Below are 211,513 nucleotides of genomic sequence, written 5' to 3'. Positions count from 1 at the left end.
CCCCGGGGTGCGGGAATTCAGCCCGTCCGGCGTTTGAGGACGCTCCCGCAGGGAGCTCCCGCCGCAGGCGGCAACGGACCCGCAGCCGGGGGTCTGGGGCGGAGCCCCAGTTCGGGAAGGGGCGGGGCTGGGGAAAAGAAAAGGCGCGCGCAGCCCCATGCGCAGACAGAGGACGGCCGGGGCCGCCACCCCCCACAGGAGAGGCCCCGACCGCCATCCGGCACGAACCCTGGTGGGGCCCGCACTACCTACAGCGCCGCAGCCCCGAAATCCGTCACACTGTCATACCGGCAAGGCGGAGGCCGTTTCTGGACGAGGCCGGGCCCCTGCCCGTAACGTGCGGGTCCGCGCCCGCCCGAGGCGGCGCGCGTCTCTCCCGTTCGGTCCCGGTGGCCGGGGAACCGGGGGGTATCCGTAAGTTCGGCCACGTCCCCAGGGGGTCTGAGAAATGTATCCGTGCGGTCGATGCCGCGCTGCCGCCGTCGGCCCGGACGGCCGCTGCGCCGCCTGCGGCGCGTACCAGCAGCAGCCGGCCCCGCCGATGGGCATGCCGCCCGCGCCGCCGTACCCGTATGCCGCCGCGATGCCCGTCGGCGCCGCCGACCTGCGGCGTGGCCTGCGGATCGCGCTGAGCGTGCTGCTGTCGGTGAGCGTGGTGGCGCTGCTGTGCCTCTTCTGGGCGCGCACGGAGCAGCGCTCGGCGATCCAGGCGGTCATCGACGACGGTGTCGGCGGCAGCGCGGTGAACGACGCCGAGGACGCGGACGGCTACGTCGCGGCGGCGCAGCTCTTCTACTTCCTGATGCTCGCGGTGACGTCCGCGCTGTGGGCCGTGTGGTTCCGGCGCGCGCGGCTGAACGCGGAGCTCTTCGCGCCCGGTACGCACCGCATGGGCACGGGCTGGGCGGCGGGCGCGTGGTTCACCCCCGTGGTCAACCTCTGGTTCCCCAAGCAGATCGTCAACGACATCTACCGGGCCAGCGCCCCGGCGGGCCCGCAGAGCGCGCCCAAGGGACTGCTCAACACCTGGTGGTCCCTGTGGATCGGCTCGTTCGCCCTCAACGCGGTCTCGTTCGTCATGGCCGCCGCGGCCGGCGCCCGGCTTCGGTCCCGGGGCTATGACGGTTCCAGCTGGCACGACGACGTCGACGCCCTGAAGTCCGCCGCCAACCTCGCCGGGTTCTCGGCGCTGCTGACGGCGGCCGCGGGTGTCCTCGCGATCTTCGTCGTACGGCAGTTGGCGCGGCTCCAGGAGCAGCGCGCCCTGATGGGTCCCGCGCCGATGGGACCGCCGATGGGAGCGATGGGGCCGATGGGTCCCATGGGCGTTCCGGTGCCGGGCCAGATGGGCGGTCCGGCGGCCGGCCCCATGGCGGGCCCCGTGGCGGGCGGTTGGGGCAATCCCCCGCATCCGCCGCATCCATCGCAGAATCCTTACGGCAACGGCCCGGCCGGCTACTGAGCCGAGGATTCTCCCAGTGGGGCAGGATGAGGGTGTGCAGGGGGACGACACTGAGCTGACCGCCGCGGTGCGCGCGGCGCAGAGCGGGGACGAGACGGCGTTCCGTACCGTCTACCGGGCTGTGCATCCCCGCCTGCTCGGCTATCTGCGCACCCTCGTCGGGGACGTGGAGGCCGAGGACGTCGCGTCCGAGGCGTGGCTCCAGATCGCCCGCGACCTGGAGCGGTTCACCGGGGACGCGGACCGTTTCCGCGGCTGGGCGGCCCGGATCGCCCGCAACCGCGCCCTCGACCACATACGGATGCGCGGCCGGCGCCCGGCCATCGGCGGCGACGAGAGCGAGCTCGCGGGCCGGGCGGCCGACGCGGACACCGCCGGGGAGGCCCTGGAGTCCCTCGGCACGGACCACACCTTCGCGCTCATAGCCCAGCTCCCGCAGGACCAGGCGGAGGCCGTCGTGCTGCGGGTGGTCGTCGGCCTCGACGCGAAGAGCGCCGCCGGGGTCCTCGGCAAGCGGCCGGGCGCGGTCCGCACCGCGGCCCACCGGGGCCTGCGGCGGCTGGCCGAACTGGTGACGGCCCCCGAGGCGGTCCCCGGGCAGCGGCAGGCACAACCGTCACACACCGGAGCGAACGCTTCCACCGGTGTGACGCAATTGCGTACGCGGACGCAGAAGGACATGTGATGGCGGACGACCACCGGTACGAGTGGCTGGATGACGACGCCGCGGAGCGTCTGCTCACGCCTGCGCAGTCGCCTTCGGCGGACCCCGAGGCGGAGGCGGAGCGCCGGCTGGCAGCGCTCCTGCGCTCCCTGACCCCGGCACCCCAGGCCCTGCCGGGCGAGGAGGCGGCCCTGGCGGCGTTCCGCGCGGCCCGCGCGGAACGGACGCGCGACGCGCACGCTTTCGCGTTCGCGGAGGAGACCGCTTCGGGCACGGCGCCCGGTGGCCACGTCGCGGGCGCCGCGACGGCCGCGCCGTTGTCGGCGGACACCTCCGGTGCGGGCCGTGCGGCCGCGCACGGACTCATACCCGGGGCCATGCCGTCGGTGACGGACGCCGCCGGTCCGGCCCGGATATCTGACGATGCATCAGTGATCGCCGGGCCTGCGGACGCCCCGGCCACCCGCTCTCTCGCCGTCGGGACCGCACCCGCGTCCGCCCCCACTACGCGCGTCACTCACCCCGACCCCGTCGTCCGGATCGGCGTTGTCGAGAGGGCTCGGGGGCTGTTCGGGCGGCACTGGCGGCCCGTGAAGGTCGCGGTGGCGATGGCCGTCGCCGGGTGCGCGATCGGCGGGGTCGCGGTCGCGGCCGGTACGGGCGTGTTGTCGGCACCCTTCGGGCGTACGACGAGCGAGCCCGAGGCCGGCGCCAGCGTTTCCGCTCTCGACGACACCGGCATGGCGACCCCGCTGCCTCCTTCCGGCACGCCCGGTGCCTCGCCCTCGCCGGGCAAGGAGGGCAAGTCCCGCCCGAGCGGCAGCCCGTACACCCCCGCGCCGAAGGGCGGCGGCGGTGCCACCACCGGGCACGGCGGCAAGGAGGACGGACCCGGGGACGGCCCCTCGGCGACCCCCCGCCGCGACGGCGGTGACCACGGCGACGACGGGGACACGGCCGAGCACGGCCCCGCCTGGGCCGCCCGGCTGTGCCGCGACTTCCTCGCCGCGCAGCAGCGCCCCGGCCAGAGTGTCGACGAGCACGACCTCCGCGACCTGGAGCACGTCGTGGGCGCGGCGGGCGCGGACGCCCTGCGCGCGTACTGCGAGCGCCACGCGTCGGACGACGGCGGCAAGAGCGCCCCGGGCAAGGGCGGCGACGACGGCAAGGCCAAGGGCGGTGACGACGGCGACGGCGGCCACCGCGGCCGGTCCACCGGGCTGTTGCCGTCCGTCCTCGGCAGCCCCGGCCTCCAGCTCCCGAAGGTGCTTCCGGTCCCGCTCACCCCCTTGGTGTGACGTTTTCCGTGCCGTCGGCGCTGTAGGAAGTGTGCCGACTGGTCATCGGCCGCGCACGAGCCGGAGTTCCCCCCATACCGTCGGCTCGGCGCACCGGCGCGGGCGGGGCTCTTCCCCCGGCTCTGCCCGCGCCCCCCTCAGCCGTCACCTCTCGGCCGTCGCGCCGGTGCTTCCCTTCGCCACCCGGCGGAGCATCCTGTACGTACCGAATACGTACCGAAGGACGACACCGCACGGCGTGACGAGCAGCAGCGGGAGGCGGCACCCATGGCGCGCGAGCCGGACAGCAGCACGCGGTCGACCGAGTCCGGGCTGACCGTCGAACCCGTCTACGGACCCGAGGCGCTCGCCGGCTGGGATCCCGCCGAGCGGCTCGGCGCCCCCGGCGCGTACCCCTTCACCCGCGGCGTCTACCCGACGATGTACACCGGCCGCCCCTGGACCATGCGGCAGTACGCGGGCTTCGGCACCGCCGCCGAGTCCAACGCGCGCTACCGGCAGCTCATCGCGCACGGCACCATGGGCCTCTCCGTCGCCTTCGACCTGCCCACCCAGATGGGCCACGACTCGGACACCCCGCTCGCGAGCGGCGAGGTCGGCAAGGTCGGCGTCGCGATCGACTCCGTCGAGGACATGCGGGTGCTCTTCGACGGCATCCCGCTCGGCGAGGTCTCCACGTCGATGACCATCAACGCGCCCGCCGCGCCGCTCCTGCTGCTGTACGAGCTGGTCGCCGAGGAGCAGGGCGTGCCGGCCGACCGCCTCACGGGCACCGTGCAGAACGACATCCTCAAGGAGTACATCGCCCGCGGCACGTACATCTTCCCGCCGCAGCCGTCGCTGCGGCTCGTCGCGGACATGTTCCGGTACTGCGGTGAGGCGATGCCGCGGTGGAACACGATCTCGATCTCCGGCTACCACATGGCCGAGGCGGGTGCCTCGCCCGTGCAGGAGATCGCGTTCACCCTGGCCGACGGCATCGAGTACGTGCGCACCGCCGTCGCCGCGGGCATGGACGTCGACGCCTTCGCGCCCCGGCTGTCCTTCTTCTTCGTCGCGCGGACCACGTTCCTGGAGGAGGTCGCGAAGTTCCGCGCGGCGCGGCGGATCTGGGCGCGGGTGATGCGCGAGGAGTTCGGCGCGCGCGACCCCAAGTCGCTGATGCTGCGCTTCCACACGCAGACCGCGGGCGTGCAGCTGACCGCGCAGCAGCCGGAGCTCAATCTCGTACGGGTCGCCGTGCAGGGCCTGGCTGCGGTGCTCGGCGGCACCCAGTCGCTGCACACCAACGCCTTCGACGAGGCCATCGCCCTGCCCACCGACAAGTCCGCCCGGCTGGCCCTGCGCACCCAGCAGGTGCTGGCCCACGAGACGGACGTGACGGCCACGGTCGACCCCTTCGCCGGGTCGTACGCGGTGGAGTCGCTGACCGACGCCGTCGAGGAGGCGGTGCTCGGCCTCATGGCCCGGGTGGCGGACCGCGGCGGGGCGGTCGCCGCCATCGAGGACGGCTTCCAGAAGGCCGAGATCGAACGCAACGCCTACCGCATCGCCCAGGAGACCGACAGCGGCGAGCGCGTCGTCGTCGGCGTCAACCGCTACCGGCTGGACGAGGAGGAGCCGTACGAACCGCTCCGCGTCGACCCCGCGATCGAGGAGCAGCAGGTGGAGCGCCTGCGGCGGCTGCGCGCCTCCCGCGACGCGGCGGCGGTTCGGGCCGCGCTGGCCCGCCTGAAGAAGGCGGCCGGGGGAACGGACAACGTCCTGCCCCCCATGAAGACCGCACTCAGGGAGCGCGCCACGGTGGGGGAGGTGTGCGGCGCGCTGCGCGAGGTGTGGGGCACCTATGCGCCGAGGGAGTCGTTCTGACCGGACCGGGAACCCGCGCCCGCCGCGTGAGGGAAAATGGCGGGATGTCCTCCCCGCGCCGCACGTGCCCCGTCTGCTCCCGAGAGATCGCCGTGGTCGGCGGCCGCTTCGCCCGCCACGACCCCCCGGGCCGCCGCGCGTCCTACGACCTCATCTCCTGCCCCGGCTCCCGCCGCTCGGCCCCCCTCCTCTCGACGGAACCCCGCCTCTTCGACCCGGAGGAACCGGACATGAAGGGGCAGGGGCAGCTGTTCTGAGACCTTCGCATAGCCTCGACCGGATATCGGACGGTCGATGTGGGGGCAGTGTGCTGGAGCTTGTGCCGGACGACGATCCGCTGGGTGGCATGCGCCCGCTGCTGGATGACGACGAGGCATGCCTGGGCTATGAGCCGCAGGAGGGTTTCGTGGACCGCTGCTGGGTGCTTCATACGGCGTACCGGGGGACGGCCCGGGTCCGGTGGAACGATGCGCTTGCGGGCGCGGGCAAGCGGTTGGAGGACTGGCAGTTCACCCCGTCCTACAGGGTCTTCCGGGGGCTGGGTCTCGGCGAGGACTTCGTGGGCCCCGACCGGGGAGAGATCGACCGGGAGTGTCTGGCCCGCCTGGTCGAGATCCTGGCCCGGCACAGCACGGACGGCATGGACACGGAGTGCTACTGGGCCCAGGCACAGATCGAGGACATGGGCTGCCCGGTGACTGCCTGGCGCGGCAGCCTCGGCGAGGCGCCGGCCCACCGCGACGTGTGCGGGGAGCCCACCTGGATCGTCTCGAAGCAGTTCCCCGCGCATTGGTGGCCCCTGGACCGCTCCTGGTTCGTCCTCACCAACTGGGACCTGAGCGGGAGCGAGGTCTTCGGCAGTCCGGAGCTGATCGCCGACCTCCTCGCTGACGACGGGCTGGACGCCGTACGGCACCCGAGCATCGAGGAGGTGCAGGGCAACTACGCGGAGTGGCGCGCCCCCACGGTCTGATCGCGTTCACCTGTCCACGTGGACGAGCCACAGCACGATGGCTATGGGCATGAGTACCGCCATCAACGTCTTGGTGTACACGAACGCGAAGGCGCAGCCCGTGATGCCGAAGACGATGCGCTGCACCCGCTTGTACCGCACCTTCGCGCCGCCCCACGCGCCCGCCACGAAGGCGAGCGGGAGCGCGTAGCCGAGGGCCCAGACGAGCGGGAAGCCGGAGCCCGCGAAGTCCGCGTACGCGAGCAGCAGGGCGAGGGGCGTGCAGATCGCGGGGGCCAGCCACCACAGCTCGTCCGGCGCGGGCGCGGGCGCGGGCCGGGGCGGGTAGGGGAGCGGGGACGGCGTCGGGTTCATGACCCCAGTCCACCGCCGCGGGTCGTCGTACCGGCAGCGCGCGCGTACTCATTCGTACGTGCGCTCGTACTCAGCGCAGTTCGGAGCGGCTGTGGCCCTTGTACGATCGAGGTGTCGCGATGGGCACCGAGTGACCAGGAGACAGCGTGGCCGATGCCGTGGACCCTCAGACCTACGCACGGATGAGGGAGATCGCCGAGGAGCTCTGGCCGATCGCGGAACGCATGCAGGGTGCCTGGGCGGTCGAGATCGGGGCGGCGGGTGTCGTCGTCATGATGAGCCCGGTCAAGCGCCACGAGGCCATCGCCACCCGCATCGTGCGGCAGATCAATGCCCAGCTCGTGACCACGCACCCCGGCCAGGACGTCGTCGCCCAGTCCGGTGCCGAGGTGGAGCACCCGGTGGTCGGGCGGATGCGCCGTCCGGATGCCGTGGTCGTCCCGCTCGCTGTTCTGGACGAGCCGGGGGCGACGGTCGATCCCGCCGATCTTCTCGCCGTGGTCGAGGTGGTGTCGGAGTCCAATCCGGACAACGACTACGTCGAGAAGGCCGCCGACTACCCGGCCATGGGCATCCCGTTGTACCTGCTGGTCGATCCTCGCAAGGGCCTCGTCTATACCTACGCCGACCCCGCCCCCGGCTCCAACGGGCCGCACTACACGACGGTGTTGCCCTACGTCTTCGGCGACCGGGTGCCTTTCGGCCCGTGGAACATCGACACGACCGACTTCAAGCGCTACGCCGACGCCTGAGCGGACGGACGGGCTTCCCGGGCCGCGCTAGTACTCCCCCGTGTCCCCACAGGGGAGTTTTTCCCACCGACTTTGTGATCTTGAGCGCCACATAATTGCTGCGCGGCCCCGTTCGGGGCGTGTTGTGGGGGAAAGGCGCGGGTGGATGTTTCGGATCTCGATCCCGGAGGGGCTTCGGGGGCTCAGGCGGTGTCTGCTGCTGTGGTGGCTCGCCGTCGTGGCGACGGTGTTGTCCCTGCTGGTCGCCCTCACCGTGCTGCTGCTCGGCTCCGGGCTCGGGCTGTTGATGCTGCCGCGCACCGTGGGGTACGTACGGAAGCTGGCCGACCGGCAGCGCGAGCTGGTCGGTGACTGGACCGGCGAGCCCGTGCCCGTGCCGTACGACCCGCTGCCCGACCCCCTGCCGAAGGGTCTGCCGGGCGTCGCCGCCCGCTGTCAGTGGATTGTCCGGGACCGTCAGACCTGGCGGGACTGGGCGTGGATAGCCGTCGAGCCGATCGTCGGCGCCGCGATCGCCTCCGGGCCGCTCCTGCTGGTGCTGGGCGGGATCTGGGGGCTCGCGATGCCGTTCTACGGCGTGGAACTGTCGCAGCACTGGGACGGCCTGTGGTTCGAGTTCATCCCGGTCCGTGGACAGTTCACCGCCGCCCTGGCCGGCGCGCTCGGCGCGGTCAACCTCGGGCTGGCCCTGTGGGGCGCGCCCCACTCCGCCCGCATCCACGCCGCGTACACCCGTTCCCTCCTCGCGCCCGGCCCGGTCGCGCGGATGGCCCACCGCATCGAGCACCTCTCCGCGACCCGCTCCGACGCCGTCGACACGCAGATGGCCGAGATCTGCCGCATCGAGCGCGACCTGCACGACGGCGCCCAGGCCCGGCTCGTGGCCATGGGCATGACCCTCGACGCCGCGGGGCACCTCCTGGAGAGCAACCCCGAGGCCGTACGGCAGCTCCTGCTCGAAGCGCGCGAGTCCTCCTCGAAGGCCCTGGAGGAACTCCGCGACCTCGTCCGCGGCATCCACCCGCCGGTCCTCGCCGACCGCGGCCTCCCCGACGCGATCCGCGCGCTCGCCCTCGTCAGCCCCCTGCGCACCGAGGTGAACATCGACCTCCCCGGCCGCGCCGAACCGCCCGTCGAGTCGGCCCTCTACTTCGCCGTGTCCGAGGCCATCGCCAACGCCGCCAAGCACGCCCACGCGGACCGGCTCTGGATCGACGTCCGTTACGATCAAGGAAAGTTGCGCGTCACTGTCACCGACGACGGACAAGGTGGCGCGCGCATCGGCCTCGGCACCGGCCTGCGCGGCATCGAGCGCCGGCTCGCCACCTTCGACGGGGCCCTCTCCGTGCGCAGCCCCCACAGCGGCCCGACCATGGTGACGATGGAGCTCCCGTGCGTATTGTCCTCGCCGAAGACCACTTCCTGCTCAGGGACGGTCTGATACGGCTGCTCGGGGCGTTCGGCCACGAGGTCGTCGGGGCCGTCGACAACGGCCCCGACCTGCTGACCTCCCTCACCGGACTGCGCCCGGACCTCGCACTCGTCGACGTCCGCCTGCCGCCGACCTTCGCCGACGAGGGCCTGCGCGCGGCCGTCATGGCCCGCAGGGAGATCCCGGGCCTGCCGGTGCTGCTGCTGTCACAGTACGTGGAGCCGCTGTACGCCCATGAACTGCTCGCCGACGGGGGCGGTTCGGTGGGCTACCTCCTCAAGGACCGCGTCTCCAACGGTGCCGAGTTCATGAGCACGATCCAGTGCGTGGCACAGGGCGGCACGGTCATGGACCCGGAAGTCGTCACCAAGCTGATGCACCGCAAGGACCGCGACCAGGGCGTCGGCGCCCTCACCGCGCGCGAACGCGAGGTCCTGGAGTGCCTGGCACAGGGCCGCTCCAACGCAGGCATCGCGGAAGCGCTCTTCATCACCGAGAAGGCGGTCGCCAAGCACATCGGTAACATCTTCCCGAAGCTGGGCCTGCACCCGGACGAGGGCGACAACCGGCGGGTGTTGGCGGTTCTGGCGTATCTGGAGCGGTGAGAGTGCGCCTCTCCGGTGAGGGTGAACTCCGGGTATTCATAGGGGAGTTCCCGAAGGCGCGGTACGTGCCGCGGCGTGCACGATGACCACATGAGAATCCCTGATCGGGCCGCCGCACGCCGCCGTCTCGCCGCGCTCGGCGGCGCCGTGGCCCTCGCCGTCACGGCCGCCGCCCCCGCTTCGGCCACCGCCGACGATCACGACCGCCGACGCGGCCAGTTGGTCTCCGCGGAGCTCGTGGCCAGGCTCTCGCAGTCCACCGCCGCCCGGCAGGTGCGCGACCGCGGCTACGTAGGTGACGCCGCGGTGCCGCGCTACGGGGTGGACCACTACCGGGTGCTCTACCGCACGATCGACCCGCAGGGCCGCCCCACCACCGCGAGCGGCCTGGTCAGCCTGCCCGGGAACGACCGGCGGGAGCTGCGCGTGGTGGTCTACGAGCACGGCACGTTCGCCGCGCGGGGCGACGCGCCGTCCGGCGACCCGCGCGTGCCGACGGCCCCGTCGGTGCAGGCCGACTCGGTGCTCTTCGCGGGTGCCGGCTATGCCACCGTAGCCCCCGACTACCTGGGCCTGGGCAGCGGTCCGGGTCCGCACCCCTACGACGACCTGGCCTCCGAGACCACCGCCTCGGTCGACCTGTTGCGCGCCGCCCGCACGGTGGCCCACGACCAAGGGCGCCGCCTCGAACGGGGCGTCCAGGTGACCGGCTTCTCCCAGGGCGGCCCCGCCGCGATGGCCCTGGGCCGGGCCCTGCAGCGCGGCGCCGCCCCGCACTTCGGCCTGGCGTCGCTCGCCCCGGTCAGCGGCCCCTACGACGCCCAGCACGCCGAGGCACCGGCGGGCCTGGAGCGCGGCACGCTGCGGGGCAAGGACACCAACTACCTCTTCGCCTATTGGCTCACCGCCATGAACCGCAAATACCACCTGTACGACGCCCCGTCCGAGGTGTTCCGGGCGCCGTACGCGAGCTTCGTCGAATCCCTCTACGACGGCACGCACGGCGACGCCGAGATCTTCACCGCCCTCCCCGACACCCCGCGCCAACTCCTCACCCCGAAGGTCATCGACTGGGCCCTGCATCCCACGGGCAACCTGCTGCGCGCCTACAAAGAGAACGACACCAGCTGCACCGACTGGCGCCCCCGCGTCCCCGTCCACCTCTTCGCGGCCCGAGGCGACAGGGACGTGGCCTACGAGAACTCCCTGCTCTGCGAACGGGCACTGACCGCGGCGGGTGCTCGGGTGACGCTCACCGACGTCGGCGACGTGGAGCACTCGCCCTCGCGCCGGGCGGCACTTCCTGAGGTGCTTGCGTGGTTCGGGGAGCGTCTCCCTGCGGACGGCGACTTCTCTTCCTAATCGGGTGAGTGGCGGTCGAAATAGTGACTCGCCGTCAGGACCAGCTCTCGCACGCTGTTGCCGTACACGGCGGACTGCTGCAGGAGAGCGAAAGCCTTGAAGTAGAGTTCGATCTCCCGCGGTTGGGTGACAGAGAACTCCGCCGAGTAGGTCTCCACGAGGACGAGCCTGTCGTCGAACATCGAGAATGAGTTTCCGGGCCAGATCTTCATGGGAGCGGACCTCGGGATGATGCCCAGGCTCAGCCGTGGGAGCCTCATCACCGCCAAGAGGCGGTCGAGCTGCCCCTTCATCACCTCCGGGCCACCGAAGTTGGAGTAGAGAGCCTGCTCACCGAGCAGCACGTTGAAGATGCGGTTGCCCTTGTACAGGTACTGCTGTCGCTCAAGCCGCTTGGCCACGGCCGCTTCAGCGTCATTGGGGATCTCGTAGTAATCAACGACCTGGTCGAAGGTCTCCACGGCGTAGTCCGCCGTCTGGAGCGTTCCCCATACGACCGTGGGATGCCAGATGCGGAACACCTTGGTCTTTGCGTAGACCGACAGGGCCTTGCTCTGCCGTTTCTCCGCCCCAGTCTGAAGCTGCCGGCGCCACTCGAGCCAAAGCTCGTCGATATGGCGAGCAGTCGCGATCAAATCCTGTATGTGCTCCTGCGTGTTGGTCCTGTCGCACCAGATGCGGAGATCTTCTTCGCTGGCTTTCTGTTTGCCGTTCTCGATCCGAGAGACCTTGGACTCCGCCCAGCCTGTGGCCACGGCGAATGCCCGGCCGCTCGCGAACCCCGCATCCTTGCGGAACGCTCGCAGCCGGACTCCCAGCGCCTCTCGCGCTTCCTGTGCCTGGTTGCTCACTGATGGATCAGGACTTGTACTCGGAGTGTGGGACGGCGACGGCCCAGAGCAGATCGCGCAGGCGGACGCACTCGGCCACGGTGTCGGGATCCTCGATGATCTCGGACCCCAGCACTCGGCCCTCGGGGGCGAAATGGCCAACTGCAAGGAGATGATCGTCGTACAGCCACCAGTCGTTGCCGTTCACCGGGAAGGTGACGCCTTCGGGCAGCCGGTGCCGTGGAAGCCACCGGATGTCCTCGCCGGCCTCGATGTTGAGGTGGGTCAGCGAGTGTTCCCATCCGACGTATCGGGAGTGGGGCTCCGTTACAACGCGGACACGTCGTACGGTCTTCCCTTCCTGCGCGACTCGCTTCATGAGCGCCATCCAGGGGCCGAGCCACGCGTAGTCGTCGGGCTCGCCCCGCTGCCACCTGGCGTACGGCGTATCTTCGATGGGCGACCCATAGTCGTCCCTCAGCTCCAGGTGGAAGGCGTCGCGTTCGAAGCTGTTGAACAGCTCGTCACGCTGGGCGCTGGTGATCAGGTCCACTGCTCTCCTCCAGCAAGGCCGTGATCGAGGACTTGGGGACCTCGACGCAATCCTCGTAGTCGGGCAAGCGCATCTGGCTCAGGGCTTCGGCGTCTCGCATCTCCGGCCCCTGCACGATGCACGTGCCCAGTTCGGTGACTAGCACGATCGGGGTGCTGAACCTTTTGATCTCGCCGGACTCCAGACCGTCCTTCGTCAGGTGCTCGAACAGTTCGGTGGGCACCTCCACGACGGTCTGTCCGTCCGGCACGTCGAGCCGCATGAGCACATCGTTGGCGAAGACCTTCCAGCCTTGGACCACGTAGCTGTCACGGTCGCTGGCGTACAGGGTGGGGCTGTCCCCGGGAGTGGAGTTCTTACCAAGGAACCGTAGCTTCATGGCTGCTCTCCCGTCCGCAGTCTTGCGTGGGTTTGCGCGACACACCGATCGTCGGTTCGGTATTCATCCCCGTCAACCCGGTTGCTGCAAACTCGCGCAATCTCCTTGGGACTTGACCTCAACCGGTCCTACGTTCGTCTGCGAATCGCAGTGACGCTGCGATGACCACGAGGAGCCCCGATGCAGGCATCCCAGGATTGAGAGGACTGCCCCCATGAAGGACCTTTACAGCCTTCCGGCTGATGGCGCTCGGTTCGAGAACTTCTGTGGCGGCAATCTCGGCGGCGAGCACGAGTCGTGCGTCGAGGTCGGTGCGATCCCCGGCGCCGAGGCCGCGTTCGCCATCCGCGACAACAAGCCCGAGGGTGCCGGCCTCGAACTGCGGTTCTCCGAGGCGGAACTGAACGACTTCGCGCTCGGCTGGGCCAGGAAGCAGGGGCTGGTGTTCTGACCTGGCGCTTCCCCGCTCCGCACAAGTCGGGCCGCCCTGTCTTCGTGGGCGGTCCGGCACCTCCTGAAAGGGCACAAATGAGCTGGTCAGGGCACTGGCACGGGTACGGGCCATGGGTCGGCCCCCCGGCCGTGTACGCACACGAGGGAAACCGCCGACCTGCACATCCCAACGGCCCGCCCGCGCCGACGTCCCCCGACGACAAGGCCACGCAACGGATCCTTGAGCGCTACCGCGAAGCCGCCGCGGAGTTCCAGACCGGCAACGTGCCACCCCTGATGACTGGCCACTGGTTGCTCAAGCAGAGCTGGACCGCGGCCGACCGCACGTGGGCGGACATCGACATCGCGTTGGCGTGGCTGACGAAGCACTACCAGGAGAATCCCCCGCTCGAGCGCGAGGACGGCAAGACGGCCTATTGCGGCCTGGACATCAAGCTGGAGTACGCCTTTGACGTGCTGCCTCGCGGCGTCGACGTGAGCTGGGTGCACTACGGCAAGTCTCAGAACCTGCTCTCCCTCTCCGTCGTGTGCTGCCCCAACCGTTTCCATCCGGGGATCTCTTGTCCGCTCCCACCGTCGTGACCCCTACGCAGAAGGACCCCCCGTCATGTCACTGCGTCTCTTGTTGCCCGAGGACGGCGTAACAGAACTCCTGCTCGCATGGCCAGACGAGCCTCGCGTCTACGTGCGCGGAAGGACGGCGCTCGACGAGACGGTCACCTCGGATTTCATCCGGGACTACCTCTTCACCGGCTGCGCGCCCGCGCAGGAGATCGCCGTGGTCAAGGCCCCCAACCCGTCCGTCAATCGAGACGCGTTCATGACCAATGGTCGAACCGATCCATCCAAGCTGTGGGAGTTGCACCAGCGGGGTCACACCATCCGGCTGGGCAATCTCCAGAGGGTCATCCCGTACATGGCGCACGTCTCCCGCCACATCCAGGAAGAGACTGGCTGCTCGAACTACGTGCACGCCTTCCTGACCCCTCCCGGTAATCAGGGGCTACGCCATCACTGGGATCAGCAGATGGCCGTGATCGCGCAGACCGCCGGAACCAAACGGTGGCAACTGTGGCAACCCCCTGTGGGCGCCCCCATGCGCGAGTTCAACGAGAGCTGGCGTGTGTGGCGAGAGGACTACATTCCGACCTGGGAGGCTCAAGGCCCGGACCTGGTGGTCGATCTCAAGGCCGGAGAGTCCCTTCTGCTGCCGAGGGGCTGGGTCCACAACCCTCTCGTGGCCGCGTCGGACGAGACCAGCGTCCACCTGACCTTCGCGATCCGGGAACGTACGCCGTTGTGGCTGGCCGAGAAGTTGATCGGCAAGGCCATCGGAGAAGACCGGTTCCGTCGCATCATCCTTCCTGGTGAGCTGGGGGAAGGCGGGTTGGTCCGGCAGCTCTCGGAGACTCGGGCCGCTCTGGTGCAATACCTCGAAGGGCTGGACCTGGCGCGCCTCGCGCTGGATGTGCGCCAGGCCGCTGTGACGGAGCTGGAGTACACGACCTGAACCGGGACGGCGGGCCACAGGTCCATGCGGACGGGTTCCCGGGCCCCGCTCGTGCTCAGTGCAGTTTGGAGCGGCTGCCCTGCGGTCGGGTGGCCGCGCGGGCGCGGTGGCGTGCGCGTACCGGGGCGGCCATGGGCTCCTTGGTCATCCATGCCTTCGCCCGGGCCCAGGCGGCCTTGGCGTAGAGGCCCTGGAGCTGTCGGGGCAGTTGCGCGACGGCCTGTCGGCAGGGGGCTTCGCCGCAGTGGAGAGGGGAGGCGGTCAGGCCCAGGTGCGGGTAGGCCATGGTCTTGGGCGGCATGTAGACGCACCCGCAGACCACGCAGGTGAACACAGGACGCATCGGCTCGGTCTGCTCGGATGGCACGAGAACCTCTTCCCTGTACGGCTACGGCTAGCCCGACGTGCTGCCCGTGCCGCCGCAGAGAGTGCAGGACGAATAGCTGGTGTGCGTGACGGGATTCTGGCGCCCGTCGGCATCGGTCTCTACGGTGTACTCGGTCTTCGTGGTGATGCCTTCGCCGTCGCAGGCCGTGCACGTCTGTTCCTGCTGCCCGGGCATCCGCGGCTCCCCTCGACGTTCCGAGGATAGCGAGCGGCCGCCCACCACCGCAGCTCGCTGCATCTGCCCGAAGCCGGGCGTGCACCCGGACGAGGGCTTCACACGTCGGAGTGGTTTGCTGTTACGAGCTCTAAGGGCCTACCAGGGCATCGAGGTCAGTGAGACGACCGAGCCCGGCTTGCAATACAGGTAAATTCATCGTCCTTCTCCCTGGTCCCAGCGGAACAGGCGGGCCGCGAGCCCGCCGAAGATCGCCGCTCCGGCCAGGAGGACCAGCCAGTCGACGGCGAGGCTGTGCACGGAGGCGGCCTCATTGAGGTCATGGTTGAGCGCGTCCACCAGATAGGTCGTCGGCAGCGCCTTGGAGACGTCCCCTACTACAGAGGGCAACAGGTCCATGGGCAGGAACAACCCGCTCGTGAAGAGCACCACCGGCATCAGCAATCCCAGCAGGCCGTTGACCACCTCTGCGTTTCGCATACGAGCCGCAATCAGGTAGCCGAAGCCGAACAGCATGACCGCACCAAGCAGTCCCGATATCACCAAACGCAAGGTGCCTGCGAGCGGCAAGAATCCCATACCTACCGCAACCGAACCCAATACCACCAACTGGACGACCACCAGCGCCAGCCTCACCGGCGCCTGGGCGAGCACGAAGGTAATCCGATTCAGTGGAGTGGTGCCGAGCAACCGCAGTGTCCCGCGCGCTCTCAATGCGATCAGTGGAGTCGCCGTGCCGAAGAAGGCTATGGACATCAATGCCATGAGCAGCCCAGTGGGCAACGCTGCCTTGAGGGGATCGAAAGGTGCCCCGCCGTCCGGCGTACGGAAATCCATGTGCGATTCGCTTATTCCGCTGTCGGAGAGGGCGGACCGTAGCCCCTTCAGCGCACCAAACTTCCCGGGGTCGACGACAATCATGGCCGACTGACCCGACACACGCACGATCGCATCATATCCGGCAAGGTCGCCCGCCTCGGGCAGTTCCGCCTTCTTCCATGCTTCTACACGGAAACCGTCGACATGTTGGAGATTTTCAATGACTGCCCGCTGTTCCGGTGCAGGTGCCACAGCCATCCGATACGTACCGCCGGCCGCGAACGTTCCCAGTCCGAGGAACATCGCAAGAAACAGAAGCGGGAAGGCCAGAGTGAAGAAGGCGGTCTTGCCGTCCCGGAAGAGCTCCCGAGCGTTGGTCTTGACCATCTGGCGCAGAGCCGGGCTGATCGCACTCATCAGTTCGCCTCTTTCTGCCGTCGGACCGACTCTTGGCGAGGCGACTCGTCCGCGGCGAGGCTGCGGAATACCGCATCAAGCCCGCCCCGGCTGATATCGAGGTCTGTGGCGGCCAACTGTTCATCGGCCGCGATATGCCGCAGAGTCTGATCGCCGGCCGAGGTCTGCACTTGGACGCTGAGCCGACCCTCGGAATTTGATGCGATGTCCAGCGAGATGACCCCGGGGAAGGAGCCGATCTTACTGGTGTCCACGTCCGCGGATGTCGTGAAGGTCACAGTGCTGGTAGCGGCCAGTGCCGACACCAGTCGGGCGGGTGTGTCACAAGCGGCAACACGCCCACCGACAAGAACAGCCACTCGGTCACACAGTTCCGCGGCCTCGTTCATGTCGTGCGTGGTGAGCAGGACCGTGCCGCCGACCTCTCTCTGCCTCCGGATGACACCCCATAGGTGCTCCTTGGCCTGTGGATCCAGTCCGGCAGCCGGTTCGTCCAGCACAAGAACGCGGGGGCGGCCGACGACCGTGACCGCCAGAAGCAGCCGTCGCGACTGTCCGCCCGACAAAGCTTTGACACGCTGGTACGCCTCATCTGCCAGGCCGACACGGTCCAGCACTTCATCAACTTCGTCGTGTTCCTGGTAGAAGGAGGCCCACAGCTCGACTGTCTCTCGTACCGTCAACTGAGGGAAGAGCGTGGCCTCCTGTGGCTGCACTGCCACCATCCGACGCAGTTCGGAAACCCGGGAGGCCGGGTCGTACCCCAAGACCTCGATGGACCCCGAGGTCGGCTTGCGCAGACCAGTCAGGCACTCCAGAAGCGTGGTCTTACCGGCTCCATTTGGCCCAAGCAGTCCGAACACTTCCCCCTGCTGGATTCTGAAGCTCACTCTGTCCAGCACCTGACGAGGGCCGTACTGCTTCGAGAGTTCATGGAGGACTGCGACAGCGCCGTCGTGAATTTCGCGTCCCATATCCTCTCCAATCTCCGGTGCTGGATGATCCACGCTTGATCCCGCCATGCGGTCGTTCTTCACTGAATGGGCCCAGGAGTTGAGGGATGATGTTGTATTGCCGAAAGGGATGGCCTGACTGGTCGCCATGAATGTGAGCAGCATATTCATGCCCAGCCGTGGCGAACCGCCGCCCATGTGAGGCTCTTTATGGGTTACTGCGTCAAATGCCGGAGTCTCACACTGCGGCAGCGAGCACACCCATGCCACCAGGGGCTCGACACATGACTTTTCCATCCCGCAATGAGCCTCGGGCACATCCGTCGGCGTGCGAGCCAGTCGGCCTGCTCGAATCGGCACCACCATCTCAGGCGGCAGGCCATCTGGGCATCATGAACGCTGGATTCGCCACTTCACGCTCAAGCGAGAACTGCGAAAGACCGGACCTGCAATGCAATACGCATTGTGGTGCTGACCCACTGCCCACTCCCCCAGGTTTGTCTTCGGCAAACTTCCCCAAGTTCGCCCGGCATTGCAAGGCTCTCGCTCTGGCCGCCGGTGAACATGTTTCACACGGCACCCACGGTGATGCAAGCGGTCTCTGCGTCATGTGGCCGAAATGATCAGTCCCATCTCCGGAGCATGGTTCGGCAACGTCTCGTGCAGCCGAGAACCGGACCGGATGATGCCGGAACGGCACCTATGGCAGGTGAGCAGCCACATCACCGCGCACAGGACGACACATGTGGCACCTCAAGGGCGTCTGGTCAACAGTCGGGCATTTTGCATCAAACGCCAAATGCCCGACTGGGTCATGCGTTGGTAAATTGGCTCATTCCCCATGGCAGCCATCTGCTTCCGGCCCACCGGATCGGCCAGACGGGGCCCGCATAGACTTCGAGCCGGCGAGAAAGCGCAGGCCACAGCACTTCCACGGCTTCGGAGAGCTCCAAGAACGGCCAGAACAGGCCCGGCTGACCGTGGCGTGAATGCCTGCCGACTGGTCTCAGCGTGGCGGTCGCTCTGACCTCTCGCCCGCTCAGCTGGCCACCGTCTGTGTGCTGCAGTTCCTGCTTGATCTGTCGGACCGGCAGGCCGCCGAGGCGGTCCGCTGCCGGATCGCCTTCAAATGCGCACTGCCCATGGAACTGGATGACCCCGGCCTCCACCACAGCGCGCTGGCCAACCTCCGCGACTGCCACACCCAAGGCGACGGCGCTGAGCGAGATCCCCATGGGCTCGCCCCTCTCGGCCGTGCTCGACGGGCGACTCGATGCCGCCGTGGTCGAACTCCCTGTCAGGGAGGCCGCCCTGACCGTAGGGTTCCGTTCCCCTCCGCAGGACCGGCTGCTCGCTGTTGCGACCTCCCACCCACTGGCCGTCGGCGACCACCACAGCGACGTGCGCTATCTCGTGATCGATGGCCTCGACGAGCCCTCACAAATGGCTCTGGTCTGGCGCACCGACCGTGCCACCCCGCAGCTGGCGATGCTTGCCCGACTCATCAGCGAGGAGTTCTCCCGGGACGGCAATCCCTGTACAACACAACCGCGTTGACCACCGAGAAGACCACCGCCAGCAAGCCGATCCAGAACCAGAGCGAGGTCATGTCCAGGCCGCGCAGGGCGGCGGTGCTCGCTATGGTGATGGTCAGTGCGAACGCCACGGCTGCGTATGCCTTTCGGCGACGGGCTCGCTGGGCGCGGTGTGGGCCGGCCAGTTGGGTTGCGTACTGTCGCGGGTCGCCGAATAGTGCCTCCGCTGGTTTGTCGGCCTTGGTCACCGTTTCGTGGATCTCGGACAGTGCCTGGTCCGCCAGTCCCTTCGGCGGGTCGTACGTCGTGACCAGGTGGAGTTTGAAGGCGGCGGCCCACTTCTCGTCCTCCTTGCGTGTCCACTCCACTGTTTCCTCCTACGCCGGGTGGATCAAGGGAACCGCATCGGCCGGACGCACGGCAAACGCCGCACTCCGAGCCGCTCGCGCGGTGTGGAGCACGGCGTCGACGGCCGGCCCGTCAGCAGGAGTAGTACTGCGTGACCTGGGCCGTGGCCGCGTACACGCTGGGCTCGAACGTGCCCTGGGCGTTCATGTCGTACCACTTGCTCGGCCACATTGTCGGGCTGTCGTAGGTCGTGGTCCTGTAGAGCTCCTGGCCGCTGGAGTTCTTCAGCCCGAAGCGGGCGTGCCAGATGTCGCCGCTCAGGGTGAAAGTCGTCTGCGTCTTTGCGGTGAAGGTGAGTTTGCCGTCGGAGTAGAGCCTCAGCTCTCCGCCGGTCTGGTGGCAGTCGCCCGCGCTCAGGTCGCCCCAGGTCCACCATTTGTAGTCCGTGGCGATGCCCTGCTTCACCGTGCCCGAGGCGGTGGGGCCCGTGTCGGCGGGAACTGCCGCCGCCGGGGCGGCGAATGCCGTGACGAGGACGGCCGCTGCCAGCAGAGTCCTGATGGCCCGCCGGGGGGATTTCATGGGGGTTCTCCGTTCGGGAGTAGAGCAGCCCCTTCAATTGCCGTGCGCGTTTATCCGGAGCCGAATCCCACGGAGTGGGTCGGCGCGGGCGGCGGGTTCGTCTCGTCCCAGCTGGCTCCGACTCCCACGATCGCCAGAAGCTGGCGGCACGAGCTGTCGGCGTAGACGAAAGCCGTGGCGTCCGTGTCGTTTTCGGCGTGGGCCGCGCCGCCGGGGATGGGGAGGCATACGTCGTTCGGCGGGCTGTCGAACTCGTCCGGAGTTCCCGTGTCGGCCCTGATGTACGAGAACGTTCCGCCGGCGGCCTGGGCGTTGACGGTCGAGGCGGTGAGCAGCAGCAACGCACCGCCGAAGGCGGCGATCGCCGCCCTGCGCAGAGACATGAGTGCTCCCTCAGGGTGCCGTGAAGACTACGGAGTGGGGGACTGTCGCTCCTCCGAAAGCGCCGGTTTCGCCGTGGTGAAGGGATGCCTGTGGCGTGGAGCAGCTGTCGTCCCGGAACACGGTGGCGATGGCGTCCGTCTCGTTGTCCACGAGAAGCGCGCCGCCGTCCAGTGGCAGGCAGTCGTCGTTATCGGGGTCGGTGATCGGCTCTTTGAATCCGGTGTCCGCTCGCGTGTAGAAGAGGGTGCCGGACGCGGCTTGGGCGTTGGCGGTCAGTCCCGTCACCAGCGCGGCGGCCGCGCCAATGGTGAGGCCGACCCTGCCGATTCGTCGGAGTACGCGCATGAGGACGCTCTCCCTTCCCTCTTGGCGGGGGATGGAATGGGAGCGTCCCAACTTTTTGGGGAGTTTAGGAAGAGTGTTGACGTGCGGCCACTCGAATGGGTGAGTGAAGTTCACCGTTCGTAAGGGTGCGAATAAATAGGCGGTACGCAAGTGAAGTGAAGTGCAGTGCGGGGCCGTTGAGGTTCTTCGAGTCGCGTATGGATATGAGGTCGGGGGAGAGGGATATCTCCACGCAGCTCTCGTTGCCGATGCTGTAGCTGCTCTTCTTGAACGTGCTCACAATGTCTCCTTGGCGATTCCGGCGATGAAGTCACGGGACTCGTCCGGCTCCAGCGCCTGTGCTCGCAATCGGTCGAACGCGGCTGCGTATCGCGCTACGTGGAGATCCTCCTCCAGGTAGAGGGAGTCGGTGAGCGACTCCACCGCGACAACTGGTTCACCCACTTCGAAGTGGAAGACCGTGTAGGAGCCGTCAACTCCAGGATGCGCGCCCGCCTTGAACGGGAGAACCCTCAGCTCGACGTTCGACTGTTTCGACACGGTGACCAGGTGGTGGAGCTCCTCCCGGAGGACGCCTGGACCACCCACCTCACGCCGTAGGCATGCCTCGTCGAGAACGTAGCGCAATGAGATCGGTGCTCTGTCGTCGTCCGTACCCGGCGTGAGCGTCAAGAGATCCTGCCGCTTCATGCGCAGTTCCGCAAAGGCCCGCATCGTGCGCGCCGCATTCCACACGTTTGCGCCCTCGATGATCGCTTGGGCGTACTCCGCCGTCTGCAGGAGACCTGGGATGGCCGTCGCCACGTAGGAGTCTGTGCGGGTGGCGACCTCTTCCAGCTCGATGAAGTCGGCGAATGCGGGCCGGATCACGTCTTTGTACTGAGCGAACAGGGTCTTCTGACGGCTACTGATCGCGAGCTTCGCGATCTCCCTGGTCTCCGCAATGTGCGCCGCGTCCGTGACCTGATACACGGAGAAGAACCGCTCCAGGTCGGGGCGCTGCCTGCCACTCTCGATCTTGCTCAGGGCCGGCGGCCCGAACAGGCCCAGCAGTTCGGATGCCTCCGCGAGGTTGTACCCCGCCCTCAGTCGCATCGTCTTGAGCATCGCTCCGAGCCTCCGGCGCAGCACGGTAGGTGCGGCAGCAGCCATGCGATCACCTCCTTCTGCCCCGACTCTATCCAGCGCAACTGCCTTGGCATATGCCGAAGTTAGCTCGTTCGAAGGCAAAGTAGCGAGAAAATTGCTTAGCGGGGTGCTCGACCCGTAATGATGTGCCTGCTGCGGCGAGCAGCGAGGTGCGAACCCGGGAGGCCCACGGCAATGACGTACAGAAACGGCGCGTTCGTAGTCGATACGCGCGAGGGATGGATCGGGCAAGTGATCGACAGCGTGGGCAGCCGCGTACACGTACGAGCCCCCGGCGGCGGCGCCGAATGGGAAGTGCCGTTCTCCGTGCTGCGGTTGGCGACGCGCGAGGAGCGGGACGAGGCCGGGCTCTGGCCGAGAGGTACGCGGTCGCGGAGGGGGTGCCCGGAATGCCCGGTGCTGGAGCTCGCGTGGCGGAACGCCGCCGCCGGGGGCAACAAGTTGAAGGAGGCGACCGCGCTCGTGGCGCTGCGGCGGCACGGGCGGGTGGTGCACATGCTGCCGGGAGGCAAGGCGTGAGTGCGGCGGTGGCGACGTGCGCGCACCGCGCGGGGTGGGTGCGGGGCAAGGGCGAGGCGCGGTGCGGGAGTTGTGGAGTGGTGCGGTTCACGGAGTACGGGGCGCTGCGTCCGCCGGGGCTGGCCGAGGCGGTGAAGCCGTCCCACGGCGGGAGCGCGGACCGTGCGGCCGCGCTGTGGGTGATGAGGCGGACGCGGCGCCGTACGGAGTGGTGGGGCCGGACCGTCAACTCACGGTAATGCTCACCCATTTGGGTGGATGAAGTGTTGATCAGGAGTAATTAGGGGGCGATGTCGGGAAGTTACCCGGTGTTGGAGCTGATCACGTTAGGAGGGGAATGCCGTGGAGCAGCGGGAAGAGGTCTACGAGCCACCCGAGTTGATGGAGGTCGGTGACTTCGCCGAGCTGACGCTGGGTACGAGCACCGGCACATTCTTCGAAGGCGGCTACGCCCCGTGGTACGTCCGACCGAGCTGACGGGACGTTGACCAGCGAGGCGTGGTTCGCGGTCCTTCCCGATGGCGAATCCGGGGGCACCGCGGCGCGGGGGCTGCGCCGCGGTACCACTGAGGTGATCGACCACCACTCCGGCCGCCCATGGCTGGTGGGGAGCTGGCCGGCCGGGCAGGTGGTGGTCGCCGCGGTGGGTGGTGCGCGGCTGGCGGTGATCGGGCGGTGTCCCGTGACCGCCGATGCGCTGGCATCGAGGCTGAGACGGGTGCGGGATGTCGCCGACGTCGAGGGGGCGCTCGCGGGGCTGGAGGGCAGCTTCCACGCGGTCGCGTCGGTGGGGGGCCGGGTGCGGGTGCGCGGCAGTGCGTCGGCCGTGCGACGCGTCTTCCGGGCGCGGGTGGACGGGGTGACGGTGGCGGCGAGCCGTGCCGATGTGCTGGCGCGGGCCGTCGGTGCGGGGGTGGACGAGCGCCGGGTGGCTCTCCACCTGCTGGCCTCCCCGCCGCCGTATCCGCTGGATGCGGGTCCTGGCCTGTGGCGGGGCGTCGAGGCGTTGCCGGCGGGGAGCTTCCTGCTGCTCGAAGCGGACGGGCGCGCGGAGGTGCACCGATGGTGGAACCCTCCTGAACCCCAACTGACGCTGGCGGAGGGGGCTGTAGAGGTGGGCCGGGCGCTCACCGCCGCCGTGGACTCCTGCACCGCCGACGCCAAGACCGTGAGCTCGGACCTCTCCGGCGGGATGGATTCCACCAGCCTGTGCTTCCTCGCCGCCCGTGGCCAGGCCCGCCTGGTCACCTTCCGCTGGGAGAGCGTCGACGCGGCGAACGACGACGCGGCCTGGGCCGGGCTGGCGGCTGCCCGACTGCCCGGCAGTGCGGAGCACGTGGTTCCCGAACGGTCGCGTGCACCCCTGTGGTTCAGTGGGCTGGCCGACCTGGAGGCGGCGGCCGACGAACCGGGCAGCTGGGTGCGCGACGGTGCCCGGCTCGCCACGCTCGTAGGGCTGATGACCGAGCACGGCTCGCAGCTGCACCTGTCGGGCGGCGGTGGTGACGAGCTCTTCTGCGCTCTCTCCCCGTATGTGCACGACAGCCTCCGCAGTCACCCGCTGCCCACGCTCGGCCTGGTGCGCAGACAGCGACTGCTTCAGCGGTGGTCGCTGTGGCCCCTGCTCCGGGGGCTGGCGGACCGCAGTACGTTCAGTCAGTGGCTGGCCGCCTGGGCCGACGGCCTCACCGGGACGCGTCGGCCGTCCCCGGCACGTACGTCCACCGCCTGGGGAGCGGATCTGCGGATGCCGCCCTGGGCTTCTCCGGACGCGGTCCGGTCCGTGCAGAGTCTGCTGCGTGCGGCGGCCGCCGATCTTCCGGAGCCGCTCGCGGCCCAGCGCGGCCAGCATGCCGCCCTGTCCTGTGTGCAGATGTGCGGCCGTGGCTTCCGGCAGGTCGACCAGGTGACGTCCGCCCAGGGGCTGCCGTACGCCGCTCCGTATCTCGACGACCGGGTGATCGAGGCGGCCCTCTCCGTACGCGTCGCGGAGCGCAGTGCGCGCGAGCGCTACAAACCGGTGCTCGCCACGGCGATGAGCGGGATCGTCCCGGACACCGTGCTGGCGCGCTCCACCAAGGGGGAGTACAGCGCCGACTTCCACCTCGGCCTGCGGCGGAACAAGGCAGTGCTCGCGGAGATCGTCGCCGAGTCCCGCCTCGCCCGCGCGGGCCTCCTGGACGCGGCGGCCCTCCGCGCGAGCCTGCGGCGCCCGGAGCTGTCGCCCGACCTGATGCGCTCGCTCGACAACACTTTGGCCTGCGAGGTGTGGCTGCGTTCGGTGCTAGGCGCGGGCGGCGGGCCGGGTCCGGCGGTGGTGGGGTGAGCATTCCCCAAGTCCCGTACTCCTGTGACTTCTTCGCCCGGGCCTGGCGCCCCGGCGCGTTCGTGGCCGCGGCCACCGCCCGGGTGCTCGTCCTCCTGCCGCCCCGACGGATCCGCCGGATCCTGTCGCTCCTTCGCCGGGGCGCCGCCCCCGCCACCGTGGAGCGTTCCACTGCGCACCGACGGACGCAATGGCCTGCTGCCAGTGCTGGTGCTGTGACCAGGAAGGTCCGACGACCTCTTATGTAGCTGCCTTGATCTGGGCTTTGACCATATGCAGAATGTCGGGTTCGGGCAGCCCTGCCTTTCGTGCCAGGTGTACGAATTGCTGGCATGCCTCAACGAGCGGGGCCCGGTTGAACGTGGTCGCGCTGACGACTGCACCTCTGCCGGGCCGCAGCTCGATGAGCTGTTCTTCCCGAAGTATCTGGTAGCCGCGCAGCACCGTATGCATGTTGACGTCGAGGGTGCGGGCCAGAGCGCGGGCGGCTGGGAGCCGTTCCCCCCTGCGTAGGGTTCCCTCGGCCAGAGCCCGTCGCACCGAACCTGCGATTTGTTCCGCGAGGCTGACCGGGGAAGAGTGATCAATGGTGACCAGCATGTCAGCGGCCTTCGCGGTCCGGGGCAAGAAGATGGTGGATGAGGTCTGCGGCGGTGTCCGCGTCGTCGATGGTGATGACGAACCGGCTCCCGTCGGCGAGGGTGAGCCAGAGCGCGTCGCCTTCGTGGAGCGAGATCGCACTGAGGCCGGGGTTCCAGCGATAGCCCCATCCGCCGATCTCAGCGGGCCGGGTCCAGCGTGCCGAGGCCTGTTGAATCCGGTTCAGCGGAAACCGGCGCCGCAGGAGCGGAAGGAGGGTCGATCCCGCAGTGACTCCCTCGCGGGAGACCGTGACCCTGATCGAGCCTGCGATCAGGAAGGCGGCCGAGAAAAGCAGCAGGACGAAAGCGAGGACCCGGTGCTTGCCGTCGACCGCCGCGATGACGAGCAAGCCAATTGCCGAGACGATGCCGGTGGCGAGCATCCATCCGCTGGTGAGAGAGCGGTACCAGACGACGGTCTGGCCGTTGGCGACCCCGCCCGCACGCCGTTTCATGCGTGCCTCCGCCGCGCGACGTACCACGCCCCGGCGCCGATTGCCACGCTCACAGCCAGGGCTACGACCAGTTGATAGATGGGGAGTTGGACTTTCGGGCCATTGCTGTCGGCGTTGGCTTCCATGGCCGCGATGAGCAGGTAGGCCGTACCGGCTGCCAGCGCACTGGAGAAGACCGTGATCGCCCGTGCGCTTGTCCTGGTCGGCTTGACGGAGAACACGACGGCGAGGGCGCCGACAGCTTCGATACCGAAGACCAACATGTACTGGCCAAGTGCTGTGGCGGGCGAGCTGAACCCGTCGGCGGTTCCGGACAGCGTGAAGTGGGTGGCCACTTTTCCGGGGAGCGACCCTCTGAGCAGCAGGAACGCGATGGATGTCGCGATCGCTCCCAGTGCGAGCGGGATGACGGCTAAGGCTCCGCGTCGAGTGATGCTCGCGGCTTCCTGGACGTTCCTCATCATGTGCGTTTCGCCCCTTCTGTGGCGCAAACTCCCAAAGAGATTGTTCGCATCTATCTAGAATATCTAGACCCATCGCGTTGGTTCTACCCCGCCTGGTGCGCAGCATGCGCAAGAGCACAGGTGTGACCAGAAGTGACTTCTGGGGTCCTCGTGGCGATCGAAATCGATACAAGTTTCGATCGAGTGCTTGTATGTTGCAGCTGTCCGTAGCTGTCGGTTGCGGTGAGTGACCGACATGGAAGATCAGGCACGAAGGAGTCACACATGCACAGACGCGTAAGCGTCGCCATCGCCGCTGTGGCCGTACTCGGGTTAAGCGGCGCCGCTGTTCAGGGGGCCATGGCCTCGCCCGTAACCTCCCACCCACGTGCCGCTGTGGCCGCGGCTACGAGCGCCGAGGCCAACCGTGATGGTCGCGCCCTCTTTGAAGGCCTCGCCTTCGCGCAAGGTTCAGTGGCCGAAACCCTGGGCGCATCCGGTAAGTTCGTGAATGTCGCAGCCCTCCGTAAGGCGAACAGCACTCCGGAGCAGCGGCAGGCCGCCTCGGCGCTTCTTGACAAGATCCAGAAGAACCGGCCCCAGTTCTTCGGTACCTTCTCCGCGAAGCTGCGCTCCGGAGACCCGCGCAAGGTTCAGAGTGGTATCGCCGACGCCGGTGAGGTTCTGCAGTCCTTGTCGTCCAAGTCGTCGGCCAGGTCTGCCGACACTGGTGCCGGTGTCGCTCAGTGCGCCACCATAGTTCTCGCGCTCAACGTTCTGGTAGCCGTGAACCTGGGTGGCGCCATCAACGTCTCGGTTGCCGTGAACGCCCAGGCCGCCGTGAATGCGGCGAACACGGTCAACTTCTGGTCCTCGCCCTCGAACGGTGGGCAGTCGCTCGACAGGGACCAGCAGATCGCCGGACTGACAAAGGTCCTGGCCGCCTAAGCCGGCTTCCCCGGCGGCGGGCTGCTTCCAGGCGCCTGGAAGCAGCCCGCCGCTGTTCCTTTTCCGGATCCTCCTGCGAGCTGGCCTTCGCGGACTGCCGACCGACGTAGGGATGACGCGTCCATGCGTATCAAGAGAATTCAGTTGCACTCTGCCAGACCCGGACAGTCGATCGCGGTACCACGCCCGTGGATCACGGCGATCGCCGCAGCCTGGGTGATTGTGGGCGTTTATGTGGCCCAGAGCTTCCTCCCGCATAACGTTATTTCGCTGCCTGCGCAGGGCAAGGTGCGCAAAACGGCGACCGTTGTAACCCCTCAAGGGTGGGCCTTCTTCACTAAATCCGCCAAGGCCCCTCAGTACGTCCCGTATCGCCTGATCGAGGGGCGGTGGGAAGACATTTCCTTGACTCCGCACTCCCGGGCGTCCAACTATTTCGGATTTGACCGCGCCTCCCGGTCCCAGGGAATCGAAGTTGCCTTGATGCTGCATCAGGACGGCATAAATTGGACAACATGCGATAGTGGGGAAACTTTAGATTCCTGCCTCGAACTCGGCGCTCGCAAAGCGACCTCGGCGGCCAATCCCTCACCTACGCCACGACTCTGCGGCAGGGCTGCTGTGGTGGAAATGCTCCCTGTCCCCTGGGCGTGGCGGGACCTCTCGCCCGAACGGCACACGCCTGAGCGCGTCGCTGTCTGGGATGTGAGCTGCCCGTGAGAAACGCGCAGCGCATCTTGCTGCCATGGACCAACGTCTATGGGCTCGCTCGAACTCTCGTGGCACTGGGTACGGCCGGAACGTTGGCAGCGTCCAGCGCTCAAACCCTCTTCCGGCCAGTGGCGACGATCGGTGACTACCCGCCGTGCCGATCCACCACCTCGGCAAGCCTGTTCTGTCTTGCACCGGACAACTACTCCCACTTGACCTGGCTCAAATGGGTATGCGTCGTTGCTCTCCTTGTCATCGCATCCGGCTGGTACCCCCGGTTCACGGCCGTGCCGCACGCCTACATCAACTACAGCGTTTTCTCTGGAATATCCATTGTCGACGGCGGTGACCAGATCGCGCTGATCCTTTCCGTGCTGTTCATGTTGCCGGCGGTCGGGGACAGGCGCCGATGGCACTGGCAGCAGCCGAATGGTCGGCCAAGCGATACGCAAGCCACGCGCATTCTCGCACTTATGGGCATCAGTGGACTGGTGGTCCTGCGCCTGCAAATGGTGGTCGTCTACGCGCAGGCCGTCATCGCGAAACTGCCGCACAGGGAGTGGCAGGACGGTACCGCTATGTGGTACTGGGGGAGTCACCTCGACTTCGGTCCGGCCCCGTGGATCGACGCCCTCATCGCACCTGTCATCGCGACTCCTGTCGGCGTAGCAGCAATGACCTGGATTCCTTTGGTGATTGAGTGTCTTCTGATGCTCTGCCTGCTTCTTCCGCAAAGGATTCGGTGGTGGGCCATGGGTGCAGGAATCGCTTTCCACCTGTGCATCGCTCTGGTGATGGGGCTGTGGAGCTTCGCCTTGGCCATGTCGGGAGGAATAGTCGTGCTGTGCATGCCGCTGGGCGCAACAATCCGGGCCCGCATCGCAGTCAAGACATCTCTGGAAGAGCCCCGCCCCTCGCTGTCCCGCGATGAACCCACTCTGCCGACGGCTCTCCCGCAGCCGTAACGCACGGCACTGCCTTTTAACGCGCGGCGGCGACCGGGGGTGCCTCGGTCACCGCATGTGGTTGAAGGGCTTCCCGGGGGAGTTTCCGCGCGGTGCGTAGCCAGCGGGTGCGGGCCCCGAGGACGCCGAGGCCCAGAGCCACCAAGTGGCCGGCGTCGGCCAGTTCGTGGTTGATGATCCAGGCGACGGTGAGTGCCGCGGTGAGGGCCGGGAGCCCGTACCGGCGGGCCCTTCGGCCGCCGAGGGCGAGCAGGCAGGCGGCGGTGGCCACCAGGCCGTAGCTGATCCCGACGTCCCGGGCCCTGGCCAGGACGCCCGGCAGGTGCGCGAGGTGCATCAGCCACATGGCGCCCTCGGTCAGCAGCGTCGCCACGAGGTGGCCCAGCAGGAACACCCCGAACCCGCGCAGCGACCCCCACCGCCACTCCGCCAGCCCGAGCACCGCGGCCACGGCCGCGATCCCGAGCAGCACGGGCACACCGTCGACCACCAGCCCGCTGGTGAACAGCGTCCACCACTTCCCGACCTCGAGGTGGTGGACGTTGCTGCTGTTGTGCCGCACGAACCGCGCCTGCTCGCGCAGTGACTGGCTGGACATCCACGCGGCGGTGGTGACCAGCAGCGCGACGTACGCCGTCGTCGCGGGCAGCCGCCGGACGGCGCGCACCATGTTGTTCCCGACCATCCGGGAACTGTAGGCGAGGCGCGTGTCATGCCGCGGTAAGGGCCGTCGGCGGAGCCGCTAGTACAGGACCTCGCCCATCGGGGAGCCGTCGCCGACGATGTAGGCGCGGATCGACGCGAGGTACGCGTCCCGGCCGACCCGGCCGTCGCCGTCGGCATCCAGCGCGTCGAAAGCGGCGGCGGCGTTCCCCGGCGGGTTGTTCAGCGCGGTGCGCAGCGTGGTGAATTCGGCCTTGTCCAGGGCGCCGTCGCCGTCCGCGTCGACGAGGTCGAAGAGCGCGCCGAGCGCGAATCGGCAGATGTTGTCGAATTTTTCGGCGCCGACCCAAGCGTTGTACTGGTCGAAGGTCAGCTTCCCGTCGCCGTCCGCGTCCATCTCGCCCCAGGCCTTGAGGCCTGTCGTGCGGGCGGCGACGACGAGCGGGTCGTTCTCCGTGCGCCCCGTGGCCAGGACGGTCCGGTCGATGCGGGAGAGGTAGTCGTGCCGCGTGACGACCCGGTCCCCGTCGGCGTCCATCATGGCGAACACGCGCACTCTCGCGACGGTGGCGGCTGTGGCAGTCGTACGGCTCACTGGGGTCTCTCCTTCTGGTCGGTTCGTGATCCAGCTCGACGAGGGGTCGTCCGGCGCTTCCTACCCGGCACGCTCCGGTTGCCAAGCGGGCCGCCGGGAGGACGGGCGTGCGCGACAGTGCGCCGAGGCGGACATGCGCCGGTGGTGCACTTCGGGACGCCGGATCAGCCGATATGGCCCTTGGGTAGTCAAGTGCCCGTAAATACGGACGACTTGCTGGAGGTTCATGTGTTGAGAGTGCGTGCTGCGACGGTGGCGCTGGGGTCCCTGGCCCTGGTGGTCTCGTCGCTGGTGTGGGCGCCGGCCGGTCAGGCCGGGACGGGCGGGTTCGAGGCCGTCACCTGCGTGGGCAATGCCCACGGACGCTACGACCCGCCGCTCACCCTCCGGCCCCAGGAGACCCGCATCCACGCGGACGTGCGCTACATCTGCACCACCGCCCCCGGCCACACCGTCCCGGCGACAGGTTCCTTCGACGCTGTCGCGCCCACGGCGTCCTGCCTCTCGCTGTCCGATGCCGGCGGCACCGAAACCATCCGCTACGAAGACGGCGGCCGGTCGGTGATCGTCATCGACGGTGCCACCGCCCGCGTCGTGGGCTTGGCGGACGCCCAGCAGTCGGGCCGGGTCGCCGAGGGGCGCGGCGAAGGCCACTTCGTACGCCGGACCGTGACCTCGTCATCCCGGCAATCTCCCACGGACTGCCTCGCCTCCGGCCTCCAGGGCACGCAGAGCGCGGTTCAGCTGGAGATCCTGCCGTAGCACCGGCCCGGCCGCCCGGTGATCCGCCGCCTCCGATTGGCCCATGATCTTCGAGGGGAAATGGACCTGCCAGGTGGGCCGTTCCGCGCCATAGCCTCATGGTCATGACACACAAAGTCGACTTCTACTTCGATCCCATCTGCCCCTTCGCCTGGATCACCTCCCGCTGGATCCTGGAGGTGGAGCGCCACCGCGAACTCGATCTGCGGTTCCGCGTCATGAGCCTGTCCGTCCTCAACGAGGGCCGCGCCGATCTTCCCGAGCGGTACCAGCGGCTGTTCGGCGTGGGCTGGGGGCCGGTGCGGGTGTGCATCGCCGCGGCGCGGGAGCACGGGGAGCATGTGCTGCGCGAGCTGTACACCGCCCTCGGTACGCGCATCCACGACGCCGACCGCGAGGTGTCCGACGCGCTCATCCGGGAGGCGCTGGCCGAGGCCGGCCTTCCGGAGGCGCTGGCCGACGCGGCGCACACCGCGGAGTACGACGAGGAACTGCGCAAGAGCCACCACGAGGGCATGGACCCGGTCGGCGAGGAGGTCGGCACGCCCACCTTGCACGTCGACGGAGTCGCGTTCTTCGGCCCGGTCCTGAGCGCGATCCCGCGCGGCGAGGAAGCCGCGCGAATCTTCGACGGTGTGCAGCTGCTGGCCGGCTACCCGAATTTCTTCGAGCTCAAGCGGACTCGCACGGGCGGCCTGGACTTCAGCTGACCGTCTCCCGAATATCGGTTTGAGTACTCCGTGCCTGTGGAGCTAGGTTTGCGCGGTTAGTTCAATTGGTGGGGAAAGAGATTTATGCGCAAGTTCACGTGGGGCGCGGCGTCCGCCGTGCTCACGGTCGGGGTGCTCACCGGCTGCTCGTCCGCCGCCGACAAGGAGACCTCGGCCTCTGCCCCGGCTTCCCCTTCGGCCTCCGTTTCGGCTCCGGCCTCGGCTCCCGCCGTGAAGGGCGCCGGTAAGTCTGACGCGTGGAAGAAGGCCGACACCAGGATCGGGGACGCCGGAACGGCCTGTGAGCTTCCGATCTCCTTCGAGGCGGTCAAGGCGTGGAAGCCCACGGGGCTTTCGCGCGAAGACGGGGAACTGCTGGGCAAGTTCTCGGGTCACACGACGTTCAGGGGCGCCTGCGAGCTCGACGCGAAGCCGGCGGGCAACATCGGCTTCATCCGCGTGTGGACCGCGGACAACATGACCGACAAGTCGCCGCGCCAGGTCCTGGAGGCGTTCATGTCCGAGGAGAAGAGGGCCTCCGACCAGAAGTTCAGCGACGTCAAGGCGGGCGAGCTGCCTGCGGCCGAGGTGGTCTACAAGGTGAAGACCGTCCTCGCGGACGAGCCGAAGGAAGAGCGGGCGCTCGCGGTGACGACGCCCAAGGGTGTGACGGTCGTGCATCTGGGTGGGTTCGACACGCAGGAGCATCAGGAGATGCTTCCGGCGTATGAGCAGGCGAAGAAGACGGTGCGCCTGGCGTCTTGAGGGGGGCCAGCCCCGCCCCTTTCTTCCCTGAAGCTGTCAGCAAGGCTGTTCTCGCGGGAGTCCGGGGATGAGTTGTGCCCAGCGTTGGGTGGCGTACAGCCGGCAGACGCGTGGCGCGATGTCGTCCACGACGACGGGCCAGAGGCGGGCGGTGTTGTTGGCGAGAGTGGTGGCGAGGGTGTGGCCGTCCGGGGAGAACTGGACGGCCATGAGCGGGATGGTGGGGCCGGTGAGGACGGAGACCTCCTTGCGGGTGGGGATGTCCCACAGCCGGGCGCTGTGATCGTTGCCGACGGTGGCCAGAGTGCGGCCGTCAGGGCTGAAGGCGGCGGCGTTGACGGTGTTGGTATGACCCTTGAAAGTTGCGGTGGGCCGTCCGCCCGGCAGGTCCCACAGCCGGGTGGTGCGGTCCTTTCCGGTGGTGGCGAGAGTGCGGCCGTCCGGGCTGAAGACAGCCGAGGTGACCCGTCCGTCGTGGCCGCGGGGAGAGGGCGTGGTGCGGCAGCCATGGCGCGCGTCCTGCAGGGATACGCCACCTGTGGTGCCGGCAAGGGCCAGCGTGCTCCCGTCCGGGCTCAGCGCCACCGCGCTGGGCGTGCCCTCGGCGAGGGTGCATGTCCCGGTGCGGCGCCGGGTGGCGATGTCCCAGATCCGGGTACTGCCGTCGGCGGATGTCGCCGCCAGGGTGCGCCCGTCCCCGGACAGGGCGAGGAACTTCGCCGAGCCGCGGTCCTGTCGCAGCGTGGCGGTCTGCCGTCCCGTCGTGAGATCGCGGACCGTGATGGCGGTGCCGTCGACGGTACTGGCGAGCGTACGGCCGTCGGGCGTGCTCGCCCTGGCCGCCGACGCGGGCAGCGGGGCCAAGACGGCGGACGGCGGGGGAGAGGCGGACCACCGGATCGTCGCGGTCGAGGTGTCGAAGAGCGCGCTCGTCCCGTCCGGTGGGCGTGCCGATGCCGGTGCGATGCCCGACAGCCCGTCGAAAGTGACGAGCCGGCGGTGGGAGGCCACGTCCCACAGGCGGGCGGTGTCGTCCTCGGACGCGGTGGCCAGGGTCCGGCCGTCCGGCGAGAAAGCCACGCCGTAGAACGTGTAGTTCCCCTGGAAGGCGGCGAGTTCACGGCCGTCGGAGGTGGCCCACAGCCGGGCCGTACGGTCGTCGGACGCGGTGGCCAGCGTCTCGCCGTCGGGGCTGAAGGCCACGGCCTCGATCCTGCCCCGGTGGCCCTTGAAGGTGACCGTGTTCTTGTGGGAGCGCAGGTCCCAGAGCCGGGTCGTGCCGTCGTAGCCGGTCGTGGCCAAGGTGCGCCCGTCCGGACTGAAGGCCACGGAGGTGGCTTCTTCGGTGTTGCCGGGCAGGTCGGCGATGTTCCGGCGGGCCGCCACATCCCACACGCCCGCTGTGTGGTCGCTGCCGGCTGTCGCGAGCATCCGTCCGTCCGCACTGAACGCGATCCCGTTGACCGCGTCCCCGTGCCGGACGGAGAAGCCGACCCGGAGGGTTCGCAGGTCCCACAGCCGGGCGTAATGGTCGTTGGACGCCGTGGCCAGCGTTGTGCCGTCCGGGCCGAAGGCCACCGAATTGACCGCCGAGCGGTGGCCGAGCAGCGTGTCACGCAGCTTGTACGAGGTCAGGTCCCAGAGCTTGACGCTGCCGTCGCCACTGCCGCTGGCCAGCGTCCTGCCGTCCGGACTGATCGCGACCGAGAACACGGCGTCGGTGTGGCCGCTCATCGTGGCGCGGAGCCGGCCCGTGGCCGCGTCCCAGACCTTGACGGTGTGGTCGTAGGCGGCGGTGGCCAGCGTGCGGCCGTCCGGTGTGAACGCCACCGCGTGCACGGCACCGGTGTGCCCGGTCAGCTGGTTGGCGTAATAGCCGCCGTAGGCGCTGAGCAGACTGGAGCGGGCCTCCTCGGTGGGGGTCTCCCGGAGCGCCTGCCGGGCCAGCACCATGGCCTTCTCGGGTCGCTGCACGGTCAGCATCATCGCCTGGGCGGCCAGTTGACGGGAGACGGCGGTACGCCGTTGGGCGTCGGCCGCCGATCTCTGCCACACCGTGACACCCGTGGCGACCAGGGCGAGTACGAGGAGGGTGCTGAGGGCCGCGATCAGTCGGCGGGAGCGGCGCACCTGTCTCTTGTCGGCGGCGATCCCGGCGTCGAGGAATGCGGCCTCGAGTGCGTTGAGTTCGCCGTAGTGGCTCCGTGACCAGGCCTGCGCGGTGGCGAGTTGGACACCGCGGTACAGCGCGCCCGGGTCGCGGCCGAGTTCGTCCCAGGTGTGGGCCGCGGTGGTGAGGCGCCGGTGGGTGCGCAGCGCCTCGCGGTCCTCCTCGATCCACTGGGCGAGGCGTGGCCAGGCGGTGATCAGCGCCTCGTGCGCGAGGTCGACGGTCTGCTCGTCGAGGGTGATCAGCCTGGCCCGGGCGAGGCGTTCCAGGACCGTGCCCACACCGCCGGTGTCCTCTAGCTCGGCGGCCCGGACCGGGCGGCGGGTGTCGGTGGTGCCCTCGCCGGGGGTGATGAGCCTCAGCAGGATGCGGCGGGCGGTTCTCTGCTGGCCGGCCTCGAGACGGGTGTAGCTGGTTTCGGCGGTCTGGGCGATGGCGCCGGTCAAGCCTCCGGCCCGTTCGTAGGCATCCAGGGTGAGGGTGCGGCCGCGGCGGTGGCGCCAGGTCTCCAGCAGGGCGTGGGAGAGCAGCGGCAGTGCGCCCGTCTGCGCGGCGACCTCCTCCACGAGCCGGGCGGTCAGGGCCCGTTCCACGATCAGTCCGTGGGCGGCGGCGGGTCGGGTGATGGCCTGGCGCAGCTCGACCGCGGCCATCGGCCTGACCGGCAGGCTCGCCTCAGCGACGGCGGAGGCGAGTTCGGGGTGCTGGAGGCAGCGGGCGTAGAAGTCGGCCCGGATGCCGAGCACGACCCGTAATCGGTTGGCCGACGAGGCGGCCGCTAGCAGGGCGGTGATGAATCCGGCGCGCTCCGCGGGGTCGGTGCACAGGGTGAAGACTTCCTCGAACTGGTCCACCACCAGCCAGGTGTCTCCCTCGCCCTCGGCAGCGGTGAACAGCTCGCGGTGGCTGCGCAGGGGGTGTTCGCCGGGGGTGAGGATGCGGATCGCCGCCGCCCGCGGTGTGACCGGACTGTCAGGGCCGGGATGTCGGAGACGGGGGATGAGGCCGGCCCTCAGCAGGGAGGACTTGCCGCTGCCCGAAGGGCCGAAGACGGTCACCACCCGGTGTGCGCCCACCAGCGTCACCAGTTCGTCGACGAGGCGCTCCCGGCCGAAGAACAGCCCACGGTCGCCCGGCTCGTACCGGGTCAGCCCCCGGTACGGCGACGGAGCGCCCCCGTCGTGATCGGCCGGCACCGCCAGGCCCTCGGCCGCCTCCTTCCACCGCTGCTCCCACTCCGCCGGGTCCGCCCCGCACGCTTGCGCATACGCGCGCAGTACGGGCAGTGACGGCAGCCGTTCACCGTCGGCCGCACGCGACAGGGTCGCCGCCGAGTACGCGACGCCGCGTGCCATCGCCGCGTACGTCGGCCCGCCGGCCTTCTGCCGCAGGACGCGCAGTTCGTGGGCGAGCTGCTGCGTCGGTCCCGCGCCGGGATCCAGCGGCTTCTCCTTGCGCCCCACCACGGCCCCCTTCGGGTGTCCCGCCCAGATGACTGATCCGTTCAAGGACCCAACCCCGGAAGCCGTGGTGCTCACAAGACGCTTTCACGCCCCACCCGGCGCGGACGGTCGATTGATTCACCCCCGGAACCGGGCTGCGCATCAATCGCCGGGCGGCAAAGACTTGGCGGCGGCCGGGGCGAACCGCCCCCTCGCCTCTCCGGTTCCCGGAGGCGTGGTCCGCGTCCAAGGCTTCCCCGGAGCGGCTGTTCCGGGTGGAACGGGCTTGATCCTTGCCGGCTACGGGGGTGCCGGACGGGCTGCGAGCCGGATGAAGGGCGCGCATCCCCTTCGACACCTTGAGGGGGAGAGGACTCTCCCGTCGGCCATCACACAGAGGAGGATGACGAGTTGAAGAACGTGACACGCCGCCCGGCGCTCGCGACGATCGGGGCACTCGCCCTGGTGGGCGCGCTGGGAATGACGCAGCCAGCGTGGGCTGCGCAGCCAGCAGCGAGCGCCGAGCACCCGACCGTTTCCATACAGGCCCCGGCCACGCTCTACCGAACCCAGGGCCTGACAGCCAAGCCCAACTCCGGCATGAGGACTTCAGAGGTGGTGCGCTCAACACCGATCTATCTGTCCGAGGGCCGCTACGACTGGGAGTTCCGCGTCGGCGTCGAGCACGGGTCCATGGGGACGAAGGCGCTCCGCAAAGATCTCCACCTGGTCGACGGCACCTATGACTGGCGTTGCTACCTCACGCCTGGCGACGGCACGTACACGGGCAAGTGCGTCCTTCAGCGCGATGTAGGTGGCCCGGCCGTGCTCCAGTCCAAGAGCTTCCACATCCCCGCTGACGGGCGCTGGACCTGGGGCGGGCTCCTCAACCGCACCGGCAGCTGACCTCGTCGTGCCGCGCCCGTGGCTGCCTTGCCGCAGCCGCGGGGGCGGCACGTCCCGACCCCGTTCCAGGAGCAGGGAATGATCACATCGAACCTGGCCCGCTGCGCCGCCGCAACGCTGCTCGCCCTGGGCCTGGCGGCGCTGCCCGGCGTCTCAGCGCAAGCCGCCCCCGGGGACAACCCCGGGCCGCTCAAGGCGCTCGACTCCCCGGCCGACCGGGCCAAGTTGGGGCTTGTCGAGCACCGGGTGAGCGACACCACGATCAGCACGCTGGACTCGTTGCTCCCGCATGCCGGTGTGGGCGACGTGCTCAAGAGCGCGAATCATCCGATGCGGAACCGGGCGGACTGCGCGGGGACGGAGGCGGCGGCGCTGCCGCGCAGCCCGCTCGCGTCGGCGGCGTACTGCTGGGACACCGGGGATGCCACCACGCAGGACTGGCTGCCGCAGTCGGTCACGACGTCCGGTGACGCGGATGACGACGGCAGCCGGGGCACGAACAAGGTGATCCTGTCGGGCTGGACGCACAACGACGTGAAGGGGCCCGCCGAGGACGACGGGCTGGCGCGGGTGGCGTTCATCGACGCCCACGACCCGGCAGCGTTCAAGTACCGGTGGGTACTGCTGACCGTCCCCACCGAAGGCGGCCGCGATTTCGCCAAGCTCGGATCCCACCTGGGAGGCATGACCTGGTACGGCGACAAGCTGATCGTGACGGCCTCGAACGGCGACGCGCACAACAACGCGCTGTTCGTGTTCTCGATGAAGCACATCCTCCGGGCCACGGCCAACGGCCACGAGATCGGGAAGGTGAGCGGGGGAGGCTACTCCGCGCACGGCTACCAGTACCTGATGCCCGCGATCGGGTCGTACGGCCTGAGTGCGAAGTGCGATGCGAAGACCGACCAGGGCACCCCGTGCTTCGGGTCGATCTCACTGGACCGGTCGACCTCGCCGGACAGCATCGTCGCCAACGAGTGGTTCTCGTCGGGCGGAGGCCAGCCGGCCCGGCTGTTCCGGTACAGCCTGTCCGCGCCGGGCGGCGCCATGCCACTGGCCGTCGACGGAGGTGGGCATGCCGCCTCGACGGAGGCATACGAGACCCGGGCGGTCGGCCTCCAGGGTGCCCTGTCCCACAACGGGGTGTGGTACGCGGCCGACGCCCGCGGCGGCGCCGGACAGCACGGGATCATGTGGCGGCTGACGGCCGACGGCGCGAGTTCGGCGCGGGATTGCGGGACGGACCTGCCGCAGGCGTGCTGGGCGGAGCACTCCGAGGGCATGTCGCTGTGGTGGAACACCGGCCAGTTGTGGTCGCTCACCGAGTGGGCGGCGAACGCCCGGGCGAAGTGGGAGCCACCGGCCATACCCGAGCGGGTCCTGTTCTCGGTGCCGCTGACGGATCTGGGGTGAGGACGACGTACGCACCCCCGCACTCAGCCGCGCGGCTCCGCTGAGCAGAACGCGTCCGCCCCCGGCCGCTCGCCCCGGACCAGGAACTTCGTCACCGCCCGATCCCCGCACGCGTTGCCATTGTCCAGGTACACGCCGTGCCCGCCCGCGTCCACCGTCACCAGGCGGGCCCGCTCGCCGAACGCGGCGCGCATCTTGAGGGCGCCGCGGTACGGCGTCGCGGGGTCGCGCAGGTTCTGGATCATGAGGACGTTGGATGGGCCGTTCGGGGTGATGCGGGTCGGCTTGTCGGCCGAGGGGGTCTTCCAGAAGGCGCAGGGGAGGATGCCCGCCGGCATGCCCGCCGTGAGGGGGTGGCGGGCGCGGTCGGTGGCGACGGCGCGGGCGTACGAGGGGATCGAGCGCGGCCAGGTGTCGACGTCGTTGCACACGACACCGACGAAGATGGCCGCGTCGGCCTGTGACAGGGGCCGGGGCGCCGGGTCGGCGACGGTCAGCGGGCCGGTCCCCGTGCGGGCGGCGCGGATCAGGTCGGCGAGGTGGGGGAAGTCCGCGTCGGAGTAGAGGCTGTTCTGCAGGACCTGCCGCAGCAGGTTGCCGGTCAGCTCGTGCCCGGTGTCGGCGAACCTGCGCGGCTTGCGGTCGAGTTCGGCCGCCAGCGCGAGGAACATCGGCCGCACGTCCGACGCCTTCGCGGCCAGCCGCCGCTCGCCGCGCGCGGGGTCGGCCGCCCACTTCGCGAAGTCGGGGAAGCGGTCGTCGGCGGCGCCGGACATGTTCGCGAGCCAGCCGCGCTCCACCCGCTCCGGGTCGGGGTCGCCGCTGCTGTCGAGCACCCAACGGTCGGTGTGCTGCGGGAACTTCTGCGCGTACACGGCACCCACGTACGTACCGTACGAAACCCCCAGGGCCGACAGCTTCTCCTCGCCCAGCGCCTGTCGGAAGCGGTCGAGGTCGCGGACCTCGTTGGCGGTGGAGAGGCTGCGAAGGAGCGCGCCGCCGTTGCGGGCGCAGGCGTCGGCGACCCGGCGCGCGCGGGCGACGTTGGCGCTGATGTCGCCGTCGGGGCCGGGCCAGGGGCGGAGGTTGACCATCTGCCGGTCGTCCTCGGAGAGGCCGCAGTCGGCCTTGGCGCTGCCGCCGGTGCCGCGCGGGTCGAGGCCGACGATGTCGTACGCGCCGCCGGTCTCCTTGCGCAGCTTCGCACCTCTGTTGGCCACCTCCTCCCGCCCGGAGCCGCCCGGCCCGCCGGGTATCAGCAGCAGGGTGCCGCGCCGGGCCTCCGGGTGGTCGCTGCGCAGGCGGGACACGGCGACGTCGACACTCGGCCCGCCGGGACGGCTGTAGTCCAGCGGCACGGGCAGGGTGGCGCACTCGCGCCCGTCCTTCTCCGCGCAGGGCTGCCAGGCGAGGCGCGGGGCCTTCGTGGCGGAAGCGGCGGGAGCAGTGGGCGTGACGGCGTGGGCGGGCGCGGTCAGGCCGGCGGCGCAGGCGGCGGCGGAGAGGGTGGTCACGAGGGCTTTACGCGTCAACGGTCGCATGAGGTAAGGGTGGTTCGTACGGGGCCCGTCTGCCCATACGGCCAGCCGTTCCCTCAAGGGTGGGGATAACCCCCGTGTGGCCCCCCGGGCGTGCTTCTGGTCACGCTCGGCTCCGCGCGCCTGTTCGGACAACTCGCCCGCAATTACCGTGGGTTCGAACGGGGGAAGGGGATCGCGTGATGGGATCGACAGGACTCGCCGACCAGGCAAGGGCTCTCGCGGCGGGGGAGACGACCTCGCGGACGCTCGTGGAAGAAGCACTGCGCCGCATCGAGGAGACGCAGCCCGTACTGAACGCCTTCCGGCGGGTACGGGCCGAGGCCGCGCTCGCCGAGGCCGACGCCGCGGACCGGCGGCTCGCGGCGGGGCACCGGGCGCCCCTGCTCGGCGTGCCGCTGGCGGTGAAGGACGACATGGACGTGGCCGGGGAGCCGACCGCGTTCGGCTGCCCGGGCGACTTCCCGCCACAGCTCGCGGACAGCGAGGCCGTCCGCAGGCTGCGCGCGGCGGGCGCGGTGATCGTGGGCAAGACGAACACCCCGGAACTGGGGCAGTTCCCCGTCACGGAGGGCCCCGCCTTCGGCGCCACCCGCAACCCGTGGAGCCTCGGGCACACACCCGGCGGGTCCTCGGGCGGGGCCGCGGCGGCGGTGGCCGCAGGCCTGGTGCCGGCCGCGCTCGGCTCGGACGGCGCCGGTTCGCTCCGTATCCCCGCGGCCTGGTCGCACCTCGTCGGCATCAAACCGCAGCGAGGGCGCGTCTCGACCTGGCCGGAGCCGGAGTCCTTCCACGGCATCACCTGCAACGGCCCGCTGGCCCGTACGGTCGCGGACGCGGCGCTGCTGCTGCATGTGGTGAGCGGTTCGCACCGCGGTGACCTGCACCGGCCGCCCGCCGTCGACCTGCTCGCGGCGGCGGGCCGGGAACCGCGGCGGCTGCGGATCGCGCTGTCCTTCCGGCCCGCGTACGCCGTGGCCCGCCAGCGGCTGGACCCCGCCGTACGGTCCGCGACCCTGCGGATCGCCGAGCGGCTGGCGGCCCTGGGCCACGAAGTGGTCGAGGAGGAGCCGCGCTACGGGCCGATCGGCCTCACCTTCGTACCGCGCTCGATGGCCGGGATCCGCGACTGGGCGGAGCGTGCCCCCGACCGGACGCTCCTCGACCCCCGAACGAACGCGAACGCGCGGAACGGCCGGCTCCTCGGCGGCCCCGTCCTGCGGGCCGCGCGGGCGGCGGAGCCCCTGCTGCGCCGCCGGGTCGGAGAGATCTTCGGGCGCTTCGACGTGCTCCTGACGCCGACAACGGCCGTACCGCCCCTGCCGATCGGCGCACTGGACGGCCTCTCCAGCCGGCGCACGGACGAGACGATGATCGGCGCGTGCCCGTACGCGTGGCCGTGGAACGTCCTGGGATGGCCGGGGATCAGCGTGCCGGCGGGCCTCACGGACGAGGGCCTGCCGGTGGGCGTGCAGCTGCTCGGGCCGGATTCGAGCGAGCCCCTGCTGATCTCGCTGGCGGCGCAACTGGAGGCGGATCAGCGCTGGTTCGAGCGGTGGCCCGCGGAGGCCGTGCCGGGGATCCGCGAGGCCGGACGGCTGGACGAACAACCGGCGTCCTGAAACCAGGGACGCGAGCATGGCGTGGCGCGGGCCGGCGGGCGTCAGACGACCCGCCGGACCGGCCCGGCGCCGGGATCGCCCGACGTGGCGAACGCGACGGCACCGGCGAGGAAGCGCCCGACGGCGTCGTCGGTCATCCACGCCATGTGCGGAGTGACCAGGGCCCCCGGGTGGCTGCGCAGGAGGTCTTCCGCGGGCAGCGGCTCGATGTCGAAGACGTCGAGCGCCACCCCGCCCAGGAGACCGGCGGCGAGGCGCCGGCGCAGCTCGGCCATGTCGATCAGCGATGCGCGGGCGGTGTTGACCAGCAGGGCCCGGGGGCCGAGCAGGGCGAGACGGCGCGCGTCGACGATCTCCCGGTTCCGCGGGGTGGCCCGCAGGTGCAGGCTCACCGCGTCCGCGCTGCTCAGCAGGGTGTCGAGGGGCATGAAGGCGACCCCGGCCGCGCGGGCGGTGTCCTCGTCCAGGGATGGTGACCAGGCCGCGACCCGCATCCCGATGCCCTGTGCCAGGCGGGCCACCCGGGAGCCGATGCGCCCCCATCCGACGACCCCCAGCAGGCGCCCGGACAGCTGGCGCCCGGCGGACGGGCGCCAGTCCGGCGCGGAGCCGACGGCCGTCGGCACTCGGTGGGCCAGCTGCAGCAGCAGCGTCAGCGTGAACTCGGCCACGGAGTCCGCGGCCAGGCCCGGCATCTCGTAGACCGCGATACCGGCGGACCTGGCCGCCTCGGTGTCGACGGCCTTGCCGACCGGGCCCGCCACCACGACCTCCCGGGGCCGTTCCGCCAGCAGGACGCCGGTGTCCAGCGGCCGGCCGTGGAAGAAGTGCAGCACGGTACGGGCGCCACGGATGCGCTCGGCGAGCTGCGACGGTGTGGCGTACGGATCGGTGAAGACCTCGATCGCGTCGCTGCCGGGGCAGCCGCGGACGAGCTCGGCCAGCTGCGGATACCCCTGGCACTCGGGCATGACGACGCGTCCCACGTGTGTTTCCTCCCCCTCCCCGCACGAGTCGGTGTCGTGCGGCGGATCAGCGTGTGGCGAGGCGGACGCGGCAGGTCCACCACCACGTCGACCGGTCGGTCATCCGGCGCCGGGCTACCTCCCGCAGCTGCGTGAGGCCGAGCGCGTCCTCGTCGACACCCTGCTCGCGGAGGGCGGGTATCCCGCCCTGGCTCGCCGCGAAGTCGACGAAGCGGTCGGCGCCGCCGGTCTCCTTCATGTGCAGGCACACCTCGTTGACGTGCCGGAACAGGCCGCTGTCGCGCAGCCGCCCGAGGTGTCCGCTCTTGGCGAGGAAGGTGGGGCGCAGGCCGCGCTCGGCCTCCAGCGCGGTGTGGGTCGCCTCGAACTCCCGGTAGGCGGCGTCGACCTCCGGGTCGACGGCGGGCGGCCAGTCGAAGTCGAAGGCGGCCAGGACCGCACCGGGCCGCATGATGCGGGCGATCTCCGGGAAGGCGCGGGCGGGGTCGAACCAGTGCAGGGCATGGCTCACGGTCACGATGTCCGCGCAGGCGTCCGGCAGCCCGGTCTCCTCGCCGGTGCCGTCGACCACCTTGATGCCGCGCCGGGCGGCGATGGCCCGCATCTCGGCCGAGGGCTCCACCCCGGTCACCTCGGGCCAGATCGTGGACGACAGGCCGGTGCCGCAGCCGATGTCGACCACTGCCGGGTTCTGCGTCCCGGACCACTGGCGCAGCAGGTCCGCAAGCTCCTCGGGGGGCTTGGGGCGGACGCGGTCATAAAATTCCGCGAACTTGCTGAAACGATCGGCAGATTCAGGAATTGAATTCATCATGAAACTGACGCTAACACGGGTGGTGGGTGACGCCGACGTGATGAGTGGCATAGTCAAAAGTCCGTCAACTGATGGTTGAGCGCGGCGAGTTGGCCAAAAAGTTGGGAAAAGGGAATTCAGGCCGGCGATTTCGAGGATTTCGATATCCTGGCCGGTCATGCCGACAGGCGCAGCATCGCCTCGTGGTCGGCCGTGCCCGGCGGGGCCTGATAGACGACGAAGCGCTGGCCGTCGCTGCGGGCCACGTCGAAGGCCTCGTACGTCAGGGTCATCCCTCCCACCGTCGGGTGGCGGTACACCTTGTGCCCGTTGGTGCGCGTCCGGACGTCGTAGCGCTGCCACAGGGCGGCGAATTCGGCGCTCCGCTCGGTGAGTTCTTCGACGATTTCGCGGATGTCCGATGCGCCCGGGTAGGCGACGACCGCGCCGCGCAGGTGGGCGACGACGCCGTGGGCCACGTCGTCCCAATTGGCGTACAGCTCGCGGGCAGTGGGGTGGACGAAGGCGTAGCGCGCGGTGTTGCGTTCCGGCTCGGGCCAGTCCTCGATGCCGGGGAAGAGGCGCAGCGCGGGCCCGTTGGCGGCCAGCAGGTCGCTGGACCGGCTCAGTACGCAGGCCGGATAGGGGTGGGCGATGTCGGGCATGCGGCGGACGTCGTCCCGGAGCGTGCGGGACACCGCGCCGGGTGGCGCGGTCGCCGGGCGCCGCCCCAGCGCCGCGAGGTGGCGGCGCTCGTCGTCGGTCAGCTCCAGCACCCGCGCGATCGCCTCCAGGACCGCGGGGCTGGGGCGTTGCTGCTTGCCCTGCTCCAGGCGCCGGTAGTACTCGATGCTGACACCGGCCAGGATCGCGACCTCCTCGCGCCGCAGCCCGGTGGTGCGCCGGCGCCCCGCCGACGGGGGCAGACCCGCCTGCTGCGGTGTGACGCGGCTGCGCCGGCTCCGCAGGAAGTCGCCCAGCCCGGTTGTGTTCCCCTCCGGCGCATGACCCATAAATGCATTATGCATTGACCGGTCGGGGTGAAGGGGGGCCCTGCCAGGGCCCCCCTTCACCGGGCCTCCCCGCCGCCGCGTCCCGGGGGCAGGCTGAGCGCACCGCAGCGACTTGCGGACCTGAATGTCGTGACGGGAGAGAGGACGGTGGCCCGGCCGTGTCCACACAGGCTGAACTCACCCGCCGGAGGCGGAATCTCGTCCTGGCGGTCTGTTGCACGAGCGTGTTCCTCGGCAACCTCAACAACACGGTGCTCAACGTGGCACTGCCCGCGATGCAGCGCGATCTGCACAGTCCGCTCTCCGGGCTGCAGTGGACCACCGACGCCTATCTGATCGTGCTGGCCGCGCTGCTGATGCTCGCCGGATCCGCCGGGGACCGCCTCGGCCGCCGCCGCGTCTTCCAGACCGGGCTGGCCCTCTTCACCCTCGGATCGCTGCTGTGCGGACTGGCGCCCGGACTTGACTGGCTCATCGCCTTCCGCATGCTCCAGGCGGTCGGCGCCTCGATGCTCAACCCGGTGGCCATGTCCATCATCACCAACATCTTCACCGAGCCGCGCGAGCGCGCCCGGGCGATCGGCGTGTGGGGTGCGGTGATGGGCGTGGCGATGGCGGTGGGCCCGATGGTGGGCGGGGTGCTCGTCCAGGGCCTCGGCTGGCGGTCGATCTTCTGGATCAACCTGCCGATCGGCCTGGCCGCCTTCGCCTGCGCCGCGCGCTTCGTACCCGAGTCGCGTGCGCCCCGGCCCCGCCGGGTGGACCCCGTCGGGCAGCTCCTGGTCATGGTGCTGCTGGGCTCCCTGACGTACGCCATCATCGAGGGCCCCGGCACCGGCTGGACCGCCCCGCGCACCCTCTCCTGCGCGATCGCCGCGCCGGTCGCGCTCCTCGCCCTCATCGGCTACGAGAGCCGGCGCGCCGAACCCCTGGTGGATCTGCGGGTCTTCCGCAGCGTGGCGTTCAGCGGAGCGAGCGCCATGGCGGTGTGCTCGTTCTTCGTGCTCGGCGGCTTCCTCTTCCTCAACACGCTCTACCTGCAGAACACCCGCGGCCTGTCGGCCCTGCACGCGGGCCTGTACCTGCTGCCCATGGCCGTCATGAACATCGTCACCTCACCGCTCTCCGGCCGGCTGACCGCCACCCGGGGCCCCCGGCTGCCGCTCCTGCTCGCCGGTGCCGCCACCACCGCGGGCGGTGCGCTGCTCGCCGCCGGCGCCGCGTTCACGACCGACGCGCTGCTCTTCACCGCGTACGTCCTGATCGGCATGGGCGTGGGCATGGCCAACACGCCCGTCACCAACGCCGCCATGTCCGGCATGCCGAAGGAACAGGCGGGCGTGGCCGCGGCGATCGTCTCCACCAGCCGCCAGTTCGGCCAGGCGCTGGGCGTCGCCGTGCTCGGCGCGGTGCTCACCACCGGGCTGCACGGCGGCAGCACGGGCTACACGCAGGCGGTGCGCCCGGGCTACTGGGTCGTCACCGCCTGCGGGGTGGCCATCCTCGCCCTCGCCGTGGTCACCACGCGCCGCGCAGCACCGCCTGTCGGGGCCCCGATCGCTGGGCAGCAGCAGTCGGCTGCGGGGGTGCGGGTGCCGCGGCCCTGACGCCGGCCCCTGGCGGCGGCCGCGAATTGCACGCCACACACGCCGACGCCCGCCGCGCGTAGAAGTTCGTGCAAGTCGCTGGCACGCGAGGGATGATCCGGCGCAAGCTCGGTCGTGTCGTTCGCCGCTCGAAGCACAGGAGGACACCATGACTTTGCACCGGCTGGGCAAGGACCCCGAAAGCCCCAACAACGGGTCACCCACTGTGTACCTGGACGACGAGTCGGGGAACTACATCCTGCAGGGCTGGCGCGTCACGGATGCCGAGCGGCTGGCGCAGATGGCCGTCCCGGATCATGAAACCGTGATCGAGTTCCCGAAGCGCATGATGAGGTTCTTCCCGGAGGTGAACGGTGGTGGCGGAGACGACGTTTGAGGGGCTGTTCCGCTCCGCCCGGCGCAGCGCGTACCACTTCGAGGCCAGGGACGCGTACGCGCTGGACGAGGACTACGCCGAGTGGACGGCGGGCAACCGTTTCGACCCGGCGGAGCGCTGGTCCTGGTGGATCGATCTGGTCTCCGCTTCGGTGTCCCGTGGCGTCGACGTTCGCCGGGCGCGCATCGTCTCCGAACCCATTTCGCCGTACGTGCGCTACGAGTACGAGCTGACCAGCGGGCACAACGTCAAGGCCGGGGAGTCCGTGCGCTGGCTGCCCCGTCGGCAGGCCTCCTCGCTGGCGCTCCCCGGCAATGACTTCTGGTTGTTCGACGAAACGTCGGTCCTCTTCAACCACTTCGACGGAAACGGCGAGATGACGGGCGAGGAGCTGGTGACCGACCCGGACGTCGCAGAGCTGTGCGCCTCGGCGTTCGCCGCCGTCTGGGAGCGTGCCACGCCGCACGAGGAGTATCGGCCGGTCTGACAGTGCGCACCCCGAACGGTCGAACGTGACTTCATCGTCCAGCGTCCAGCAAGCCCGAGAGGCCCTCGGCAAGCGCCTGCGCGAGATCCGGAAGGATTCGGGTCTGACGGCGCGGGAGCTTGCCGCTCGGGCGGGTTGGCATGAGAGCAAGTGCAGCCGTATCGAGAACGGCCGTACAGGACCGTCGGATCACGATCTGCGGGTGTGGGCGCTGCTTTGCGGCGCGGAGGACCGGACGGCCGATCTGATCGCCACGGCGCGCAATATCGACGGCGCGTATGTCGAGTGGCGGCGCATGGAGCGGTCCGGACTGCGCCGGGCGCAAGAGTCGGTCATTCCGCTGTGGGAGCGAACGCGGAAATTCCGGGCCTATTCGTCGTGGCTCGTACCCGGACCACTCCAGACCCGCGCCTACATCGAGTCGCTGCTCCGGTCGATTCGTGACCGGCGCGCGCTTCCCGACGACCTGGCGGCGGCCGTTCAGGTACGCGTGGACAAGCAGCGGATCCTGTACGAGGGCCCGCACCGCTTCGCTGTGCTCCTGGAGGAGAGCGCACTCCGGCACCGCATCGGGGGCGCTGCGACCATGGCCGGGCAGCTCGGCCACTTGCTGTCCGTGGCGACCTTGCCCAACGTCAGCCTCGGCGTCATCCCGCTGAGCGCCGACCGCACGGCGCTGTGGCCGGTCGAAGATTTCTGGATCTTCGATGACGCGCAGGTCAATGTCGAGTTGATCTCTGCGTTCCTGACCATTACACAGCCGCACGAGATCAGCATGTACGCCCGGACCTTTCTCGGCCTCGCCGACTTGGCCGTCTACGGCGCCCCTGCGCGTGCGCTGATCACAGCGGCGATCGAATCCCTCGGGTGACCACGCGCAAGTTCGCACATGTTCGTTGAGGCCAACTCCCCGCGCTTTCTAGCGTCGTCATCAACCGGACGACAGCCGCCTCCGTTCGTTTCGGACGGGTGGCCCCAGAAAGGAGAGCGTTCGTGAGCGTTGCCAGCCCTGAGGGCGTCGAGACATTCGAGACGCGCACCCCGGACGCCGATGGATGGCGGGGCATCCCGTTCCGTCACCCGGCAGACATGCAGGCGAGCGACGGTGGCCGGCACGACGGCGGCTCCATGCCGCCCGAGGCTCCGCGCGACCCGCAGCCGCAGGGAGGAGATGGCGGCAAGTAACCCCTGATCTTTCGGTGACCCGAAGTCCCGTCCGTGCGCCGCCCCGAGGCGCATGGGCGGGGCTTTGCGCTGAGGGGCGCCGGCCCGCCAGAAACCCCTTACGGCGCCAGAATGTCCAGCTCCGCCATCGCGCCCGCCGTGATCTCGCGGGTGAGGGCCTCCGCGCGGACCGGGTCGTGTTCGCGTACGGCCTCCGCCACGCGTACGTGCAGGGTGACCGCCGCCGGGTCGGGGTCGGTGAACATGATCTCGTGCTGGGTACGGCCCGTGAGGACCTCGGCGACGACGTCGCCGAGGCGGGCGAACATCTCGTTGCCCGAGGCGCGCAGGATCACGCGGTGGAAGGCGATGTCGTGCACGAGATAGCCGGCCAGCTGCTGGCCGCGCGAGGTGGCGACCATGCCGAGGGCGTGCTCGGTGAGCTCGGCGCACTGCGCGGGGGTGGCGAGGCGGGCGGCGAGGCCGGCGGCGACGGGTTCCACGGCGGAGCGGAGCACGGTGAGCGAGCGGAGCTGGCGCGGCCGGTCGGCGCCGGCCAGGCGCCAGCGGATGACCTGCGGGTCGTAGACGTTCCACTCCTCGGTGGGGAGCACGGTCACGCCGACGCGGCGGCGCGAGGTGACCAGCCGCATGGACTCCAGGACGCGGACGGCTTCGCGGACGACCGTGCGCGAGACGGCGAACCGCTCCTCCAGCTCGTCGGTGCGCAGCACCGTGCCCGGTGCGTACTCGCCTGCCGTGATCGCGGGCCCGAGGGATTCCAGCACGCGCGCGTGCAGCCCCTGCCCCTGGTTTTCCATGGGGTCAGCCTACGGTTTCCGGGGACCGGCAATTAAGTATGACTTTTAGGTCACAGGGGCTTGAATACGTCGTACCAATGAGCTTGAGTGAGCCGCATCGCCGACGACGTCGAAGTCGGACGTCGAGGTCAATGGAGACAGCGAGGTAGCGATGCAGGCCCCCCACGCCCCCCACGTCGTGGCCGTCATGGGAGTGTCCGGTACGGGCAAGACCACGATCGGCCCCCTGGTGGCGGACGCCCTCGGTGTCCCCTACGCCGAGGGGGACGACTTCCACCCGCCGGCCAACATCGCCAAGATGTCGTCCGGCACCCCGCTGGACGACGCCGACCGCGCCCCCTGGCTGGACGCCGTCGGCGCCTGGGCGCACAGCCGCGCCGGGCTGGGCGGCGTCGTCAGCTGCTCCGCCCTCAAGCGCGCCTACCGCGACCGGCTGCGCGCCGCCGCCCCCGGCATCGTCTTCCTCCACCTCACCGGCGACCGCGCGCTGATCGCCGACCGGATGGCCGCCCGCAAGGGCCACTTCATGACCGGCCGGCTCCTGGACTCGCAGTTCGCGACCCTCGAACCGCTCGAAGCGGACGAGGCGGGCGTCGCCGTGGACGTCGCGCCCGCCCCCGAGGCCGTCGCCGAGCGCGCGACCGCCGCCCTGCGGAAGCTCTGACCCTTTCCCTCCCCCCTTAGGAAGCCCCGTGAGCACTCTCAGCGTCGAGATGCTGGCCGCGGCCCCCGCCGGACCGATCACTTCGGCGGGTCACGCACAGCTCGGGATCGCCGTCCTCGTCGGCATCGCCGTCATCGTCCTCCTCATCACCCGCCTGAAGCTGCACGCCTTTCTGGCCCTGACCATCGGCTCGCTGGTGCTCGGCGCCGTCGCGGGCGCCCCGATGGACAAGGTCATCACCAGCTTCACCACCGGGCTCGGCGCGACCGTCGCGGGCGTCGGCGTCCTGATCGCGCTCGGCGCGATACTGGGCAAGCTGCTCGCCGACTCGGGCGGCGCCGACCAGATCGTGGACACGATCCTCGCCCGCGCGAGCAACCGGACCATGCCCTGGGCGATGGTGCTGATCGCGGGCATCATCGGGCTGCCGCTCTTCTTCGAGGTCGGGATCGTGCTGCTGATCCCGGTGGTGCTGCTGGTCGCCAAGCGCGGCAACTTCTCCCTCATGCGCATCGGCATCCCCGCGCTGGCCGGGCTCTCCGTGATGCACGGCCTGGTGCCGCCGCACCCCGGCCCGCTCGCCGCCATCGACGCCATCGGCGCCAACCTCGGCGTGACCCTGGCGCTCGGCGTGCTCGTCGCCGTGCCGACCGCCGTGATCGCCGGGCCGCTCTTCTCCCGCGTCGCCGCCCGCTGGGTGGACATCGCCCCGCCCGAGAAGCTGATCCCGCAGCGCCCCTCGGAGGAGCTGGAGCGCCGCCCCGGCTTCGCCGCCACGGTGGGCACGGTGCTGCTGCCCGTCGTGCTGATGCTCGCCAAGGCGCTCGTCGACATCGTCGTCGACGACCCCAAGGACCATGTCCAGCGCGTCACCGACGTCATAGGCTCCCCGCTGATCGCCCTCCTCGCCGCCGTGCTCGTGGGCCTCTTCACCCTCGGCCGCGCCGCCGGCTTCGGCCGCGACCGGCTCGCCACGACCGTCGAGAAGTCGCTGATCCCGATCGCGGGCATCCTGCTGATCGTCGGCGCGGGCGGTGGCTTCAAGCAGACCCTGATCGACGTCGGCGTCGGCCGCATGATCCTCGACATCTCGCAGAACTGGTCCGTCCCCGCACTGCTGTTGGCCTGGCTGATCGCCGTCGGCATCCGCCTCGCGACCGGCTCGGCCACGGTCGCCACGATCTCCGCGGCGGGCCTGGTGACCCCCCTCGCCGCCGACATGAGCACCTCCCACGCGGCCCTCCTGGTGCTGGCCGTGGGCGCGGGCTCGCTCTTCTTCAGCCATGTGAACGACGCGGGCTTCTGGATGGTGAAGGAGTACTTCGGCATGGACGTCGGCCAGACGATCAAGACGTGGTCGTTGATGGAGACGGTCATCTCGGTGGTGTCGCTGGTGTTCGTGCTGCTGCTGTCGCTGGTGTTGTAGCCCAACGCCATGGCGGATTACCGCCAGCTACTGTGCCCGCCCGCGGACATGCTGGACGGCATGAACAAGAGCGAAGGCAAGACGGCCCTGGTCACCGGCGGAAGCCGCGGCATCGGCGCGGCAGTGGCGCTGAGGCTGGCCCAGGAGGGTGCCGATGTGGCGCTGACCTATGAGCGGGACGAAGCGAGTGCGGCCAAGGTGGTCGACCAGATCGAGGCAATGGGCCGCCGGGGGCTGGCGATCAAGGCCGACAGCGCCGACGTCGCCGCGGTGACAGGGGCCGTGGACGAGGCGGCCGAGACTTTCGGCCGCCTCGACATTCTCGTCAACAACGCCGGCGTATTCCTGGTGGCACCGGTGGAAGACCTCGGGCAGGCGGAATTCGACCGCACCATGGCGGTCAACATACGCGCACCGTTTGTCGCTTCGCAGGCGGCGGCGCGTCACATGGGCGACGGGGGACGCATCGTCAGCATTGGCAGCAACATGGCCGAGCGGGCGGTGTTCCCCGGATTCAGCCTGTACGCGATGAGCAAGACCGCACTCATCGGCATGACCAAGGGCCTGGCCCGCGACCTGGGACCGCGGGGCATCACCGTCAACCTCGTACACCCGGGCCCGACCGACACCGATGCCAACCCTGCCGACGGCCCGAACGCCGAGGCGATCCGCGGCCTGACCGCCCTGGGGCACTATGCGGCCCCGGGCGATATTGCCGCTACCGTCGCTTTCCTGGCCGGGGCGGACGCCCGCTACATCACCGGGACGACCGTGAGCGTCGATGGCGGCTTCGCCGTCTGAGAGGGGGTATGCGAGTTCCTGTCTGACGGGATCAATTCACAGAAAGCCAGTAGTACTTGACAGTCGCTTCCGCATAATGGTCGACTCCGGAGCCAAGCCTGAGGCAGTTGGTGTACGGGGGATGTGGGACATCATGGGCGCCGATCACCAGAGCAGTGTGGAGCTGACTGTTTCGCGGCAGGGCGAGCTGAACTCCCTCCGTACGTGGCTGGACTTGGCCGCGATCCCGGGCATGCATGTCCGCCGGGTACCCGGCACTCCCGGCCCAGGAGAGCAGGGAGCGCTCGACGCGCTGACCGTGCTGGCCACCAGCAGCGGTCTGGTCACCGCGATCAGGGTTCTGCCACAGTTCCTGCGGGCCAGGCGCAGCGATCTGTCCGTCACCGTAACGGTGCGCGGGAAGAAGCTGACCGTCGACGCCCGCAACGTCGAGGAGGTCATGCCGATCCTGGAGCGGCTCCTCGATGAGTGACCGGCCGCCGCTGTTCGACCACTCTCACTCCCGGGCCGTACTGATCGGCACCTGGGACTACGAGCACCTCACCCGGATCCCCGCGGCACGGCACAGCCTCGACCGCATGCACCGGCTGCTCACCGGCCCGCAGTGCGGGTGGCCGGAGGACCGGGTGACGGTGATACCCAACGAGCGCGGCCCCGGTGATCTGCCGGACCGGCTGCTCGACCTGTTCGAGGACACCACGGACGTCGCTCTCTTCTACTACGTCGGGCACGGTCAACTCGACGACGAGGACCAGCTGTGCCTGGGCCTCGTCGGCTCCCGGGACACCTGGCACCGCCGGGCCACCACCAGTCTGGAGTTCTCCGACGTGCGCCGGGCCCTGCAGCACTGCGAGGCCGCGACCAAGGTGGTCATGCTGGACTGCTGCTTCTCGGGCATCGCCACCGTCCGGGAACACGCCCTCGCCGGGGCGGGCGGCGAGGTGCTGCTGGACCTGGCCGCCCGGACCGGTGCCTACACCATGACCGCCAGCAGTGCCGACACCACCGCCTGGTTCGAGACCGACCCGGAACTCAAGGAACCTCAGACCTATTTCACCAAGTACCTCGCCGACCTGGTCGAGACCGGGATCCCCGGCCAGCCCGCCGGTCTGCGGCTCCACCCGCTGTTCAGCAGGCTGCGCGACGACCTCGCCCGCGACGGCCGGCCTGTCCCCCAGAAACGCAGCGTCGACTCGGCCCGCGACTTCGTGTTTGCCCACAACGTCGCGCTGCCCGAGACGATCCCGCGTACCGATGACGAACTGGCACGACTGCGGAGGGAGTTGGACCTCCTCAAGAGCGCGACCGCGGCACAGAACGCGGCCCGCGCCGCGCAGGAGCGGATCGTCGCCAGCGTCAACATCACCGAACACCGCCTCGCCAACGGCCTGAGGGTGGTGCTCTCCGAAGACCACGGCACGCCGGTCGCGGCCGTGAACATCTGGTACGACGTCGGGTCACGGCATGAGGGGCGGGGGCAGACCGGCCTTACTCACATGTTCTGCAAGCTGATGTTCTATGGCTCCGCGTCGGTGGCGGCGGAAGGTCACTTCGAACTCGTTCAGGGCGCCGGTGGCTCCCTCAACGCCACCACCAGCTTCGAGCGTGCGAACTTCTTCGAGACCATGCCCGCCCATCAACTGGAGCTCGCGCTCTGGCTGGAGGCCGACCGCATGGGCTCACTGCTGGACGCCATCGGCGACACCGAAATGGGCTGGGCGCGCGACGTCTGCATGAACGAGCGCCGGCAGCGCTACGACAACGTCCCGTACGGCACGGGCTTCGAGAAGCTGACCGCCAAGGTCTACCCGGAGGGTCACCCTTACCACCACACCCCTATCGGCTTGGACGCCGACCGCGACGCCATCACGCTGGAACAGGTCCGCGCCTACTTCCGGACGTACTACACGCCCGACAACGCCGTGCTCTGCGTGGTCGGTGACATCGACGCCGAGCAGACCCTTGCCTGGATCGAGAAATACTTCGGCTCCATCCCGTCGCCCGGGCGCAGGCCGCCCCGGCGGGACAGCTCGCTTCCCGACCTCATCGGCAGGGAACTGCGCGAGGCCGTCGAGGACTCCGTACCCTCTCGCGCCGTCATGGCCGCCTACCGCCTTCCCCGTGACGGCAAGCGTGCGTGCGACGCCGCGGATCTGACCCTGGCCATTCTCGGCGGCGGTGAGTCCTCACGTCTGTACAACCGCCTCGTACGACAGGACCGCATCGCCGTCACAGCCGGATTCGGTCTCCTGCGGCTGAGCGGCGCGCCCTGCCTCGGCTGGCTGGACGTCAAGGCCTCCGGCCACGCCTCGACCGACGCCATCGAGGCCGCTGTGGACGACGAACTGGTCCGCTTCGCCACCGACGGCCCCACCCCCGAGGAACTGGAGCGCGCCCAGGCCCAGTTGGAACGCGAATGGCTCGACCGGCTGGCGACCGTCGCCGGCCGGGCCGACGAACTGTGCCGCTTCGCCGTACTCTTCGGTGACCCCCAGCTCGTCTGGAGCATGCTCGGCAACATTCTCACCATCACGCCCGAGGAAGTGCGAGCCGTCGCCGCACGCTATCTGGTCCGCAACAACCGCGCGGTGCTCACCTACGAGCCGTACTGGGACTCCTGACTGATCCACCCCGACCGGACCGTTTCCGTACGTCCGCCGACGGCGTGTAACGACCGTGCGGGAATGGCCGAACGCCGCACTTGCAGGGCGTATGACACGGCGGCTTCGATGAGTACGGCGGTTTCGATGAGACGGGGAGGCGCATCCGTGGCGAAGGACTTCACCGAGGAGACCGGGCAACCGGACAGGCCTCCCGCTGCCGCTGTCACAGCCGAGGGCGCGGCCGGCAGAAGCGCGGTCTTCCCCATGCCGCGTGCCTGCCCGTTCTCCCCGCCGCTGTACGCCGAGGCGGGTGCCCGGCACCCGGTCTGCCGCGTCACGCTCGCGGACGGGCGCCGGGCCTGGATGGTCACGGACTACGCGTACGCACGTCAGCTGCTGGCCGACCACCGGACCAGCTCGAACCGCGACGATGTCAGGTTCCCCCCGCCGGTGGCCGTTGTGCAGGGCCGGCCGGACAAGGGAAATCTGGTGTCCATGGACCCGCCGGAGCACACAGTGCACCGGCGCCTGCTCGCCGGCGAGTTCACCGCAGGGAGGATGCGCGCTCTGCGCCCTCGTGTCCAGGAGATCGTCGATAACCGCGTGACGCGGATGCTGAGCTCCCCCAGCCACCCGGTGGACCTGGTCCAGGAGTTCGCCCGGCCGGTGGCAGCGCTCGTCATCTGTGCATTCCTCGGTATTCCCGCCGCCGACCGCGAGGTGTTCCAGGAAGACGTCGCCACGCTGGTGGACAACACGGTCTCCGCCGGGCAGCGCAAGGCGGCGCGCGATGCCGTGGACCGCTACCTCGCCGGGCACATCGCGACCAGGGAGTGCGGGACCGATGACGACCTGCTGAGCAGGCTGATCGCGCGATACCGCCAGGCAGGCAGGTATGACCGGGAGGTGCTCGTCCGGCTCGCCAACCTCTTCCTGTTCGCGGGGCACGAGAACTCCGCGAACATGATCGCACTCGGAGTCGTCGCCCTGCTGCGCAGTCCGGACCAGCTCGCCGCGCTCGCCGGAAATCCGGCGATGGCTCCGCGGGCGGTGGAGGAGCTGCTGCGCTATCTCAGCATCGCCGACCAGATCACCAGGCGCGTGGCACTGGCCGATATCGAGCTCGGGGGTGCGCTGATCCGGGCGGGCGAGGCCGTCATCGTCTCCAACGCGGCGGCCAACTACGACGACAAGGTCTTCAGCGAACCCTCAGCGCTCGACCTGCGGCGCGAGGCCCGGCACCATCTCGCCTTCGGCTACGGCATCCACCAGTGCATCGGCCAGCACCTGGTGCGCCTGGAACTGGAGGTCGCCCTCACCACACTCCTCGCCCGCATCCCCCGGCTACGGCTCGCGGTCCCGGCGGACCAGCTGCGGTTCCGGACCGACACCTCCACAGCCGGTGTGCACGCGGCACCGGTGACTTGGTGAGGGCGGGCCGGCCGCGGCCGGGTGAACAGGCCCTGTTCGGTATCGATCAGGGCCTGAGGCTGATTCGAGGCCGTTGTGGCGATGCGATCAGCAGGGACCCGCATGCGCTCGTCCGTCGAGTGCAGCCTCATGTGCGGGCGCCTGCGCCGAGGATTCCTCGCAGAGCCTTTTCTCATGCTCTTGGAGGGACTTGACGGCGCTGGCGAGGGACATGGCGTACGCGATCGCCGACACATATCCGTTGCCGGGCCCGACCCTCAGTCGGTGCCCGGCTTCGTCGGTCGTGGCGAGGGCGGCGTCGCGCACCGGGTCGTCGAGGACGAGCTTGAGGGCGTCCTCCCGCACGACGCGGATCACGCCCGTCAGATAGATCGTGAGCTGAGCGGTCCACGCACGCAGCTCGACGTGCGTGGGCTTCGGGTCGTCCTTGTCGATCAGCTCTTCGAGAATCCGAACGAGCGACAGGCTGCGGCCGGTCACCGCGGTGCCGGGGAAGACGGGAACCATGCGAGGTCCTTGGGGGGTTGTCCGTACGGGGCTCTTGCGGTTCTCAGCATCGGGGCGTAGCGCTAGGGTGACCAGTAGTTACGGTGTTAGAAGATCGGGAACGGTGTGAGAGGGAGCAACTGTGCCTGCACCCAAGCGACTTCACCCCTCGTCGCTCAATGGCTGGTACGGGAAGAAAATCCGCAAACTGCGCGAGGCGCGCGGGCTGACGCAGGCGCAGCTGGGTGACCTGGTACGGCTTTCACGGAGCCGTATCGCGCAGTTCGAACTGGGTACGGATGTGCCGCCGTTCGACATTGCTCAGCTGCTGGACAAGGCGCTTGAGGCGGACGGCGATCTGGTCGAGGTGTGGGACTATCTCGTGCACCGCCGCGATGACAGGTGGTCCGAAAAGCTCGTCGATGCCGAGTCCCAGGCGAAGAAGATCCAGCACTATACGGACACGATCCCTGGCCTGCTTCAGACCAGGGAGTATGCGACGGTCATGCTGCGAGCAGGTGTGCCCTTCCTCGGCGGTGATCCTGAGGAGAAGGTCGAAAACCGAATGGGGCGACAGGTCGTCCTGGGTGGCTCCAACCCGCCCTGGATCTGGAGCGTTCTAGATGAATCGGCGCTCTATCGGACCCTCGGCCGGCCCGACGTCATGCGGGACCAGCTGTTGCATTTGATCAAGCTGGGGGAACAGCCTCGCATCAATATCCAGGTCATTCCATTCAGCCAGGACACCTTGATCGCAGGCATCGGCTTGACGTCGATCTTCAGCCTCCGTGACGGCCGCACGGTGGTGTACCGGCAGGAACCCACCGACCCGAAGTTCATCACCGCCCCGGATGACGTGGAGCCTTTCGTCGCCCTCTATGATCACCTGCAAGCGGAAGCACTGTCGCCCCGAACGTCAATTGAATTTATTCGCCAGGTAGTTGAGGAGAAGTACGCGTGATAGGCACCCTTGCTCATGCTGCCTGGCGCAAGAGCTCCTACAGCACCGACGCTGAGGCCTGTGTCGAGGTCGCCGACGACCTCCCGGGCATCGTCCCTGTCCGGGACAGCAAGAACCCTTTCAGAACAGCCCTGCTGATCCCGCACCGGGCTTGGGCCTCGTTCGTCACCGCAGTGAGTGCCGACACCCTCACCGCGTAGGGAGGGACCGAGTGACCGGCACGACGCTAGGCTGCCCGGCATGACGACCTACGCGACGTGGCGCGACGCCGTGGCCGACGCCGAGCGGCAGCTCGGGCACACCCTTCCCGTCCTCATCGACCGCACCGTGACCGCGATCGGCGACGCCCTCCCCCTGGACCACCGGGGTGCCTTCTGCAACGAGCTGGCGACTCTGGGCGAGGGCGGGATGTTCGAGGCCTTCCTCGACAACTGGTGGACCCAGGCCACCGTCTCTGCCACCACTGACGATGACCGGGAACGCGCCATCGACGTCGCCGACCTCGCCGTCACCCTGTGGGCCCTGCACACTCGCAACAGCGAACGAGACTTGACCAACGACCAGGTCGAAGCCCTGCTGAACGATGCCGCATGACCTACACGGTCATCTGGACCCCGCGTGCCACCGCAGGGTTCCGTGAGCTCAAGGCCCGCGACGGCAGCGACGCCCTCAAGCCCGTAAGGACGGTGGGCTACGGCCGAACGGGCCGCTCGGGGGAATCCAGCCAAGCTCGTTGGCCTGTGGCGTCCATGCTCAGGCCAAAGCGTTCGATCTGGGGGCGCCCCTGGTCGATCCACCACTGGTAGGCGCTCTCCACCTCGTCCCACAGGCGCCGCTGTCCCCATTGATAGACGGTGAAACGGGACTTGTCGTCGCGGTGGACGACCGCGGCCCATGAATGATCGGTGAGCCCGTAGAACCACAGGGTGCGGCGCCCGTCCCCGGTCGTCCGGTCGATGAGATGAGCGCAGTCGGGCACCCGCAGGCCGATGGCGAACGCGTTCACGTCGTAGTCGCCGCCGAGGAGTTCCTCGCGTGTGAGGGTGGTGAAGGACGTCTCGGCGGCTGCACGGCTCTCGGGGGTGACGTAGCTGTCGTAATCGGGTGGTGCCGACCGTTGGGCGCGCAGGCGCATGAACGTCACGAGGTTGGTGAACGGCCCGCGCGCGCCCGCCCCGTCGTCGGCGACCGTCAGGCGGGCGGTGGCTTCGGTGGAGGAGAAGTGTGTCCCCCAGGGCACGAGGACGATCCCGCCGGGGCGGGTCTGCTCCACCCAGGTGAAGGGAATCTCACGGACGCCGCAGGTGGCGATGACCCTGTCGTACGGGGCTCGGGCGGGATGGCCCGTGGCGCCGTCGCCGTGGATGACACGGACGTCCAGGCCCAGTTGAGCCAATGCGGTGCGGGCCGCGCGGGCGGCGCTCCCGTCGATCTCGACGGTGACGACACTGGCGGGACCCAGGCGATGGGCTAGGAGACCGGCGTTCCAGCCGGTGCCGGTCCCGACTTCCAGAACCCTGTGCCCGGGGTGGGCGTCGAGGTCGGTGAGCATGGACAACACCAGCGAGGGCTTGGAAGAGGACACCGTCGCCGTCATGCCGGGCCGGTACGCGCGATGGGCTCCGTCATCCCATTGCGTGACGATCGGCATGTCGCTGTCTGCGGCGTGCTGCCAGCCGTCCGGGTCTCCGGCGCGGTCGACGGTGGTGATGCGGTGGGTGGTGATGTCATGGGGCCACATCAGGTCGGGCAGGAACGCGGACCGGGGGACGGCGCCGAAGGCGGGTGCCCACTCGGGAGCGAGGCGGCGGCCCAAGCCCGTGCCGGGCCGCCCCTTCGTGTCAGCATGCGCCGTCACTTGCGGTGCTCCCCGTCACCTTCGGGCGACGACCCGTCTGTCGTTGGTTCCTGGTCCGGTTGCCATGGCTGTCCCGGCAGCATGTCCGGCTCGTCACCGCCGTCGTTCTTGTCATGCTTGCCCATGAAGGACCTCCTGGCATTGGTGAGTTGAGGAGCGAGACGATAGCGATGGACACGGCTTTCCCGAAAGACGCCATGGCGGTACGTCAGTACAGGCTTCCGATACCCATTCGGGGGGTGTGGCGTAAGAGTTCGTACAGCAGCGACGGGGAAACGTGTGTCGAGGTCGCCGACGACCTCCCCGGCACCGTCCCCGTCCGGGACAGCAAGAACCCCGCCGGACCGGCCCTGGTGATCCCGTCCGGCGCCTGGTCCTCGTTCGTCACCGCAGTGAGTGCCGACACCCTGACCGCGTAGGGACGGGCCACGACGGCCCGTCGGCGCTCCCGGTCCAGACGTGGTCCCCCTCGGGCCGTACGGTCACGCCGAGTTCCGTCAGCCGGGGCGTGCCCGCCTTCGTCCATGCGGTCACCGCGGCTTCCGCTTCGTCGAGGAGGCGGCGTGGGCCCCACTGGCGGCCGCGGCCGTCCTTCTTCAGGCCGGCCCAGGACGAGCCGTCGCGGGTCTGGAACCACCACATCGTCTCGCCGAACCGGATCACGGCGTCGGGTACGAGAAGGTGGAAGAGGAACTCCGCCCCCAGTTTGCCGTCGAGGGCCGAGAGATCGGTTTCGGTGCGGACTCTCGCCGCCTCGCCCCGAGTGGCCCTGACAATCGGGCCGATGTCCGTCAGCTCCTCGTCGCGCTGGCCCCGTAGGACCATGAACGCCATTTCGTCGACCACCGGACCGCAAGCGCTCTGACCATCGTCGGCGACGACGAGGCGCAGTAGCGCCAGACCCCGGTAAGGGGTGACGATCACCCCTCCCGGCGCGGTCTGCGCGACCCACGGCCAGGGAATGCGATTGGCGGAGGCCGTGGCAAGCACGCGGTCGTACGGGGCGCGGTCGGGCCAGCCCTGTTCGCCGTCGTGGACAACCGTACGGATACGGCCGTACCCCGCCGCGTCGAGATTGCGGCGGGCCACGGCGGCGACCGTGGGGTCCACCTCGACGGTGACGATGTCGGCCGGATCGGTGCGCTCGGCGAGCAGGGCCGAGTCGTAGCCGCTGCCGGTGCCGATGTGCAGCACCTTGTGGCCGGGTTCCAGGTCGAGGTGGGAGAGCTGGCGGACGACGACGCGCAGGGAGGACAAGGAGGAGCTGAACCGCCCTTCCGCCCCGGCTTCCAGGGCCGTGGTCCCGTCGTCCAACTGCGTGATCAGGGCGGGGTCGTGGACGTAGACGGCCTGAGCCCAGGCATCGGGTTCCGTGTCACGGTCGATGAGCGGCCGTCCGCCGTCGTCACCTCGGCCCGAGATCCGGACCCGAGAGGGCGCGAACGCCTCACGGGCCACGGACTCGAACGCTTCCCGCACCCATAGCGCACCGAACTGCCCGGACTCCTCAAGCGCGTCGGCGCAACGGCGGCGCAGCTTCTCGTAATCGGCGGCTGCGATCATCCTGCTCCCTCACATGGTTCGAGCTGAAGGTCAGTGTGCCGACGTCGACGGTATGCATGGAAGTCCATGAGATGTCAGCCGGTGTCAGAGATCCGGACCTCACGCCCGGGGCGGAACCGGAACACACAGTCTGCGCAGGGATACCCATTCGGGGGATGTGGGGCAAGTGGCCGCGTCCGGGCGGAAATTGTGTTTTACGGTGGCGCCAGACGGGTTGCCTCGTGCCGTATACGAGGCGACCCCTGGCGGTGCTACCCACACCAGGCCAGGGGTCTACACCCGGTATGCATTTAAGGACGACTACCGGAATGCTCCGGCATGCTATCGCGCCTGCGCGTGCGTTCACGCAGGTTGCCAACGACATCATTCGTCATCCCGAGCTCTCCTCGGACGCCGTGCGCCTGCTGATCTGGCAGCTGTCGCTGCCGCCCGCCGCGGATCTGCCGTTGTGGAAGGTGGCGGAGCGGGCCGGGATCAAGACCACGGGGTTCATCCGTGCGAAGCGGGAGCTGGCCGCCGCCGGGTACTACCACGAGTGGCGCGAGCAGGGGCGGGGCGGGCGGTGGACCACCGAGCAGCTCGTGTCCGGGGTGCCGCTGACCGCCGAGGAGGCCGCTGTCGTGCGGGCGGCGCGACCGGGTGCCGAAATCCCGGCCGTCGGTGAGCCGGGGCGCCGGTCGGTCGGTCGTTACCCAAAAGAAAACACGGGGGAGAACACGAACCAACCTCCCCAACCCACGGCTTCCGAGCCGGATCCGGGCCCGGCGCCGGAAACCGAACTCGCCCCGCCCGGCGGCCCGGTGACCATCCCGCCACCCCTCGTCCAGCAGGGCGCCTACGCCCTCACCACCGTCTCCCGCACCGAACGGCGGCTGCGCCTGTCCGGCATGGACATCGCCCGGCTCGCACCGCTCGCAGGGGAGTGGTTCCAGCGGGGCGCGTGTCTGGCGGAGGTGCGTGAGGCGCTCACGGGCGGGCTGCCCGAACACGTCCACTCCGCCGCCGGGATCATCCGCAACCGTCTGCTCCGCAAGATGCCGGACGCGCCCACCTTCGCGGAACAGCGCGCTGCCGAACGGCGCTTCGTGCCACCACCCGTACGGCCAAACGCGCCAGCTCCACCCGCTGACGACACCTCGGGCGCCGTGGCGGCCGCCCGCCGTGGCGCGGCCGCCGTACGAGCCGCGCTGCGCGGGGCGGGGCCGGAGATGGCTCCGGCTTACGGCGGCGGCGACTGCCAGGTCACGGCCGGGGCCCCGGCCATCAGCAGCTGAGCACGCCGCGCGGATCGGCCTCCGCGCCGAGTTGCGGAAGCGCGTGGCGCGGCACTGTCAAGGGGTCTTCCGCAGCTCTGCGGTCAGCGTCAGGCTGCCGGGCACGGCGGCGAAGGCTTCGCGCAGGCCGGCCGCGAGGCCCGTGCGGGTGGGAGTGCCGGGCCGCGACGTCCAGGTGTCCAGCGCGCAGTGGAACGCGGCGATCAGTACATCGAGGGCGAGTCGCGGGCGTAGATCCCCTGAGCCGTCGAGGTCGAGTCTGCGGTGCAGGACGGTGAGCGCGGCGCGGCCGGTACGGTCGCAGAAATGGAGGCCGTGCGCGCCGATCGAGGGCGCATTGTCAGCCAGCCGTCGGCTGAGCAGCACCCGCCGGGCCCAGCCGTCGGCCGTCATCCGGTCCAGGGCGGCGAGCAGCGCGTCCTGCAGCATCTCCAGAAGGGTACGGCCCGCTGGTTCGCAGGTCTCGAGCTCGTCGAGGAAGGCCGCCCACAGGTCCTGGGTCGGCGCACTGGCCACGTCTTCTTTGCTGGTGAAGTTGCGGAAGAAGGTGCGCTTGGAGACGTCCACCGCGTCGCAGAGCTCGTCGAGCGTTGTGCCGTCGAAGCCGCGCTCGGTGAACATCACCAAGGCCGTGTCGATCAGGGCCTGCCGAGTGCGGAGCTTCTTGCGCTCGCGCAGCGGGAGCCGTTCGTTCGCAGCTTCAGACATGGCGGCAGTGTAGCCGGAATCGCTATGGGAGAGCGATCGCCACTTGACGGCTTGTGCCACTCAGTGGCAGAAATGGGTCCGGCGCCTCGCCCCGAAGCGCCGTGCCATCCCTGCCGAAAGGTGCACCACCATGCGCGCTCTGCTCGTCGACCGCTCCGCCCCCGCCGGGCTGCGGCTCGGCCGGAGCCCCGACCCCGAGCCTGCTCCTCACCAGGCCCTGATCCGGGTGGCAGCGACGTCCTTCAACTACGGCGAGATCAGGCACGTCCTGGAGAATGCGCCCGACGGTGCAGTCCTTGGCTGGGACGCGGCCGGCGTCGTGGAGCGGGCCGCCGCCGACGGCTCGGGGCCGGCCGTCGGCACCCCCGTGACCACTCTGGGCCACGACGGTGCCTGGGCTGAATTCCGCGCCGTGGACACCGACTTGATCGGTATTGCCCCTGCGGGCGCCGACCCGGGCGCGATCAGTACGATCCCGGTGGCGGGCGCCAGCGCCCTGCGCGCCCTGCACCGTATCGGCCCGCTGCTCGGCAAGCGGATCCTCGTCACCGGGGCCACCGGCGGCGTCGGACGATACGCTGTCCAGCTCGCCCGGCTCGGCGGTGCACACGTCGTCGCCGTCACCGGAAACCCTGAGGCACACGGCGACAGCCTGCGTGCCCTCGGTGCCCACGAAGTGATCGTGGGGCCGGGAGCGGTCGATGCGCCGGTGGACGGCGTCGTGGATCTGGTGGGCGGCCGCCAACTGGTCGATGCCTACCAGGCGCTGGCCGAGCGGGGCACGCTGGTAGCGGTAGGCCATGCGACAGACGAAAGCGAGCACTTCCCGGGTGGAGCCTTCTTCGGCGACCAGGGACGTCACGACCGCTCGATCGCCACCTTCTTCCTGCTCGCCTGCACCGGCCTCGCCCCCGACCTGACCTGGCTCTCCGCCCTTGTCTCCGCAGGCGAACTCGATCCGCAGATCTCCTGGCGTGGCAGCTGGGGCAAGGCCGCGGAAGCGGCCGAGGCCCTCCTCGGCCGCCGACTCCACGGCAAGGCGGTGCTCGAACTTGACTGGAGCGTAGCCGTGGCTACGACGGAGTAGGCGGATCGCCAATCAACCGGGCCCTGGTGACGGACCCGGTGCGGGAACGCCGATGGGCTGGACGTACGCTCCGATCATGAATGGGGAAGCAGCGCTCCGGCGTCGCATTCGAATCTGGTTGGTCGTCTTCATCGTCGGCCTGGTGCTCAGCGGGCTGACCGCTTTTCCGCTGGTCACCGAAATTCGCTGGCTGGACGAAGTGCTGCGGTCCGACGGGTCGCCGGTCCCCGGGTGGCTGCCGGGCCTGGTGGACTGGGTCGGCAGGGCCCGCGAGGGGCTGGAGGCGACCGACGCGAAATATCCGTTCGTGCTGTACGGAACGGACTGGCTGGCCTTCGCCCATCTGGTCATCGCGATCGCCTTCTACGGCCCCTACCGCGACCCGGTCCGCAATATCTGGGTCATCGAATTCGGAATGATCGCATGTGCCGCCATCGTCCCGCTGGCCCTGATCTGCGGGCCGATCCGGGGGATTCCCTTCTACTGGCAGCTGATCGACATGTCGTTCGGCATCTTCGGTGTGATTCCGCTGCTGATCGTCCGGCGCATGATCAAGCGGCTGGAGGCGTACGAGCTCGCGGCATAGCCGCGTCCGCCTTGACGATCGGACTGGCTAGGCCGCGGCCGTGTTGAAGGACAGTGTTTGCCTGTGATGGAAGTGCGGAGCCGTCAAGGGGGCGGGACTCTCGGCGACAAATGTCGCTGAGGGCTCGTCCCTCACCAGGTCCATCCAGTCCCACACCGTGAAGTCATGCCGCACCTGGACAACCTTCTGCGGCCCCTTCGTATCCACTGAGAAGTGGACGCCCGTGATCACGCCGCCCCTGGAGCTGACCAGTACGACATCGCGGTTCGCCTCGGCTATGAAGCGCATGACTTCATGAGCGGGCTCGTCGTGGCCGGCGACGGCCAGGATGTGCTGATCGGCTGCGTTCTCCAGTGGAAGGCGGGACAGGAACTGGGAGAAGCCGACTTGATGTTCCATCAGCGCGGCGACGACTTCATCCCTCGACTCGTCGAACCCCTGCGCAGGCGTGGAGCGGAACGAGAAACTCAGACCGTTCGCCAGGAGATAGTCGATCTGTGTCATCTCGTGTCGGGTCGGGTAAAGGGCGCCGTCGTCAAGACCGTGCTGGTGGAGCCAGTCGTTCACCTCGCTCCACAGCCAGGCATGCGCCCGGCCCACGGTGCCTTCCGGCTGGGGAAAGGGCTCTTTGTCGGCGAGGCGTGCGCCGGTCGCCCACTGATGAACGTTCTGACGCGAACGGCCTGTTCGCTCGGCGATCTCCTGCACCCCGACCAGATCGCGGTCCAGTCGCAGCAGTCGCAGCCCGGGAATCAGGTCACGGGCGATGTGGGCCACGGAGAGCGCGGCTTCGACAGCGTTGTCCCCATAGGAAGAGACACTGAGGAGGTCTTGACCGCCGGCCCGGGCGAGCATTGCGTCCAGTTCATCTGCGAGGCGGTTGACTGCTGTGTCGTCGTCGACAGTCGCTCCGTCCACGACGAACGTGAACTCATACTCCATGTGAATGCCCCCTGTGTTGGTGGCTAGAGTGCCTGAGCTGTTGGCAACCGTCAACAGTAAGGTCTCCCATATTGGGGCAAATCGCAAGCCTGTGAGTGGGATGTCACTCGCGAGGCCTCCCCGTCAGACTCCTGTTCGGGGAGTCTGACGGCAGAGGGCATCGCCGTGCCATGCGGGCGATCCGTCTGGCGAGATTGCCCTCGTTCCGCGGTGTCCCCGCAACCGGAATCGTTGTGCACGCGTTGTCGCACGGGCAGTGCAAGCGGGCGCCGTGCCCTTCTTTGCGGAGGGTCCAGCCGCCTTCTTTGAGCAGCTCCTCGACGACCTTGCGCACGTCCTTGGACTGGATGCTCGACGCATCCAGGGGTTTGCCGACCATCAACTCACCCCCGAACGGCAAGAGGGGTCAACCGGCCAGAAGTTGGCGAGCCGTGCTGGAAGCCGGAGCTCGCCAACGATCGCAAGGGGTATGCGGCTATGGTTGTCAGATGACACTGAGGGGGATTCTCCTCCGATGCCGGCCTCGATGCGGGACCGGCCACTCCCCGAGGCGCGTTGCTATTCGTGCCGGACGTGTCGCTCTCTGGCACTGTTCGGACCAAGATACTCCCAACTGCGGTCGTGCGCCCGGATCTACCGGATCAAGTGACCGAACCCGGGTGGTCGACCTGCCGAGTTGCCGTTGCTGGTCCACGCAACTCCACGTCGTGGCCGCCCTGTTCGGCGCTGTCGCGCGGCGCACGCGCAAGTGCGGCCGGACCCCATGCGGGGCCCGGCCGCAAGTGAAAGCGGAGGATCAGTGGGCCGTGCCCGACCACCAGATCGCCTGGCTGCCGTCGTAGATCACGACGTTGCCGTCGTCCTGGACGGCCAGGCGGGAGCCCGGGTGGCCCCAGGTGTGGGAGTGCCATACCGCGCGGCCGGAGCGGGTGTAGACGACGAAGTTGCCGTCCGTCTGGAACTGGGCCGTCCAGCCCTGGCCGACGGTGTTGGAGTTCCAGCGGGCGCGGCCGAACTCGTCGTAGATGACGAGGTTGCCGTCGGTCTGCATGACCAGCGTGGCCGTGTCGGAACTCACCGACTCGCCGCGACCCAGGGCGAACGGCGCGTTGTACACCTGGCTCGCTCTGATGGCCGCGCCCGTCGTCTGTCTAGCGGCGTCGGCGGAGGCGTGGTCCGTAGGGGCCGCGCTCGCCTGTCCGGCGAGTGTCATGGCGGCGAGTGCTGAGGTTGCGAGAAGTGTGGCGACTTTCTTCTTCACCAGAGAACTCCTTGCGTCAGGTAGTACCTCGGTGCGGCGCCCGGGAGGGCACCGCACCGGGACTCTGACAGCAAGGCCGTTGCGGCAGAATCCACCGCGCACGGCTATGACGTGTTCGCGGCACTGTTTGACCGAAACGCAGGCGTCCCTCTCAGACGCGGCAGGCCGGGTGTCCCCAGCCCTTCTCCAGCTTGGTGATGTCCTCCCCCGCCGCGTACGGCGTCCCGCACGGGCAGCGGCCGGAGAACTTCGCCTTGATCGTGCGGGTGCCGCCCCGGGGCGCCGACTTCGGGCCGGTGGACTTCTTCGCCGTACGCGCCGGAGTGCTGCGGGCCGGTGCGGGGACGGGCATGGCCTCCGCGCCCAGCGCCGTGCCGGCCGGCTGCTGGGTCGCGGCGGCGTCGCTGGCCGCCTGGTCCGCGATCGCGTTGAGATGATCGCCGTCCTCGCGGTGCGCCGGGACGTAGCGGAACTCCACCTCCCGGCCGGTCAGCAACTCGTCGATGCGTTCGACCAGTTCACGGTTGGCGACCGGCTTGCCCCCGGAGGTCTTCCAGCCGTTGCGCTTCCAGCCGGGCAGCCACTGGGTGACCGCCTTCATGGCGTACTGCGAATCCATGCGCACCTCCAGGGGCGTCCCCGGCGGGACGGTCTCCAGGAGGTCCTTCAGGGCGGTCAGCTCCGCCACGTTGTTGGTGGCCTTGCCCAGCGGCCCGGCGGCCCAGCGTTCGGGGCGCCCGTGCGGATCGGCGATGACCCAGGCCCATGCGGCAGGCCCGGGGTTCCCCTTCGACGCGCCGTCGCAGGCGGCAATGATGCGGTCAGACATCCCCCGATCATGCCAGTGCTCCCGCGGGGACCGGAAAACGAAGCCCGGTCAGGCACCGGCGAGGGTCCGGCCGGTCAGCGCCGTCAGATACTCCCGCACGTCCGCCGGGTCGTCCGTGGCCAGGCCGACATAGCCGTCCGGACGGATCACGAACAGCCCCGGGCCGTACGCCGACTTGGCGTGGCCGCCCGTGTCCAGCAGATCCGCCTCGGGGCCTCCGACGCGGCAGGTGCGCAGCCATTCCGCGGACGGGAGGCCGGCGCCCTGCTCCGTGAGGTCCAGCAGGGTGAAGTGCGGGCCCCGGAAGACGTCGAAGAGGCGGACGGGGTCGACCGCGCGGTCGTGGCAGGGGGCGTCCGGCGCGCGGTCGCCCGCGCGGAGGCCGTCCTCGGGCACGTACTGGCGGCGCTCCTGGGTGAGGGGGCTCTCGCGGTAGGAGATGCCGAGCTGGAGGGTCTCGGAGCCGCGGGGCGAGAGGCCGGAGCCGGCGGCCCGGTCCGCCGCGTTCTGCCGGGTGGACAGGCTCAGCACGCCGGCCGCCACGGGCACCCGCTCGGTGTCGTAGGAGTCGAGCACGGCGTCGGGCGCGCCGAGCCGCAGCACGGCACCCAGCTTCCAGCCGAGGTTGTACGCGTCCTGCACACCGGTGTTGAGGCCCTGGCCGCCCGCCGGGGCGTGGATGTGGGCGGCGTCCCCGGCGAGGAGGACCCGGCCCGTGCGGAACCGCTCCGCCATGGCGGCGTTGGCCCGGAACGCGGAGGACCAGCGGACCTCGCCCACCCGCAGCCCCGTCAGCCCGGTGCGCTCGGCGAGGAGGCGGGTCAGGGCCTCCGGCGTGGCGTCGCGCTCGGGGTCCGGCTCGTGGGCGGTGTCGTCGAACCCGGCGATGAGCTGGAACGTCTCCACGCCCTCCAGCGGCCGCAGGGCGATCATCCCGCCGGGCGCCGTGGGCCACATGTGCCAGTGGCCGCGGTCGATCCCCTCCAGTATGAAGTCGGCGAGCAGCACCGGACGCGCGTCGACGGGGGTGCGGGTGAAGGACGTGCCCAGCGTCATGCGGACGGTGCTGCGGCTGCCGTCGGTGCCGACCAGATACCGCGCCCGCACGGTGTCGGTGGAGCCGTCGGCGTGCCGCAGGGTCGCCGTGACGCCGTCCTCGTCCTGGGTGAAGCCGGTCAGCTCGGTCTCGAACTCCACCCGGCCGCCCAGCTCTTCGAGCCGGGCGTGGAGCAGCTCCACCGTGCGCCACTGGGGGAGCATGAGGGTCTCGGGATACGGCACGGCGGGCGTGGGCTCGCCCCGCTCGACGAGATCCCAGGTCCGGATGCGCTCGGTGCCCTCCCAGGTCTGCACCGGCGGGCACGGCCCGGCCTCCGTCAGGAACGCGGGCCCGAGGCCCAGGTCGTCGAGCACCTCCAGCGTGCGCGGCTGGATGCCCGTGCCCCGCGAGCCCGGGAAGCCGCGCCCGGCGCGCTCGACGACGCGGTGGCGGACGCCCCGGCGGGCGAGGTCGGCGGCGAGGACGAGACCGGTCGGGCCCGCACCGGCGATCAGCACCTCGGTCTCCGCGGACGTGGACGCGGACGTGGTCGTGGTCATGACGGTGTCCATCGAGGACCCCCCTTAACGACGTTAAATTCACTGTGTCCCCAGCGTGAACTGAACAGCGTTAAGCTGTCAAGGTGGCAACTCGAATCGACCGCGCCCTCGTCGCGGACACCGCACTGCGCCTGCTCAACGAAGTGGGCCTCGAAGGCCTCACCCTGCGCAGGATCGCCAAGGAGCTGGACGTCCAAGCACCCGCGCTCTACTGGCACTTCAAGAACAAGCAGGAGCTGCTCGACGAGGTGGCGACGGAGATGTTCCGCCGCATGGCCGTGCCCGTCGCGCACACCAAGAGCGACACCTGGCAGGAGCGGATGGCCGCCACCGTCCGTGAGCAGCGCCGCTTCCTGCTCGGCTACCGCGACGGCGCCAAGGTCTTCAGCGGCACGCGCTTCACCGACAACAGCTACGCCACCCCGCTGGAGAGCATGCTGCGCGACTGCATCGAGGCCGGGTTCACCCCGCGCGCGGCCGCCCGCGCCTGGTTCACGCTCAGCACGTACACCGTCGGCTATGTGATCGAGGAGCAGTCCGTCCACCCCACGCCGAAGAGCGACGACCGCGACCCCGCCTACGACAAGGAGGCGCGCGCCCGCCGCCTGGCCGGGCACCCGCTGGCCGACGAAGCGGGCTGGGAGTTCTTCGAGGACCTCGACGCGGGCTACGAGGACGGGCTGCGCGTCGTCATAGCCGGCATCGAGGCCACACTGCTACCGGGCGGCCGCGCCGCCGCTTCCGGAGAGGCCGCCGGAGACCCCGCGCAGCAGTGACCGCCGCAGGGCGGGGGTGAAGCGCCGCTCCACCCAGCGGTTCAGCACCCACGCCAGCCCGAGCATCAGGGCGATCGTCAGCGCGAACGTCCCGTACGCCGGGACGCCCAGCTTCCGGTGCAGCGCCCCGATCACCACCCACCCCAGGTGCTCGTGCACCAGATAGAAGGGGTAGGTCAGCGCCCCCGCCACGGTGAGCCAGCGCCAGTTCGCCCAGCGCACCTTGCCGAGCGCGATCAGGGCGACGGCCGCGTACCCCAGGGCGATCACGGCGATGATGGCGTACGCCGAACGGTAGGAGAAGTAGTGCGGGTTCGGCGGGTGCCACAGGCCCGCCACCGCGTAGTGCTGCCCGATCAGGAAGCTCACCCCGACGATGCCCCAGGCCGGCGCGTCATGGCCGTAGCGGTGGATCAGATAGAGGCCGATGCCGCCGATGAAGAACGAGGAGTACTCCGGCATGACCACCACCCGCAGCAGCTCCACGTGCGAAGCGGTCGTCACCACCGTCGCCAGCGTCCACACCGCGCAGAAGAGCATCACCCGGCGGCGCGTCGCCCCCGGCAGGACGACGAACAGCGCGAACAGCGCGTAGAAGCGCACCTCCGCCCAGAGCGTCCAGCACACCCCCAGCACCCGCTGCGCGCCCACCGGCTGCTGGAGCATGGTGAGGTTCACCAGGAAGTCGCTCGGCGAGACGGTCCTGTACGCCACCCACGGCAGCGCGAACGCCAGCGTCACCAGCACGATCGCCGCCCAGTAGGCGGGGTAGAGGCGGGCCACCCGCGAGGCGAAGAACGAGCGCAGCGGGCGCCCCCAGCCGCTCATGCAGATCACGAAGCCGCTGATGACGAAGAAGATCTCCACGCCGAGGCAGCCGTACGCGAACGCACCCGAAAGCGTGGGGAATTCATGGCGCGGCGAGGAGCCCCAGGCCCGGCTGACGTCGCCGTCCCGGCCGCCGTAGTGATAGAGCGCCACCATGAGCGCGGCGATCAGCCGCAGCCCGTCCAGCGCCCGCAGCCGGCTGCCCGATTCCTTCGCCGGTGGGGCGGCCCCGGTGGCGGCGGGAGTCGTACGGGCCTCGGGCAGGGTCGGGGCCGTCATGCCGTCACCGTCGTCTTCGTCGTTTTCGCCGTCTTGCGGGCCAGTCGCCGCTGGACGGCCCGCGCGCGGCGGGCCACTTTCCGTACGGTCGGACTGCGCGGCAGGAAAGCGAGCTGGGAGGGGACCGCCCCCGGCAGTGCCAGGGCGGTCAAGCGGCGCCGCTTGAAATAGCGGCGCGTACGGGCGTCGAGGTGCGCGGCGAGATACCGCTCCGCGTCCTCTCTCAGACCGGGCAGGACCTGCGGCTGCATGGCGAAGCCGACGGCGGCCAGCAGCCCCTGGGCCTCCTCGACCGACAGCTGCCGGTGCGCGGATGCGTCCTCAAGGCCGGGCAGCAGCGCGTCGACGAGCGTCACCGGGACGCGATTGCTGTTCTGGTACGGAGTGAGCCGCTCCAGCAGCAGATCCGTGCCGGTGCGGGCGACCGGCAGCCCGTGGAACGTGCTCGCCGTCAGCAGCGCGGTCGAGAAGCAGCCGACCACCAGCGCGGGCCGGATCCGCAGGAAGGCCACCTCGGCCAGCACGGGTGTGTCCAGCACCGTCAGCTCCACGCCGAGGCGCTCCGCCTCCTCCTCCAGCATCCGTGACCAGCGGGCCGGGGCCGAGGGATGGGGCTTGAACACCAGCTGCCGGTGGCCGCGCGCGGCCGCGCCGCGCAGCATGCGCACGTGCAGCCGCTCCTCCTCCTCGGGCGCGAGGATCTCCAGCGCGGACAGATACTGCCCGAGCAGCAGAGCCGCACCCCCGGGTGCGGTCACCGGGGGTGCGGCGTCGGCGAGTTCGGCCAGTACGGCGGTGAAGGCGCCCGTCGGCACGATCTCCGGCTCGACCCCGAACTCGGTCAGCAGCAGCGGGCGCAGCCCGGGCACCAGGTCCAGGTGCAGCAGCCGGCGGACGCGGGTGCCGACGAGCGGGTCCAGCTTGCTGCGCGTGGGCCCGTAGCTCATCAGCCCGTCGGCGTAGACCTCCAGCGGGGCGTCCGCGAAGCACAGGGCCAGCGCCTGCGCCGGGCTGACCTGGATCGACTCCACGATCAGCTCCAGGTCGTCGGAGCCCAGGCCCCACAGCAGCCTCAAGTGCCGCTCCCACAACGGGGCGTCGTCCGGGCGGGGCGTCCAGCCGTTGGGGTGGAAGGGGCTGATCGCCGCGTTCCAGGACAGCACCCCGTCGAAGCGGGCGCGCAGCCGGTCGAAGCCGGGCGCCTCGTCCAGGGCCGGGGTCGTCTCCGGGACGGCCGCGGTGTTGGCGACGAGCAGCAGCCTGCGGTCGGCGGGGGAGAAGCACCCGGTGTCCAGGGCGGCGGCGAGCGTCGCGGCCCCGTAGAGGGTCGACGCCAGGAAGATCTGGGTGCGGGGGCGGCCGTGCATCAGGCGGAGACCCCCGGGGCGGTGGGGCGGCGGCGCAGTCGGCGCAGCCGGGCGGCGCGGTCGTAATCCATGGAATTCAATGCGTCCTTGACCAGTTCCGGGGGCATTCTCCGCAGTGCGGCCGCGCTCCTCGAACGCAGTGCGCGGGCCACGGCGGGTTCAAAGCGTTCGATCGTGCCGAGCTGGTGGGACATGATGGCGCAGTATGTTCGAACGGCTTTCGGGAGAAGCGCGTCCGCGTCCTTGTCCCGTGCCGTCTCCTCGATTACCTGATCGAATGCGCGAAGGAAATCGAGTTGTCGCACATCGCCGATCTGGGTGAGCGAAGTGGCCACTCCCCGGCGGTAGAAAACACCCAGCAGCCCGGTCACGGCGAAGGTCCGTGCCTCGCGGTGCAACCGCCAGATCCACGGGCGGTCCTCGGCGGTGCGCAGGCCGTCCCGGAAGTGCAGCAGCCCTTCGTCCAGCAGTCGCCGGTGGTAGATCCCGGCCCAGGCGTAGGCGTAGTCGACGGACGTCGAGCGGTCGGCGGGCAGTATCGCGCCGCGCGGATCGAGCACCACCCCGCGCCTGCCGTGCGGCACGCGCTGCACGGTGCGGGTGCGGCCCGTGCACTGGACGTGGTCCGTGCGCACGAAGTCCACGGCCAACTCCTCGATCACGTCGAGCAGTTGGGGGTAGTAGTCGGGGGCGAGCCAGTCGTCGCCGTCGAGGAAGGTCACGTACTCGCCGTTCGCCGCGTCCAGCCCGGTGTTCCGGGCGGTGGCGAGGCCGCCGTTCTTCGCGTGCCGCACGACCCTGGCGCCCGGCAGGTCGCGCGCGGCGCGCTCCAGGAGCTCCGGCGTGCCGTCGGTCGAGCAGTCGTCCACGAGAATGAATTCGAAATCCTCGCGGGTGTTCGCTTGCAGGCTCCTCAATGTGTCGGGCGCATAGGTCTGCACATTGAAGAACGGCACGATGACGGAGAGCTTGACCACTCACCGGACATTAGGTGGCCCCCCGGCATTCGTCTTGTCCTGGGGCGGGCGCGAAGGTGAACGAAGCGCGGCGGAATGATGAACCCGCCGCGTGGCCAAGCCGATTCGCCGATCGTCGGTGTGCTGTTTACCGGTTGTTGTGCTGGCGTTGGGCAGTCAAACGGAATGGATTCCTATCGTCGGCGACGTGCCATCACGAGCTGCCTCATCCTCGTCCGCGCCGCGGATCGCCGTGCTCGCCGACTCCGACACCCGGTGGAAATGGGGTGCGCTCACCGCGCACCGCCTCGCCCCCGGCGCCCGGCTCGACGGCCTGCTGCTGAGGGGCCGCGCGACGCCCACCGTCCGCCAGCTCGCCGAGGTCGGCGTGCGCGCGGAGACGCTGCGCGAGGTGACGGGCACCGAGTTCGTCCGCACGGCCGACCGCGAGCGGTACGACATCGTCGTGCTGGCCTGCGTCGGCGGCGCCGTGCAGGCCATGCTCCACGGACTGGCCCGCGCCTGGGGGGCCGCGCCCGCCCGCCCGGTCGTCGTCACCGGCTACGTCGGCGTCGTCTACGAGAAGCTGACCGACGGCCTCCTCCTGCGCCACGGCGCGGACGTCGTCCTCGCCAACTCCCCGCAGGACGCGGAGCGTTTCCGCGAGGTGTACGAGGGAGTGGGGGCGCCCGCGGACAGCGTGACGGAATGGGCGCTGCCGTTCCTGTCGGACGAGATCACCAAGGGCGAGCCCGAACCCCGGCCGTTCACCGTGGTGTTCGCCGCCCAGCCCTCCGTGCCCGAGAGCCGCGCGGACCGTGCGTATCTGCTGAACCGCGCGGCCCAGCACGCCCGGAAGCACCCGCTGCGCGACGTCCTCATCAAGCTCCGCAGCAAGCCCGGCGAGCACACCACGCACATCGAGGAACTCCCGTACCAGAAGCTGGCCGCCCGGCTCCGCGGCGGACTGCCCCCCAACTGCCGCCTCGTCTACGGCCACATGGGCGAGGTGCTCGACCGCACCGACCTCCTCGTCACCGTCAGCTCCACGGCCGCCCTGGAGTCCCTGCACCGGGGCGTGCCCACGGCCGTCCTCACCGACCTCGGCATCCGCGAGGCCCTCGGCAACCACCACTTCCTCGGGTCCGGCTGCCTCGTCTCCTGGGACCGGCTCGACGCCGGGCACCTCCCCGAGGCGGACGCGGACTGGGTCGCGCGCCAGGGCGTCGCCGCCGTCGGCCCGTACGCCCACGGCACCGTCCACGACGCCGCCCGGCGGCGCGTCGCCGCGCTCGTCGCCCGCCCCGCGCTCCCGCCGCTCGCCCCCTACTACACCGCCGCGACCGCCCCCGGCTACCTCCCCGCCGTCCTCGCCCGCCACGGCCTCGACCCCCAGGGCCGGCCGCTCCCCGGCGCCGCCCGGCCGCCCGGCGAACCGAGCGCCCTGCGCCGGGCGGTGCGGGAGGCGGCGCGCGGCGCGTACCGCCACGGCGTGCAGCGCGTCGCCCCCGTCATCCGGCGGCTGGGGGAGCTGTGAGCGTGTCTGTTGAAGGAGTCGCCATGTCCGCAGTCCTGGCCGTCATCCCCGCCCGCGGGGGGTCGAAGGGCGTCCCCGCCAAGAACCTCGCCGCCGTCGGCGGCGTGCCGCTCGTCGCCCGCGCGGTACGGGAGTGCCGGGCGGCCCGCCTGGTCACGGACGTCGTGGTCTCGACGGACGACCCCGGCATCGCGGCGGTCGCCCGGGGCGCCGGGGCGGTGGTGGTGCAGCGCCCGCCGGCGATCGCGGGGGACACGGCGTCGAGCGAGGCGGCGGTGCTGCATGCGATGGATGCGTACGAGGCGATGTACGACCGGGAGATCGGCACTGTCCTGTTGGTGCAGTGCACCAGCCCTTTCCTTACCGCGGCCGACGTCGACGGCGTCGCGGCCGCGGTGGTGGAACAGGGCGCGGACACGGCGCTGACGGTGGCCCCGTTCCACGGCTTCGTGTGGCGGGAGGAGGGTGAGTTTTCCCCAGCCCCGCCCCTTCCCGAAACCGGGGGAGACCCCCAGACCCCCAGCGTCCTGCGGGCGCGACCTTGGCCACAGCAAGCCCGTCCGGCGATTGAGGACACGCGGCGCAGCCGCGTCGACGTGGTGGAAACGGCCTCCGCTGGCGGCTGTGGCGTCAACCATGACAAAGCGCACCGCCCCCGCCGCCAGGACCGCCCCCAGGATCTGCTGGAGACCGGCGCCGCCTACGCCATGCGAGCCGACCGCTTCCGCGCGGAGCGCCACCGTTTCTTCGGGCGCACCGAACTCGTCCGCACCGACCCCGCCCGCGTGCTGGAGATCGACGACCCGCACGACCTCGCGCGGGCCCGGGCGCTCGCGCCGCTGCTCGACGGGCCCGCCGCCGCGCTGCCCGCGCGGGGGGACGTCGACGCCGTCGTCATGGACTTCGACGGCACCCAGACCGACGACCGGGTGCTCATCGACGCGGACGGCCGGGAGATCGTCGCCGTGCACCGGGGCGACGGCCTCGGCGTCGCCGCCCTGCGCCGCGCCGGGCTCGCGCTGCTGATCCTGTCGACCGAGGCCAACCCGGTGGTCGCCGCGCGCGGCCGCAAGCTCGACGTGCCGGTGCTGCACGGCATCGACCGCAAGGACGTGGCCCTGAAGCAGTGGTGCGACGAGCGCGGGATCGCGCCCGAGCGCGTGCTCTACGTCGGCAACGACGTCAACGACCTGCCGTGCTTCGGCCTCGTCGGCTGGCCCGTCGCCGTCGGGAACGCCCATGACGCCGTGCGCGGCGCGGCCCGTGCGGTGACCTCTGCACCCGGTGGCAGCGGAGCCCTCCGCGAGATCGCCTCCTGGCTCCTCGGCCCCACCCTCCAATCCGCCTGACCGATGCCCTCACCGAGCCCTAAGGAACCGCCCCAGATGAGCCCCGCCCAGCGCACCCGCCCCCTCGGCACCAAGACCGCCGGACCCGGCCACCCCGTCTACATCACCGGCGAGATCGGCATCAACCACAACGGCGACCTCGACAAGGCCCTCGCCCTCATCGACGCGGCCGCCGACGCCGGCTGCGACGCCGTGAAGTTCCAGAAGCGCACCCCCGAGATCTGCACCCCGCGCGACCAGTGGGACGTCGAACGCGACACTCCGTGGGGCCGGATGACGTACATCGACTACCGCCACCGGGTGGAGTTCGGCGAGGAGGAGTACCGCCGGATCGACGAGCACTGCCGCGAGCGCGGCATCGACTGGTTCGCCTCGCCCTGGGACACCGAGGCCGTCGCGTTCCTGGAGAAGTTCGACCTGCCCGCGCACAAGGTCGCCTCCGCCTCGCTCACCGACGACGAACTCCTGCGGGCCCTGCGCGCCACCGGCCGTACGGTCATCCTCTCCACCGGCATGTCCACCCCGAAGCAGATCCGGCACGCGGTGGAGGTGCTCGGCAGCGACAACATCCTGCTCTGCCACGCCACCTCGACCTACCCGGCGAAGGCCGCCGAGCTCAACCTCCGGGTGATCCACACACTCCAGGCGGAGTACCCCAACGTGCCCATCGGCTACTCCGGCCACGAGACGGGCCTGCAGACCACCCTGGCCGCCGTCGCCCTCGGCGCCACCTTCGTCGAGCGGCACATCACCCTCGACCGGGCGATGTGGGGCTCCGACCAGGCCGCGTCCGTCGAGCCGGGCGGCCTCCAGCGGCTCGTACGCGACATCCGTGTGGTGGAGGAGTCGCTGGGGGACGGGGTGAAGCGGGTGTACGAGAGCGAGCTGGGGCCGATGCGCAAGCTGCGTCGCGTCGCGGGCGTCGTCGCCCAGGGCGACCGCGAGCAGGCCGCCGACCGCGAACCCGCCGCGGTCTGACGGGCCCTGAAGGTGTCCGTGCCCGCAGGGCCGTCCGCCCGCACCGCCCGCACCCTCGCCTTCGTCGAGAGCCCGGTGCAGCTCCTCAACGTCCTCGAATGGGCGCACGTCACCGGTGGCCCGGGGACGGACACCCCCCTGCCCGGGCCCCGCGAGGGGGACCGGCCGCTGCGCGACGGCATCCCGCGCCAGCCCCGGGACCGTGACCTCGCACCGGTCCGGCCCGTCGACACCGGCCTCGTGGTCGTCGTCCTCGCCCCGCACGACCCCATGACGCGGGGTCAGCTGCGGCGCATGGCCGAGCTGGCGCGGGACCAGGGGCACCAGGTGCGCTGGGAGGAGGCGCGGGGCGGGCCGGGGGCGCCGGTGCAGACCGTCGGCGGCCTCGCGGGCGCCCTGCGCAAGGCGCACCGCGTCGTCATCGGGGACCCGTTCTCGCGCTATGTGCAGCTGCTGCTGACGATCACCCGGGCCCGGGAGCTGGTCGTGGTGGACGACGGGACCGCCACCATGGAGTTCGTCGCCCAACTCGCGCGCGGGGAGCGCCTCGTGCGGTGGCACCGGCGCGGCAGTCGTGGGGCGCGTGACATCGCCTTCGCGCCCGTCTCCGCTTCCGCGCGCCGTCGGCTCACCCCGAACGACCGCCGGGCGGTAGAGGTGTTCACCGCGATGCCCGTCGAGCCGCCGCCCGGCGTGACCGTCACGCCCAACGACTTCGCCTGGACCCGCGCCACCTTCGGCCCGCCCCGTCTCACCCGTGGCACGGACCTCGTGGGCACCTCGCTCGTCGAGACCGGCGTCGTCGACCCGGACCGCTATCTGGACGCGGTCGCGGCCCTCGCCCGCACCCACGGCGCCACCCGCTACTTCGCGCACCGCCGGGAGAGCCCCGACAAGCTGCGGCGCATCGGGGCCAGGGTGGGTCTGGAGGTCGTACGCCCCGAGCTGCCGCTGGAGCTGATCGCGCGCCGGGGCCCCATTGGCCGCACCGTCCTCAGCTTTCCCTCGACCGTGGTGCACACCCTGCCGCTCGCCCTCGCCGGGACCGGCGTCACGGTCGCCGTCTGCGACATCGACCCCGTATGGCTCACCGAGGGCGCCTCGCCCAGGGCCGAGGGCTTCCTCTCCGAGGTGACCGACACCGCCCCTGATGTGCGACGACTCCCGGTCATGCCGCTGACGGCCCCTTGAGCCGTAATAATTGGTCATACCCTCCCCGCGACCCATCCATGCGGCTGAACTTTTCTAGATCTGGGGGCAGTTGCCCGGGTGAGGGCTCTACCCTTCACTGCGTGAACCATCTGATGCCTTTGGACGCCGAACCCGACACCGTCGACGCCAAGCTGCCCGGTGCACTCCCTTCCGCGCTGCGCGCCGAACTCATCGCGTTCCGCCGGGACTTGCACATGCACCCGGAGCTGGGGAACCGCGAGTTCCGTACCACCGCGGCGGTCAAAGCGAGGCTGGAGAAAGCAGGGCTCAAGCCCCGCACCCTCTCCACCGGCACCGGGCTGTTCTGTGACATCGGGCGGGACGCCGTGCGGGAGACGGGCCGGCACACCACCGTCGCCCGGGGCATGCTCGCGCTGCGCGCCGACCTCGACGCGCTGCCCATCCCGGACACCAAGACGGTCCCGTACCGCTCGACCGTCCCCAGAATGGCGCACGCCTGCGGCCACGACGTGCACACCACCGCCGTGCTCGGCGCCGGTCTGGTCCTCGCGGACCTGGCCGCGAAGGGCCTGCTGCCCCACCCGGTCCGGCTGATCTTCCAGCCCGCCGAGGAGGTGCTGCCCGGCGGCGCCCTCGACGCCATCGAGTGCGGGGCGCTGGAGGGCGTGGGCCGGATCATCGCGGTGCACTGCGACCCCAAGGTCGAGGTCGGCCGCATCGGCCTGCGGCAGGGCGCGATCACCTCGGCCTGCGACCGGCTGGAGGTGTCGCTGGACGGCCCCGGCGGCCACACCGCGCGGCCGCACTTCACCACCGACCTGGTGACGGCCGTGGCCCGGGTGGCCACCGACGTCCCCGCGGTGCTCGCGCGCCGGGTCGACGCCCGCTCGGGCCTCTCCCTCACCTGGGGACGGATGGAGGCCGGGCACGCCTGCAACGTCATCCCGCAGCACGGCGAGCTCTCCGGCACCGTCCGCTGCCTCGACCTGCACGCCTGGCGGGACGCCCCTGACCTGGTGCACGCCGCGATCGACGAGGTCGCGACCCTGCACCGCGCCAAGTCGGAGATCAACTACGTCCGCGGGGTGCCCCCGGTCATCAACGACCCCGAGGTCACGGAGCTGCTCCGGCGGGCCATGACGGCGCGCCGCGGGCCGCACTCCGTCGAGGACACCGAGCAGAGCCTGGGCGGGGAGGACTTCTCCTGGTATCTGGAGCACGTCCCCGGCGCGATGGCCCGGCTCGGGGTCCGGCCGGTGGGCGACAACACCCGGCGGGACCTGCATCGCGGTGATTTCGACGTCGACGAGGGGTCCATCGAGGCCGGCGTCGAGCTGTTCACCGCGGCGGCCCTGCTGGACGGACGCGCTTCATAGACAAAATCGGTCGGCAATCGGTCAGCAGATGATCGGCAATCCGTCGCCAATCGGGTCAAGAGGCGTTCGCGTCGATCCGATAACGGCTTTGAAGCACCCCTTTTATCTCCATCTACGCGCGTTACGATGCCCGCGAACCAGCGCCGACGGAGGCGCTTCGAGTGAAGGGGCCCCTTCGTGCGCCGGGTATCCACAATCACTGTCGCGGGTGTCACCACCGCGGCTCTCGCATTCACCCTCACCGCTTGTGGTGAGTCCTCCACCGAATCGGGTGGCGGCAAGAGCAAGGGCGTCGGCCTGGCGTTCGATGTCGGCGGCCGTGACGACCACTCCTTCAACGAGTCCGCCGCCCGCGGTCTGGACAAGGCGGAGAAGGAACTCAAGGTCAACGGCAAGATGATGACCGCCAAGAACGGCGAGACCGAGGCGGAGCGCGAGCAGCGGCTGAGCTCGCTCGCCGACGCGGGCTACAACCCGGTCATCGGCGTGGGCTTCAACTACAAGAACTCGATCGAGAAGGTGGCCAAGGACTTCCCGAAGACCACCTTCGCGGTCGTCGACTCGGTCGCCAGCGGCTCGAACGTCGCCAGCATCACCTTCGGCGAGCACGAGGGCTCCTTCCTCGCCGGTGTCGCCGCCGCGCTGAAGTCCAAGACCCACAAGGTCGGCTTCATCGGCGGTGTGCAGAACGCGCTGATCCAGAAGTTCCAGGCCGGATTCGAGCAGGGCGTGAAGTACGCGAAGCCCGACACGGACATCCGTTCCGAGTACCTCTACACGAGCAACGACAAGGGCTTCAACGACCCGGCGTCCGCCAAGGACAAGGCCAAGGGCATGCTCGACTCGGACATCGACGTGATCTACAGCGCGGCCGGTCTCTCCGGCAACGGTTCGATGGAGGCCGTCGCGGGCAAGAAGGGCGCCTGGTCCATCGGCGTCGACTCCGACCAGTACCAGCAGCCGGGCCTGGAGAAGTACAAGAGCTCCATCCTCACCTCGGTCGTGAAGAACGTCGACGTGGCGGTCTTCGACCTCATCAAGAGCGTCCAGGACGGCAAGCCCTTCACGGGCGAGCACCAGTACCTGCTCAAGGACAACGGCGTCTCGCTGGCGACCTCGGGCGGCTTCATCGACGACATCAAGCCGCAGCTCGACGAGGCCAAGAAGAACATCGTGGACGGCAAGGTCAAGGTCAAGACCTCCCCGTGACCTTGTGGGACCGGCTCCGGCCGGTCCTGCGCGGCCACGGGCCCGGTGGCGGGGGAGAGCCCCCGCCACCGGGCCCGCACATGCTCCCCGCGGCAACGCTCGGGGAGCCTCCGGCCAACGCTACGCGCGTAGCTTCCTGTTGACGCTGTAGCGTCGCCCCCGCCCTCCCGGAGCCCGCCCCGGTCCCCGCCCGGCCGGCCCCGGTTTCCTCCCGCTCCCTTCCCCGAGGAGAGTGCGCCATCAAAGCGTCCAAAGAATCCAGCGGTTCCACGGCCCCCGCAGTGGAACTCGCGGGTATCACCAAGCGGTTCCCCGGTGTCGTGGCCAACCACGACATCCACCTCACGGTCCGTCGCGGCACCGTCCACGCCCTCTGCGGCGAGAACGGCGCCGGCAAGTCGACCCTGATGAAGATCCTCTACGGCATGCAGAAGCCGGACGAGGGCATCATCACGCTCGACGGTGAGCAGGTCACCCTGCACACCCCCGCCGACGCGATCGCGCGCGGCATCGGCATGGTGCACCAGCACTTCATGCTCGCCGACTACCTCACCGTCCTGGAGAACGTCGTCCTCGGCGCCGAGAAGCTCCACGGCATCGGCGGCAAGGCGCGCGCGAAGATCAAGGAGATCTCCGACTCCTACGGCCTCGGCGTCCGCCCCGACGCCATGGTCGAGGACCTCGGTGTCGCCGACCGCCAGCGCGTGGAGATCCTCAAGGTCCTCTACCGCGGCGCCCGCACGCTGATCCTCGACGAGCCCACCGCCGTCCTCGTCCCGCAGGAGGTCGACGCGCTCTTCGACAACCTCCGCGAGCTCAAGGCCGAGGGCCTGACGGTCATCTTCATCTCGCACAAGCTCGGCGAGGTGCTCTCCGTCGCCGACGACATCACCGTCATCCGGCGCGGCACCACCGTCGGCACCGCGGTCCCCAGCGAGACCACCCCCAAGCAGCTCGCCGAGCTGATGGTCGGCAGCGAGCTGCCCTCGCCCGAGACCCGCGAGTCGACGGTCACCGACACCCCGATGCTCACCGTCGAGGACCTCAAGATGTCCGCCGTCGACCCCGACGGCGTCGTCCGGGACGTGCTCGGCGGGATCTCCTTCACCATCCGCAAGGGCGAGGTCCTGGGCATCGCGGGCGTGGAGGGCAACGGCCAGGCCGAGCTCGTCGAGGCCATCATGGGCATGCGCACCCTCGACTCCGGCACCGTCGCCCTCGACGGCACCGACATCAGCCAGGCCCCGACGCGCAAGCGGCGCGAGGACGGCATCGGCTACATCCCCGAGGACCGCCACCGGCACGCCCTGCTGCTGGAAGCGCCGCTGTGGGAGAACCGCATCCTCGGCCACGTCACCGAGAAGCCCAACAGCAAGGGCGCGCTCCTCGACCCCAAGGCCGCCCGCGCCGACACCGAGCGCATCGTCCGCGAGTACGACGTGCGCACCCCCGGCATCGAGGTCACCGCGGCCTCCCTGTCCGGCGGCAACCAGCAGAAGCTGATCGTCGGCCGCGAGATGAGCCACCTGCCCAAGCTGCTCATCGCCGCGCACCCCACCCGGGGCGTGGACGTCGGCGCGCAGGCGCAGATCTGGGACCAGATCCGCGAGGCGCGCCGCGAGGGCCTGGCGGTGCTGCTGATCTCCGCCGACCTGGACGAGCTGATCGGGCTCTCCGACACCCTGCGGGTGATGTTCCGCGGCCGCCTGGTCGCCGACGCCGACCCCGCCGCGATCACCCCGGAGGAGCTGGGCTCGGCCATGACCGGCGCCGCCTCCGGCCACCTTGAGCACGTAGACGAGCAGGAAGAGGAAGGGGGCGACGACGCATGAGCCTCGCGAAGAAGTTCGACAAGAACAAACTGATCCTGGGCCTCGCCGCGCCGCTGCTGGCGATCGTGGCGGCCGTGGCCGTCACCTCGGTGATCATCGCGATCACCGGGAAGGACCCCTTCCACGCCTACCAGGTCATGGCCGACTACGGGTCGAAGAGCGACTCCCAGGTCTGGATCATCAACAAGGCGGTCCCGTACTACCTGTCCGCGCTGGCCGTCGCCATCGGCTTCCGGATGAACCTCTTCAACATCGGCGTCGACGGCCAGTACCGCATCGCGGCCTTCTTCGCCGCCGTCGTCGGCGGCGCCATGACGATGCCGGGCTTCATCCAGATCCCGGTCATCATCATCACCGCCATGGTCGTGGGCGCGATCTGGGCGGGCATCGCCGGCCTGCTGAAGGTCACCCGCGGCGTCAACGAGGTGATCAGCACGATCATGCTGAACGCCATCGGCGGCTCGATCATCGGTTACTTCCTCCAGGACGGCCGGCTCGGGAAGAAGGAGGGCAACATGATCCACACGCCCGTCCTGCCCGACTCCGCGCACTTCTTCGAGATCCCGACCCAGCCCAAGCCGATCTACGGCTTCGTCGTGATCGCCGCCATCGCGGGCCTCGCCTACTGGTTCGTGCTCAACCGCACCCGGTTCGGCTTCGACCTGCGCACCGTCGGCCAGTCCGAGTCCGCGGCCGCGGCCAGCGGCGTCAACGTCAAGCGCATGGTGATCACCTCGATGGTGCTCTCCGGCGCGACCGCGGGCCTCGTCGGCATGCCGACCCTGCTCGGCGTCTCGTACAACTACGGCACCGACTTCCCCGTCGGCATCGGCTTCACCGGTATCGCCATCGCGCTGCTCGGCCGCAACAACCCCATCGGCATGGCGCTGGCCGCCCTCCTCTGGGGCTTCCTCGACCGCACCAGCACCCAGCTGGAGTTCGAGGGGTACGCGCAGGAGGTCGTCGGCGTGGTCCAGGGCGTCATCGTCCTGTGCGTCGTCATCGCGTACGAGGTCGTCCGCCGGTACGGCCTGAAGACCCAGCAGCGGAAGGTCGGCGAGGAGCTCGCCGCCCAGGCCCGCAAGAGCGACAAGGCGGAGGTATCCGCGTGAGCACCACCTTTACCGACGCCGTGAGCAACGCGCTCAGCGGCAAGAACAAGCCCGGGGCGCGCAAGCTCTCCACCCCCGTCGTCCTGCTGGTCATCGCGGGCGCGCTGATCCTGGTGTCCGCGCTGCGCGAGATCACCAGCGCCGGCGACCTCACCTCCTCCGGCCAGTTCAGCGGTGCCCTCGCCGCCGCCGTGCCGATCGGCCTCGCCGGCCTCGGCGGCCTGTGGGCCGAGCGCGCGGGCGTCGTCAACATCGGCCTCGAAGGCATGATGATGCTCGGCACCTTCTGCGCGGGCTGGATGGGCTGGCAGCACGGCCCCTGGGCCGCGGCGCTCGCCGGTGTCATCGGCGGCGCGCTGGGCGGCCTCGTGCACGCCGTCGCCACCGTCACCTTCGGCGTCGACCACATCATCTCCGGTGTGGCCATCAACATCCTGGCGCTCGGTGTCACGCAGTACCTCGCCAAGCTGACGTTCGGCGCGGAAGGCAGCGCGGCCCAGAAGGCGGGCGGCAACGACAAGCAGTCGCCCGTCATGGACAACATGCCGAACTTCTCCATCCCAGGCCTGTCCGACTGGCTGAACAGCGTGGAGAAGCACCACTGGTTCTTCGTCTCCGACCTCGCCGGCATGGTCGACGGCCTGGTCACCGACGTGTCCTGGCTGACGATCGTCGCCGTGGCGCTCTTCGCCGGCACCTTCTACGTGCTGTGGCGCACGGCCTTCGGTCTGCGCCTGCGCTCCTGCGGCGAGAGCCCGGTCGCCGCCGAGTCCCTCGGCGTCAACGTCTACACCTACAAGTACGCGGCCGTGGTCGTCTCCGGCGCCCTCGCGGGCCTCGGCGGCGCGTTCCTCGCCATCGGCACGCACATGTACTCCGACGGACAGACCGGCGGGCGCGGCTACATCGGTCTCGCCACCATGATCTCCGGCAACTGGCGGCCGGGCGGCGTCGCGATGAGCGCGGGCCTGTTCGGCTTCATGGACAGCCTCCAGCTGCGCGGCGGCGGCGCGACCGTCCACGCGCTGCTGCTCCTCCTCGCCGTGCTGCTCGTCGGCTTCGCCGCCTGGCGGCTGCGGACCGGCAAGCGCCAGGTCGCGATCGTGGCCGGTGTCCTCGCCGTCGCGCTGATCGTCTGGTACGCGCTGACCAAGACGGTCCCGCTGGAGTTCGTCGACGCCACCCCGTACGTCGTGACGCTGCTGGTGCTGTGCGTCTCCGCGCAACGCCTGCGGATGCCCAAGGCGAACGGCAAGCCGTACCGGAAGGGCCAGGGCAAGTGATCTCTTCCTCGCAGTCCGTCGACTGGGACGAGCTGCGGACGCTGGCCCGGGACGCCATGTCCCGGGCCTACGCCCCGTACTCCGACTTCCCCGTGGGCGCCGCGGCGCTCGTCGACGACGGCCGCACCGTGACCGGCTGCAACGTGGAGAACGCCGCCTACGGCGTCGCACTGTGCGCCGAGTGCGGGCTGATCTCCGACCTGTTCTCCTCCGGTGGCGGCCGTCTGACGGCCTTCACCTGCTGCGACCGCAAGGGCAACGTCCTGATGCCGTGCGGCCGCTGCCGTCAGCTGCTGTGGGAGCACGGCGGCCCGGAACTCGCGGTCGACACGACCACGGGCATCCGGCCGCTGTCGGAGCTGTTGCCCGACGCGTTTGGGCCCGCCGACCTGAATCGTTGAAGATGTCCCTAAGCGCCGGACGGGCTGATGATCAGCCCGTCCGGGTCACTTTCCGGCCCCGGGAAGACTGAGGACGCACGAACTTAAGGAAAATGTGCTGATGGACGCCATTTCCGTAATCCGCACCAAGCGCGACCGCGGCCGTCTGACCGACGAGCAGATCGACTGGATGATCGACGCGTACACGCGCGGCGAGGTCGCCGACGAGCAGATGTCCTCGCTCGCGATGGCGATCCTGCTCAACGGCATGGACCGCGCCGAGATCGCCCGCTGGACCGCCGCGATGATCAAGTCGGGCGAGCGCATGGACTTCTCGTCCCTGCCCGTCCCGACCTCGGACAAGCACTCCACCGGCGGCGTCGGCGACAAGATCACCCTGCCGCTGGCCCCGCTCGTCGCCGCCTGCGGCGCGGCCGTGCCGCAGCTGTCCGGCCGGGGCCTCGGCCACACCGGTGGCACGCTCGACAAGCTGGAGTCCATCCCCGGCTGGCGCGCGCTGCTGTCGAACGACGAGATGATGCAGGTCCTGCGCGACGTCGGCTCGGTCATCTGCGCCGCGGGCGACGGCCTCGCCCCGGCCGACAAGAAGCTCTACGCGCTGCGCGACGTGACCGGCACGGTGGAGGCGATCCCGCTGATCGCCTCGTCCATCATGTCGAAGAAGATCGCCGAGGGCACGGGCTCGCTCGTCCTCGACGTCAAGGTCGGCTCCGGCGCCTTCATGAAGAACATCGAGGACGCGCGCGAGCTCGCCTCCACGATGGTCGGCCTGGGCACGGACCACGGCGTGAAGACCGTCGCCCTGCTCACCGACATGTCGACCCCGCTCGGCCTGACCGCGGGCAACGCCCTCGAGGTCCGCGAGTCCGTCGAGGTCCTGGCGGGCGGCGGCCCGGCCGACGTCGTCGAGCTGACCCTCGCCCTGGCGCGCGAGATGCTCGCCGCGGCGGGCCTGCCGGACGCCGACCCGGCCAAGGCGCTCAAGGACGGCTCCGCGATGGACCACTGGCGCCGCATGATCCAGGCGCAGGGCGGCGACCCGGACGCGGCCCTGCCGGTGGCGCGCGAGCAGCACATCGTCACGGCGACCTCGACCGGCGTCCTGACCGGCCTCGACGCCTACGCCGTCGGCGTCGCCGCCTGGCGTCTGGGCGCGGGCCGCGCGCGCAAGGAGGACGCGGTCCAGGCCGGCGCGGGCGTGGAGCTCCACGCCAAGCCGGGCGACGAGGTCAAGGAGGGCCAGCCCCTGATGACCCTGCACACCGACACCCCCGAGAAGTTCGTGTACGCGCTCCAGTCCCTGGAGGGCGGCGTCGAGATCTCGGCCCCGGGCACGGCCTTCACGCCGAACCCGATCGTGCTGGACCGCATCGCGTAAGCGGTCCGACAAGAAGTGACCGGGCGCCCCGGCCGACGCGAGCCGTCGGCCGGGGCGCCCGATGCGTTGCCGGCCGCATCGCATATTTTGTCTGTTGCGCAATCCAGGAACTGTGAGCGCGAGTGCCCCGTTGTTCGCGATGAACGCGGGAAGCCAGGACAGTTGGAGGAGAGTTCATGGGCGTGTCCCTGGCCAAGGGCGGCAACGTGTCACTGAGCAGGCAGGCCCCCGGCCTGACCGCCGTGACGGTCGGGCTGGGATGGCGGGTGAGTGCCACCGCGGGGGCCGGATACGACCTGGACGCCAGCGCGCTGCTGTGCGACCAGGCCGGCAAGGTCCTCTCCGACCAGCACTTCGTCTTCTTCAACAACCGGCGCAGCCCCGACGGTTCGGTCAGCCACTCCGGCAGTGCCACCGGGGGCGACGACGAGCAGATCGGCGTCGACCTCGCCCGGGTCCCGGCCGAGGTCGCGAAGATCGTCTTCCCCGTCTCGCTCTACGAGGCCGAGCAGCGCGGGCAGAGCTTCGACCGGATCGACAGCGCGCACATCCGCGTCGTCGACCAGGCAGGCGGCGCCGAGCTGGCGCGCTTCGACCTCAGGGGCGGTACGGGCGCGGCCGAGACCGCCATGGTCTTCGGCGAGCTGTACCGGCACGGCGCGGAGTGGAAGTTCCGCGCGGTCGGCCAGGGATACGCCTCCGGGCTCGCGGGCATCGCCACCGACTACGGCGTCGACGTCCTGCGCGAGACCCCGGCGCCGCCTGCCGTCCCGCCCGCCCCGGTGACCACGGCGAAGGCGGAACCGCCCGTGCCGTCCACGGCGTCCGCACCTCTTGCCGGCACCGTGCCGCAGACCCCCACGGTCGCCGCACCCATTGCAGTACCTCAGCAATCCTCAGGGAGTTCCACCGTGACGTGCTTCTTCGACCCGAACCATGGCCCCGGCATGGCGTCCGTGATGTGGTCCCCGCAGTGGGGAGTGCCCCGCCAGATCCAGACGTGCAACGGCTGTGCGCAGCGGGTGCAGACCACGCCGCCGCCGTACTACACGGCCCCCCAGCCTCAGGCGGGCTACCCGCAGGCCGGCTACCCCCAGCCCGTCCAGCAGGGCTACCCGCAGCAGGGCTACCCCCAGCAGCCCGCTCAGCAGGGTTACCCCCAGCAGGGCAACCAGCAGCAGGGCGGCCGCCGCTTCGGCACGGGCGCGCTCATCGGCGCCGGAGCGGCCGGCCTCGTCGGCGGCGCGCTCCTCAACGAGGCGATGAGCGACGACGAGCCGGACGTCGTCGTCAACAACTACTACGAGGGCGACGACGACTACTAGTCACCGGGCGCCGTGAACGGCGAAGGGCCCGCCCCACCAGGACAGGTGGTGGGACGGGCCCTTCGGGTTTGTGCGGTCCTCCTGCGAGGCCCTAGCGGCGGGCCACCGCGGCCGGGGAGCGCCGCTCCACGAGCGCGCGCCGCGTCGCGTACAGCGTGATCGAGGCCGCGGCCAGCATGGCCAGGAAGCCCAGCACCACCGTGCCGTCCCACCCCGCGCTGCGGAACGCGAGCGCGCCCAGCGTGCCGCCGACCGAACTGCCCAGGTAGTACGCCGTCTGGTACAGCGCCGACGCCTGCGCCCGGCCCGTCTTCGCCGTACGGCTCACCGACGACGACGCCACCGCGTGCCCCGCGAAGAAGCCCGCGGTGATGAGCACCAGACCCAGCAGCACCGCGGTCAGCGAATCCGTCAGGGAGAGCAGCAGGCCGAGCGTGGTCGTGCCCATCGCCAGATACAGCGCCCCGCGCCGCCCCAGCCGCCCCACCAGCTTCCCGGCCGCGGCCGACGAGACCGTGCCCACCAGGTAGACCAGGAAGATCGAACCGACGACCCCCTGCGGCAGGTTGAACGGCTCCGCCGCCAGCCGGTAGCCGATGACGGTGTAGACCGCGCCGAAGACGGTCATGAAGAGCGCGCCGATCGCGTACAGCCTGCGCAGCAGCGGATCCGCGAGATGGCCGCCGACCGTACGGGCCAGCGCGCGCGGCGAGACCGTGGCCGGGGTGAAGTGCCGCGCCTTGGGGATCAGCAGCCGGAAGGCCACCGCGCACACCACCGCGAGGATGCCCACCGCGCCGAGCCCGGCCCGCCAGCCCCACGCCTGGGCGACCCAGCCCGCGAGGATGCGCCCGGACATGCCGCCCAGGCTGTTGCCCGCCACGAACAGGCCGATCGCGCCGACCAGGGCCTTGGCGCGCACCTCCTCGGCCAGATACGCCATCGCGGAGGCGGGCAGCCCCGCCAGCGCGGCACCCTGCACGGCGCGCAGCGCCACCAGCCAGCCCAGGTCGGGGGCGAAGGGCACGAGCAGGGCCACCAAGGCGGCCACACACAGCGAGGCGGTCATCATCGCCCGCCGCCCGTAGCGCTCGGACAGCGCGCTGAGCGGGACGACGGCGACGGCGAGACCGCCGGTCGCGGCCGAGACGGTCCAACTCGCCTGATCCGGCGTCACACCGAGGTCGTCGGAGATCGCGGGGAGCAGGGCCTGCGTGGAGTAGAGCAGGGCGAAGGTGGCGACACCCGCGGCGAAGAGCGCGAGGCTCGTCCTGCGGTAGCCGGGCCCGCCGGGCACCAGCTTGTTGTCATCGGCGGAGGAAGGAGCGGGGGACGACAGTGCGGTGGCACCCGAGCGCACGGTGACGACGGATGCCCCGGTATCGGCAGGAGGCATGTACCGACCGTATGCACGCAACGCTCATGCGTCCAATGCACAAATTCGCGATAATCGATCCCATGCAGCATGACCGCAGGCCAGGGGCGTCACTGTCACCAACCGGCAATGAAAGCGTGACGAGGATTTTTGACAACTCGGTAACACCCGACACTCCTGACATCAAGGCGGATTCCTGGGCCGCGACCCTCACGCCCCGCCTCGCGCAGTTCGTCGCCGTCGCCCGGCACGAGCACGTCACCCGGGCCGCGCACCAGCTGGAGATGCCGCAGTCCACCCTCAGCCGCTCCATGGCGCGCGTCGAACAGGACCTGGGCGTCGCGCTGTTCGCCCGCCACGGCCGCACGCTCTCCCTCACCGCCGCGGGCCGTACATTCCTCGCCTCCGTCGAACGGGCCCTGGCGGAGGTCGAGCGGGCCGCCGAGTCCGTACGGGCCGACGCCGACCCCACCGCCGGGAAGATCGCCTTCGGCTTCCTGCACACCCTGGGCTCCGAGACCGTGCCGGAGCTGATCCGCGCCTTCCGCGCCGACCATCCGCGCGTACGGTTCCAGCTCGTGCAGAACTACGGCGAAGCCATGCTGGAACGGCTGCGCTTCGGCGACCTCGACCTCTGCCTGACCTCGCCGCTCCCCGACGCGCCCGACCTCGTCGCCCGCCGCCTCGACGAGCAGAAGCTCCGCCTCGTCGTACCCGACGACCACCCGCTGGCCGGACGCAAACGGGTCCGCCTCGCGGAGGCGGCCACCGAGCTCTTCGTCACCCTCGAACCCGGCTACGGCCTGCGCCGCATCACCGACGCCCTCTGCGCCGAGGCCGGCTTCACCCCCAAGGTCGCCTTCGAGGGCGAGGACCCGGAAACCCTGCGCGGCCTCGTCGCCGCGGGCCTGGGCGTGGCCCTCCTCCCACCACCCGCGGTGCCGCGTCCCGGCGTCGTGGAACTGACGGTCACGGCGCCGCGCGCGGTCCGCGAGATCGGCGTCGCGTGGCTGGACGGCCACCCCGACACGCCCCCGGTGGCGGCCTTCAAGCGCTTCCTCCTGTCCCGCAGGGGGCAACTGCTGCCGCGCTGATTTCAGCCCGTCCGGCGTTTGAGGACAGCGCGCGGAGCGTGCTTCGGGGTCTGGGGCGGAGCCCCAGTTCGGGAAGGGGCGGGGTGGGGAACAAAGCCCGCCGCAGGCGGCAACGGCTCAGTACCCCAGCGACGCACCGAACCCAGAAGCAAGCGGCATGCGCAGCCCAAGCGGCGGCGGAGCCGCAAGCGCATCGGCCACCGGCCGCGCGTAATGCCGCCCGAAGAGCGACCCGAGCACGAAGTCGACGGAAAGAGCGAGCACTTCGGCCCGATGCTGATGCAGCGCGTGCCCATCGGAGTGCACCTCGAAGCGGCACACATCCCGATTGACCTTCTTCGCCCGCTCGGCGAGCCGGAACGACAGGTCAGGGTCGGTGCGTTCGTCGTTGGTGCCGTGCACCAGCAGCACCCGCCGCCCCGAGAGCTGGCGCACGGGATCGGGGTCGAGCACGGACTCCGGCTCGGGCAGCCAGGGGGCCAGCGCCAGTACGGAGGTGACGGCGGGGTGCCCGGCGGCGCGCAGCGCGGCCCGGCCGCCCATGTCCGTACCGATCAGGCACACCGGTACGTCGCCGTAGCGGCGCAGCACTTCGTCCGCGGCCCACTCCGCGTCCCGTACGGGATCGGCCGCGGAACCGTTCCAGCCGCGGTGGCGGTAGCGGACGACATGGGTGACGAGCCCCTCCGCCGTGCCCGAGCGGGCCAGCCGGCGGGCGAGCGGGCGCTGCGCGGCCAGCGCCAGCGCCGAGGGACGGCGGGTCCCGGCGGGGCGCCCGCCGGGGAGTAACAGGGCCACGCCGTGCACGGAATGCTCCGCGCCGAGCGGTTTTCCGAGGCGGGGGGAGCCGGTCCCCGGCCCCCGTGGGTCCCGCTGCGGCAACGCTTGCTGAGGCATGGCAGAAACGATGGCAGAACGCCGCGCGGTGTCCACCCCGCCGATGGGTCACCGTTCCGTATCGTTCGCCGATATCTACGCGCGTAGGGGCTAGAGTGCCGAAATGACGACCGAGACCACCTCCCAACCCACCCCCGAGCAGATCCGCCGCGCCCCCAAGGTGCTGCTGCACGATCACCTCGACGGCGGACTGCGCCCCGGCACCGTCGTCGACCTGGCCCGCGCCACGGGCTATGACGGCCTGCCCGAGACCGACCCGGACAAGCTGGGCGTCTGGTTCCGCGAGGCCGCCGACTCCGGCTCGCTGGAGCGCTATCTGGAGACCTTCGCGCACACCTGCGCCGTGATGCAGACCCGTGAGGCCCTGGTCCGGGTGGCCGCCGAGTGCGCCGAGGACCTGGCCGGGGACGGCGTCGTCTACGCCGAGGTGCGCTACGCCCCCGAGCAGCACCTGGAGGGCGGTCTCACCCTCGAAGAGGTCGTCGAGGCCGTCAACGAGGGCTTCCGCGAGGGCGAGCGCCGCGCCCGCGCCAACGGCCACCGCATCCGTGTGGGCGCGCTGCTCACCGCCATGCGGCACGCGGCCCGCGCCCTGGAGATCGCCGAACTCGCCAACCGCTACCGCGACTCGGGCGTGGCCGGCTTCGACATCGCGGGCGCGGAGGCGGGCTTCCCGCCCACCCGCCACCTGGACGCGTTCGAGTACCTCAAGCGCGAGAACAACCACTTCACCATTCACGCGGGCGAGGCATTCGGCCTGCCGTCGATCTGGCAGGCGCTCCAGTGGTGCGGCGCGGACCGGCTCGGCCACGGTGTGCGCATCATCGACGACATCGAGATCGCCGAGGACGGCACGGTCAAGCTCGGCCGGCTCGCGTCCTATGTGCGGGACAAGCGCATTCCGCTGGAGCTGTGCCCGACCTCCAACCTCCAGACCGGTGCGGCCACTTCTTATGAAGAGCACCCGATCAGCCTGCTGCGCAAGCTGCACTTCCGGGCCACGGTGAATACCGATAATCGGCTGATGAGCGGCACCAGCATGAGCCTCGAATTCGAGCACCTGGTCAAGACGTTCGGCTACACCCTGGACGACATGCAGTGGTTCTCCGTCAACGCGATGAAGTCCGCGTTCATCCCATTCGATGAACGTCTCGCGATGATCAACGACGTCATCAAGCCCGGATACGCCGAGCTCAAGTCGGAGTGGCTCTTCCGGCAGACGGTGACGGAAACCGCCTGACCAGCAATTCTGTTTCCCGTCGCAACCGACGGTGAATCCACGGGTAATAGCGTGAAAACGGCCGGGACTTCAGGTCCCGGCCGTGTCATTCATTGCGGCTTCCCGGCTCTCGTGACTAGGTTGCAGTGCCGCTCCAAATTCCCCCGTCGCGAGGAAAGAATTCAGATGAAGCAGGGAACCATCAAGACTCTCGGTGTCGCTGTGCTCGGTGTCGCCTTCGCCGCCACGGCGGTGGGCAACGCAGCCGCGCTCGGGACCGCGGGCGCCGTGGAGACGGTCACCGGCACCGCCGCGACCACGATGGGCGGGCTGCCCGTCCAGCAGGCCGCGAAGCTCGCACCGGCCGGGGGCCCCGTCGTCGCCGCCGCGGACCGCGCGGTCGAGGGCGGCATCCTCAAGGCGCCCGCCCAGGCCGTCGACAAGGCCATGGCCCCTCACCTCCCGAAGGCGCCCGAGCTCCCGGTGGTGTCGAAGAAGTCCGACAGCAGCCCGGCCGGCAACGGCACGGGCGGCGGCAGCACGAGCGGCAAGGTGAACAGCTCCGGCAACAAGGGCCTGCTCGGCGGCCTGCCGACGCTGCCCACCAACGGCCTGCCCCTGCCGAGCATCGGCGGCTGAACCCCCTGCGCGAAAACGGCGGGCCGCGCATCCCCAGCACCGGGATGCGCGGCCCGCCGCCGCGTCAACCGCACGGCAGGGAGTATCACCAGGACGTGTCGGCCCCGCCGCGGCCCTTCTCGGCGGGCAGCAGCACCCACAGCGCGAGATAGAGCAGGAACTGCGGGCCGGGCAGCAGGCACGAGAGCAGGAAGATGACGCGCATCGTGGTGCGGGAGGTGCCGAAGCGCTCGGCCAGGCCCGCGCAGACGCCGGCGATCATCCTGTGGTCACGGGGGCGGACCAGGGGAGCGGACATGATGGCGACTCCTCGTCGTCGGTCCGGCGGCGTCGGGGACGCGCCGTGCGGGAACGTTTCCCGATGCCTACGACGCTACGGCCACGAACCGGAGCAGAGCATCGCTCTACGGGGCGATCCCGACCCTGGGGATCGTCGGGGTCCGACCCTGGGACGGCTCCTTCCGGCGGAGGGCCTCCGGTCGCCGTCCGTCACCCCTGCGACGGAGCCGGGCCCGTACCGCGGGCACCACCGCGAGGTGCGCGACGGCGACGCCCGTCACGTTCAGCAGCAGCGCGTCCACGTCCAGCACCTGGCCCACCACACCGCTCTGGACGACCTGGAGGGCCAGCGACAGCATCGCGCTGGTGAAGACCGTGCGGGTCAGCGAGCCCAGCGGTGAGGCGTCGAGCCGCCCTCCCGCCCACGGCAGCAGCACCCCCAGCGGCGCCAGCGGCAGCATGCCCGCGCCGATCGCCCGCGCCGCCTCCCAGGGACTCAGGGCGAGGTCGGCACGGATCGTGGCCAGCGGCTCCAGCGGCGCGGCCGTCACCCAGGGCGCCGTCAGCGGCCGCAGGGCCAGCCAGCCGACCGCCAGGAGATGGGCGACGAGCAGCACGCACCCCGCGACGCGGTAGCGGTATCGGAGGGCGGGCGTACCGCCGTAACCATGACCCTGCACGCCCCACAGGACGCGGGGTGTGCGCCGTCCGGTTCCGCCCGTGACGACGGAGAGTGGCGGACGCCCGCGGTGACGGAGAGTGCCGGGGGCAAGGGAAGGGGCAAGGGACGGGTCAGGGGACGGTCGTACCGCTGATGTCCGCGGTGTCCGGGTGCGTGCGCATCTCCTCGGTGCAGCCGAAGCTCAGCGGCCGCGTGTCGCCCGGCCCGCCGAGGATCACCGTCGACCTGCCGTCGGCCGCGGCCGTCCCCACCAGCGAGCACACCACCTGTGCCAGCGCGACCTGCGGCAGCTCACCGGGCTCCCGGCTCAGCCGCAGCGTGCCCGCCGGGTCGCCCGGCCGCGGCCCGGCGATCGTCAGCCGCTGCGGGACCACGGTGATCAGCCCGGCGTCGGCCTCCTCCCCGGACGGCACCTTCCGCAGCTCGTCGAGGAGCGCGCCGGCGACGACGGCCGCGTCGTCGGGCTTGTCGGGCAGCGAGACCCGGCGGGTCACCGGCACCAGCTGCGAGGCGCACTCCAGCTGCACGGTCACGGTGGCCAGGCCCGCGGCCGCGCTCGGGTCGGGGCGGGCGACGCACGACGCCCGGGACGGGGCGCCGCCCGCGTCCACGGGCACGGCGGTGCCCCGGATCCCGCACGCGGACAGCGCGGGGAAGGAGCCGAGCAGCGTCAGTGCCAGGGCGGCGGTTCTGATCCTCACGTTGGCCGTCTTCACTTTCCGTCCTCCTCCGCCCGGTCCCGGCCCTGCTCGTCCGTGAGCAGGGAGGCGCCGCCGGCCTCCGCCGGGTCCTCGCCCAGGGGGAGGGTCAGGGTGAAGACCGCGCCGCCTTCGGGGGAGTTGGCGGCGGTGATCCCGCCGCCGTGGATGTGGGCGTTCTCCAGGGCGATCGACAGGCCGAGGCCGCTGCCCTCGGAGCGCGGCCGGGAGGCGCTCGCCTTGTAGAAGCGGTCGAAGACGTGCGGCAGGACGTCCTCGGGGATGCCGGGGCCGTGGTCGCGCACGTCGATCCGCAGCGAGCCGTCCTCCGTGCGCACCGACACCCGCACCGGCGACCCGCCGTGCTTGAGGGCGTTGCCGATGAGGTTGGCGAGGATGACGTCGAGCCGGCGGGGGTCGAGCCGGGCCATCATGCCGCGCTCGGCGTCCAGCTCGACGGCGTCCAGCCAGGCGCGGGCGTCGATGCAGGCGGTGACCTGGTCGGCGACGTCCACGTCGTCCAGGACCAGCCGGGCCGTGCCCGCGTCGAAGCGGGTGACCTCCATCAGGTTCTCCACCAGGTCGTTCAGCCGGCGGGTCTCGCTCACCACCAGCTGCACCGCGGGCGCGATCATGGGGTCGAGGTTGTCCGCCTCGTCCTCCAGCACCTCCGTCACCGCGGTGATCGCCGTGAGCGGGGTCCGCAGCTCGTGCGACATGTCGGCGACGAAGCGGCGGCTGGACGCCTCCCGGGCGCTGAGCTCCTCGACCCGCTTCTGTAGCGACTCCGCGGTCCTGTTGAACGTGCGCGACAGATCGGCCAGCTCGTCCGTGCCCGACACCTGGAGCCGCGTGTCCAGCTTGCCCTCGCCGAGCCGCCGGGCCGCGTCGCCGAGCCGCTGCACGGGCCGCAGCACCGTGGACGCCGCGGCCTGGGCGAGCAGGGCGGAGCCGATCAGCGCGAGGCCGGTGGCGATGCCCAGCGACCAGGCCAGCGAGTTGAGGTCCTGGCGCTCGTTCTCCAGGGACTTCAGCAGATAGCCGGTGGGACCGCCGCCGATCACCTTGGCGCCGCCGATCAGATACGGCTTGCCGCCGAGCGTGATCCGCTGCCAGTACAGGTGGTACGCGTAGCGGTTGGAGTCGTCGATCCGGCGCTCGCGGTCCACCGCCGCCCGCAGCGACTCCGGCACGACCTTCGGCGTGAACAGATCGGGCTTGGAGGGCGCGACACAGTCGCCGCCGCCGGACTTGCCGATCAGCAGCACCTCGTACTTCTGCGAGGTCGACGCCATCCGGTCCGCGGCCGCCTGGAGCTCCTGACAGGTCGGCGCCAGCGGCAGCGAACCGGTGTTGTCCTGCAGGGACTTGCGGAAGTCGTCGAGCGCGGCGTCCTGGGTGCGGGTGAGGACCGCGTCGCGGTTCAGCCAATAGGCGATGGCGGACGCGGAGACGGCGGCGGCCAGCGCCACCAGCGCGAAGACCAGCATCAGCCGCAGCCGCAGGCTGATCCACCGCATGCTCAGCTTCAGCGCGTTCCTGGCCGGACGCCGACCCCGTTCCCGGCCGGGCTCTTCTGTCACGGTGTGCTCTCTGTGCTGTTGTGGCGGTCCGGGGCGATCACTGCGGGGTGTCCAGGCGGTAGCCGACGCCTCGGACCGTACGGATCAGGGTCGGCGACGACGGGACGTCCTCGACCTTGGCGCGCAGCCGCTGCACACAGGCGTCCACCAGCCGTGAGTCGCCCAGATAGTCGTGCTCCCACACCAGGCGCAGCAGTTGCTGCCGCGACAGCGCCTGCCCCGGCCTGCGGCTGAGCTCCAGCAGCAGCCGCAGCTCGGTCGGGGTCAGCTGGAGGTCCTCGCCGTTCTTGGTGACCGTCATGGCCGCCCGGTCGATGACCAGGGAGCCGAACGACGCGGAGTCGTTCGACTCCCGCTCGCCGCGGCGCAGCACCGCGCGGATCCGGGCGTCGAGCACCCGGCCCTGCACGGGCTTGACCACATAGTCGTCCGCGCCGGACTCCAGCCCGACCACGACGTCGATGTCGTCGTTGCGCGCGGTCAGCAGGATGATCGGCAGCTGGTCGGTGCGGCGGATCCGCCGGCACACCTCGAAACCGTCGATACCGGGCAGCATGACGTCCAGCACGATCAGGTCCGGCCGCTGCTCGCGCAGCAGTTTCAGGCCGTCCTCACCCGTCGCCGCGGTCACCACACGGTGGCCCTGGCGGGACAGGGAGAACTCAAGAGCCGTGCGGATGGCGTCGTCGTCCTCGATCAGCAACAGGAAAGGCACGGTGGTCATTCTGGCCTACGACTGGCCGGTAGTTCGACCGAAGCCGCCGCGCACGCGGCCCGCGGCCTGTTGCAGGGCTGTGACAGTCGGCGGACAACGCGATGAAACTGGCCCGCCAGGCTTGGGGACATCGGGCGGCAGGACGGCCCGGGAACGCAAACGGACCGAAGCTGGCTCCACCGACGGGGGGCGCGAGATGAACACACTGCACAGCACCACGACCAGCGCAGTCATTCGCACGCGCCTGCACGACGCCGGGCGGGGCCCGGAGAAGTCCGGTGCCGTGGGCGGGCGGGGGTGCGCCCGCGGCACCGGACGTGTACGGCCGCCGTACATGGTGGCGATCGACGCGGTCACGTACGGGGAGGCCACGGGGGCCTCGGGGGAGGGCAAGGGCGCGTCCCGGACGAAGCAGGCGGACGCCGAAGCGGCGTTCACCGCCTACGTCCAGGAGCGCCGGGCCTCCCTGTACGCGACCGCCTACCACCTGACCGGTGACCGGCACGAGGCCGAGGACCTGCTCCAGAGCGCGCTGTTCTCCACGTACCGCGCCTGGGACCGGATCACCGACAAGGCGGCCGTCGGCGGTTACCTCCGCCGCACGATGACCAATCTGCACATCAGCGCCTGGCGCCGGCGCAAGCTGAACGAGTACCCGACGGAGGAGCTGCCGGAGACGGTCGGCGAGACCGACGCGATGCGCGGCACCGAACTGCGCGCCGTCCTCTGGCAGGCGCTGGCCCGGCTGCCCGAGCTCCAGCGCACGATGCTCGTCCTGCGCTACTACGAGGGCCGTACGGACCCGGAGATCGCGGAGATCCTCGACATCAGCGTCGGCACGGTCAAGAGCAGCATCTGGCGCTCCCTGCGCCGGCTGCGCGACGACGAGGTCATCGGCTCCGGCCGGGGCGTCGCGGAGTCCTTCGGCGAGCTGGTGGCCTGAGGAGCCGGAAGACCAAGGGGCCCCGGGGGGACGGGGAACGCTCGGGGGAGCGGACGGGGGCCACGGGGGAGGAGCGGGCGGACAGCCGGGGGGTATGTCCGCCCGCTCCGCTGTTTCCCGAAAGCGGTCACCGCGTCAGACGCGGACGCCCTCCCGGCGGCCCGCGGCCGCGGCGGCTATCCGGCCCATGGCGGTCTCCTTGCCGCAGGCGTACGCGCCGAGCGCCGTCTGGCCGGCCACGATGCCGCGCTCGGCGCGCATCAGCCGCAGGCCGCGGCGGATCAGGTACGGGGCGGACTTGCGGCCCTCCCGCAGGTCGCGCAGCAGCCGGCGGCGGAACGTCGTCGAGGGGCGGCCGCGCAGGCACAGGGCGTCGGCGAGCACGCCCATGTCCCGGCAGTCCTCGATGATGTGGGCGGCGAAGATGCCCTCCGCTATGAACAGCGGGGTGCGGCCGATGTCGAACATGGCCTCGCCGGTGCGCGAGCTGGTGGCGATGTCGTACACCGGCACGCTCGTACGGGACGTGCGGCACAGCTCGGCTATTGCGCCCACCGCCGCGAGGTGGTCCCAGGAGCGGGGCGAGTCCCAGTCGGCGCCCGAGCCGGGCTCCCCTTCCACGAGCAGCGGGAGCGTCGGGTCGTCGCCCTCCTTGTAGAAGTCGTCGAGGTTGAGGACGGGCAGCCCGGTGCGGGCCGCGAGGGACGACTTTCCGGAACCGGACGGGCCGGTCAGCAGGATGACGCGCGCGGGGGTCATATGGGGAGTCACGGGAAACCAGTGTGAGGCATTGGGCCGCATGGGGGATCCCCCCGGGTCGGAGGGTGCGCGCAGTGTCACGATCCCGCTACGGTGCGTTGTCGTTCCATCCTGTACCTCACGACCCGGCAGGTGCCCATGGCCTCGCACGCACGACACGCACGCTCTTCCCGCCCCTCCTCCTCGCGCGGTCTGGTGCGCGTCGGGCTGACCGTCTCGGCGGGTGCGGCCATCGTCGCGGGCGGCGCGGGAGCCGCGAACGCCGCGCCCATGGCGCCCAGGACGGGCCCCCGGGCCGAGCTGGGGGTGACGTCCATCGACGCGGCCACGGCCGGTGCGGACACGGCGCTCGGCGCGTCCTCGGAGGGCGCGCTGCGGTCCCTGGAGGCGCTGAAGCTCAACCCGCTGGCGGGCACGGGCAGCGACCCGTTCGCCAACGCGGTGGGCACACAGGTCGCCGACTTCGAGCCGGTGAGCACGTCCTCCGTCACGGAGCCGCTGACGAACGGCGCCGCGCTCCAGGACCTGGCCCTGCTGGACCAGGCGGCGAGCCTCCTGCCGCCACTGCCGATTTAAGGGCGGGCGTCCTCAAACTCCGGACGGGCTGGATTTCGGCTGAGCTCAGCCGAAATCCAGCCCGTCCGGTCGTGGTGCGTCAGTAGGACGAGCCGCCCGCGCCCAGTGAACCCGTCGGGTGCCAGACGGTGCGCGTCTCCAGGAACGCCGTCATCCGCTCGGTGCCCGGCGTCGCGGCCCAGTCCACAGCCTGTGGACGGAGAACGCGCTTGAGGTTGTCCGCCGCAGCGATCTCCAGCTCCGTCGCGAGCGCGGCGTCCGCACCCGCCAGGTCGATCGCGTTGACGTCCTGGTGCGCGGCCAGCGACGGCGCGATCTCCGCCGTACGGCCCGACAGGACGTTGACGACACCGCCGGGGACGTCGGACGTCGCCAGCACCTCGCCCAGGGACAGCGCGGGCAGCGGGGCCTTCTCTGAGGCCACGACCACGACCGTGTTGCCGGTGGCGATCGCGGGGGCGATCACCGAGACCAGGCCGAGGAACGACGACTCCTGCGGGGCCAGCACGGCGACGACGCCGGTCGGCTCGGTGGAGGAGACGTTGAAGTACGGGCCTGCGACCGGGTTGGTGGCACCGGTGATCTGGCCGATCTTGTCGGTCCAGCCCGCGTACCAGACCCAGCGGTCGATCGCGGCGTCCACCTGGGCCGCGGCCTTCGCCTTGGACAGGCCCTCGGCGTCGGCGACCTCCGCCACGAACTGGTCGCGGCGGCCCTCCAGCATCTCGGCGACGCGGTAGAGGACCTGGCCGCGGTTGTACGCGGTCGCGCCCGACCAGCCGCCGACGGCCTTGCGGGCCGCGACGACCGCGTCACGGGCGTCCTTGCGGGAGGACTGCGGGGCGTTGGCGAGCCAGTTGCCCTTGGAGTCGGTCACCTCGTACACCCGTCCGCTCTCGGACCGGGGGAACTTGCCCCCGACGAACAGCTTGTAGGTCTTGAAGACAGCCAGGCGATCAGACATCGAGGTAGGCCTCCAGACCGTGACGGCCGCCCTCGCGGCCGAAGCCCGACTCCTTGAAGCCGCCGAACGGCGAGGTCGGGTCGAACTTGTTGAACGTGTTGGCCCAGACGACGCCCGCGCGCAGCTTGCCCGCGACGGCCAGCATCCGCGAGCCCTTCTCCGTCCAGATGCCGGCGGAGAGGCCGTACTGCGAGTTGTTCGCCTTGGCGACCGCCTCGGCCGGGGTGCGGAAGGACAGCACCGAGAGCACCGGGCCGAAGATCTCCTCGCGGGCGATCCGGTGGGCCTGGGTGACGTTCGTGAACAGCGTCGGCGCGAACCAGTAACCCGCGGACGGCAGCTCGCAGGCCGGGGCCCAGCGCTCCGCGCCCTCCGCCTCGCCGCTGTCGGCCAGCTCCGTGATCCGGGCCAGCTGCTCGGCGGAGTTGATCGCGCCGATGTCGGTGTTCTTGTCCAGCGGGTCGCCCAGGCGCAGCGTCGACAGACGGCGCTTGAGGGAGTCCAGCAGCTCGTCCTGGATCGACTCCTGCACCAGCAGGCGGGAGCCCGCGCAGCAGACCTGGCCCTGGTTGAAGAAGATGCCCTGGACGATGCCCTCGACGGCCTGGTCGATGGGGGCGTCGTCGAAGACGATGTTGGCGCCCTTGCCGCCCAGCTCCAGCGTGAGCTTCTTGTCCGTCCCCGCGACCGTACGGGCGATGGCCTTGCCGACCGCCGTGGAGCCGGTGAACGCGACCTTGTTCACGTCCTCGTGCGCCACCAGCGCGGCGCCCGTGGTGCCGTCGCCCGTGACGATGTTGACGACGCCCTTCGGCAGCCCGGCCTGGCGGCAGATGTCCGCGAAGAACAGCGCCGACAGCGGGGTCGTCTCGGCCGGCTTCAGGACGACGGTGTTGCCCGTCGCCAGCGCCGGGGCGATCTTCCACGCCAGCATCAGCAGCGGGAAGTTCCACGGGATGACCTGGCCCGCGACGCCCAGCGGGCGGGGGCTGGCGCCGTAGCCCGCGTGGTCGAGCTTGTCGGCCCAGCCCGCGTAGTAGAAGAAGTGCGCGGCGACCAGCGGGAGGTCCGCGTCGCGGGTCTCCTTGATCGGCTTGCCGTTGTCCAGGGTCTCCAGGACGGCCAGCTCGCGCGAGCGCTCCTGGATGATCCGCGCGATGCGGAAGAGGTACTTCGCGCGCTCCGAGCCGGGCAGCGCCGACCACTTCTCGAACGCCTTGCGGGCCGCCTTCACCGCGCGGTCCACGTCCTCCGCGGAACCCTGCGCGACCTCGGACAGCACCTCCTCGGAGGAGGGGCTGACCGTCTTGAAGACCTTGCCGCCGGTCGCTTCGGTGAACTCGCCGTCGATGAACAGGCCGTAGGACGGGGCGATGTCGACGACCGCCCGCGACTCGAGGGCCGGTGCGTAAGTGAAAGACATGATCAGTCCACCGTGACGTAGTCGGGACCGGAGTAGCGCCCGGTGCTCAGCTTCTGCCGCTGCATCAGCAGGTCGTTCAGCAGGCTGGAGGCACCGAAGCGGAACCAGGTGTTGTCCAGCCACTCCTCGCCCACGGTCTCGTTGACCAGGACCAGGAACTTGATCGCGTCCTTGGTCGTGCGGATGCCGCCGGCCGGCTTCACACCGACCTGGACGCCCGTCTGCGCCCGGAAGTCGCGCACGGCCTCCAGCATCAGCAGCGTGTTGGCCGGGGTCGCGTTCACCGCGACCTTGCCGGTCGAGGTCTTGATGAAGTCGGCGCCCGCGAGCATCCCGATCCAGGACGCGCGGCGGATGTTGTCGTACGTCGACAGCTCGCCGGTCTCGAAGATGACCTTGAGGCGGGCCTTGTCGCCGCACTCCGCCCGGACCGCGCGGATCTCCTCGAAGACGTCCATGTACCGGCCGGCGAGGAACGCCCCGCGGTCGATGACCATGTCGATCTCGTCCGCCCCGGCGGCGATGGCGTCCCGGGTGTCGGCCAGCTTCACCGGCAGCGCGGCGCGGCCGGCGGGGAACGCGGTGGCGACGGACGCGACCTTGACGTCCGTGCCCTTCAGGGCGGCCTTGGCGGTCGCCACCATGTCCGGATAGACGCAGACCGCGGCGGTCGTGGGCGTCGTACGGTCGGTCGGGTCGGGGTGGACGGCCTTGGCGGCGAGCGCCCGGACCTTGCCCGGGGTGTCTGCGCCTTCCAGCGTCGTCAGGTCGATCATCGAGATCGCGAGGTCGATGGCATAGGCCTTCGCCGTCGTCTTGATCGAGCGGGTGCCGAGCGAGGCGGCGCGGGCCTCCAGCCCGACCGCGTCGACGCCCGGGAGGCCGTGCAGGAAGCGGCGCAGCGTGCTGTCGGAGGCGGTCACGTCCGCCAGCTCCTTCAGCCGCCCCGCGGCGTCATTGCCGTGTGCGGGAACTGTGGTGGGCATGGTCACCAGATGAGCATATCTACGCGCGTAGCGCGTGTCACCCCCTCTGTCGGATCCGGTGTCCGGGGGCTTCCTTTGAGCTCCTGCCGTCCCCTCTTGTGGCGCGTGGGGCACAATCGCCGCATGACGAGCCCGGACGACTCCTCCGCCCCGCAGACCCCGTACGCCGACCGGTGCTACCGCTCGCCCGCGGGGATCGCGAGCGGCGTGCTGCTGCTCCTCCTCGCCGCCTGGCTGGGCGGCGACGCCGTCTTCCGCGGCTCCGGCCGGACGCCCTGGCTGACCCTCGCCGGCCTGCTCTGCGTCGTACCGCTGATCGTCGCCTTCACGCTGCGGCCCGCGGTGTGGGCGGGCGAGAAGCGGCTGCTGGTGCGGAACCCGTTCCGGACGATCACCGTGCCGTGGGGTTGCGTCGAGGACGTACGGGCCGGGTACTCCAGCGAGCTCTTCGCCGGGGGCGCGAAGTATCAGCTCTGGTCGATCCCGGTGTCGCTGCGCAAGCGGAAGGCTGCGGCGCGGCGGGGTGTGGATGAGGCGGCTGTGCGGGCGCCGGCGGATCAGGCGATCGAGGAGATCCGGGAGTTGGCGGCGCGCCATGCGTCCGATGATGGCGGCGGGGTGTTGGTGCGGTGGGCTTATGAGGTGTTGGTGCCGGTGGGGGTGGGGGTTGTGCTTTTGGTTGTGCTCGGGGTTTTGGGCTGAGGTCTCTTTGCGGGTGCGGCTTTGTTTGCGCCTGCGGCGGGGCGCCCTGCGGGCGCGGCCTCAAGTGCCGGCTGGGCTGGGTTGTGGGTGGCCGGGGGCGTGGCCTCCGGGGCAGGGGTCCTGGACCGTATATTTACGGCGCGTTGCCCTCTTGGGTGTTGAGTGCCCGGGGCTTGCGCCGCAAATACACGTCAGCGTCCAGGACCCCTGCCCCTGCGGCCCCACCCCCTCCCGCCGGAGAGCGGCCTCAGCGTCGCCGACGGCGGGCGGGTGGCACCGGAAAGGGTGCCCATCACCTTCCGAGTAACGGGCGGTCGCGGGCGGGTAGCCGACCGCGGCGGGCGGGTGCCGACGGGCCGGGGCGGCACGGGAGGGCGTGCGCTTACGCCTCTGGGCGATCGGGTGGCGTGGGTGGGCATGTCCCGCCGCGGTAGCGGCGGGTGGCCGACCGCGGCGGGATCGTGGAGGTGCCCTAGATGCCCGCTGCCTGGGAGAGGTCGCGCTTGATGTGGGTCAGGACATCCGTCGCGCGGGCGCGCGCGTCCGTCAGGGCGATCGCGGACGCGACCGGGACGACGACCTCCAGGTAGCACTTGATCTTCGGCTCCGTGCCCGACGGCCGGACGATGACCCGCGCCCCCGAGACGGTTCCGGAGGCGTCACCGGCGAGGTGATAGCGCAGGCCGTCCGTCGGCGGCAGCGCCTCCGAGCCCTTGGCCAGGTCCTCGGCCGAGGTCACCTGGAGGCCGGCCAGCACCGCGGGCGGCTGCTCGCGCAGGCGGCGCATCGCGTCGGAGATCAGGGACAGGTCCTCGACGCGCACCGAGAGCTGGTCCGTGGCGTGCAGGCCGTGCTCGACCGCGAGGTCGTCCAGCAGGTCCGTGAGCGTACGGCCGGTCTCCTTGAGCTCGGCCGCCAGCTCGGCGACCAGCAGGGCGGCGGTGATGCCGTCCTTGTCGCGTACGCCCTCGGGGTCGACGCAGTAACCCAGCGCCTCCTCGTACGCGTAGCGCAGGCCGTCCACGCGGGCCAGCCACTTGAAGCCGGTGAGGGTCTCCTCGTAGTCGGCGCCGGGAGCGGCGGCCGCGATGCGGGAGAGGAGGGACGAGGAGACGATCGTGGTCGCGAACGTGCCCTGCGCCTTCTTGTGCACCAGGTGCGTGGCCAGCAGCGCGCCCACCTCGTCGCCGCGCAGCATGCGCCAGCCCTCGGCGGACTCGGGGTCCGGCACGGCGACGGCGCAGCGGTCGGCGTCGGGGTCGTTGGCGATGACGATGTCCGGCTGGGCCTCGCGGGCCGTCGCGAACGCCAGGTCCATCGCGCCCGGCTCCTCCGGGTTGGGGAAGGAGACGGTCGGGAAGTCCGGGTCGGGCTCGGCCTGCTCGGCGACCACCGTCGGCGCGGGGAATCCGGCCCGCTCGAAGGCGGCGGTCAGGACGGTGCGGCCGACGCCGTGCATGGGCGTGTAGACGACGCGTACGTCCCGGGCGGAGCCATTGGTCAGGACCGCGTCCGTACGCTCCAGGTAGGCCTGCACGATCGTGTCGCGGAGGGTCTCCCAGCCGGCGGAGGGACGGGGCACGTCGTCCAGGCTCTCGACCGCGGCGATCTCGGCGGCGATCTCCGCGTCGGCCGGGGGCACGATCTGGGAGCCGTCGCCGAGGTAGACCTTGTAGCCGTTGTCGCGCGGCGGGTTGTGGCTGGCCGTCACCTCGACGCCCGCGACCGCGCCCAGGTGGCGGATCGCGAAGGCGAGCACGGGGGTGGGCAGCGGCCGGGGGAGCAGCGCGGCCTTCAGGCCCGCGCCGACCATCACGGCCGCGGTGTCCAGGGCGAAGTCGGCGCTCTTGTGGCGGGCGTCGTAGCCGATGACGACGGTGCCGCCGACGTGGCCCTGCTTCTTGAGGTACGCGGCGAGACCGGTGGCCGCGCGGATCACGACGGCGCGGTTCATGCGCATGGGACCGGCGCCCAGCTCACCGCGGAGACCGGCCGTACCGAACTGGAGGGTGCCGCCGAAGCGGACGCTCAGCTCGGCGGTGTCCCCGGCGTCGATGAGCCGGGCGAGCTCGTCACGGGTGTCGGGGTCGGGGTCCTCGGCCAGCCACGACTTGGCTCGCGCGATGAGGTCTCGCTCCACGGTTTCTCCTCCGGAGTGGTCGAGTGTCTGGGCGGCGGTTCCGCTGCGCTCTGCCGGGGGCGCAGGTCCGTCGCCGGGTGTTGCATCGTTGCCCTGGCGCAGGGCTGGTAAATCACATGTTGCTGCGCTGTGGGCCAGGCCACTCGCCGCGGTCGGCTGCCCGCCGCTACCGCGGCGGGTCACACCCACCCGCGACCGCCCGTTACTCGGAAGGCGATGGGCACCCGTTCCGGTGCCACCCGCTCACCGTCGGCGGCGTACGGCGTAGCCGCGAAAGCCACCCCCAACGGCCTGCAAGTCGCTCTCCGGCGGGAGGGGGTGGGGCCGCAGGGTGGGGTTCTGGAACGCGGTGCGTTGTCACGGCACGCAATACACGTCACGGCGCCACGCACCGCGTTCCAGGTTCCCGGCCCGGAGGCCACGCCCCCGGCCACCCACAACCCAGCCCGGCCGGCGCTTGAGGCCGCGCCCGCAGGGCGCCCCGCCGCAGGCGCGAACAAAGCCGCACAAAGCAAGCAGCAGACCTACAGCCGGTCGAGCACCGAAGCCAGCAGAGACCCCATCGCGGTCGCGGAGTCGCGCCCGGCCTGGAGAACCTCTTCGTGGTTGAGCGGCTCGCCCGTCATGCCCGCGGCCAGGTTCGTGACCAGGGAGATGCCGAGGACCTCGGCGCCGGCCTCACGGGCGGCGATGGCCTCGAGAGTGGTGGACATGCCGACCAGGTCCGCACCGAGCGTGCGGATCATCTTGATCTCCGCGGGCGTCTCGTAGTGCGGGCCGGGGAACTGGACGTAGACGCCCTCTTCGAGGGTCGGGTCGACCTCCTGGCAGAGGCTGCGCAGCCGCGGCGAGTAGAGGTCGGTGAGGTCGACGAAGTTGGCGCCGACGATCGGCGAGGTCGCCGTGAGGTTGATGTGGTCGCTGATCAGCACCGGCTGGCCGGGGCGCATGCCCTCGCGGAGGCCGCCGCAGCCGTTGGTGAGGACGATGGTCTTGCAGCCGGCGGCGACGGCGGTGCGGACGCCGTGCACGACGGAGGCGACGCCGCGGCCCTCGTAGTAGTGCGTGCGGCCGAGGAAGACCAGGACGCGCTTGTCGTTGACCTTGTACGAGCGGACGGTGCCCGCGTGGCCGGCGACGGCGGCGGCGGAGAAGCCCGGGAGGTCGGTGACCGGGAACTCGATCTCGGGGGTGCCGAGGGCTTCGGTGGCGGGAACCCATCCGGAGCCCATGACCAGGGCGACGTCGTGGGTCTCGGCGCCCGTGAGCTCGCGCAGGCGGGAGGCGGCGGCGTCGGCCGCGGTGTACGGGTCGGTCTGGGGGGTAACTGATGCGTTCACGCGGACGAGGGTAGCCGCTATTCGCCTACGCGCGTAGATGTCGCCGATGACGGTGTTCCGATTGTTGCTTTGTGGAATGCGACGAGACGGATTCGTCAGAGAAATCCGCGGGGCCCGGCGCGGCGGCCGGGAAGCCGCCGCGCCGGGCCCCGCGGACGGCACCGCCGATGCCTCAGCAGGGCCGCTTCCGGAGCTCCATCACATAGTCGTGCGGCGCCCCGGCCGACTCTGCGGCGTCGGCGATCTCGCCGAGGTAGCGCGCGGAGGGCAGCCCGCCCTCGTAGCCGTTGAGGACGTACACCCAGGCGGGCTCCTCGCCGTCCAGGGTGTGCACGCGGACCCTCATCCGGCGGTAGATGTCGAGGCCGACACCCTCCCAACGGTCCATCGAGTCCTCGTCCATCGGGGCGATGTCGTAGAGCGCGACGAAGACCTGGGAGCGCGGCGCCTCGACGACGGTCGCGAGCGCCCCCTCCCAGCCCAGCTGCTCCCCGCCGAACGTCAGTCGCCAGTCGGCGAGCCAGCCCGTGCCGCGCAGGGGCGAGTGGGGTGCGCGGCGGGACATCAGCCGCGCGTCGAGGTTGCCGGCGTACGCGGCGTAGAGCGACATGGCTCCGAGAGTACGGGAGTGAGGCGGAACGGCATTTGGGGTGGCAGTCTCGAAGGGAGGTTCGTCCGGAACCTCCTGCCGGTCCTCGCACGGATGCCCGTAGGGATGTACGTAGGGATTTACGTACGGATCCCCCGGGGGAGGCCCCGGGAGAAGTCGCTTTGATGGGTGCGGGACAATGGAGTACGTGACTCGGATCGTGATCATCGGTGGCGGACCCGGCGGCTATGAGGCGGCGCTCGTCGCCGCGCAGCTCGGCGCGGAGGTGACCGTCGTCGACTGCGACGGTCTGGGCGGGGCGTCGGTGCTCACCGACTGTGTGCCCTCGAAGACCCTTATTGCGACGGCTGAGGTGATGACGACCTTCGACTCCTCGTACGAGGAGCTGGGCATCATCGTCGCGGACACTGCATCCGACAGCGGCTGCGCCGCGGGCCCACCGCAGGAACAGGCGGCGCGGGTCGTGGGCGTGGACCTGGGCAAGGTCAACCGCCGTGTGAAGCGGCTGGCGCTGGCGCAGTCGCACGACATCACCGCGTCCGTCACCCGGGCGGGCGCGCGCGTGCTGCGCGGCCGCGGCCGGCTGGAGCCGAACCAGGCCCCGGACGGTTCGCGCAAGGTCGTCGTGCGGGCCGTCGACGGCACCGAGGAGACGCTGGTCGCGGACGCGGTGCTGATCGCCACGGGCGCGCACCCGCGGGAGATCCCGGACGCGCTGCCGGACGGCGAGCGGATCCTGAACTGGACGCAGGTCTACGACCTGGACGAGCTCCCCGAGGAGCTCATCGTGGTCGGCTCGGGCGTCACCGGCGCGGAGTTCGCCGGTGCCTACCAGGCCCTCGGGTCGAAGGTCACGCTGGTGTCCTCGCGCGACCGCGTGCTGCCGGGCGAGGACCCCGACGCGGCCGCGGTGCTGGAGGACGTCTTCCGGCGGCGCGGGATGAACGTGATGGCGCGGTCGCGGGCGCAGTCCGCGAAGCGCGTCGGCGACCGCGTGGAGGTCACGCTGGCCGACGGCCGGGTGATCACGGGTACGCACTGTCTGATGGCCGTCGGCTCGATCCCCAACACGGAGGGGATCGGCCTGGAGGAGTCCGGCGTCCGGCTCAAGGAGTCGGGCCACATCTGGACGGACCGGGTCTCGCGCACGAGCGCGCCGGGCGTCTACGCGGCCGGTGACTGCACCGGGGTGCTGGCGCTCGCGTCGGTCGCGGCGATGCAGGGCCGCATCGCGATGTACCACTTCCTGGGTGACGCGGTGGCGCCGCTCAATCTCAAGGCTGTATCCGCGAACGTATTTACGGATCCGGAGATTGCGACGGTCGGTTATACGCAGGCCGATGTCGACAGCGGCAGGATTGACGCCCGCATGGTGAAGCTGCCGCTGCTGCGGAATCCGCGGGCGAAGATGCAGGGTATTCGCGACGGTTTCGTGAAGATGTTCTGCCGTCCGGGTACGGGCATCGTGGTCGGCGGTGTGGTGGTCGCGCCGCGTGCGAGCGAGCTGATCCACCCCATTTCGATCGCGGTCGACAACAACCTGACCGTGGAACAGATCGCCAACGCGTTCACCGTCTACCCCTCGCTGTCCGGCTCCCTCGCCGAGGTGGCCCGCCAGCTGCACGCGAGGAAGACGCAGCGCGAGGGGTAGCGGACCGGGGAGTTCCCTATACCACGTCATACGGTCCGCAGCGGACAACTTCCGTAAAATTCTGCAACCTGCTGAAAACGGATGGTCGTTGGCGTTACTGTCGGTTTCGTGTTCGCTGCAGAACGTCGTCAATTGATCCTCGAAATGGTGCGCGCCAACGGAGCGGTTTCGCTCCGTGAGCTCGCCCGCGTCGTCCAGACCTCCGAAGTGACCGTACGGCGGGACGTGCGGGCATTGGAGGCAGAAGGACTGCTCGACCGCCGGCACGGCGGTGCGGTGTTGCCGGGCGGTTTCACCAGGGAGTCCGGCTTCCCGCAGAAATCCCATCTAGCGACCGCGGAGAAGACGGCCATCGCCGATCTCGCGGCGAGCTTTGTCGAAGAGGGCGAAGCGGTAGTCGTCGGCGCCGGTACGACCACGCAGGAGCTGGCCCGCCGGCTCGCGCGCGTGCCGGGCCTGACCGTGGTCACCAACTCCCTGCTCGTCGCCCAGGCACTGGCCCACGCCAACCGGGTCGAGGTCGTGATGACCGGCGGCACGCTGCGCGGCTCCAACTACGCCCTGGTGGGCAGCGGGGCCGAGCAGTCGCTGCACGGGCTGCGGGTGTCCAGAGCGTTCCTGTCCGGCAGCGGGCTGACCGCCGAGCGCGGCCTGTCCACGTCCAACATGCTCTCCGCGAGCGTGGACCGGGCGCTGGTGCAGGCGGCCGCGGAGGTCGTGGTGCTGGCGGACCACACGAAGCTGGGCACCGACACCATGTTCCAGACGGTGCCCACCGACGTGATCACCCGCCTCGTGACGGACGCGCCCCCGGGGCACGACGACCGCGCGGCCACGGAGCTCCAGGCCCTCGCGGACCAGGGCGTCCACATCTCGGTCGCGGGGCCCGGCGCGGGGTCGGGCTCGGGACCGACGGGCGTCCCCGGCGGGGGCGAGGCGGTGCCGCCGGGCCGCCGCCGCGACGTGCCGCTGCCTGGACAGCGGCGCACCCACCCGATGGGGCCCGGGCAGCCGCCAGGGCCGGTGCAGGGGGGGCCGCCGGGCCCCCAGCTGCGCAGCGCGGTGTCCCTGGGCGACCAGGCGACCGCGCGGGTGGCCGACCTGGCGCCCAGGCGGCGCTGACGCGGGGCCTCAGGCGTCGGACGGGCTGTCCCCGCAGTCCCGTCCGGCGCTCGCGGGCGCCTTCAGACCGGTGAGCGTGAGCATCAGGAGCCGGTCCGCGAGACCGGGGTCGTCCGGCGACTGCTCCACGGCCAGGGAGATCGCGTTCGTCAGCTGCATCACATCCACGATGCCGACGTCCTCCCGGACCGCCCCCGCCCCCTGGGCGCGGGCGAGCAGCTCGCTGCCAGCCTCCCGCATCGGCAGGCTGCACCGCGACATCGCGGACGCCTCGTCGCTCTGCGCGGCCATCAGGGCGCGCGACAGCCCCCGGTAGGTGCTGGCGTGCGCCACGATCGCCCGCAGCCAGTCCACGAGCGCCCGGCAGGGCTCGGGCGAGGCCAGCAGCTCCCGCGACCGGGCCAGCAGGGCATCGACCTCGCCCTGGAAGACGGCGCTCATCAGGGCCGTGCGGTTGGGGAAGTGGCGGTAGAGGGTCCCGATGCCGACGCCCGCGCGACGGGCGATGTCTTCGAGGGAGGCGTCCGTGCCGTGTGCGGTGAAGGCGGTACGGGCTTCCACGAGCAGCCGCTCGTAGTTGCGCCGCGCGTCCGCGCGCATGGGGCGTGGCGCGTGTGTGGTCTCCGTGGTCATTGCCGCCTCCCTTGGGGTCCCCGCGGCTCAAGAATGCCATTCGCTTCGCGGGGGGCGGGTTGGGGTGGGCGTGCCTTTGCTTCCGGGTGCGGCTTGTCGGCGCCTGCGGCGGAGCGCCCTGCGGGCGCGTCCTCAAACGCCGGACGGGCTGGATTCGCGGACCGTAGCCCGTGAATCCAGCCCGTCCAGGGTCCGGGGCGGAGCCCCGGTTCCCGCGTCAGTCCTTGATCTCGCAGATGACCGCTCCGGAGGAGACCGATGCGCCGACCTCCGCCGTGATGCCCTTGACCGTGCCCGCGCGGTGCGCGTTCAGCGGCTGTTCCATCTTCATCGCTTCGAGGACCACGATGAGATCGCCCTCGGCGACTTCCTGGCCCTCCTCGACCGCGACCTTGACGATCGTGCCCTGCATCGGGGACGTGAGCGCGTCACCCGAAGCCGCGGAGCCCGACTTCTTCGTCGCGCGCCGCTTCGGCTTCGCGCCGCCCGCAGCCGCCGTACGGGCGATGGTCATGCCCAGCGACGACGGCAGGGAGACCTCCAGCCGCTTCCCGCCGACCTCGACGACGACCGTCTCGCGCCCGGGGGCCTCTTCCTCGTCCTCGGCGACCGCGCCCGCGAAGGCCGGGATCTCGTTGACGAATTCGGTTTCGATCCAGCGGGTGTGGATGTGGAAGGGATCGGCGGTGAAGGCGGGGTCGGTGACGACGGCGCGGTGGAAGGGGATGGCGGTGGCCATGCCCTCGACCGTGAACTCGCCCAGCGCGCGGGCCGCGCGCTGGAGCGCCTGCTCACGCGTCGCACCCGTCACGATCAGCTTGGCCAGGAGAGAATCCCACGCCGGGCCGATGACCGAACCCGCCTCCACACCTGCGTCGAGGCGGACGCCGGGGCCGGAGGGGGCGTCGAAGCGGGTGACGGTGCCGGGGGCGGGCAGGAAGCCCCGGCCCGGGTCCTCGCCGTTGATACGGAACTCGAAGGAGTGCCCGCGCAGCGGCGGGTCGTCGTAGCCGAGTTCTTCGCCGTCGGCGATGCGGAACATCTCCCGTACGAGGTCGATGCCGGTGACCTCCTCGGTGACCGGGTGCTCGACCTGCAGGCGGGTGTTGACCTCCAGGAAGGAGATCGTCCCGTCCTGCCCGACCAGGAACTCGCACGTGCCCGCGCCCTCGTACCCGGCCTCGCGGAGGATGGCCTTGGAGGCACGGTAGAGCTCGGCGTTCTGCTCCTGGGTGAGGAACGGTGCCGGGGCTTCTTCGACGAGCTTCTGGTGGCGGCGCTGGAGCGAGCAGTCACGGGTGGAGACCACCACGACGTTGCCGTGCTGGTCGGCCAGGCACTGGGTCTCGACGTGACGGGGCCGGTCGAGGTAGCGCTCGACGAAGCACTCCCCGCGCCCGAACGCGGCGACCGCCTCGCGGACGGCGGAGTCGTAGAGCTCGGGCACCTCCTCCAGCGTCCGGGCGACCTTCAGACCGCGTCCGCCGCCGCCGAAGGCGGCCTTGATGGCGATGGGCAGCCCGTGTTCCCGGGCGAAGGCGACGACCTCGTCCGCACCGGTGACGGGGTCGGGGGTTCCGGCGACCAGCGGTGCGCCGGCGCGCTGGGCGATGTGACGGGCCGCCACCTTGTCGCCGAGGTCGCGGATGGCCTGCGGGGGCGGGCCGATCCAGGTCAGGCCCGCGTCGAGGACGGCCTGCGCGAAGTCCGCGTTCTCGGACAGGAATCCGTATCCGGGGTGGACGGCGTCCGCACCCGATTCGGCTGCTGCGGCTAGCACCTTGGCCACGTCGAGGTAGCTCGTCGCCGGGGTGTCACCGCCCAGCGCGTACGCCTCGTCGGCGACGCGGACATGCGACGCATCCCGGTCCGGATCGGCGTAGACCGCCACACTTCCGATCCCGGCGTCCCGGCATGCACGAGCGACGCGGACAGCGATTTCGCCACGGTTGGCGATGAGCACCTTGCGCACGATGGCTCCCTCCTTGAAACAAGGTGAGTTTAGGTACAGGCAACACTCTGTGCCGACCCGACTCCCGGGGTGAGCTTGCCCACACGGAGCGTGAAAGACGGGCCGGGAAGAGGCCGGAAATCCCGGTTCTCCCACGGTACGCCGGGTTCCGCGGCCGATGGCGGTCCGGCCGTGTGGGCAAGATCTCGATCAATGATCCGGATGTGCGGTGCGCATTCTTTGTTGACTCCCTACGAAGGGGTGACAGAAAGTTTGCGCGGTCGCCGGACGGTCGCGGTGGACGCGGGGGCCGCGTCTCCCTCCCTTTTCTCCGGTGTACCCATGGGTAGCGCCGATCCTGCGTCTACCCGGTGGTAACCACCCAGCCGAGCGGAGCGTTCCGGTCCGCTCAGTGCGCCGGTGGACCTCCGGCGCACTGACGGGCAGCCAACTTGCCCGCCTCCGCCGCAACATGGCGCAGCGTCCGGGTCACCTGCCGCCTGTGCCGGTGGAAGTCCTCCAGCGGCAGCGCGGCGGAGACGGCCGTCATCGCGCCGCCTCCGGTGGACGGCACGGGCACGGCCACGCACGCCACTCCCGGCGCGCACTCCTCGATCTCCACCGCGACCCCTTCCCGCCGCACCCGCCTCAGCTCCTGGTCCAGCAGCTCGGGCGAGGTGATGGTGCGTGGGGTGATGGCCCGCATGCCGCTCGCGCTCAGATAGCGCAGGCGGGCGGCGCGCGGGAGGGCGGAGAGCAGCATCTTGCCGTGGGCCGTCGCATGCCCGTCGGGGTCCTGCCCGACGCCGAAGCCCCCGGTCGCCGGAACGGAAGCGGAAGTTCCGGCGAGGACGGCGATGTCCCCGTCCCTGTAGGTGCTGAAGTACGTGTCCGCGCCCACCGCCAGCCGGGCCGAGAGCAGCAGCCCGTGCACCTCGTCGTCCAGCCGCATCTGCCGCTGGAAGGCGCGGTGCAGGGACGGCACGCGGTAGCCGAGGGTGTAGCCGCCCGCGGTCCGCACGACGTGGCCCCGGGCCGTGAGGGCGCCCAGCAGCTCGTACACCGTGGACAGCCCGCAGCCGGTCAGCCGGGCGAGCGCCTTGGCGGTCACGGGTCCCGAGGAGCTCGCGACGGCGTCGAGGACGTCGAGGGCGCGGTCGACGGACTGGGGCATGGCTGCGGGGGCTCCTCGGGCGCCGGCGTGGACGAACCGGAATGCGGACGTGGACCCTCCAGCTTGGCACAGCGCCCGGGAGTGCCCGCGTCAGCCCTTGAGCGGCGCCTTCTCCCGCAGGAGCTCGACGAACGCGCGCATCCACGCCGGGTGGTCGTTCCAGGCCCGGGCGGAGACCATGTTGCCGTCCACGACGGCCTCGGCGTCCACGAACGTCCCCCCGGCCAGCCGCACGTCCGGCTCGCAGGCGGGCCAGGCGGCCGTCCTGCGCCCCTGGAGCACGCCCAGCGGGGCGAGGGCCACCACGGCGTGGCAGATGTGCGCGACGGGCTTGTCGGCGGCGAAGAAGGCCGTGATGATCCGCTGGAAGTCGGCGTTCAGGCGCAGGAACTCGGGCGCCCGGCCGCCAGGGACGACCACGGCCGCGTAGTCGGCGGGGTTCACCTGCGCGAGGGCGATGTCGGCGGGCCAGCAGTGGCCGGGCTTCTCGGTGTAGGTGTCGAAGTCGGACACGAAGTCGTGCACCACGAACTGGAGCTTCTTCACGGTCGGCGCGGCGATGTCGACCTCGTAGCCCTCCTCCAGCAGGCGCTGGTAGGGGTACATGACCTCCAGGTCCTCGGCGGCGTCGCCGGTGGTGATGAGGATCCTCGGCATGGCTGGCTCTCCTCGGTGTCGGTTAACCCGAATATGCGCCGGGGCGCGGACGGGAAAACCGGTGGGGCGCCCGCCGTCCGGTCAACGGCACGGCGCGCCCGCCGACTTCGGGCGGGCGGCGCGGGCCCGCGCGGCGGCCGTCGGCGGCCCTGTGCGCCCCGCAGAGGGACGAGCCCCCCGAGTGGCGCAAGGAATGGTGACCGACGCGCACCGACCTCGTTGGTGGGGCATGATCAAGCGCATTGCAGCCGCCGCCGTTCTCGCCGGCGCCGCCCTCACCATGACCGCCACCGTCGCCTCGGCCGCACCCATGCCGCATACCCCCACCTCGAACGCGGGGGAGACCGTCGCCCCACCGAACGGGGAGATGGTTCCGGACAAGCCGCCGACCAGCATCTCCCCGGACGGCACGAGGGAGCTGGGGAAGCTGAACCAACTCGGTCAGGTAACCCAGGTCACCAAGGCGCTGGATCCGGCACTGGGCCTGCTGGCGCCGATCACCGGGCTCGTGCCGGCCTGACCCCGGCCCCCGGCCCACGAACGCCGGTACGAGCCGAGACCCGGCCCGTACCGGCGTTCGTGCTGTGTTCTCATACGTGCGGCGTCAGACCCACAGGTCCGTGATCGGGGTGCCCAGGTCGGCCAGGAGCCGGCGCAGTAGCGGGAGCGACAGGCCGATGACGTTGCCGTGGTCGCCGTCGATGCCCTCGACGAAGGGCGCGGACCGGCCGTCGAGGGTGAAGGCGCCCGCGACGTGCAGCGGTTCGCCGGAGGCCACGTACGCGGCGATCTCGGCGTCGGTCGGCTCGCCGAACCGCACGGTCGTGGAGGCCGTCGCCGAGGTGCTCCGCCCGGTGGCCGTGTCGATCACGCAGTGGCCCGTCCGCAGCACGCCCGAGCGGCCGCGCATCGACTTCCAGCGGGCCGTGGCGTCCTCGGCGTCCACCGGCTTGCCGAGCGCCAGGCCGTCCAGCTCCAGCACCGAGTCGCAGCCGACGACAAGCGCTCCCGCCGCCTCCGGCCGCGCGGCGACCGCCTCGGCCTTGGCCTCGGCGAGGACGCGGGCGAGCTCGGCGGGGGTCGGGGCGGTGATCGCGTCCTCGTCCACGCCGCTGACGATCACCTCGGGCGCGAGCCCCGCGTTGCGGAGCAGCCCGAGGCGGGCGGGGGACTGGGAGGCGAGGACGAGGCGGCGCTGAGCGGTCATCCCGCCATCGTAGAGGGGCCCCGGAGGGCTACTTCTTGAGCACGGCCTGCATGACGTTCTTGGCGATGGGGCCCGCTAGGCCGCCGCCGGAGATCTCCTCGCGGTCGATGCCCGAGCCCTCAGGGTCGATGAAGACCGCGACCGCGACCGGGGAGCCGTCGCCCTGCTTGGCGTAGGAGACGAACCAGGCGTACGGCAGCTTCTCGTTGTTGACGCCGTGCTGGGCGGTGCCGGTCTTGGCGCCGACGGTGACGCCGTCGATCAGGGCCTTCTTGCCGGTGCCGTTCTGGGCGGTGTTCTCCATCATCGACTGCACCTTGCGCGCGGTGTCGGCGGAGACGGCCTGCTCCATCACCTCGGGCTTGTGCTTCTCCAGCACGCTGAGGTCGGGGCCGCGCAGCTCCTCCACCATGTACGGCTTCATCAGCTTGCCGTCGTTGGCGAGCCCGGCGGTCATCATGGCGATCTGGAGCGGGGTGCTGTCGAGGCTGCCCTGGCCCATGCCGGTCAGCGCGGTCTGCGGGCGGTCGAGCTTCTTGGGGTAGATGCTCTCGACGGCCCGGACGGGGATGTCCACCTTGGGGTTGTTGAACCCGAACTTCTCCGCCGTCTCGCGCATCTTGTCGACGCCCAGCTTGTCCGCGAGGTCGAGGAAGACGTTGTTGCACGACCACTGGAGGCCGGACTTCAGCGAGCCCTTGTCGCAGTCCGGGGTCTGCACGTCGTTGCGGACGTAGGTCGTGGTGTTGGGGAGCTTGTACGGGGTGGGGGCGTCGCCCTTGGCGTTGATGTCGGTGACGACGCCGTGCTCCAGGGCCGCCGCCGCGGTGAGGATCTTGAAGGTGGAGCCCGGCGGGTAGCGGTCCTTCAGCGCCCGGTTGAGCAGCGGCTTGTTCTTGTCGGCCTCCAGCTTCTTCCAGGCGTCCGAGTCCTTGGTCCGGTCGCCGGCGAAGACCGACGGGTCGTACGAGGGGGTCGAGGCGAGGGCCAGGACCTTGCCGGTGCGCGGGTCAAGGGCGACGACGGCGCCCTTGTACTTGCCGAGGCCCTCGTAGGCCGCCTTCTGCGCCTTGGGGTCGATGGTGGTGACCACGTCGCCGCCGCGCGGCTTCTTGCCGGTGAGCAGGTCGGTGGTGTGCTGGAAGAGGAGCTTGTCGTCGCGGCCGCTCAGCAGCTTGTCGTTGAGGCTCTCCAGCTGCGAGCTGAGGTAGATCTGCGAGGAGTAGCCCGTGACGGGGGCGTACATCTCGCCGTCCTTGTACGTGCGCTTGTACTTGAGGTCGCCGCTGTTGGTCTCGACGGACCCGGTGACGGACTCTCCGCCGACGATGATGTTGCCGCGGGGCTGGGAGAAGGTGGCGATCTTCGTGCGCCGGTTGTGCTCGTTGTCGGAGAGCTCGTTGCCGCGCACGAACTGGAGCAGGGTCGCCTGCACCAGCAGGGCGAGCACCAGCACCCCGACGAAGACGGATATGTGACGCACGGGTTTGTTCATGTTGTGACGCACTCCCGGAATCGCGGCAATTCACTGGGGATGACGTGAATGCTGCGTTTTCGGTTGCAGGCGTGCCGGGGCCGGGCGTGTCGCCCGGGGCCCGTCAGGGGCTCAGCCCGAGCAGGACGAACAGCGCCACCACGCCGATGGCCAGCACGAAGCCCGCCCGGCGGAGCATCGCCTGGACTTCGCGCAGCTCCTCGGGAGGCTCTTCGGGCGGGTCCGACCACAGCATGGCTCCCATGCTGCTGCCGGCCCGCCTCCGGCGCCTGAGTACGCGTACTCAGTCACGCCGGTACGAGGGTCAACTCCGGCAAAAGCCGGTGCCGGGCCCGCGTGGGGCCCGGCGCGAGGGGCGGTCAGGCGGGCCAGTACGACGTCCGCCAGGAGCGCGGCCCCGGGCGGGGCGTGCGCCGGGCGGTGACCCGGCGGGCCGGGTCGGCCCACTCGGCGCGGGCGGAGCCCTCCGGCGCGGCGGTCGCCCGGGCCGCCGCGCGGGCCTGGACCACCGCCAGGGCGGCGGCCAGCTCCTCGGGGGTCGGGTTGCCCCGTACGACCTTGATCATGGTCAGCTCCTCGACGGCGTGTCGTTTCTCCGGCGGCTCCGGCACGGCCCGGCCGCCTACAGCGGGATGTTGCCGTGCTTCTTGGGCGGCAGGCTCTCGCGCTTGTCCCGCAGCGCCCGCAGCCCGCGCACGATGTGGGTGCGCGTCTCGTGCGGCATGATCACCGCGTCGACGTAGCCGCGCTCGGCGGCCGCGTACGGGTTGAGCAGCGTGTCCTCGTAGTCGGCGATGAGCTTCGCGCGCAGCTCCTCCTGCTCCTCCGGGGTGTCCGCGGCAGCGATCGTCCGGCGGTGCAGGATGTTGACCGCGCCCTGGGCGCCCATGACCGCGATCTGGGCGGTGGGCCAGGCGAGGTTGAGGTCCGCGCCGAGGTGCTTGGAGCCCATGACGTCGTACGCCCCGCCGAACGCCTTGCGGGTGATCACCGTGATCAGCGGGACCGTGGCCTCGGCGTAGGCGTAGATCAGCTTGGCGCCGCGCCGGATGATGCCGTTGTACTCCTGGTCGGTGCCCGGGAGGAAGCCGGGCACGTCCACGAAGGTGAGCACCGGGATGTTGAAGGCGTCGCAGGTCCGGACGAACCGGGCCGCCTTCTCACTGGCGTTGATGTCCAGGCAGCCGGCGAACTGCAGCGGCTGGTTGGCGACGACGCCCACCGGGTGGCCCTCGATCCGGCCGAAGCCGGTGAGCATGTTCGGGGCGAACAGCGCCTGGGTCTCCAGGAACTCGCCGTCGTCCAGCACGTGTTCGATCGCGGTGTGCATGTCGTACGGCTGGTTGGCCGAGTCCGGGATCAGGGTGTCGAGCTCGCGGTCGGTGTCCGACGGCTCCAGGTCCGCCTCCTCGGGGAAGGCGGGCGGCTCGGAGAGGTTGTTGGACGGGAGGTAGGACAGCAGCGCCTTGACGTACTCGATGGCGTCCTTCTCGTCACCCGCCATGTGGTGCGCCACGCCCGAGGTGGTGTTGTGCGTACGGGCGCCGCCCAGCTCCTCGAAGCCGACGTCCTCGCCGGTGACGGTCTTGATGACGTCCGGGCCCGTGATGAACATGTGCGAGGTCTGATCGACCATCACCGTGAAGTCGGTGATCGCGGGGGAGTAGACCGCGCCGCCCGCGCAGGGGCCGACGATCAGGGAGATCTGCGGGACCACCCCGGAGGCGTGCACGTTGCGGCGGAAGATCTCGGCGAACAGGCCGAGGGCGACCACGCCCTCCTGAATGCGCGCGCCGCCGCCGTCGTTGATGCCGACGACCGGGCAGCCGTTCTTCAGCGCGAAGTCCATGACCTTGACGATCTTCTCGCCGTAGACCTCGCCGAGCGAACCGCCGAAGATCGTGAAGTCCTGGGAGTAGACGCAGATCGTCCGGCCGTCGACGGTGCCGTAGCCGGTGACGACGCCGTCCCCGTACGGCCGGTTCTTCTCGATGCCGAAGTTGGTCGAGCGGTGCCGGGCGAACTCGTCCAGCTCGACGAAGGAACCTTCATCCAGCAGCAGCGCGATGCGCTCCCGGGCCGTCAACTTGCCTTTGGCGTGCTGCTTCTCCACCGCCCGCGCGGAGCCCGCGTGCGTCGCCTCCTCGATCCTGCGCTGGAGGTCCGCGAGCTTGCCCGCGGTGGTGTGGATGTCGATATCGGATCCACGGGTGGTGTCTGGCTCGGACATCGGGATGCGGCTCCTGCTCGTCCAGAGGGGGCTGACTGGGCTACCGGTTCGTAGCGTATCCGCGTGGATGCGCTACGGCACTGCGTCGTTGGCCACACCGGTCCCTCGCCCACCGCTTCCCGCCGGCGGCTCCTATGGTGGCTCCTATGACGCCCTCCGACGCCTCCGGCAACCGCTGGTCCGACCTGGACCGCCCGCCCCTCAACACCCCCGCGCTGCGGCGCGGACTGCTGCGGCCCGACGGGCTGTGGACCTCCCTGGATGTGGCCGTCCGGACCGGGTCGACCAACTCGGACCTGGTCGCCGCCGCCGCGTCCGGCGCGGCGAAGGAGGGCGCGGTGCTGGTCGCCGAGGAACAGTCCGCCGGGCGCGGGCGGCTGGACCGGACCTGGTCGGCGCCGCCGCGCTCCGGACTGTTCTTCTCCGTCCTCCTCACCCCGGGCCCCGGCGTGCCCGTCGAGCTCTGGGGCTGGCTGCCGCTGCTCGCCGGCGTGGCGACGGCGACCGCGCTCTCCCGGGCCGCGGGCGTCGACACCGCCCTGAAGTGGCCCAATGACCTGCTCGTCACCGTCGACGGCGCCGAGCGCAAGGCCGGCGGCATCCTCGCCGAGCGCGCCGGTGACAGCGTTGTCGTGGGCATCGGGCTCAACGTCTCCCTGCGCGCCGACGAACTGCCCGTGCCGACGGCCGGTTCGCTGGCCCTGGCCGGAGCGCACACCGTGGACCGCGACCCGCTGCTGCGGGCCGTGCTCCGCTCCCTGGAGGAGTGGTACGGCGAGTGGCGGCGCGCCGGGGGCGACCCCGGCGCGTGCCGTCTCCAGGAGGCGTACGCGGCGGGCTGCGCCACGCTCGGCCGCACCGTACGGGCCGAACTGCCCGGCGGGCGCGAGCTCGTCGGGGAGGCTGTGGCCGTGGACGGGGACGGCCGGCTGGTGCTGGCGACGGGCGACGGGGTGCGGCAGCCGGTGGGCGCGGGCGACATCGTCCACCTACGGCCCGCGCTGTCGGAAGAGTGAGCTACGGCACACCTGTCGTATCGTTGTGCCCGGAACCTAAGCGAGCAGTGATCGGCAGGGCAGTGCGCACGGAACTGACAGGGGGCGGGCGGTGACCGCCGACGGTGGGGGGACCTCCCGTGCCGTTGAGGCCACGGGTGACGACGGGGCCGCGCACGGGAACGCCGGGGGAGCCGAGGGCGGCACCGGCAGGTCCGGCGCGAACGGCGGCGCGGAGAGCACCGGCCGCGCGGCCGCCAAGGGGGTCGAGGAGTACGGCGACGAGGGCGGCGACCCCATCGCCCTGCGGCTGGAGGCGCTGATCCTCGGCGCCGAGCGCCGCTACACCCCCTTCCAGGCCGCGCGCGCGGCCGGCGTCTCCATGGACCTGGCCGCCCGCTTCTGGCGCGCCATGGGCTTCGCCGACATCGGCCAGGCCCGCGCGCTGACCGAGGCGGACGTCCTCGCCCTGCGGCGCCTCGCCGGCCTGGTCGAGGCCGGGCTGCTCAGCGAGCCGATGGCCGTGCAGGTCGCCCGCTCCACCGGGCAGACCACGGCCCGGCTCGCCGACTGGCAGATCGACTCCTTCCTGGAGGGCCTGACCGAGCCTCAGGAACCGGGCATGACCCGGACGGAGATCACCTATCCGCTGGTCGAACTGCTGCTGCCGGAGCTCGAGGAGTTCCTCATCTACGTCTGGCGGCGCCAGCTCGCCGCCGCCACCGGCCGCGTCGTCCAGGCCCAGGACGACGCCGAGATGGTCGACCGGCGCCTCGCCGTGGGCTTCGCCGACCTCGTGGGCTTCACCCGCCTGACGCGCCGTCTGGAGGAGGAGGAGCTGGGCGAGCTGGTCGAGGCGTTCGAGACCACCGCCGCCGACCTCGTGGCCGCGCACGGCGGCCGGCTGATCAAGACCCTGGGCGACGAGGTGCTCTACGCGGCCGACGACGCGGGCACCGCCGCCGAGATCGGCCTGCGGCTGATCGAGACCATGACCCACGACGAGACGATGCCCGAACTCCGCGTCGGCATCGCCTTCGGCACCGTCACGACCCGCATGGGCGACGTCTTCGGCACGACCGTGAACCTGGCCTCCCGGCTGACGTCGATAGCGCCGAAGGACGCCGTCCTCGTCGACAGCGCATTCGCCGAGGAACTCGCCCGCAGCGGCGACGCGCCGAAGTCGGAGGCGGAGGTGGGGCCGGAGGCGGACGACCAGTACCGCTTCGCGCTCCAGCCGATGTGGCAGCGGCCGGTGCGCGGCCTGGGCGTGGTGGAGCCCTGGCTGCTCACCCGCAGGGGCGGCTGACGGCCCGCCCCCGCTCTGGACATCTCCCCGGCGGGCGAAGATCCTTGCGAAAGGTTCACGGTCGTTAACAGGAGGTCGCATGAGTGAGCAGCGCTTCGGCGAATGGATCCGGATCCAGCGGCACGGCCACGTCGCCGAGCTCGTGCTCGACCGCCCCGAGGCCATGAACGCCGTCTCCACCGAGATGGGCCGCCGCATCGCGGAGGCCACCGCGGCCCTCGCCGCCGACCTCTCGGCGCGGGTCGTCGTGCTCACGTCCACGCACGAGCGCGCGTTCTGCGTCGGGGCCGACCTCAAGGAGCGCAACTCCTTCACCGACGCCGACCTCGCGCGGCAGCGCCCGCACGCCCGCGCCGCGTACACCGGTGTGCTGGAGCTGCCGATGCCGACCGTCGCCGCGGTGCACGGGTTCGCGCTGGGCGGCGGGTTCGAACTGGCCCTGTCCTGCGATGTGATCGTGGCCGACAGCACGGCCGTCGTGGGCCTGCCCGAGGTGTCGGTCGGGGTGATCCCGGGCGGCGGCGGCACCCAGCTGCTGCCCCGCCGCGTCGGCGCCGCGCGCGCGGCCGAACTGATCTTCACGGCGCGGCGGGTACCGGCCGAGGAGGCCCGCGACCTGGGCCTGGTGGACCAGCTCGTGCCGGAGGGCGAGGACCGCACGTCGGCGCTGGCGCTGGCCGCGACCATGGCGGCGAACTCCCCCGTGGGCCTGCGCGCCGCGAAGCGGGCGCTGCGGCTGGGTCATGGTCTGGACCTCCGCACGGGGCTGGAGGTCGAGGACGCGGCTTGGCGAACGGTCGCGTTCTCGGGAGACCGGGTCGAGGGCGTCGCAGCATTCAACGAGCGCCGCCCGCCGCAGTGGCCGGGGGAGTAGGACTTCCGGGCGCGCAATTCAGCCCGTGGGGGCACCTCTGGGGGCACCCCCGGACGGAGTCTGGGGGAGGTAGCTGGGGGAGTTTGAGGACGCTCCCGAAGGGAGCTCCCGCCGCAGGCGGCAACGGACCCGCAGCGGAACAAGCCCGCCGCAGGCGGCAACGGCACTGCCCGGAAACTGCGACCGGAGTCCCAGAATCCGGTCGCGGCGCGGAACGCGCACAACATTCATACGCTGGGTGCATAATCCGCGCGCAGCGAAAGAATGTGAGGCATTCGGGTGGCAGAAAGCGGGGAGTGCGACATCCGGCTGCGCGCCGTGGTGGAGCTCGCGCAGGCGATGGCCGCGGCCCAGTCCCCCCTGGACTCCGTCGCCGCCGCCGCGGAGCGGGCCCGGGCGGCGCTGGGCGGCACCTTCGCGGCCATCTCGGCATGGGAGCGCGGGAACGGGCGGCTGCGCGTGCTGGTGAACGCGGGCGAGCTGGCCGAGGGCGAGGAGCGCTATCCGGAGGACGAGTCCTATCCGGTGCACGATTTCCCGGAGATCGCGGAGTTCCTGCACGAGGAGTGGGCCGGCGGCGGCCACGGGCCGCGCGCGTGGGTGGAGTGCGTGGAGGACGGGGCGGAGTCCGGCGCGTACGGCCTGGAGGGCACGTACCGCCACCTCGGCGCGGCCACCGGAGGCGGCTGGGAGCGGGTGGCCGCGCTGCGGCGGCGCGGGCGGGGCTGCTGCGTGGTCGCCCCGATCGTGCTGCACGGCCGGGCCTGGGGCGAGCTCTATGTGGCCCGCCCGCCCGGTGCGCCCGCCTTCGACCGTACGGACGCGGACTTCGCGACCGTGCTCGCCGCCGTGGCGGCGGCCGGGATCGCCCAGACCGAGCGGCTGGAGGAGGTCCGCCGCCTCGCCTTCACCGACCCCCTCACCGGCCTCGGCAACCGCCGCGCGGTCGACGCCCGCCTCGACGAGGCCGTGGAGCGGCACCTCGCGGAGGGCGTGGTCGTCAGCCTCGTGGTGTGCGACCTCAACGGCCTCAAGAGGGTCAACGACACCCTGGGCCACGCGGTCGGGGACCGGCTGCTGGAACGGTTCGGCTCGGTGCTGTCCCTGTGCGGGGCGATGCTGCCGGGGACGCTCGCGGCGCGGCTGGGCGGTGACGAGTTCTGTCTGCTGACGGTCGGGCCGACGGCCGACGAAGTGGTGCGCGTCGCCGATGAACTGTGCCGCCGGGCGGGCGGTCTGGAGCTCGGCGAGGGCGTCGCGTGCGGGGTCGCGTCCACGGGGGACCCGATCGGGCCGGTGCGCACGGCCCGGCGGCTCTTCCGGCTGGCGGACGCGGCGCAGTACCGCGCGAAGGCGGCGCTCGCCGAGAAGCCGGTCGTCGCCGGTCGCGACGGGCCGGGGGAGGCGGTGCTCGAGCTCGCGGACCACCCGCCGGTCCCGCCGCCCGCCGAACGGCGCCGCTTCCGCGGTCGCCGCGAGTAGCCGAAGCCGGCCTCGGAGTACGCCTGGTCGAAACGACTAGTGACAGGTGGCGATTCAGTCTCTAGGGTGCCTGAATATGGATATGCACACTGTGGTGGTGGGGACGGCCGGGACGACCGCGGAAGATGTGATCGCCGTGGCGCGTAACGGCGCGCGCGTCGTCGTGTCCGAAGAGGCGCTGGCCGCCGTCGCCGCCTCCCGGCAGGTCATCGACGACCTCGCCGCCAAGCCCGACCCCGTCTACGGCGTCTCCACCGGCTTCGGCGCCCTCGCCGTCCGCCACATCAGCCCCGACCTGCGCGCCCAGCTCCAGCGCAACATCGTGCGCTCGCACGCCGCCGGGATGGGCCCGCGCGTGGAGCGCGAGGTCGTCCGCGCGCTGATGTTCCTGCGGCTGAAGACGCTCGCCTCGGGGCGTACGGGCGTACGGCCCCTCGTCGTCGAGACGATGGCCGCGATCCTCAACGCGGGCATCACCCCGGTCGTGCACGAGTACGGCTCCCTCGGCTGCTCCGGCGACCTCGCGCCGCTCTCCCACTGCGCGCTCACCCTCATAGGAGAGGGCCAGGCGGAGGGCCCGGACGGCGTGCTGCGCCCGGCCGGCGAACTGCTCGCCGAGCACGGCATCGAGCCCGTCGAACTGCGCGAGAAGGAGGGGCTCGCGCTCCTCAACGGCACCGACGGCATGCTGGGCATGCTGGTCATGGCCTGCGCGGACCTCGCCCGGCTGATCACCTCGGCCGACGTCACCGCCGCGCTGTCCCTGGAGGCGCTGCTCGGCTCCGAGAAGGTGCTCGCGCCCGAGCTGCACACCATCCGCCCGCACCCGGGCCAGGGCGCGAGCGCGGACAACATGCTGCGCGTGCTGGCCGGTTCGGGGCTGACCGGGCACCACCAGGACGACGCGCCGCGGGTCCAGGACGCCTACTCCATCCGCTGCGCCCCGCAGGTCGCCGGCGCGGGCCGGGACACCCTCGCCCACGCCCGGCTGGTCGCCGACCGCGAGCTGGCCGCCGCCGTCGACAACCCCGTCGTGCTGCCCGACGGCCGGGTCGAGTCCAACGGCAACTTCCACGGCGCCCCCGTCGCGTACGTCCTGGACTTCCTCGCCATCGCCGCCGCCGATCTCGCCTCGATCGCCGAGCGGCGTACGGACCGGCTGCTGGACAAGAACCGCTCGCACGGCCTGCCGCCGTTCCTGGCCGGGGACCCGGGCGTCGACTCCGGTCTGATGATCGCGCAGTACACCCAGGCCGCCCTGGTCAGCGAGATGAAGCGGCTGGCCGTGCCGGCGTCCGTGGACTCCATCCCGTCCTCCGCGATGCAGGAGGACCATGTATCGATGGGGTGGTCCGCGGCGCGCAAGCTGCGTACGGCTGTTGACGCCCTCACCCGCGTCATCGCGGTCGAGCTGGTCGCCGCGACCCGCGCGATAGAGCTGCGTACGGGCCTGACGGCCGCGCCGGCGAGCCAGGCGGTGGTGAAGGCCGTCCGCGAAGCCGGTGTCGAGGGCCCCGGCGGGGACCGCTTCCTCGCCCCCGACCTGGCGGCGGCGGAGGAGTTCGTCCGCGCCGGGAAGCTGGTGGAGACCGTCGAGCCGGTGACCGGGCGACTGGCCTGACCGGCCCCTGAACGACCGCGGTCAGCGAGCCGTCGTGCGCGACCTGCGCACGGCGGCCGTGACCAGCGCACCGCCCGCCGCGACGAAGGCCACGCCCCCGAAGACGTACGGCGTGGTGTCCACGCTGCCCGTGTCCGCCAGGGAGAGCTGCTGGTCGGCGGCCGGATCGGCGGTCTGCTCCAGGCTGTGCCCGCGAGGGGCGGGCGCGGTCCGCTCGGGCGCCGCGTGCGCGCTCGGCATGAACCAGACAGCGCACAGGAGCGAGCCGGCGGCGACGGCGGTCAGCAGCGGGCGGCGTGCGGTCACGGAACGAATCCCCCTCGAAGTGGCGGAGGTTGAGGGGCCGGCAGCGCCGCACCGCCTCAACTGACCCGATGTTAGTGATACGAACGGGCCCGGGGGAAGCCGGAGAGTGGCCCGGAGACGCGTGAGCCGCGCCGGGACTCCCCGAACGAATGTCAAGGGGCCCTCGGCCCTGGTCCGGGCCGTCGCCTCGCCTGCATCATGGACAACACGGTCATACCAAGACCCCGGCTACCATGTCGGCCCTCTGAGGCGCTTTACTGGCGTGGTCTTCCCCACACTTCCCCGAGGGGTGGAACGGGCGAATCGGTAGAGACGTTCCTCAAGCAGTAGCCGGTATACGTGTTGCCCCACGATTCGGCTCGGGGATTCGGGGTCCAGGAGCAATGGAGAAGCGTGTGATGACGGACGGCAAGCGCCGCAAGGCCCTGGTGGCCGCGGCCGCTGTGCTCGGTGGTGTGCTGACCCTCGCCGCCTGTGGCGGTGGCGACGACGACGGCAAGAACGGCTCCGGCGGCAACAACGGCAAGGCGCAGAACAAGGTCGACGCCGCGGCCGCCAAGGAAGCCTCCAAGGCGCAGATCAAGATCGCGCAGAAGGACGGCTCGACCAACGCCGGGATCACCACCGACGCCGCCAAGGTCACCGTCAGTGACGGCGAGCTGACCAGCGTCAAGATGACCGACGACAAGGGCACTCCGGTCGAGGGCACGATATCGCCCGACAAGAAGTCGTGGCAGCCCGCCAAGCAGCTCGAGCGGTCCACCAAGTACAAGGTGGTCGTCGAGGCGAAGGACTCCGAGGGCCGCAAGGCGACGGAGAACTCCTCCTTCGCCACCGTCTCGCCCACCAACAGCTTCATCGGCTCCTTCACGCCGGAGGACGGCTCCACCGTCGGTGTCGGCATGCCGGTGTCGATCAACTTCGACAAGCCGATCAAGGACCGCAAGGCCGTCCAGTCGGGCATCACCGTCAACTCCAGCAGCGGCCAGAAGGTCGTCGGTCACTGGTTCGGTGACCAGCGCCTCGACTTCCGTCCGCAGGATTACTGGAAGGCCAACTCCGACGTCACCCTGAAGCTCGACCTCGACGGTGTCGAGGGTGCCCCGGGCATCAAGGGCGTGCAGAAGAAGACGGTCTCCTTCAAGATCGGTCACTCCCAGGTCTCCACGGTCGACGCGAAGACCCACCAGATGACGGTCGTCCGGGACGGCAAGACCCTCAAGACCATCCCGATCTCGGCCGGCAGTCCCGAGAACCCCACGTACAACGGCAAGATGGTGATCTCCGAGAAGTTCAAGGAGACCCGGATGGACGGCTCCACCGTCGGCTTCAGCAAGGCCGACGGCAAGGGCGAGTACGACATCAAGGACGTGCCGCACGCGATGCGCCTGTCCACGTCGGGCACGTTCATCCACGGCAACTACTGGGGCAGCGGCATCTTCGGCGTGGCCAACACCAGCCACGGCTGCGTCGGCCTGGAGGACAAGCAGGGCGCGGACGACCCGTCCACGTCGGGCGCCTGGTTCTTCAGCAACTCGCAGATCGGCGACGTCGTCGAGATCAAGAACTCCAACGACAAGACCATCGCTCCGGACAACGGCCTCAACGGCTGGAACATGGACTGGAACGCGTGGGTGGCGGGCAGTGCGACCGGCGCGTAGCGCCTGACCCGTATGCTCCGGCAGCGGCCCGCCCGGCGGAACTCTCCGCCGGGAGGGCCGCTGCCGTTTTCGGGTGCGGGCCCGTTGCCGCCTGCGGCGGGGGCGCCCTGCGGGCGCGTCCTCAAACTCCCCCAGCTACCGCTGGGAGGTGCCCCCACGGGCTGAGTTGCGCACCCCGGGGGTCCGGGGGTTTCCCCCGGTTTCGGGAAGGGGCGGGGCTGGGGAAAAATCCCGGCGACAGCCCGCACTTCGCGCACGTACCGTCCCCCGGATGAGCGATGAACTGACCGTGGTGCGACTGGATCCGTGCCCCACCGCCGCCGCCGACAACGGCCCGATGCGCGCCGTCAACAAGCTGCTCGGCTACCGCCCCGAGCGGTCGGTCGGGCTGTTCCAGGTGCGGCTCCCGTCCGGGTGACGTCCGGCCGCGGGTCCCCCTTCCGGGAGAATGGGGCGTACGGACGTTGACGTGCCCTTTCCCGTATCCCGTATCCCGGAAGTGAGACCCGTGGCCAAGCGAAGCGACCGGCAGCAGGAACGGCCCGGGGGCCGGCCCGAGCAGCCGCCCGGTGACGACGAGCTGCTCGCGGGCGTCGAGACCGCGCTGGCCGGGTTGCGCGGGCTGCGGGGGGACGCCCTCGACGACGCCGTCTACGCCGCCGCGTCGGCCCTGGCGGCCTCCCCGGCCGGTCCCGCCGCCGTCGGCCGCGTCCTGCTGCGCGCGGCCGCCAGGGCGCTGCGCCGGGCCTGGGAGGGCGGCTGGCAGCCCGCCGACGTGGTCCGGCTCGCGCGGCGGGAGCTGACCGCCGCGGAGGCCCGCTTCACCGTCGACGCCGTCGCGGCGGAGGCCCGGCGCTATGCCCCGGACACGCTCGGCGCGCGCTGGGCGGCACAGCTGCGGGACCTCGACGCCCGCGTGTGGTGGGAGGCGGACGAGGCCTTCCTGGACGGCTTCGCGGGGCGCGAGCGGCTCAGCCGCTTCGAGACGGTGGCCTGCGCGCTCGGCGCGCTGCGGCTGGCCGGCGGACTGCCCCGGATCGGTGCGGCCGGCCCGCTGCCGGGCGCCGGGCACCGGCCGGCGGACGCCCCCGCGGCCCCGCCGAAGATGCTCGCCCGGATCCGCGCGCTGCTGGCGAAGGCGGAGTCGACGCAGTTCGCGGAGGAGGCCGAGGCCCTGTCGGCCAAGGCCCAGCAGCTCATGGCGCGGCACTCCATGGACGAGGCGCTGCTCGCCGCCCACGCCACCGGCCCCGTGGACGGCCCCGGGGCCTGCCGGATCGGCGTCGAGGGCCCGTACAAATCCGCGAAGGCGCTGCTCCTCGACGCGGTGGCCGCCGCCAACCACTGCCAGTCGGTGTGGTCGAGCGACTACGACTTCTCGACGGTCGTCGGCTTCGACGCGGACCTCGAACTGGTGGAGCTGATGTACACCTCGCTGCTGGTGCAGGCCACCACGGCGATGGCGCGCGCGGGCGACGACCACCACGCCCGCGGCCGCTCCCGCCGCACCCGTGACTTCCGGCAGTCCTTCCTCATCGCCTACGCGGCCCGCATCCGCGACCGCCTGACGGTGGCCGCCCGGGCGGAGGAGGCGACCGAGACCGAGGTCCTGCCCGTGCTGGCGGCGCGGGAGGTGGCGGTCGGCGAGACGGCGGAACGCATGTTCCCGACGACGACGGCGCACCGCCTGAAGGGGCGCGACGCGGACGGCTGGGCCCGCGGCGAGGAAGCGGCGGACGCGGCGAAGCTGCGCTAGCGGTGCGGGGCTGTGGGGGGGCGGCTCGAACCACCTCGCTCACGGCGCGAAGTACGTACCCGGCGGCACCCCCACCCCCCTGCGGAACGCCGCCACGAACGCGCTCGGCGACCCGTACCCCACCCGCCGCGCCACCGCGGAGACCGTCGCGCCCCCGGCCAGCAGAGGCATCGCCGCCTGCAACCGCAGCTGCGTGCGCCACTGCCCGAACGTCATGCCCGTCTCCGACACGAACGCCCGGGCCAGCGTCCGGCCCGCCGCCCCCACGACCGTCCCCCACTCGGCCAGCGTGCGGTTGTCGGCCGGGTCCGCCCGCAGGGCCCGCGCGACGCGGCGCGCGCGGGGGTCGGCCGGCATGGGGGCGCGCACGGTCGTCACCGACACGGGGCGCAGCAGGTCGAGGACGACGCTCTCGGCGCGCCGTCGGGCCTCATCGGTGAGCGCGTCCGGGCCCTGCGCGAGATGGCCGATCAGCTCCCGCAACAGCCCCGGTACGGGCACGACTTGCGGCTCCCGCCACGCGATCGGGCAGCGGTCCGGCCAGAAGTACAGGCTGCGCAGCAGGGCCGTGCTCGTCGCGCCGGTGGAGTGCTCGGTGCCCGCGGGGATCCACAGGGCGACGGTCGACGGCAGCACCCACGTACGGCCGCGGGCCCGTACGGCCAGGACGCCGTGCGGCGCCCACGCGAGCTGATGCGCCCCGTGCGCGTGGCTGTCGAACCACTCGCCGCCGTCGAGCGCGAAGCTGCCCACGGCGACGGCGCCGCCGGGCGGGGCGACGAGTTGGCCGGTGCCCGCCTTGCCAGCGGCAGGGCGAGGGACGCCGTGCCGGTCGTCCGCGTTCAACCGGCCGTCCCAGGGCTGTCGCACACCCGGGGGCGGCTGTTGTCCTTTTGGCGACATGGGTTGACCTCCTGGCCCGTATCCGACACACCTGCCATCTTCCTAGCCTCGGAACATGCCGATGAACCTCATCCACCGCCGTCTCTGCTCCTCCGACAAGTGGGCCCGCGCCGTCGAGGACGAGCTGTTGCCCTGGGCCCTTGAGGGCGTGCCGCTGGGGCCCGACACGCTGGAGATCGGCCCGGGTTACGGCGCCACCACGCGCGTACTGCTCCGCCAGGTCGCCAACCTCAGCGCGGTGGAGGCCGACGCGGGCTACGCGGCGCGCCTGCGGCGCGAGTTCGACGGCCGTGTCGAGGTCATCCACGGCGACGGCGCGGACCTCCCGCTGCCCGACACCCGCTTCGACTCCGTCGCCTGCTTCACGATGCTCCACCACGTGCCGTCGCCCGCCGCGCAGGACCGCCTCTTCGCCGAGGCCCACCGCGTGCTGCGCCCCGGTGGCCTCTTCACCGGCTGCGACGCCCTCAGCAGCTGGGGCTTCCGGCTGCTCCACCTCGGCGACACCTGTGTGCCCGTACCCCCGCGGACCCTGCCCGCGCGCCTGCGCGCGGCGGGCTTCGCCGACTGCGAAGTCACCCTGGGCAAGGGCAGCTTCCGCTTCCTGGCGTACCGGCGGTGAGCGTTCGCCCCGGGCGGAACGCGATCGGTTCTGCGCCGGGCGCCGCCCTTCTACCCTTGAGGGGTGACCAGCCACGCGTCGAACCGAGCCCGTGTCGTCCCGCTGCGCCCGGCCGAGGAGGCCCCGGCGGCAGGGGCCAAGGAGCCGCTGTGGCGGCACGTCGTCGGTGACGTCCTGCGCCGTGAACGCCTCGCGCAGGAACGCACGCTCAAGGACGTGGCCGACGCCGCGCGCATCTCGATGCCGTATCTCTCCGAGCTCGAACGCGGCCGCAAGGAGGCGTCGTCCGAGGTGCTCGCCGCCGCCGCGCACGCGCTCGGCCTCACCCTGGCCGACCTCCTCATCCTGGCCCAGGGCGAGCTCGTCCGCCTCGCGTCCGCCGGACGCGGCGGCTCCACGGTGACCTCCCTCCGCGCGCCGGTGGCCCGGCGGCAGGGCGAGGTGCGCCTCGCCGCCTGACCGGCGGCCGTACCCCCGCTGAACGACGGCCGCCGGATCCCGCGGGCGTATCAGGCGGCCGGCCGCCTCCGGTCGAGCACTTGGTCGGCCAGCCCGTACGCCACCGCCTCGTGCGCCGTGAAGACCTTGTCGCGGTCCATGTCCGCGCGCAGCGTCGCCACGTCGTGGTGCGTGTGCCGGGAGAGGACCTCCTCGACCTGCGAGCGGACCCGCAGCATCTCCTTGGCCTGGAGGGCCAGATCCGAGACCGTCCCCTGGTGGCCGCCGCTCGCGGGCTGCCCCAGCAGGACCCGGGAGTGTTCGAGGATGAACCGCCGCCCCGGGTCCCCTCCGGCCAGCAGCACCGCCGCGGTCGAGACCGCCTGTCCGACGCAGAACGTCGAGATCGGCGAGCCGATGAACGTCATCGTGTCGTAGATCGCCATGAGGGAAGTGAACGAGCCGCCGGGGGAGTTGAGATAGATCGCGATCTCGGCTTCCGGGTTCGACGATTCCAGGTGGAGCAGCTGGGCGATGACGACGTTCGCGACGCCGTCGTCGATCTCCGTCCCGAGGAAGATGATCCGCTCGGACAGCAGCCGGCTGTAGATGTCGTACGCCCGCTCACCGTTGGAGGTGCGCTCGACGACGGTCGGGATCGTGTACTGGCTCATCTCAGATCCCCATCCGCCGACGCGAACCGGCCGGGCGGACGTCGTCGAGCGATTCGACGACGCGGTCCACCATGCCGTACTCCTTCGCCTGCCCGGCCGTGAACCACCGGTCGCGGTCGCTGTCCCGGGAGATCGCCTCCTCGCTCTGCCCGGTGTGCCGCGCGGTGATCCGCTCAATGGCCTTCTTGGTGAACTCCAGGTTCTCCGCCTGGATCTCGATGTCGGCGACGGTCCCGCCGATGCCCGCGGACGGCTGGTGCATCATGATCCGGGCGTTGGGCAGGGCATAGCGCTTGCCCTCCGTCCCCACGGTGAGCAGGAACTGCCCCATGCTCGCGGCGAAGCCCATGGCGAGCGTGGAGACGTCGTTCGGGATCAGCCGCATCGTGTCGTAGATCGCGAGCCCCGCCGTCACCGACCCTCCGGGGCTGTTGATGCAGAGGCTGATGTCGGTCCGCGGGTCCTCCGCGGAGAGCAGGAGCAGCTGCGCGCAGACGCGGTTCGCGGAGACCTCGTCCACCTGGGTGCCGAGGAAGATGATGCGCTGCGCGAGGAGTTGGGCGGCGAGGTGGTCGTCGAACCGCGAAGGAGGAGTCTCCCCCTCGGCGGCTCGCGGGGCGAGGGCCGGATCCCATCCGGCGGTGAGCGTGGACATACGGTGCCTCCTCGGGACGTACGCGACTCTCCCGGCCGCGCCCTCCCACTCTCGGCCCCCACCGGCCCTGACGTCAGCTTTCTCTGCCCGTGGCAGATCTGCCGAGGGCAGAGCGCGCGGGGGCGCCAACCGGCTTCCGCGGAAAGCCCCGAGCCCCGTCTGCGGGAGCAGACGGGGCTCGGTGAAGACCGGTGCCGCCGCCTTTACCCAGCAGGCAGTTCGGCCTCGATGAGGTCAGCCGCCCGCCGGGTGCCGCCCTCCGCAGCCATCTCCCGCTGGATGGCCGTGAGGCGGCGTCCCACTTCCGGATCGGCGACGAGCGCGAGCACCGCCGCCCGGAGGGTGGCGGCGTCCGCCTGGTCCATCGGGAGGTGGCGGGCCACGCCGAGCCCCTGGAGCATGTCCGCGTTGCCGAACTGGTCGACGGCCTGGGGGACGGCCACCATGGGAGTGGCGGTGGCCAGGCCCTCCTGGCTGCCTCCCGCGCCGGCGTGCGTGATGAAGGCATCGGCCTTCCTCAGGACCGCCAACTGTGGCACCCAGTCGTGCACTTCGACGTTCCCGGGGATCTCCCCGAGCTCGTCGGCGGTGACGTGCTTGCCCACCTGGAGCACGATGTGCCAGCCCGGCAGGTCGCCGAACGCCTTGACGCACTCGCGGTAGAAACCGGGCTGCTTGGTGAAGGACGAGCCGAGCGAGACGAGCAGCACACGCTCGGCGTCCGCGGGACGCTCCCAGTTGCCCTGCGCCGTGCGGTCGCCCTGGCAGGCGCCGACAAAGGAATGGACGTTCTCGTCGACCCGGTCGGCATGCGGCTGCAGCGCCTTGGGGATGAGCACGATCGACCGGCCGGGTCGCCCGACGAACGGATCGGGATGCTGCGTGATCCCGTTCTCCGCCAGCCAGTTGGTGAACTTCTCGTAGTACGCCCTGCCGCGCTCGGTCTCCCTGGGCTCTGCCCATATCGGCTCGGCGACCTCCTCCTCGTACCCCTCCCACGCGACGAGGTTCGGCGAGAGGGAGATCGCGGGCACACCCCAGCGGTGAGCGAGGACGCGTGCCGGATACGAGGTGATGTCGTGCAGTACGAGGTCCGGCTCGTCCCCTTGGTACGCCTCGACGAGCTGTGGCAGCGCCTGGATCGCGTCGTCCAGGAACGGCTCGACGTTGTCGAGGAGCGTGGTCCCCCACGCCGACGGGTCGCTGTCGGGCGACGGCAGCGTCGTGCGGTACAGGACCGGCTCGGCACCGGTCTCGGCGATCTCCTTCTCCAGGCGGGGAGGAATCGCGTACGTGACGCGGTGCCCTCGGGCGACGAGCTCCCGGATCACTTCGAGGCTCGGGTTCACATGCCCATAGGCGGCGATGGAGAACATGGCGATATGGGCGCGTTTGCCTTGCTTTTGGGCCGTCATGCCCTCAAGCTAAGGGAGACGAGACGTCTCGTTCAACTTCTTTTTGGTCTGCCGCTTCGGGCGCCATGCCGATGGGGCGGCTCACGCAAACCTTCTTCACTTACTTCAAGGGCGCGCCTGCGGCGCGCCGGGCGGCCGGGCCGCCCCGGTCCGGGCTGCGGCCTGGCGGCCGGTCCCGGCCGGGCGCCCCACCGCCGGCAACGCAGGGCTACCGGCGGTGCGAAGGCGTCCGCCCTGGCGAGACCTGCCCAGCGCGCCGGGGTCTTTCAGGCCGCCCACGAGCGCCTGATCGGGTGGGTCGCGGACGGAACACGGGAACGCATCCTCGCGGCGGTACTCACTGCGGCAATGGCCAAGAGGGGAAGCTCGGTATTGACATTGACCATGCGGTCAATAATATTGGCCGCATGGTCAATAGCGTTGGGATGCAAGCACGCACACCTCATCGACTCGGTGCCGTCAGTGCACTGGTGTGGGGCTACGTCGCAGCCACGGCCGCAACCCTCGTGGCGCTGGCGCTCCTGGCGTCCACGGCGCCGGGGCAGGCGACTGAGGAGGCATGGGGGCACGCCCTGATCGTCATGTTCTTCGCGGTCCTCCTTCTGGTGCGACTCCGGGCGGCCCGGTCGGGCAGCACCAGGGCGGTACGGGCACTCGGCATCATCGCTGCGGCGCTGCTCGTCGTGAACCTGGTGGAAGCCGCCCTGCCGGACGCCTTCCCAGAGTGGATGCGGGTCGAGATGGTGGCGATCGCTCTCTGGATGGCGGCACTGCTTATCCTGGTCCGCCGTTCGGCGCGCCGCTGACCGGCGTACTGACCCGCAAGGAATGATGCTGTGAACACGCCCCACTCGGAACCTCGCCCACGCACCCGCCAGCGCCTCAGCGAGGAAGTGCGCCGGACACAGATCATCAAGGCCACCGTCGCGGTGGTCGCTGAACTCGGCTACGAGAGCGCCTCTTTGGCCCGGATTGCCGAGCGGGCGGAGGTCTCCAAAGGTCTGGTCTCGCACTACTTCACGGACAAGGATCACCTGATGGAAACGGCCGCCAGGACCACTCTGGCGACCACGAGACAGGCCATCGCAGACTCTCTCGTCCTGACCGATCCGGTCCCCGAGGTCCTTCGCGCCGCGATTCGCCGTGCGGCCAATCTGGGTACAACGCACCAGGATGAGCTGACCGCGATGCGACAGATCAGCACCAATCTGCGTAAGGCCGACGGCACCCCACGGCTCGGCCTCACCGACTACGAGCAGACCTACCAAGGCCAGGAAGCCCTGTTCCGGCGCGGTCAGGAAGAGGGCACACTCCGCAGCTTCGACACCCGGGTCATGGCGGTCACCTACCAGGGAGCCATCGACACGATGCTCACCTACCTCCACGACCATCCCGAGGCCGACGTCCACCACTATGCGGACGCCCTCGCCGACCTCATTGTCGCGGCCATCAGCCTCCCCCCAACGGCCACTTGACGCTCTTTATCACGGCCGTCACCCTGCTGACCACGGGAGTGGCGTAGGAGCGACGGTATGAGCAGCGGATGGCGCCGGACTCGCCGAGCAGGATCCAGGCCACCGGGCACCACTCAACTGACCTTTCCGAAGCGTGCAGCCAGCCGGGTTACCTCCACGGCCGCCGCCGTCGACAGCTCCAGCCGCACCACCCCGAGCCATCCGCCGCCGAGCCCGCCCGCAGCCGCACCCCGGACGCCTCCAGGCCCGCCGACACCAGCGCCGCACCGAGCTCCGCCGCCGCGTCACGCGCCGCAGCCCAGCCCATCACGTAGTCCACCCCGCGTACCCACAGCGCCGCGTCCGGGTCGAACTCCTCAGCCCCGAACTCCACGTCGCCGATCTCGAACGCCTTATCACCCGGCCGGACCACCCTTCTCGACTGCGGCCGCCGAAGCCGGCGCGGGAGCGGACGACGCGGTCGGCTTCCTGGACGATGCCGCCACGAGTGATCCCGGTGATGGCGCCACCGACCCCGAGTTCGTCGCCGCGCTCATCGAAAGCCAGCTGCCCGAGCAGTACAAGGGCGCGAACTTCTTCGGCGCCCGCTCCAGCATCCCGCCCGCCGTGCAGCACGCGCAGAGCATCGCGCGGCTGCTGGAGACCGCCACCGGTACGTCCCGGCAATCGCTCTTGCGCACCGGCGGCCGGGTCGCCGAGTTCATCGGCTGGCTGTACCAGGACCTTGGGGACTTCCGCCGTGCCGCCCTGTGGTCCGACCGCTCGATGGAATGGGCCCAGGAGGCCGCGGACGACCACATGCAGTCGTACATCCTGTTCCGCAAGAGCCACCAGGCCACCGCCAGGTCCAGCGCGGAGCGCGCCGTCGGACTGGCACGGGCCGCCCAGCGACTGCCGGACCTCACGCCGCAGATCACGGCTCTCGCCGCCCAGCAAGAAGCCCAGGGCCACGCTCGCCAAGTTCGACGAGGCCCATGCATTCGCATCCGAGCCCCCTGCTGCCGGGCCGGTCACGACGGTGGATACCTCGTACTGCACGCCGACGTACATCGAGATCCAGCGCGCCAACTGCTGGATCGATCTCGGCGACCCGCACAGGGCGATCGAGCTCTTCGAGGGCCAGCTGGCCGGGCATCAGTTCGTGGCCTGACGAGCTCAGATTTGATGAGAGATGCTGAACTCATGGACGAATTGATCACGCAAGCCACCACCGGCGACGAGCGTCGACGCGGCCCCGCCGTCGCCGTCCTCCCCGTGGGCAGCTTCGAACAGCACGGCGACCACCTGCCCTTGATCACCGACACGGCCATCGCCTGCCTGATCGCCCGCCGCCTCGCCGATGACCACGACCTGTTCCTCCTGCCGCCCATCACCATCACCTGCTCCCACGAGCACGCCCCCATGGCGGGCACCGTGAGCATCGGCGCCGCCACGCTGTACGCGATGGTCAACGACATCTGGAGATCACTCGAAGCCTCCGGCCACCCCGGACTGATCATCGTGAACGGCCACGGCGGCAACTACGTCCTGTCCAACGTCGTCCAGGAGCTCAACGTCGACGGCCCCCGCGTCGCCCTCTTCCCCGTCAGCGAGGACCGCGCCCAGGCCCGCGCGGACGCGGCGCTGGAGAGCAGCGGGGCCGAAGACATGCACGGCGGCGAGTTCGAGGTCTCACTCCTCCTCCACGGCGCGCCCCACCTCGTCCACGACGGCATTGAGGCGGACGACCACTCGGCACCCAAGCGCCCGCACCTGCTCACCCTGGGCATGCAGGGCTACACGACCAACGGCATCATCGGCCGGCCGTCGTTGGCGACGGCGGCCAAGGGGAAGGCGCTCCTGGACAGCTTCTCGCGGTCAGCGAGTTCCCACTTGAACGTGATCAGCCAGCGCTAACGGCAACGATCGACGTCTCCTTCCCACCGGGCGTACCGGAGAGGAGGAGCGCCGATCGCCGTTCTCGCGTCAGGCGCAGCGTCAGCCGTCCGCCTTGGCCACGCCCACGGGGCACGAGACGCCCGTGCCGCCGATGCCGCAGTAGCCCGTGGGGTTCTTGTCCAAGTACTGCTGGTGGTACGGCTCCGCCGCGTAGAACGGGCCCGCCGGGAGGATTTCCGTGGTGATGGCGCCGTAGCCCGAGGAGCGGAGGACCGACTGGTAGGCGTCGCGGGACGCCTCCGCCGTCGACTGGTGCGCGGGGGAGTGGGTGTAGATCGCGGAGCGGTACTGCGTGCCCCTGTCGTTGCCCTGGCGGAAGCCCTGGGTGGGGTCGTGGGACTCCCAGAAGAGCTTCAGCAGGGACTCGTAGGAGACCGCCGACGGGTCGAAGACGACGCGCACGGCCTCCGTGTGGCCGGTGAGACCGCTGCACACCTCTTCGTAGGCCGGGTTCGGCGTGTGGCCGCCCTGATAGCCGACCAGCGTCGTCCACACACCCGGCGTCTGCCAGAACTTGCGCTCGGCGCCCCAGAAGCAGCCCAGGGCGAAGTCGGCGACGACCAGGCCCTCGGGGTAGGGGCCGGCCAGCGGGTTGCCCAGGACGGTGTGGCGTCCGGGGAGCCGGAATTCCGGTTCCGGGCGGCCCTTGAGGGCCTCGTCCGGGGTCGGCAGGCGGGTTTCGTGGCGCGAGAACAGCATGGCGGCGGCTCCAAGGGAGGTGGCGTCCTCCCTACAACGTACGAGAGCGGAGGCCGATTCCCGTTCTCAGCGCCCGCCCGACTGCTCCCAGCCCGCAACGGCCAGCGCGCGGTACGTCGCGTACGCCGCGACCGGGTCCGCCTCGTACGACCACGGCACCGCGCCGATGTGCCCGTCGACCGCGCGCAGCTGCTCCATCGCCTCCGCGTACCGCTCGGCCCGGACCAGGAACCAGACCAGCAGATGGCGCACGTGCGGCAGTACGGGGTGGTCGGCGGGCGCGCCCGCCACCGCGAACTGGGCTCCCGCGATCGCCTCGGACACGACGGTGCCGAGGAACGCGTCGCGGGACAGCATGTCCGGCAGGTGGTCGTGGACGGCGAAGAGCGGGAGGGCCGGCAGCAGGCTGCCGGACGGCGCGGACGCGGCGGCGCGGCGGGCGAAGGCGTCGGCCTGTTCCCGCGAGCCGTGCCACTTCGCGCTCCAGTAGCGCAGGGCGGCCAGGTGTGCCCCCATGTGGTGTGGCGCGCGGCTGACGACCGTCTCCCAGACGGACTGGAATTCCGCTTCGCTGGCGCCGAGCCCCCGCGCGACGCCCAGCTGGACGATGTACGGCACGGGGTCGCCCGGGGCCAGCAGGGCGGCCTCCCCGCACACCGTGCGGGCCTCCTCCAGGATCATCCGGTAGTCCTGCGAGGACGGGTCGCGCAGCGCCTGCTGGACCAGGAACTCCGCCTGCACGGCCGCGCCGCCCGCGTCCTTCGGGGCCACGACCCGCCAGTGCCGCAGCCACATCCCGCCGGTGCCCGGAGCCTGGGCCAGCTCATGGGCGGCCGCGCCCGCCAGGGTCTGCACGCGCTGCCAGCGCAGCTCGGCGTCCGTGGTGGCGTCCGTGCGGGTCAGGAGCTCGGCGGCGGGCTTCCAGTCCTGTGTGCGGCTCGCCTCCTCGACGGCCGCGAGCAGCTGCGGGTCGGGCCCGGGCAGGCGCACGTCGAGCTGCTCGGCGGGGACGAAGCCGTACGCCCCGGCCGGGTCGACGGCCGCCTGGTGCCCCTGGAGGACGTCCTGCCCGGCGCGCCTGCGGCGCAGCGCGGGGACGACCAGGACGCCGCAGATGACGACGACGGCGAACAGGATGAACAGATACTCCATGGGCTTTCCTGACAGAACGGGGCAGAAACGGGAGACAGGGCGGAGGTGAGCATGGCGGCCCTCTGAGTGACAACGCCGCAGACCCGCGGATCGTTCATCCTCCAGTTACAAATGACAGGAGTGTTCACGTGAACGGGGTACTACCCTCGGTGTAATGAGCGACCAGCACTCTTTTGAAACCCTCGCCATCCACGCAGGTCAGGAGGCGGATCCGCTGACCGGGGCCGTGGTCCCGCCCATCTACCAAGTCTCCACCTACAAGCAGGACGGCGTCGGCGGCCTGCGCAACGGCTACGAGTACAGCCGCAGTGCCAACCCCACGCGCACCGCGCTGGAGGAGAACCTGGCGGCGCTGGAGGGCGGCCGCCGCGGCCTCGCCTTCGCGTCGGGCCTGGCGGCCGAGGACTGCCTGCTGCGTACGCTCCTGTCGCCCGGCGACCACGTCGTCATCCCGGACGACGCCTACGGCGGAACGTTCCGGCTCTTCGCCAAGGTCATCAGCCGCTGGGGCGTCGAGTGGTCGGTGGCCAACACCTCGGACCCGGCGGCGGTGCGGGCCGCGATCACGCCCCGCACGAAGGCCGTCTGGGTCGAGACGCCGTCCAACCCGCTGCTCGGCATCACCGACATCGCGGCCGTCGCGGGCGTCGCCCACGAGGCCGGTGCGAAGCTGGTCGTCGACAACACCTTCGCCAGCCCCTACCTGCAGCAGCCGCTGTCGCTGGGCGCGGACGTCGTCGTCCACTCCACCACGAAGTACATGGGCGGCCACTCCGACGTCGTCGGCGGTGCGCTCATCACGGCGGACGCCACGCTGGCCGAGGAGCTGGCGTACCACCAGAACGCGATGGGCGCCGTCGCGGGCCCGTTCGACTCCTGGCTGACGCTGCGGGGCATCAAGACGCTGGCCGTCCGCATGGACCGGCACAGCGCCAACGCGGAGCGCGTGGCCGAGATGCTCGTCTCGCACCCGAAGGTGACCCAGGTCTTCTACCCGGGTCTGCCGGAGCACGCGCTGCACGAGGTCGCGGCCAAGCAGATGCGCGCCTTCGGCGGCATGGTGTCCTTCCGCGTCGCGGGCGGCGAGGCGGCGGCGGTCGAGGTCTGCAACCGCGCCCAGCTGTTCACCCTCGGTGAGTCCCTGGGCGGCGTGGAGTCGCTCATCGAGCACCCGGGCCGGATGACGCACGCGTCCACGGCCGGCTCCCCGCTGGAGGTCCCCGCGGACCTCGTGCGCCTGTCGGTCGGCATCGAGTCGGCGGACGACCTCCTGGCCGACCTGGCGCAGGCGCTGGGCTAGCCGAAGCCCGCCTTTCCCCGGACGCCGTGCCACCCCAAGGGAGCCGGCGTCCGCGGAAGCGGCGCTGACGGGCGCTGCCAAGTGCCACCAAGTCGCCACCAGTGGTTACCAGTCGCGCAGCGGCGGCGCCACGTCCACCGGCGGTACGGCCCAGGGCCTCGCGGTCGCCGCCCACACACAGAACACCGCCAGCGCGACCACCAGCAGCCCCCACGCCGCCACCCGCACGGCCCGCCGTCTGCGCAGCAGGCGACGGCCCCGCTCAGCCGCCCGCAGGGCCAGGTCCGGCGGCAGCGCCGGATGCGGGCTCTCCAGCATCCTGCGTATCTCGTCTTCCTTGCGGTCGTACGGGCTCACGGCACACCCGAGGGCGTCCGGCGGCTGCGCAGGACGGCGACCGCGCGCGTGCACAGGACGCGTACGCGCTCCGCGGGCAGGCCAAGGCAGGCCGCGACCTGTTCCTCGGCGACGCCTTCGTGGAGGCGCAGCACGAGCACCAGCCGCTCCCGCGGAGCGAGGCGTTCCAGGACGCCGCCGCGGGTGTGGCGATAGCGCCGGGCGGAGCGCGCGAAACGGGCCGCGAGTTCCTGCCGCGCATGGTCGTACGGGTCCTCGCCGCGCAGCCGGTCCCAGCAGGCGTAGGTGTCGGCCAGAGCGGCCGTCAACAGCCGCTCGGCGGCCTCGTACGGGCCCGCGCCGGCCGGGCCGGTCTCCCCGGTGAGCAGGACGGCGGCACGCAGCAGCCTGCCGCCCGCGCCCCCGACGAACGTCTCGAACTCCCGGGCGCGGCGGCGCTCCCTGGCCGCCTGTCGCTCTCGCACCGCGCCTCCGCGCGCTCCTGTTCGTAGGCACCAGGAGAGGGCAGACGGCGGCGCCCGGTCAAGAGGTCGTCAAGAAGTGGGGGCGACCGGGAGGAGCGCGTCGGAGAGTGCGGAGTTGAAGCGGGTGAGCAGGTTGCAGAAGACGTCACGCTCGTCCTCGGTCCAGCCCTCGGTGACGAGGGCCATCAGCTCGCGACGCGAGGCCCGTACCTCGTCGAGGCGGGCCTTGCCGCGGGGGGAGAGCTGGAGGACGACGGCGCGGCCGTCCTCGGGGTGCGAGGTGCGCTTGACGAGGCCGGTGTCGACCAGCGGCGCCACCTGGCGGGTGACGGTCGAGGAGTCGATGCCCATGCCCGCGGCGAGCGCCTTGACACCCATCGGGCCTTCCTGGTCTAGGCGGTTGAGCAGCAGATACGCGGCGCGGTCCATGGAGTTGCGGACCTGGCCTACACCGCCGAGCCGGGTCTGTTCGGCGCGGCGGGCGAAGACGGCCACCTGGTGCTGGAGGGCGTCGAGGACGCCTGGGGCGAGGTCGGTCGTCATGTCCGAAGGGGTGGGCATGGCCTGGGGCTCACTTCGTGCGGCGGGCAGGGAATCGCTGAGGATTGGGGGACAGAGTACGCGGCCGGAAGGGCGCCCGTACGGGCGCTTCGCAAACCGCTCGGTATGCGGTGTCATGCGTGGTCGCGTACGCCTCGCCGTACGCCGTGCCGGTATGTCGTGCTGTATCCCTCCTGCGTCGGTCGTCACAGGTGCGAGCTGCGAGACTGGGCGGCATGGCTGCACGAGTTGGTGACGAGGACGGCCTCGGGGCGTCCGCCATGTCCGACGTATCCGCTCAGTCGGGTGCGGTTCCGCCGATGTCCGGCGCGTCCGTGCCGGATGTCTCCCTCGACGAGGTGCTCGACGCCCAGAAGATGCTCTCCGGGGTGGCCCGGACCACCGTGCTCGGGAGCAGCCGCTTCCTGTCCGGGCTGGTCGGAACGCCGGTCCACCTGAAATGCGAGAACCTCCAGCGGACGGGCTCCTTCAAGGTGCGCGGCGCGTATGTGCGCATCGCGGGGCTCTCCGAACAGGAGCGCGCGGCGGGCGTGGTGGCCGCCAGCGCGGGCAACCACGCGCAGGGCGTGGCCCTGGCGGCCGCGCTCCTGGGCGTGCGCTCCACGGTGTTCATGCCGGAGGGCGCGCCCCTGCCGAAGGTCGCCGCGACCCGGGAGTACGGTGCCGAGGTGCGCCTCTACGGGCAGATCGTGGACGAGACGATGCGGGCCGCGCAGGAGTACGCGCGGTCGACCGGCGCGGTCTTCATCCACCCCTTCGACCACCCGGACGTCATCGCGGGCCAGGGCACGGTGGGCCTGGAGATCCTGGAGCAGTGCCCCGAGGTGCGCACCATCGTGGTGGGCATCGGCGGTGGCGGGCTGGCCGCGGGCATCGCGGTGGCGGTGAAGGCGCTGCGGCCCGACGTACGGATCGTGGGGGTCCAGGCCGCGGGCGCGGCCGCCTACCCGCCCTCGCTGGCCGCCGGGCACCCGGTTTCGGTCGAGGCGCCGGCGACGATGGCGGACGGCATCAAGGTGGGGCGGCCCGGCGAGGTGCCGTTCCGCATCATCGCGGAGCTGGTGGACGAGGTCCGCACGGTCTCCGAGGACGAGCTCTCCAGCGCGCTGCTGCTCCTCCTCGAGCGGGCGAAGCTGGTGGTGGAGCCGGCCGGGGCGAGCCCGGTGGCGGCGCTGCTGTCCGACCCCGGGTCGTTCGAGGGGCCCGTGGTCGCGGTGCTGTCGGGCGGCAATGTGGACCCGCTGCTGATGCAGCGCATCCTGCGGCACGGCATGGCGGCCGCGGGCCGCTATCTGTCGCTGCGGCTGCGGCTGACGGACCGCCCCGGGGCGCTGGCCGCGCTCCTGGAGGTGCTGTCGGAGGTCGACGCGAACGTCCTCGACGTGAGCCATGTGCGGACCGATCCGCGGCTCGGGCTCACGGAGGCGGAGGTGGAGTTGCACCTGGAGACCAAGGGGCCTGAGCACTGCGCCGAGGTGGGTTCGGCCTTGCGGGACGCGGGATATCTGGTCATGGACTGATCCGGCGAGGGAGGTTCATTCACAGGGCGGAACGACTACTACGAACGTAAAATCGCGTAATACGTCACCCAAACGGGGAGAACCTCCATGCCAGGCGCCATTTTTGCCGAAGGCCTGGTCAAGACTTTCGGCGATGTCAGGGCTCTGGACGGCGTCGATCTCGACGTACCGGAAGGAACCGTTCTAGGACTGCTCGGCCCCAACGGCGCCGGCAAGACCACCGCCGTACGTGTGCTCACCACGCTCCTCCAGCCGGACTCGGGAACGGCCGTGGTGGCGGGCATCGACGTACTGAAGAAACCCAACGAGGTCCGCCGCGCCATCGGACTCTCCGGCCAATTCGCCGCCGTCGACGAATATCTGACGGGCCGTGAGAATCTGCGGATGGTCGGCCAGCTCTACCAGATGAGCGCGCGCGACGCGAAGGCCCGCGCGGGCGAACTGCTGGAGCGCTTCCATCTCGCCGACGCCGCGGACCGCATCGCCAAGACCTATTCCGGCGGCATGCGCCGCCGTCTCGACCTCGCCGCGGCCCTGGTCGTCAGCCCGCCCGTGATGTTCATGGACGAGCCGACCACCGGCCTCGACCCGCGCAACCGCCAGGAGCTGTGGGAGGTCATCCAGGAGCTCGTCGCCGGGGGCACGACCCTGCTGCTCACCACGCAGTATCTGGAGGAGGCCGATCACCTCGCGCACGACATCGCGGTGGTCGACCACGGCAAGGTCATCGCGCGCGGCACCTCCGACGAGCTCAAGGCCCGCACGGGCGGCGAGCGCGTCGAGGTCGTCGTGCACGCGCCCGAGCACATCGGCGTCGCCGACGAGGTCCTGCGCGGCTTCGGCAAGGGCGACTCCAAGATCGAGGCACACACCCGCAAGGTCACCGTCCCGGTCTCCGGCGGCGCCAAACTGCTCGTCGAGGTCATCAGAGAGCTCGACGGGCGCGGCATCGAGATCGACGACATCGCGCTGCGCCGCCCGACACTGGACGACGTCTTCATCTCGCTCACGGGGCACGCCGCCGTGAGCGAGGAGGAGCAGGACGGGAAGGAGGCGGTCTCGTGAGCACCCTCAGCGGCGCCGCCGGCAGGGCCGTGACACCCGGGGCGCTCGGCGGTGTCGGCCAGTCCGTGCGCGACTCCCTCGTCGTCGCCAAGCGCAATCTGATCCGGATGGCGCGGATCCCGGAGGTGGTCATCTTCGGGCTGATCCAGCCGATCATGTTCGTGGTGCTGTTCAGCTATGTCTTCGGCGGCTCGATCGCCGTGGGCGGCAACACCGACCCCTCCGCCTACCGGCAGTTCCTGATGGCGGGCATTTTCGCCCAGACCGTGACCTTCGCCACGGCGGGCGCGGGCGCGGGCATCGCCGACGACATGCACAAGGGGCTCATCGACCGCTTCCGGTCGCTGCCGATGGCGCGCGGGGCCGTGCTCACGGGCCGTACGCTCGCGGACCTGGTGCAGACCGCGCTGACGCTGGTGGTGCTGGCGGTCGTCGCGGTGATCGTGGGGTGGCGGACGCACGCGGGCATCCCCAAGGCGGTGGCGGGCTTCGCCCTGCTGCTCCTGCTCGGCTACGCCTTCTCCTGGATCGGCGCCCTGATCGGGCTGTCCGTCCGCACCCCGGAGGCGGCCACCTCGGGAGGGCTGATCTGGCTCTTCCCGCTGACCTTCATCTCGAACGCGTTCGTGCCGTCCGACAACATGCCGATGGTGCTGCGCAACATCGCCGAGTGGAACCCCTTCAGCGCGACCGTGCAGGCGGCCCGGCGGCTCTTCGGCAATCTGCCGGACGGCTATCCGGTGCCGTCCGCGTGGCCGATGCAGCACCCGGTGTGGGCCTCACTGATCTGGTCGGTGCTGATCATCGTGGCCTTCCGGACGCTGTCGGTGCGCAAATACCGCTCGGCCACCGCCTGAGCGGCCCCCGGCACGCGAAGAGCCCCGGACCCATGAGGGATCCGGGGCTCTTCGCGAGGGCTCAGCCCTGGTACGGCTTGGCGTCCAGGATGCGGACCTTGGCCTTGCGGCCGTTGGGCAGCTCGTACTCCGCGTCGGCGCCGATCTTCTTGCCGTTCACGCCGGTGCCCAGCGGGGACTGCGGGGAGTAGGTCTCGATGTCCGAGCTCGCGTACTCCCGGGAGGCCAGCAGGAAGTCCAGGGTGTCGTCCGGGTCGCCGTCGAAGGCGATGGTGACGACCATGCCGGGGGCGACCATGCCGTCCGCCGCCGGAGCCTCGCCGACCTTGGCGTTCTCCAGCAGCTGGGTGAGCTGGCGCACACGGAGCTCCTGCTTGCCCTGCTCCTCCTTGGCCGCGTGGTAACCGCCGTTCTCTCGCAGGTCACCCTCCTCGCGGGCCGCCGCGATCTTCATCGCGATCTCGGTGCGAGCGGGACCAGACAGGTACTCCAGCTCGGCCTTGAGCTGGTCGTACGCCTCCTGAGTCAGCCAGGTGACGTTGTCGCTGGTCTGGGTCACAGGTGCTCCTCGTCGGTACTGGGGAAAAACTTGGGGATACATCGGGGATACAAATGAACGCCCTACTCAGAAGGGTGCACCTTCAAAGGTGGGCGAAACCACGAGCCTAACAATTAGGTCCGGAAAGGGGGAAGAAGCCGCGGGGAGAAACTGCGCAAGAAACGCGTCAACGCAGGTCAGCGCCGGTCAGCCCCGGGAAGTGGTGGTGCAGCCCTCGAGCTCGGTCGCGGCCGCGTGCCTGGTGGTGCGGAACGTGACGCGCTCGGTGAAGTGATCCTCGCGGCGGTCCAGCGTGACGTCGACCCGGCCGACCTCGGAGCCGTCGGTGCCCAGCGAGCGCAGCGTGCAGACGCCCGTGTCCGCCTTGTTCTTGCGGACCTCGAGCACCGCCTGCACGGTGGTGTCCGTCATCGGCTTGGAGCGGATCAACTGGGCGCTGACATCCGTCTTGGTGAGGTAGTGCACACCGAACCAGACGAGCAGCCCGGCCAGCGCGGTGCCCAGCACCGCGGCGACGATCTTGAGCTTGCGGTCCGCGCGCTGGTCCGCCGACCGGCCGTAACGACCGTCGGGCAGCCCCTCGCGTGCCGCAGCCATGATCTTCCTCCTGGTCTGGGACCGGTCCCAGTGACCGGAATGAAACGTCGCCTGCTTCGGTCACTATAGGAGGCGCCCCGAAACACCGATAAGACGGGCCGTGACCAGTGACTGAGGATCAAGCCTTGACTGAGCAGCTGCGACTGATGGCCGTGCACGCCCACCCCGACGACGAGTCGAGCAAGGGCGCGGCCACGATGGCCAAGTACGTGTCCGAGGGGGTGGACGTGCTGGTCGCGACCTGCACGGGCGGTGAGCGCGGCTCCATCCTCAACCCCAAGCTCCAGGGCGACCCGTACATCGAGGAGCACATCCACGAGGTGCGCGCCAAGGAGATGGACGAGGCGCGCGACATCCTCGGCGTGAAGCAGGAGTGGCTGGGCTTCGTGGACTCCGGGCTGCCCGAGGGCGACCCGCTGCCCCCGCTGCCCGAGGGCTGCTTCGCGCTCCAGGACGTCGACGAGGCGGCCGGCGCGCTGGTGAAACTCATCCGGGAGTTCCGTCCGCATGTGGTCACCACGTACGACGAGAACGGCGGCTATCCGCACCCCGACCACATCATGACCCACAAGATCTCGATGGTGGCCTTCGAGGCGGCGGGCGACCCCGAGCGCTACCCCGAGGCAGGCGAGCCCTGGCAGCCGCAGAAGCTCTACTACAACCAGGGCTTCAACCGGCCGCGCACCCTCGCCCTCCACGAGGCGCTCCTGGCGCGGGGCATGGAGTCCCCCTACGGCGAGTGGCTGGAGCGGTGGCACAAGATGGGCCGCGAGCGGACCCTGACCACGTATGTGCCCTGCGGTGACTTCTTCGAGATCCGTGACAAGGCGCTGATCGCGCACGCCACGCAGATCGACCCCGACGGCGGCTGGTTCCGCGTGCCGCTGGACCTCCAGCGGGAGGTCTGGCCCACCGAGGAGTACGAACTGGCGAAGTCTCTCGTCGGGACATCCCTCCCCGAGGACGACCTCTTCGCGGGCATCCGCAACAATTGAGCCCATGATGAGCGCGACTGTCTCCCTCGCCGCCACCCACCTCGTGCCGCTCGCCGCTGACGATCTTGACAAGAACAAGGTCACCCCCGGGGTCCTCGGCTTCATCGTCTTCGCTCTCCTCGGCGCAGCCGTGTGGGTGCTGATGAAGAGCATGAACAAGCACATGAAGAAGGTCGCCTTCGACGAGATCCCGGAGGGCGCCGTGGCCATGGCCGCGACCGCCGCTCCGGCCACCGCCCCGGCGGCGACGGCACGCGGCGGCGCCAAGGCCGACGGCAAGGACGCCACCGAAGGCTGACGGTCAGCTGTCACGGGGCAGCACCGCCATGACCTCCCGGGCACGGCGGCCCGGCACCATGCCGAGCCGCCATGCCTGCCATCCCTCTTCCGGCTCGACGCCGCGCTCCAGCAGCAGGGCGAACGCGTCCGCGCAGTCCTCCAGCGTCGGGTCCGTCGTCCAGTCGGCGGACCGCAGCTCGAACAGCAGCTGCGCCAGCTCCTCCTGCGCCACCGCCGTGCCCACCACGGAGCCGCCCGCCGAGGTCAGCGGCAGCAGCGTGCACCGCAGGAACCGGGCCCAGGCCGCGCCCCGCCGGTCGCCGTAGCCCGAGAACAGCCGCTCCGCCTCCGTCACCAGCTCCAGCGCGGAGTCGGACCGGCCGTTGCCCGCGTCGACGACGGCCAGCTCCACACACGACCACGCCTCCCCGTGCGGCACGCCCAGCCGCCGGAAATCCGCCCGCGCGTCCTGGAGCAACTGCCGGGCGAAGCCGCTGTTGCGCAGGCTGCCCGTCTGCGCCGCCCGCTGGTCGCGGGTCACCCGCGCCGCGTGGTGCCGGGCGCAGGCCAGGCCATAGGCGTCCCTCATCCGGTTGAACATGGTGCGCGCCCGCTCCAGCGCGCGCAGGGCCGCCGCCCGGTCGCCGCCGTCCTCCAGCGACAGGCCCAGGTAATACAGCGACCAGGCCTCGCCGCGGGCGTCCTCGTTCTCCCGGTGCCGGGACGCCGCCCGGTGCAGCTGCTCCACCGCCGCGCCCGCGTCCCCCGCGACGAGCCGGGCCCGCGCCAGCTGGGTCAGCGCCCAGGCCTCGCCGCGGCCGTCCTGGGTGCGGCCGTAGAGCTCCTGGGCCTCGCGGAAGTCCGCCTCCGCCCGCTCGACCTGGCCCATCCGCAGCCGCACCTGACCGAGCTGGAAGTGCGCCCACGCCTGCCCGTGCAGGCTCTCGCTCTCGCGGTGCAGCTCCAGCGCCTCGGTCAGCAGCTCCAGCGCCCGCGCTATCCCGCCGCGGTCGCGCTCCACGGCGGCCAGCGCGTGCAGCGTCCACGCCCGGTCCCCGCTCAGCTCCCGGGCGCCCTGGAGGGCGAGCGCCTCCCGCAGCTTGTCGGTCGCCTCGCGCAACTGGCCCTGGTGCTGGAGGGTGACGCCCAGATCGCGCAGCGCCCGGGCGGCTCCCGCGGGGTGCTCGGCGTCGAAATACAGATCCACGACGGACGAGAGCGTCGTACGGGAGGTGTCCAGCTCGCCCAGCTGCCGGGCCGCGATGCCCGTGCGCCACTGCACCGAGCGGACCAGCAGGCTCCGGTCGGTCTTGCGGGTCAGCTCGCTCAGCTCACCCAGGCGGTACAGGTCGCCGCGCAGCAGGCAGTAGTCGCACAGGGCGCCCAGCAGATGCAGCACCGCCGCCTGGTCGACGCCCTCGGTGTGCCGCAGCGCCGCCGTGATGAAGCTCGATTCGTCGTCCAGCCAGCGCAGCGCCGCGTCCAGCGACGTGAAGCCGTGGCCGCCGGCCGCGCCCTTGACGAACATGTCGGCCCGCGTCGAGGTCTTGCCGTCGACCATCCGGATCACGGAGTCCGCCAGCTCCGCGTAGCTGCGGATCAGCCGCTCCTGCGCCGCGCTCAGCTCGCCCGGCCCCTCTTCCTCGTGCAGCCGCGCGTGCGCGAAGGACCGGACCAGGTCGTGCATCCGATAGCGGCCGGCGCGGACCTGCTCGATCAGGCCCGCCCGGGCCAGGGCCGCCAGCTCGCGCCCGGCCTCCCGCTCGTCCTGCGCGAGCAGCGCCGCCGCCGCGGCCGCGCCCAGCGAAGCCCGGCCCGCCAGCGCCATCCGCCGCAGCAGCTGCCGGGCGCTGTCGCTCTGGTCGATGTAGCGCAGCCACAGCACGCGCTCCACCGGGTCGTCCTGCCCGGACGCCGCCAGCTCCGCGGCCAGCAGGTGGGGGTCGCGCTCGCCCAGGGAGGAACCCGCCACCCGCAGGGCCAGCGGCAGCCCGCCGCACAGCTCACGCACCTGCGCCAGGGCCTTCTCGTCGTACGGCCCGGCCTGCGGCTCCTCGGACGCCGCCCGCAGGAGCTCCTCCGCGCCCGCCTCGTCCAGCGGGCCGACAGGCAGCTCGTGCACCCACGCCACCAGGTCGGGCGGCAGGGCCAGCGGGGCCCGCGCCGTGACCAGGACGAGGCTCTCGGAATGCTCGGGGATCAGGGTGCGGATCTGCTCCGCGTCCGACGCGTCGTCCAGCACGACCGTCACCGGCAGGTCGGTGAGGTGCTGGTGATAGAGCTCCGAGAGCCGTTTGAGGTGCTGCTCGCGCGAGGACCGCTCGCGGAAGAGCAGCTGGTCACGGGGTGCGCCCAGCCGGTTGAGCAGATGCAGCAGGGCGTCGCGCGTCGGCAGCGGCGGCTCGTCGGACTCGCCGCGCAGATCCACCACGGACGCGCCGCGGAACTGGTCGCGCAGGTGGTGCACCGCCCGGATCGCGAGCGTGGAGCGCCCCGAGCCGGGCGGTCCGTGCAGCAGCACCACCGTCGGCTTGGTCTCCGTGCTCGCCCGCGCCTGATGCACCCACTGGGCGATCCGCGCGAGGTGGTCGCGGCGGCCCGCGAACGGGCCCACCGCCTCCGGGATGTGGTCGAAGGAGTGCTCCAGCACATTGCGCCGCCGGGCCGCGGCGCTGCGGTCCGCGCCGCGCAGCACCGGCCCCCGCGCCGTGCCGTCCGCGCCGGGCCGCCCCGTCGTCCGCCCGCCGCCATTGGCCCGCGTCGCCGCGGACAGCATCCGCTGCTGGTCGAGGAACGGCCGCACCCCGCGCACCTCGACCGCTGTCAGCCACGCCAGTCTCAACTGCTGCGCGCCGCCCGGCTGCCCCCGCAGCCCGGCCCGCCGGTGCGCGGCGGGCCAGTGCCCCGCGGTCAGCTTGAGGACCGTGGCCGCGGAGCCCGCCACCGCCACGCCGACGCCCGCGCCCAGCGCCGTGCCCGCCGAGGTGCCGAAACCGAGGTCCGTGCCCGCCGCCGTGAGCGCCGCCACCGCTGTGACCAGCGCGGGGGTGGCCAGCGCCGAACGGGTGAGCCCGGCCGTCAAGGGCCGCCGGGTGGCCGCCTCCTCGTCGAGCGCGTGCACATACGCCTCGTACTCCTCGGTGGCCTTGGCCGCTATCGCCTCCAGCTCCGTCCGCGCGCGGCGCAGCAGCGCCGCGCCGTCGGTGGCCCCACCCGAACGGCGGACCTCCTCCTCCACCATCCGACCCAGCAGACCTTCGACTTCCGTTCGGTGACTGTCCCTCAGAACGGCCCGCACTCCCGCCATGGCTTCCCCCTCCACCAGCGATCGCTCTGTGCCCCAAGTGCTCAGTGCCTCAAGTGTTCCGTCTCCGCGAGATTTCCGGCAGCCCTGTGGATAACTCATCCTCGGGCCCGCGTGGAGGCGGGCTGCCGAAGGCGCCTGAGAGTCGGCGTGTTGGGCGCATGGCCGTGAATGAGATGCGTGCGCTGCTGGAGCGCCACGGGCGCATCGTGCAGGAGGTCGACGGCGGTAACGACCGCGGTGAGGACCTGCGTGTCACCTTCGCTGTCAGATGGATCCCAGGTCGACAGTCACGGAGAAGGGCGCGGCAGCCGTGATCACGCCGGTGAACATCTCGCCGTCCCTGTAGGCCTTGGTGGCGGGGTCGAGAACGTAGGTGTAGATGATCGGGACGCCGGTGGCGGCCTGTTCGACCCGCCAGTAGAAGGGGATGCCGGCCTTGGCGTACTGGTCCACCTTCACGATCCGGTCGGTGGTTTCCGAGCCGGGCGACACGACCTCGACGACCAGGAGTACGTGCTCGGGGCGGGTGGGCGTGAGATCGATGGTCTCCGCCCGGTAGACGACGACGTCCGGACGGCGGTTGGTGAGTGGAACGTCCTGCAGGCGGACGTCGAAGTCCGTGTCGGCGTTCCAGTCCGGGCCTGCGGCGGCGTCCAGGGCATTGGCCAGGATCCGGGCCAGCCGGTTGTGCCGCTTGGAGGCGCTCGGGCTCACGACGACCATCCCGTCCACGATCTCAATGCCTTCGCACTGCTCCTCTGACCAGGAGTCGTACTGCTCCGCGCTGATCTGCGTATGCATCCACGCGGGTGCCATCATCTCGGCGGTCATGACGTACCTCCTTCGAGGAGCCTCGACAGTTCCAGCGCTGCCGGCCTCAGCCTACTGTCCTGTGATGCCGGGGTGCCCGATTCGGGAGAGCGCCGAGCGAGGCAGCGCCTGTGCGGGCCTCGCAGGCGGGGCTGGGCATTGTGAGAGGCTGGGTCGCATGAACCGGTTGGCTGGCGCGACCTCGCCTTATCTGCTTCAGCACGCTGACAATCCGGTCGACTGGTGGCCCTGGACGCCGGAGGCTTTCGAGGAAGCACGGCGGCGCGATGTGCCCGTTCTGCTGTCGGTCGGCTACTCGGCGTGCCATTGGTGTCATGTGATGGCCCACGAGTCCTTCGAGGACGTGGAGACCGCCGGTTTCCTCAACGAGCACTTCGTCTCCGTCAAGGTCGACCGCGAGGAGCGGCCCGACATCGACGCCGTGTACATGGAGGCCGTCCAGGCCGCCACCGGGCACGGCGGCTGGCCCATGACCGTCTTCCTCACGCCCGACGCCGAGCCCTTCTACTTCGGCACCTACTTCCCGCCCGCGCCCCGGCACGGATCGGCGTCGTTCCCCCAGGTGCTGGAGGGCGTACGGGCCGCGTGGGCGGATCGCCGCGACGAGGTCGGGCAGGTCGCGGGCCGGATCGTGCGGGATCTGTCCGAGCGCACCCTCGCCCTCGGCATGCCGGGCGAGAAGGAGGGCGCTCAGCCGCCGGCCGCCGAGGACCTCCACCAGGCGCTGATGGGGCTGACCCGGGAATTCGACGCCGTGCGCGGCGGGTTCGGGGGCGCGCCGAAGTTCCCGCCGTCCATGGCCATGGAGTTCCTGCTGCGCCACCACGCCCGTACGGGTTCCGAGGCCGCGCTCCAGATGGTGCAGGCCACGTGCGAGGCGATGGCGCGCGGCGGGATCTACGACCAGCTCGGCGGCGGCTTCGCGCGGTACGCGGTGGACGCCACCTGGACGGTGCCGCACTTCGAGAAGATGCTCTACGACAACGCCCTGCTGTGCCGCGTCTACGCGCACCTGTGGCGGGCGACGGGATCCGACCTCGCGCGGCGCGTGGCCCTGGAGACGGCTGATTTCCTGGTTCGTGAAATGCGCACGGAGCAGGGCGGGTTCGCGTCCGCGCTGGACGCCGACAGCGCCGTGGCCGACGGGTCGGGCGAGCACGTGGAGGGGGCGTTCTACGTCTGGACCCCCGAGCAGCTGAGGGAGGTCCTGGGCGAGGAGGAAGCGCTGCTCGCGGCCGCGCACTTCGGCGTCACCGAGGAGGGCACGTTCGAGGAGGGCGCCTCCGTCCTCCAGCTGCCCGACCGCGAGCGGCTCTTCGATGCCGGGAAGCTCGCGTCGGTGCGGGCCAGGCTGCTGGCGGCGCGCGAGCAGCGGCCCCGGCCCGGCCGCGACGACAAGGTCGTGGCCGCGTGGAACGGCCTGGCCGTCGCCGCGCTCGCCGAGACCGGCGCGTACTTCGACCGCCCGGATCTGATCCAGGCCGCGACGGACGCCGCCGATCTGCTCGTGCGCACCCATATGGACTGGCACGCACGGCTGTTCCGCACCTCCCTGGACGGCGCCGCGGGCACCCACGCGGGTGTCCTGGAGGACTACGCCGATGTCGCCGAGGGCTTCCTCACGCTCAGCGCGGTCACCGGCGAGGGCGTCTGGGTCGACTTCGCGGGGCTGCTCCTGGAAACCGTGCTGATCCACTTCACCGGCCCGGACGGCAGCCTGTTCGACACCGCCGACGACGCCGAGGCGCTCATCCGCCGCCCGCAGGACCCCACCGACACCGCCACCCCGTCCGGCTGGACCGCCGCCTGTGGTGCGCTGCTGACGTATGCCGCGTACACGGGCAGCAGCGCGCACCGGGAGGCGGCGGAGCGGGCGCTCGCTGTCGTACGGGCGCTGGGGCCGCGGGCTCCGCGCTTCATCAGCTGGGGGCTGGCGGTCGCGGAGGCGCTGCTCGACGGTCCCCGGGAGGTCGCGGTGGTCGGTCCGGAGGACCATCCGGTCACGCGCGAGCTGCACCGCACGGCCCTGCTGTCCACCGCGCCCGGTCTGGCCGTGGCGGTCGGCGGCCCGCCCGCGGACGGTGACGGGGCGGGTGCCGAGGTGCCGTTGCTGGCACACCGGACGCTCCTCGACGGCCGGCCGGCCGCCTATGTGTGCCGCGCCTTCACCTGCGATGCGCCGACGGGTGATCCGGAGGTGCTGGCGGAGCGCCTGGCGGGGGAGGCGTGAGGCGGGGCGCGGTCAGAGGGTGAGGCCGCGGTCCAGGACGTCCAGGGTGCGGTCGATGAGGGCGATGAGGTCTTCCTGCTGGCCCTGTTCGACCCAGTACATGAGGGCTTCGTGCATGGCGCCGAGGATCGCGCTGGTGACGACGCGCAGTTCGACGTCGTTCGCGTCGCGGCCGGAGCGCTCGGCGAGGACGGTGCACAGCATCCGGGCCGACTGGCCCATGCCTTCGGCCTGGCGGCCGCGCAGGGAGGGCACCTCGCGGACGAGTCGGGTGCGCTGCCTGAGCTCGACGATGTCGTTGTCCATGATCTGGCGCATGGCCACGAGGACGCCCTGCCGGATGGCCTCGACCGGGCTCTCGCCGGCGGGGCGGGCCCGGATGGCGGCCTCCATCACCGGGTCGTACTCGCCGGTGAGGACGATGTCCTCCTTGGTCGGGAAGTAGCGGAAGACGGTGCTGGGGGAGACGTCCGCGGCCTCGGCGATCTGGTCGATCGGGGTCCCGTCGTAGCCCTGCCGCTCGAAGAGCAGGTAGGCGGCGCGGCGGATCGCCTGACGGGTCTGGATCTTCTTCCGCTCGCGCAGCCCGAGCCTGGGCTCGGACGTCGCGGCGGACGAGGTGTTCGCGGGGGACATGTCTGCATTCTCAGGCATCGGTCATCTCGGCGACCACAGCGTGACTCCGGGAAACGGACCGGCCGGGGCGGGTGTCGGGCAGGCAGGCGGTGGTCAGCATGGCGGCCAGGGTGGCGGTGATGCCGGCGACGAGCAGGGCGAGGTCCATGCCGTGGAGGTACGCGGCGTCCGCCGAGCGGGCGAGGGCCTCGCTGCCCAGCTCGGCGGCCACCTGGTGGGCGCTCCCGACGGAGGCGTCGGCGGCCTCGGCCAGCGTGGGAGGGAGCCCCGCCGTGTCGAGGTGGTGGGTGTACGTGCCCGCGATCAGGCTGCCGAGTGCGGCGATGCCGACGGCACCGGCGACCTGACGCAGCGTCACCAGTAGTCCCGAGCCGTTGCCCGCGCGGTCGCGCGGCAGGGCGCCCAGCGCGCCGTCCATGGCGGGAATGATGCCGAAGCCGAACCCGAAGCCCGTGAGGGTCAGCCACAGGGCCGTCCAGCCGTAGCCGTCGTGGACGCCCGTACGGCTGCCCAGCAGCGCGGCGACGGCCATGACGAACAGGGCGCCGGTGACGACGGGCCGCGGTCCGAAGCGCCGGACGAGCGGACCGGCCGCCCGGGAGGCGACGAGCAGCCCGCCCATCATCGGCAGTATCCGCAGCCCGGTGCCGAAGGCGTCCTGCCCCTTGACCACCTGGAGGTAGGTGGGCAGGACGAACAGCAGGCCCATGAACGTGAAGGTGATCAGTGACGCGGCGGCGGTGTTCCACAAAAAACCGCGGTGGCGCAGGAGGGTCAGGTCGAGCATCGGCCGGGAGCGGCCCCGCTCCCGGCCGACGAGCGAGGCGAGCAGCAGCGCCGAGGCGGCGAGCGTGCCGAGCACAGTGGCGGAGGTCCAGCCGCGGGTGGGGCCCTCGTTGAGGGCGAAGACGAAGGCGCCGAGGCCGGTGACGGCGAGACCGGTGGAGAGGGGGTCCACGGCGGGGGAGGAGGGGGCGCTGGTCTCGGGGAGGAGGAAGACGCAGGCGAGGATGCCGACGAGCGCCAGCGGGACGTTGATCAGGAAGATCGATCCCCACCAGTAGTGGTCGAGGAGCCAGCCGCCGACGACCGGGCCGAGCGGCATGCCGAGCGCGGAGGCGGCGGAGACCAGGCCCACGGCCCTGGTGCGCTCCTCGGGCGGGAAGAGCGCGGGCAGGACGGACAGGGCGAGGGGCATGATCAGCGCGCCGCCGACCCCGAGGACCGAGCGCGCGGCGATGACCTGGCCGGGGCTGTCGGCGACGGTGCCGAGCAAGGAGCCGCCGAGGAAGACCGTCAGCCCGGTGATCAGCATGCGGCGACGGCCGTAGCGGTCGCCGAGCAGGCCCGCGGGGAGCATCAGGGCGGCGAACACCACGAGATAGGAGTTGGCCATCCACTGCTGCTGACCGGTGTCGGCGCCCAGTCGGGTGGACATGGCCGGCAGCGCGACGCTGAGGATCGTGGTGTCGAAACCGAGGACGAGCATGCAGGCGACGAGTGCGCCGAGGGCCCACCAGCGCCGTGGGTCGGGTCGATTGCTCACGGGCATACCTCCGGGAGTCGGCGTTAAGTGGCAGTAACTCCCAAAAGGTTGAGGCTGTCAATCGCTGTGAACTCTTGATGGCACGCTGATTGTCAGTGGGGTGTGTGACGCTGGGTGCTGGGCAGGGGTGAGATCAGTGATGATCGATAAGGGGTGGTGACCGTGCTGGTCATGGTGAAGTTGCTCGCCGTGCTGGTGGGGGCCCTGTGTGTCGGGGGCTATGTGATCGTCGGCGAGATCGCCGTGGTGCTGGTGGCGCTGGCCGGTGTCGGCGCCCTGACATGGCGAGTGGCCGTGGCGTCGAGGCCACGGCCACTGGGGACGGCGGGTGCGGGGCGCGCCGCGCGCCCGGCGCGGGGGCGCTCAGGCGTGCGAATAGGCGACGAGCGAGATGCCCACGTAATGGACGATGAAGGCCGCCAGGGTCAGTGAGTGGAAGACCTCGTGGAAGCCGAACCACCGCGGTGACGGATTGGGCCGCTTGATCCCGTAGATCACGCCGCCCACGCTGTAGAGGAGGCCGCCGACGATCACGCAGACGAGCACGGCGATGCCGCCCGTGCGCAGGAAGTCGGGCAGGAAGAAGACGGCCGCCCAGCCCATGGCGATATAGCAGGGGGTGTAGAGCCAGCGCGGCGCGCCGACCCAGAAGACGCGGAAGGCGATGCCCGCGGCCGCCGCCGCCCATACCGCCCACAGCAGCACCTGACCCCGGCCGCCGGGGACGAGCAGCATGGTCAGCGGGGTGTAGGTGCCCGCGATGATCAGGAAGATGTTGGCGTGGTCGAGGCGGCGGAGCACCGCGTTGGTGCGGGGGCTCCAGTTGCCGCGGTGGTAGAGCGCGCTGATGCCGAAGAGCAGGCACGCGGAGAGTACGTAGACCGCGCACGCGATCCGGCCGCGGGTGCTGTCGGCGAGCGCGGTCAGGAAGACGCCGGAGATCAGCACGGCGGGAAACATCCCGGCGTGCAGCCAGCCGCGCAGCCGCGGCTTGGTGTCAAGTGCCGTGTCGGGTGCGGCAGGAGGGAGGGGAGCGGCGGGGGGTGCGGCGGCCGCGGCGCCGGCGGGAGCGGGGCGCGCGGGAGGCGCTGCGTCGGGCGCGGGAGTCATGGCGCCATGCTACCTACGCCACCGTAAGTTACGGATCAGTATCACGTGGCGATGGTCACGGGAGCGCCCCCTGGACAGAACGGAATCCGAGTCGGATGATCAAATGAGTGCGGGCGGCACCGGATGAGCGGTCACGAAGCGTCTGGGTCGCAGCCCCCAAGGGGCAACCTTCCACAGAAGCGGACTACGCCGTCGGAGCAGCTGCCGCGGCCCAGCCCGTTCAACCCTCAACATCTGACGCCGGGGCAGCGTGGTTTCCGGCGGGACGGAGCGATCGTGGCGCGCAGCAATGCGGCTCCCACCACCCTCACCAACCACCAGGAGCTGATCTCCTGGGTCGACGAGATCGCCGCCCTCACCGAGCCGGACCGGGTGGTCTGGTGCGACGGTTCCGAGGCCGAGTACGAGCGCCTGTGCGAGGAGCTCGTCGCCAAGGGCACGTTCAAGAAGCTTGACCCCGTCAAGCGCCCCAACTCGTACTACGCCGCCTCCGACCCCAGCGACGTGGCCCGGGTCGAGGACCGTACGTTCATCTGCTCCGAGAAGGAGGAGGACGCGGGTCCGACCAACCACTGGAAGGCTCCCGCCGAGATGCGGGAGATCTTCGCAGGCGAGGGCGGGCAGGGCGGCATCTTCCGGGGCTCGATGCGCGGCCGCACGATGTACGTCGTGCCGTTCTGCATGGGCCCGGTCGGCTCGCCGCTGTCCGCGATCGGCGTCGAGATCACCGACTCCGCCTACGTCGCCGTCTCGATGCGCACCATGACCCGCATGGGCCAGGCCGTCCTCGACGAGCTCGGCACCGACGGCTTCTTCGTCAAGGCCGTCCACACGCTCGGCGCCCCGCTCGCCGAGGGCGAGGCCGACGTCCCGTGGCCGTGCAACACCACGAAGTACATCTCGCACTTCCCCGAGGACCGCGAGATCTGGTCCTACGGCTCCGGCTACGGCGGCAACGCCCTGCTGGGCAAGAAGTGTTACGCCCTGCGCATCGCCTCCGTCATGGCCCGCGACGAGGGCTGGCTGGCCGAGCACATGCTCATCCTCAAGCTGACCCCGCCGCAGGGCGAGTCGAAGTACGTCGCCGCCGCCTTCCCGTCGGCCTGCGGCAAGACCAACCTCGCCATGCTGGAGCCCACCGTCTCCGGCTGGACGGTGGAGACCATCGGCGACGACATCGCCTGGATGCGCTTCGGTGACGACGGCCGCCTCTACGCGATCAACCCCGAGGCAGGCTTCTTCGGCGTCGCGCCCGGCACCGGCGAGCACACCAACGCCAACGCCATGAAGACGATGTGGGGCAACTCCGTCTTCACCAACGTCGCGCTCACCGACGACAACGACGTGTGGTGGGAGGGCATGACCGAGGAGCAGCCCGCGCACCTCACGGACTGGAAGGGCAACGACTGGACCCCGGCCTCCGGGATCCCCGCCGCCCACCCCAACGCCCGCTTCACCGTCCCCGCCTCGCAGTGCCCGATCATCGCGCCCGAGTGGGAGGACCCCAAGGGCGTCCCGATCTCCGCGATCCTCTTCGGCGGCCGCCGCGCCTCGGCCGTCCCGCTGGTCACCGAGTCCTTCGACTGGCAGCACGGCGTCTTCCTCGGAGCCAATGTCGCCTCCGAGAAGACCGCCGCCGCCGAGGGCAAGGTCGGCGAGCTGCGCCGCGACCCCTTCGCCATGCTGCCCTTCTGCGGGTACAACATGGGCGACTACATGGGTCATTGGCTGGAGGTCGGCAAGGACAAGGACGCCGCCAAGCTGCCGAAGATCTACTACGTGAACTGGTTCCGCAAGGACGCGGACGGCCGGTTCGTGTGGCCGGGCTTCGGCGAGAACAGCCGGGTCCTGAAGTGGATCGTCGAGCGCCTGGACGGCAAGGCGGAGGGCGTCGAGACGCCGATCGGCATCCTGCCGACGAAGGCCGCGCTGGACACGTCCGGGCTCGACCTCGACGACGCCGACCTCGACTTCCTGCTGACCGTCGACAAGGACGTCTGGCGCGAGGAGGCGTCCCTGATCCCCGAGCACCTCAACACCTTCGGTGACCACACGCCGAAGGAGCTGTGGGACGAGTACCGCGCGCTGGTCCAGCGCCTGGGCTGATGCCCCGCCCGCCCCGGCTTCCGGGGCGGGCGCCCTGCCGACATGTGGCCGCCCTCACCAGGCATCTGACGCATCGCCAGCAGATCGATGCCCTCTGCATGCTGTTACATTTCCGGTAAGCGTGTCCGGAAATACGGCCAATGGCACGCACTTCTGCCTGTGGGGGGCTTTTCGTCATGTCGCAATTCAGACGCTTCACCTCCGTCCCGCTCGTCCTCGCGCTCGGCGCCGCCGCGCTGACCCTGGCCGCGCCCGCGCACGCCGACTCGGGACCGGCCGCCGACACGGTGACGAAGCTGCCGGTGAAGTCGTACGGCCAGATGGTGGTCGACGAGGCGAACCAGCACATCTTCATCACCGAGAGCAGCAACTCCGGGACCACGGCCGAGAAGCTGCTCGTCTACAACTTCCGGGGCGAGCTGGTCAAGACGATGGACGACGTCGTGTCGGCCACCGGGATGACGCTCAGTGCGGACGGGCGGAGCCTGTACCTCGCCCTCTCCGGCGGGGTCTACGAGTACGACACCGCGACGTTGACCAAGAAGATCAAGAACCACTTCCCGTGGGCGGGCTGCGACCGCCAGATCGCCCTGTCCGGCGACAAGCTCTGGTACACGCAGCAGCACAGTTCGGGCCAGGCCTGCGCCGACGGCGACTTCGAGCTGTGGAACGTGAAGGGCCCGGCGGACAACGAGACCCGCGAGCGGGACTTCGTCTACGCCATCAACGGCCCCATGCGCATCGCCACATCACCCAAGCTGCCCGGCAAGATGGTTCTCGCCACGGACGCCACCCGCGCGAAGCCCAACCCGGCCCTGTATCTCTTCGACGTCTCCGGCGAGAAGATCAAGATCGAGCGCCAGCGGTTCTTCGCCCTGGATTCCGCCGCCGGACTCGACCTCAAGGACATGGCGTTCACTCCCGACGGCACCCGCCTGGCCGTCGCCGACGCCAAGGGCGGGCACCGCCTCCTCAACGCCTCGGACCTCTCCGACGTCGGGACCGGCTACTACCCGCCGCTCGCCGACGGGACCGTGTCCACGGCGGTGGCCTTCAGCGGCGACGGCACATACGTCGCCCGTGGCGCGGCCGCCTCCGGCGGTACCGATCTCGTCGTGCAGAACGCCGACCCCGCGACCGGCACCCAGCAGCGCGCCTACACCTTCGACGGCAAGGACCACCAGGGCGACCAGGTCGCCCAGCACGGCCTCGGCTGGGGCGACAAGGGCCGCGCGCTCTTCGCCGTCACGACGAACGCGGAGCACAGCGGCTACTGGCTGCGCGTCCTGCACGACCCGCAGCCGCTGCGCGACGCGCGGTTCGCCGGCGAGCTCACCTCCGGTACGCAGAAGCCCGTCGTCGGCGGGCAGTTGAAGATCAACGGTCGGCTGGAGCGGGACGGGGCCACGCCCGCCGAGCCCGTGAAGGTCACCGCGGTGCGCGAGGACGCCGACGGCAAGCACGCGCTGGCACCGGCGACGGTCGGGGAGGACGGTACGTTCACCGTCGAGGACACGCCCTCCCGCGTCGGCAGCACCACGTACACCGTCTCCTTCGCCGGTGACGCCGCGCACCGGCCCGCCAAGGACGTCACGCTCACCGTCGAGGTCGCCAAGGCGGGCACGGCCGTCGCCCTCTCCGCGCCCGAGCGCTCCCGCATCGGCCACACGCTGGACTTCACCGGGAAGCTGACGTCCAACGGCGCGCGGATCCCGGACGGTCAGCTCGTGACCGTCGTCCGCAAGACGCCGCTCGGCACGAAGATGCTGGGCACGGCGCCGGTGGCCGCCGACGGTACGTTCCACGTCGTCGACACGCCCTGGGCGGCCGGCTCCACGACGTACACCGTCACCTGGAACGGCGACGGCTCGCACGAGGGCTCCTCGTCGTCGGCGACGGTGAAGGTCGGCCTGCGCCGCTGAGTACGGCGGGTTGTGCGGCCCACTCGCCTCGGGGGCGGGTGGGCCGCGCGCCGATTTCAGAGCCGCACGGAACCGGGTCGGGGAGGTCATGGCGAGGGGTAAAGAGTTCTACGCTCTACGTCCGCTCGGCGGTGGACGGGAGTGGGATGTGGCGCCGTCGGACATTCGGGCGCTGGCGCAGGACGAGGTGCTGAGAGTTCGGGTCGCGGAGGCCAATGCGCGCTCCGGGGTCCGGGTTATGTGCCGGTATTGCGACCGGTTGCGATTGGACCGCGCGATGGCATTGCGGGAGTTCGACCGGGGGCGAGTGGACCGTATCGACAGGGAGTTGGAGGACCACGCCCGGGCGGGGCATCCGCCGTTGCGGGCTGCGGAGCGGTGAGGATTTCCCCCAACCGCACCGGAACCCGTTCCTCAAGCTCCGGGCGGGCCGGCGGTGACCGGCCGCGGCGTACGGAGCAGCCGCGGCCAGGGCTGTGCCGGCAGGGCCGCGTTTGGGATCATGAACGCATGAGTCTTCTGATACGTCGCTTAAGCGCTGTGGTCGTGCTCCTTGCCGGTATAGCCCTCGGCCTGTGGTTGGCCTTCGGAGCTCCCCACGAGTGGGACGGCAGCTTGAAGCTGTTGCGTTTCGCCCTGGGGCTGGGCGTGGTCGGCTTGGTCACCGGCAGCGCGAAGCTGATGTTCCCGGCCGGCTCCGAGGGCGTTCTGGCAGGTCGCCGCGCCGGCTGAGGCGGACCCCGCCCGTACGCCTCGAAGCGTGCGGGCGGGGCGGCGGGGCTGAAGGAGGATCAGCCGAGGCCGACGATGTACTTTCCCCTGGCCTTGGCGGGGTTGTAGGTCGCGTTGCCGTGATAGACGGCGGTGTAGCCGGAGAATGCCGCCGAGGCCATCAGCTGCGGGTCGGAGATGTTCGAGCCGGAGTCGAGGTTCGCGTCACCGTTGGAATCGGTCGTCGCGCGGCCGAACTCCTGGTTCGTGCTGGTGACGACGAAGCTGATCGGCTGAGCCTTGATCCCGGTACCGTCGGCGTTGGTGAGATTCGCGCTCACCTGGGCCTGCGCCATGCCGATCAGGCTGCCGCGTACGGTGCTGGCGGTGAGGATGACGTTCTCCTTCTCGTGCGGGAGGTCACCGCTCGAGTGCTGCTGCTGGAGCTGCTTCCACTGTTGGAATTCCTGCCACTCCTGGAACTGCTGCGCGTCCGAGCTCATGGGGGACATCTGAGTACTCCTCTCGTCACATGCGATGAGTTTCTTCACCGAGCCGGTGTGCGGAGATCGGCATCCGAGGAGGCAATTTCCCGTCACCCGAAGAGAAAAGTCCTATGATCTGGACATCTCTCGGTGGTGCCCTTGCCTCCGTCTCCTTGCCGCACTGAAACGGTAGGTCAATTGCCGACCTGAATGCATCGGCCCTATCGGGCCACCGGCCCATGGGTAGGGGAATTGGGCCATGGCGCCCACCGGTGCGGGGTCGAGCCCGTCGCGTGAACCGGCCGCAGGTGCCCAGGAATTGAGTGTGGCCACAGCTCCGACAGCAGCCCCGGCTGTGGGCTGTACGGTCTTGGCCGGGATTCGCCCGACAACCGTTTCTGCTGACAGGAATCAGGCCGGGAAGGGCCAAAAACCGCTAAAGGGCGAGACCGTGACGCTTTATCACCAACGACGTCAAGGTGAACGGGTCGCGGCCACAGGATTTCGGCGCCCCGGTTCGCTTCCCCGCCGGTCGGGTCAGACCGCGTCCGGGATGCCCAGGGCCGCGGCGTGCGCCCGCAGGCGTTCCGCCGCCAGTGCCGCGCCCGTCGCGTCGCCGCACGACGTCGCCACGACCAGCGCCTGGCCTGCGAGGGTGTGGGCGCGCTGGTGGAGGGCGGTGACGCGGGGCGCCGTGGCGCCGGGCGCCGTCGGGGTCGCCCGCAGGGGCGAGCGGCCGTCGTTCAGGGCCGTCACCCGGTCGGCGAGGCGCTGTGCGGCCTCGTCCAGCGCGGGCGACGGGGTGAGCGCGCGGAGCTCGTCCGTCACGGTGAGCAGCGCTGTCAGGTGGCCCGCGAGCCGGATGTCCAGCTCCTCCTCGCGGGAGCGCTGCGGCCCGCGGGTCCTGCGGCACGGTTCGGCCATGGTGTGGACCGACTTCGTGCGGATCGGCTCGTACATGGATGGCCTCCTGCAATCGCTAAGAAGGCCATCCTAACTTAGACGGCGTCTAAAGTTGTTCTGCTTACAGATCGGGCCGGATCTATGGCTGGCTGTAACCGTCCAGGAAGTTGCCGATCCGGGTCACGGCCTCCGCCAGATCCTTGGTGTTCGGCAGCGTGACCAGGCGGAAGTGATCCGGCTCCGGCCAGTTGAAACCCGTGCCGTGCACCACCATGATCTTCTCGGCGCGCAGCAGGTCCAGGACCATCTGCCGGTCGTCCTTGATCTTGTAGACCTTCGGATCGAGCCTCGGGAACGCGTACAGCGCACCCTTCGGCTTCACGCACGTCACACCCGGGATCTGCGTCAGCAGGTCGTGCGCGACGTCGCGCTGCTCCAGCAGTCGGCCGCCCGGCAGCACCAGATCCTTGATCGTCTGCCGCCCGCCGAGCGCCGTGGCCACCGCGTGCTGGGCGGGCATGTTGGCGCACAGCCGCATGTTGGCGAGGATCGTCAGGCCCTCGATATAGCTCTCGGCGTGCGCCTTCGGGCCGCAGACCGCCAGCCAGCCGCTGCGGTAGCCCGCGACGCGGTACGCCTTGGAGAGGCCGTTGAAGGTGAGCGTCAGCAGATCCGGCGCGATGGCGGCGGTCGGCGTGTGCGTCACACCGTCGTAGAGGATCTTGTCGTAGATCTCGTCGGAGCAGACGATGAGATTGTGACGGCGGGCGATCTCCGTCAGGCCGCGCAGCATCTCGTCGTCGTACACCGCGCCCGTGGGGTTGTTGGGGTTGATGATGACGATGGCCTTGGTGCGGTCGGTGACCTTGCGCTCGATGTCGGCGAGGTCCGGCATCCAGTCCGCCTGCTCGTCGCAGCGGTAGTGCACGGCCGTGCCGCCGGCCAGCGACACCGACGCCGTCCACAGCGGATAGTCCGGCGCCGGGACGAGCACCTCGTCGCCGTCGTCGAGCAGCGCCTGCATCGACATCTGGATCAATTCCGAGACGCCGTTGCCGAGATAGACGTCCTCGACGGACAGCTCGATGCCCTTGGTCTCGTAGTGCTGCACCACCGCGCGCCGCGCGGACAGCAGGCCCTTCGCGTCACCGTAACCGTGCGCGTCGCCCACATTGCGCAGCATGTCCTCGAGGATCTCGGGCGGGCACTCGAAACCGAAGATGGCGGGGTTGCCCGTGTTGAGCTTGAGGATGCGGTGACCTGCCGCTTCCAGCCGCATTGCCTCCTCGAGCACCGGGCCACGGATTTCGTAGCAGACATTGGCGAGCTTCGTTGACTGGATCACCTGCATGACGGCCACCTTACGGGGGCGTAAATGGGGTCGCGCGCGGTTTAAGGCCGCCCGGGTTGCCCACGGACGGGCCCGGCGCGCCCTGGATCACGTGACCGGCGTGCGCCTGACCGTGCGCCCCGCGATCACGTCCGTACGCCTGCCGTCTTCCATTACAAAGCGCCCGTCAATCAGGACAAAAGGAATGCCGGTCGGAAGGGTCCTCGGGGCTTCGAAAGTAGCGCCCGCGGAGATCGTCTCCGGATCGAAGAGAACGAGATCCGCACGGAATCCCTCGCGCACGAGACCCCTGTCCGGCAGCCTCAACCGCGCCGCCGGGCGCGACGTGAGATGCGCCACGCACTCCTCCAGCGACAGCACCCCGAGCTCGCGCACGTAGTGACCGAGGTAGTGCGGGAACGTGCCGTACGCCCTCGGATGCGGCTTGCTGCCGTGCAGGATCCCGTCGCTGCCCGCCGTGTGCACGCGGTGCCGCATGATCGCCCGGACGTTCTCCTCGTGCCCCACGTGCTGCAGGATCGTCGGCCCCAGCCGGTCGGCGACCAGCAGCCTGCGAGCCGTCTCCCACGGCTCCTCACCGCGCAGCCGGGCCGTCTCCGCAACCGTCCTGCCGACGTGATCGTCCAGGGCCGGCTCCGTGACGCCGGAGATCTCGATCGCGTCCCAGTCGATCGGCACGCCGTGACATCCGTCCGCGCCCTCGACCTCCATCACATGCCGGATCCGCTCGGCCGTCGCGTCGTCCCGCAGCCGCGCGAGTACCGCCTCCGGACCGCCCTCGCTCGCCCAGCTCGGCAGCATCGCGGCGAGCGTGGTGCAGCCGGGGGTGTACGGATAGGTGTCCAGCGTGATGTCCGCGCCCTCCGCGAGCGCCTTGTCCAGCAGGGCCAACAGCTCCGGGGCGCGGCCCTTGTTGACCCCGAAGTTCATCGTGGCGTGCGCGAGGTGCAGCGCGCAGCCCGCCTCGCGGGTGAGAGCGATCATCTCCTCGTACGCGGCGAGCGCCCCCGCCCCGTACGAGCGGTGGTGCGGGCAGTAGTAGCCGCCGTACGCCGCCACCACGCGGCACAGCTCCGTCAGCTCGGCATCCGTCGCATACATTCCGGGTGTATACGTGAGCCCGGACGACATGCCGACCGCACCCTGCTCCATTCCCTCCGCGACCAGTTGCTTCATCCGCTCGATCTCGGCGGGCGTCGCCCGGCGGTCCTCCCAGCCGGTCGTCATGGCGCGGACGGTGCCTTGCGGTATGAGGTAGGCCGCGTTGACGGCCGTCCCTTGGCGGTCGAGGCGGTCCAGATACTCGCCCACGGTGCGCCAGTCGAATTCGATGTCTTCGCCGTGGCCGTTCCAGCCGGTGATCTGGGTGCGGATCTCTTCGAGCGTGTGGGGGGTGACGGGGGCGTAGGAGAGGCCGTCCTGGCCTATGACTTCGAGGGTTATGCCTTGGGATGCTTTTGCGGTGTGGGCGGGGTCTTGGAGGAGGGCGAGGTCTGAGTGGGCGTGCATGTCGATGAAACCGGGGGATAGGGCTAGGCCGGTGGCGTCGAGGGTGCGGTTGGATGTGGGGCGGTTGCCTTGGCCTTCGGGGTGGATTTCCTTTATTCGGCCGTTGGCCAGGGCGATGTCGGCTCGGTATCGGGGGTTTCCGGTGCCGTCGATGATGGCGGCGTTCTGGATGACTAGGTCCATGGGGGTGCGCTGCCTTTCGCTGTGGCGGGCGGGTTTTTCCCCTACCCCGCCCCTTCCCGAAACCTGGGCGCGTGCCCCGGGCCCCCGGCTGCGGGTCGGTTGCCGCCTGCGGCGGGAGCTCCCTGCGGGAGCGTCCTCAAACGCCGGACGGGCTGATTTCGCTGGTCACGGTCCTCGAAATCCAGCCCGTCCGGCGTTTGAGGACAGCGCGCGGAGCGTGCTTCGGGGTCTGGGGCGGAGCCCCAGTTCGGGAAGGGGCGGGGTGGGGAACAACCCCGCCGCAGGCGTCCGCTGGGCTCAGAAGAACGTGCGGATGTAATCCGTTACCGTTCCCGAATCCTCCGCCAATGGAATGAGTTGCCACTTGTCGAAGACCGTGCACGGGTGCGACAAACCCAGGCCCACCCAGTCGCCGACCTCCAGCTCGGCCTCCTCCGTAAGGGAGACGAACGCGTGCTGGTCCGCCAGGCCCACCACGCGCATGCCCGTCGCCGGGCGGACGGAGCCGTCGCGGGAGGAGCGGACGAGCTGGGGTTCGGGGAGGTCCAGGTCGTACGCCGCGTCCCGCTTGCCCGCGTTGAGGTAGGCGCGGCCCGGTTCCGGGCGGGAGACGACCTGGGCCCAGAGGCGGAACGCGGGGCGCAGGGCGCCCTCTTCGGGGTGGCGGTTGAACGGTGTCTTCTGGCGGTACGTACCGTCGTCGTGCGTCACGTACGCCCCGGAACGCAGCAGCTTCAACACCGGTGCGGACAGCGGCGGAAGCTCCGCGAAGACCTCGGCGACCGCGTCGAACCACGCGCTGCCGCCCGCGCTGACGACGATCTCCTCCACGCCCGCGAACCGGCCCGCCTTGTCGAACTCGACGGCCAGCGCGGTCATCCGCCGCAGCCAGGCGCGTACGAGTTCGCCGTCGGCGCCCGGGATCTCGGCCTCGTACCCGGCGACGCCCACCAGGCGCAGCGTGTCCGTTGCCGCCACGGCGTCGGCGACGGCGGTGCCGTCGGCCTCGGTGCGGATGCCCGTACGGCCGCCCTCGGCGCCCAGTTCGACGACGACGTCGAGGGGGCGGGTCGCGCCGGCCGCGCGCAGGGCGGTGTCCATCAGCTCGACGCCGCGCACGGAGTCGACGTACGTGACCAGGCGGAAGTCCGGATCGGCGGCTAGCTCGGCCGCCATCCAGCGGAGGGCGGACGCGTCCACGACCTCATTGGCGAGGAAGATGCGCCGGACGCCGAAGGCGCGGTACACGCGGACCTGTGTGGGCACGGCCGCCGTGATCCCCCAGGCGCCGTGGGCCAGTTGGCGTTCCAGCAGCTGCGGGGCGAGGGAGGTCTTGCCGTGGGGCGCGAACGCGAGGCCGTGCTCGGCGGACCAGCGTTCCATGAGCGCGAGGTTGTGGTCGAGCGCCTCGGCGGAGAGGGCGAGCACGGGCGTGGTGAAGCCATCGGTGAACAGCGAACGGCGCTCCGCCGCCAGCGCGCCGACCGTCAGCCCCTCGGCATCCGGGGGCAGGCCCTTGAAGCGGTGGTCGACGCGCTCCTCGGCGAGGCGGGCGAGGGCGTCTCCGGCGGCGGCCATGGAGCCTCCAGGGTGTGTCGGTGGCATTGCAGCATGTGCAACTTCCATTGCATATAACGCTCGTCGCTGTCTAACATCCCGACAAGCGCCGGGTCAACGGTTGTCCCGGCTCCCCGGGAGACCGTCACAGAGTGCGCATAAAGCGCGGATCAAGGAGCGGGATCGTGGTTGCCGACGTCGTCTGCCTCGGTGAATCCATGGTCACCTTCCGCCCCTCCCGCCCCGGACGCCTCGCCGACGTCCCCTCCTTCGAGCGCGGCATCGGCGGCGCCGAGTCCAACGTCGCCTGCGCACTCGCCGCCGCCGGGCACCGCACGCGCTGGATCAGCCGCGTGGGCACGGACGGCTTCGGCGACCATGTGGTCGAGGCGATCGCCGCGTACGGCGTGGACGTGAGCGGCGTGCGGCGCGATCCTTCACGGCCTACGGGGGTGTATTTCCGTACGGCGGGGGAGCGGGTGCTGGGTGACCTTTCGGGGGCTGATGCCTCGGAAGTGGTCTACTACCGGGCCGGGTCGGCGGCTTCGGCGATGTCCCCGGCGCTGATTCCCGCTTCGGACGTTTGGTCCGGTCGAATTCTGCATCTGTCAGGGATCACGGCCGCGCTGTCGGCGGATTGCCTGGCGCTCATGCGCGAGCTTTTGGTTCGGCGGGATGGGCGGCCGGTGGTGTCTTTCGATGTGAATTACCGGGCGGGGCTGTGGCGATCCGGAGCGGCGGATGTTCTGGCCGAGCTTGCTCGGGGCTCGGACATTGTCTTTGTGGGGGAGGATGAGGCGGAGGCGCTTTGGGGCGTGCGGGGGGCTGACGCGGTGCGAGCGTTTTTGCCGGAGCCGTCGGTTTTGGTGGTGAAGGGTGGCGCGGTCGGGGCGACGGCGTTTTTTTCCCCAACCCCGCCCCTTCCCGAAACTGAGGCTCTGCCCCAGACCCCGGACGGGCTGAATTGCGCACCCCGAAGCTCAGCCTCGGACGGGCTGGGGGTGACGGGAGGGGGCGGGACGCGCAGGGGTGACGCGGGACGTAAAGCGAAGCAGTCCCGTGTTACCCCGGAGCGTCCCGCCCCCGCACCCGACAGCGAAGGCCGGCCAAATCCAGCCCGTCCGGCGTTTGAGGACGCGCCCGCAGGGCGCTCCGCCGCAGGCGGAAACGGACCCGCGCTCGGAAGCGCGCGAGAACCCACCGACCACGTGGTCAAAGTCCCCGCCCTGCACATCGACGTAGTCGCCCCCGTAGGCGCCGGCGACGCCTTCGCCGCAGGATTCCTCTCCGGAACACTGCGCGGGCTGCCCCTCGAAGCCCGCGTAAGGCATGGGCACCTCGCCGCCGCCGCCGCGCTGACCGTGCCAGGGGACCTCGCCGTGCCGCCGGAGCGGGCGTTCGCCGACCGGCTGGTCGCGCTCGACGATGACGCCTGGGGGAGACTGCGTCTCGGCCCCGGCTGGACCGGCCGGAGCTTGAGTGTGGAAGAAGGCACCGCCGTATGAGTCAGACCGTCGACCGCGCCCTCAGCATCCTGCCGCTGCTCGCCGAGGGGCCCGCCAACCTCGAACAGGTCGCGCGGCGGCTGGACGTCCACAAGTCGACCGCGCTGCGGCTGCTGCGCACCCTGCACGAGCACGGGTTCGTCTACCGGCAGCAGGACCAGCGGTACCGCCTGGGGGCCCGTCTCTTCGCTCTCGCCCAGCAGGCCGTGGAGAGCCTCGACGTACGGGAGATCGCCCACCCCCACCTCGTCGCCCTCAACGAGCGCTGTGGCCACACCGTGCACCTGGCCGTACTGGAGGACAACGAGGTCCTCTACATCGACAAGGTCGACAGCCGCTATCCCGTACGGATGTACTCCCGCATCGGCAAGCCCGTCGCGATCACCGTCGCCGCCGTCGCCAAGCTGCTCCTCGCGGATCTGCCGGAGCCGGAGCGGCGGGCTGTCGCCGAGCGGCTCGACTACCCCTCGTACACCGCCCGTTCCACGCCCAACGCTGCCGCGTTCCTCAAGGAGCTGGCGACTGTACGCGCGCAGGGGTGGGCCACCGACCTCGGCGGGCACGAGGAGTCCATCAATTGCGTGGGGGCGCCGGTCCGGGGTGTCGACGGGCGCGTGGTCGCCGCGTGCTCGATCTCCGCGCCGAATGTCGTCGTCTCCGCCGAGGAACTTCTTCACCTTCTCCCGCTGTTGCGCCGCACCGCCGACGCCATCAGCGCGGAGTACTCCGGAAACACCACACCGCCCATGAACTCCCCCAAGGAGAAGGCATGACCGAGAAGCTCGAAAAGATAGCGATCACCCCCGCCGGGCACAGCGCGCCGCCCGCGAAGTTCTCGCACGGGGTGAAGAAGGGGAACATCCTCCAGGTCGCCGGCCAGGTCGGCTTCCTGCCGGCCGCGGAGGGCGAGGAGCCGGTCGCGGCGGGGCCGACGCTGCGCGATCAGACGCTGCAGACTCTGGCCAATGTGAAGGCGATTCTGGAGGAGGGGGGCGCGGCGTGGGAGGACGTCATCATGCTGCGCATCTATCTGACGGATCCGTCGCAGTTCGACGAGATGAACGCGATCTACAACGAGTACTTCGCCGATCTGAAGTCGGTGCCGTCGGCTCGTACGACGGTGTATGTCGGGCTGCCGGGTGATCTGCTGATCGAGATGGACGCGCTGGCCGTTCTGGGCTGAGGTTCTCGCCTGCGGCGGGCTTCGTTCCCCTGCCCCGCACTCGACAACGAAGGTCGGCAAAATCCAGCCCGGCCGGCGTTTGAGGCCGCCCGCCGCAGGCGCAGCGAACCCGCACTCAACAACGGCGTTGTACCAGCGGAAGGGGCCCCAAAATAACCGCACTTCTCGCCGTGGCCACCCTCGGCATAGCCCTCCTCCTTCTGCTCATCATCAAGGTGCGGCTCCAGCCGTTCGTCGCCCTGCTCACCGTTTCCCTGGTCGTCGGGCTCGCGTCCGGGCTTTCCGTCACCGAACTCCTCGGCACCGTGCAGAAGTCGAATGCCGTCTCCGTCGTCGAATCCGGCATGGGGGGCACTCTCGGCCATATCGCGATCATCATCGGGCTCGGCACGATGCTGGGTTCGATCCTGGAGGTGTCCGGCGGTGCGGAGGCGCTGAGTTCACGGCTGCTGGCGCTGTTCGGCGAGCGGCGGGCGCCGCTCGCCATGGGGCTGACCGGTGTCGTCTTCGGCATTCCGGTCTTCTTCGACGTCGGCATCTTCGTCCTCGCGCCGATCGTGTACGCGGCGGCCAGGCGCAGTGGCCGGTCGATCCTGCTGTACGCGCTGCCGCTGCTGGCCGGCCTGTCGATGACGCACGCGTTCCTGCCGCCGCACCCGGGGCCGGTGGCCGCGGCCGGGCTGCTGGGGGTCGACCTGGGGTGGGTGATCCTGATGGGCGCCGCCGCGGGCGTACCGGCGGTGCTGGCGGCCTGGGTGTACGCGGCGTGGATCGGCGGGCGCGTCTTCGTGCCCGTACCCGAGGACATGGTGGAGGCGGCCCGGGAGGCGAAGTCCGCGGTCGTGGAGGAAGGCTCCCCGGCCGCGGCGCCCGTGCCGCTGGGGACGCTGCTGGCGATCATCGGGACGCCGCTGGTCCTGATCCTGCTGGCCACGTTCTCCTCGGTGGTGTTCGACCCGAGCACCGGCCGCTCGGTCGTGGAGTTCTTCGGTCACCCCTTCGTCGCCCTGACGATCGCGCTGTTCCTCGCGTACTACCTGCTGGGCATCCGGCGCGGCTGGTCGCGCAAGGCGCTGGAGACCGTGTCGACGGCGTCGCTCAAGCCGGTGGGCAACATCCTGCTCGTCGTCGGCGCGGGCGGGGTGTTCGGCGCCGTGCTCAAGGCGAGCGGGGTGGCCAAGGCGCTGGCGGACACCTTCGACAGCGCGGGCCTGCCCGTCATCGTCCTGGCCTGGCTGATCTCCGTGGTCCTGCGGGTCGCGCAGGGGTCGGCGACGGTCGCGATCGTCACCACGGCGGGCATCGTCGCGCCGATGCTGTCGGACGGCCACTTCTCGCAGCCGCAGCTCGCGCTCGTCATCGTCGCGATCTCGGCGGGCTCGATCTTCGCCTCGCACGTCAACGACGGCGGTTTCTGGATGGTCTCGACGTACTTCGGCATCTCCGAGCGGGACACGCTCGCCTCGTGGACGGTGCTCGAATCGGTGCTGTCCGTGGTGGGGTTCGGGGTGGTCTGCGTGCTGAGTGCGGTCGTCTGACGGACGTGTTCCGGTTGTTGCGGGTGTGAACTCCGGCCTGCCGAGTGATATTTGAGATCACCTATCCGGGCCGATCCCATTGCGCCGGGCCCCACCACCCCCAACAATGCACACGTCAAAACGAACGCACGTCCCGGATGCCTCCAGAGAGGACCCACCCCCCATGACGCGCATCAGAAGACCCCTCGTCGGCACGCTCGCGACGCTCCTGCTCGCCGGGGCCACCGTCGCCGGCGCCGGTACGGCGTCCGCGGCCTCGCAGGCGCCCGCGGGCAAGACCAAGGCCGTCGACTTCGCCGGCACGGTCGCGCTCAGCAACTGCTCCGGATCGCTCATCAAGATGCCCAACTCGACCGACAGCGACCCCGGTCTGGTCATGACCAACGGCCACTGTCTGGAGACGGGCATGCCGGGCCCGGGCGAGGTCATCACCGACCAGCCGTCGTCCCGCACGTTCACGCTGCTCAACTCCTCGGCGGGCAGCGCCGGTACGCTCCGCGCCACCAAGGTCTCGTACTCCACGATGACCGACACGGACGTCACGCTGTACGAGCTGGACATGACGTACGCGCAGATCAAACAGCGCTACAAGATCGACGCGCTGAACCTCTCCGCCGACCACCCCACCGCGGGTACGCCGATCAAGGTGGTCTCCGGTTACTGGAAGAAGATCTACTCCTGCAACGTCGACGGCTTCGTGTACCAGCTGCGCGAGGGCGACTGGACCTGGAAGGACTCCCTGCGCTACACGCCGTCGTGCAACACGATAGGCGGGACCTCCGGGTCGCCCGTCATCGACGCCAACTCCGGCAAGGTCATCGCCATCAACAACACGGGCAACGAGAACGGTGAGCAGTGCACCGTGAACAACCCCTGTGAGGTGGACGAGAACGGCCAGGTGACCGTGCGGCAGGGCACCAACTACGCCGAGGAGACGTACGGCATCGGCAAGTGCTTCGGCTCCGGCAACAAGCTGGACCTGACCCTGCCGGGCTGTGAACTCCCGCGCACGACGGACGACGGGCTGGCGCGGCAGCGCTAGTCAGCAGCGGTAGCCGACTGCCGGACGGGCTGGTCCCAGCCCGTCCGGCGATCGAGGGCAGGGGTTACGGCAGGCCGTGGACGTGCGGGCCCACGCCGTTCGACCAGGTGTTGGCCGCCGTCGCGTCCCAGTTCGTCGACCAGGTCATCGCTCCCCGGATGCCCGGGTACGTCCTGGACGGTTTGAAGGCGCCGCAGGAGGTGCCCTTCGCCAGGCAGTCCAGGGCGTTGTTCACCACCGACGGGTCGACGTAGCCGCTTCCCGCGCCCCGTGTCGACGCCGGCAGGCCGAGGCCCACCTGGGAGGGATCGAGGCCGCCCTCCAGCTGGATGCAGGCGAGGGCAGTGAGGAAGTCCACCGTGCCCTGGGAGTAGACCTTGCCGTCGCAGCCGTTCATGGAACCGCTGTTGTAGTACTGCATGTTGACGACCGTCAGGATGTCCTTGATGTTCAGCGCGGTCTTGAAGTAGCCCGCTGACGTCGACTGCATGTCGATGGTCTGCGGGGCCATCGTGATGACGAGCTTGCTGCCGGCCTTCGCCGACAGGGCGCGCAGCGCCTGCGTCATGTACGTCGGGTTGAGCCCGTTCTCCAGGTCGATGTCGACACCGTTGAAGCCGTACTTCTGCATCAGGGCGTAGACGCTGTCGGCGAAGTTGTTCGCGGACGCGGAGTCGTTGACGCTGATGGTCCCCCGCTCGCCGCCGATGGAGATGACGACGTTCTTTCCGGCCGACTGTTTGGCGGCGATGTCGGCTTTAAACGCGGCTTCCGAATAATTCAGCGACGGATCGAGCGTGAAGTCGACCGCCCCCGGCGTGGTCGTCGCGTCCGCGAAGGCGACGGCGATGATGTCGTACTGGCTCTGGACGTCGCTGATCTTCTGGACCGTGGCGCCGTTGTTGAAGTTCTGCCAGTAGCCGGTCACCGCGTGCTTCGGCAAGGACGGGCCATTGCCGCTGCCCGCGCCGGTCGTGGCGGTGACGGGTGCTGATTTGGGTGATTCGCCGGTGGCGTTGGTGGCCGCCACCTCGAAGCGGTACGCGGTCGACGGGGCGAGCCCGGTGGCGGTCGCCGAGGTGCCGCTGACGGACTGGACCTTGGTGCCGTCCTGGTAGAGGTTGTAACCGGTCGCGCCGGAGGACGGGTTCCAGGAGAGCGCCACGGACGTCGGCGTCACCGCTCCGGCCGTGAGCCCGCCGGGCGCTGCGGGGACGGGGTCGCCGGGGTTGCCCGGGTCGCCGCCGGGGCCGGTCAGGGTGACGTCGTCCGCGACGTACGCGGGCTGCCCGTACCAGCCGTGGGTGTAGACGGTGACGGACGTGGTGTTCGCGCCGGTGGTGAACGCCGTGCTCAGCTGCTGCCAGCCGCTCGCGGACGGCGTCCACGTCGACACGTCCGTGGTGCCGGTGCCGCTCGCGCCGAGGTAGACGTACGACCCCTGAACCCATGCGCTCAGGGTGTACGAGGAGTTGGGCTTGACGCTGACGGTCTGCGCGCACTGTGCGTCGTCGGAGCCGGCCGGAGTGGCCTTCAGGGCGCTCGTACCGCTGTGCACGGGTGAGCCGACCGTGGTGCCGCTGTCGCTCGAACAGGTCCAGTTGGAGAGCCCGGACTCGAATCCCGGGTTCTTGACGAGGTTCACGTCCGCGGCATGCGCGGGCGCGCCGCCGAGCGCGGCCAGGCCGGTGGCCGCGAGCGCGGTGGCCAGGAGGGCGCCCAGGCGGCGTCTCGTTCCGGTGCGGGTGCTGCGTATCGCACGTTCCACTACTGCCTCCGGTGGGAAGGGAGTCGATGGTGGGGTTCGGGGGGATGTCGGGGTGTCCGTACGTGGGGGATGCGGCGGATGGTCGCCGTCGTCTGGCGTAAAGATGGTCTAGTCCAATGCGTCCGTCAATACATTCGGCACGGCTTTCCGTGAAGACCCCCAGGCCACCGCGGGGGCACCCGGCCCAAACCCCCAGGAGCGGTTCTCAGCCGACCCGTTCGTGGATAAAGTGCGGAGGCGCCAGCACAGGGCAGTATCGATCTGCGTCCGCCGCAGCCCCCCGCGGCCGGAGTGAACGGGGAAGCCGACGTGCCCATTGCGATAGCAGTCACCAGCCCCGACCTGGTGCTCCCGACCCCCGATGGGCAGACCCCCGACGCCGCCGTGTTCCAGCCGCCCGAGGCGCAGCCGCTCGACACCGCGGTCACCCAGACCGCGATCCTCCTCGACCAGTGCGGCTATGTGGTCACCCTCTACCCGGACTCGCTCCCCGGCCCGTACGTCCGGCGCCTGCACATGATCCGGTCCGTCCTGGAGAGCGACCGGCTCGCCCTCCTGCCCGTCGCGCTGCCGCCGCTCGCCGTCGGCGTCCTGGCCCGCCAGCTGCGCCAGCTGTCCGTCTCCGACCTCAGCCCCGGAGTGCTCGCCTCCGCCGCCCGGCTGCTCGCGCACTACATCTACGCGGGCGCCCAGCTCGCCAGCGTCGCCCGGCTCGACCGGGTGGACGTCGGGCTCGCCACCCACCTCGGCTCGTTACTCCCGGGCGCCCGGTTCGCGGTCCTCGTCAACCCGGTGCCCCGGCTGTCCAGGATCAGCGGCGACGAGGCGCCCGAGGGCCCCGGCTTCGCCACCCGGCTCACCGTCGCCCGCGGCAAGGCCCTCAGGGGCGACGACTGGGTCGTGGACACCCTCGCCCCCCACTGGCGCGTCCAGGGCGTCCAGGAGACCGCCCTGCCCGCCGAATCGGCCCGCTGGTGGGGCACCCACCGGGCCGTCGAGTTCGCGGCCGCCATCCCCGACCCCTCCGTGCTCTACCAGCTGGTGTCGTCCGTACGGCGCGAGGAGTGCCACTGGTGCGGACTCGAACTCATCGGTGACCGCTGCGGGTTCTGCGCCGGACCCTTGCCGCGCGCCGCCGGTGGCCCCGCGCTCGACCCGCCCCCACGCCACCGCCTCGCACCGGCCGGAGGCTGAGCCGCCGTGCCGCCGCCCCTCCCGCACGACCACCGGTACCGTCCCCGAACGAGGTCCGCCGCCCCATGAACTCACGTCAGCGCCGCGGGATCATCCTGCTGCTCCTGTCGGTCCTCTGCGCGCTCGGAGCGTTCGCCGGGGTCTTCTCGGTCATCCACGACGCGGAGTCCAAGGCCGGCCCCGGGACCACCGCGTACCGGCTGCGCGCCGACATCCCCGCCTACCAGCCGCTCGAGGAGGCCCGGGACCGGTTCGAGAAGATCTCCATGCCCAAGCGCTGGCTGCCCTCGACCGCCGTCACCGACCTGGGCGAGCTGTCCGGGAAGATCGCCGTCACCCCCCTGCGCAAGGGGTCCCTCCTCCAGGAGGACATGATGGCCGCCCGGCCCGAACTCAAGCCCGGCCAGCAGGAGATCGCCATCATGATCGACGCGGCGACGGGCGTCGCCGGGAAGATCAACGCCGGTTCGAAGGTCAACATCTTCGCCACCTTCGACGGCAAGGACCAGGGCACCAAGCCCGTCTCCAAGGTCATCGTGAGCGGCGCCCAGGTCATCGCCGTCGGCAAGCTGAAGGCCCTCGACCACGACGGCTCCACGGGGGCCACCACGCGGCGTGCCGGGGAGGCCGTGCCGATCACCTTCGCCCTCGACACCAAGGACGCCCAGCGCGTCGCGTACGCGGAGTCGTTCGCCTCCCACGTACGGCTCGCCCTGATCGCCCCCGGCGGCGACGACGGGATCAGCAGCGCAGACCGCACCTACACGCTCGACAGCGACAAGTAACGGCGACGGACAGCGGTCCAGGAGAGGCAAGGGGACACGGTGACGATCAGAATTCTCCCGGCCATCGGCGACCCGGACGCCGCCCGCGCCATCGGCGGGCTCCTCGGCCAGCTCCCCGGCGTCGAACCCCTGCCGACCGCGGGCGACTCCACCCGCCTCCTCGACACGCTCGCCGTCCTGGGCGCCGCCTCGGTCGAGGAGCTCCCCGAGGTCGTCCTCGTCCACGAGCGCCTCGGGCCGTTACCGGCGCTCGAACTCATCAGAGAAGTGGCCCTCCGCTTCCCCGCCACCGGCGTCGTCCTCGTCACCGCGTCACCCAGCCCCGCGCTCTACGCAGCCGCCATGGACTCCGGCGCCCGCGGCCTCGCCGGGCTGCCGCTCTCGTACGACGAACTGGGCGCCCGGGTGCAGGCCGCCGCCCAGTGGGCCGCGGGCGTGCGCCGCCACCTCGGCAGCGGCGGCGACACGGCCGCCGGAACGGGGCCCGGCGGCACGCTCGTCGCGGTCACCGGCGCCAAGGGCGGCGTCGGCACGACCGTCACCGCCGTCCAGCTCGCGCTGGCCGCCTGCGCCGCCGGGCGCAGCGTCGCCCTGGTCGACATGGACCTCCAGTCCGGAGACATCGCCTCCTATCTCGACGTGCAGTTCCGGCGGTCCATCGCCGACCTGGCCGGCATCAGCGACATCTCCCCGCGCGTCCTCCAGGACGCCGTCTTCCCGCACCCCGCCGGGCTCGGCCTGCTGCTCGCCCCGGCGGAGGGCGAACGCGGCGAGGAGGTCGGCGACCTCGCGTCCCGGCAGATCGTGGGCGCCCTGCGCGGCCGCTACGAGCTCGTCGTCGTGGACTGCGGCACCCAGATCACCGCCGCCTGCGCCGCGGTCGTCGAGACGGCCGATGTGGCCCTGCTCGTCACCACACCGGACGTGGTGTCCGTACGGGCCGCCAAGCGCATGGTCCGGCTCTGGGAACGGCTCCAGATCCGCAAGGCCGCCGAGACCGTCACCGTCGTCAACCGGCACACCCGCAGCGCGGAGATCCAGCCGTCCCTCGTCGAGCGCGCCACCGGCACCCGGGCGGCCCGCACGACGGTCCCGGCCGGCTACAAGGAGCTCCAGGCCGCCGTCGACTCCGGCCGGATGCAGGACCTCGACGCCCGGTCCGCCGTCCGGCAGGCCCTGTGGACCCTCGCCGCCGAACTCGGCCTGGCCACCGGGTCCGCCCCGGCAGGCAGGCCGCGCGCCGCCGCCCACGCGGACCGCTCGCTCACCGGAGGGCTGCGCAGGCGCCGGGCGGCGATAGAGCCCGGCGGCTCGGGCGGCACCGGCCCCGACCAGCTCGCGCCCGTACCGACGAGCCGCTTCCGCAGGCGCGGCGGCGGCGACCGGGGTCAGGTGGCGGTGGAGTTCCTCGGCGTCCTGCCGCTCATCCTGGTGATCCTCGCCGTGGTCTGGCAGTGCGTCCTGATCGGCTACACGTACTCCCTCGCCGGCGACGCGGCCGACAAGGGCGCACGCGCCGGAGCGGCGGGCGGCGACTGCGCAGCGGCGGCCTCCGCCGACGTACCGGGCGCGTGGGGCACGGACGGCATCGGCTGCGGCCCCGAGGACGGCATCTACCGCGCGAAGGTCTCCCTGTCGGTCCCGGTGCTCTTTCCGGGGGCGGTCAGCTGGCCGTGGCGGGTGGAGGGTTCGGCGGGCGCGGCGTCGGAGGAGGGCGAGTGAGGGTGAGGGTGCGCATTCAGCCCGTGGGGGCACCTCCCAGCGGTAGCTGGGGGAGTTTGAGGACGCTCCCGAAGGGAGTTCCCGCCGCAGGCGGCAACGGGCCCGCACCCACACAAGGTCATCGCGACCGCGGATCCGCCTCCATCGAGCTGCTCGGCTTCCTTCCCGTGCTGCTGCTCGTCGCCCTCGCCGCCCTCCAACTCGGCCTCGCCGCATACGCCGCCCAACAAGCCGGCAGCGCGGCCCGCGCGGCAGCCCGTACCGCCTCCCAGGACGACCCGAGGATCACACCGGCAGACGCGGGCCGTGCCGCGCTCAGCGGGTGGCTGCGGACCGACGGCGAGCCCGACGCGCCGCCCTGCGAGGGAGCCGGGGAGACCACCGCCACCGTGACCGTCAGGATCCCGGCCGTCCTGCCGCTCCTGGGCGACCGTGCCGTCACCCGCCGGGCCACCATGCGCTGCCCCGCCGAACCGCTGCCCCTGCCGAGGAGTGCGCCATGAGCCTGCGGGCGAGGATCGTCGCACCGGAAGCACCCACGGACGGGCGGGAGTCGAGCCACCTCGTCCCCGTCTACCGCGCGAAGTTGCTGGAGGAGATCGACCTCGCCGAGATGTCCGCGCTCGCCGCCGCCGAGCGCCGCACCCGGTTGGAGCGGGTACTCGGCCACATCATCAGCCGGGAGGGCCCGGTCCTCTCCACCTCCGAGCGCGACCGGCTCATCCGCCGCGTCGTCGACGAGGCACTGGGGCTCGGTGTCCTCGAACCGCTCCTGGAGGACCCCTCGGTCACCGAGATCATGGTGAACGGCCCCGACCAGATCTTCGTGGAACGCGCCGGCCGCGTGGAGCTCGTACCCGTACGGTTCGCTTCCAACGAGCAGCTGATGCAGACCATCGAACGCATCGTCTCCACCGTCAACAGGCGGGTGGACGAGTCGAATCCGATGGTCGACGCGCGGCTGCCCAGCGGCGAGCGTGTCAACGTCATCATCCCGCCGCTCGCGCTGAACGGTGCGACGCTGACCATCCGCCGCTTCCCCCGCGCGTACACCCTGCCGGAACTCATCGGCATGGGGACGCTCGACGAGCGGATGCTGGTGCTGCTCTCCGCGCTCGTCCGGGCGAAGTTCAACGTCGTCGTCTCCGGGCCGACCGGCTCCGGCAAGACCACCCTGCTGAACGCGCTCTCCGGGCTCATCCCGGAGGGCGAGCGCATCATCACCGTCGAGGACGCCGCCGAGCTCCAGCTCCAGCAGGCGCACGTCATCCGGCTGGAGTCCCGGCCGCCCAACGTCGAGGGCAAGGGCCGCATCACCATCCGCGACCTCGTCCGCAACTCCCTGCGGATGCGCCCGGACCGCATCATCGTCGGCGAGGTGCGCGGCGGCGAGACGCTCGACATGCTCCAGGCGATGTCGACGGGCCACGACGGCTCGCTCGCCACCGTGCACGCCAACAGCGCGGAGGACGCCCTGATGCGCCTGCAGACGCTCGCGTCGATGTCCGAGGTGAAGATCCCGTACGAGGCGCTGCGCGACCAGATCAACAGCGCCGTCGACTGCATCGTCCAGCTCACCCGGCACGCCGACGGCTCACGGCGGGTCGTCGAGATCGCCCTCCTCGACTCGCACGGCCGGGAGGACTACCGGCTGGCCACCGTCTGCCGCTTCGACCCCCGGCCGATGGACTCGGACCGCATCGTGCGCGGGCAGTTCTCGTGCTTCCCCGTCCCCGAACGAGTCGCGGAACGGCTGCGGATGGCGGACGAGGCCGTGCCCGCCGCGTTCGGTGTCGCCGCGTTCCCCACCGAGCTCACCGTCCGAGAGGCGAGGCAGAGGTAGCCGCACATGAACGCACTTGTACTGCTGACCGCGGGGGCCACCCTGCTGTGCTGCGCGCTGGGCACCGCGGGCGTGCTGGTGTACGCGGCCGGGAAGGCACAGCGGCAGTCGCTGGTGGAGCGGCTCTCCGACGCCCCGGCCCTGCCGCCGGCGGGGCGTGCGCGGCACTTCCGGGGGCTCGACCGGCGGCTGCGCGCCACGCGGGCGGGGCGGCGGCTGGAGAGGCGGCTCGCGTCGACAGGACTGGACGTCACACCCGGCGAGTTCACCGTCTGCGCGCTCGCCGGGGCGGCTGGGCTGTGGCTCGTCGCGGCCTCCGTCCTCGCGCCCTTCTTCGGGCCGCCGGCCGCCCTGGCCGCCCTGTGGTCCGCGTCCGCCTTCCTCGGCCTGCAACGCCGCAAGCGCATCGAACGGTTCATCAACCAGCTGCCCGAACTCTCCCGCATCCTCGCCAACGCCACCCAGGCCGGACTCGCCCTCCGTACCGCCCTCGGCATGGCCGCCGACGAGATGGAGGCACCGGCGGGCGAGGAGCTCGCCAAGGTCGCCGACAAGCTGGCGATCGGACACTCGGTCGACGACGCCCTCGGCGAGCTCGCCGAGCGGCTGCCCTCGCGCGAACTCGTCGTCCTGGTGACGACCTTGGTGCTGTCGAACAGAGCGGGCGGCACGGTCGTCACGTCCCTGCGCAACCTCACCAAGACGCTGGAGGAGCGCAAGGAGACCCGCCGGGAGGTGCGCACCCAGCTGTCCCAGGTGACCGTCACCGCCTATGTCGTCCCCCTGATGGGCATCGGCACCCTGCTGCTGATGGACCGCATCGCCCCCGGGTCGATCAACCGCATGACATCCACCTTCCTCGGCCAGGCGGCCGTCGTCGCCGCGTTCTGTCTCTACGGGCTCGGCTTCCTCGCGATCCGCCGCCTGTCCAGGATCGACGTCTGAGGGGTGGGAATGGGGCTTCTGCTGGGGCTGCTGGCCGCGCTGTCCGTCGCGGGCGCCTGCGCGGGCATCGCGCTGTACCGCAGCGAGGTGAAGCTGCCGACGGACCTGGTCCTGGCCCTGGAGGTCGGCTCGACCCGGACCACCGCCGTGGGCTCGGCCGTCGACCGGCTCGGCATGCGCTACGCGCCGCTCGTGCTGCGCCTGATGGGCGAGAAACGGGTCGCCAGGGTGCGCGGCCGGATCGACCGCGCGGGCAACCCCGGCGGCCTCACGGTCGACCGCTACGCCGCCCGCCGCGCCGTCTACGGCTTCCTCGGCTTCGGCGGCGCCGTCGTCATGCTCCTCGACGGGCGGCTGGTCGTCGCCCTGCTGCTGGTCGCCTTCGGGCTCTTCTGGATCGAGGTCGGCATCTGGGCCGCCGTACGCGAACGCAAGGACGCGATCGACCGCACGCTGCCGGACTTCCTGGATGTCCTCGCCGTGGTCGTGAGCGCGGGGCTGAGCTTCCGGCAGGCGCTCGACCGGGTGGCGGAGAAGTACGAGGGGCCGTGGGCCGACGAACTCCGCATCACCCTGCGCCAGCTGGACATGGGCGTCAGCAGGCGGCAGGCATTCGAGGAACTGCGCGTCCGCAACGACTCCGAACAGGTCGCGCAGTTCGTCACGGCCCTGCAGCAGGGCGAGGAGCTCGGCGCGCCCATCGTGGACACGCTGATCGCCATCGCCGACGACATGCGCCGCACGGACGCCCAGCGGGCCCGCCGCCGCGCGGCCCGCGCCGTGCCGAAGGCGACGGTCGTGATCACCACCTGCATGGTGCCGGGCACGATGATCCTGATGGTGGCGGGATTCTTCCTGGGGTCGGGGACGAACTTCGCGACGATCATGGGGCGTTGAGCCCGAGTGGGGGTGGGGTGTGTGGGGCGGGCGGGTTCCGTGAGGCATATCTGTTCGGTGGTGTCCCAACTCCCGTTCAGGGGAAGGGAATGGTGCCGGGCGCACTGTTCCGCAAGTGCCGTTCCGGCGTACTTTTCATGTGTCGTGAGCGACACCACGCACCACACCCGAATTCCGTACCGCACGGGGATCGCCGTCGATGGAGGGGAACAGCATGGAGACGTCGCGCGAGCACATCCCGGGAAACGACCGGGGCCCGCGGAGAGACCCCGAGGAGCGCCGCCGCTCTTTCCGGGGCGACCGGGGGCAGACCGCGATCGAGTACCTGGGCATCATCGCCGTGGTCGTGGCGATCGTCCTGGTGCTGACCCGGACGGACTTCGGCAGCGCGATCGCCAGCGCCATCTCCGACAAGATCTCCCAGGTCACGAGCGGCTGACGCGCGCCGCCGCCCTCCGCGCGCGGGGCGACAGGGGACAGGCGTTCCCGATCTACGTCACGGCCGTCGCCGGACTGCTCTTCCTCGCGCTGGCGTTCTTCGCCGTGGGCCAGGCGGGAGCGAACAAGAACGGCGCGCAGACGGCCGCGGACGCCGCCGCCCTGGCCGCGGCCCAGAGCTACCGGGATCAGCTGCGTACGGGGCTGCTGACGGCCCTGGGGACCGGAGCAGGCTGGGCGGACTGGCTGAGCGGGCGCACGGGCGACCCGGAGGCGGCCTGCGGCGAAGCCGGGACGTACGCCCGCAGCAATGGCGCCGAGGTCGTCGGCGGGTGCGGGACGTCCGCCCCGGGGACGCTCCCCGCCGCCTTCACCGTCACCGTCCGCTCCTCGTCGGCCGTCGGCCGCTCGGTCGTCCCCGGCACCGAGGACGTCCACGCGACGGCCACGGCCCGCGCGGTCGTGGAACCGCGCTGCGCGGGAAGGTCACCCGAGAGCCAGAAGCCACCCCTCGACATCGTGTGCGACGGACGGGTGGTGACTCTCGACCCGACGCGCCCCGACGACCTCGCGAGAGCGCTCGGAGCGCTCTTCTCCGTACGCCTCGCCGACTGAAGCGACCCGCCCGGCGGTCTCCGTTCCCCGAAAGGACGCGTCCTCATGAGCATGCGGCACAGCACGAAGTCCCGTGGCCGCGCGGCAGCGGTGGCGGTCGCGTCCCTCCTGGCCCTCGCCGTGTCCGGCTGCGGCGGCGACAGCGGCGGGAAGGACGCGGACGCCGCGTCGGCCAAGAAGTCGGCCGGCCCTCCGGGCAGCGCGAAGAACGCTCCCTCGGGCAAGCCCGGCGAGGTCATAGGCGAGATGAAGGGACCTGACGGCGTCGTCATCGCCGTCAATTCCGCGGTACGGGACAGCGGCGGTTTCGTCACCGTCAGCGGAACGCTGACGAACGGCGGGAGCAAACCGTTCAACGCCATCCACTGGCTCTCGAAGGAGACGGACATGAAGTCCCGCTCCTCCATCTCCGGCGCCTCGCTCGTCGACGGGTCGAGCAAGAAGCGCTATCTGGTGCTGCGCGACACGGACGGCGAGTGCCTGTGCAGCACGGGCCTGACCAACATCAAGCCGCAGGAGAGCAGGCCCGTCTTCGCGCAGTTCCCCGCACCGCCCGAGAACGTCACGGACGTCGACTTCCAGGTGCCCACCATGCCGTCCGTCCGCGTGCGGATCTCGGAGTGAACCGCACCGGCTGGGGACCGGCCGTCGCCGTGGCCCTGTCCACCGCCCTGCTGGTCACCGCCCAGGCCCCCGTCCCCGCCCGCGCGCAGAGCGGACCCGGCAGCCAGGCCGACACCAGACCGCCGGTGAAGATCGACGGCTCCGCCCACGGCCTGCGCATGCGCCCCGGCGCGAAGCTCGCACCCGGCCGGGTCCTCGACATCAAGTCCGTCGTCGAGACGGACGACGGCGGCGAGCGGCGCGAGGACACCAACGTCGACGTCACCTTCGCCCTCCAGGCCGAGGTGCTCTTCGACAAGGACAGCGCGACGCTCGGCGCGGCGGCGGACAAACGCATCCGGACGATCGCGGACGAGGTAAGGAAGCGGCACGCGACCACGCTCCGCGTCTTCGGATTCACGGACAACCTGGGCTCCGCGGAGCACGGGGTGGAGCTCTCGAAGCAGCGAGCGAACGCGGTGCAGCGGCAACTCGCCTTGGACGTCGGTTCGTCGGGCGTCACCTACCAGATACGGGGCTACGGCGAGGACTACCCGATCGCGGACAACTCCTCGGAGGAGGGCCGCCGCCGCAACCGCCGAGTGGAGGTCAGCTTCCCGACACGCGGCTAGGGGGAACCCGAGGCTTTTTCCCCTACCCGCCCCTTCCCGAAACTGGGGCTCGGGCCCCAGGCCCCCGGCTGCGGGTCTGTTGCTCCCCCAGCTACCGCTGGGAGGTGCCCCCAGCGGCGGAGCGCCCTGCGGGCGCGTCCTCAATCGCCGGACGGGCTGGAAAATCCAGCCCGTCCGGCGATTGAGGACAGCGCGCGAAGCGTGCTTCGGGGGTCTGGGGGCTTGCCCCCAGTTTCGGGAAGGGGCGGGGCTGGGGAAACAAGCCCGCCGGGCCGCACTCGAGCACGGGTCCGGGGCGGAGCCCCGGCCTCGGCGGAGCCGAGCATCAGATGCTGCGGGAAGGGGCGGGGTTGGGGAACAAAGCCCGCCGCAGGCGCCTCGCGTGCGGCACCCACCACGCGGCAGGATGAACCCCCGGAAGCCGGAACGCGCCAGGGAGGCGGAAGATGCGCCGCGGACTCATCGGGGCAGCAGCCCTGAGCATGCTCGTCGCCGCCGCCGCGAAGACAGAAGCGACAGGCGAGAGCACCGCCCCCGTCACCTCGTACAGGATGGCCCCGGACGCACAGGAGCTGAACGGCTCCGAGACCACCGCCGACGCCCCCTTACTGAAGCCGGGCGCGCACACCTACAAGGACCGCGTCGAGCCCGGCCAGCGCAAGCACTACGCCGTGCAACTGGACGCGGAGTCCAGCGCGTACGTCTCGGCCGTGGCCGTACCCCGGCCCGGCGACTCGATGGGGGCGCGGGACGGGATCTCGGTGTCCCTGGAGGCCATGGACGGCACACAGTGCGGCGTGGGCCGCCACCGTACGTTCCTCTCGGCCGGTGGCGCCTATCCGGTCGCCGACTACGCGGAGCGGGTCGCGGGCGCGGGCGGAGCCTGCAAGGCGGCGGGGACGTACCGCTTCGTCGTGGAGCGAGGCGACGCGTCGGGCGGCGACCCGACCGCCGTGCCGGTCGAGCTGAAGTACGTGAGTGTGCCCGCGAATTCGGCGTCCGCGAGCGATCCGGCCGGGGACAGGACGGCGCTGGCCGCGCCCGGCCCGGGCGGCGGCGGAGTGGGCGTCCAGGGCGGTGGGGTGCAGGGAGGCTCGGGGTTCAACGATGCCGCGGAGATCCGCCCCGGCGTCTGGAAGGACCAACTCTGGCCCGGGGAGACCCACTTCTACCGTGTCCCGGTCGGCGCCGGCGAGCAGCTCGCGGCGGACGCCCGGTTCGGGAGCGCCCCGGACGCCGCGGGCCCGCCCTATGTGATCACCGGGGTGCGGATGGGGCTGAGCAACGCGGCCCGCGGCTACGTCATGAACAAGACCGGCGGCTATCAGGGCAAGCCCGCCACCCTCTCGCTGACCACGCCCGCCGCGGCGGGCGACAGCGGCGGCGCGGGCGGGGACGCCGCCCGGGGCATGCGCCTCGCGGGCTGGTACTACCTCCAGGTCAGCCTGAACCCCAAGGTGGGCCAGGGGAATCCGGGCCGGGTGCCCGTCACGCTCACCGTGGACGTCGGCAAGGCCCGGAAGGAGGCGCGGCAGCCCGGAGGGAGCACACGCCCGACGGCGGCGGTCGCCGTGCGGCACCGGGACGGACGGCTGCGGGCCGTCGGCTACGCGGGCGTCACCACCGGGTCGCTGCTGCTCCTGGGCCTCGGCGGGTGGACGCTGGCGGCCCGGCGCGGCGGCGAGTGAGGACGCCGTTCGAGGGCGCCGTTCAGGGAAGGATCTCGACGCGCACCCCGGGCCGCAGGCCCCAGAGCCGCATGGCACCCGCCGGTGCCTCCAGTACATGGCGCGAGCGGACGCGCGGCGCCCCGAGGCGCCAGGGACGCATGGTGCGTACGGCCAGGACGGTCAAGTGCCGGTCCAGATAAGCCACGTCGATGGGGAAGCGCATCCGGAAGGTGTGGACCGACGACGCGGGGGTGAGGAGCAGCGCGCCCTCGACGGAGTCGCGGCCGAGGAGACCGCGGGTGCGGGCGCGGCAGGAGGCGGCGACCTCCAGGGGGATCACGAGCCCGGGGCCGCGCTCGGGGCCGCCTTCCGTGCCGGGTGCGCCGCCCCCGTGCGGGACGCGGAGCCTTGCGGTGCCGTCGTGCCGACGCGGCATGAGAGGTCCCTTCGGCCGTGGCCCGTGCGGGGCGCGGTGCCCCCGCGGGCACTTTATCCACAGGCCCCGACGGAGATCGGCGGTTCTGCGTAACCTCGGTTCATGGACGCGTTGTTGATCGTTCTCGCCGCCCTGTACGGGGCCGTGGCAGGGGTGTTGCTGCCCCGGGCGCGCTATCGGCTGAGCGTGGAGCCGGAGGAGCCGTGGCGGTCGGCCGGCTCGTGCGGGCACGCGCTCGCGGGGTGGCTGGGGCGGGGCCGGTGCGGGGAATGCGGGGAGCGGTACGCACCGGGCGCGCCGTGGTGGGCCGCGGCGACCGCCCTGGTGTGCGCGGGGCTCGCCGCGGTGGTCGGGGCGCGGCCCGAGCTCGCGGTGTGGCTGCTGGCGGCGCCGGTGGCGGTGCTGCTCGCGGCGGTCGACCGGTCGGTGCGGCGGCTGCCGGACGTGCTGACGCTGCCCCTGGCGGCGGGCGTCGCGGCGCTGCTGGGCCTCGCGGCCCTCATACCCGGGTCGGCGGGGTCCTGGCCGGGGGCGCTGCTGGGCGGGCCGGTGCTGGGCGGCTGCTATCTCGCGCTGTTCCTGATCCACCCGAGCGGCATGGGCTTCGGCGACGTGAAGCTGGCGGTCGGCCTGGGCTGCGCCCTGGGGTGGTACGGCTGGCAGGTCCTCCTCCTGGGCGCCTTCGCGGGCCTGCTGCTGGGCTCGCTCTACGGCACGGCGCTGCTCCTGACCCGCCGGGCGGCCCGCGGCACGGCCCTGGCGCTCGGGCCCTTCATGCTCGCGGGCGCGTGGCTGGGCCTCCTGCTGGGAGGTGCCACAGGGGCGTGAGCCGGGGGATGTGAGCCGAGGGGCAAAGTATTGGACCGTGTGATCCAAAACGGGTACGGTTCGAGGCATGGCCCGGCCGAGGATGTTCGACGAGGAGAGGGCGGTCGACGCCGCGTTGCAGGCGTTCTGGACCGCCGGGTACGAGGCGACCTCGACCCAGGATCTGTGCGATGCCACAGGGCTGGGCCGCAGCAGCATCTACAACACCTTCAAGAGCAAGCACGACCTCTTCCGCAGGGTCCTGCTGCGCTACATGGACAGCAAGGCCGAGTTCCAACAGGCCCTGTTCGACGGCGATCTGCCCGTACGGGAGAAGCTCCGCACGCTGCTGGAGGTCGTCGTCGAGGAGGAGTGCGGGCCGCCCGGCGACCGCCGTGGCTGCCTGGTCGTCAACACCGCCGTCGAGCTCGCCGGCCGTGACGCCGAGGTGGCGCGCGACCTGGAGCGCGACTACCGCAGGCGGCTGGAGCTCCTGACCGGAGCCATCGCCGAGGGCCAGCGCGCCGGTGACATCGACGCGGGCAAGGACGCCCGCGCCCTCGCGCACTTCATCATCGCCGCCATCGGCGGCATGCGGGTCTCCGCCCGCGCGGGGGTCGGCCGTTCGGCGCTGGAAGGCGTCGCCCACGCCGCGCTCGCCGCGATCTGACGCGCCCGCGTACCGCCCCTGCTGTCGACACCCCCTCTGCCCGGCCTTTTTCGCGCCCTGATTTTGAACTGCACGTTCCAAAACTCTTTCCCGAACACGCTTCCCGACGCGTTCCGAAACAACGACAAGGTGACCTGCCGTGCCACGAGCCATATACGTCCTCGCCCTCGGCATCTTCGCCATGGTGACCAGCGAGTTCGTCGTCGCCGGACTGATGCCGCAGATGGCCGAGGGGCTGGACGCGACCATCCCGGAGATCGGCTACCTCATCACCGCCTTCGCGGTGGCGATGGCCGTCGGCGGTCCGTTCCTCACCGTGGCCGTGCTGAGGCTGCGGCAGAAACAGGCGCTGATGGTGCTGTTCGCCGTCTTCCTGGCCGGCAATGTGCTGGCCGCCACCGCGTCCACCTACGGAGCCATGGTGGTGGCCCGCGTCGTCACCGGCGTCGCCTCGCAGGCGTTCTTCGGCGTCTCCGTCTCGCTGTGCGCCCAACTGGCCCGCCCCGAAGCGCGCGGCCGCGCCATCGCGGTGGCCATGAACGGCCTGATGCTGGGCACCCTGCTCGGGCTGCCGCTGTCCACCGTGATCGGCGAACACCTCGGCTGGCGCGCGGCCTTCTGGGCCGTCACCGCGCTCACCGTCGCCGCCGCCCTGTGCACTCTCGCCGGCGTTCCCCGCCTGGACCGCGCCCCCTCCGAGAACGGCGGGGGCGTACGCGGCGAACTGGGCGTCTTCCGCCGCCCCGCGCTGTGGCTGGCCCTCTCCACCAGCACCTTCATCATCGGTGCGACGTTCTCCGCGTTCAGCTACCTCACGCCGATCCTCACCGAGGTCACGGGCTTCGCCGTCGGGACCGTACCGCTGCTCCTCGTCGCGTACGGCGCCGCCACCGTGGTCGGCAACACCGTCGTCGGGCGCCTCGCCGACCGCCACACCCTCGGCGTCCTGCTGTGCGGCCTCGTCCTGAACCTGGCGTTCCTCACCGGGTTCGCGCTGTTCGCCCACCTGCCCGTACCGGCGGTCGCGTTCATGCTGGGCATCGGCCTCGTCGGCGTCACCATGAACCCCGCGATGGCCACTCGCGTCCAGCGCGCGGGCAACGCCGGGCCGCTGGTCAACACGATCCACTCCTCGTTCATCACCTTGGGCATCGTCTTCGGGACCTCGGTCGGCGGGCCGGCCATCGACGCCTTCGGGCTGCGGGCGCCGCTGTGGATCGGGGCGGGCATGGCCGCGATCGGCGTCCTCACCCTCGTCCCCGCCCTCACCCGCCGCCCGGCCGGACCGTCGGGCCCGGCCGCCCCGCCGGAGGGGTATATCACCCCAAAGGGAGCAATTCACCAGGAATCCTTCAGGAGGCAGACCCGGACCGTCAGCCGCCAAAAGACGTCAAAGGCGTCAAGCTGATGATGAATTTTCAGGAAGTTTTCGTAAGGGCCGAGCGGAGACATCCGGTCGAGTCCCGAATGGCTTGTTCTACGCCGTAAGCCCAGCGCTGGCAGGCTCTATGCGGTCGCGGGCGAGGTCGCTCCACCGTCGAGTTCAAGATCAATAACGTCACCGAGCGTCAGCATCGCACGCGCCGTCACCCTCGTCGGTGCGCGAAGCACGGCCTCAGGGGGGTTAAGGTGGAAACCCCCCCTCGGGCCGGTCCGTATCCCCCCCACGGACCGGCCCGTTTTCTTTCCCTCACATCACGGTGCGTGATGATTCGTATGAGGTTTGGAAGACGATCTAGGAACCGTTGCGGCTCGCCCAGATGTTGACACCTTCGGTGCTTACCGCGAAGGAATCGATCTCCACCAGCTCCTCATCGGTCAGCTTCGGGGCACCGAGCGCGGCCACGTTCGCCTCCAGCTGACGCACGCTGGACGCGCCGATCAGCGCCGAGGTCATCCGCGGGTCGCGCAGCACCCACGTCAGGGCGAGCTGGGCCAGCGACTGGCCGCGCCCCCGGGCGATCCCGTCGAGCCCGCGCAGCCGCCGCACGACGTCCTCCGTCAGCAGCCCCGGGTCCAGCGACTTGCCCTGCGACGCCCGTGAGCCCTCCGGGACGCCGTGCAGGTACTTGTCGGTGAGCAGCCCCTGCGCCAGCGGCGCGAAGGAGATGCAGCCCATGCCCTCCGTCTCCAGGGTGTCCAGCAGCCCGTCGTCCTCCGTCCAGCGGTTGATCATCGAGTAGGACGGCTGGTGGATCAGCGCGGGCACGCCCATGGACCGCAGGATGCGCGCCGCCTCACGGGTGTTCTCCGCGCTGTACGACGACACGCCCGCGTAGAGCGCCTTGCCCTGCTGGACGGCGGACGCGAGCGCGCCCATCGTCTCCTCCAGCGGGGTCTCCGGGTCGAAGCGGTGCGAGTAGAAGATGTCGACGTAGTCGACACCCATTCGGCGCAACGACGCGTCGAGGGACGAGAGCAGGTATTTCCGGGAGCCCCACTCGCCGTACGGGCCGGGGTGCATGAGGTAGCCGGCCTTGGTGGCGAGCACGATTTCGTCGCGGTACGGGCGGAAGTCCTGGGCGAAGATCTTGCCGAAGTTCAGCTCCGCGGAGCCGGGCGGCGGACCGTAGTTGTTGGCCAGGTCGAAGTGGGTGACGCCCAGGTCGAAGGCCCTGCGGAGAATGGCGCGCTGGGACTCCAGCGCGCGGTCGTCGCCGAAGTTGTGCCACAGTCCGAGCGAGATGGCGGGCAGCTTGAGGCCGCTGTGCCCCGTGCGGCGGTACTCCATCGCGTCATAGCGGCTTTCGGCCGCACGATAGTGAGCGGAATGAGTGGAATCGGTCATGTGCATCTGACTATCACGGACCTGTGACAGACCGAGTTGGGTTCTCGTGACACGCGGGCAGTAGTGTGGCGCCCTCGGGGCGACCGCCGTGGCATGGAGGGGCTGGAAGACGTGAAGTTGCGCGACCTGGTGTACAGGCTCTACGCACGCCGGGTGGAAGGCCGCCTCGACCATGCGCAGGTGCCCAAGCACATCGGAGTCATCCTCGACGGCAACCGCCGCTGGGCGCGCGCCGACGGCCGGACGCCGGAGCAGGGCCACCAGGCGGGCGCCGACAAGATCCATGAGCTGCTCGGCTGGTGCGCCGAGACCGACGTCGAGGTCGTGACGCTCTGGATGCTCTCCACCGACAACCTCGACCGGCCCGCGGACCAGCTCAACCCGCTGCTCGGCATCATCGAGAACACGGTGCGCGGACTCGCCGCGGACGGCCGCTGGCGCGTCCACCACGTCGGCACGATGGACCTGCTGCCCGCCCGTACGCAGTCCGTGCTCAAGGAGGCCGAGCAGGCCACCCTCGGCGTCGACGGAATACTGGTCAATGTCGCGGTGGGCTACGGCGGTCGGCAGGAGATCGCGGACGCGGTGCGCTCGCTGGTGCTCGAAGCGGCCGACAACGGCACCTCTTTCGAGGAACTCGCCGAGATGGTCGATGTGGAGCACATTTCCAAGCACCTCTATACGCGCGGCCAGCCCGACCCGGATCTGGTGATCCGCACCAGCGGCGAACAGCGGCTGTCCGGCTTCATGCTCTGGCAGAGCGCGCACTCGGAGTACTACTTCTGCGAGGTCTTCTGGCCGGCCTTCCGAAAGGTCGATTTCCTCCGCGCGCTGCGTGATTACGCCGCGCGGCACCGCCGCTACGGCTACTGAGCGCGGCAGGGGAGCGGGCTCCGCGGACGGAGTTCGGGCGCGGCTACGGCCGCTGACGGATCGGGCGTTCACCTCGCCGTCGCATATGCCGTTGCATGGTCAAGCGGTCCAGCGGGAATATCCCCTCCAGGTCGACGGTCTGTCCAAAGACCGTCGCTCTGCCAGCGGGTGGCATGGGGCCGCCCGCCCGGGAGGCCCTTTGCACACGGACGACGACCGTGCGGACCGAGCGGACCCGCGGGCCCGTGCGGACGACGCGGAGGGCCGGCGTCCGGCCCTCGAAGGGCATGGACCCGGCCCAATTCCCCAGGCGACGTCGTCGCGCCCCGACCTCTCCCCGAGGGGGTTCGTCCACCCGTGGTGACCAGCAAGAAGCGCCGTGAGAACGACCGGCGCACCTATGTCCTCGACACCAGCGTCCTGCTGGCCGACCCAGGTGCCATGGCCCGCTTCGAGGAGCACGAGGTCGTGCTGCCCGTAGTGGTGGTCACGGAGCTGGAGGCCAAGAGGCAACACCCCGAGCTCGGTTACTTCGCGCGGCAGGCGCTGCGTCTGCTGGACGGGTACCGGGTGCAATTCGGCCGCCTCGACTCGCCGATCCCGATCGGCGAGCTGGGCGGGACGCTCCGGGTCGAGCTCAATCACTCGGACCCCGGCATACTGCCCGCCGGGTTCCGCCTCGGTGACAACGACTCGCGCATTCTCGCCGTGGCCCGCAACCTCCAGGCCGAGGGGTACGACGTCACCGTCGTCTCCAAGGACCTGCCGCTGCGGATCAAGGCGTCCGCGGTCGGGCTGCTCGCGGAGGAGTACCGCGCCGAGCTCGCCATCACCGACTCGGGCTGGACGGGCATGGCGGAACTCGCCGTCACCGCCGAGCAGGTGGACGAGCTCTACTCCGCCGAGGTGGCATATGTGCCGGAAGCGGCCGAACTGCCCGTGCACACCGGCCTGGTGCTCCAGTCGGAGCGCGGCAAGGCGCTGGGCCGGGTCACGGCCGACGGTTCGGTGCGGCTGGTGCGGGGCGACCGCGAGGCGTTCGGGATCCACGGGCGCAGCGCCGAGCAGCGGGTGGCGCTCGACATGCTCCTCGACCCCGACATCGGCATCGTGTCGATGGGCGGCCGGGCGGGCACGGGCAAGTCCGCGCTGGCGCTGTGCGCCGGCCTGGAGGCCGTCCTGGAGCGTCAGCAGCACCGGAAGGTGATGGTCTTCCGTCCGCTGTACGCCGTCGGCGGGCAGGAGTTGGGGTATCTGCCCGGCAGCGAGGCCGAGAAGATGAGCCCCTGGGCGCAGGCCGTCTTCGACACCCTCTCCGCCGTGACGAGCGCCGAGGTGATCGAGGAGGTCGTCGGGCGCGGCATGCTGGAAGTGCTGCCACTGACGCACATCCGCGGACGATCGCTGCACGACGCCTTTGTGATCGTGGACGAGGCGCAGTCGCTCGAAAGGAATGTCCTGCTGACCGTTCTGTCGCGCATCGGGGCCAATTCGCGGGTGGTGCTCACCCATGACGTGGCGCAGCGCGACAACCTCCGGGTCGGACGCTACGACGGCGTGGTCGCCGTGGTCGAAAAGCTGAAGGGACATCCGCTCTTCTCCCATGTCACGCTGACGCGTTCGGAGCGTTCGCCCATCGCGGCACTGGTGACCGAAATGCTGGAGGACGGCCGCATCTGAGGGAGTGGGCAGGGGAATCGCCCCACCGGGGGCGATTCGAACCGGCGGCGCGCGGCGGAAGCGAAGGAGCTTAGCCGCGCGTTGTCATGCCGCGCCGCACTTTCCGCAAACAGCCTGGACCAAACGCCATGTGAGCTTTCCCACGCAACGCGGAATTGCCTCGGAGTGTCGGCGTCGGGCAGAGTCTGGGTCCTGTCAGGCCCCGCATACGGCACTTCAGCACCCTCCGGGTGCTGCACCACAAGAACTGAACAGCGTCGTCGTATGCCGCCCGAGCATCACGCGGACCTCCCTGCGGAGGGCCCACCGGGTCAGTGCCTCCTGTGACCGGCCGGTCCCGCCTTCCCGCGGGGTCGCGCAAGACGGAGGCCAGCGCCAGGGGCACGATTGCGCCCGCGAGGTCACCTAAGCGGGCGATGCTGGAAGGAAACCGTGTGAGCCGGATTTCGGTCCGGGGGTTCGCCGTGGCATCCGCCACCGCGGTCACCACCGTAGGCGCCGTCGTAGGTGTCGCGTCGGGCAGCGAGCAGGGCACGACCGGTCAGGTCGAGGCCACCGCAGCCGACACGACCCTCCTCGCGGACATCCCCGCCGGACAGAACGTCCAGGAGCAGGCCGCTTTCCTGACGCAGCAGGCGGACACCCAGTCCGACGCCGCCGACACGGTCGCGAAGAAGGACGCCGAGGAGACCGCGCGCAAGCAGGCCGCCGAGGACGCCACCGCCAAGAAGGAGGCCGCGGACGCCGCGGCCAAGAAGGAAGCGGAAGACAAGGCGGCCAAGGAAGCCAAGGAGCGCGAGGACAAGGACACGGTCAGCAGCCGGTCCGCCACCCGCGACGCCTCCGACTTCGCGGTCAAGGGCTCCTACTCCACCGCCGAGATCCAGGCGATGGCGCGGCAGATCGTCCCTGGTGGCCAGTTCCAGTGCTTCAGCAACATCGTGAACAACGAGAGCGGCTGGGACTACACCGCCACCAACGCCTCCTCCGGCGCCTACGGTCTGGTGCAGTCGCTGCCCGGCTCCAAGATGGAGTCGGCCGGTGCCGACTGGCGCACCAACCCGGCCACCCAGATCAAGTGGGGCCTCGGCTATATGAACGAGCGCTACGGCAGCCCCTGCGGCGCCTGGTCGTTCTGGCAGGCCAACCAGTGGTACTAGAGCGGCCGGACCGCTGACGGTCCCGACCCTCATGCCTTCACGAAGCCCCCGACCTCAACCGGTCGGGGGCTTCGCGGCGTCTTGAGACAGGTACCGTCGAAGCGGATGACCACGGGGGACAAGGGGTAGAGGAAGAAGAATGTCCAGATTGCCACAATGGGTCGGCGGCCTGGGGACGGGTCTGATACGACTCGCCGACCGTCTCGACCGCCGCGGGGCGGCGACGTCGGACGTGTCGGACGCGCAGTCGGCGCCCCGCCCCGTATCCGTGCCCGACCCCGCCCCCCGTCCGGATCCGGCCACCGCGCCCGCCGCCGGGCCGCCCGCCGCCGAGCCCCCTGCCGCCGGGTCGCCCGGTTCGCGGGCGACCGATCCCGAACCGTCCGCCGCCCAGGAGTCCGTGCCCGCGCCGCCCAGCTACGCGCCCGCCGTCGCGGCGCGGCCCGACCCGGTCGCCGCCGTCCCGTGGGGCGTGCGGGTCGCGGCCGAGGTCGGGTGGCGGCTGCTGGTCCTGGCCGGAACGCTCTGGGTGCTGATGCGGGTGATCAGCGCGGTGCGCCTGGTGGTGCTGGCCTTCGTCGCCGGCCTGCTGATCACCGCGCTGCTCCAGCCCACCGTCGCCATGCTCAAGCGGCGCGGCGTGCCGCGCGGGCTCGCCACGGTCATGACCTTCGTCTCCGGCTTCATCGTGATGGGGCTGGTCGGCTGGTTCGTGGTCTGGCAGGTGACGGACAACCTCGACGACCTGTCCCAACAGGTGCAGCACGGCATCAAGGAACTCAAGCGCTGGCTGCTGAACAGCCCGTTCCATGTGACCGAGGTGCAGATCAACAACATCGCCGACAACCTCAGCAAGGCGATCGGCAGCAACACCAAGGACATCACCTCGGCCGGCATAGAGGGCGTCCAGGTGATCATCGAGGTGCTGACCGGCGTCCTGCTGGCGATGTTCAGCACGCTCTTCCTGCTCTACGACGGCCCCAAGATCTGGGAGTGGCTGCTCAAGCTGGTGCCGAGCGCCGCCCGGGACGGCGTGGCGGGCGCCGGTCCGCGCGCGTGGGCCACGCTGACCGCGTATGTGCGCGGCACGGTGATAGTGGCCCTGATCGACGCGATCTTCATCGGCGTGGGGCTGTTCTTCCTCGACGTCCCGCTGGCCGTCCCGCTGGCCGTCTTCATCTTCCTCTTCGCCTTCATCCCCCTCGTCGGCGCGGTCGCCTCCGGTGCGCTCGCCGTCGTCGTGGCGCTGGTGACGCGCGACATCTTCACGGCGGCGATGGTGCTGGTCGTGGTGCTCGCGGTGCAGCAGATCGAGGGCCATGTGCTCCAGCCCTTCATCCTCGGCCGCGCCGTGCGCGTGCACCCGCTGGCCGTGATCCTCTCGGTCGTGGCCGGCTCGCTGGTCGCGGGCGTCGGCGGCGCGGTGGTCGCGGTGCCGCTGGTGGCGGTCACCAACACGGTCGTGGGCTACCTACGGGCGTATTCGAGACAGCAGGCGACGAGCGTGCCGGAACCGGAGACCGCACCGGCACCGGTACTGACGGGGTCCGAACCCCGGCACTGACTCCGGTGGGGGTCGCCCCTCACGCGCCGCAGGGCGGCCGCCAGGCCGCCCCGGCGGCGCCCGGCGGGCAGGAAGATCCAGGACCGCTCCAGGGCGCGCGTACGGGCCATTTGGGCGGTCCGGCGGACAGAAACAGGGCCCCACCAGGCATTCGCCTGGTGGGGCCCTGTTCGTATCGCCGTGCCGTGGGCCGAGTTACTCGGCCAGCACCGCCTCGGAGTCGAGCGTCGCGCCGACCGCCTGGAGGACGGCGGCGATCTTGAACGCCTCCTGGACCGTCTCGCGGTCCACGCCGGCCTTGCGGAGCACCTGCTCGTGCGAGTCGAGGCACATGCCGCAGCCGTTGATCGCGGAGACGGCCAGCGACCACAGCTCGAAGTCGACCTTCTCCACGCCCGAGTTGCCGATGACGTTCATCCGCAGGCCCGCGCGCAGGTTGCCGTACTCCGGGTCCGACAGCAGGTGCCGGGTGCGGTAGTAGACGTTGTTCATCGCCATGATGGCGGCGGCCGACTTGGCCGCGGTGTACGCCTCGGGGGAGAGGTTGGCCTTGGCCTCCGGCTCCAGTTCCCGCAGCACGATCGGCGAGCGGCTCGCGATCGCGCAGGCGAGGACCGTGCCCCACAGCTGCTGCTGCGGGAGCGGGGAGTTGCCGATGACCGAACCGAGGTTCAGCTTCAGGTCCTTGGCGAAGTCCGGTACGCGCGACTTCAGCTCGTCGAGGGCCATGTCAGGTCACTCGCCCGAGAGCAGCGCGACCGGGTCGAGGGTCGTCTCGCCCTTGTTCCAGTTGCACGGGCACAGCTCGTCGGTCTGCAGCGCGTCGAGGACCCGCAGGACCTCCTTGGGGTTACGGCCGACGGAACCGGCGGTCACCATGGTGAACTGGATCTCGTTGTTCGGGTCCACGATGAAGACGGCGCGCTGGGCGTAGCCGTCCTCGCCCTCGACGCCACAGGCCTGCATCAGCTCGTGCTTGGCGTCGGCCAGCATCGGGAAGGGCAGGTCACGCAGGTCGGCGTGGTCCTTGCGCCAGGCGTGGTGCACGAACTCGGAGTCGCCGGAGACGCCGAGGATCTGGGCGTCACGGTCGGCGAACTCGTCGTTCAGCTTGCCGAACGCGGCGATCTCGGTCGGGCAGACGAAGGTGAAGTCCTTCGGCCAGAAGAAGACGACGCGCCACTTGCCCTCGTAGGACTTGTTGTCGATCTGCGCGAAGGCCTTGTCCGCGTCGAGGTCCACACAGGCAGTCAGGTCGTACTGGGGGAACTGGTCACCGACAGTGAGCACGCGCTCTCCTTGCATCGAGGAAGACCATGGCGGAACTTCCTGCGGGGGTTGGACTCCGGCCACCCTGCCACAGGAGGCATTGATAACGGAAATAGCTAGACTGAGTGAAGTTGATCGGAGGTGGTTATCAGTATGTCGTCCATAAGCCCGGAGGCGGAACCCGCCGGGACCCCCGCGGAGCCCCCGCGCACCGGCCCCGCCAAGGCCACGCCGACCCGGCCCCGCCAGCCCAGCCTCGCCCAGCTCCGCGCCTTCGTCGCGGTCGCCGAGCACCTGCACTTCCGTGATGCGGCGTCCGCCATCGGCATGAGTCAGCCCGCGCTCTCCGGTGCCGTCTCGGCGCTCGAGGAGGTGCTCGACGTGCAGCTCCTCGAGCGTACGACGAGAAAGGTGCTGCTCAGCCCCGCGGGCGAGCGCCTGGCCGTACGGGCCCGCGCCGTCCTCGACGCCGTCGGCGCGCTCCTGGAGGAGGCCGACGCCGCCCGCGCGCCCTTCACCGGGGTGCTGCGGCTCGGTGTGATCCCCACGGTGGCGCCGTATCTGCTGCCCACGGTGCTCCGGCTGGTCCGCGACTCCTATCCGGACCTCGACCTCCAGGTGCACGAGGAGCAGACCTCCTCGCTGCTGGACGGGCTGTCCCAGGGGCGGCTCGACCTGCTGCTGCTCGCCGTGCCGCTCGGTGCGCCCGGGGTCGTCGAGCTGCCGCTCTTCGACGAGGACTTCGTGCTGGTCACTCCGAGTGACCACTGGCTGGCCGGGCGGGGCGACATCCCCCGGGACGCGCTGCGCGAACTCGACCTGCTGCTGCTCGACGAGGGCCACTGCCTGCGCGACCAGGCCCTCGACATCTGCCGCGAGGCGGGGCGTACGGCGGGGCTCCCCGTCACCACCAGCGCCGCCGGGCTGTCCACGCTGGTCCAGCTCGTCGGCGGCGGCATGGGCGTCACCCTGCTGCCGCGGACGGCACTGCGGGTGGAGACCGGCCGCGACGACCAGCTGGCCACGGGGTACTTCGCCGATCCGGCGCCGTCGCGGACGGTGGCGCTCGCGATGCGGTCGGGGGCGGCGCGCCAGGGTGAATTCGAGCAGTTCGCCGGGGCGTTGCGGGGGGCGCTCGCGTCTTTGCCGGTGCGTATCGCTGACGTCTGACGCTAAGAACAAGTCCGCCGCAGGCGGCAGCGCTCAGTCCGCTTCGGGCTCGGCCTTTCTGGGGCGCCCCCTGCGGGGGAGGGCGCCCGTGCCGCGGGGGAGGCGGCCCGCTTCCGACAGGGCCTTGCGCAGCAGGAATTCGATCTGCGCGTTCGCGCTGCGCAGCTCGTCGTCGGCCCAGCGCGTGAGCGCGTCGTGGACGAGCGGGTCGAGCCGCAGCAGCACCTGCTTGCGCTGCCGCGGCCCCCGCTGCTGCGGTGGGAGATCTTCTGTCACTGGTAGAGAGTGCCCGTGTTCAGGACGGGCTGTGCGGCGCGGTCGCCGCACAGCACCACCATCAGATTGCTGACCATGGCCGCCTTCCGCTCCTCGTCGAGCTCCACGATGCCCTGCTCGCTGATCCGCGACAGCGCCTCCTCGACCATGCCGACCGCGCCTTCCACGATCAGCTTCCGGGCGGCCACGACCGCGCCCGCCTGCTGTCGCTGGAGCATGGCAGAGGCGATCTCCGGCGCGTACGCGAGGTGGGTGAAGCGCGACTCGATGATCTGGACGCCGGCGGCCTCGACGCGGGCGTGCAGCTCGACGGCGAGCTTCTCGGTGATCTCCTCGGCGTTGCCGCGCAGCGACAGCGCGTCGTCGTCGTGCGCGTCGTAGGGGTACTCGATGGCGATGTGCCGGACGGCCGCCTCGGTCTGGGTGGCGACGAACTCCTGGAAGTCCTCCACCTCGAACATCGCCTGCGCGGTGTCCTCGACCCGCCAGACCACGACCGCGGCCAGCTCGATGGGGTTGCCGTAGGCGTCGTTGACCTTCATGACGGCGGTCTCGTGGTTGCGCACCCGGGTGGAGACCTTGTCGCGGCTGGTGAGGGGGTTGACCCAGCGCAGGCCCTCGGTGCGGATCGTGCCGCGGTAGCGGCCGAAGAGCTGGACGACGCGCGTCTCGCCCGGGGCGATGGTGTTGAGCCCGCTCATGGCCGTCAGCGAGCCGATGCCTATGAGGATGCCGCAGACGACGAGCGCGGCGCACAGCGCGCTCTTGCCGTCGTGGCCGAAGGACACCGCGAGGGCGATGGCGCCCGCGGCGACGAGCAGCCCCACCAGCCCGAGCAGCAGCGCGGTCCCGCCGCCGATGTCACGGGCGGGGAACTCGCGAACACGTGGTTTCCGCTCGGCCGGAGCGTCCGCCGCGGGCGTGGTGTCGGCGGCGGCGATGGCGCTGTCCTGCATGGAGGTTCCCCGTTTCCTCTGCGTTGCGCGGTGGTCGGCCGCGCCCCGGTGGATGTCTAGCAAAGTGATATCACTTTACCGCCCTGTACGGTTTTCCGCACTGCGCCGTACCCGGTTCCCGCCACCCGGGGTGCTGTATGTCACGTGCCGCAAAGCCTTGATCGATGGGCGTTTGGTGACAGTTGCGGTGTTAGCTTCGTGAGCTGGGTTGGGGGCGGACAGAGTGGAGCTACGGGAGAGATGGGCCGAGCGGAAGCGCGACGGGCGCAGAAGAGCACCCGCACAGCAAAGGGCAAGAGGCCCAAGAAGACCGGCATACGCCGCTTCTTCACCTGGAAGAAGCTGCTTGCCTACTTCGTGGCCGTCATCGCCCTCGGCGCCGGCGCCTTCGTGGCGCTCTACATGTACGTCGATGTGCCCGACGGCAAGCTCGAGATGCGACTGCAGAGCAATGTCTACAAGCTCGAGAACGGCACGGTGCTGGCCCGTACGGGACAGGTCAACCGTGAGGAAGTGACGCTGGACAAGGTCCCCGACAGCGTCAAGAACGCCGTCGTCGCCGCCGAGAACAAGAACTTCTGGAACGACTCCGGCGTCGACATCAAGGGCACCGCGCGCGGCATCTTCAACACCGTCATGGGCCGTGGCAAGCAGGGTGGTTCGACCATCACCCAGCAGTACGTGAAGAACTCCTACCTGAGCCAGGAGCAGACCATCACCCGCAAGGTGAAGGAGCTCATCATCACGCTCAAGGTGGACCAGAAGGTCGACAAGAAGGAAATCCTCGCCGGGTACCTGAACACCAGCTACTTCGGCCGCAACGCCTACGGCATCCAGGCCGCGTCCCGCGCGTACTTCGACAAGGACGTCAAGGACATCACCACCGAGGAGGGCGCCTACCTCGCCGCCCTGCTCCAGGCGCCGAGTCAGTACGACTGGGCGGCGGCCTCCGACGCGGGCAAGCGCAACGCGATGGCGCGCTGGAACTACGTCCTCGACAAGGAGGTCGAGCAGAAGTGGCTCGATCCCGCGAAGCGCAAGGACATGAAGTTCGAGGAGCCGAGGCAGCCCACGCCCCCCAAGGGTCTGAACGGGCAGAACGGCTATCTGGTCGAGGCGGCCAAGAAGGAGGTCGAGCAGGCCTTCCGCAAGAGCGGGCGCGGCGAGAGCGCCTTCGCGGCCGGCGGCTGGACGATCACCCTCAGCATCGACCCCAAGCGCCAGAAGGCCCTTGAGCAGGCGGTCCAGGACAAGGTCACCTCCAAGCTCGACCCGCAGGCCCGCAAGGTCGACGCGTACGCCCAGGTCGGCGCCGTGTCGGTGGACCGCAAGACCGGCAAGGTCGTGGCCATGTACGGCGGCCAGGACTTCGCCAAGCACCAGATCAGCAACGCCACCCGCGAGGACTACCAGCCGGCCTCCACCTTCAAGCCGGTGATCTTCGCCTCGGCGCTGGAAAACAAGTCCAAGACGCAGGACGGCCAGCCGATCACGGCGGGCTCGATGTACGACGGCACCAACGAGCGGCCCGTCAAGGGCAGCGACACCCCGTTCGCGCCGCAGAACGAGGACCACGCGAGCTACGGGGCGGTGACGGTCCAGGAGTCGATGAACAAGTCGATCAACTCCGCGTTCGCGCAGATGGCCGTCGACGTCGGCCTCGACAAGGTCAAGAAGACCGCGGTCGCCATGGGCATGAACGGCGAGGCCGGCGGCTTCGTCGAGCGGCCCGCGATGTCGCTCGGCTCCATGAGCGCGAGCCCGCTGCACATGGCCGGGGTCTACGCCACGCTCGCCAACCACGGCAAGCAGACCACCCCGAGCATCGTCGCCTCCCTGAGCCGCGGCGGCGAGAAGGTCGCCATGCCGGACTCGGTCGGCCCGCAGATCCTCGACCGCACCAGCGCCGACGACGTCACCCAGGTCCTCAAGGGCGTGGTCAACGACGGTACGGCCAGCGTCGTGCAGAGCTCGCAGTACGCGGTGGCGGGCAAGACCGGCACCTCCGACGACAACAAGTCGGCCTGGTTCTCCGGCTACACCCCGGACCTCATCACCTCGGTCGGCATGTTCGGCGAGGGCCCCGGCGGCAAGCAGGTGCCGCTGACGGGCACCGGTGGTGTCGACGGCGGCCGCGTCAACGGCGGTGGCTACCCGGCCGAGATCTGGGCCGCGTACACCGGGCAGGTCGCCGACGGTGACACCGAGTTCGACCTGAAGACCGACGACGCGGGCGCGGTGCCCCCGCCGCCGGCCCCGACGGCCTCCTCCAGGCCCTCCACGGCACCGTCCGGCAAGCCCTCCACGGCGCCGTCCACCGGCCCGTCGACGCCGCCGTCGCCGAGCAACTCCAGGAACGTGCCGTCGCACAACCCGACGCCGCCGACGACCAAGCCGACGCCGCCCACGCCGCCGACGACCAAGCCGACGCCGCCCACGCCTCCGACGCCGCCCACCGGCGGTGACGGCGGTGACCCGCCGCTCAACAACCGCGACTGACCTGGTCGAACACGACTCCGGCCGCCGCCCCGCACCTGCGGGACGGCGGCCGGAGTCGTCTCGTACGGGGCCCGTCAGCCGCCGTTGACCGCGGTGGCGATCCGGTCGCCCACCTTCTTGTCGATGTTGCGCCAGTACTGGAAGGCGCGGTCCAGCACGGGCCTGCTCACGCCCTGCCGCAGGTGGCCGGAGACATTGGCGACCAGGCGGTCGCGCGCGGCGTCGTCGAGGACCTGGCGGACCATCGTCCCCGGCTGGCCCCAGTCGTCGTCCTCACGGTGCAGCTTGTACGCCTCGCGCACCATCTCGCCCGCCGCGGCCCAGCCCGCGATCTCACCGAAGCGGCCGGTGTCGGCGGCCGGGCCGCCGTACGAATTCGGCGCGTACGGCCGGGCCACGTTCGCCGGTTCGTAACGCATCGGCCCGTCCTTCGCATAGGAATTCACGGCCGAGCGCGCCCGGTTGGGCGGCAGCTGGGTGTAGTTCGGGCCGATGCGGTAGCGGTGGGTGTCCGGATACGAGAACAGCCGGCCCAGCAGCATCTTGTCCGGCGACGGGCCGATGCCCGGCACCAGATTGGACGGCTCGAACGCCGCCTGCTCGATGTGGACGAAGAAGTCCTCCGGGTTCCGGTTCAGCGTCATCCGGCCGACCTCGATCAGCGGATAGTCGCCGTGCGGCCACACCTTGGTGAGGTCGAACGGGTTGAAGCGGTAGTCCGGGGCGTCCGCGAAGGGCATCACCTGGACATACATGGTCCACGAAGGGGCGTTGCCGCTCGCGATCGCCTCGGACAGGTCGCGGCGGTGGTAGTCGCCGTCCTCGCCGGCGATGCGGTCCGCCTCCGCCTGGGTGAGGAAGTCGATGCCCTGGTCGGTCTTGATGTGGTACTTGACCCAGAATTTCTCGCCGCCGCCGTTCACCCACATATAGGTGTGGGAGCTGTAGCCGTTCATGTGGCGCCAGTTCTTGGGAATGCCGCGGTCGCCCATCAGCCAGGTGACCATGTGCGCGGATTCCGGGGACAGCGTCCAGAAGTCCCACTGCATGTCGTTGTCGCGCAGCCCGTTGTCGGGGCGGCGCTTCTGCGAGCGGATGAAGTCCTGGAACTTCTGCGGATCACGCACGAAGAAGACCGGGGTGTTGTTGCCGACCAGGTCGTAGTTGCCGTGTTCCGTGTAGAACTTCAGCGCGAAACCACGCGGGTCGCGCCAGGTGTCCGGGCTGCCCTGCTCGCCCGCGACGGTCGAGAAACGGGCCAGCATCTCGCACCGCTTGCCGGGCTGGAACAGATCGGCCTTGGTGAACTGGCTGACATCATTGGTGACTTCGAAGACGCCGTAAGCACCGCCGCCCTTGGCATGGACCACCCGCTCCGGGACCCGCTCCCGGTTGAACTGGGCCATCTTCTCGATCAGATAGTGATCCTGGAGCAGGATGGGGCCGGTATCGCCGATGGTGAGCGAATGCTCGTCGCTCTCCACGGGAATGCCGACATTGTTGGTGGTGTACGGAACCTGCTGCGCCGAGTCGGTCATTGGGACGCCTCCCGGAACGGGGATTGGGAGAGGGCGCGTCCGTGCCGCCCTCCACCCGAGCCAGTGAACTCCGCCGACAGCGCGTCGGCAACAGGAGCCTGGACACTGTCCAGAATTTCACCCCGTACGGGCGAAACGGAAGGCCCGCCGGAAGCCCGGACACCCCGGCGCGTGCGCGGCGCCCTCAGCGGGCGTGCGCGGGCAGCGCCATCTCGAACCACACCACCTTCCCGGTGCTGAGCCGGGTGGCTCCCCACCGCCTGGCCAGCCGGTTCACCAGATACAGCCCCCGGCCGCCCTCGTCCGAGGGCCGCGCCTGCCGCAGCCGCGGCAGCTGCGGCACATCGTCGCCGACCTCGCAGCGCAGCACGTCCGTCCGGAGCAACCGCAGGGATATGGGCCGTTCGGCGTACCGCACCGCATTGGTGATCACCTCGCTGACCAGCAGCTCCACCGCGTCGCTGAGCTCGTCGAGACCCCAGCGCGCCAGCGCGCGCCTGGCCAGCCTGCGCGCCTGGCGGGCCGTCTGCGGGCGCGGGTCGAGGAACCAGTACGCCACGTCGCTCGGCGCGATCCCCTCGAAGCGGGCCGCGAGCAGCGCGATGTCGTCGTCACGGTCGCCCGGGCCGAGCATGCCCAGCACCTCGTCGCACAGCGGCTCCAGCGGGGGCGGGTTCGGGCCGGTCAGCCGGGCCGTCTCGATCAGCCGCTCCCGCAGCTGCTCTATGCCCGTCCACACATCCCTTATCCGCGACTCCACCAGGCCGTCGGTGTACAGCAGCAGCGTCGCCCCGGCCGGGGCATCCAGCTCCACCGCCTCGAAGTCGACCCCGCCCACCCCGATGGGCGCGCCCGGCGGCACGCGCAGCACCTCCGCGCGCCCGCCGCGGTGCAGCATGATCGGCGGCGGGTGCCCGGCGTTGGCAATGACGATGCGGTGGGCGACCGGGTCGTAGACCGCGTACAGGCAGGTGGCCATGCGGTCGGAACCCAGCCGCTGCGCCTGCTCGTCCAGGTGGTGCAGCACCTCGGCCGGGGGCAGGTCCAGGCCCGCGAGGGTCTGCGCGGTGGTCCGCAGCTGGCCCATGATCGCGGCGGAGGTCATCGAGTGGCCCATGACGTCACCGACGACCAGCGCCACCCGGTTGCCCGGCAGCGGGATCGCGTCGTACCAGTCGCCGCCCACCCGGGCCGTCTCGGCCGCCGGGAGGTAGCGGCTGGCGAGCCGGACGCCCGTCGGCTGCGGCAGGGAGTCGGGGAGCATGGTGCGCTGGAGCTCGTCCGCGATGTAGACCTCGCGGCCGTAGAGCACGGCCTTGTCCACGCCCAGGGCGGTGTGGGTGGCCAGCTGCGCCGCCACCAGCAGGTCGTCGCCCTCGAACGCGGGCCGGTCCGCGCGGCGGATGAACACCGCCGCGCCGATCACCCGCCGCCGGCCCCGCAGCGGCGCGAGGATCGTCCGCTGCCGGTCCGGCACCGTACGGTCCTCGCCCAGCAGCTCCGGGAGCGCCGCCCGCGCGGCGGAGGAGTCGCCGTAGACGGGCCGGACCCCTCGCAGCACCTCCGCGAGCGGCCCCCCTATGCGCACCTCGCAGCGCTCGGCCGCGACGGCCGCCAGGTCGGTGGCGGGGTCGCTACGGTCCGCCGGGGCGTCGGGGTCGGCGGGGTCGCCCAGGCCCCGTACGTGCTCGGGCAGCTGGTCGGTGCGGCGCAGCCGCAGCACGACGGGGCCCACGGGCCGCTCGTCGCCCACGGGCAGCGGGTCGCGCAGATAGACGAGGATCGCGTCGGCGAAGGTCGGCACGGTGGCGCGGCACAGGCCCAGCACGATCTCGTCCAGGTCGATCCCGCGCGCGATCCGCCGCGTCGCGGCCCCCACGAACCGCAGCCGCTCCCCACCGGTGGTCCCGGCGCTGGGCATCCCGGCCACACCGGGCGCCTCCGGCGCACGTCGCGGCACGTCACCGGCTTCGGGCCGCGGGCCTCTCCCCGGCGCCCGCCGCCCGCCACCGGCCGCTCCTCGGGCGCCGTCCTCGGCGCCGCCCCCGGCACGGCCGGATTCGTCGCGATCGCCCCGGCTCGGCCCGTCCGTGGCGCGGCCGGTGGAGCCGTCGTGCTCCTCGGCGCGGCCGGAAGCGTGGGCCTGGTCGGTGGCCGGATCGCCGGATCCCGGGTCCTGCCGGTCGGACCCGTCCGCGGGGTCGCCGGTGGAGCCGTCGTGCTCCCCGGCGCCGCCGGAAGCGTGGGCCCGGCCGGCGGCCGGATCGGTGGGTTCCGGACGCGGTTCCGGACGGCTGAGGTCGCGCGGACCACCCGCGCGACCGTCCGGCTGGCGCGGCAGGCGGGCGGCGGCAGCGGCGGCCTCAGAGCCAAGCGCGGCCGTACCCGTCGCAGGGGCAGCGGGCTGCCGCGTCGGCGCGGTCCGCTGTCTTCCGTGGGAGTTGGGATGCTCCGTCACGCGTGGGGTTCCATCCGTCGGGGCCGTACGCCCGGGTCGTTCAGGGGCGCACCGTGGGTCAGGCGCGTCGCAGATTGAAGAAGAGCTGGATCTCTGGTGGTACGTCCGTACTCGCCGGGGCGTACGCCAGCGTGCTTTCCCCGGCGACGTCGAAGCCCGCCTCGCAGACGACCTGGCGCAATTCGTCCCGCAGATATCCGGATACCCGGATCGTGTTCCCCAGGAACGGGATCGCGAAGTCGTCCACGTCGGCCTCGACCATCGACAGGGCCAGCAGCCCCCCGGGTCTCAGCAGCCCGTGCACCATCCGCAGGGCGTGCGGGATCTCCGAGCGCGGCAGCATCAGCAGGGTGAAGAACGCGGCGACCCCGTCGAACGGGCCCAGCCGCCCGTCCCGCAGCTCGGCCATGTCCAGGCGGAGGAACCGTGCCTCGGGGACGTTGCCGCGGGCCAGGTCCAGCATGCCGGGGGAGAAGTCGACGCCGACCACCTCGTGGCCCGCGTCCGCGAGCTGCCGGGCGGTCGGCAGGCCCGTACCGCAGCCCAGGTCCAGGATCCGGGAGCCGGGCGGCAGCGTCTCCGCCAGCCAGGCACCGGCCGCGAGCTGGCCCTCCTTGTGCGGGAAGGCCTCGTCGTAGCGCTCGCCTATCGCGTCGAACGCCTCGGCCTGACCACTGCGGTCCAGCCCTAAGCGGGCGTAGCCCTCGTAGCCCCGCCCCTCGTCACCGCTCACGGCTCCGCCCTCCTGTGACCGTCTTCTGTGAACATGCGTCACATGCCGTGCTCTGTTCGCGCCGTGCCGTGCTGCTGTGCAGTATCGCGGAGGCCGATCCTACGGTTGTCCGTCGGGGGCCCGCCAAGCGGTTCCCGAGGTTACGCCCGGATCCGGGCCGGGGAACGGTCCCAGTCGGCGGGGAGCGCGGGCACGGTCCAGGCGGGGTCGGGCCGCCAGTCCTCCCAGCCGCCGGCGAACGGCGCCCCCCAGGACTCGATGCGCGCGACCGCGTCGTGCCCGGCCGCCCGCACCCTGGCCGCCTGGCCGGCGGACATCAGGCCCGCGCGCTGCGCCTGGGTGAACTCGTCCTCGTCCTTCCACTCCCAACTGCGGTCCGGATAGACGGCGATGTCCAGGAAATGGTCCTCGGAGTCGACGCCGCCCGCCCAGCGCGCGAGCGGCTCCTCGAGGTTCACGTACCAGTTCTTGAAGCCCCAGTCACGGTCCCAGAACAGCCAGACCGACCAGGCCTCGCCGGGCCGGGCGAGCTTGAGCACGCCGGTGCCGAACCAGCGGGAGACGACGGTGGTGCGCGGCTTGGTGTAGCGGGTGGCCAGCGGCTCCTCGTGGATGGACGTGCCGTCCGCGAGCCGCGGCTTGACGCAGTCGGTGCCGGGCGCCATCCACACGGCGAGGAGCTCGTCCGTGTCCTGGACGACGGTGACGGGACGGCAGATGTGGACGCGATCGGTGCCGTTGCCCCGGTAGCGCCAGAGGATGTGGTCCCCCGGCGCCCAGGGGGCGGCGCTGCCTGCTGTCGTGTCCACGGTGTCCGCTGTCATGCGCAGATCCTAGGCGGGGTGGTGGCAGGTGCGCCGTGATGTGCGCCGCAATTGGTACGGTCCAGGTGGTGGGGGTTGACGGGGCTGTCCGCGGGGCTCAGCCGGTCACGGGCGCGTCATCCGCAGCACGTCCAGCGCCGCGTCCAGCTCCTCCCGCGTCAGCAACCCCCGCTCCACATAGCCCGATTCCAGCACCACGTCCCGGATCGTCTTCCGCTCCGCGAGCGACTTCTTCGCCACCTTCGCCGCCTCCTCGTACCCGATGTAGCGATTCAGCGGTGTGACGACGGACGGCGAGGACTCCGCGTACTCCCGCGCCCGCTCCACATTGGCGGTGATGCCGTCGACCGTGCGGTCCGCGAGCAGCCGGGACGCGTTCGCGAGCAGCCGGACGGACTCCAGCAGGTTCTTCGCCATGACCGGGAGCATCACATTGAGCTCGAAGTTTCCGGCGGCGCCCGCCGTGGCCACGGTCGCGTCGTTGCCGATGACCTGGGCGGCCACCATCAGGACCGCCTCGGGGATCACCGGGTTGACCTTCCCCGGCATGATCGACGAGCCCGGCTGGAGGTCGGGGAGGGCGATCTCGGCCAGGCCGGTGCGCGGGCCGGAGGACATCCAGCGCAGATCGTTGGAGATCTTGGTGAGGCCGACCGCGATCGTGCGCAGCTGGCCGCTGGTCTCCACCAGGCCGTCGCGCGCGCCCTGCGCCTCGAAGTGGTCGCGCGCCTCGGTCAGCGGCAGCCCGGTGGTGCGGGCGACCTCCGCGATGACGGCGGCGGAGAAGCCCGCCGGGGTGTTGATGCCGGTGCCCACGGCCGTGCCTCCGAGGGGGAGTTCGGCGAGGCGGGGCAGGGAGGCGTGCAGCCGCTCGACGCCGTAGCGCACCTGTGCCGCGTGGCCGCCGAACTCCTGGCCGAGGGTGACGGGCGTGGCGTCCATCAGGTGCGTGCGGCCCGACTTGACGACGTCCGCGAACTCGGCGGCCTTGCGCTCCAGCGCCTCCGCCAGGTGCTCCAGCGCCGGGACCAGATCGCCCGTGACGGCCGCGGTGGCGGCGATGTGGATGCTGGAGGGGAAGACGTCGTTGGAGCTCTGCGAGGCGTTGACGTGGTCGTTGGGGTGCACGTCACGGCCGAGGCGCTCGGTGGCGAGGGTGGCGATGACCTCGTTGGCGTTCATGTTGGACGACGTGCCCGAGCCGGTCTGGAAGACGTCGATCGGGAAATGGTCGTCCCAGCGCCCCGCCGCCACCTCGTCCGCCGCCTCCGCGACGGCCTCGGCGACATCCTTGTCGATCACGCCGAGCTCGGCGTTGACCTTGGCGGCGGCGGCCTTGATCCGGGCCAGCGCCTCGATGTGCGCCCGCTCCAGGCGCTGCCCGCTGACGGGGAAGTTCTCCACCGCCCGCTGGGTCTGCGCGCGCCACTTCGCGTGGGCCGGGACCCGTACCTCCCCCATGGAGTCGTGCTCGGTCCGGTACTGCTCACTGTCGGTCATCGTCACTTACCTCCTGTACAGCACAGCGTTTGTCCGGTCCGACGTGTTCCCAAGAGGCACTCCCACCTAGTAAATACCGCGGGTAACAACTGAAATCGGGGAGGCTCCATGACACGCAGACCCACCCTGCGCTGTGCCCTCGCCGCCGTCGCCGCGTTCACCGCGGCGCTCGGCGGCATGGCCGCCACCGGACCCACCGCCCACGCCGCCGGCCGTACGGCCGCCTCCACCCCCCTGACCCCGGAACTGGAGAAGATCCGCGCCGCCGAGGCCACCGGGCTCTACGGCGACGCCACCGAGCGCCCGCTCGCCGACCGCAAGACCTCGCTGGTCTCGCTCGGCGACAGCGAGATCTCCGGCGAGGGTGTCGGCAACTACGAGCCGGGCACCGCCGGCCCCGCCAACTGGTGCCACCGCTCGCCCGACTCCGCCATCCACCGCACCACCATCCCCGCCGACGTGACCTACAACGTCGCCTGCTCCGGCGCCGCCACCGGCAACATCCGCATCGGCGGCAGCAAGCAGTACGCGGACGAGCTGGTACAGAGCGACGCACTGGCGATCAAGGCCCGCAACACCCGCGTCAAGCTGGTCCTGCTGGTCGCGGGCGCCAACGACGACCTCCAGTTCGGCCCCGTGATGACCGACTGCGTCGAGCGCTACGTGCTGCTCCAGGGCACCTGCGAGCCGAAGTACGCGCCGGGGTGGCAGGCCCGCGTCGACGGCCTCGTGCCGAAGGTCGAGCAGACCGTACGGGACCTGCGGGCCGTCATGACGGGCGCGGGCTACGCCGACGGCGACTACAAGCTCGTCGTCATGGGCTACCCCAGCCCCATCTCGCCCGACTTCGAGGACAACCCCGACTACCCGGGCAAGATCCCGGGCGGCTGCGTCGGCTACACCTCCGACGCCGCGTGGGGGCGCAACACCGCCGTGCCCGCCTTCGAGCGCGGCATGCACCAGGTCGCCCGCGACACCGGCGCGATCTTCCTCGACAACTCGCGCCTCTTCCACGGCCACGAGGTGTGCACCGAGGACACCTGGGCGCGCGGCCTCTACATCGACCTGTCCAACCCCTTCCCCCCGGACGCCAACTCCGTGCGCCAGTCCTTCCACCCCAACTACCGCGGCCACGGCGCCTTCGCGTCCTGCCTCAGCCAGCTCTATGCCTCCGGCTACCGCGAGGCGGGCTGCACGGACCCGGCGAGCACGGGGTCACCGGTGCTGTACCAGGGCGCGTGGGACGACGCGTACAAGCCGCTGAAGAACGAGGCGACGGGCGCGTGCGTGGACGCGTACGCGGCGAGCAGCCGCAACGGCACTGAGGTCGGGGGCTGGCCCTGCTCCGGCGCGCGCAACCAGGGCTGGTGGTACGACGCGTCGCGGAAGTCCGTGCACACGGAGTTGTCGCAGGACCGGTGTGTGGATGTGCCGGGTGGAAAGTATGCGACCGGTGCTGCCGTCGAGCTGTGGGATTGCCACGGTGGCGTCAACCAGCGTTTTGCGTGGAGTGGTTCCACGTTGAGGCCCGAGGCCGCGCCTGATCTGTGCCTGACGCTTGCTGCGGCGAAGGATCCGGTGAAGTTGCAGCGCTGCGACGGCT

General features: G+C 70.8%; 213 protein-coding genes and 3 pseudogenes. 120 read left to right on the top strand and 96 right to left on the bottom strand.

Translation table 11 applies throughout. From position 1 onward, the window contains the following. The first annotated feature begins 448 nt into the window (after nt 1-448). The 6 genes from ABD269_RS05290 to ABD269_RS05265 all read left to right on the top strand — a co-directional run bounded on the left by ABD269_RS05290 (nt 449) and on the right by ABD269_RS05265 (nt 6,266). Nucleotides 449-1,462, top strand: coding sequence for a DUF4328 domain-containing protein (locus ABD269_RS05290; RefSeq protein WP_344116503.1), 1,014 nt, complete (start codon nt 449-451; stop codon nt 1,460-1,462). Nucleotides 1,463-1,496: 34 nt separating this feature from the next. Beyond that, nucleotides 1,497-2,147: an RNA polymerase sigma factor gene (locus ABD269_RS05285; RefSeq protein WP_301894356.1), complete on the top strand. Its 651-nt coding sequence runs from the start codon at nt 1,497-1,499 to the stop codon at nt 2,145-2,147. Next, complete coding sequence (locus tag ABD269_RS05280; RefSeq protein ID WP_344116501.1) at nt 2,147-3,424, top strand: hypothetical protein; 1,278 nt, start codon at nt 2,147-2,149, stop codon at nt 3,422-3,424. The genes ABD269_RS05285 and ABD269_RS05280 overlap by 1 nt, the downstream gene beginning before the upstream one ends. A gap of 267 nt (nt 3,425-3,691) precedes the next feature. Then, nucleotides 3,692-5,293, top strand: coding sequence for an acyl-CoA mutase large subunit family protein (locus ABD269_RS05275; protein ID WP_344116499.1), 1,602 nt, complete (start codon nt 3,692-3,694; stop codon nt 5,291-5,293). Between the two features lie 44 nt (nt 5,294-5,337). After that, the gene (locus tag ABD269_RS05270) at nt 5,338-5,550 is read left to right on the top strand and encodes a hypothetical protein (RefSeq protein ID WP_116213515.1); all 213 of its coding nucleotides are present in this window, start codon (nt 5,338-5,340) and stop codon (nt 5,548-5,550) included. Between the two features lie 50 nt (nt 5,551-5,600). Further along, nucleotides 5,601-6,266 (top strand): hypothetical protein, encoded by a 666-nt coding sequence (locus tag ABD269_RS05265; RefSeq protein WP_344116496.1) that lies wholly within the window; start codon nt 5,601-5,603, stop codon nt 6,264-6,266. A 6-nt stretch (nt 6,267-6,272) separates the two neighbouring features. Here ABD269_RS05265 and ABD269_RS05260 read toward each other — a convergent pair whose 3' ends face one another. Beyond that, nucleotides 6,273-6,620 (bottom strand): hypothetical protein, encoded by a 348-nt coding sequence (locus ABD269_RS05260; RefSeq protein WP_344116494.1) that lies wholly within the window; start codon nt 6,618-6,620, stop codon nt 6,273-6,275. Nucleotides 6,621-6,766: 146 nt separating this feature from the next. Between ABD269_RS05260 and ABD269_RS05255 the strand changes: the two genes are divergently transcribed. From ABD269_RS05255 to ABD269_RS05240, 4 genes are all read left to right on the top strand, one after another. Then, entirely contained in the window at nt 6,767-7,372 is a 606-nt protein-coding gene (locus ABD269_RS05255; RefSeq protein WP_344116492.1) for a Uma2 family endonuclease, read from the top strand. Nucleotides 7,373-7,517: 145 nt separating this feature from the next. Beyond that, nucleotides 7,518-8,813, top strand: a complete 1,296-nt coding sequence (locus ABD269_RS05250; protein WP_344116490.1) for a sensor histidine kinase — start codon at nt 7,518-7,520, stop codon at nt 8,811-8,813. Further along, nucleotides 8,765-9,409, top strand: coding sequence for a LuxR C-terminal-related transcriptional regulator (locus ABD269_RS05245; RefSeq protein ID WP_344116488.1), 645 nt, complete (start codon nt 8,765-8,767; stop codon nt 9,407-9,409). The genes ABD269_RS05250 and ABD269_RS05245 overlap by 49 nt, the downstream gene beginning before the upstream one ends. Nucleotides 9,410-9,499: 90 nt before the next feature. After that, entirely contained in the window at nt 9,500-10,771 is a 1,272-nt protein-coding gene (locus tag ABD269_RS05240; protein WP_344116486.1) for a dienelactone hydrolase family protein, read from the top strand. On the opposite strand, the gene ABD269_RS05235 is transcribed toward ABD269_RS05240, so the two are convergent. The 3 genes from ABD269_RS05235 to ABD269_RS05225 are packed head-to-tail and all read right to left on the bottom strand — an operon-like array spanning nt 10,768 to nt 12,533. Next, a complete protein-coding gene (locus ABD269_RS05235) occupies nt 10,768-11,622 on the bottom strand; it encodes a helix-turn-helix domain-containing protein (RefSeq protein ID WP_344116484.1) in 855 nt (284 codons plus the stop codon). The genes ABD269_RS05240 and ABD269_RS05235 overlap by 4 nt on opposite strands. 7 nt (nt 11,623-11,629) lie before the next feature. Then, complete coding sequence (locus ABD269_RS05230; RefSeq protein WP_344116482.1) at nt 11,630-12,154, bottom strand: DUF6879 family protein; 525 nt, start codon at nt 12,152-12,154, stop codon at nt 11,630-11,632. Then, nucleotides 12,126-12,533 (bottom strand): hypothetical protein, encoded by a 408-nt coding sequence (locus tag ABD269_RS05225; protein ID WP_344116480.1) that lies wholly within the window; start codon nt 12,531-12,533, stop codon nt 12,126-12,128. The genes ABD269_RS05230 and ABD269_RS05225 overlap by 29 nt, the downstream gene beginning before the upstream one ends. Before the next feature lie 214 nt (nt 12,534-12,747). Between ABD269_RS05225 and ABD269_RS05220 the strand changes: the two genes are divergently transcribed. The 3 genes from ABD269_RS05220 (at nt 12,748) to ABD269_RS05210 (ending at nt 14,496) form a co-directional block, all read left to right on the top strand. Beyond that, nucleotides 12,748-12,984, top strand: coding sequence for a DUF397 domain-containing protein (locus tag ABD269_RS05220; RefSeq protein ID WP_344116478.1), 237 nt, complete (start codon nt 12,748-12,750; stop codon nt 12,982-12,984). A 131-nt stretch (nt 12,985-13,115) separates the two neighbouring features. Then, nucleotides 13,116-13,568, top strand: a complete 453-nt coding sequence (locus ABD269_RS05215; protein ID WP_344116476.1) for a hypothetical protein — start codon at nt 13,116-13,118, stop codon at nt 13,566-13,568. A 25-nt stretch (nt 13,569-13,593) separates the two neighbouring features. Then, the gene (locus ABD269_RS05210) at nt 13,594-14,496 is read left to right on the top strand and encodes a JmjC domain-containing protein (RefSeq protein ID WP_344116474.1); all 903 of its coding nucleotides are present in this window, start codon (nt 13,594-13,596) and stop codon (nt 14,494-14,496) included. A gap of 55 nt (nt 14,497-14,551) precedes the next feature. Here ABD269_RS05210 and ABD269_RS05205 read toward each other — a convergent pair whose 3' ends face one another. The 4 genes from ABD269_RS05205 to ccmA all read right to left on the bottom strand — a co-directional run bounded on the left by ABD269_RS05205 (nt 14,552) and on the right by ccmA (nt 17,445). Next, nucleotides 14,552-14,863, bottom strand: coding sequence for a hypothetical protein (locus ABD269_RS05205; protein WP_344116472.1), 312 nt, complete (start codon nt 14,861-14,863; stop codon nt 14,552-14,554). 27 nt (nt 14,864-14,890) lie between these two features. Next, nucleotides 14,891-15,058 carry a hypothetical protein gene (locus ABD269_RS05200; protein ID WP_344116470.1) on the bottom strand — a complete coding sequence of 56 codons (168 nt, stop codon included), beginning with the start codon at nt 15,056-15,058 and terminating at the stop codon, nt 14,891-14,893. A 195-nt stretch (nt 15,059-15,253) separates the two neighbouring features. Continuing rightward, on the bottom strand, nt 15,254-16,294 hold the full coding sequence (locus tag ABD269_RS05195) for an ABC transporter permease (protein WP_344116468.1): 1,041 nt from the start codon (nt 16,292-16,294) through the stop codon (nt 15,254-15,256). Then, on the bottom strand, nt 16,294-17,445 hold the full coding sequence (ccmA, locus tag ABD269_RS05190) for a heme ABC exporter ATP-binding protein CcmA (protein ID WP_344116466.1): 1,152 nt from the start codon (nt 17,443-17,445) through the stop codon (nt 16,294-16,296). Before ccmA ends, ABD269_RS05195 begins: the two co-directional genes overlap by 1 nt. Before the next feature lie 791 nt (nt 17,446-18,236). On the opposite strand from ccmA, the pseudogene ABD269_RS05185 reads away from it, so the two are divergent. Both ABD269_RS05185 and ABD269_RS05180 read left to right on the top strand, forming a co-directional pair. After that, a pseudogene (locus tag ABD269_RS05185) lies at nt 18,237-18,383 on the top strand (transposase); the annotation flags it as partial. A gap of 145 nt (nt 18,384-18,528) precedes the next feature. After that, a complete protein-coding gene (locus ABD269_RS05180) occupies nt 18,529-18,804 on the top strand; it encodes a hypothetical protein (protein ID WP_344116464.1) in 276 nt (91 codons plus the stop codon). Here the strand turns inward: ABD269_RS05180 and ABD269_RS05175 are convergent. The 6 genes from ABD269_RS05175 to ABD269_RS05150 all read right to left on the bottom strand — a co-directional run bounded on the left by ABD269_RS05175 (nt 18,752) and on the right by ABD269_RS05150 (nt 21,593). Next, nucleotides 18,752-19,150, bottom strand: coding sequence for a hypothetical protein (locus tag ABD269_RS05175; protein ID WP_344116462.1), 399 nt, complete (start codon nt 19,148-19,150; stop codon nt 18,752-18,754). The two genes, ABD269_RS05180 and ABD269_RS05175, sit on opposite strands and share 53 nt — an antisense overlap. Nucleotides 19,151-19,262: 112 nt before the next feature. Next, entirely contained in the window at nt 19,263-19,712 is a 450-nt protein-coding gene (locus tag ABD269_RS05170; RefSeq protein WP_344116460.1) for a DUF6294 family protein, read from the bottom strand. Between the two features lie 50 nt (nt 19,713-19,762). Continuing rightward, complete coding sequence (locus ABD269_RS05165; RefSeq protein WP_344116458.1) at nt 19,763-20,095, bottom strand: hypothetical protein; 333 nt, start codon at nt 20,093-20,095, stop codon at nt 19,763-19,765. A 10-nt stretch (nt 20,096-20,105) separates the two neighbouring features. Further along, nucleotides 20,106-20,441, bottom strand: a complete 336-nt coding sequence (locus ABD269_RS05160; RefSeq protein WP_344116456.1) for a hypothetical protein — start codon at nt 20,439-20,441, stop codon at nt 20,106-20,108. Between the two features lie 64 nt (nt 20,442-20,505). Continuing rightward, nucleotides 20,506-20,721 carry a DUF397 domain-containing protein gene (locus tag ABD269_RS05155; protein ID WP_344116453.1) on the bottom strand — a complete coding sequence of 72 codons (216 nt, stop codon included), beginning with the start codon at nt 20,719-20,721 and terminating at the stop codon, nt 20,506-20,508. Continuing rightward, a complete protein-coding gene (locus ABD269_RS05150; RefSeq protein WP_344116451.1) occupies nt 20,718-21,593 on the bottom strand; it encodes a helix-turn-helix domain-containing protein in 876 nt (291 codons plus the stop codon). The genes ABD269_RS05155 and ABD269_RS05150 overlap by 4 nt, the downstream gene beginning before the upstream one ends. A gap of 228 nt (nt 21,594-21,821) precedes the next feature. Here ABD269_RS05150 and ABD269_RS05145 point away from each other — a divergent pair, with 228 nt between their 5' ends. The 4 genes from ABD269_RS05145 (at nt 21,822) to ABD269_RS05130 (ending at nt 24,435) form a co-directional block, all read left to right on the top strand. Then, a complete protein-coding gene (locus ABD269_RS05145; protein ID WP_344116449.1) occupies nt 21,822-22,109 on the top strand; it encodes a hypothetical protein in 288 nt (95 codons plus the stop codon). Then, nucleotides 22,106-22,348 carry a DUF6255 family natural product biosynthesis protein gene (locus ABD269_RS05140; protein WP_344116447.1) on the top strand — a complete coding sequence of 81 codons (243 nt, stop codon included), beginning with the start codon at nt 22,106-22,108 and terminating at the stop codon, nt 22,346-22,348. The genes ABD269_RS05145 and ABD269_RS05140 overlap by 4 nt, the downstream gene beginning before the upstream one ends. 103 nt (nt 22,349-22,451) lie before the next feature. After that, a complete protein-coding gene (locus ABD269_RS05135; protein ID WP_344116444.1) occupies nt 22,452-22,586 on the top strand; it encodes a lasso RiPP family leader peptide-containing protein in 135 nt (44 codons plus the stop codon). A 94-nt stretch (nt 22,587-22,680) separates the two neighbouring features. Next, nucleotides 22,681-24,435, top strand: coding sequence for an asparagine synthase-related protein (locus tag ABD269_RS05130; protein ID WP_344116442.1), 1,755 nt, complete (start codon nt 22,681-22,683; stop codon nt 24,433-24,435). 240 nt (nt 24,436-24,675) lie between these two features. Here ABD269_RS05130 and ABD269_RS05125 read toward each other — a convergent pair whose 3' ends face one another. Genes ABD269_RS05125 through ABD269_RS05115 form a run of 3 tightly spaced genes read right to left on the bottom strand, consistent with a single transcriptional unit; the run spans nt 24,676 to nt 25,995 of the window. Beyond that, on the bottom strand, nt 24,676-25,035 hold the full coding sequence (locus ABD269_RS05125) for a GntR family transcriptional regulator (RefSeq protein WP_344116440.1): 360 nt from the start codon (nt 25,033-25,035) through the stop codon (nt 24,676-24,678). 1 nt (nt 25,036) lies between these two features. Continuing rightward, a complete protein-coding gene (locus tag ABD269_RS05120) occupies nt 25,037-25,531 on the bottom strand; it encodes a hypothetical protein (RefSeq protein WP_344116437.1) in 495 nt (164 codons plus the stop codon). After that, a complete protein-coding gene (locus ABD269_RS05115; RefSeq protein WP_344116435.1) occupies nt 25,528-25,995 on the bottom strand; it encodes a DUF1648 domain-containing protein in 468 nt (155 codons plus the stop codon). The genes ABD269_RS05120 and ABD269_RS05115 overlap by 4 nt, the downstream gene beginning before the upstream one ends. Nucleotides 25,996-26,259: 264 nt before the next feature. Here ABD269_RS05115 and ABD269_RS05110 point away from each other — a divergent pair, with 264 nt between their 5' ends. From ABD269_RS05110 to ABD269_RS05100, 3 genes are all read left to right on the top strand, one after another. Continuing rightward, a complete protein-coding gene (locus tag ABD269_RS05110) occupies nt 26,260-26,922 on the top strand; it encodes a sporulation delaying protein family toxin (RefSeq protein ID WP_344116433.1) in 663 nt (220 codons plus the stop codon). 123 nt (nt 26,923-27,045) lie between these two features. Continuing rightward, nucleotides 27,046-27,642: an SdpA family antimicrobial peptide system protein gene (locus ABD269_RS05105; protein ID WP_344116431.1), complete on the top strand. Its 597-nt coding sequence runs from the start codon at nt 27,046-27,048 to the stop codon at nt 27,640-27,642. After that, a complete protein-coding gene (locus ABD269_RS05100; protein WP_344116429.1) occupies nt 27,639-28,598 on the top strand; it encodes a sporulation-delaying protein SdpB family protein in 960 nt (319 codons plus the stop codon). The genes ABD269_RS05105 and ABD269_RS05100 overlap by 4 nt, the downstream gene beginning before the upstream one ends. A 16-nt stretch (nt 28,599-28,614) precedes the next feature. Here the strand turns inward: ABD269_RS05100 and ABD269_RS05095 are convergent, their stop codons facing one another. Together ABD269_RS05095 and ABD269_RS05090 are read right to left on the bottom strand one after the other, a co-directional pair. Beyond that, nucleotides 28,615-29,283 (bottom strand): rhomboid-like protein, encoded by a 669-nt coding sequence (locus tag ABD269_RS05095; RefSeq protein ID WP_344116427.1) that lies wholly within the window; start codon nt 29,281-29,283, stop codon nt 28,615-28,617. Between the two features lie 57 nt (nt 29,284-29,340). Then, nucleotides 29,341-29,856, bottom strand: a complete 516-nt coding sequence (locus ABD269_RS05090; RefSeq protein WP_301892885.1) for an EF-hand domain-containing protein — start codon at nt 29,854-29,856, stop codon at nt 29,341-29,343. A 237-nt stretch (nt 29,857-30,093) separates the two neighbouring features. Here ABD269_RS05090 and ABD269_RS05085 point away from each other — a divergent pair, with 237 nt between their 5' ends. The 3 genes from ABD269_RS05085 to ABD269_RS05075 all read left to right on the top strand — a co-directional run bounded on the left by ABD269_RS05085 (nt 30,094) and on the right by ABD269_RS05075 (nt 32,093). After that, the gene (locus ABD269_RS05085; RefSeq protein WP_344116424.1) at nt 30,094-30,618 is read left to right on the top strand and encodes a hypothetical protein; all 525 of its coding nucleotides are present in this window, start codon (nt 30,094-30,096) and stop codon (nt 30,616-30,618) included. 104 nt (nt 30,619-30,722) lie between these two features. Then, the gene (locus ABD269_RS05080) at nt 30,723-31,328 is read left to right on the top strand and encodes a mycothiol-dependent nitroreductase Rv2466c family protein (RefSeq protein WP_344116422.1); all 606 of its coding nucleotides are present in this window, start codon (nt 30,723-30,725) and stop codon (nt 31,326-31,328) included. A gap of 84 nt (nt 31,329-31,412) precedes the next feature. Continuing rightward, the gene (locus tag ABD269_RS05075; RefSeq protein ID WP_344116420.1) at nt 31,413-32,093 is read left to right on the top strand and encodes a lipoprotein; all 681 of its coding nucleotides are present in this window, start codon (nt 31,413-31,415) and stop codon (nt 32,091-32,093) included. Between the two features lie 36 nt (nt 32,094-32,129). Here ABD269_RS05075 and ABD269_RS05070 read toward each other — a convergent pair whose 3' ends face one another. Next, nucleotides 32,130-35,771, bottom strand: a complete 3,642-nt coding sequence (locus tag ABD269_RS05070) for an nSTAND1 domain-containing NTPase (RefSeq protein WP_344116418.1) — start codon at nt 35,769-35,771, stop codon at nt 32,130-32,132. Between the two features lie 549 nt (nt 35,772-36,320). On the opposite strand from ABD269_RS05070, the gene ABD269_RS05065 reads away from it, so the two are divergent. Both ABD269_RS05065 and ABD269_RS05060 read left to right on the top strand, forming a co-directional pair. Further along, a complete protein-coding gene (locus ABD269_RS05065; protein ID WP_344116416.1) occupies nt 36,321-36,611 on the top strand; it encodes a hypothetical protein in 291 nt (96 codons plus the stop codon). A gap of 78 nt (nt 36,612-36,689) precedes the next feature. Beyond that, entirely contained in the window at nt 36,690-38,024 is a 1,335-nt protein-coding gene (locus tag ABD269_RS05060; protein ID WP_344116414.1) for a hypothetical protein, read from the top strand. 23 nt (nt 38,025-38,047) lie between these two features. Here ABD269_RS05060 and ABD269_RS05055 read toward each other — a convergent pair whose 3' ends face one another. After that, nucleotides 38,048-39,565: an alpha/beta hydrolase gene (locus ABD269_RS05055; protein ID WP_344116412.1), complete on the bottom strand. Its 1,518-nt coding sequence runs from the start codon at nt 39,563-39,565 to the stop codon at nt 38,048-38,050. A gap of 179 nt (nt 39,566-39,744) precedes the next feature. On the opposite strand from ABD269_RS05055, the gene ABD269_RS05050 reads away from it, so the two are divergent. Beyond that, nucleotides 39,745-41,184 carry an amidase gene (locus ABD269_RS05050; protein ID WP_344116410.1) on the top strand — a complete coding sequence of 480 codons (1,440 nt, stop codon included), beginning with the start codon at nt 39,745-39,747 and terminating at the stop codon, nt 41,182-41,184. A gap of 41 nt (nt 41,185-41,225) precedes the next feature. Here ABD269_RS05050 and ABD269_RS05045 read toward each other — a convergent pair whose 3' ends face one another. The 3 genes from ABD269_RS05045 to ABD269_RS05035 all read right to left on the bottom strand — a co-directional run bounded on the left by ABD269_RS05045 (nt 41,226) and on the right by ABD269_RS05035 (nt 43,976). After that, a complete protein-coding gene (locus ABD269_RS05045) occupies nt 41,226-42,170 on the bottom strand; it encodes an NAD(P)-dependent oxidoreductase (protein ID WP_344116408.1) in 945 nt (314 codons plus the stop codon). A gap of 46 nt (nt 42,171-42,216) precedes the next feature. Further along, nucleotides 42,217-42,984 (bottom strand): class I SAM-dependent methyltransferase, encoded by a 768-nt coding sequence (locus tag ABD269_RS05040; protein ID WP_344116405.1) that lies wholly within the window; start codon nt 42,982-42,984, stop codon nt 42,217-42,219. A 155-nt stretch (nt 42,985-43,139) separates the two neighbouring features. After that, on the bottom strand, nt 43,140-43,976 hold the full coding sequence (locus ABD269_RS05035) for a helix-turn-helix transcriptional regulator (RefSeq protein WP_344116403.1): 837 nt from the start codon (nt 43,974-43,976) through the stop codon (nt 43,140-43,142). A gap of 158 nt (nt 43,977-44,134) precedes the next feature. On the opposite strand from ABD269_RS05035, the gene ABD269_RS05030 reads away from it, so the two are divergent. From ABD269_RS05030 to ABD269_RS05010, 5 genes are all read left to right on the top strand, one after another. Continuing rightward, nucleotides 44,135-45,583: an MFS transporter gene (locus ABD269_RS05030; RefSeq protein ID WP_344116401.1), complete on the top strand. Its 1,449-nt coding sequence runs from the start codon at nt 44,135-44,137 to the stop codon at nt 45,581-45,583. Nucleotides 45,584-45,731: 148 nt separating this feature from the next. Then, on the top strand, nt 45,732-45,959 hold the full coding sequence (locus tag ABD269_RS05025; RefSeq protein WP_301892871.1) for a hypothetical protein: 228 nt from the start codon (nt 45,732-45,734) through the stop codon (nt 45,957-45,959). Next, the gene (locus tag ABD269_RS05020; protein WP_344116399.1) at nt 45,940-46,446 is read left to right on the top strand and encodes a DUF6879 family protein; all 507 of its coding nucleotides are present in this window, start codon (nt 45,940-45,942) and stop codon (nt 46,444-46,446) included. Before ABD269_RS05025 ends, ABD269_RS05020 begins: the two co-directional genes overlap by 20 nt. Nucleotides 46,447-46,471: 25 nt before the next feature. Further along, on the top strand, nt 46,472-47,317 hold the full coding sequence (locus tag ABD269_RS05015) for a helix-turn-helix domain-containing protein (protein WP_344116397.1): 846 nt from the start codon (nt 46,472-46,474) through the stop codon (nt 47,315-47,317). Between the two features lie 122 nt (nt 47,318-47,439). Beyond that, complete coding sequence (locus ABD269_RS05010) at nt 47,440-47,631, top strand: hypothetical protein (protein WP_301892868.1); 192 nt, start codon at nt 47,440-47,442, stop codon at nt 47,629-47,631. Nucleotides 47,632-47,729: 98 nt separating this feature from the next. Here the strand turns inward: ABD269_RS05010 and ABD269_RS05005 are convergent, their stop codons facing one another. Further along, entirely contained in the window at nt 47,730-48,431 is a 702-nt protein-coding gene (locus tag ABD269_RS05005; protein ID WP_301892867.1) for a FadR/GntR family transcriptional regulator, read from the bottom strand. Between the two features lie 151 nt (nt 48,432-48,582). Here ABD269_RS05005 and ABD269_RS05000 point away from each other — a divergent pair, with 151 nt between their 5' ends. The 7 genes and pseudogenes from ABD269_RS05000 to ABD269_RS04970 all read left to right on the top strand — a co-directional run bounded on the left by ABD269_RS05000 (nt 48,583) and on the right by ABD269_RS04970 (nt 55,356). Beyond that, nucleotides 48,583-49,095, top strand: coding sequence for a gluconokinase (locus ABD269_RS05000; RefSeq protein ID WP_301892866.1), 513 nt, complete (start codon nt 48,583-48,585; stop codon nt 49,093-49,095). Between the two features lie 28 nt (nt 49,096-49,123). Then, on the top strand, nt 49,124-50,521 hold the full coding sequence (locus ABD269_RS04995; protein WP_301892865.1) for a GntP family permease: 1,398 nt from the start codon (nt 49,124-49,126) through the stop codon (nt 50,519-50,521). Between the two features lie 60 nt (nt 50,522-50,581). Then, nucleotides 50,582-51,322 carry an SDR family NAD(P)-dependent oxidoreductase gene (locus ABD269_RS04990; RefSeq protein ID WP_344116536.1) on the top strand — a complete coding sequence of 247 codons (741 nt, stop codon included), beginning with the start codon at nt 50,582-50,584 and terminating at the stop codon, nt 51,320-51,322. Nucleotides 51,323-51,455: 133 nt separating this feature from the next. After that, on the top strand, nt 51,456-51,794 hold the full coding sequence (locus ABD269_RS04985) for an effector-associated constant component EACC1 (protein WP_344116392.1): 339 nt from the start codon (nt 51,456-51,458) through the stop codon (nt 51,792-51,794). Next, nucleotides 51,787-52,518 (top strand): annotated as a pseudogene (locus ABD269_RS04980) (caspase family protein); the annotation flags it as partial. The gene ABD269_RS04985 and the pseudogene ABD269_RS04980, both read left to right, overlap by 8 nt. Before the next feature lie 147 nt (nt 52,519-52,665). Continuing rightward, nucleotides 52,666-53,943 carry a M16 family metallopeptidase gene (locus ABD269_RS04975; protein WP_344116534.1) on the top strand — a complete coding sequence of 426 codons (1,278 nt, stop codon included), beginning with the start codon at nt 52,666-52,668 and terminating at the stop codon, nt 53,941-53,943. Nucleotides 53,944-54,090: 147 nt separating this feature from the next. Continuing rightward, complete coding sequence (locus ABD269_RS04970) at nt 54,091-55,356, top strand: cytochrome P450 (protein WP_344116390.1); 1,266 nt, start codon at nt 54,091-54,093, stop codon at nt 55,354-55,356. 87 nt (nt 55,357-55,443) lie between these two features. On the opposite strand, the gene ABD269_RS04965 is transcribed toward ABD269_RS04970, so the two are convergent. Further along, complete coding sequence (locus ABD269_RS04965) at nt 55,444-55,863, bottom strand: DUF6415 family natural product biosynthesis protein (protein ID WP_344116388.1); 420 nt, start codon at nt 55,861-55,863, stop codon at nt 55,444-55,446. Between the two features lie 121 nt (nt 55,864-55,984). Here ABD269_RS04965 and ABD269_RS04960 point away from each other — a divergent pair, with 121 nt between their 5' ends. From ABD269_RS04960 to ABD269_RS04950, 3 genes are read left to right on the top strand one after another with little or no spacing between them, the layout of a single operon-like run. Continuing rightward, nucleotides 55,985-56,803 (top strand): helix-turn-helix domain-containing protein, encoded by an 819-nt coding sequence (locus tag ABD269_RS04960; protein WP_344116386.1) that lies wholly within the window; start codon nt 55,985-55,987, stop codon nt 56,801-56,803. Then, the gene (locus tag ABD269_RS04955; protein WP_344116384.1) at nt 56,800-57,003 is read left to right on the top strand and encodes a DUF397 domain-containing protein; all 204 of its coding nucleotides are present in this window, start codon (nt 56,800-56,802) and stop codon (nt 57,001-57,003) included. The genes ABD269_RS04960 and ABD269_RS04955 overlap by 4 nt, the downstream gene beginning before the upstream one ends. Before the next feature lie 40 nt (nt 57,004-57,043). Next, a complete protein-coding gene (locus tag ABD269_RS04950) occupies nt 57,044-57,397 on the top strand; it encodes a hypothetical protein (protein ID WP_344116382.1) in 354 nt (117 codons plus the stop codon). Nucleotides 57,398-57,494: 97 nt separating this feature from the next. Here ABD269_RS04950 and ABD269_RS04945 read toward each other — a convergent pair whose 3' ends face one another. Continuing rightward, a complete protein-coding gene (locus tag ABD269_RS04945) occupies nt 57,495-58,661 on the bottom strand; it encodes a methyltransferase domain-containing protein (RefSeq protein WP_344116379.1) in 1,167 nt (388 codons plus the stop codon). Continuing rightward, entirely contained in the window at nt 58,658-58,786 is a 129-nt protein-coding gene (locus ABD269_RS04940; RefSeq protein WP_344116377.1) for a hypothetical protein, read from the bottom strand. Before ABD269_RS04940 ends, ABD269_RS04945 begins: the two co-directional genes overlap by 4 nt. A gap of 72 nt (nt 58,787-58,858) precedes the next feature. Between ABD269_RS04940 and ABD269_RS04935 the strand changes: the two genes are divergently transcribed. Continuing rightward, nucleotides 58,859-59,080 carry a DUF397 domain-containing protein gene (locus ABD269_RS04935; RefSeq protein WP_344116375.1) on the top strand — a complete coding sequence of 74 codons (222 nt, stop codon included), beginning with the start codon at nt 58,859-58,861 and terminating at the stop codon, nt 59,078-59,080. Here ABD269_RS04935 and ABD269_RS04930 read toward each other — a convergent pair. Further along, complete coding sequence (locus ABD269_RS04930) at nt 59,046-60,224, bottom strand: methyltransferase domain-containing protein (RefSeq protein ID WP_344116373.1); 1,179 nt, start codon at nt 60,222-60,224, stop codon at nt 59,046-59,048. The two genes, ABD269_RS04935 and ABD269_RS04930, sit on opposite strands and share 35 nt — an antisense overlap. Nucleotides 60,225-60,532: 308 nt before the next feature. Between ABD269_RS04930 and ABD269_RS04925 the strand changes: the two genes are divergently transcribed. After that, nucleotides 60,533-61,498, top strand: a complete 966-nt coding sequence (locus ABD269_RS04925; protein ID WP_344116371.1) for a hypothetical protein — start codon at nt 60,533-60,535, stop codon at nt 61,496-61,498. Nucleotides 61,499-61,555: 57 nt separating this feature from the next. Here the strand turns inward: ABD269_RS04925 and ABD269_RS04920 are convergent, their stop codons facing one another. After that, on the bottom strand, nt 61,556-62,206 hold the full coding sequence (locus tag ABD269_RS04920) for a TetR/AcrR family transcriptional regulator (protein WP_344116369.1): 651 nt from the start codon (nt 62,204-62,206) through the stop codon (nt 61,556-61,558). A 130-nt stretch (nt 62,207-62,336) separates the two neighbouring features. On the opposite strand from ABD269_RS04920, the gene ABD269_RS04915 reads away from it, so the two are divergent. Both ABD269_RS04915 and ABD269_RS04910 read left to right on the top strand, forming a co-directional pair. Further along, entirely contained in the window at nt 62,337-63,293 is a 957-nt protein-coding gene (locus ABD269_RS04915) for a zinc-binding dehydrogenase (RefSeq protein ID WP_344116367.1), read from the top strand. A gap of 76 nt (nt 63,294-63,369) precedes the next feature. Next, on the top strand, nt 63,370-63,879 hold the full coding sequence (locus ABD269_RS04910) for a hypothetical protein (protein WP_344116365.1): 510 nt from the start codon (nt 63,370-63,372) through the stop codon (nt 63,877-63,879). A gap of 27 nt (nt 63,880-63,906) precedes the next feature. Here ABD269_RS04910 and ABD269_RS04905 read toward each other — a convergent pair whose 3' ends face one another. From ABD269_RS04905 to ABD269_RS04890, 4 genes are all read right to left on the bottom strand, one after another. Then, nucleotides 63,907-64,821, bottom strand: coding sequence for a helix-turn-helix transcriptional regulator (locus tag ABD269_RS04905; RefSeq protein WP_344116363.1), 915 nt, complete (start codon nt 64,819-64,821; stop codon nt 63,907-63,909). Nucleotides 64,822-65,617: 796 nt separating this feature from the next. Then, nucleotides 65,618-66,082 carry a hypothetical protein gene (locus ABD269_RS04900; RefSeq protein ID WP_344116361.1) on the bottom strand — a complete coding sequence of 155 codons (465 nt, stop codon included), beginning with the start codon at nt 66,080-66,082 and terminating at the stop codon, nt 65,618-65,620. Nucleotides 66,083-66,233: 151 nt separating this feature from the next. Further along, nucleotides 66,234-66,911 carry a ribonuclease H family protein gene (locus ABD269_RS04895; RefSeq protein ID WP_344116359.1) on the bottom strand — a complete coding sequence of 226 codons (678 nt, stop codon included), beginning with the start codon at nt 66,909-66,911 and terminating at the stop codon, nt 66,234-66,236. A gap of 48 nt (nt 66,912-66,959) precedes the next feature. Continuing rightward, nucleotides 66,960-68,510 carry an FAD-dependent monooxygenase gene (locus tag ABD269_RS04890; RefSeq protein ID WP_344116357.1) on the bottom strand — a complete coding sequence of 517 codons (1,551 nt, stop codon included), beginning with the start codon at nt 68,508-68,510 and terminating at the stop codon, nt 66,960-66,962. An 83-nt stretch (nt 68,511-68,593) separates the two neighbouring features. On the opposite strand from ABD269_RS04890, the gene ABD269_RS04885 reads away from it, so the two are divergent. Continuing rightward, nucleotides 68,594-69,286, top strand: coding sequence for a TetR/AcrR family transcriptional regulator C-terminal domain-containing protein (locus ABD269_RS04885; protein ID WP_344116353.1), 693 nt, complete (start codon nt 68,594-68,596; stop codon nt 69,284-69,286). Here ABD269_RS04885 and ABD269_RS04880 read toward each other — a convergent pair. Genes ABD269_RS04880 through ABD269_RS04870 form a run of 3 tightly spaced genes read right to left on the bottom strand, consistent with a single transcriptional unit; the run spans nt 69,227 to nt 72,737 of the window. Further along, on the bottom strand, nt 69,227-70,393 hold the full coding sequence (locus ABD269_RS04880) for an acyltransferase family protein (protein WP_344116351.1): 1,167 nt from the start codon (nt 70,391-70,393) through the stop codon (nt 69,227-69,229). The two genes, ABD269_RS04885 and ABD269_RS04880, sit on opposite strands and share 60 nt — an antisense overlap. Further along, nucleotides 70,390-71,760: a polysialyltransferase family glycosyltransferase gene (locus ABD269_RS04875; protein ID WP_344116349.1), complete on the bottom strand. Its 1,371-nt coding sequence runs from the start codon at nt 71,758-71,760 to the stop codon at nt 70,390-70,392. Before ABD269_RS04875 ends, ABD269_RS04880 begins: the two co-directional genes overlap by 4 nt. Then, complete coding sequence (locus ABD269_RS04870) at nt 71,760-72,737, bottom strand: glycosyltransferase family 2 protein (RefSeq protein WP_344116347.1); 978 nt, start codon at nt 72,735-72,737, stop codon at nt 71,760-71,762. The genes ABD269_RS04875 and ABD269_RS04870 overlap by 1 nt, the downstream gene beginning before the upstream one ends. A 226-nt stretch (nt 72,738-72,963) precedes the next feature. Here ABD269_RS04870 and ABD269_RS04865 point away from each other — a divergent pair, with 226 nt between their 5' ends. The 12 genes from ABD269_RS04865 (at nt 72,964) to ABD269_RS35300 (ending at nt 87,669) form a co-directional block, all read left to right on the top strand. Next, nucleotides 72,964-74,253 (top strand): DUF6716 putative glycosyltransferase, encoded by a 1,290-nt coding sequence (locus ABD269_RS04865; RefSeq protein ID WP_344116532.1) that lies wholly within the window; start codon nt 72,964-72,966, stop codon nt 74,251-74,253. 23 nt (nt 74,254-74,276) lie between these two features. Continuing rightward, complete coding sequence (locus tag ABD269_RS04860) at nt 74,277-75,602, top strand: cytidylyltransferase domain-containing protein (protein WP_344116345.1); 1,326 nt, start codon at nt 74,277-74,279, stop codon at nt 75,600-75,602. A 36-nt stretch (nt 75,603-75,638) separates the two neighbouring features. Next, complete coding sequence (locus tag ABD269_RS04855; RefSeq protein ID WP_301892842.1) at nt 75,639-76,580, top strand: N-acetylneuraminate synthase family protein; 942 nt, start codon at nt 75,639-75,641, stop codon at nt 76,578-76,580. Between the two features lie 12 nt (nt 76,581-76,592). Further along, entirely contained in the window at nt 76,593-77,771 is a 1,179-nt protein-coding gene (locus ABD269_RS04850; RefSeq protein WP_425572834.1) for a hypothetical protein, read from the top strand. Nucleotides 77,772-77,884: 113 nt separating this feature from the next. Then, a complete protein-coding gene (locus ABD269_RS04845) occupies nt 77,885-79,129 on the top strand; it encodes an amidohydrolase (RefSeq protein WP_301894355.1) in 1,245 nt (414 codons plus the stop codon). A 177-nt stretch (nt 79,130-79,306) separates the two neighbouring features. Beyond that, nucleotides 79,307-80,338 (top strand): BMP family lipoprotein, encoded by a 1,032-nt coding sequence (locus ABD269_RS04840; RefSeq protein WP_344116342.1) that lies wholly within the window; start codon nt 79,307-79,309, stop codon nt 80,336-80,338. A 281-nt stretch (nt 80,339-80,619) separates the two neighbouring features. Next, a complete protein-coding gene (locus tag ABD269_RS04835; RefSeq protein ID WP_344116340.1) occupies nt 80,620-82,170 on the top strand; it encodes an ABC transporter ATP-binding protein in 1,551 nt (516 codons plus the stop codon). Then, nucleotides 82,167-83,282, top strand: coding sequence for an ABC transporter permease (locus ABD269_RS04830; protein ID WP_301892838.1), 1,116 nt, complete (start codon nt 82,167-82,169; stop codon nt 83,280-83,282). The genes ABD269_RS04835 and ABD269_RS04830 overlap by 4 nt, the downstream gene beginning before the upstream one ends. Continuing rightward, a complete protein-coding gene (locus ABD269_RS04825; RefSeq protein WP_344116337.1) occupies nt 83,279-84,565 on the top strand; it encodes an ABC transporter permease in 1,287 nt (428 codons plus the stop codon). The genes ABD269_RS04830 and ABD269_RS04825 overlap by 4 nt, the downstream gene beginning before the upstream one ends. Next, nucleotides 84,565-84,966: a cytidine deaminase gene (locus ABD269_RS04820; protein WP_301892834.1), complete on the top strand. Its 402-nt coding sequence runs from the start codon at nt 84,565-84,567 to the stop codon at nt 84,964-84,966. Before ABD269_RS04825 ends, ABD269_RS04820 begins: the two co-directional genes overlap by 1 nt. Before the next feature lie 94 nt (nt 84,967-85,060). Continuing rightward, nucleotides 85,061-86,344: a thymidine phosphorylase gene (locus ABD269_RS04815; protein WP_344116335.1), complete on the top strand. Its 1,284-nt coding sequence runs from the start codon at nt 85,061-85,063 to the stop codon at nt 86,342-86,344. Between the two features lie 176 nt (nt 86,345-86,520). Further along, nucleotides 86,521-87,669: a TerD family protein gene (locus ABD269_RS35300; RefSeq protein ID WP_425572833.1), complete on the top strand. Its 1,149-nt coding sequence runs from the start codon at nt 86,521-86,523 to the stop codon at nt 87,667-87,669. 91 nt (nt 87,670-87,760) lie between these two features. On the opposite strand, the gene ABD269_RS04805 is transcribed toward ABD269_RS35300, so the two are convergent. Next, nucleotides 87,761-89,065 carry an MFS transporter gene (locus ABD269_RS04805; RefSeq protein ID WP_344116332.1) on the bottom strand — a complete coding sequence of 435 codons (1,305 nt, stop codon included), beginning with the start codon at nt 89,063-89,065 and terminating at the stop codon, nt 87,761-87,763. Nucleotides 89,066-89,127: 62 nt separating this feature from the next. Between ABD269_RS04805 and ABD269_RS04800 the strand changes: the two genes are divergently transcribed. Then, nucleotides 89,128-90,138: a LysR family transcriptional regulator gene (locus ABD269_RS04800; RefSeq protein WP_162890346.1), complete on the top strand. Its 1,011-nt coding sequence runs from the start codon at nt 89,128-89,130 to the stop codon at nt 90,136-90,138. Between the two features lie 117 nt (nt 90,139-90,255). Here the strand turns inward: ABD269_RS04800 and ABD269_RS04795 are convergent, their stop codons facing one another. After that, a complete protein-coding gene (locus ABD269_RS04795) occupies nt 90,256-91,035 on the bottom strand; it encodes an alpha/beta hydrolase (protein ID WP_344116329.1) in 780 nt (259 codons plus the stop codon). A gap of 103 nt (nt 91,036-91,138) precedes the next feature. Here ABD269_RS04795 and ABD269_RS04790 point away from each other — a divergent pair, with 103 nt between their 5' ends. Next, nucleotides 91,139-92,275 (top strand): adenosine deaminase, encoded by a 1,137-nt coding sequence (locus ABD269_RS04790; protein WP_301892827.1) that lies wholly within the window; start codon nt 91,139-91,141, stop codon nt 92,273-92,275. A gap of 165 nt (nt 92,276-92,440) precedes the next feature. Next, entirely contained in the window at nt 92,441-92,893 is a 453-nt protein-coding gene (locus tag ABD269_RS04785; RefSeq protein ID WP_301892826.1) for a hypothetical protein, read from the top strand. An 85-nt stretch (nt 92,894-92,978) separates the two neighbouring features. Here ABD269_RS04785 and ABD269_RS04780 read toward each other — a convergent pair whose 3' ends face one another. From ABD269_RS04780 to afsQ1, 5 genes are all read right to left on the bottom strand, one after another. Beyond that, nucleotides 92,979-93,191, bottom strand: a complete 213-nt coding sequence (locus ABD269_RS04780; RefSeq protein ID WP_344116326.1) for a PspC domain-containing protein — start codon at nt 93,189-93,191, stop codon at nt 92,979-92,981. 106 nt (nt 93,192-93,297) lie between these two features. Then, nucleotides 93,298-93,852, bottom strand: a complete 555-nt coding sequence (locus ABD269_RS04775; RefSeq protein ID WP_344116324.1) for a VanZ family protein — start codon at nt 93,850-93,852, stop codon at nt 93,298-93,300. 112 nt (nt 93,853-93,964) lie between these two features. After that, nucleotides 93,965-94,555 carry a hypothetical protein gene (locus tag ABD269_RS04770; RefSeq protein WP_344116322.1) on the bottom strand — a complete coding sequence of 197 codons (591 nt, stop codon included), beginning with the start codon at nt 94,553-94,555 and terminating at the stop codon, nt 93,965-93,967. Between the two features lie 11 nt (nt 94,556-94,566). Further along, nucleotides 94,567-96,072: an ATP-binding protein gene (locus tag ABD269_RS04765; protein WP_344116529.1), complete on the bottom strand. Its 1,506-nt coding sequence runs from the start codon at nt 96,070-96,072 to the stop codon at nt 94,567-94,569. A 100-nt stretch (nt 96,073-96,172) separates the two neighbouring features. Then, nucleotides 96,173-96,850 (bottom strand): two-component system response regulator AfsQ1, encoded by a 678-nt coding sequence (afsQ1, locus tag ABD269_RS04760; RefSeq protein WP_205519231.1) that lies wholly within the window; start codon nt 96,848-96,850, stop codon nt 96,173-96,175. Between the two features lie 196 nt (nt 96,851-97,046). On the opposite strand from afsQ1, the gene ABD269_RS04755 reads away from it, so the two are divergent. Next, complete coding sequence (locus ABD269_RS04755; RefSeq protein ID WP_116213575.1) at nt 97,047-97,793, top strand: SigE family RNA polymerase sigma factor; 747 nt, start codon at nt 97,047-97,049, stop codon at nt 97,791-97,793. 135 nt (nt 97,794-97,928) lie between these two features. Here ABD269_RS04755 and ABD269_RS04750 read toward each other — a convergent pair whose 3' ends face one another. Then, a complete protein-coding gene (locus ABD269_RS04750) occupies nt 97,929-98,594 on the bottom strand; it encodes a uridine kinase family protein (protein WP_344116316.1) in 666 nt (221 codons plus the stop codon). 96 nt (nt 98,595-98,690) lie between these two features. On the opposite strand from ABD269_RS04750, the gene ABD269_RS04745 reads away from it, so the two are divergent. Then, complete coding sequence (locus ABD269_RS04745) at nt 98,691-99,128, top strand: hypothetical protein (RefSeq protein ID WP_301892819.1); 438 nt, start codon at nt 98,691-98,693, stop codon at nt 99,126-99,128. A 79-nt stretch (nt 99,129-99,207) separates the two neighbouring features. Here ABD269_RS04745 and ABD269_RS04740 read toward each other — a convergent pair whose 3' ends face one another. The 3 genes from ABD269_RS04740 to deoC are packed head-to-tail and all read right to left on the bottom strand — an operon-like array spanning nt 99,208 to nt 102,501. Beyond that, the gene (locus ABD269_RS04740) at nt 99,208-100,092 is read right to left on the bottom strand and encodes an aldehyde dehydrogenase family protein (protein ID WP_344116313.1); all 885 of its coding nucleotides are present in this window, start codon (nt 100,090-100,092) and stop codon (nt 99,208-99,210) included. Further along, nucleotides 100,085-101,515 carry an aldehyde dehydrogenase family protein gene (locus ABD269_RS04735; RefSeq protein ID WP_425572832.1) on the bottom strand — a complete coding sequence of 477 codons (1,431 nt, stop codon included), beginning with the start codon at nt 101,513-101,515 and terminating at the stop codon, nt 100,085-100,087. Before ABD269_RS04735 ends, ABD269_RS04740 begins: the two co-directional genes overlap by 8 nt. Nucleotides 101,516-101,517: 2 nt before the next feature. Then, on the bottom strand, nt 101,518-102,501 hold the full coding sequence (deoC, locus tag ABD269_RS04730) for a deoxyribose-phosphate aldolase (RefSeq protein WP_301894354.1): 984 nt from the start codon (nt 102,499-102,501) through the stop codon (nt 101,518-101,520). A gap of 123 nt (nt 102,502-102,624) precedes the next feature. Between deoC and ABD269_RS04725 the strand changes: the two genes are divergently transcribed. Continuing rightward, entirely contained in the window at nt 102,625-103,203 is a 579-nt protein-coding gene (locus ABD269_RS04725) for a PH domain-containing protein (RefSeq protein ID WP_301892816.1), read from the top strand. Between the two features lie 472 nt (nt 103,204-103,675). Here ABD269_RS04725 and ABD269_RS04720 read toward each other — a convergent pair whose 3' ends face one another. The 3 genes from ABD269_RS04720 to ABD269_RS04710 form a co-directional block, all read right to left on the bottom strand. Continuing rightward, nucleotides 103,676-105,343, bottom strand: coding sequence for a phospho-sugar mutase (locus ABD269_RS04720; protein ID WP_344116310.1), 1,668 nt, complete (start codon nt 105,341-105,343; stop codon nt 103,676-103,678). A gap of 524 nt (nt 105,344-105,867) precedes the next feature. Continuing rightward, the gene (locus tag ABD269_RS04715) at nt 105,868-106,683 is read right to left on the bottom strand and encodes a purine-nucleoside phosphorylase (RefSeq protein WP_301892814.1); all 816 of its coding nucleotides are present in this window, start codon (nt 106,681-106,683) and stop codon (nt 105,868-105,870) included. A 172-nt stretch (nt 106,684-106,855) separates the two neighbouring features. Next, nucleotides 106,856-107,293 carry a gamma-glutamylcyclotransferase family protein gene (locus ABD269_RS04710; RefSeq protein ID WP_116213584.1) on the bottom strand — a complete coding sequence of 146 codons (438 nt, stop codon included), beginning with the start codon at nt 107,291-107,293 and terminating at the stop codon, nt 106,856-106,858. Nucleotides 107,294-107,471: 178 nt separating this feature from the next. Here ABD269_RS04710 and ABD269_RS04705 point away from each other — a divergent pair, with 178 nt between their 5' ends. Further along, entirely contained in the window at nt 107,472-108,944 is a 1,473-nt protein-coding gene (locus ABD269_RS04705; RefSeq protein ID WP_301892813.1) for an NAD(P)H-quinone dehydrogenase, read from the top strand. Between the two features lie 144 nt (nt 108,945-109,088). Then, nucleotides 109,089-110,066: a DeoR/GlpR family DNA-binding transcription regulator gene (locus ABD269_RS04700; RefSeq protein WP_425572836.1), complete on the top strand. Its 978-nt coding sequence runs from the start codon at nt 109,089-109,091 to the stop codon at nt 110,064-110,066. 9 nt (nt 110,067-110,075) lie between these two features. On the opposite strand, the gene ABD269_RS04695 is transcribed toward ABD269_RS04700, so the two are convergent. The 4 genes from ABD269_RS04695 to ABD269_RS04680 all read right to left on the bottom strand — a co-directional run bounded on the left by ABD269_RS04695 (nt 110,076) and on the right by ABD269_RS04680 (nt 114,481). Continuing rightward, nucleotides 110,076-110,699 (bottom strand): TetR/AcrR family transcriptional regulator, encoded by a 624-nt coding sequence (locus ABD269_RS04695; RefSeq protein WP_344116305.1) that lies wholly within the window; start codon nt 110,697-110,699, stop codon nt 110,076-110,078. A 217-nt stretch (nt 110,700-110,916) separates the two neighbouring features. Then, nucleotides 110,917-112,671, bottom strand: a complete 1,755-nt coding sequence (locus ABD269_RS04690; RefSeq protein ID WP_344116303.1) for an acetyl/propionyl/methylcrotonyl-CoA carboxylase subunit alpha — start codon at nt 112,669-112,671, stop codon at nt 110,917-110,919. 388 nt (nt 112,672-113,059) lie between these two features. Next, nucleotides 113,060-113,824 (bottom strand): IclR family transcriptional regulator, encoded by a 765-nt coding sequence (locus ABD269_RS04685; RefSeq protein WP_344116301.1) that lies wholly within the window; start codon nt 113,822-113,824, stop codon nt 113,060-113,062. A 90-nt stretch (nt 113,825-113,914) separates the two neighbouring features. Next, nucleotides 113,915-114,481 (bottom strand): DJ-1/PfpI family protein, encoded by a 567-nt coding sequence (locus tag ABD269_RS04680; RefSeq protein WP_344116299.1) that lies wholly within the window; start codon nt 114,479-114,481, stop codon nt 113,915-113,917. Between the two features lie 196 nt (nt 114,482-114,677). On the opposite strand from ABD269_RS04680, the gene ABD269_RS04675 reads away from it, so the two are divergent. Further along, entirely contained in the window at nt 114,678-115,001 is a 324-nt protein-coding gene (locus ABD269_RS04675) for a hypothetical protein (RefSeq protein ID WP_344116297.1), read from the top strand. Between the two features lie 84 nt (nt 115,002-115,085). Here ABD269_RS04675 and ABD269_RS04670 read toward each other — a convergent pair whose 3' ends face one another. From ABD269_RS04670 to ABD269_RS04650, 5 genes are all read right to left on the bottom strand, one after another. Continuing rightward, a complete protein-coding gene (locus ABD269_RS04670; RefSeq protein WP_301892805.1) occupies nt 115,086-115,688 on the bottom strand; it encodes a Maf family protein in 603 nt (200 codons plus the stop codon). 28 nt (nt 115,689-115,716) lie between these two features. Then, nucleotides 115,717-117,183, bottom strand: coding sequence for a peptidoglycan D,D-transpeptidase FtsI family protein (locus ABD269_RS04665; protein ID WP_344116295.1), 1,467 nt, complete (start codon nt 117,181-117,183; stop codon nt 115,717-115,719). A 103-nt stretch (nt 117,184-117,286) separates the two neighbouring features. Continuing rightward, a complete protein-coding gene (gene mmpB / locus ABD269_RS04660; RefSeq protein WP_275898590.1) occupies nt 117,287-117,418 on the bottom strand; it encodes a morphogenic membrane protein MmpB in 132 nt (43 codons plus the stop codon). A 124-nt stretch (nt 117,419-117,542) separates the two neighbouring features. Then, a complete protein-coding gene (locus ABD269_RS04655) occupies nt 117,543-117,749 on the bottom strand; it encodes an acyl-CoA carboxylase subunit epsilon (RefSeq protein WP_301894352.1) in 207 nt (68 codons plus the stop codon). Between the two features lie 56 nt (nt 117,750-117,805). After that, complete coding sequence (locus tag ABD269_RS04650) at nt 117,806-119,413, bottom strand: acyl-CoA carboxylase subunit beta (RefSeq protein WP_301892803.1); 1,608 nt, start codon at nt 119,411-119,413, stop codon at nt 117,806-117,808. 146 nt (nt 119,414-119,559) lie between these two features. Here ABD269_RS04650 and ABD269_RS04645 point away from each other — a divergent pair, with 146 nt between their 5' ends. The 5 genes from ABD269_RS04645 to hutH all read left to right on the top strand — a co-directional run bounded on the left by ABD269_RS04645 (nt 119,560) and on the right by hutH (nt 125,694). After that, nucleotides 119,560-120,429, top strand: a complete 870-nt coding sequence (locus ABD269_RS04645; RefSeq protein WP_344116291.1) for a biotin--[acetyl-CoA-carboxylase] ligase — start codon at nt 119,560-119,562, stop codon at nt 120,427-120,429. A gap of 91 nt (nt 120,430-120,520) precedes the next feature. Beyond that, nucleotides 120,521-121,717, top strand: a complete 1,197-nt coding sequence (locus ABD269_RS04640) for an adenylate/guanylate cyclase domain-containing protein (protein WP_344116288.1) — start codon at nt 120,521-120,523, stop codon at nt 121,715-121,717. Between the two features lie 79 nt (nt 121,718-121,796). Continuing rightward, on the top strand, nt 121,797-122,591 hold the full coding sequence (locus tag ABD269_RS04635) for an enoyl-CoA hydratase/isomerase family protein (protein ID WP_344116286.1): 795 nt from the start codon (nt 121,797-121,799) through the stop codon (nt 122,589-122,591). Nucleotides 122,592-122,930: 339 nt separating this feature from the next. Next, nucleotides 122,931-124,073, top strand: coding sequence for a GGDEF domain-containing protein (locus ABD269_RS04630; protein ID WP_344116522.1), 1,143 nt, complete (start codon nt 122,931-122,933; stop codon nt 124,071-124,073). A gap of 76 nt (nt 124,074-124,149) precedes the next feature. Further along, a complete protein-coding gene (hutH, locus tag ABD269_RS04625; RefSeq protein WP_344116284.1) occupies nt 124,150-125,694 on the top strand; it encodes a histidine ammonia-lyase in 1,545 nt (514 codons plus the stop codon). 21 nt (nt 125,695-125,715) lie between these two features. On the opposite strand, the gene ABD269_RS04620 is transcribed toward hutH, so the two are convergent. Continuing rightward, a complete protein-coding gene (locus ABD269_RS04620; protein WP_301892798.1) occupies nt 125,716-126,000 on the bottom strand; it encodes a hypothetical protein in 285 nt (94 codons plus the stop codon). 383 nt (nt 126,001-126,383) lie between these two features. On the opposite strand from ABD269_RS04620, the gene ABD269_RS04615 reads away from it, so the two are divergent. The 3 genes from ABD269_RS04615 (at nt 126,384) to ABD269_RS04605 (ending at nt 129,417) form a co-directional block, all read left to right on the top strand. After that, a complete protein-coding gene (locus tag ABD269_RS04615) occupies nt 126,384-127,661 on the top strand; it encodes a L,D-transpeptidase (protein ID WP_301892797.1) in 1,278 nt (425 codons plus the stop codon). Nucleotides 127,662-127,932: 271 nt separating this feature from the next. Further along, a complete protein-coding gene (locus tag ABD269_RS04610; protein ID WP_344116280.1) occupies nt 127,933-128,079 on the top strand; it encodes a hypothetical protein in 147 nt (48 codons plus the stop codon). Between the two features lie 90 nt (nt 128,080-128,169). Beyond that, the gene (locus tag ABD269_RS04605) at nt 128,170-129,417 is read left to right on the top strand and encodes a DUF2786 domain-containing protein (RefSeq protein ID WP_344116277.1); all 1,248 of its coding nucleotides are present in this window, start codon (nt 128,170-128,172) and stop codon (nt 129,415-129,417) included. Between the two features lie 39 nt (nt 129,418-129,456). Here the strand turns inward: ABD269_RS04605 and ABD269_RS04600 are convergent, their stop codons facing one another. Next, nucleotides 129,457-130,320 carry a helix-turn-helix domain-containing protein gene (locus ABD269_RS04600; RefSeq protein ID WP_344116275.1) on the bottom strand — a complete coding sequence of 288 codons (864 nt, stop codon included), beginning with the start codon at nt 130,318-130,320 and terminating at the stop codon, nt 129,457-129,459. Nucleotides 130,321-130,375: 55 nt separating this feature from the next. Here ABD269_RS04600 and ABD269_RS04595 point away from each other — a divergent pair, with 55 nt between their 5' ends. Together ABD269_RS04595 and ABD269_RS04590 are read left to right on the top strand one after the other, a co-directional pair. Next, the gene (locus tag ABD269_RS04595) at nt 130,376-130,942 is read left to right on the top strand and encodes a class I SAM-dependent methyltransferase (protein ID WP_344116273.1); all 567 of its coding nucleotides are present in this window, start codon (nt 130,376-130,378) and stop codon (nt 130,940-130,942) included. A gap of 63 nt (nt 130,943-131,005) precedes the next feature. Beyond that, nucleotides 131,006-131,401 carry a helix-turn-helix domain-containing protein gene (locus ABD269_RS04590; protein ID WP_344116271.1) on the top strand — a complete coding sequence of 132 codons (396 nt, stop codon included), beginning with the start codon at nt 131,006-131,008 and terminating at the stop codon, nt 131,399-131,401. A 50-nt stretch (nt 131,402-131,451) separates the two neighbouring features. Here ABD269_RS04590 and ABD269_RS04585 read toward each other — a convergent pair whose 3' ends face one another. The 3 genes from ABD269_RS04585 to mgt form a co-directional block, all read right to left on the bottom strand. Continuing rightward, nucleotides 131,452-132,054, bottom strand: coding sequence for a ClpP family protease (locus ABD269_RS04585; RefSeq protein WP_344116269.1), 603 nt, complete (start codon nt 132,052-132,054; stop codon nt 131,452-131,454). Between the two features lies 1 nt (nt 132,055). Continuing rightward, nucleotides 132,056-132,709 carry an ATP-dependent Clp protease proteolytic subunit gene (locus tag ABD269_RS04580; RefSeq protein ID WP_344116267.1) on the bottom strand — a complete coding sequence of 218 codons (654 nt, stop codon included), beginning with the start codon at nt 132,707-132,709 and terminating at the stop codon, nt 132,056-132,058. Nucleotides 132,710-132,912: 203 nt separating this feature from the next. After that, entirely contained in the window at nt 132,913-134,124 is a 1,212-nt protein-coding gene (gene mgt, locus ABD269_RS04575; protein ID WP_344116265.1) for a macrolide-inactivating glycosyltransferase, read from the bottom strand. A 407-nt stretch (nt 134,125-134,531) separates the two neighbouring features. On the opposite strand from mgt, the gene ABD269_RS04565 reads away from it, so the two are divergent. Both ABD269_RS04565 and ABD269_RS04560 read left to right on the top strand, forming a co-directional pair. Further along, nucleotides 134,532-134,930 (top strand): hypothetical protein, encoded by a 399-nt coding sequence (locus tag ABD269_RS04565; protein ID WP_344116543.1) that lies wholly within the window; start codon nt 134,532-134,534, stop codon nt 134,928-134,930. A 30-nt stretch (nt 134,931-134,960) separates the two neighbouring features. Continuing rightward, complete coding sequence (locus ABD269_RS04560) at nt 134,961-135,599, top strand: TetR/AcrR family transcriptional regulator (RefSeq protein ID WP_344116264.1); 639 nt, start codon at nt 134,961-134,963, stop codon at nt 135,597-135,599. Nucleotides 135,600-135,747: 148 nt separating this feature from the next. Here ABD269_RS04560 and ABD269_RS04555 read toward each other — a convergent pair whose 3' ends face one another. Together ABD269_RS04555 and ABD269_RS04550 are read right to left on the bottom strand one after the other, a co-directional pair. Beyond that, nucleotides 135,748-135,972, bottom strand: coding sequence for a hypothetical protein (locus ABD269_RS04555; protein WP_344116262.1), 225 nt, complete (start codon nt 135,970-135,972; stop codon nt 135,748-135,750). A 22-nt stretch (nt 135,973-135,994) separates the two neighbouring features. Next, a complete protein-coding gene (locus tag ABD269_RS04550; RefSeq protein ID WP_301892785.1) occupies nt 135,995-136,303 on the bottom strand; it encodes a hypothetical protein in 309 nt (102 codons plus the stop codon). A 314-nt stretch (nt 136,304-136,617) separates the two neighbouring features. Here ABD269_RS04550 and ABD269_RS04545 point away from each other — a divergent pair, with 314 nt between their 5' ends. Both ABD269_RS04545 and ABD269_RS04540 read left to right on the top strand, forming a co-directional pair. Beyond that, the gene (locus ABD269_RS04545) at nt 136,618-136,749 is read left to right on the top strand and encodes a tetratricopeptide repeat protein (RefSeq protein WP_301892784.1); all 132 of its coding nucleotides are present in this window, start codon (nt 136,618-136,620) and stop codon (nt 136,747-136,749) included. Nucleotides 136,750-136,781: 32 nt separating this feature from the next. After that, complete coding sequence (locus ABD269_RS04540; RefSeq protein ID WP_344116259.1) at nt 136,782-137,495, top strand: creatininase family protein; 714 nt, start codon at nt 136,782-136,784, stop codon at nt 137,493-137,495. 81 nt (nt 137,496-137,576) lie between these two features. Here ABD269_RS04540 and msrA read toward each other — a convergent pair whose 3' ends face one another. Then, a complete protein-coding gene (msrA, locus tag ABD269_RS04535; RefSeq protein WP_301892782.1) occupies nt 137,577-138,236 on the bottom strand; it encodes a peptide-methionine (S)-S-oxide reductase MsrA in 660 nt (219 codons plus the stop codon). A 66-nt stretch (nt 138,237-138,302) separates the two neighbouring features. After that, a complete protein-coding gene (locus tag ABD269_RS04530; protein WP_344116256.1) occupies nt 138,303-139,388 on the bottom strand; it encodes a hypothetical protein in 1,086 nt (361 codons plus the stop codon). 154 nt (nt 139,389-139,542) lie between these two features. On the opposite strand from ABD269_RS04530, the gene ABD269_RS04525 reads away from it, so the two are divergent. Next, nucleotides 139,543-140,688, top strand: coding sequence for a cystathionine gamma-synthase (locus ABD269_RS04525; RefSeq protein ID WP_344116254.1), 1,146 nt, complete (start codon nt 139,543-139,545; stop codon nt 140,686-140,688). Nucleotides 140,689-140,793: 105 nt separating this feature from the next. On the opposite strand, the gene ABD269_RS04520 is transcribed toward ABD269_RS04525, so the two are convergent. The 3 genes from ABD269_RS04520 to ABD269_RS04510 form a co-directional block, all read right to left on the bottom strand. Beyond that, a complete protein-coding gene (locus ABD269_RS04520; protein WP_344116252.1) occupies nt 140,794-141,045 on the bottom strand; it encodes a hypothetical protein in 252 nt (83 codons plus the stop codon). Beyond that, a complete protein-coding gene (locus tag ABD269_RS04515) occupies nt 141,042-141,509 on the bottom strand; it encodes a sigma factor-like helix-turn-helix DNA-binding protein (protein WP_344116250.1) in 468 nt (155 codons plus the stop codon). The genes ABD269_RS04520 and ABD269_RS04515 overlap by 4 nt, the downstream gene beginning before the upstream one ends. 69 nt (nt 141,510-141,578) lie before the next feature. Next, the gene (locus ABD269_RS04510; RefSeq protein WP_301892777.1) at nt 141,579-142,070 is read right to left on the bottom strand and encodes a MarR family winged helix-turn-helix transcriptional regulator; all 492 of its coding nucleotides are present in this window, start codon (nt 142,068-142,070) and stop codon (nt 141,579-141,581) included. A gap of 299 nt (nt 142,071-142,369) precedes the next feature. Between ABD269_RS04510 and ilvA the strand changes: the two genes are divergently transcribed. The 3 genes from ilvA to ABD269_RS04495 all read left to right on the top strand — a co-directional run bounded on the left by ilvA (nt 142,370) and on the right by ABD269_RS04495 (nt 145,512). Then, nucleotides 142,370-143,590 (top strand): threonine ammonia-lyase, encoded by a 1,221-nt coding sequence (ilvA, locus tag ABD269_RS04505; RefSeq protein WP_301894348.1) that lies wholly within the window; start codon nt 142,370-142,372, stop codon nt 143,588-143,590. An 87-nt stretch (nt 143,591-143,677) separates the two neighbouring features. Next, entirely contained in the window at nt 143,678-144,655 is a 978-nt protein-coding gene (locus ABD269_RS04500; protein ID WP_344116247.1) for an ATP-binding cassette domain-containing protein, read from the top strand. Then, nucleotides 144,652-145,512 carry an ABC transporter permease gene (locus ABD269_RS04495; RefSeq protein WP_344116245.1) on the top strand — a complete coding sequence of 287 codons (861 nt, stop codon included), beginning with the start codon at nt 144,652-144,654 and terminating at the stop codon, nt 145,510-145,512. Before ABD269_RS04500 ends, ABD269_RS04495 begins: the two co-directional genes overlap by 4 nt. A 61-nt stretch (nt 145,513-145,573) precedes the next feature. On the opposite strand, the gene greA is transcribed toward ABD269_RS04495, so the two are convergent. Continuing rightward, nucleotides 145,574-146,071: a transcription elongation factor GreA gene (gene greA, locus ABD269_RS04490; protein ID WP_116213613.1), complete on the bottom strand. Its 498-nt coding sequence runs from the start codon at nt 146,069-146,071 to the stop codon at nt 145,574-145,576. 186 nt (nt 146,072-146,257) lie between these two features. Beyond that, nucleotides 146,258-146,668, bottom strand: a complete 411-nt coding sequence (locus ABD269_RS04485) for a DUF4307 domain-containing protein (protein ID WP_344116243.1) — start codon at nt 146,666-146,668, stop codon at nt 146,258-146,260. Nucleotides 146,669-146,793: 125 nt separating this feature from the next. Here ABD269_RS04485 and mca point away from each other — a divergent pair, with 125 nt between their 5' ends. Both mca and ABD269_RS04475 read left to right on the top strand, forming a co-directional pair. Further along, nucleotides 146,794-147,663: a mycothiol conjugate amidase Mca gene (mca, locus tag ABD269_RS04480; RefSeq protein WP_301892772.1), complete on the top strand. Its 870-nt coding sequence runs from the start codon at nt 146,794-146,796 to the stop codon at nt 147,661-147,663. Between the two features lie 4 nt (nt 147,664-147,667). After that, entirely contained in the window at nt 147,668-147,961 is a 294-nt protein-coding gene (locus tag ABD269_RS04475) for a hypothetical protein (RefSeq protein WP_425572831.1), read from the top strand. 3 nt (nt 147,962-147,964) lie between these two features. Here ABD269_RS04475 and ABD269_RS04470 read toward each other — a convergent pair whose 3' ends face one another. Both ABD269_RS04470 and ABD269_RS04465 read right to left on the bottom strand, forming a co-directional pair. Beyond that, complete coding sequence (locus tag ABD269_RS04470) at nt 147,965-151,249, bottom strand: tetratricopeptide repeat protein (protein ID WP_344116240.1); 3,285 nt, start codon at nt 151,247-151,249, stop codon at nt 147,965-147,967. A gap of 264 nt (nt 151,250-151,513) precedes the next feature. Continuing rightward, on the bottom strand, nt 151,514-152,080 hold the full coding sequence (locus ABD269_RS04465; RefSeq protein WP_344116238.1) for a Uma2 family endonuclease: 567 nt from the start codon (nt 152,078-152,080) through the stop codon (nt 151,514-151,516). A 157-nt stretch (nt 152,081-152,237) separates the two neighbouring features. Here ABD269_RS04465 and ABD269_RS04460 point away from each other — a divergent pair, with 157 nt between their 5' ends. After that, a complete protein-coding gene (locus ABD269_RS04460) occupies nt 152,238-154,310 on the top strand; it encodes a thioredoxin domain-containing protein (RefSeq protein ID WP_344116236.1) in 2,073 nt (690 codons plus the stop codon). Between the two features lie 12 nt (nt 154,311-154,322). Here ABD269_RS04460 and ABD269_RS04455 read toward each other — a convergent pair whose 3' ends face one another. From ABD269_RS04455 to trhA, 3 genes are all read right to left on the bottom strand, one after another. Continuing rightward, on the bottom strand, nt 154,323-154,946 hold the full coding sequence (locus tag ABD269_RS04455; RefSeq protein WP_344116234.1) for a TetR/AcrR family transcriptional regulator: 624 nt from the start codon (nt 154,944-154,946) through the stop codon (nt 154,323-154,325). 10 nt (nt 154,947-154,956) lie between these two features. Continuing rightward, nucleotides 154,957-156,498, bottom strand: a complete 1,542-nt coding sequence (locus ABD269_RS04450) for an MFS transporter (RefSeq protein ID WP_425572830.1) — start codon at nt 156,496-156,498, stop codon at nt 154,957-154,959. 357 nt (nt 156,499-156,855) lie between these two features. Then, on the bottom strand, nt 156,856-157,602 hold the full coding sequence (gene trhA / locus ABD269_RS04445; RefSeq protein ID WP_344116230.1) for a PAQR family membrane homeostasis protein TrhA: 747 nt from the start codon (nt 157,600-157,602) through the stop codon (nt 156,856-156,858). A gap of 276 nt (nt 157,603-157,878) precedes the next feature. Between trhA and ABD269_RS04440 the strand changes: the two genes are divergently transcribed. The 3 genes from ABD269_RS04440 to ABD269_RS04430 all read left to right on the top strand — a co-directional run bounded on the left by ABD269_RS04440 (nt 157,879) and on the right by ABD269_RS04430 (nt 162,362). After that, entirely contained in the window at nt 157,879-159,708 is a 1,830-nt protein-coding gene (locus ABD269_RS04440) for a phosphoenolpyruvate carboxykinase (GTP) (RefSeq protein ID WP_344116228.1), read from the top strand. 176 nt (nt 159,709-159,884) lie between these two features. After that, complete coding sequence (locus ABD269_RS04435) at nt 159,885-161,630, top strand: Ig-like domain repeat protein (RefSeq protein WP_344116226.1); 1,746 nt, start codon at nt 159,885-159,887, stop codon at nt 161,628-161,630. A gap of 510 nt (nt 161,631-162,140) precedes the next feature. Continuing rightward, a complete protein-coding gene (locus ABD269_RS04430) occupies nt 162,141-162,362 on the top strand; it encodes a hypothetical protein (RefSeq protein WP_344116224.1) in 222 nt (73 codons plus the stop codon). Nucleotides 162,363-162,421: 59 nt separating this feature from the next. On the opposite strand, the gene ABD269_RS04425 is transcribed toward ABD269_RS04430, so the two are convergent. The 5 genes from ABD269_RS04425 to ABD269_RS04405 all read right to left on the bottom strand — a co-directional run bounded on the left by ABD269_RS04425 (nt 162,422) and on the right by ABD269_RS04405 (nt 168,350). After that, nucleotides 162,422-162,853 (bottom strand): hypothetical protein, encoded by a 432-nt coding sequence (locus tag ABD269_RS04425; protein WP_344116222.1) that lies wholly within the window; start codon nt 162,851-162,853, stop codon nt 162,422-162,424. Between the two features lie 510 nt (nt 162,854-163,363). Beyond that, nucleotides 163,364-163,786: an SCO4983 family protein gene (locus tag ABD269_RS04420; RefSeq protein ID WP_344116220.1), complete on the bottom strand. Its 423-nt coding sequence runs from the start codon at nt 163,784-163,786 to the stop codon at nt 163,364-163,366. An 82-nt stretch (nt 163,787-163,868) separates the two neighbouring features. Then, a complete protein-coding gene (locus tag ABD269_RS04415) occupies nt 163,869-165,080 on the bottom strand; it encodes a pyridoxal phosphate-dependent aminotransferase (protein WP_301892751.1) in 1,212 nt (403 codons plus the stop codon). Nucleotides 165,081-165,167: 87 nt separating this feature from the next. Then, nucleotides 165,168-166,772: an N-acyl-D-amino-acid deacylase family protein gene (locus ABD269_RS04410; RefSeq protein WP_344116217.1), complete on the bottom strand. Its 1,605-nt coding sequence runs from the start codon at nt 166,770-166,772 to the stop codon at nt 165,168-165,170. A gap of 297 nt (nt 166,773-167,069) precedes the next feature. Continuing rightward, complete coding sequence (locus tag ABD269_RS04405) at nt 167,070-168,350, bottom strand: amino acid deaminase (protein WP_344116214.1); 1,281 nt, start codon at nt 168,348-168,350, stop codon at nt 167,070-167,072. A gap of 164 nt (nt 168,351-168,514) precedes the next feature. On the opposite strand from ABD269_RS04405, the gene ABD269_RS04400 reads away from it, so the two are divergent. The 5 genes and pseudogenes from ABD269_RS04400 to ABD269_RS04380 all read left to right on the top strand — a co-directional run bounded on the left by ABD269_RS04400 (nt 168,515) and on the right by ABD269_RS04380 (nt 173,597). After that, nucleotides 168,515-169,834 carry a sugar kinase gene (locus ABD269_RS04400; protein ID WP_344116212.1) on the top strand — a complete coding sequence of 440 codons (1,320 nt, stop codon included), beginning with the start codon at nt 168,515-168,517 and terminating at the stop codon, nt 169,832-169,834. Then, complete coding sequence (locus ABD269_RS04395; protein ID WP_116213631.1) at nt 169,831-170,607, top strand: IclR family transcriptional regulator; 777 nt, start codon at nt 169,831-169,833, stop codon at nt 170,605-170,607. The genes ABD269_RS04400 and ABD269_RS04395 overlap by 4 nt, the downstream gene beginning before the upstream one ends. Continuing rightward, entirely contained in the window at nt 170,604-171,017 is a 414-nt protein-coding gene (locus ABD269_RS04390; protein ID WP_116213632.1) for a RidA family protein, read from the top strand. Before ABD269_RS04395 ends, ABD269_RS04390 begins: the two co-directional genes overlap by 4 nt. A 161-nt stretch (nt 171,018-171,178) precedes the next feature. Then, nucleotides 171,179-172,555, top strand: a pseudogene (locus ABD269_RS04385) (GntP family permease); the annotation flags it as partial. A gap of 172 nt (nt 172,556-172,727) precedes the next feature. Continuing rightward, complete coding sequence (locus tag ABD269_RS04380; protein ID WP_344116511.1) at nt 172,728-173,597, top strand: trypsin-like serine peptidase; 870 nt, start codon at nt 172,728-172,730, stop codon at nt 173,595-173,597. A 64-nt stretch (nt 173,598-173,661) separates the two neighbouring features. Here the strand turns inward: ABD269_RS04380 and ABD269_RS04375 are convergent, their stop codons facing one another. Then, entirely contained in the window at nt 173,662-175,365 is a 1,704-nt protein-coding gene (locus ABD269_RS04375; protein ID WP_344116207.1) for a chitinase, read from the bottom strand. Between the two features lie 309 nt (nt 175,366-175,674). On the opposite strand from ABD269_RS04375, the gene ABD269_RS04370 reads away from it, so the two are divergent. The 12 genes from ABD269_RS04370 to ABD269_RS04315 all read left to right on the top strand — a co-directional run bounded on the left by ABD269_RS04370 (nt 175,675) and on the right by ABD269_RS04315 (nt 186,727). Beyond that, on the top strand, nt 175,675-176,559 hold the full coding sequence (locus ABD269_RS04370) for a hypothetical protein (protein WP_344116205.1): 885 nt from the start codon (nt 175,675-175,677) through the stop codon (nt 176,557-176,559). 65 nt (nt 176,560-176,624) lie between these two features. After that, nucleotides 176,625-177,344, top strand: coding sequence for a Flp pilus assembly protein CpaB (gene cpaB, locus ABD269_RS04365; RefSeq protein ID WP_301892743.1), 720 nt, complete (start codon nt 176,625-176,627; stop codon nt 177,342-177,344). Nucleotides 177,345-177,383: 39 nt separating this feature from the next. Continuing rightward, complete coding sequence (locus ABD269_RS04360) at nt 177,384-179,066, top strand: CpaE/TadZ family protein (RefSeq protein WP_344116203.1); 1,683 nt, start codon at nt 177,384-177,386, stop codon at nt 179,064-179,066. A 56-nt stretch (nt 179,067-179,122) separates the two neighbouring features. Beyond that, nucleotides 179,123-179,569, top strand: a complete 447-nt coding sequence (locus tag ABD269_RS04355; RefSeq protein WP_344116201.1) for a TadE/TadG family type IV pilus assembly protein — start codon at nt 179,123-179,125, stop codon at nt 179,567-179,569. Beyond that, a complete protein-coding gene (locus tag ABD269_RS04350; RefSeq protein WP_301892738.1) occupies nt 179,566-180,909 on the top strand; it encodes a TadA family conjugal transfer-associated ATPase in 1,344 nt (447 codons plus the stop codon). The genes ABD269_RS04355 and ABD269_RS04350 overlap by 4 nt, the downstream gene beginning before the upstream one ends. A gap of 6 nt (nt 180,910-180,915) precedes the next feature. Continuing rightward, the gene (locus ABD269_RS04345; RefSeq protein ID WP_301892737.1) at nt 180,916-181,854 is read left to right on the top strand and encodes a type II secretion system F family protein; all 939 of its coding nucleotides are present in this window, start codon (nt 180,916-180,918) and stop codon (nt 181,852-181,854) included. Between the two features lie 9 nt (nt 181,855-181,863). Further along, on the top strand, nt 181,864-182,751 hold the full coding sequence (locus ABD269_RS04340) for a DUF5936 domain-containing protein (RefSeq protein ID WP_344116197.1): 888 nt from the start codon (nt 181,864-181,866) through the stop codon (nt 182,749-182,751). 214 nt (nt 182,752-182,965) lie between these two features. Beyond that, nucleotides 182,966-183,190 carry a hypothetical protein gene (locus ABD269_RS04335; protein WP_344116541.1) on the top strand — a complete coding sequence of 75 codons (225 nt, stop codon included), beginning with the start codon at nt 182,966-182,968 and terminating at the stop codon, nt 183,188-183,190. Beyond that, complete coding sequence (locus ABD269_RS04330; protein WP_344116509.1) at nt 183,187-183,804, top strand: pilus assembly protein TadG-related protein; 618 nt, start codon at nt 183,187-183,189, stop codon at nt 183,802-183,804. Before ABD269_RS04335 ends, ABD269_RS04330 begins: the two co-directional genes overlap by 4 nt. A 45-nt stretch (nt 183,805-183,849) precedes the next feature. After that, nucleotides 183,850-184,428, top strand: coding sequence for a hypothetical protein (locus tag ABD269_RS04325; protein ID WP_301892735.1), 579 nt, complete (start codon nt 183,850-183,852; stop codon nt 184,426-184,428). Continuing rightward, the gene (locus tag ABD269_RS04320) at nt 184,425-185,039 is read left to right on the top strand and encodes an OmpA family protein (RefSeq protein ID WP_425572828.1); all 615 of its coding nucleotides are present in this window, start codon (nt 184,425-184,427) and stop codon (nt 185,037-185,039) included. The genes ABD269_RS04325 and ABD269_RS04320 overlap by 4 nt, the downstream gene beginning before the upstream one ends. Before the next feature lie 446 nt (nt 185,040-185,485). Next, on the top strand, nt 185,486-186,727 hold the full coding sequence (locus ABD269_RS04315; RefSeq protein ID WP_344116194.1) for a hypothetical protein: 1,242 nt from the start codon (nt 185,486-185,488) through the stop codon (nt 186,725-186,727). A 22-nt stretch (nt 186,728-186,749) separates the two neighbouring features. Here ABD269_RS04315 and ABD269_RS04310 read toward each other — a convergent pair whose 3' ends face one another. Further along, entirely contained in the window at nt 186,750-187,145 is a 396-nt protein-coding gene (locus ABD269_RS04310) for a DUF192 domain-containing protein (RefSeq protein WP_344116192.1), read from the bottom strand. A gap of 102 nt (nt 187,146-187,247) precedes the next feature. Between ABD269_RS04310 and ABD269_RS04305 the strand changes: the two genes are divergently transcribed. From ABD269_RS04305 to ABD269_RS04295, 3 genes are all read left to right on the top strand, one after another. Beyond that, a complete protein-coding gene (locus ABD269_RS04305; RefSeq protein ID WP_344116190.1) occupies nt 187,248-187,973 on the top strand; it encodes a prepilin peptidase in 726 nt (241 codons plus the stop codon). A 67-nt stretch (nt 187,974-188,040) separates the two neighbouring features. Next, nucleotides 188,041-188,622, top strand: coding sequence for a TetR/AcrR family transcriptional regulator (locus tag ABD269_RS04300; protein WP_344116188.1), 582 nt, complete (start codon nt 188,041-188,043; stop codon nt 188,620-188,622). A gap of 139 nt (nt 188,623-188,761) precedes the next feature. After that, nucleotides 188,762-190,030, top strand: a complete 1,269-nt coding sequence (locus ABD269_RS04295) for an MFS transporter (RefSeq protein WP_344116186.1) — start codon at nt 188,762-188,764, stop codon at nt 190,028-190,030. 327 nt (nt 190,031-190,357) lie between these two features. Here ABD269_RS04295 and mgrA read toward each other — a convergent pair whose 3' ends face one another. Continuing rightward, nucleotides 190,358-191,416, bottom strand: a complete 1,059-nt coding sequence (gene mgrA, locus ABD269_RS04290; protein WP_301892729.1) for an L-glyceraldehyde 3-phosphate reductase — start codon at nt 191,414-191,416, stop codon at nt 190,358-190,360. Nucleotides 191,417-191,521: 105 nt separating this feature from the next. Here mgrA and ABD269_RS04285 point away from each other — a divergent pair, with 105 nt between their 5' ends. From ABD269_RS04285 to ABD269_RS04270, 4 genes are all read left to right on the top strand, one after another. Beyond that, nucleotides 191,522-192,283 (top strand): isoprenyl transferase, encoded by a 762-nt coding sequence (locus ABD269_RS04285; protein ID WP_301894344.1) that lies wholly within the window; start codon nt 191,522-191,524, stop codon nt 192,281-192,283. Between the two features lie 357 nt (nt 192,284-192,640). Further along, the gene (gene phoH2, locus ABD269_RS04280) at nt 192,641-193,963 is read left to right on the top strand and encodes an RNA 5'-3' helicase PhoH2 (RefSeq protein WP_301892728.1); all 1,323 of its coding nucleotides are present in this window, start codon (nt 192,641-192,643) and stop codon (nt 193,961-193,963) included. A 434-nt stretch (nt 193,964-194,397) separates the two neighbouring features. Continuing rightward, a complete protein-coding gene (locus tag ABD269_RS04275) occupies nt 194,398-195,123 on the top strand; it encodes an aggregation-promoting factor C-terminal-like domain-containing protein (protein WP_301892726.1) in 726 nt (241 codons plus the stop codon). A gap of 139 nt (nt 195,124-195,262) precedes the next feature. Next, complete coding sequence (locus tag ABD269_RS04270; protein WP_344116181.1) at nt 195,263-196,687, top strand: AI-2E family transporter; 1,425 nt, start codon at nt 195,263-195,265, stop codon at nt 196,685-196,687. 195 nt (nt 196,688-196,882) lie between these two features. On the opposite strand, the gene ABD269_RS04265 is transcribed toward ABD269_RS04270, so the two are convergent. Together ABD269_RS04265 and ABD269_RS04260 are read right to left on the bottom strand one after the other, a co-directional pair. After that, nucleotides 196,883-197,416 carry an alkyl hydroperoxide reductase gene (locus tag ABD269_RS04265; protein ID WP_344116179.1) on the bottom strand — a complete coding sequence of 178 codons (534 nt, stop codon included), beginning with the start codon at nt 197,414-197,416 and terminating at the stop codon, nt 196,883-196,885. A gap of 6 nt (nt 197,417-197,422) precedes the next feature. Beyond that, entirely contained in the window at nt 197,423-197,977 is a 555-nt protein-coding gene (locus ABD269_RS04260; RefSeq protein ID WP_301892722.1) for a peroxiredoxin, read from the bottom strand. Nucleotides 197,978-198,109: 132 nt separating this feature from the next. On the opposite strand from ABD269_RS04260, the gene ABD269_RS04255 reads away from it, so the two are divergent. After that, nucleotides 198,110-199,126: a hydrogen peroxide-inducible genes activator gene (locus ABD269_RS04255; RefSeq protein ID WP_344116176.1), complete on the top strand. Its 1,017-nt coding sequence runs from the start codon at nt 198,110-198,112 to the stop codon at nt 199,124-199,126. A 33-nt stretch (nt 199,127-199,159) separates the two neighbouring features. Here the strand turns inward: ABD269_RS04255 and ABD269_RS04250 are convergent, their stop codons facing one another. Both ABD269_RS04250 and ABD269_RS04245 read right to left on the bottom strand, forming a co-directional pair. Next, nucleotides 199,160-199,453 (bottom strand): type II toxin-antitoxin system antitoxin, encoded by a 294-nt coding sequence (locus tag ABD269_RS04250; protein ID WP_425572827.1) that lies wholly within the window; start codon nt 199,451-199,453, stop codon nt 199,160-199,162. After that, on the bottom strand, nt 199,399-200,358 hold the full coding sequence (locus ABD269_RS04245) for an SPFH domain-containing protein (RefSeq protein ID WP_344116172.1): 960 nt from the start codon (nt 200,356-200,358) through the stop codon (nt 199,399-199,401). Before ABD269_RS04245 ends, ABD269_RS04250 begins: the two co-directional genes overlap by 55 nt. 240 nt (nt 200,359-200,598) lie before the next feature. Here ABD269_RS04245 and ABD269_RS04240 point away from each other — a divergent pair, with 240 nt between their 5' ends. After that, a complete protein-coding gene (locus ABD269_RS04240) occupies nt 200,599-202,857 on the top strand; it encodes a transglycosylase domain-containing protein (protein WP_344116170.1) in 2,259 nt (752 codons plus the stop codon). Between the two features lie 74 nt (nt 202,858-202,931). Here ABD269_RS04240 and ABD269_RS04235 read toward each other — a convergent pair whose 3' ends face one another. From ABD269_RS04235 to ABD269_RS04215, 5 genes are all read right to left on the bottom strand, one after another. Beyond that, nucleotides 202,932-204,395, bottom strand: coding sequence for a catalase (locus ABD269_RS04235; protein WP_344116167.1), 1,464 nt, complete (start codon nt 204,393-204,395; stop codon nt 202,932-202,934). A 184-nt stretch (nt 204,396-204,579) separates the two neighbouring features. Continuing rightward, the gene (locus ABD269_RS04230) at nt 204,580-206,736 is read right to left on the bottom strand and encodes a SpoIIE family protein phosphatase (RefSeq protein ID WP_425572835.1); all 2,157 of its coding nucleotides are present in this window, start codon (nt 206,734-206,736) and stop codon (nt 204,580-204,582) included. A gap of 175 nt (nt 206,737-206,911) precedes the next feature. Next, a complete protein-coding gene (locus ABD269_RS04225) occupies nt 206,912-207,586 on the bottom strand; it encodes a class I SAM-dependent DNA methyltransferase (RefSeq protein ID WP_344116163.1) in 675 nt (224 codons plus the stop codon). Nucleotides 207,587-207,726: 140 nt separating this feature from the next. Next, nucleotides 207,727-208,410: a cytidylyl-2-hydroxypropylphosphonate hydrolase gene (gene fomD, locus ABD269_RS04220; protein WP_116213662.1), complete on the bottom strand. Its 684-nt coding sequence runs from the start codon at nt 208,408-208,410 to the stop codon at nt 207,727-207,729. A gap of 105 nt (nt 208,411-208,515) precedes the next feature. Continuing rightward, nucleotides 208,516-209,910: a class II fumarate hydratase gene (locus ABD269_RS04215; protein ID WP_344116160.1), complete on the bottom strand. Its 1,395-nt coding sequence runs from the start codon at nt 209,908-209,910 to the stop codon at nt 208,516-208,518. Between the two features lie 108 nt (nt 209,911-210,018). On the opposite strand from ABD269_RS04215, the gene ABD269_RS04210 reads away from it, so the two are divergent. After that, nucleotides 210,019-211,513: ricin-type beta-trefoil lectin domain protein (locus tag ABD269_RS04210; RefSeq protein WP_344116158.1), on the top strand; the 1,495-nt coding region annotated here is incomplete at its 3' end.

Source organism: Streptomyces blastmyceticus (assembly GCF_039521185.1).
Taxonomy (GTDB): domain Bacteria; phylum Actinomycetota; class Actinomycetes; order Streptomycetales; family Streptomycetaceae; genus Streptomyces; species Streptomyces blastmyceticus.
The sequence above is the reverse complement of the archived record's forward strand: the minus strand, read 5'-3'. Positions and strand labels throughout refer to the sequence as shown.

Excerpts from the sequence above, each read along its gene's own strand:
- ABD269_RS05290 (WP_344116503.1), top strand. The coding sequence starts at position 449 with ATGTATCCGTGCGGTCGATGCCGCGCTGCCGCCGTCGGCCCGGACGGC.
- ABD269_RS05280 (WP_344116501.1), top strand. The coding sequence starts at position 2,147 with ATGGCGGACGACCACCGGTACGAGTGGCTGGATGACGACGCCGCGGAG.
- ABD269_RS05275 (WP_344116499.1), top strand. The coding sequence starts at position 3,692 with ATGGCGCGCGAGCCGGACAGCAGCACGCGGTCGACCGAGTCCGGGCTG.
- ABD269_RS05270 (WP_116213515.1), top strand. The coding sequence starts at position 5,338 with ATGTCCTCCCCGCGCCGCACGTGCCCCGTCTGCTCCCGAGAGATCGCC.
- ABD269_RS05260 (WP_344116494.1), bottom strand. The coding sequence starts at position 6,620 with ATGAACCCGACGCCGTCCCCGCTCCCCTACCCGCCCCGGCCCGCGCCC.
- ABD269_RS05250 (WP_344116490.1), top strand. The coding sequence starts at position 7,518 with ATGTTTCGGATCTCGATCCCGGAGGGGCTTCGGGGGCTCAGGCGGTGT.
- ABD269_RS05240 (WP_344116486.1), top strand. The coding sequence starts at position 9,500 with ATGAGAATCCCTGATCGGGCCGCCGCACGCCGCCGTCTCGCCGCGCTC.
- ABD269_RS05225 (WP_344116480.1), bottom strand. The coding sequence starts at position 12,533 with ATGAAGCTACGGTTCCTTGGTAAGAACTCCACTCCCGGGGACAGCCCC.
- ABD269_RS05220 (WP_344116478.1), top strand. The coding sequence starts at position 12,748 with ATGAAGGACCTTTACAGCCTTCCGGCTGATGGCGCTCGGTTCGAGAAC.
- ABD269_RS05210 (WP_344116474.1), top strand. The coding sequence starts at position 13,594 with ATGTCACTGCGTCTCTTGTTGCCCGAGGACGGCGTAACAGAACTCCTG.
- ABD269_RS05200 (WP_344116470.1), bottom strand. The coding sequence starts at position 15,058 with ATGCCCGGGCAGCAGGAACAGACGTGCACGGCCTGCGACGGCGAAGGC.
- ABD269_RS05195 (WP_344116468.1), bottom strand. The coding sequence starts at position 16,294 with ATGAGTGCGATCAGCCCGGCTCTGCGCCAGATGGTCAAGACCAACGCT.
- ccmA (WP_344116466.1), bottom strand. The coding sequence starts at position 17,445 with ATGGGCGGCGGTTCGCCACGGCTGGGCATGAATATGCTGCTCACATTC.
- ABD269_RS05170 (WP_344116460.1), bottom strand. The coding sequence starts at position 19,712 with ATGAAATCCCCCCGGCGGGCCATCAGGACTCTGCTGGCAGCGGCCGTC.
- ABD269_RS05165 (WP_344116458.1), bottom strand. The coding sequence starts at position 20,095 with ATGTCTCTGCGCAGGGCGGCGATCGCCGCCTTCGGCGGTGCGTTGCTG.
- ABD269_RS05160 (WP_344116456.1), bottom strand. The coding sequence starts at position 20,441 with ATGCGCGTACTCCGACGAATCGGCAGGGTCGGCCTCACCATTGGCGCG.
- ABD269_RS05150 (WP_344116451.1), bottom strand. The coding sequence starts at position 21,593 with ATGGCTGCTGCCGCACCTACCGTGCTGCGCCGGAGGCTCGGAGCGATG.
- ABD269_RS05125 (WP_344116440.1), bottom strand. The coding sequence starts at position 25,035 with ATGCTGGTCACCATTGATCACTCTTCCCCGGTCAGCCTCGCGGAACAA.
- ABD269_RS05120 (WP_344116437.1), bottom strand. The coding sequence starts at position 25,531 with ATGAAACGGCGTGCGGGCGGGGTCGCCAACGGCCAGACCGTCGTCTGG.
- ABD269_RS05115 (WP_344116435.1), bottom strand. The coding sequence starts at position 25,995 with ATGATGAGGAACGTCCAGGAAGCCGCGAGCATCACTCGACGCGGAGCC.
- ABD269_RS05110 (WP_344116433.1), top strand. The coding sequence starts at position 26,260 with ATGCACAGACGCGTAAGCGTCGCCATCGCCGCTGTGGCCGTACTCGGG.
- ABD269_RS05105 (WP_344116431.1), top strand. The coding sequence starts at position 27,046 with ATGCGTATCAAGAGAATTCAGTTGCACTCTGCCAGACCCGGACAGTCG.
- ABD269_RS05095 (WP_344116427.1), bottom strand. The coding sequence starts at position 29,283 with ATGGTCGGGAACAACATGGTGCGCGCCGTCCGGCGGCTGCCCGCGACG.
- ABD269_RS05080 (WP_344116422.1), top strand. The coding sequence starts at position 30,723 with ATGACACACAAAGTCGACTTCTACTTCGATCCCATCTGCCCCTTCGCC.
- ABD269_RS05075 (WP_344116420.1), top strand. The coding sequence starts at position 31,413 with ATGCGCAAGTTCACGTGGGGCGCGGCGTCCGCCGTGCTCACGGTCGGG.
- ABD269_RS05060 (WP_344116414.1), top strand. The coding sequence starts at position 36,690 with ATGATCACATCGAACCTGGCCCGCTGCGCCGCCGCAACGCTGCTCGCC.
- ABD269_RS05055 (WP_344116412.1), bottom strand. The coding sequence starts at position 39,565 with ATGCGACCGTTGACGCGTAAAGCCCTCGTGACCACCCTCTCCGCCGCC.
- ABD269_RS05050 (WP_344116410.1), top strand. The coding sequence starts at position 39,745 with ATGGGATCGACAGGACTCGCCGACCAGGCAAGGGCTCTCGCGGCGGGG.
- ABD269_RS05040 (WP_344116405.1), bottom strand. The coding sequence starts at position 42,984 with ATGATGAATTCAATTCCTGAATCTGCCGATCGTTTCAGCAAGTTCGCG.
- ABD269_RS05035 (WP_344116403.1), bottom strand. The coding sequence starts at position 43,976 with ATGGGTCATGCGCCGGAGGGGAACACAACCGGGCTGGGCGACTTCCTG.
- ABD269_RS05025 (WP_301892871.1), top strand. The coding sequence starts at position 45,732 with ATGACTTTGCACCGGCTGGGCAAGGACCCCGAAAGCCCCAACAACGGG.
- ABD269_RS05005 (WP_301892867.1), bottom strand. The coding sequence starts at position 48,431 with ATGGAAAACCAGGGGCAGGGGCTGCACGCGCGCGTGCTGGAATCCCTC.
- ABD269_RS05000 (WP_301892866.1), top strand. The coding sequence starts at position 48,583 with ATGCAGGCCCCCCACGCCCCCCACGTCGTGGCCGTCATGGGAGTGTCC.
- ABD269_RS04990 (WP_344116536.1), top strand. The coding sequence starts at position 50,582 with ATGAACAAGAGCGAAGGCAAGACGGCCCTGGTCACCGGCGGAAGCCGC.
- ABD269_RS04985 (WP_344116392.1), top strand. The coding sequence starts at position 51,456 with ATGGGCGCCGATCACCAGAGCAGTGTGGAGCTGACTGTTTCGCGGCAG.
- ABD269_RS04965 (WP_344116388.1), bottom strand. The coding sequence starts at position 55,863 with ATGGTTCCCGTCTTCCCCGGCACCGCGGTGACCGGCCGCAGCCTGTCG.
- ABD269_RS04950 (WP_344116382.1), top strand. The coding sequence starts at position 57,044 with ATGACGACCTACGCGACGTGGCGCGACGCCGTGGCCGACGCCGAGCGG.
- ABD269_RS04940 (WP_344116377.1), bottom strand. The coding sequence starts at position 58,786 with ATGGGCAAGCATGACAAGAACGACGGCGGTGACGAGCCGGACATGCTG.
- ABD269_RS04935 (WP_344116375.1), top strand. The coding sequence starts at position 58,859 with ATGGCGGTACGTCAGTACAGGCTTCCGATACCCATTCGGGGGGTGTGG.
- ABD269_RS04930 (WP_344116373.1), bottom strand. The coding sequence starts at position 60,224 with ATGATCGCAGCCGCCGATTACGAGAAGCTGCGCCGCCGTTGCGCCGAC.
- ABD269_RS04925 (WP_344116371.1), top strand. The coding sequence starts at position 60,533 with ATGCTCCGGCATGCTATCGCGCCTGCGCGTGCGTTCACGCAGGTTGCC.
- ABD269_RS04920 (WP_344116369.1), bottom strand. The coding sequence starts at position 62,206 with ATGTCTGAAGCTGCGAACGAACGGCTCCCGCTGCGCGAGCGCAAGAAG.
- ABD269_RS04915 (WP_344116367.1), top strand. The coding sequence starts at position 62,337 with ATGCGCGCTCTGCTCGTCGACCGCTCCGCCCCCGCCGGGCTGCGGCTC.
- ABD269_RS04910 (WP_344116365.1), top strand. The coding sequence starts at position 63,370 with ATGAATGGGGAAGCAGCGCTCCGGCGTCGCATTCGAATCTGGTTGGTC.
- ABD269_RS04905 (WP_344116363.1), bottom strand. The coding sequence starts at position 64,821 with ATGGAGTATGAGTTCACGTTCGTCGTGGACGGAGCGACTGTCGACGAC.
- ABD269_RS04895 (WP_344116359.1), bottom strand. The coding sequence starts at position 66,911 with ATGTCTGACCGCATCATTGCCGCCTGCGACGGCGCGTCGAAGGGGAAC.
- ABD269_RS04890 (WP_344116357.1), bottom strand. The coding sequence starts at position 68,510 with ATGACCACGACCACGTCCGCGTCCACGTCCGCGGAGACCGAGGTGCTG.
- ABD269_RS04880 (WP_344116351.1), bottom strand. The coding sequence starts at position 70,393 with ATGACGGCCCCGACCCTGCCCGAGGCCCGTACGACTCCCGCCGCCACC.
- ABD269_RS04875 (WP_344116349.1), bottom strand. The coding sequence starts at position 71,760 with ATGCACGGCCGCCCCCGCACCCAGATCTTCCTGGCGTCGACCCTCTAC.
- ABD269_RS04860 (WP_344116345.1), top strand. The coding sequence starts at position 74,277 with ATGTCCGCAGTCCTGGCCGTCATCCCCGCCCGCGGGGGGTCGAAGGGC.
- ABD269_RS04855 (WP_301892842.1), top strand. The coding sequence starts at position 75,639 with ATGAGCCCCGCCCAGCGCACCCGCCCCCTCGGCACCAAGACCGCCGGA.
- ABD269_RS04845 (WP_301894355.1), top strand. The coding sequence starts at position 77,885 with ATGCCTTTGGACGCCGAACCCGACACCGTCGACGCCAAGCTGCCCGGT.
- ABD269_RS04830 (WP_301892838.1), top strand. The coding sequence starts at position 82,167 with ATGAGCCTCGCGAAGAAGTTCGACAAGAACAAACTGATCCTGGGCCTC.
- ABD269_RS35300 (WP_425572833.1), top strand. The coding sequence starts at position 86,521 with ATGGGCGTGTCCCTGGCCAAGGGCGGCAACGTGTCACTGAGCAGGCAG.
- ABD269_RS04805 (WP_344116332.1), bottom strand. The coding sequence starts at position 89,065 with ATGCCTCCTGCCGATACCGGGGCATCCGTCGTCACCGTGCGCTCGGGT.
- ABD269_RS04800 (WP_162890346.1), top strand. The coding sequence starts at position 89,128 with ATGCAGCATGACCGCAGGCCAGGGGCGTCACTGTCACCAACCGGCAAT.
- ABD269_RS04795 (WP_344116329.1), bottom strand. The coding sequence starts at position 91,035 with ATGCCTCAGCAAGCGTTGCCGCAGCGGGACCCACGGGGGCCGGGGACC.
- ABD269_RS04790 (WP_301892827.1), top strand. The coding sequence starts at position 91,139 with ATGACGACCGAGACCACCTCCCAACCCACCCCCGAGCAGATCCGCCGC.
- ABD269_RS04785 (WP_301892826.1), top strand. The coding sequence starts at position 92,441 with ATGAAGCAGGGAACCATCAAGACTCTCGGTGTCGCTGTGCTCGGTGTC.
- ABD269_RS04780 (WP_344116326.1), bottom strand. The coding sequence starts at position 93,191 with ATGTCCGCTCCCCTGGTCCGCCCCCGTGACCACAGGATGATCGCCGGC.
- ABD269_RS04765 (WP_344116529.1), bottom strand. The coding sequence starts at position 96,072 with ATGCGGTGGATCAGCCTGCGGCTGCGGCTGATGCTGGTCTTCGCGCTG.
- ABD269_RS04755 (WP_116213575.1), top strand. The coding sequence starts at position 97,047 with ATGAACACACTGCACAGCACCACGACCAGCGCAGTCATTCGCACGCGC.
- ABD269_RS04750 (WP_344116316.1), bottom strand. The coding sequence starts at position 98,594 with ATGCGGCCCAATGCCTCACACTGGTTTCCCGTGACTCCCCATATGACC.
- ABD269_RS04745 (WP_301892819.1), top strand. The coding sequence starts at position 98,691 with ATGGCCTCGCACGCACGACACGCACGCTCTTCCCGCCCCTCCTCCTCG.
- ABD269_RS04740 (WP_344116313.1), bottom strand. The coding sequence starts at position 100,092 with ATGTCTGATCGCCTGGCTGTCTTCAAGACCTACAAGCTGTTCGTCGGG.
- ABD269_RS04735 (WP_425572832.1), bottom strand. The coding sequence starts at position 101,515 with ATGTCTTTCACTTACGCACCGGCCCTCGAGTCGCGGGCGGTCGTCGAC.
- deoC (WP_301894354.1), bottom strand. The coding sequence starts at position 102,501 with ATGCCCACCACAGTTCCCGCACACGGCAATGACGCCGCGGGGCGGCTG.
- ABD269_RS04725 (WP_301892816.1), top strand. The coding sequence starts at position 102,625 with ATGACGAGCCCGGACGACTCCTCCGCCCCGCAGACCCCGTACGCCGAC.
- ABD269_RS04710 (WP_116213584.1), bottom strand. The coding sequence starts at position 107,293 with ATGTCGCTCTACGCCGCGTACGCCGGCAACCTCGACGCGCGGCTGATG.
- ABD269_RS04705 (WP_301892813.1), top strand. The coding sequence starts at position 107,472 with ATGGAGTACGTGACTCGGATCGTGATCATCGGTGGCGGACCCGGCGGC.
- ABD269_RS04700 (WP_425572836.1), top strand. The coding sequence starts at position 109,089 with ATGGTGCGCGCCAACGGAGCGGTTTCGCTCCGTGAGCTCGCCCGCGTC.
- ABD269_RS04695 (WP_344116305.1), bottom strand. The coding sequence starts at position 110,699 with ATGACCACGGAGACCACACACGCGCCACGCCCCATGCGCGCGGACGCG.
- ABD269_RS04685 (WP_344116301.1), bottom strand. The coding sequence starts at position 113,824 with ATGCCCCAGTCCGTCGACCGCGCCCTCGACGTCCTCGACGCCGTCGCG.
- ABD269_RS04680 (WP_344116299.1), bottom strand. The coding sequence starts at position 114,481 with ATGCCGAGGATCCTCATCACCACCGGCGACGCCGCCGAGGACCTGGAG.
- ABD269_RS04670 (WP_301892805.1), bottom strand. The coding sequence starts at position 115,688 with ATGACCGCTCAGCGCCGCCTCGTCCTCGCCTCCCAGTCCCCCGCCCGC.
- ABD269_RS04665 (WP_344116295.1), bottom strand. The coding sequence starts at position 117,183 with ATGAACAAACCCGTGCGTCACATATCCGTCTTCGTCGGGGTGCTGGTG.
- mmpB (WP_275898590.1), bottom strand. The coding sequence starts at position 117,418 with ATGCTGTGGTCGGACCCGCCCGAAGAGCCTCCCGAGGAGCTGCGCGAA.
- ABD269_RS04655 (WP_301894352.1), bottom strand. The coding sequence starts at position 117,749 with ATGATCAAGGTCGTACGGGGCAACCCGACCCCCGAGGAGCTGGCCGCC.
- ABD269_RS04650 (WP_301892803.1), bottom strand. The coding sequence starts at position 119,413 with ATGTCCGAGCCAGACACCACCCGTGGATCCGATATCGACATCCACACC.
- ABD269_RS04645 (WP_344116291.1), top strand. The coding sequence starts at position 119,560 with ATGACGCCCTCCGACGCCTCCGGCAACCGCTGGTCCGACCTGGACCGC.
- ABD269_RS04635 (WP_344116286.1), top strand. The coding sequence starts at position 121,797 with ATGAGTGAGCAGCGCTTCGGCGAATGGATCCGGATCCAGCGGCACGGC.
- ABD269_RS04630 (WP_344116522.1), top strand. The coding sequence starts at position 122,931 with ATGGCCGCGGCCCAGTCCCCCCTGGACTCCGTCGCCGCCGCCGCGGAG.
- hutH (WP_344116284.1), top strand. The coding sequence starts at position 124,150 with ATGGATATGCACACTGTGGTGGTGGGGACGGCCGGGACGACCGCGGAA.
- ABD269_RS04615 (WP_301892797.1), top strand. The coding sequence starts at position 126,384 with ATGGAGAAGCGTGTGATGACGGACGGCAAGCGCCGCAAGGCCCTGGTG.
- ABD269_RS04610 (WP_344116280.1), top strand. The coding sequence starts at position 127,933 with ATGAGCGATGAACTGACCGTGGTGCGACTGGATCCGTGCCCCACCGCC.
- ABD269_RS04600 (WP_344116275.1), bottom strand. The coding sequence starts at position 130,320 with ATGTCGCCAAAAGGACAACAGCCGCCCCCGGGTGTGCGACAGCCCTGG.
- ABD269_RS04595 (WP_344116273.1), top strand. The coding sequence starts at position 130,376 with ATGCCGATGAACCTCATCCACCGCCGTCTCTGCTCCTCCGACAAGTGG.
- ABD269_RS04585 (WP_344116269.1), bottom strand. The coding sequence starts at position 132,054 with ATGAGCCAGTACACGATCCCGACCGTCGTCGAGCGCACCTCCAACGGT.
- ABD269_RS04580 (WP_344116267.1), bottom strand. The coding sequence starts at position 132,709 with ATGTCCACGCTCACCGCCGGATGGGATCCGGCCCTCGCCCCGCGAGCC.
- mgt (WP_344116265.1), bottom strand. The coding sequence starts at position 134,124 with ATGACGGCCCAAAAGCAAGGCAAACGCGCCCATATCGCCATGTTCTCC.
- ABD269_RS04565 (WP_344116543.1), top strand. The coding sequence starts at position 134,532 with ATGGTCAATAGCGTTGGGATGCAAGCACGCACACCTCATCGACTCGGT.
- ABD269_RS04550 (WP_301892785.1), bottom strand. The coding sequence starts at position 136,303 with ATGAACTCGGCGACCCGGCCGCCGGTGCGCAAGAGCGATTGCCGGGAC.
- ABD269_RS04540 (WP_344116259.1), top strand. The coding sequence starts at position 136,782 with ATGGACGAATTGATCACGCAAGCCACCACCGGCGACGAGCGTCGACGC.
- msrA (WP_301892782.1), bottom strand. The coding sequence starts at position 138,236 with ATGCTGTTCTCGCGCCACGAAACCCGCCTGCCGACCCCGGACGAGGCC.
- ABD269_RS04530 (WP_344116256.1), bottom strand. The coding sequence starts at position 139,388 with ATGGAGTATCTGTTCATCCTGTTCGCCGTCGTCGTCATCTGCGGCGTC.
- ABD269_RS04525 (WP_344116254.1), top strand. The coding sequence starts at position 139,543 with ATGAGCGACCAGCACTCTTTTGAAACCCTCGCCATCCACGCAGGTCAG.
- ABD269_RS04510 (WP_301892777.1), bottom strand. The coding sequence starts at position 142,070 with ATGCCCACCCCTTCGGACATGACGACCGACCTCGCCCCAGGCGTCCTC.
- ilvA (WP_301894348.1), top strand. The coding sequence starts at position 142,370 with ATGTCCGGCGCGTCCGTGCCGGATGTCTCCCTCGACGAGGTGCTCGAC.
- ABD269_RS04500 (WP_344116247.1), top strand. The coding sequence starts at position 143,678 with ATGCCAGGCGCCATTTTTGCCGAAGGCCTGGTCAAGACTTTCGGCGAT.
- ABD269_RS04485 (WP_344116243.1), bottom strand. The coding sequence starts at position 146,668 with ATGGCTGCGGCACGCGAGGGGCTGCCCGACGGTCGTTACGGCCGGTCG.
- ABD269_RS04475 (WP_425572831.1), top strand. The coding sequence starts at position 147,668 with ATGATGAGCGCGACTGTCTCCCTCGCCGCCACCCACCTCGTGCCGCTC.
- ABD269_RS04470 (WP_344116240.1), bottom strand. The coding sequence starts at position 151,249 with ATGGCGGGAGTGCGGGCCGTTCTGAGGGACAGTCACCGAACGGAAGTC.
- ABD269_RS04465 (WP_344116238.1), bottom strand. The coding sequence starts at position 152,080 with ATGACCGCCGAGATGATGGCACCCGCGTGGATGCATACGCAGATCAGC.
- ABD269_RS04460 (WP_344116236.1), top strand. The coding sequence starts at position 152,238 with ATGAACCGGTTGGCTGGCGCGACCTCGCCTTATCTGCTTCAGCACGCT.
- ABD269_RS04455 (WP_344116234.1), bottom strand. The coding sequence starts at position 154,946 with ATGTCCCCCGCGAACACCTCGTCCGCCGCGACGTCCGAGCCCAGGCTC.
- ABD269_RS04450 (WP_425572830.1), bottom strand. The coding sequence starts at position 156,498 with ATGCCCGTGAGCAATCGACCCGACCCACGGCGCTGGTGGGCCCTCGGC.
- trhA (WP_344116230.1), bottom strand. The coding sequence starts at position 157,602 with ATGACTCCCGCGCCCGACGCAGCGCCTCCCGCGCGCCCCGCTCCCGCC.
- ABD269_RS04435 (WP_344116226.1), top strand. The coding sequence starts at position 159,885 with ATGTCGCAATTCAGACGCTTCACCTCCGTCCCGCTCGTCCTCGCGCTC.
- ABD269_RS04430 (WP_344116224.1), top strand. The coding sequence starts at position 162,141 with ATGAGTCTTCTGATACGTCGCTTAAGCGCTGTGGTCGTGCTCCTTGCC.
- ABD269_RS04425 (WP_344116222.1), bottom strand. The coding sequence starts at position 162,853 with ATGTCCCCCATGAGCTCGGACGCGCAGCAGTTCCAGGAGTGGCAGGAA.
- ABD269_RS04420 (WP_344116220.1), bottom strand. The coding sequence starts at position 163,786 with ATGTACGAGCCGATCCGCACGAAGTCGGTCCACACCATGGCCGAACCG.
- ABD269_RS04415 (WP_301892751.1), bottom strand. The coding sequence starts at position 165,080 with ATGCAGGTGATCCAGTCAACGAAGCTCGCCAATGTCTGCTACGAAATC.
- ABD269_RS04410 (WP_344116217.1), bottom strand. The coding sequence starts at position 166,772 with ATGGACCTAGTCATCCAGAACGCCGCCATCATCGACGGCACCGGAAAC.
- ABD269_RS04405 (WP_344116214.1), bottom strand. The coding sequence starts at position 168,350 with ATGGCCGCCGCCGGAGACGCCCTCGCCCGCCTCGCCGAGGAGCGCGTC.
- ABD269_RS04395 (WP_116213631.1), top strand. The coding sequence starts at position 169,831 with ATGAGTCAGACCGTCGACCGCGCCCTCAGCATCCTGCCGCTGCTCGCC.
- ABD269_RS04390 (WP_116213632.1), top strand. The coding sequence starts at position 170,604 with ATGACCGAGAAGCTCGAAAAGATAGCGATCACCCCCGCCGGGCACAGC.
- cpaB (WP_301892743.1), top strand. The coding sequence starts at position 176,625 with ATGAACTCACGTCAGCGCCGCGGGATCATCCTGCTGCTCCTGTCGGTC.
- ABD269_RS04350 (WP_301892738.1), top strand. The coding sequence starts at position 179,566 with ATGAGCCTGCGGGCGAGGATCGTCGCACCGGAAGCACCCACGGACGGG.
- ABD269_RS04345 (WP_301892737.1), top strand. The coding sequence starts at position 180,916 with ATGAACGCACTTGTACTGCTGACCGCGGGGGCCACCCTGCTGTGCTGC.
- ABD269_RS04340 (WP_344116197.1), top strand. The coding sequence starts at position 181,864 with ATGGGGCTTCTGCTGGGGCTGCTGGCCGCGCTGTCCGTCGCGGGCGCC.
- ABD269_RS04335 (WP_344116541.1), top strand. The coding sequence starts at position 182,966 with ATGGAGACGTCGCGCGAGCACATCCCGGGAAACGACCGGGGCCCGCGG.
- ABD269_RS04325 (WP_301892735.1), top strand. The coding sequence starts at position 183,850 with ATGAGCATGCGGCACAGCACGAAGTCCCGTGGCCGCGCGGCAGCGGTG.
- ABD269_RS04315 (WP_344116194.1), top strand. The coding sequence starts at position 185,486 with ATGCGCCGCGGACTCATCGGGGCAGCAGCCCTGAGCATGCTCGTCGCC.
- ABD269_RS04310 (WP_344116192.1), bottom strand. The coding sequence starts at position 187,145 with ATGCCGCGTCGGCACGACGGCACCGCAAGGCTCCGCGTCCCGCACGGG.
- ABD269_RS04305 (WP_344116190.1), top strand. The coding sequence starts at position 187,248 with ATGGACGCGTTGTTGATCGTTCTCGCCGCCCTGTACGGGGCCGTGGCA.
- ABD269_RS04300 (WP_344116188.1), top strand. The coding sequence starts at position 188,041 with ATGGCCCGGCCGAGGATGTTCGACGAGGAGAGGGCGGTCGACGCCGCG.
- mgrA (WP_301892729.1), bottom strand. The coding sequence starts at position 191,416 with ATGCACATGACCGATTCCACTCATTCCGCTCACTATCGTGCGGCCGAA.
- ABD269_RS04270 (WP_344116181.1), top strand. The coding sequence starts at position 195,263 with ATGTCCAGATTGCCACAATGGGTCGGCGGCCTGGGGACGGGTCTGATA.
- ABD269_RS04265 (WP_344116179.1), bottom strand. The coding sequence starts at position 197,416 with ATGGCCCTCGACGAGCTGAAGTCGCGCGTACCGGACTTCGCCAAGGAC.
- ABD269_RS04255 (WP_344116176.1), top strand. The coding sequence starts at position 198,110 with ATGTCGTCCATAAGCCCGGAGGCGGAACCCGCCGGGACCCCCGCGGAG.
- ABD269_RS04245 (WP_344116172.1), bottom strand. The coding sequence starts at position 200,358 with ATGCAGGACAGCGCCATCGCCGCCGCCGACACCACGCCCGCGGCGGAC.
- ABD269_RS04240 (WP_344116170.1), top strand. The coding sequence starts at position 200,599 with ATGGGCCGAGCGGAAGCGCGACGGGCGCAGAAGAGCACCCGCACAGCA.
- ABD269_RS04235 (WP_344116167.1), bottom strand. The coding sequence starts at position 204,395 with ATGACCGACTCGGCGCAGCAGGTTCCGTACACCACCAACAATGTCGGC.
- fomD (WP_116213662.1), bottom strand. The coding sequence starts at position 208,410 with ATGACAGCGGACACCGTGGACACGACAGCAGGCAGCGCCGCCCCCTGG.
- ABD269_RS04215 (WP_344116160.1), bottom strand. The coding sequence starts at position 209,910 with ATGACCGACAGTGAGCAGTACCGGACCGAGCACGACTCCATGGGGGAG.